Annotated in this window: 147 protein-coding genes, 1 tRNA gene and 5 pseudogenes; 63 read left to right on the plus strand and 90 right to left on the minus strand. The window is 66.1% G+C overall.

All coding sequences use genetic code 11. From position 1 onward, the window contains the following. Positions 1–530: 530 nt before the first annotated feature. Positions 531–1730, minus strand: coding sequence for a tyrosine--tRNA ligase (tyrS, locus tag ACFPU0_RS28675; RefSeq protein ID WP_377696690.1), 1200 nt, complete (start codon positions 1728–1730; stop codon positions 531–533). A 183-nt stretch (positions 1731–1913) separates the two neighbouring features. Between tyrS and ACFPU0_RS28680 the strand changes: the two genes are divergently transcribed. Together ACFPU0_RS28680 and ACFPU0_RS28685 are read left to right on the plus strand one after the other, a co-directional pair. Further along, positions 1914–3353, plus strand: a complete 1440-nt coding sequence (locus ACFPU0_RS28680; protein WP_377696691.1) for a peptidoglycan DD-metalloendopeptidase family protein — start codon at positions 1914–1916, stop codon at positions 3351–3353. A gap of 4 nt (positions 3354–3357) precedes the next feature. Then, positions 3358–4449, plus strand: a complete 1092-nt coding sequence (locus ACFPU0_RS28685) for an anhydro-N-acetylmuramic acid kinase (RefSeq protein ID WP_377696692.1) — start codon at positions 3358–3360, stop codon at positions 4447–4449. 57 nt (positions 4450–4506) lie between these two features. Here the strand turns inward: ACFPU0_RS28685 and erpA are convergent, their stop codons facing one another. Beyond that, a complete protein-coding gene (gene erpA / locus ACFPU0_RS28690; protein WP_003450681.1) occupies positions 4507–4857 on the minus strand; it encodes an iron-sulfur cluster insertion protein ErpA in 351 nt (116 codons plus the stop codon). Positions 4858–5008: 151 nt separating this feature from the next. Further along, entirely contained in the window at positions 5009–6043 is a 1035-nt protein-coding gene (gene argC / locus ACFPU0_RS28695) for an N-acetyl-gamma-glutamyl-phosphate reductase (RefSeq protein WP_377696693.1), read from the minus strand. Between the two features lie 134 nt (positions 6044–6177). On the opposite strand from argC, the gene hemJ reads away from it, so the two are divergent. From hemJ to ACFPU0_RS28715, 4 genes are all read left to right on the plus strand, one after another. Continuing rightward, positions 6178–6603, plus strand: coding sequence for a protoporphyrinogen oxidase HemJ (gene hemJ / locus ACFPU0_RS28700; protein ID WP_377696694.1), 426 nt, complete (start codon positions 6178–6180; stop codon positions 6601–6603). Between the two features lie 20 nt (positions 6604–6623). Continuing rightward, entirely contained in the window at positions 6624–7586 is a 963-nt protein-coding gene (locus tag ACFPU0_RS28705; protein WP_377696695.1) for an NAD(P)H-dependent flavin oxidoreductase, read from the plus strand. A gap of 120 nt (positions 7587–7706) precedes the next feature. Then, the gene (locus ACFPU0_RS28710; protein WP_377696696.1) at positions 7707–8738 is read left to right on the plus strand and encodes a DUF805 domain-containing protein; all 1032 of its coding nucleotides are present in this window, start codon (positions 7707–7709) and stop codon (positions 8736–8738) included. Between the two features lie 55 nt (positions 8739–8793). After that, on the plus strand, positions 8794–9582 hold the full coding sequence (locus ACFPU0_RS28715; RefSeq protein ID WP_377696697.1) for an SDR family NAD(P)-dependent oxidoreductase: 789 nt from the start codon (positions 8794–8796) through the stop codon (positions 9580–9582). Between the two features lie 6 nt (positions 9583–9588). On the opposite strand, the gene ACFPU0_RS28720 is transcribed toward ACFPU0_RS28715, so the two are convergent. After that, a complete protein-coding gene (locus tag ACFPU0_RS28720) occupies positions 9589–11070 on the minus strand; it encodes an AAA family ATPase (protein WP_377696698.1) in 1482 nt (493 codons plus the stop codon). A gap of 89 nt (positions 11071–11159) precedes the next feature. On the opposite strand from ACFPU0_RS28720, the gene ACFPU0_RS28725 reads away from it, so the two are divergent. Both ACFPU0_RS28725 and coq7 read left to right on the plus strand, forming a co-directional pair. Continuing rightward, on the plus strand, positions 11160–11498 hold the full coding sequence (locus ACFPU0_RS28725) for a histidine triad nucleotide-binding protein (RefSeq protein ID WP_377696699.1): 339 nt from the start codon (positions 11160–11162) through the stop codon (positions 11496–11498). 84 nt (positions 11499–11582) lie between these two features. Beyond that, entirely contained in the window at positions 11583–12230 is a 648-nt protein-coding gene (gene coq7, locus ACFPU0_RS28730; RefSeq protein ID WP_377696700.1) for a 2-polyprenyl-3-methyl-6-methoxy-1,4-benzoquinone monooxygenase, read from the plus strand. Between the two features lie 108 nt (positions 12231–12338). On the opposite strand, the gene speD is transcribed toward coq7, so the two are convergent. Both speD and ACFPU0_RS28740 read right to left on the minus strand, forming a co-directional pair. Then, positions 12339–13133, minus strand: a complete 795-nt coding sequence (speD, locus tag ACFPU0_RS28735) for an adenosylmethionine decarboxylase (RefSeq protein WP_377696701.1) — start codon at positions 13131–13133, stop codon at positions 12339–12341. A 251-nt stretch (positions 13134–13384) separates the two neighbouring features. Continuing rightward, positions 13385–13810, minus strand: a complete 426-nt coding sequence (locus tag ACFPU0_RS28740) for an OsmC family protein (RefSeq protein ID WP_377696702.1) — start codon at positions 13808–13810, stop codon at positions 13385–13387. Positions 13811–14036: 226 nt separating this feature from the next. Between ACFPU0_RS28740 and crp the strand changes: the two genes are divergently transcribed. Then, positions 14037–14681, plus strand: coding sequence for a cAMP-activated global transcriptional regulator CRP (crp, locus tag ACFPU0_RS28745; RefSeq protein WP_377696703.1), 645 nt, complete (start codon positions 14037–14039; stop codon positions 14679–14681). 61 nt (positions 14682–14742) lie between these two features. Here the strand turns inward: crp and trpC are convergent, their stop codons facing one another. The 12 genes from trpC to ACFPU0_RS28805 all read right to left on the minus strand — a co-directional run bounded on the left by trpC (position 14743) and on the right by ACFPU0_RS28805 (position 28115). Beyond that, positions 14743–15579, minus strand: coding sequence for an indole-3-glycerol phosphate synthase TrpC (gene trpC, locus ACFPU0_RS28750; RefSeq protein ID WP_377696704.1), 837 nt, complete (start codon positions 15577–15579; stop codon positions 14743–14745). Then, entirely contained in the window at positions 15576–16625 is a 1050-nt protein-coding gene (gene trpD, locus ACFPU0_RS28755) for an anthranilate phosphoribosyltransferase (protein WP_377696705.1), read from the minus strand. The genes trpC and trpD overlap by 4 nt, the downstream gene beginning before the upstream one ends. Beyond that, positions 16625–17218 carry an aminodeoxychorismate/anthranilate synthase component II gene (locus tag ACFPU0_RS28760; RefSeq protein ID WP_377696706.1) on the minus strand — a complete coding sequence of 198 codons (594 nt, stop codon included), beginning with the start codon at positions 17216–17218 and terminating at the stop codon, positions 16625–16627. Before ACFPU0_RS28760 ends, trpD begins: the two co-directional genes overlap by 1 nt. Before the next feature lie 10 nt (positions 17219–17228). Further along, complete coding sequence (gene trpE, locus ACFPU0_RS28765; RefSeq protein WP_377696707.1) at positions 17229–18716, minus strand: anthranilate synthase component I; 1488 nt, start codon at positions 18714–18716, stop codon at positions 17229–17231. Positions 18717–18807: 91 nt separating this feature from the next. Beyond that, positions 18808–19647, minus strand: coding sequence for a phosphoglycolate phosphatase (locus tag ACFPU0_RS28770; protein WP_377696708.1), 840 nt, complete (start codon positions 19645–19647; stop codon positions 18808–18810). A 1-nt stretch (position 19648) separates the two neighbouring features. Next, positions 19649–20317 (minus strand): ribulose-phosphate 3-epimerase, encoded by a 669-nt coding sequence (rpe, locus tag ACFPU0_RS28775; RefSeq protein WP_377696709.1) that lies wholly within the window; start codon positions 20315–20317, stop codon positions 19649–19651. A 137-nt stretch (positions 20318–20454) separates the two neighbouring features. After that, positions 20455–21282, minus strand: a complete 828-nt coding sequence (locus ACFPU0_RS28780; RefSeq protein WP_377696710.1) for an ABC transporter permease — start codon at positions 21280–21282, stop codon at positions 20455–20457. 111 nt (positions 21283–21393) lie between these two features. Then, a complete protein-coding gene (locus ACFPU0_RS28785) occupies positions 21394–22641 on the minus strand; it encodes an ABC transporter permease (RefSeq protein ID WP_377696711.1) in 1248 nt (415 codons plus the stop codon). 112 nt (positions 22642–22753) lie between these two features. Then, entirely contained in the window at positions 22754–23785 is a 1032-nt protein-coding gene (locus ACFPU0_RS28790; RefSeq protein WP_377696712.1) for an ABC transporter substrate-binding protein, read from the minus strand. Between the two features lie 49 nt (positions 23786–23834). Further along, complete coding sequence (locus ACFPU0_RS28795; RefSeq protein WP_377696713.1) at positions 23835–24944, minus strand: ABC transporter ATP-binding protein; 1110 nt, start codon at positions 24942–24944, stop codon at positions 23835–23837. A 151-nt stretch (positions 24945–25095) separates the two neighbouring features. Continuing rightward, positions 25096–25725 (minus strand): response regulator, encoded by a 630-nt coding sequence (locus ACFPU0_RS28800; protein ID WP_377696714.1) that lies wholly within the window; start codon positions 25723–25725, stop codon positions 25096–25098. Next, a complete protein-coding gene (locus ACFPU0_RS28805; RefSeq protein ID WP_377696831.1) occupies positions 25722–28115 on the minus strand; it encodes a PAS domain-containing sensor histidine kinase in 2394 nt (797 codons plus the stop codon). The genes ACFPU0_RS28800 and ACFPU0_RS28805 overlap by 4 nt, the downstream gene beginning before the upstream one ends. Before the next feature lie 135 nt (positions 28116–28250). On the opposite strand from ACFPU0_RS28805, the gene ACFPU0_RS28810 reads away from it, so the two are divergent. After that, the gene (locus ACFPU0_RS28810; RefSeq protein ID WP_377696715.1) at positions 28251–29267 is read left to right on the plus strand and encodes an alpha/beta hydrolase family protein; all 1017 of its coding nucleotides are present in this window, start codon (positions 28251–28253) and stop codon (positions 29265–29267) included. Between the two features lie 64 nt (positions 29268–29331). Here ACFPU0_RS28810 and ACFPU0_RS28815 read toward each other — a convergent pair whose 3' ends face one another. Genes ACFPU0_RS28815 through ACFPU0_RS28825 form a run of 3 tightly spaced genes read right to left on the minus strand, consistent with a single transcriptional unit; the run spans position 29332 to position 31794 of the window. Further along, the gene (locus ACFPU0_RS28815; RefSeq protein ID WP_377696716.1) at positions 29332–30099 is read right to left on the minus strand and encodes a TerB family tellurite resistance protein; all 768 of its coding nucleotides are present in this window, start codon (positions 30097–30099) and stop codon (positions 29332–29334) included. 1 nt (position 30100) lies between these two features. Then, positions 30101–30772 (minus strand): N-acetylmuramate alpha-1-phosphate uridylyltransferase MurU, encoded by a 672-nt coding sequence (murU, locus tag ACFPU0_RS28820; RefSeq protein ID WP_377696717.1) that lies wholly within the window; start codon positions 30770–30772, stop codon positions 30101–30103. Further along, positions 30769–31794: an aminoglycoside phosphotransferase family protein gene (locus tag ACFPU0_RS28825; protein WP_377696718.1), complete on the minus strand. Its 1026-nt coding sequence runs from the start codon at positions 31792–31794 to the stop codon at positions 30769–30771. The genes murU and ACFPU0_RS28825 overlap by 4 nt, the downstream gene beginning before the upstream one ends. A 126-nt stretch (positions 31795–31920) precedes the next feature. Between ACFPU0_RS28825 and ACFPU0_RS28830 the strand changes: the two genes are divergently transcribed. The 12 genes from ACFPU0_RS28830 to ACFPU0_RS28885 all read left to right on the plus strand — a co-directional run bounded on the left by ACFPU0_RS28830 (position 31921) and on the right by ACFPU0_RS28885 (position 46585). Then, positions 31921–34716, plus strand: a complete 2796-nt coding sequence (locus ACFPU0_RS28830) for an LPS-assembly protein LptD (protein WP_377696719.1) — start codon at positions 31921–31923, stop codon at positions 34714–34716. Beyond that, entirely contained in the window at positions 34697–35989 is a 1293-nt protein-coding gene (locus ACFPU0_RS28835; RefSeq protein ID WP_377696720.1) for a peptidylprolyl isomerase, read from the plus strand. The genes ACFPU0_RS28830 and ACFPU0_RS28835 overlap by 20 nt, the downstream gene beginning before the upstream one ends. Before the next feature lie 74 nt (positions 35990–36063). After that, positions 36064–37068, plus strand: a complete 1005-nt coding sequence (gene pdxA / locus ACFPU0_RS28840; RefSeq protein WP_377696721.1) for a 4-hydroxythreonine-4-phosphate dehydrogenase PdxA — start codon at positions 36064–36066, stop codon at positions 37066–37068. Between the two features lie 140 nt (positions 37069–37208). Next, on the plus strand, positions 37209–38015 hold the full coding sequence (rsmA, locus tag ACFPU0_RS28845; protein ID WP_377696722.1) for a 16S rRNA (adenine(1518)-N(6)/adenine(1519)-N(6))-dimethyltransferase RsmA: 807 nt from the start codon (positions 37209–37211) through the stop codon (positions 38013–38015). Between the two features lie 31 nt (positions 38016–38046). Continuing rightward, positions 38047–38427, plus strand: coding sequence for a Co2+/Mg2+ efflux protein ApaG (gene apaG, locus ACFPU0_RS28850; RefSeq protein ID WP_377696723.1), 381 nt, complete (start codon positions 38047–38049; stop codon positions 38425–38427). 10 nt (positions 38428–38437) lie between these two features. Further along, positions 38438–39265: a symmetrical bis(5'-nucleosyl)-tetraphosphatase gene (locus tag ACFPU0_RS28855; protein WP_377696724.1), complete on the plus strand. Its 828-nt coding sequence runs from the start codon at positions 38438–38440 to the stop codon at positions 39263–39265. Beyond that, the gene (gene glpE / locus ACFPU0_RS28860) at positions 39258–39587 is read left to right on the plus strand and encodes a thiosulfate sulfurtransferase GlpE (protein WP_377696725.1); all 330 of its coding nucleotides are present in this window, start codon (positions 39258–39260) and stop codon (positions 39585–39587) included. The genes ACFPU0_RS28855 and glpE overlap by 8 nt, the downstream gene beginning before the upstream one ends. A 287-nt stretch (positions 39588–39874) precedes the next feature. Further along, the gene (locus tag ACFPU0_RS28865) at positions 39875–41797 is read left to right on the plus strand and encodes a PrkA family serine protein kinase (protein WP_377696726.1); all 1923 of its coding nucleotides are present in this window, start codon (positions 39875–39877) and stop codon (positions 41795–41797) included. A gap of 98 nt (positions 41798–41895) precedes the next feature. Continuing rightward, positions 41896–43167 (plus strand): YeaH/YhbH family protein, encoded by a 1272-nt coding sequence (locus ACFPU0_RS28870; protein WP_377696727.1) that lies wholly within the window; start codon positions 41896–41898, stop codon positions 43165–43167. A 12-nt stretch (positions 43168–43179) separates the two neighbouring features. Beyond that, positions 43180–44745, plus strand: coding sequence for a SpoVR family protein (locus ACFPU0_RS28875; RefSeq protein ID WP_377696728.1), 1566 nt, complete (start codon positions 43180–43182; stop codon positions 44743–44745). A gap of 65 nt (positions 44746–44810) precedes the next feature. Next, on the plus strand, positions 44811–45320 hold the full coding sequence (locus ACFPU0_RS28880; protein WP_377696729.1) for a DUF4136 domain-containing protein: 510 nt from the start codon (positions 44811–44813) through the stop codon (positions 45318–45320). A 32-nt stretch (positions 45321–45352) separates the two neighbouring features. Then, the gene (locus tag ACFPU0_RS28885; RefSeq protein WP_377696730.1) at positions 45353–46585 is read left to right on the plus strand and encodes a multifunctional CCA addition/repair protein; all 1233 of its coding nucleotides are present in this window, start codon (positions 45353–45355) and stop codon (positions 46583–46585) included. Here ACFPU0_RS28885 and folK read toward each other — a convergent pair. Together folK and folB are read right to left on the minus strand one after the other, a co-directional pair. Beyond that, positions 46558–47100, minus strand: coding sequence for a 2-amino-4-hydroxy-6-hydroxymethyldihydropteridine diphosphokinase (folK, locus tag ACFPU0_RS28890; protein WP_377696731.1), 543 nt, complete (start codon positions 47098–47100; stop codon positions 46558–46560). The two genes, ACFPU0_RS28885 and folK, sit on opposite strands and share 28 nt — an antisense overlap. Continuing rightward, positions 47091–47444, minus strand: coding sequence for a dihydroneopterin aldolase (gene folB, locus ACFPU0_RS28895; RefSeq protein WP_377696732.1), 354 nt, complete (start codon positions 47442–47444; stop codon positions 47091–47093). Before folB ends, folK begins: the two co-directional genes overlap by 10 nt. A gap of 51 nt (positions 47445–47495) precedes the next feature. Here folB and plsY point away from each other — a divergent pair, with 51 nt between their 5' ends. Further along, positions 47496–48065, plus strand: a complete 570-nt coding sequence (plsY, locus tag ACFPU0_RS28900) for a glycerol-3-phosphate 1-O-acyltransferase PlsY (protein ID WP_377696733.1) — start codon at positions 47496–47498, stop codon at positions 48063–48065. Between the two features lie 30 nt (positions 48066–48095). Here plsY and tsaD read toward each other — a convergent pair whose 3' ends face one another. Beyond that, positions 48096–49121 carry a tRNA (adenosine(37)-N6)-threonylcarbamoyltransferase complex transferase subunit TsaD gene (gene tsaD, locus ACFPU0_RS28905; protein ID WP_377696734.1) on the minus strand — a complete coding sequence of 342 codons (1026 nt, stop codon included), beginning with the start codon at positions 49119–49121 and terminating at the stop codon, positions 48096–48098. Between the two features lie 206 nt (positions 49122–49327). On the opposite strand from tsaD, the gene rpsU reads away from it, so the two are divergent. The 5 genes from rpsU to ACFPU0_RS28930 all read left to right on the plus strand — a co-directional run bounded on the left by rpsU (position 49328) and on the right by ACFPU0_RS28930 (position 57602). Next, positions 49328–49543 (plus strand): 30S ribosomal protein S21, encoded by a 216-nt coding sequence (rpsU, locus tag ACFPU0_RS28910; RefSeq protein WP_003085057.1) that lies wholly within the window; start codon positions 49328–49330, stop codon positions 49541–49543. Between the two features lie 189 nt (positions 49544–49732). Beyond that, positions 49733–51721 carry a DNA primase gene (dnaG, locus tag ACFPU0_RS28915; protein ID WP_377696735.1) on the plus strand — a complete coding sequence of 663 codons (1989 nt, stop codon included), beginning with the start codon at positions 49733–49735 and terminating at the stop codon, positions 51719–51721. A gap of 67 nt (positions 51722–51788) precedes the next feature. Beyond that, positions 51789–53642 (plus strand): RNA polymerase sigma factor RpoD, encoded by a 1854-nt coding sequence (rpoD, locus tag ACFPU0_RS28920; protein ID WP_377696736.1) that lies wholly within the window; start codon positions 51789–51791, stop codon positions 53640–53642. A 130-nt stretch (positions 53643–53772) separates the two neighbouring features. Beyond that, entirely contained in the window at positions 53773–57510 is a 3738-nt protein-coding gene (locus ACFPU0_RS28925) for a bifunctional diguanylate cyclase/phosphodiesterase (RefSeq protein ID WP_377696737.1), read from the plus strand. A gap of 15 nt (positions 57511–57525) precedes the next feature. Next, positions 57526–57602, plus strand: a tRNA-Ile gene (locus ACFPU0_RS28930). Between the two features lie 98 nt (positions 57603–57700). Here the strand turns inward: ACFPU0_RS28930 and ACFPU0_RS28935 are convergent. Genes ACFPU0_RS28935 through ACFPU0_RS28945 form a run of 3 tightly spaced genes read right to left on the minus strand, consistent with a single transcriptional unit; the run spans position 57701 to position 59651 of the window. Next, entirely contained in the window at positions 57701–58675 is a 975-nt protein-coding gene (locus ACFPU0_RS28935) for an NADP-dependent oxidoreductase (protein ID WP_377696738.1), read from the minus strand. A gap of 51 nt (positions 58676–58726) precedes the next feature. After that, the gene (locus ACFPU0_RS28940) at positions 58727–59320 is read right to left on the minus strand and encodes a Dabb family protein (protein WP_377696739.1); all 594 of its coding nucleotides are present in this window, start codon (positions 59318–59320) and stop codon (positions 58727–58729) included. Next, positions 59310–59651 carry a hypothetical protein gene (locus ACFPU0_RS28945; RefSeq protein ID WP_377696740.1) on the minus strand — a complete coding sequence of 114 codons (342 nt, stop codon included), beginning with the start codon at positions 59649–59651 and terminating at the stop codon, positions 59310–59312. The genes ACFPU0_RS28940 and ACFPU0_RS28945 overlap by 11 nt, the downstream gene beginning before the upstream one ends. Positions 59652–59758: 107 nt before the next feature. Between ACFPU0_RS28945 and ACFPU0_RS28950 the strand changes: the two genes are divergently transcribed. The 4 genes from ACFPU0_RS28950 (at position 59759) to ACFPU0_RS28965 (ending at position 63630) form a co-directional block, all read left to right on the plus strand. After that, entirely contained in the window at positions 59759–60760 is a 1002-nt protein-coding gene (locus ACFPU0_RS28950; RefSeq protein WP_377696741.1) for an AraC family transcriptional regulator, read from the plus strand. Positions 60761–60852: 92 nt separating this feature from the next. Then, positions 60853–61728, plus strand: a complete 876-nt coding sequence (locus ACFPU0_RS28955) for an SDR family NAD(P)-dependent oxidoreductase (RefSeq protein ID WP_377696742.1) — start codon at positions 60853–60855, stop codon at positions 61726–61728. A 136-nt stretch (positions 61729–61864) separates the two neighbouring features. Further along, positions 61865–62806, plus strand: a complete 942-nt coding sequence (locus tag ACFPU0_RS28960) for a 1-phosphofructokinase family hexose kinase (protein WP_377696743.1) — start codon at positions 61865–61867, stop codon at positions 62804–62806. A 353-nt stretch (positions 62807–63159) separates the two neighbouring features. Then, positions 63160–63630 carry a phage antirepressor gene (locus ACFPU0_RS28965; protein ID WP_377696744.1) on the plus strand — a complete coding sequence of 157 codons (471 nt, stop codon included), beginning with the start codon at positions 63160–63162 and terminating at the stop codon, positions 63628–63630. A 130-nt stretch (positions 63631–63760) separates the two neighbouring features. Here ACFPU0_RS28965 and ACFPU0_RS28970 read toward each other — a convergent pair whose 3' ends face one another. Both ACFPU0_RS28970 and ACFPU0_RS28975 read right to left on the minus strand, forming a co-directional pair. Next, entirely contained in the window at positions 63761–64498 is a 738-nt protein-coding gene (locus tag ACFPU0_RS28970) for an aspartate/glutamate racemase family protein (RefSeq protein ID WP_377696745.1), read from the minus strand. An 8-nt stretch (positions 64499–64506) separates the two neighbouring features. Next, positions 64507–65196 carry a GntR family transcriptional regulator gene (locus tag ACFPU0_RS28975; RefSeq protein WP_377696746.1) on the minus strand — a complete coding sequence of 230 codons (690 nt, stop codon included), beginning with the start codon at positions 65194–65196 and terminating at the stop codon, positions 64507–64509. 143 nt (positions 65197–65339) lie between these two features. Here ACFPU0_RS28975 and ACFPU0_RS28980 point away from each other — a divergent pair, with 143 nt between their 5' ends. The 7 genes from ACFPU0_RS28980 (at position 65340) to ACFPU0_RS29010 (ending at position 72823) form a co-directional block, all read left to right on the plus strand. After that, the gene (locus ACFPU0_RS28980) at positions 65340–66428 is read left to right on the plus strand and encodes an ABC transporter ATP-binding protein (protein WP_377696747.1); all 1089 of its coding nucleotides are present in this window, start codon (positions 65340–65342) and stop codon (positions 66426–66428) included. Between the two features lies 1 nt (position 66429). Beyond that, positions 66430–67344 carry an ABC transporter permease gene (locus ACFPU0_RS28985; RefSeq protein ID WP_377696748.1) on the plus strand — a complete coding sequence of 305 codons (915 nt, stop codon included), beginning with the start codon at positions 66430–66432 and terminating at the stop codon, positions 67342–67344. Further along, positions 67344–68135 carry an ABC transporter permease gene (locus tag ACFPU0_RS28990; RefSeq protein WP_377696749.1) on the plus strand — a complete coding sequence of 264 codons (792 nt, stop codon included), beginning with the start codon at positions 67344–67346 and terminating at the stop codon, positions 68133–68135. The genes ACFPU0_RS28985 and ACFPU0_RS28990 overlap by 1 nt, the downstream gene beginning before the upstream one ends. A gap of 49 nt (positions 68136–68184) precedes the next feature. After that, positions 68185–69237 carry an extracellular solute-binding protein gene (locus ACFPU0_RS28995; RefSeq protein WP_377696750.1) on the plus strand — a complete coding sequence of 351 codons (1053 nt, stop codon included), beginning with the start codon at positions 68185–68187 and terminating at the stop codon, positions 69235–69237. A 183-nt stretch (positions 69238–69420) separates the two neighbouring features. Continuing rightward, positions 69421–70617: an amidohydrolase family protein gene (locus ACFPU0_RS29000; protein ID WP_377696751.1), complete on the plus strand. Its 1197-nt coding sequence runs from the start codon at positions 69421–69423 to the stop codon at positions 70615–70617. After that, complete coding sequence (locus ACFPU0_RS29005; protein WP_377696752.1) at positions 70614–72128, plus strand: amidohydrolase family protein; 1515 nt, start codon at positions 70614–70616, stop codon at positions 72126–72128. The genes ACFPU0_RS29000 and ACFPU0_RS29005 overlap by 4 nt, the downstream gene beginning before the upstream one ends. Beyond that, on the plus strand, positions 72122–72823 hold the full coding sequence (locus ACFPU0_RS29010; RefSeq protein WP_377696753.1) for a flavin reductase family protein: 702 nt from the start codon (positions 72122–72124) through the stop codon (positions 72821–72823). The genes ACFPU0_RS29005 and ACFPU0_RS29010 overlap by 7 nt, the downstream gene beginning before the upstream one ends. Here ACFPU0_RS29010 and ACFPU0_RS29015 read toward each other — a convergent pair. Beyond that, positions 72801–73682, minus strand: coding sequence for a LysR substrate-binding domain-containing protein (locus ACFPU0_RS29015; RefSeq protein ID WP_377696754.1), 882 nt, complete (start codon positions 73680–73682; stop codon positions 72801–72803). The two genes, ACFPU0_RS29010 and ACFPU0_RS29015, sit on opposite strands and share 23 nt — an antisense overlap. A 111-nt stretch (positions 73683–73793) precedes the next feature. On the opposite strand from ACFPU0_RS29015, the gene ACFPU0_RS29020 reads away from it, so the two are divergent. Beyond that, positions 73794–74642, plus strand: a complete 849-nt coding sequence (locus tag ACFPU0_RS29020) for an EamA family transporter (RefSeq protein WP_377696755.1) — start codon at positions 73794–73796, stop codon at positions 74640–74642. Between the two features lie 113 nt (positions 74643–74755). Here the strand turns inward: ACFPU0_RS29020 and ACFPU0_RS29025 are convergent, their stop codons facing one another. The 3 genes from ACFPU0_RS29025 to ACFPU0_RS29035 form a co-directional block, all read right to left on the minus strand. Further along, complete coding sequence (locus tag ACFPU0_RS29025) at positions 74756–74914, minus strand: YqaE/Pmp3 family membrane protein (RefSeq protein ID WP_003084988.1); 159 nt, start codon at positions 74912–74914, stop codon at positions 74756–74758. A gap of 273 nt (positions 74915–75187) precedes the next feature. Further along, entirely contained in the window at positions 75188–76150 is a 963-nt protein-coding gene (gene speB, locus ACFPU0_RS29030; protein WP_377696756.1) for an agmatinase, read from the minus strand. Between the two features lie 64 nt (positions 76151–76214). After that, complete coding sequence (locus ACFPU0_RS29035) at positions 76215–77297, minus strand: polyamine ABC transporter substrate-binding protein (RefSeq protein ID WP_377696757.1); 1083 nt, start codon at positions 77295–77297, stop codon at positions 76215–76217. A 110-nt stretch (positions 77298–77407) separates the two neighbouring features. On the opposite strand from ACFPU0_RS29035, the gene ACFPU0_RS29040 reads away from it, so the two are divergent. Then, on the plus strand, positions 77408–78313 hold the full coding sequence (locus tag ACFPU0_RS29040) for a LysR family transcriptional regulator (protein WP_377696758.1): 906 nt from the start codon (positions 77408–77410) through the stop codon (positions 78311–78313). A 145-nt stretch (positions 78314–78458) separates the two neighbouring features. On the opposite strand, the gene ACFPU0_RS29045 is transcribed toward ACFPU0_RS29040, so the two are convergent. The 4 genes from ACFPU0_RS29045 to ACFPU0_RS29060 form a co-directional block, all read right to left on the minus strand. Next, entirely contained in the window at positions 78459–79811 is a 1353-nt protein-coding gene (locus ACFPU0_RS29045) for a glutamine synthetase family protein (RefSeq protein ID WP_377696759.1), read from the minus strand. Positions 79812–79836: 25 nt separating this feature from the next. After that, positions 79837–80394 carry a helix-turn-helix domain-containing protein gene (locus ACFPU0_RS29050; protein ID WP_377696760.1) on the minus strand — a complete coding sequence of 186 codons (558 nt, stop codon included), beginning with the start codon at positions 80392–80394 and terminating at the stop codon, positions 79837–79839. A gap of 76 nt (positions 80395–80470) precedes the next feature. Further along, positions 80471–81760: an NAD(P)/FAD-dependent oxidoreductase gene (locus tag ACFPU0_RS29055; RefSeq protein WP_377696761.1), complete on the minus strand. Its 1290-nt coding sequence runs from the start codon at positions 81758–81760 to the stop codon at positions 80471–80473. 387 nt (positions 81761–82147) lie between these two features. Then, entirely contained in the window at positions 82148–83059 is a 912-nt protein-coding gene (locus ACFPU0_RS29060; protein ID WP_377696762.1) for a LysR substrate-binding domain-containing protein, read from the minus strand. Positions 83060–83199: 140 nt separating this feature from the next. Between ACFPU0_RS29060 and ACFPU0_RS29065 the strand changes: the two genes are divergently transcribed. Further along, positions 83200–83769: a tetratricopeptide repeat protein gene (locus ACFPU0_RS29065; RefSeq protein ID WP_377696763.1), complete on the plus strand. Its 570-nt coding sequence runs from the start codon at positions 83200–83202 to the stop codon at positions 83767–83769. Between the two features lie 488 nt (positions 83770–84257). Here ACFPU0_RS29065 and ACFPU0_RS29070 read toward each other — a convergent pair whose 3' ends face one another. Beyond that, entirely contained in the window at positions 84258–86378 is a 2121-nt protein-coding gene (locus tag ACFPU0_RS29070; protein WP_377696764.1) for a TonB-dependent receptor, read from the minus strand. A 189-nt stretch (positions 86379–86567) separates the two neighbouring features. After that, positions 86568–86825, minus strand: a complete 258-nt coding sequence (locus tag ACFPU0_RS29075; protein ID WP_377696765.1) for a DUF2790 domain-containing protein — start codon at positions 86823–86825, stop codon at positions 86568–86570. 277 nt (positions 86826–87102) lie between these two features. On the opposite strand from ACFPU0_RS29075, the gene ACFPU0_RS29080 reads away from it, so the two are divergent. Next, positions 87103–88215 (plus strand): CapA family protein, encoded by a 1113-nt coding sequence (locus tag ACFPU0_RS29080; RefSeq protein WP_377696766.1) that lies wholly within the window; start codon positions 87103–87105, stop codon positions 88213–88215. 1 nt (position 88216) lies between these two features. Here ACFPU0_RS29080 and ACFPU0_RS29085 read toward each other — a convergent pair whose 3' ends face one another. Further along, complete coding sequence (locus ACFPU0_RS29085) at positions 88217–88666, minus strand: hypothetical protein (RefSeq protein ID WP_377696767.1); 450 nt, start codon at positions 88664–88666, stop codon at positions 88217–88219. Positions 88667–88846: 180 nt separating this feature from the next. Here ACFPU0_RS29085 and ACFPU0_RS29090 point away from each other — a divergent pair, with 180 nt between their 5' ends. After that, positions 88847–89317 (plus strand): Lrp/AsnC family transcriptional regulator, encoded by a 471-nt coding sequence (locus tag ACFPU0_RS29090; RefSeq protein WP_377696768.1) that lies wholly within the window; start codon positions 88847–88849, stop codon positions 89315–89317. 159 nt (positions 89318–89476) lie between these two features. Here the strand turns inward: ACFPU0_RS29090 and ACFPU0_RS29095 are convergent, their stop codons facing one another. From ACFPU0_RS29095 to ACFPU0_RS29120, 6 genes and pseudogenes are all read right to left on the minus strand, one after another. Next, entirely contained in the window at positions 89477–90757 is a 1281-nt protein-coding gene (locus ACFPU0_RS29095; protein ID WP_377696769.1) for an NAD(P)/FAD-dependent oxidoreductase, read from the minus strand. A gap of 4 nt (positions 90758–90761) precedes the next feature. Beyond that, on the minus strand, positions 90762–92339 hold the full coding sequence (locus ACFPU0_RS29100) for an aldehyde dehydrogenase (NADP(+)) (protein WP_377696770.1): 1578 nt from the start codon (positions 92337–92339) through the stop codon (positions 90762–90764). A gap of 70 nt (positions 92340–92409) precedes the next feature. Next, positions 92410–93357: a dihydrodipicolinate synthase family protein gene (locus ACFPU0_RS29105; protein ID WP_377696771.1), complete on the minus strand. Its 948-nt coding sequence runs from the start codon at positions 93355–93357 to the stop codon at positions 92410–92412. Continuing rightward, positions 93354–93542: pseudogene (locus ACFPU0_RS29110) on the minus strand (hypothetical protein); the annotation flags it as partial. The gene ACFPU0_RS29105 and the pseudogene ACFPU0_RS29110, both read right to left, overlap by 4 nt. A 74-nt stretch (positions 93543–93616) precedes the next feature. Then, on the minus strand, positions 93617–94630 hold the full coding sequence (locus ACFPU0_RS29115; RefSeq protein ID WP_377696772.1) for an Ldh family oxidoreductase: 1014 nt from the start codon (positions 94628–94630) through the stop codon (positions 93617–93619). Positions 94631–94654: 24 nt separating this feature from the next. Further along, positions 94655–96283 (minus strand): APC family permease, encoded by a 1629-nt coding sequence (locus tag ACFPU0_RS29120; protein ID WP_377696773.1) that lies wholly within the window; start codon positions 96281–96283, stop codon positions 94655–94657. Between the two features lie 586 nt (positions 96284–96869). Here ACFPU0_RS29120 and ACFPU0_RS29125 point away from each other — a divergent pair. Both ACFPU0_RS29125 and ACFPU0_RS29130 read left to right on the plus strand, forming a co-directional pair. Next, entirely contained in the window at positions 96870–98552 is a 1683-nt protein-coding gene (locus ACFPU0_RS29125) for a flavin monoamine oxidase family protein (RefSeq protein WP_377696774.1), read from the plus strand. A gap of 3 nt (positions 98553–98555) precedes the next feature. Next, positions 98556–99350 (plus strand): carbon-nitrogen hydrolase family protein, encoded by a 795-nt coding sequence (locus ACFPU0_RS29130; RefSeq protein ID WP_377696775.1) that lies wholly within the window; start codon positions 98556–98558, stop codon positions 99348–99350. A gap of 143 nt (positions 99351–99493) precedes the next feature. Here the strand turns inward: ACFPU0_RS29130 and ACFPU0_RS29135 are convergent, their stop codons facing one another. The 19 genes and pseudogenes from ACFPU0_RS29135 to ACFPU0_RS29225 all read right to left on the minus strand — a co-directional run bounded on the left by ACFPU0_RS29135 (position 99494) and on the right by ACFPU0_RS29225 (position 119330). Next, positions 99494–99874 carry a 3-alpha domain-containing protein gene (locus ACFPU0_RS29135; protein WP_377696832.1) on the minus strand — a complete coding sequence of 127 codons (381 nt, stop codon included), beginning with the start codon at positions 99872–99874 and terminating at the stop codon, positions 99494–99496. A gap of 67 nt (positions 99875–99941) precedes the next feature. After that, positions 99942–100382: pseudogene (locus tag ACFPU0_RS29140) on the minus strand (MOSC domain-containing protein); the annotation flags it as partial. A 183-nt stretch (positions 100383–100565) separates the two neighbouring features. Beyond that, positions 100566–100943, minus strand: a complete 378-nt coding sequence (locus tag ACFPU0_RS29145) for a DoxX-like family protein (RefSeq protein WP_377696776.1) — start codon at positions 100941–100943, stop codon at positions 100566–100568. 4 nt (positions 100944–100947) lie between these two features. Further along, the gene (locus ACFPU0_RS29150) at positions 100948–101418 is read right to left on the minus strand and encodes a DUF2269 family protein (RefSeq protein WP_377696777.1); all 471 of its coding nucleotides are present in this window, start codon (positions 101416–101418) and stop codon (positions 100948–100950) included. Beyond that, complete coding sequence (locus ACFPU0_RS29155; RefSeq protein ID WP_377696778.1) at positions 101415–102605, minus strand: saccharopine dehydrogenase family protein; 1191 nt, start codon at positions 102603–102605, stop codon at positions 101415–101417. The genes ACFPU0_RS29150 and ACFPU0_RS29155 overlap by 4 nt, the downstream gene beginning before the upstream one ends. 137 nt (positions 102606–102742) lie before the next feature. Then, positions 102743–104521: an acyl-CoA dehydrogenase C-terminal domain-containing protein gene (locus tag ACFPU0_RS29160; protein ID WP_377696779.1), complete on the minus strand. Its 1779-nt coding sequence runs from the start codon at positions 104519–104521 to the stop codon at positions 102743–102745. A 184-nt stretch (positions 104522–104705) separates the two neighbouring features. Then, positions 104706–106499, minus strand: coding sequence for an acyl-CoA dehydrogenase C-terminal domain-containing protein (locus ACFPU0_RS29165; RefSeq protein WP_377696780.1), 1794 nt, complete (start codon positions 106497–106499; stop codon positions 104706–104708). Positions 106500–106677: 178 nt separating this feature from the next. Then, positions 106678–108483, minus strand: coding sequence for a phenylacyl-CoA dehydrogenase (locus tag ACFPU0_RS29170; protein ID WP_377696781.1), 1806 nt, complete (start codon positions 108481–108483; stop codon positions 106678–106680). A gap of 349 nt (positions 108484–108832) precedes the next feature. Next, a complete protein-coding gene (bioD, locus tag ACFPU0_RS29175; RefSeq protein WP_377696782.1) occupies positions 108833–109531 on the minus strand; it encodes a dethiobiotin synthase in 699 nt (232 codons plus the stop codon). Position 109532: 1 nt separating this feature from the next. Next, positions 109533–110339, minus strand: coding sequence for a malonyl-ACP O-methyltransferase BioC (bioC, locus tag ACFPU0_RS29180; RefSeq protein WP_377696783.1), 807 nt, complete (start codon positions 110337–110339; stop codon positions 109533–109535). After that, the gene (locus ACFPU0_RS29185; protein ID WP_377696784.1) at positions 110332–111057 is read right to left on the minus strand and encodes an alpha/beta fold hydrolase; all 726 of its coding nucleotides are present in this window, start codon (positions 111055–111057) and stop codon (positions 110332–110334) included. The genes bioC and ACFPU0_RS29185 overlap by 8 nt, the downstream gene beginning before the upstream one ends. Continuing rightward, positions 111050–112231, minus strand: coding sequence for an 8-amino-7-oxononanoate synthase (gene bioF, locus ACFPU0_RS29190; RefSeq protein ID WP_377696785.1), 1182 nt, complete (start codon positions 112229–112231; stop codon positions 111050–111052). The genes ACFPU0_RS29185 and bioF overlap by 8 nt, the downstream gene beginning before the upstream one ends. An 88-nt stretch (positions 112232–112319) precedes the next feature. Further along, positions 112320–113375 (minus strand): biotin synthase BioB, encoded by a 1056-nt coding sequence (gene bioB / locus ACFPU0_RS29195; protein WP_377696786.1) that lies wholly within the window; start codon positions 113373–113375, stop codon positions 112320–112322. 223 nt (positions 113376–113598) lie between these two features. Further along, positions 113599–114933: a purine-cytosine permease family protein gene (locus ACFPU0_RS29200; RefSeq protein WP_377696787.1), complete on the minus strand. Its 1335-nt coding sequence runs from the start codon at positions 114931–114933 to the stop codon at positions 113599–113601. Positions 114934–115028: 95 nt separating this feature from the next. After that, entirely contained in the window at positions 115029–116003 is a 975-nt protein-coding gene (locus ACFPU0_RS29205) for a biotin-dependent carboxyltransferase family protein (RefSeq protein WP_377696788.1), read from the minus strand. After that, a complete protein-coding gene (locus ACFPU0_RS29210) occupies positions 115996–116874 on the minus strand; it encodes a 5-oxoprolinase subunit B family protein (RefSeq protein ID WP_377696789.1) in 879 nt (292 codons plus the stop codon). Before ACFPU0_RS29210 ends, ACFPU0_RS29205 begins: the two co-directional genes overlap by 8 nt. Continuing rightward, positions 116864–118261: an acetyl-CoA carboxylase biotin carboxylase subunit gene (locus tag ACFPU0_RS29215; RefSeq protein ID WP_377696790.1), complete on the minus strand. Its 1398-nt coding sequence runs from the start codon at positions 118259–118261 to the stop codon at positions 116864–116866. The genes ACFPU0_RS29210 and ACFPU0_RS29215 overlap by 11 nt, the downstream gene beginning before the upstream one ends. A gap of 11 nt (positions 118262–118272) precedes the next feature. Next, positions 118273–118521, minus strand: coding sequence for an acetyl-CoA carboxylase (locus ACFPU0_RS29220; RefSeq protein ID WP_377696791.1), 249 nt, complete (start codon positions 118519–118521; stop codon positions 118273–118275). 50 nt (positions 118522–118571) lie between these two features. After that, positions 118572–119330 (minus strand): 5-oxoprolinase subunit PxpA, encoded by a 759-nt coding sequence (locus tag ACFPU0_RS29225; RefSeq protein ID WP_377696792.1) that lies wholly within the window; start codon positions 119328–119330, stop codon positions 118572–118574. A gap of 127 nt (positions 119331–119457) precedes the next feature. On the opposite strand from ACFPU0_RS29225, the gene ACFPU0_RS29230 reads away from it, so the two are divergent. The 6 genes from ACFPU0_RS29230 (at position 119458) to rarD (ending at position 124620) form a co-directional block, all read left to right on the plus strand. Then, positions 119458–120375 (plus strand): LysR family transcriptional regulator, encoded by a 918-nt coding sequence (locus tag ACFPU0_RS29230; RefSeq protein WP_377696793.1) that lies wholly within the window; start codon positions 119458–119460, stop codon positions 120373–120375. 57 nt (positions 120376–120432) lie between these two features. Next, positions 120433–120726, plus strand: coding sequence for a hypothetical protein (locus tag ACFPU0_RS29235; protein ID WP_377696794.1), 294 nt, complete (start codon positions 120433–120435; stop codon positions 120724–120726). A 35-nt stretch (positions 120727–120761) separates the two neighbouring features. Beyond that, positions 120762–121490, plus strand: coding sequence for a ComF family protein (locus ACFPU0_RS29240; protein WP_377696795.1), 729 nt, complete (start codon positions 120762–120764; stop codon positions 121488–121490). Positions 121491–121555: 65 nt separating this feature from the next. Next, complete coding sequence (locus ACFPU0_RS29245; protein WP_377696796.1) at positions 121556–122320, plus strand: TOBE domain-containing protein; 765 nt, start codon at positions 121556–121558, stop codon at positions 122318–122320. A gap of 165 nt (positions 122321–122485) precedes the next feature. Beyond that, entirely contained in the window at positions 122486–123460 is a 975-nt protein-coding gene (locus ACFPU0_RS29250) for a serine/threonine protein kinase (protein ID WP_377696797.1), read from the plus strand. 272 nt (positions 123461–123732) lie between these two features. Continuing rightward, positions 123733–124620, plus strand: coding sequence for an EamA family transporter RarD (gene rarD, locus ACFPU0_RS29255; protein ID WP_377696798.1), 888 nt, complete (start codon positions 123733–123735; stop codon positions 124618–124620). A 116-nt stretch (positions 124621–124736) separates the two neighbouring features. Here the strand turns inward: rarD and ACFPU0_RS29260 are convergent, their stop codons facing one another. Together ACFPU0_RS29260 and ACFPU0_RS29265 are read right to left on the minus strand one after the other, a co-directional pair. Continuing rightward, positions 124737–125255, minus strand: coding sequence for a glycine cleavage system protein R (locus ACFPU0_RS29260; protein ID WP_377696799.1), 519 nt, complete (start codon positions 125253–125255; stop codon positions 124737–124739). Between the two features lie 77 nt (positions 125256–125332). Continuing rightward, complete coding sequence (locus ACFPU0_RS29265; RefSeq protein WP_377696800.1) at positions 125333–125779, minus strand: GNAT family N-acetyltransferase; 447 nt, start codon at positions 125777–125779, stop codon at positions 125333–125335. A 306-nt stretch (positions 125780–126085) separates the two neighbouring features. Here ACFPU0_RS29265 and ACFPU0_RS29270 point away from each other — a divergent pair, with 306 nt between their 5' ends. After that, positions 126086–128263 (plus strand): malate synthase G, encoded by a 2178-nt coding sequence (locus ACFPU0_RS29270; protein ID WP_377696801.1) that lies wholly within the window; start codon positions 126086–126088, stop codon positions 128261–128263. A 354-nt stretch (positions 128264–128617) separates the two neighbouring features. Then, positions 128618–130122 (plus strand): annotated as a pseudogene (locus ACFPU0_RS29275) (NCS1 family nucleobase:cation symporter-1); the annotation flags it as partial. Positions 130123–130264: 142 nt separating this feature from the next. On the opposite strand, the pseudogene ACFPU0_RS29280 reads toward ACFPU0_RS29275, so the two are convergent. After that, positions 130265–130696, minus strand: a pseudogene (locus tag ACFPU0_RS29280) (response regulator); the annotation flags it as partial. A gap of 247 nt (positions 130697–130943) precedes the next feature. Between ACFPU0_RS29280 and ACFPU0_RS29285 the strand changes: the two are divergent. The 4 genes from ACFPU0_RS29285 (at position 130944) to ACFPU0_RS29300 (ending at position 135517) form a co-directional block, all read left to right on the plus strand. After that, positions 130944–132878, plus strand: coding sequence for a putative nucleotidyltransferase substrate binding domain-containing protein (locus tag ACFPU0_RS29285; protein WP_377696802.1), 1935 nt, complete (start codon positions 130944–130946; stop codon positions 132876–132878). After that, positions 132875–133579 carry a PolC-type DNA polymerase III gene (locus ACFPU0_RS29290; protein WP_377696803.1) on the plus strand — a complete coding sequence of 235 codons (705 nt, stop codon included), beginning with the start codon at positions 132875–132877 and terminating at the stop codon, positions 133577–133579. Before ACFPU0_RS29285 ends, ACFPU0_RS29290 begins: the two co-directional genes overlap by 4 nt. 171 nt (positions 133580–133750) lie before the next feature. Then, positions 133751–134701 (plus strand): lyase, encoded by a 951-nt coding sequence (locus tag ACFPU0_RS29295; protein WP_377696804.1) that lies wholly within the window; start codon positions 133751–133753, stop codon positions 134699–134701. 192 nt (positions 134702–134893) lie between these two features. Further along, positions 134894–135517 (plus strand): glutathione S-transferase family protein, encoded by a 624-nt coding sequence (locus tag ACFPU0_RS29300; RefSeq protein ID WP_377696805.1) that lies wholly within the window; start codon positions 134894–134896, stop codon positions 135515–135517. Positions 135518–135621: 104 nt separating this feature from the next. On the opposite strand, the gene creD is transcribed toward ACFPU0_RS29300, so the two are convergent. The 5 genes from creD to ACFPU0_RS29325 form a co-directional block, all read right to left on the minus strand. After that, complete coding sequence (creD, locus tag ACFPU0_RS29305; protein WP_377696806.1) at positions 135622–136971, minus strand: cell envelope integrity protein CreD; 1350 nt, start codon at positions 136969–136971, stop codon at positions 135622–135624. A gap of 236 nt (positions 136972–137207) precedes the next feature. Next, complete coding sequence (locus ACFPU0_RS29310) at positions 137208–137642, minus strand: CBS domain-containing protein (protein ID WP_377696807.1); 435 nt, start codon at positions 137640–137642, stop codon at positions 137208–137210. A 185-nt stretch (positions 137643–137827) separates the two neighbouring features. Then, positions 137828–139258 (minus strand): two-component system sensor histidine kinase CreC, encoded by a 1431-nt coding sequence (gene creC / locus ACFPU0_RS29315; protein ID WP_377696808.1) that lies wholly within the window; start codon positions 139256–139258, stop codon positions 137828–137830. After that, entirely contained in the window at positions 139258–139944 is a 687-nt protein-coding gene (creB, locus tag ACFPU0_RS29320) for a two-component system response regulator CreB (RefSeq protein WP_377696809.1), read from the minus strand. The genes creC and creB overlap by 1 nt, the downstream gene beginning before the upstream one ends. Positions 139945–140002: 58 nt before the next feature. Continuing rightward, positions 140003–140515 carry an ATP-dependent zinc protease gene (locus ACFPU0_RS29325; protein ID WP_377696810.1) on the minus strand — a complete coding sequence of 171 codons (513 nt, stop codon included), beginning with the start codon at positions 140513–140515 and terminating at the stop codon, positions 140003–140005. Between the two features lie 191 nt (positions 140516–140706). Here ACFPU0_RS29325 and ACFPU0_RS29330 point away from each other — a divergent pair, with 191 nt between their 5' ends. After that, positions 140707–141600: an acyltransferase gene (locus ACFPU0_RS29330; RefSeq protein WP_377696811.1), complete on the plus strand. Its 894-nt coding sequence runs from the start codon at positions 140707–140709 to the stop codon at positions 141598–141600. A 24-nt stretch (positions 141601–141624) separates the two neighbouring features. On the opposite strand, the gene ACFPU0_RS29335 is transcribed toward ACFPU0_RS29330, so the two are convergent. Beyond that, positions 141625–142296: a DUF2780 domain-containing protein gene (locus ACFPU0_RS29335; protein WP_377696812.1), complete on the minus strand. Its 672-nt coding sequence runs from the start codon at positions 142294–142296 to the stop codon at positions 141625–141627. A gap of 237 nt (positions 142297–142533) precedes the next feature. Between ACFPU0_RS29335 and ACFPU0_RS29340 the strand changes: the two genes are divergently transcribed. Further along, positions 142534–143787: a flavohemoglobin expression-modulating QEGLA motif protein gene (locus ACFPU0_RS29340; RefSeq protein ID WP_377696813.1), complete on the plus strand. Its 1254-nt coding sequence runs from the start codon at positions 142534–142536 to the stop codon at positions 143785–143787. Positions 143788–144015: 228 nt separating this feature from the next. Here the strand turns inward: ACFPU0_RS29340 and fdhA are convergent, their stop codons facing one another. The 7 genes from fdhA to glyA form a co-directional block, all read right to left on the minus strand. Continuing rightward, entirely contained in the window at positions 144016–145215 is a 1200-nt protein-coding gene (gene fdhA / locus ACFPU0_RS29345; RefSeq protein ID WP_377696814.1) for a formaldehyde dehydrogenase, glutathione-independent, read from the minus strand. Between the two features lie 202 nt (positions 145216–145417). Next, on the minus strand, positions 145418–146281 hold the full coding sequence (gene purU, locus ACFPU0_RS29350) for a formyltetrahydrofolate deformylase (RefSeq protein WP_377696815.1): 864 nt from the start codon (positions 146279–146281) through the stop codon (positions 145418–145420). 61 nt (positions 146282–146342) lie between these two features. Continuing rightward, positions 146343–146972: a sarcosine oxidase subunit gamma gene (locus ACFPU0_RS29355; protein ID WP_377696816.1), complete on the minus strand. Its 630-nt coding sequence runs from the start codon at positions 146970–146972 to the stop codon at positions 146343–146345. Further along, on the minus strand, positions 146965–149982 hold the full coding sequence (locus tag ACFPU0_RS29360; RefSeq protein WP_377696817.1) for a sarcosine oxidase subunit alpha: 3018 nt from the start codon (positions 149980–149982) through the stop codon (positions 146965–146967). The genes ACFPU0_RS29355 and ACFPU0_RS29360 overlap by 8 nt, the downstream gene beginning before the upstream one ends. Then, positions 149979–150305, minus strand: a complete 327-nt coding sequence (locus ACFPU0_RS29365; protein ID WP_044871165.1) for a sarcosine oxidase subunit delta — start codon at positions 150303–150305, stop codon at positions 149979–149981. Before ACFPU0_RS29365 ends, ACFPU0_RS29360 begins: the two co-directional genes overlap by 4 nt. Positions 150306–150351: 46 nt before the next feature. Beyond that, positions 150352–151602, minus strand: a complete 1251-nt coding sequence (locus tag ACFPU0_RS29370) for a sarcosine oxidase subunit beta (RefSeq protein ID WP_377696818.1) — start codon at positions 151600–151602, stop codon at positions 150352–150354. Positions 151603–151670: 68 nt separating this feature from the next. Then, positions 151671–152924: a serine hydroxymethyltransferase gene (glyA, locus tag ACFPU0_RS29375; protein ID WP_377696819.1), complete on the minus strand. Its 1254-nt coding sequence runs from the start codon at positions 152922–152924 to the stop codon at positions 151671–151673. A gap of 507 nt (positions 152925–153431) precedes the next feature. Here glyA and ACFPU0_RS29380 point away from each other — a divergent pair. Then, complete coding sequence (locus ACFPU0_RS29380) at positions 153432–154451, plus strand: GlxA family transcriptional regulator (protein ID WP_377696820.1); 1020 nt, start codon at positions 153432–153434, stop codon at positions 154449–154451. A gap of 307 nt (positions 154452–154758) precedes the next feature. Here ACFPU0_RS29380 and ACFPU0_RS29385 read toward each other — a convergent pair whose 3' ends face one another. From ACFPU0_RS29385 to ACFPU0_RS29395, 3 genes are all read right to left on the minus strand, one after another. Next, a complete protein-coding gene (locus tag ACFPU0_RS29385; RefSeq protein WP_377696821.1) occupies positions 154759–155718 on the minus strand; it encodes a nucleotidyl transferase AbiEii/AbiGii toxin family protein in 960 nt (319 codons plus the stop codon). Positions 155719–155764: 46 nt separating this feature from the next. Beyond that, a complete protein-coding gene (locus ACFPU0_RS29390; RefSeq protein WP_377696822.1) occupies positions 155765–156361 on the minus strand; it encodes a DUF6088 family protein in 597 nt (198 codons plus the stop codon). 375 nt (positions 156362–156736) lie between these two features. Further along, positions 156737–157831, minus strand: a complete 1095-nt coding sequence (locus tag ACFPU0_RS29395; RefSeq protein ID WP_377696823.1) for a fimbrial protein — start codon at positions 157829–157831, stop codon at positions 156737–156739. Between the two features lie 494 nt (positions 157832–158325). Here ACFPU0_RS29395 and ACFPU0_RS29400 point away from each other — a divergent pair. Further along, a pseudogene (locus ACFPU0_RS29400) lies at positions 158326–158943 on the plus strand (HipA domain-containing protein); the annotation flags it as partial. Continuing rightward, positions 158940–159374, plus strand: coding sequence for a helix-turn-helix domain-containing protein (locus ACFPU0_RS29405; protein WP_377696824.1), 435 nt, complete (start codon positions 158940–158942; stop codon positions 159372–159374). The pseudogene ACFPU0_RS29400 and the gene ACFPU0_RS29405, both read left to right, overlap by 4 nt. Positions 159375–159658: 284 nt before the next feature. Here ACFPU0_RS29405 and ACFPU0_RS29410 read toward each other — a convergent pair whose 3' ends face one another. From ACFPU0_RS29410 to ACFPU0_RS29435, 6 genes are all read right to left on the minus strand, one after another. Continuing rightward, positions 159659–161053: a purine-cytosine permease family protein gene (locus tag ACFPU0_RS29410; protein ID WP_377696825.1), complete on the minus strand. Its 1395-nt coding sequence runs from the start codon at positions 161051–161053 to the stop codon at positions 159659–159661. Positions 161054–161142: 89 nt separating this feature from the next. Then, positions 161143–161925 (minus strand): creatininase, encoded by a 783-nt coding sequence (locus ACFPU0_RS29415; protein ID WP_377696826.1) that lies wholly within the window; start codon positions 161923–161925, stop codon positions 161143–161145. Between the two features lie 125 nt (positions 161926–162050). Then, complete coding sequence (locus ACFPU0_RS29420) at positions 162051–163391, minus strand: MFS transporter (protein WP_377696827.1); 1341 nt, start codon at positions 163389–163391, stop codon at positions 162051–162053. A gap of 290 nt (positions 163392–163681) precedes the next feature. Further along, a complete protein-coding gene (locus tag ACFPU0_RS29425; protein ID WP_377696828.1) occupies positions 163682–164893 on the minus strand; it encodes a M24 family metallopeptidase in 1212 nt (403 codons plus the stop codon). 374 nt (positions 164894–165267) lie between these two features. Beyond that, positions 165268–166272, minus strand: coding sequence for a GlxA family transcriptional regulator (locus ACFPU0_RS29430; protein WP_377696829.1), 1005 nt, complete (start codon positions 166270–166272; stop codon positions 165268–165270). Positions 166273–166276: 4 nt separating this feature from the next. Continuing rightward, positions 166277–166552, minus strand: a 276-nt coding sequence (locus tag ACFPU0_RS29435) for an L-serine ammonia-lyase, iron-sulfur-dependent, subunit alpha (RefSeq protein ID WP_377696830.1), incomplete at its 5' end; no start/stop codon positions are given.

Here is a 166552-nt window from a genome sequence, read left to right on the forward strand (position 1 = left end):
CTGAGCCATGATCAAACTCTTCAGTTCAATACTGCTTGGGTTTTGAGAAAACCCTAAACTTGGCTCAGCAATCGCAAATAAACTCTCGAATTCACGAGTGTTACCTGTGATGCTGATAATCAGTCGACTACCAGACTTACCTCACAAGCACCCACACGAATTGCTTGATTCAGTTGTTAAAGAGCGTTTCGATCAAGTCTTTCGTCTCAACCGAGGCCGCGCATTCTACCGCAGCCCTTCTTGCTGTCAAGCTGTTTTTCGAAATTTTCTTTTCTACTCAACCGCTTGCGCTTCCGATCCGATTCACTCTTCTCGTCAGCGGGAGGCGAATTCTACAGCGTTCAAACCCGCTGTCAACACCTCTTTTTCCACTTCATTCGCCAGAAGCGAACACTTCGAAGCAGAACCTTCCGACACCCTCACCAATCACTTAACTCGTTGATTCTCAAGGAGTTTTGTTTGGCGACTGCGCCGGAAGTGGTGCGCATTATAGGGATGCAAAAGCTGCCGTCAACCGTTAATTCGATATTTTATTCAGCAACCAGCGATACCCGCGCAAAGGACTTCTTGCCAGCCTGGAGAACATGGGTAGCACCCATCTTGAAGATGAAGCCACGATCAACCACCTGACCATCCACACGAACACCGCCAGAACCCAGCAGGTCGCGGGCGACTGCTGCGTTCTTCACCAAGCCCGCCTTATTAAGGACGGATGCGATCGGCATGTCCTCGACGGAAGACAACTGAATCTCCGGCAGGTCGACCGGCAGCTCGCCTTCCTTCATGCGATTGCCTGCGGAACGGTGAGCGGTAGCCGCGGCCTCTTCACCATGGAAACGCGCCACGATTTCCTCGGCCAGCTTGATCTTGATGTCACGCGGGTTGGCACCCGCCTCGACATCACGCTTGAACTGCTCGATCTCATCCATGGAGCGAAAGCTCAACAGCTCGAAGTAGCGCCACATCAACTGGTCGGGAATGGAGACCAGCTTGTTGTACATCACGCCTGGCGCCTCCTGGATACCCACGTAGTTACCCAGGGACTTGGACATCTTCTTGACGCCATCCAGGCCTTCCAGCAGCGGCATGGTCAGGATGCACTGGGACTCCTGCCCGTAGGCGCGCTGCAATTCGCGCCCCATCAGCAGGTTGAATTTCTGGTCGGTACCACCCAGCTCGACATCGGCCCGCAGCGCCACGGAGTCGTAACCCTGCACCAGCGGATAGAGGAACTCATGAATGGCAATGGGCTGATTGGTGCCGTAGCGCTTGCTGAAGTCATCGCGCTCGAGCATGCGAGCGACGGTGTATTGAGACGCGAGGCGAATGAAGTCCGACGGGCTCAGCTTGTCCATCCAGGTGGAGTTGAAGGCGACCTCGGTCTTGGCCGGATCGAGGATCTTGAAGACCTGGGCCTTGTACGTTTCGGCGTTCTCCAGCACCTGTTCACGAGTCAATGGCGGGCGAGTGGCGCTCTTGCCGCTGGGATCGCCGATCATCCCGGTGAAGTCACCAATCAGGAAAATCACCTGGTGGCCCAGGTCCTGGAACTGGCGCAGCTTATTAATAAGCACGGTGTGACCAAGGTGGAGGTCAGGCGCAGTCGGATCGAAGCCGGCCTTGATGCGCAGCGGCTGGCCACGCTTGAGCTTTTCCACCAGCTCGGACTCGACCAGGACCTCTTCCGCACCGCGCTTGATCAGCGCCAGCTGCTCTTCAACCGACTTCATGACAGGACTCGTTGACCATTGGATAGACAAAGGGGAACCAACCATACAAGATCGCGAACTAATTACAAGTTTTGCTCCTCCCCCCATGCCAGTCAGCGGAAGGCACCAATCCAAGGTTGCCTAGGGTGGATTTTGATTATATTTTAGGCAGTTAGTTCACTTTCCAAAACAACACCACACGCCATGACGCAATCAGTACCCAAAGTGCCGCCATATCCGAAGAGCCATTTGCTGGCTGCGAGCGGTGTGGCTGCGCTGCTCAGCCTGGCCCTGCTGGTGTTCCCGTCTCGCGAGGTCGAGGCGAAGAAGACCTACATCAACCTGGAGCTGGAAAACGGCGCCGAGATGGTGATCCAGGAGAAAGACGACCTTCGACAAGGGTCCGTCACCGGGGATGAGGGTCTCTCGCCATTCACCAGGATCGAGAACCCAGCCGAGAACCAGAACAGCGCCGGAAAAGACGCGGACAAGAAGAAAGAAGAAACCACCGAGATCGCTACCACCCAGCCGCCAGTCGATCCCAGCCTCAAGACTGTGACCGTGGGTAATGGCGACACGCTGTCTACCGTGTTCGCCAAGGTTGGCCTGTCCGCCAACGTTATGCACGACGTCCTGAGCAGCAGCAAGGACGCCAAGCAGCTCAGCCGCCTCAAGGTTGGCCAAAGCTTCGAATTCAAGCTGACTCCCAGCGGTGAGATCGAGAGAATCAGCACCAAGCTGAGCGGCCTCGAGAGCGTTCACCTGGAAAAGTCTGCCAAGGGCTACGCCTTCAAGCGTGACCTGATCAAGCCTGAACTGCACTCGGCCTATGCCCGCGGCGTGATCGACAGCTCGCTGTTTCTCTCCGCCAAGCGCGCCGGCCTGTCCCATGACCTGACCATGGACCTGGCCAATATCTTCGGCTACGACATCGACTTCGCTCTCGACATCCGCGAAGGCGACGAGTTCGAGATGATCTACGAAGAGAAGGTGGTTGACGGCAAGAAGGTCGGCAGCGGGGAAATCCTCGCCGCACGCTTCACCAACCGCGGCAAGACCTTCTCCGCCGTCCGCTACGTCGACAAGCAGGGCACCGCCACCTACCTCCGTGGTGACGGTACCGCCATGCGCAAGGCCTTCATCCGCACGCCGGTGGACTTCGCCCGCATCAGCTCGCGATTCTCCAATGGCCGCCGCCATCCGATCCTGAACAAGCTCCGTGCCCACAAGGGCGTCGACTACGCCGCTCCCCGCGGCACCCCGATCAAGGCCACCGGCGACGGCAAGATCCTCCTGGCCGGTCGTCGCGGCGGTTACGGCAACGCGGTGATCATCCAGCACGGCAGCAAGTACAAGACGCTTTATGGCCATATGCAGGGCTTCGCCAAGGGTATCCGTACCGGCGGCAGCGTGAAGCAGGGACAGATCATCGGCTACGTGGGCACCACCGGTCTCTCCACCGGCCCGCACCTGCACTACGAGTTCCAGGTGAACGGCGTGCATGTCGACCCGCTTGGCGTGAAGCTGCCGATGGCCGACCCGCTGATGGCCGGCGAGAAAAAGCGCTTCCTGCAGATGACCAAGCCGTTGCTGGCGCGCATGGACCAGGAAAAGGCCACCATGCTGGCCTTGAACAAGCGCTGAGATCATGACGCGCTACCTGGGGGTGATGTCCGGGACCAGCCTTGACGGCCTGGACATCGCCCTGGTCGAACAGACCGACCGCACCACCCTCCTCGACACCCACTACATTCCCATGCCCGCCTCGCTACGCGGCGACTTGCTGGCGCTCTGCGCGTCCGGTCCCGACGAGCTGGCGCGCGCCGCCCTGGCGGAAAACGGCTGGGTCGAACTGGCCGCCGCCGGCATCAATGCGCTGCTGGTGCGCAACAACCTGGGGGCGAAGGATATCCGTGCCATCGGCAGCCACGGCCAGACCGTACGCCACGAGCCGTCGCTCGGCTTCACCATCCAGATCGGCAACCCCGCCCTGCTGGCCGAGCTCACCGGCATCACCGTGGTTGGCGACTTTCGCCGCCGCGATGTCGCTGCCGGCGGTCAGGGTGCGCCTCTGGTTCCGGCTTTCCACGAATCGCTGTTCGGTGACGCCACCAGCCATCGCGCCGTGCTCAATGTCGGCGGCTTCAGCAATCTGAGCCTGATCGAGCCAGGCAAACCCGTGCACGGATTCGACTGCGGACCCGGTAATGTCCTGCTGGACGCCTGGATTCACCTCCAGCGCGGCGAGAGCTACGACCGCAACGGTGACTGGGCCGCCAGCGGTACGCCACAGCAGCGCCTGCTGGATACCCTGTTCGGCGACGCATTCTTCACCACCCGGGGGCCGAAGAGCACCGGTCGCGAGCTGTTCAACCTGAGCTGGCTGCAGTCCCATCTGGCACGCCTGCCGCTCTTCAAGCCCGAGGATGTGCAGGCCACCCTGCTGGAACTCACCGCACGCAGCATCACCGAGGCACTGGGTGCGGCGCAGCCGAGGACTGATGACCTGCTGGTCTGCGGAGGCGGCGCCCACAATCGCCAGTTGATGCTGCGCCTGGCGGACTTGCTACCTGGCACCCGCGTCTGCAGCACCGCCGAGTTCGGCGTGGACCCTGACTGGGTCGAGGCCATGGCCTTCGCCTGGCTGGCCCATTGCTGCCTGGAAGGTATTCCCACCAACCGTCCCAGCGTCACTGGCGCCAGGGGACTGCGCATCCTCGGCGCCATCTACCCCGCCTGATGCGCAAACGAAAACGCCGTGCCCAGGGGCACGGCGTTTCTGTATTCGGACGCGGGGTCAGATCGAGAAGGACTGACCGCAGCCGCAGGTGGTGGAGGCGTTGGGGTTCTTGATCACGAAGCGCGAACCCTCCAGGCCCTCCTGGTAATCCACTTCAGCGCCTGCCAGGTACTGGAAGCTCATCGGATCCACTACCAGGCTGACACCATCGCGCTCGACTATGGTGTCATCGTCCGCCACGTCCTCATCGAAGGTGAAGCCGTACTGGAAGCCCGAGCAACCACCACCGGTGACGAAGACACGAAGCTTCAGGCGCGGATTGCCCTCTTCATCGATCAGATTCTTCACCTTGCTGGCCGCACCTTCGGTGAACATCAGGGCTGAAGGGGTGAAGGTTTCGACGCTCATGCTGCAACTCTCCCGGCTCGACGCCGCCATACTGCGCTAAGGCGAGGCATTATCCGCTTACCCTAGAAAACTGGTCAACTATTAAGCGTTTCGACCCCTTCCATGGATCGAAGTGCCGCGCCGGCGGCCGGGCCACCGGCGCCACGGGTCATCAGGGCAGCAGCGCGGCGTGGGACAGGCCCAGGCGCTCCTCGAGGCCGAACATGATGTTGAGGTTCTGCACCGCCTGGCCAGAGGCGCCCTTGACCAGGTTGTCGATCACCGACAGCACCACCACCAGGTCGCCGCCCTGGGGGCGGTGCACAGCGATGCGGCAGACGTTGGCACCACGCACGCTGCGGGTTTCCGGATGGCTGCCGGCCGGCATCACATCGACGAAGGGCTCATTGGCATAGCGCTTCTCGAACAGGGCCTGCAGATCGACGCTCTTGTCCGCCACGTTGGCGTAGAGGGTGGCATGGATACCGCGGATCATCGGGGTCAGGTGCGGCACGAAGGTCAGGCCAACCGGGCCATTGGCGGCGCGACGCAGCCCCTGGCTGATTTCCGGCAGGTGGCGATGCCCCTTCACCGAGTACGCCATCATGCTTTCACCGGCTTCGCAGAACAGCGACCCCACCTTGGCACCGCGACCGGCGCCGCTGACACCGGACTTGCAGTCGGCAATCAGCTGGCTGGTGTCCGCCAGTCCGGCTTCGAGCAGCGGGATGAAACCGAGTTGGGTGGCGGTGGGGTAGCAGCCGGGGACGGCAATCAGGCGCGCGCCCTTGATGGCCTCACGGTTCACTTCCGGCAGGCCGTAAACGGCTTCCGGCAGCAAGGCGGGCGCGCCATGGGGTTGGCCGTACCACTTGGCCCACTCCTCGGCGTCCTGCAGGCGGAAGTCGGCGGAGAGGTCGATCACCCGGGTACCGGCATCCAGCAGTTCGCCGGCCAGGGCATGGGCGACGCCGTGGGGCGTGGCGAAGAACACCACATCACAAGCGCCCAGGGTGGCCACGTCCGGCACGCTGAAGGCAAGGTTGTCGTAATGACCGCGCAGGTTCGGATACATATCGGCGACCTTCACCCCGGCCTCGGATCGCGAGGTGATCACCGCGACCTCCGCCTGCGGATGCTGAGCCAGCAGACGCAGCAGTTCGACACCGGTGTAGCCCGTGCCGCCGACGATTCCGACCTTGACCATCACTTGCCCCTCAAAGAACCGATTGGAAAGCTGCCGATGATAAGGCCGCATTGGCCAGGGGCCAACCGCCGAGGTGACGTGCGGCCGGTCGAGCCTCTACTATCGGGCCCATCCGCACTCTGGAAAGCGTCCCCATGCTCTACCTGTGGCTCAAGGCCCTGCACATCATCGCCATCGTCTGCTGGTTCGCCGGCCTGTTCTACCTGCCGCGACTCTTCGTCTACCACGCCATGGCCGAGGACGAAGCCAGCCGCGAGCGTTTCAAGATCATGGAGCGCAAGCTCTACCGCGGCATCATGGGCCCCTCGATGATCGCCACCCTGGTGTTCGGCATCTGGATGCTCTATCTCAATCCCGGCTGGCTGAGCCAGGGCTGGCTGCATGCCAAGCTCACCCTGGTGGTACTGCTGATCGGCTACCACCACGCCTGTGGTGGCCTGCTCAAGCGCTTCGCTCGCGGCGAGAACCGCCGCGGCCATGTGTTCTACCGCTGGTTCAACGAAGTGCCGGTGCTTTTTCTGATCGCCATCGTGATCCTGGTGGTGGTCAAGCCCTTCTGACCTGACAAGAGGAATGCCAGATGTCCCTGCCCACCCTGCTCGATCAACGCCTGCGCCTGCCGGTAGTGGCGGCGCCGATGTTCCTGGTGTCCAACCCCGGGCTGGTCCTGGCCTGCTGCAACAGCGGCATCGTCGGCAGCTTTCCGGCGCTGAACCAGCGTGAGAGCAACGGCTTGCGCGCCTGGCTGGAAGAGATCGAGTCGGGCCTGGACGCGGATGCGGCCCCCTACGCGGTCAACCTCATCGTCCACCACAGCAATCCCCGCCTTCAGGCCGACCTGGCGATCTGCGTGGAGAAGCGCGTGCCCATCGTCATCACCAGCCTCGGCGCGGTGAAGGAAGTGGTGGACGCGGTGCACGGCTATGGCGGCCTGGTGTTCCATGACGTCACCACCCGCCGCCATGCCGAGAAAGCCGCCGAAGCGGGAGTCGATGGGCTGATCGCGGTTGCTGCCGGTGCTGGCGGCCATGCCGGCACCTGGAGCCCCTTTGCGCTGATCGCCGAGATCCGCCAATTCTTCGACAAGACCCTGCTGCTGGCCGGTTGCCTCAACCACGGCCACGAGATCTTCGCTGCGCAAATGCTCGGTGCCGACCTTGCCTACCTCGGCACCCGCTTCATCGCTACCCAGCAGAGCGATGCGGAAACCCGCTACAAGCAGATGATCCTCGACGCCCGCGCCGCCGATATCATCCACACCCCGGCGGTTTCCGGCGTGCCCGCCAGCTTCATGCGGCAGAGCCTGGAGGCGGCCGGCTACGACCTCAAGCGCCTCACCGACAAGGCCGACATCAACTATGGCGAAAAGCTCAAGCCGGTCAGCGACGAGGCGAAGGCCTGGAAGACCGTGTGGTCCGCCGGCCAGGGCGTTGGCAATATCCGCGACCTGCCCACGGTGGACGAACTGATCGCCCGACTCGATCAGGAATACCGCGCGGCCCGCGACAAGGCCGGACAATTGGGTCATCGCTGGACCCGCTGAGGCAGCTCCAGCCCCCTAGTGCGCGCCTGGCGCTTTTGTGCGCCAGGCCGCTTGTGCCGTGGGCCCGAGCGCAATTACGCTTTGCCATCATCTCTTTCTGTCGCCGACAAGGATGGCCGCATGACCGAAGCCCGATACAAGATTGTCTTCGACGGTGAACCCATGCCCGGCGTGGCCCTGGAAACCGTCAAGGAAAACCTCGCCCGCCTGTTCAAGAGCGATGCCGGCAAGATCGACAGCCTGTTCGGCGGCCGTAGCGTCGCCCTCAAGCGCGACTTGCCGGAAGCCGAAGCGGACAGATATCTCGCCGCACTGCAGCGCGCCGGCGCCAGGGTGCGCAAGGAGCACGAGGCGGCCACCGGCCCCGGGCTGGCCGCCACGGACGCCCCCGCGACCCCGACTGCCCCCGAAGCTGCGACTGCCGTCGACACCATGCGTTGCCCGAAATGCGCCCACGAACAACCCAGGGCCCCGGAGTGCCGGGCCTGCGGGATCATCATCGACAAGTATCTGGCCCGCCAGGCGCAACTGGCCGAGGAAGCTGCGCAGGTGAATGCTTCGGTCACCCGCGGCGACAACCCTTCGCCCTATGCACCACCGCAAGCGCAGGTGGGCGAACAGCTGCCGGAATACGCTGAACTCAAGGTACTCAGTGCCAAGGGACGGATCGGCCGCGTTCGCTATCTGGGCTGGAGCATGGCCCTGATGCTCGCGTTCCTGCCGCTGGGCGGTGTGATCCTCGGCAGCTTCACCCTGTCCAACACCCTGGCCGGCCTGCTGACCATGGCCGCCTGCGTGGCCATGGTGGTGGTCAGCGTCTGCATCGGTGTGCAGCGCCTGCACGACATTGGCTGGTCCGGCTGGCTCTGGCTGCTGAACTTCGTCCCGGTGGTTGGCAGCGTGTTCGCCCTGCTGATGCTCTTCATGCCCGGCAGCGCGGGCCCGAATCGCTACGGCCCGCCGCCGCCGCCGAACAGCCGTTCGGTGATAGTGCTGGCCTGGCTGGTCATCCTCGTGCCAATTATCGGTATAGTCGCCGCCGTTTCGATCCCGGCCTACCAGGACTACCTGATGCGCGCCCAGATGGGCGATGCCGCCAGCTTCCAGCAGCCGGCCGAAACGCCCGCCCTCGAAGGCGAATCCGCAGAATAAGCAAACTCCCCGGGGCCGGAGCTGTCCAACCCGGCCCCTCCACGGAGATCCCCAGATGCCTCGTTATGCCTTGATCACCGGCGCCTCCAGCGGTATTGGCCTGGCCCTGGCGGAGGCCCTGGCACGGCGTGGACGGCATCTGCTGCTGGTGGCCCGCCAGCGGGACGCGCTGGAGAGCATCGCCTGCGAGCTTACCCAGCGTTTCGGCGTGGAAGTGCTGTTTCGCTACTGCGACCTCACCGAGCCCTTGCAAGTGTCCGGTCTGCTGATGGACCTGGAGCGGGGGGAAATCGAGATAGACCTGCTGGTGAACAACGCCGGCATCGGAACCTCCGGTTGCTTCGTCGACCAGGACTGGGGGCGCGAGCAGGAGCTGATCGAAGTGAACATCCTCGTCCTCGCCCGGCTCTGCCACGGCATTGGCGGCCTGATGGCGCGCCAGGGTGGCGGGCAGATCCTCAATGTCGCCTCGGTGGCGGGATTCCAGCCCGGCGCCTGGATGAGCAGCTACTACGCCAGCAAGGCGTATGTGCTGAATTTCTCCGAAGGGCTGCGGGAAGAGCTGCGTCCGCGCGGCGTGCAAGTCTCGGTGCTTTGCCCCGGACCGACGCGCACCGCGTTCTTCCGTGGCGCCCATCTGCGCGTCGAGGGGCTGGACGGCAGCAAGCTGATGATGAGCCCCGAGGAAGTGGCGCTGGTGGCCGTCCGCGCCCTGGAGAAGAATCGCGCCATCATCATTCCCGGCTGGCGCAACCGGCTGGCCGCCCTCTTCCCCCGACTGGCCCCGCGCTGGGCGGTACGCCGCCTGCTGGGGCGCATCATCCGCCGCTACGCCCAGCCCTGACCGGCGTCAATCGGCCTTCACGCAGCGGCCCTTCGCCCAGGCGCGCAGGTTCGCCAGCGGTTCTGCCAGCAGCACCGAAAGCGGCGCTGTGCCCTTGAGTTCACGCAACAATAGCGCCTGGTCAGCCGGGCACTGCCGGGCCTGGGCCGCGTAGAGCATGGCCACAACCGCCTGCTCGATCTCGGCGCCGGAAAATCCATCGCTGGCCGCCACCAGCGGGTGCAGGTCGAATTGCGCCGGGTCCAGCTCACGACGGGTCAGATGAATGCGGAAGATCTCGGCACGGACCTCCGGCTGCGGCAGGTCGACGAAGAACAGTTCGTCGAAGCGCCCCTTGCGCAACAGCTCCGGCGGCAGACGGTCGATGGCATTGGCGGTGGCCACCATGAACACCGGCGCCTTGCGCTCGGCCATCCAGGTCAACAGCGTACCCAGCACCCGCTGACTGACGCCGCCGTCGTGGTCGCCGCTGGCCAGGCCCTTTTCCACCTCGTCCATCCACAGCACGCAAGGCGCCATCTGCTCCGCCAGTTTCAACGCCTCACGCAGATTGCGCTCGGTCTCGCCGAAGAACTTGTTGTACAGGCAGGCAAAATCCAGGCGCAGCAACGGCAGCCCCCAGAGCCCGGCGACGGCCTTGGCCGCCAGGCTCTTGCCACCGCCCTGCACCCCCACCAGCAGCACGCCCCGAGGCCGATCCACGCCCTGTTCATCCAAGAGCGCCACCTGCCGGTCGGCCAGCCAGCGCTTGAGGTTGGCCAGGCCGCCCACCTCGGCGAAACGCGCGGTCTCGTACTCGAAACTGAGCACGCCCTCCAGGTCCAGCAACTGGAACTTGGCCTTGTTCAGCTCCGGCAGGTCCTCCTGGGTAATGGCGCCGTCATCGCAGATGACGTTGCGCGCCAGGGCGCGGGCCTCGCCGTGGCTCATGCCGCGCAGGTTCTTCACCACCTGCTGCAGGGTGCGGTTGTCGGTCCGAACCCGCGCCCCGCGATTGCGCTCGCTCCAGCGCGCCGCCTCTTCACGGACGATCCCGAGCAGTTCGTCCTCGCTCGGCAGTGCCAGATCGAAGCGCGCAGCGTAACGCTGGACTTCCGGCGGCAGCTTGAGGGCATGGGACACCAGCACCAGCGTGGGCTTGTGGTTGCTCTCGGCCATGGCGATTTCCTTGAGCAACCGAACCACCTTGGGGTTGTCGCCGAGGTAGGGATGCAGGTCGCACATCACGTAGAGGTTGGGCTGCGGGTCGGCCTTGATCAGCTTGAGCGCTACTTCCGGTTCGCGACTCTCACCCTCGCCCAGGCTTTCGCCAGCAAACCCCAGGCGCTGCAATCCTTCGGTGACCGCCCAGGTGAAGAATCCCAGTCCGCGCTTGACCGCCAGGCTGGTGAGGGTTTCCAGCACCCGCCGCTCGTCCCAGGATTCGATCAGGATCAGCTTGACCCTCGAGTCCAGCACTAGGCCGAGGTCGTGGATATCGTTCTTCACTGGGGGCTCCTCGTGACGCCGACCGATGCTGGCCGGGGAAAATGCACACCGCTAAACTCGGGTTTCTTATAACAGGCCGGAGAATTCCCGTGGACTGTCTGTTCTGCAAAATCGCTGCCGGGCAAATTCCTGCACGCAAGCTCTACGAGGACGATCAGGTCTTCGCCTTCCACGACATCGCCCCCCAGGCGCCGGTGCACTTCCTGGTGATCCCGAAGAAGCACGTACCCACCCTCAACCACCTCACCGACGAGGACAAGGCGCTCACCGGTCATATGCTCCATACGGCCCAGCGGCTGGCCAGCGAGTTGGGGTGCGACGAGGGTTTCCGGGTGGTGATGAATTGCAACCATCAGGGTGGCCAGACCGTCTATCACATCCATATGCATGTGCTCGGCCAGCGGCAGATGCATTGGCCCCCCGGTTGATCCGGCGCCCGCGGCCTGACTCCGGTCAAGCCTCGGTCATCCCCTTGCGGTAGAATGCCCGCCGGATTCCCACGGAGGTGCCGCATGGCCAGCGAACGTTCCTTTTCCCCCGCCGACCGCCTGCTACTGCAGGCCGATGCCGCGCTGCGCACCCTGCTGCCGTTCACCGGCCAGCCGTTTCGCCCCTCCCCCGCCGATGGCCAGCCCGATGCCGAACTCAAGGCCGAAGACGCACGCCACATCGCCGGGCTGATGCGCATCAACCACACCGGCGAGGTGTGTGCCCAGGCGCTGTACCAGGGGCAGGCGCTGACCGCCAGGTTGCCCGCGGTACGCGCCGCCATGGAGCACGCGGCCGAGGAAGAGGTCGACCACCTGGCCTGGTGCGAGCAGCGCATCCGCGAACTGGGTAGCCGCCCGAGTATCCTGAACCCGGTCTTCTATGGCCTGTCCTTTGGCGTCGGCGCTGTGGCCGGGATGATCAGCGACAAGATCAGCCTCGGCTTCGTCGCCGCCACCGAGGACCAGGTGTGCAAGCACCTCGACGAGCACCTGGAGCAATTGCCGGCGGAGGATGCTAAGTCCCGCGCCATCCTCGAACAGATGCGTACCGACGAGCAGCAGCACGCTACCAGCGCGCTGGAGGCAGGCGGCCTGCGCTTCCCGGCACCGGTGAAGTTCGGCATGACGCTGCTGTCCAAGGTGATGACCAAAACGACCTATCGGGTTTGAAAGCTGGAAGCTGGAAGCTGGAAGCTGGAAAACGAACTTCGCATCAACGACAAAGGGCGCCTAGGCGCCCTTTGTGCTTTCAGCTTCCAGCCTTTAGCCGTCAGCCCTTCAGTGCGGTACGTTCCGCGCGTAGAAGATCTCCAGCATCTCGTGGCGCACACGCGCCTCGACTTCCTTGCGCTGTTCGGCCGTCAGGGTGCGGGTGGCGTCGCCGAACAGGTAGTTGTCCAGTTCGAAGTCCTTGAGCAGCATCTTGGTGTGGAACATGTTCTCCTGGTACACGTTGACGTCCGTCATCTGGTAGGCGTCCTGGGTGTCGTCGGAGAGGTAGTTCTGGATCGAGTTGATCTCGTGGTCGATGAAGTGCTTCTTGCCTTCCACGTCACGGGTGAAGCCGCGCACGCGGTAGTCCACGGTAACGATGTCCGAATCGAACTGGTGGATCAGGTAGTTGAGCGCCTTCAGCGGGGAAATCACGCCACAGGTGGAAACATCGATGTCCACCCGGAAAGTGGCGATACCCGACACCGGATGGATTTCCGGATAGGTGTGCACGGTGATGTGGCTCTTGTCGAGGTGCGCCAGGATGGTCTCCGGCAGCGGGCCGGGAGACTCCTCGATCTGGCTGTCGGTGGGCGTCACCGGCTGCTCGGAGATCAGGATGGTCACGCTCGCGCCCTGGGGATCATAGTCCTGGCGGGCGATGTTGAGGATGTTCGCACCTATGATCTCGACTACGTCGGTGAGGATCTGGGTCAGGCGCTCGGCGTCGTACTCTTCGTCGATGTACTGGACGTAGGCCTGCTGATCCTCGGGGGTCTCGGCGTAGCAGATGTCATAGATGTTGAAGCTCAAGGTCTTCGTCAGGTTGTTGAACCCGTGGAGCTTGAGTTTGCTTTTCACCGTTGTGTGCTCTCTTGTGCGTGTGCGGCTCTGCCGCGTGGTTGAGCATGCCCGTCAGAAGCGCACGACACTCCTGCGTAGGACGGTTTACACCTCTTCGCGTTGGCGATTGTGGTCGTAGGTTCGGAGCCCGAAGCCCCGGAAACTGAAAGGGGGCGAATTATGCAGACGACGGGCGCCGTCTGCCAGAGTCTGCCGCGCAAAAATGATGGCCGGATGTCTTCATCCAGCCGGCCATCGGAAAACCGGGCTCAGGCGCCCAGTTCGACGATCTCGTAGCCGTGGGTGATCTCCACGCCGGCACGACCGAGCATGATGGAGGCCGAGCAGTACTTTTCGGCGGACAGTTCCACCGCACGCTTGACCTGGGCTTCCTTGAGGCCGCGGCCCTTCACCACGAAATGCACATGGATCCTGGTGAAGACCTTGGGGTCCTCGCTGGCGCGCTCGGCGTCGAGGAAGGCCTCGCAGCTCTCCACCGGCTGGCGGGATTTCTTCAGGATGCTCACCACGTCGAAGTTGGTGCAGCCGCCAAGGCCGAGCAGCAGCATCTCCATGGGGCGCACGCCCAGATTGCGACCACCGCTCTCGGGCGGACCATCCATCACCACCGCATGGCCACTGCCGGATTCACCAAGGAACAGGGCTTCGCCCGCCCACTGGATGCGTGCTTTCATCGCCTAGGACTCCGCTCGGAAAAAGGTGCGGTAGCTTATCACAGCGCTTTTTCCATGCCGGACCCGAAATAGTTCCTAACCAAGTGTCAGCTGCGTCGCAAAATCACGTTGTCGATTCAGGGGCCTCTGTTAAGCTGGCGCCGGATTACTGGCACACTGGGCCGGACAACAATTAGAAATTTGCCTGCTGCACAAAGGCTTACCTTTTCTTTTTCGGGACTCGGGCATGGTCGCAATTACCCTCACACCAAAAATAAAGAGCCTGGACAAGCTACTCGCGCATTGTCACCGCCGCCGCTACACGGCCAAAAGCACCATCATCTATGCGGGCGATCGCTGCGAAACCCTCTTCTTCATCATCAAGGGCTCCGTCACCATCCTGATCGAGGATGACGACGGTCGCGAGATGATCATCGCCTACCTCAATGCCGGGGACTTCTTCGGCGAGATGGGCCTGTTCGACAAGGAAGGCACTGAAAAGGAACGCAGCGCGTGGGTCCGCGCCAAGACTGAATGCGAAGTGGCGGAGCTCAGCTACGCCAAATTCCGCGAACTGACCCAGCAGGATCCGGAGATCCTCTATGCCCTGGGCAGCCAGATGGCCGACCGCCTGCGCAATACCACGCGCAAGGTGGGCGACCTGGCCTTCCTCGACGTGACCGGACGCGTGGCGCGCACCCTGCTGGACTTGTGCAAGCAGCCCGACGCCATGACCCACCCGGACGGCATGCAGATCAAGATCACCCGCCAGGAGATCGGCCGCATCGTCGGCTGTTCCCGCGAGATGGTCGGCCGCGTGCTGAAGAGCCTGGAGGAACAAGGCCTGGTGCATGTGAAGGGCAAGACGATGGTGGTCTTCGGCACCCGCTGAGAACCAGAGACGAAAAAGCCGGCGCAAGCCGGCTTTTTCATGCCCTCTGCAAAGATCCGGATCAGTCCGGATCGATGCCGGCCACCACGCGGTTGCGCTCGGGGAAGAACAGGCGGCCAAGTTCGGTACCCGGCTCTTCGGCACGCATGAAGGCTTCGCCGACCAGGAAGGCGTAGACGCCGCTGACTTCCATCAGCTCCACGTCGGCACGGTTGAGGATGCCGCTCTCGGTCACCACCAGGCGGTCGCGGGGGATGCGCGGCAGCAGGTCGAGGGTGGTTTCCAGGCTGACCTCGAAGGTGTGCAGGTTGCGGTTGTTGATGCCCACCAGCGGGGTGTCCAGGCAGTTCAGCGCGCGGTCCAGCTCTTCGCTGTCATGCACCTCCACCAGCACGTCGAGGCCGACGTCCCTGGCGGTGGCGGCCAGTTCCTTCATGCGCGAGTCTTCCAGCGCGGCAACGATCAGCAGGATGCAGTCGGCGCCAAGGGCGCGGGCCTCGACCACCTGGTAGGGGTCGATCAGGAAGTCCTTGCGGATCACCGGCAGCGAACAGGCGGCGCGGGCTTCCTGCAGGTAGGCATCGCTGCCCTGGAAGAAGTCCACATCGGTCAGCACCGAGAGGCAGGCGGCACCGCCGGCTTCGTAGCTTCTGGCGATCTGGGCGGGCACGAAGTTCTCCCGCAGCACACCCTTGCTCGGCGAGGCCTTCTTCACCTCGGCGATCACTGCCGGCTCGTGGCGCTCGGCTCGCTCCAGCAGGGCGCGGGCGAAACCACGGGGCGCATCGGCGGCGCGAGCCAGCACCTCCACCTCGGCCAGGGAAACACGGGCTCGGCGCTCGGCCACTTCCTCGGCCTTGCGCGCCAGGATCTTCTCAAGAACGGTAGGGATGCTCACGCTTCATTCTCCACTCGGAACACCGCGGTAAAGGAGGCCAGTTCGTCCAGCTTCTCGCGGGCGAGGCCCGTGTGCAGGGCGTCCTGCGCCAGGCGCACACCTTCTTTCAGGCTGGACGCCAGGTCGGCGGCATAGAGCGCCGCGCCGGCGTTCAGCACTATCATGTCGGCGGCCTTCTGGCCGTTCTCGGTCTTGCGCTTGCCCAGGGCGTCGCGGATCAGCTCCAGGGACTCCTGCGGACTGCCGACGGTCAGGCCGATCAGGCTCTGGCTCTTGATGCCGAAGTCCTCGGGCTGGACCTGGTACTCGGTCACTTCGCCGTTCTTCAGCTCGGCGAGCTGGGTCGGCGCGGCGAGGCTCAGTTCGTCCAGGCCGTCCTTCGAATGCACCACCAGGATGTGCTCGCTGCCCAGGCGCTTGAGCACCTCGGCCAGCGGGCGGCACAGCGCCTGGCTGAACACGCCGACCACCTGGTGCTTCACCCCGGCCGGATTCGTAAGCGGGCCGAGCATGTTGAACAGGGTGCGCAGGCCCAGCTCACGGCGCGGGCCGGCGGCGTACTTCATGGCCTTGTGGTGGACCTGGGCGAACATGAAGCCGACACCGATGCTTTCGATGCAGCGCGCCACCTGATCCGGCTTGAGGTCCAGGTAGATGCCGGCGGCCTCCAGCACGTCGGCGCTGCCGGTCTTGCCGGACACCGCGCGGTTGCCGTGCTTGGCCACCTTGCCGCCCGCCGCGGCGACCACGAAGGTGGCGGCGGAGGAGACGTTGAAGATGTTGGCGCCATCGCCGCCGGTGCCCACCACGTCGACCACGTGGTCGAGGCTGGAGAGTTCCACGCGGGTGGCCAGCTCACGCATGACCGAGACGGCGCCGACGATCTCTTCGATCGTCTCGCTCTTCATGCGCATGCCCATGAGGAAAGCGCCGATCTGCGCGTCGGTGCACTGGCCGGTCATGATCAGGCGCATGACGTCCTGCATTTCTTCGGTGGTCAGGTCCAGTTGGTTGACCACCCGGTTCAGGGCTTCCTTGATGTCCATCAGCGCACTCCACCGGTCTGCTTGAGGAAGTTGGCCAAGAGTTCATGGCCCTGTTCGGTAAGGATGGACTCCGGATGGAACTGCACACCCTCGATGTTCAGCGTCTTGTGACGCAGCCCCATGATCTCGTCCACCGAGCCGTCGGCGTGCTGGGTCCAGGCGGTGACTTCCAGTTCCCCGGGCAGGGTTTCCAGCTTCACCACCAGCGAATGGTAGCGGGTCACCGTCAGCGGGTGATTCAGGCCGGCGAACACGCCCTGGTCCTTGTGGAACACCGGGCTGGTCTTGCCGTGCATGGCCTGACGCGCCCGCACCACGTCGCCACCGAAGGCCTGGCCGATGCTCTGGTGCCCCAGGCAGACGCCAAGGATCGGCAGCTTGCCGGCGAAATGGCGGATCACTTCCAGGGACACGCCCGCTTCGTTGGGGGTGCAGGGTCCGGGAGAGACCACGATGCGTTCCGGGCTCAGCGCCTCGATCTCGGCGATGGACAGCTCGTCGTTGCGGATCACATGCACGTCCGCACCCAGCTCGCCCAGGTACTGCACCACGTTGTAGGTAAAGGAGTCGTAGTTATCGATCATCAGCAGCATGGTGCGATCCTCAGGCGTCGGTCTGGGCGGTCTGTTCGGCGAGAGCCACGGCACGGAACATGGCGCGGCGCTTGTTCAGCGTCTCTTCCCATTCCAGCGCCGGGACCGAGTCGGCGACTATGCCGGCGCCGGCCTGTACATGCAGTTCGCCGTCCTTGATGACCGCCGTGCGGATCGCGATGGCGGTGTCCATGTTGCCGTTCCAGGCCAGGTAGCCCACGGCGCCGCCGTAGACGCCGCGCTTGACCGGTTCGAGCTGGTCGATGATCTCCATGGCGCGGATCTTCGGCGCGCCGGAGAGGGTGCCGGCCGGCAGGATGGCACGCAGCGCCGCCATGGCGGAAACGCCTTCCTTGAGCTGGCCGGTGACGTTGGAAACGATGTGCATCACGTTGGAGTAGCGCTCGATCACCATCTTCTCGGTGACCTTGACCGAGCCGGTGCTGGAGACGCGGCCGACGTCATTGCGGCCCAGGTCGATCAGCATCAGGTGCTCGGCCAGCTCCTTGGCATCGGAGAGCAGGTCCTCTTCCAGGGCGCGATCGGCTTCCTCGGTGGCGCCACGCGGGCGGGTGCCGGCGATGGGGCGCACGGTGACCAGGCCGTCCTCGACCCGTACCAGCACTTCCGGCGAGCTGCCCACCACGTGGAAGTCGCCGAAGTTGAAGAAGTACATGTAGGGGGTGGGGTTGAAGCAGCGCAGGGCACGGTAGAGATCGATGGGCGCAGCCTTGAAGGGGATCGACATGCGTTGGGAGATCACCACCTGCATGCAGTCGCCGGCCAGGATGTATTCCTTGATCTCGCGCACCGCCTGTTCGTAGTCCTCGCGAGTGAAGCTGGAACGGAAGTCCGGCTCACCGCCCACCGGCAGGCTCGGGTCCACGCCAAGGCGCGGCACCACCGGCTGGCGCAGTTTCTGGCGCAGCAGGGCCAGACGGGCATGGCCCTGCTCGAAGGCATCGGGCTGGCTCGGGTCGACCAGGACTATGGCGTGCAGCTTGCCGGCCAGGTTGTCGAACACGATCACCGCATCCGAGACCATCAGCAGGATATCCGGGGTCCCCAGCGGGTCCGGGTTCGGGCAGTTGGCCAGGCGTTTCTCGACATAGCGCACGCAGTCATAGCCGAAATAGCCCACCAGGCCGCCGTTGAAGCGCGGCAGGCCGGCGATGGGCGCCACCTGGTAGCGCTCCTTGAAGGCTTCGACGAAGGCCAGTGGGTCTTCGCAGTCGTGGCTTTCCACCTCGACGTCATCGACGCTGACGCTGACCGAGAGGCCATGGGCACGCAGCACGGTGCGGCTCTGCAGGCCGATGATGGAGTAACGCCCCCACTTCTCGCCGCCCTGCACGGACTCCAGCAGGTAGGAGTAGGGAGTGTCGGCGAGCTTCAGGTAGAGGGACAGGGGGGTGTCGAAATCCGCCAGGGTTTCGAACGCAAGCGGAATGCGGTTGTAGCCTTGGGCGGCCAAACGCAGGAATTCTTCGCGGGTCATGATCAGCCTCGTGGGCGGGGAGCCCCTCGGGGGCTCCTGGAGATGAAGACGTCGGTGTGCAAGCGCGCCGGAGCATCCGGCCAGAATGAATTCAGGCGCGCCAGCGCCAACGGGCGACGGCCTTGATGATCTTCATTCCGGCTCGTTCGAGCCAATGCTTGCAGGGAACCACCACGTTTCTGTCTCGTTGAGGCGGATTGTCGGAGGAGTCCGGCGACATTAGCGCAGCGCCGTGAGTGGCGCAACCGCCGGGAAGCAGCTCGCGCAGGTCATCCACCACCAGGGCCGGTTCCTCTTCGGCGATGGGGCGGCCATGGTTGTAACCGTAGCTCAGGGCCACGCATTTCACCCCGGCGGCCTTGGCGGCGAGCACGTCGTTGCGCGAGTCGCCGACGAACAGCGCCTCGCTGCGGCTGACCCCGGTCATGTGCATCACATGCAGCAGCGCGGCCGGGTCGGGCTTCTGCTGGGGCAGGGTGTCGCCACCGATGATCAGCGGGAAATAGCGGCCCAGCTGCATTTCATCCAGCAGAGGGGCGACGAAGCGCTCCGGTTTGTTGGTGATCAGCGCCAGCTCCACGCCCTGCTTCTTCAGCCACTTCAGGGTTTCCGCCACCCCGGGGTAGACGGTGGTCAGCGCGTGGTTTTCCGCATAGGCCTCCATGAACAGCTCCAGGCCGCGCTCGGCGTCGCTGTCATGCACCGAAGAATGGTCGATATCGCCGGCCAGGGCACGGCGCACCAGCACCCGGGCGCCATTGCCGACCCATTCGCGGACCCGCTCGACACCCGCTGCCGGGCGGCCGAGGGCGACCAGCATGCGATCGACGGCGGCCGCCAGGTCCGGCACCGAATCCACCAGGGTGCCATCCAGGTCGAACATCACCAGGCGTGGCAGGCGCCCGTCGAACAGCCGGTGCAGCTCGCCCATATCACACCTGGGCCAGCTCGGCGCGCATGGCGGCGATGACTTCGGCGTAGTCCGGCGCGTTGAAGATGGCCGAACCGGCGACGAAGGTGTCGGCGCCGGCGGCGGCGATCTCGCGGATGTTCTTCAAGTTGACGCCGCCATCGATCTCCAGGCGGATGTCACGGCCGGAGGCATCGATCAGGGCACGGGCCTCGCGCAGCTTGTCGAGGGTGCCGGGGATGAACTTCTGCCCGCCGAAGCCCGGGTTGACGCTCATCAGCAGGATCATGTCGACCTTGTCCATCACGTACTTGAGCACGTCCAGCGGGGTCGCCGGGTTGAATACCAGGCCGGACTTGGCACCGCCGTCGCGGATCAGCTGCAGGGAGCGGTCGATGTGCTCGGAGGCTTCCGGGTGGAAGGTGATGTAGGTGGCGCCGGCCTCGATGAAGTCGCCGATGATGCGATCCACCGGCTTGACCATCAGGTGCGCGTCGATGGGCGCGGTGATGCCGTACTTGCGCAACGCCGAGCAGACCATCGGGCCGATGGTCAGGTTGGGCACGTAGTGGTTATCCATCACGTCGAAGTGAACGATGTCGGCGCCGGCCGCGAGAACGTTCTCCACTTCCTCGCCCAGGCGGGCGAAGTCGGCGGAAAGGATCGACGGAGCGATGGCAAAGGGCTGCATGGTTGACCTCAGGGCGGAATCACGGTGGCGCGGATTGTAGCCGGGATGGACGGCGCGCGGGGATTCGACCGATGACTGAGGTGGGAGGAAAAAGAACCCGCCCGCACGGGGACACGGGCGGGCGGAAGGTTGGAGACTTACTCCGGCATGGAGGTGCGCATGCGCTCGCTGCGGCCGCGCAGCCATTCCAGCACCAGCAGCAGGGCGACCGAGAAGCCGATCAGCAGGGTCGCGGCGGCGGCGATGGTGGGGCTGAGGTTCTCGCGGATGCCGCTGAACATCTGGCGCGGCAGGGTGGCCTGTTCGGGGCCGGCGAGGAACAGGGTCACCACCACTTCGTCGAAGGAAGTGGCGAAGGCGAACAGGGCCCCGGAGATCACTCCCGGCGCGATCAGCGGCAGGGTCACCTTGAAGAAGGCGGTCAGCGGCGGCGCGCCCAGGCTGGCGGCGGCGCGCACCAGGTTGTAGTTGAAGCCCTGCAGGGTGGCCGATACCGTGATGATCACGAAGGGCACGCCCAGCACCGCATGCACCAGGATCAGCGAGATGTAGCTGTTGCCCAGGCCCAGCGGCGCGAAGAACAGGTAGGCGGCGACACCGATGATCACCACCGGCACCACCATCGGCGAGATCAGCAGGCTCATCACCAGGGCCTTGCCGCGGAACTCGCCGCGGGTCAGGCCGATGGACGCCAGAGTGCCGAAGACCATCGCCAGCAGGGTGGCCGCCGGGGCGACGATCATGCTGTTGGTCAGCGAGCGCATCCACTCCGCCGAGTTGAAGAAGTCGGCGTACCAGCGCAGGGAGAAGCCCTGCATCGGATAGACCAGGAAGGTGCCGGAGTTGAACGACAGCGGGATGATCACCAGCACCGGCAGGATCAGGAACAGCAGCACTAGGCCGCAAAGGCCGCGCAGGGTGTAGAACCACAGGCGCTCGACCGGGGACATGTAGGGACTCAGCATGAAGCTCTCTCCTCAGATTCTTTCTTGTTACCCCGCCCTCTCCCGGCGCTTCGCGCCACCCTCTCCCGCAAGCGGGAGAGGGGAATCGGACGGCCTCCTCCGGAGGCGTTCTTATCCCAGGCGCAGGCGGCCTGCGCCCACCAGCCAGGTGTACACCACGTAGAGCACCAGGGTGGCGAACAGCAGCATGCCGCCCAGGGCCGTGGCCATGCCCCAGTTGATGGTGGTGTTGGTGAAGAAGGCTACGAAGTAGCTGACCATCTGGTCGTTCGGGCTGCCCAGCAGCGCCGGGGTGATGTAGTAGCCGATGGACAGGATGAACACCAGCAGGCACCCGGCGCCGACACCGGCTACGGTCTGCGGGAAGTAGACCTTCCAGAAGCTGGCGAAAGGGTGGCAGCCGAGGGAGATCGCCGCCCGCATGTAGCTGGGGGAGATGCCCTTCATCACGCTGTAGATCGGCAGGATCATGAACGGCAGCATGATGTGCACCATGGAGATGTAGACGCCGGTGCGGTTGAACACCAGTTGCAGCGGCTGGTCGATCAGCCCGAGCTTGATCAGCGCGCCATTGATCAGGCCGCCGGACTGCAGCAGCACGATCCAGGCGGCGACGCGCACCAGGATCGAGGTCCAGAACGGCAGCAGCACCAGGATCATCAGCAGGTTGCTCTGGCGGGTCGGCAGGTTGGCCAGCAGATAGGCCAGCGGATAGGCCAGCAGCAGGCAGATCACGGTGATCACCGCGCCCATCCAGAAGGTGCGGGCGAAGATATCCAGGTAGATGGCCTGGTCCGGGGTGGCCGGGGCCAGCTCGCCGAGGTCGTCGATGCGATGGTCGAGGGCGGCCAGCAGGTAATAGGGGGTCAGGTGGCTGGCGTTGCGGCGGATGGTCTGCCAGTAGGCCGGGTCGCCCCAGCGCTCGTCCAGGCCTTCCAGGGCTTCCTTGTAGGAGGCCGGTTCGGTCTTGAACGGCAGGGCGCGGGCGGTCTTGGCCATCAGGCTGCGGTAGCCGGCCAGCTCCATGTTCAGGCGCTTGGAAAGGTCACCGATGGTCTGGTTCTTGCGGGCCTCGGCGAGGTCCTCGGCCAGGGCCTTGTAGACAGGCTCGGCAGGCAGCGCCTTGCCGTCCCAGCTGGAAATGGCCTCGACCGTGCGCGGCATGGAGCCGACCACTTCCGGGTTGTTCACGCTCTTGTAGAGCAGCGCGCCGATGGGCACCAGGAAGGTCAGCAGGAGGAAGATCAGCAGCGGCAGGATCAGCGCCTGGGATTTCAGGCGGTTCATCCGCTCGGCTCGGGCGAGGCGCTGCTTGAGGCTGGGGCCGGCGACCTCGTTCAGGGGCACTGCAGTGGCCATGGCGAACTCCGTTGGAACAGGGTTGGACTTTCAGGCCCTAGGGCCAGGGTGGGGAATCGCTTCCCTCACCCCCGGCCCCTCTCCCGGCGGGAGAGGGGGTGGAGCTGCGGCCTTACTTGGCCGCCCAGGAGTTGAAGCGCTGTTCCAGCTGCTCGCCGTAGTCAGCCCAGAAGGTGACGTCCATGGCGACCTGCTCCTTGATGTTCTCCGGAGTGGTCGGCATGTCTTTCAGCAGGGCCTTGTCCAGCAGCGGCACCGCCTGGGTGTTGGCCGGGCCGTAGGCGATGTTCTCGGAGTAGGTCTTCTGCTGCTCGGGCTGGACCGAGTAGGCGATGAATTCCTTGGCCTTGTCGGCATCCTTGGCGCCCTTCGGGATGGCCCAGGAGTCGAAGTCGTAGATACCGCCGCTCCACACGACCTTGAGGTTGCTCTCCTTCTGCACGGCAGCGATGCGGCCGTTGTAGGCGGAGCTCATGACCACGTCACCGGAGGCGAGGAACTGCGGCGGCTGGGCGCCGGCTTCCCACCACTGGATGCTCGGCTTGATCTCGTCGAGTTTCTTGAAGGCGCGGTCCTGGCCTTCCTTGGTGGCCAGCACGCTGTAGACGTCCTTGGGCGCGACGCCGTCGGCCATCAGGGCGAATTCCAGGGTGTACTTGGCGCCCTTGCGCAGGCCGCGCTTGCCGGGGAATTTCTTCACGTCCCAGAAATCGGCCCAGCTGGTGGGGGCGGTCTTAAGCTTGTCGGCGTTGTAGGCCAGCACGGTGGACCACACGAAGAAACCGACGCCGCAGGGCTGGATGGCGCCGGGCACGAAGTCCTCGGCCTTGCCGAACTGGGCGGCATCGAGTTCCTCGAACAGGCCTTCGTCACAACCGCGGGACAGTTCCGGCGACTCCACTTCCACCAGGTTCCAGGACACGCTGTTGGTATCGACCATGGCCTTCACCTTGGCCATCTCACCGTTGTATTCGCCGGCGATGATCTTGTTGCCGGTGCTCTTCTGGTAGGGCTCGTAGAAGGCCTTCACCTGGGCATTCTTGTTGGCGCCGCCGAAGGACACCACGGTCAGGTCAGCGGCCATGGCCTGGGCGGCGCAGGCCAGCCCGAGGGCGATGGCGGTGAGTTTCAGGGATTTCGACATTGTTGTTTTCTCCACAGTGCAGGGTTGCAAATGCCTTGGTGCCGCCGCGTCATTCCGCCGATAGCGGGTCCAGTGCGCGGACGTGCTCCACTTGCCAGCCGAGCGGCACCACATCGCCTACCGCCAGTGCGGGGTCGAGCTCAGCAATAGGTTGCTTGACGAAGAAATCGGGCTTGCCGCAGACCTCCATGCGGATACGCACGTGGTCGCCCAGGTAGATGAACTCGGCAACACGCCCGGAGAAGCGGTTCACGCAGCTCTCGCTGTGGCCGTTCAGGCGCACGCGCTCGGGGCGGATGGACAGGGTCACCGGCTCCCCCGGCTGGCCGACGTTGATCGCCAGCGCCTCGACCTTCTCGCCACGGGCCAGGCGCACCACGCACTTGTCGCCCTCGCGGCTTTCCAGCTCGCCATTGAGGCGGTTGTTCTCACCGATGAAGTTGGCCACGAAGGTATTGCGCGGCAGCTCGTAGAGTTCGCGCGGCGGAGCGATCTGCTGGATCTCGCCCTGGTGGAACACCGCCACGCGGTCGGACATGGTCAGGGCTTCGCCCTGGTCATGGGTCACGTAGACCACGGTGACGCCCAGGCGTTGATGGATGTGCTTGATCTCCATCTGCATGTGTTCACGCAGCTGCTTGTCCAGGGCGCCGAGGGGCTCGTCCATCAGCACCAGCTGCGGTTCGAAGACCAGCGCGCGGGCCAGGGCCACGCGCTGCTGCTGGCCGCCGGAAAGCTGGCCGGGGTAGCGGTTGCGGAAAGCGTCCAGCTGGACCATGGACAGAGCGCGCTTGACCCGCTCGCTGGCGTCGGTCTTGCTCATGCCGCGCACCGTGAGCGGGAAGGCCAGGTTCTCGGCCACCGTCATGTGCGGGAACAGGGCGTAGTTCTGGAACACCATGCCGATGTCGCGCTTGTGCGGGGGCACGTTGTTGATGGAGCGACCGGCCAGGAGGATCTCGCCGTTGGTGGGCGTCTCGAACCCGGCGAGCATCATCAGGCTGGTGGTCTTGCCGGAGCCGGACGGCCCGAGCAGGGTGAGGAATTCGCCTTTGCGAATGTCCAGGTTGAGGTCTTTGACGATCAGGGTCTCGCCGTCGTAGCTCTTCTGTACGCCGCGAAAGCTGACCAGGATGTCGCTGCCTTTTGTCTCGGCCATAACCGCACCTTTGTTTTTGTGTCTGCCGTAGGAGAAAGCCTAGAGAAGGCGGCAGGCCACGCAAATCGGGCGGTATGAGAGATTGCTATAAGGCTTAGAGAGGATTTCTTGTAGGAATCGCCCTACAAATCAGATCGGCATTGTCGGACATTCACAGCAACTTGTGTTCCACGGCGTACTTCACCAGGTCCGCCACCGAATGCAGTCCCAGCTTCTGCATCAGCCGCGCCTTGTGGGTACTCACCGTCTTGCTGCTGATCGCCAGCTGCTGGGCGATTTCGTTGACACCCTCGCCGCGCACCAGGCGCTCGAACACCGAGAACTCCCGCTCCGAGAGCAAGGTGTGGGCGGGGCGCGAGTCGGTCAGGCCGACTTCGAAGACCATGCGGTCAGCCAGCTCCGGGTCGATGTAGCGGCCGCCGGAAGCCACCTTGCGGATAGCGGTCAGCAGCAGTGCCGGGTCGCTGTCCTTGGTGGCGTAGCCGGCGGCGCCGATCTTCAGCGCCCGCGCGGCCATCTGCGCTTCATCGTGCATCGACAGCACCAGCACCGCCGGTGGATTATTCAGGGCGCGGATGCGCGGAATGGCTTCCAGGCCATTGACCCCGGGCATGGAGATATCCAGCAGCACCACCTCGCAGGGCGTGCTGCGCAAGGCCTCGAGCAGCTGCTCGCCGTTGGCGGCTTCGCCGGCGACGCAGAGATCCTTCGCCAGGCCGATGAGCTGCTTGATGCCTTCGCGGACGATGGTGTGGTCCTCGGCGACCAGGACTCGAATCACGCTACTGCCTCCTTATCCAGGGCTACCCGCACACAAAGGGTGGTGCCCTCCCCCTGCTGGCTGTCCACCTCCAGCGTGCCACCGAGCATGAGCACCCGCTCGCGCATGCCGACCAGGCCGAAGGAGCCGCCGCGCAGGCCTTCCTGCAGGTCGAAGCCACGCCCGTCATCGCTCACGCGCAGGCACAGCATGCCCGCTTCGACGCTCAGGCGCACCTCCACCGTATGCGCATCGGCGTGGCGCATGACGTTGGTCAATGCCTCCTGCAGGACGCGGAACAGCCCCACCGCCTTGGCATCGGACAGTCTCGGCAGCTGCTCCGGCACTTCCACCAGGCAGGGAATCTGCGTGCGTGCTTCGAATCGTCGCGCCTGCCACTCGATGGCGGAAGCGATGCCCGCATCGAGAATGGGCGGGCGCAGTGCCGTTGCCACATCGCGCACCAGCTGGAAGAGCTGGGCAATGAGACGCTTCATGCTCTCCAGGCGCTCCCGCAGGCCGGCATCCAGACCCGCATAAGCCAGCTCGCACATGGAGGTTTCCAGCTTGAGCACAGTAAGCACCTGGCCCAGTTCATCGTGCACCTCGCGGGCGATGCGCGCCTTTTCTTCCTCGCGCACGCTCTCCAGGTGCGCAGACAGCTCACGCAACTGGGCGCGGGATTCGGCCAGCTCCAGTTCGATCTGCTTGTTCTCGGTGATATCCCAGACCACGCCGTCCCATACCGCCCGGCCGTCGTCGAAGGTCCGTGCGCCGGCCTTGATGTCCGCCCAGCGCAGCTGCCCCTCACGGGTGAGGATACGGCCCTGCCAGTGCCAGTCGCGATCGGCATCCAGCGCTTGCATCTGGCTTTGCCAGTAACTGTCGCGGTCGTCCGGATGGACCAGGCCGCGAATGCCGCGTCCGGTGTTGAGCAACTCACTGGCGCTGTAGCCCACCAGTCCTTCGCTGCCCTCCCCGATGAAGGCGAAGGCCGAGGGCGCGCCGGCCGTGGGCCGCTCCAGGCGGAACACCAGACCGGGTACGTTGGAAGCAATGCCCTTGAGGCGCGCCTCGCTCTCTTCCAGAGCCTCGCGGGCGCGGCGGCGCTCGGTGGCGTCGGAGAGGAACACCACCAGGTACTCGGAGGAGCCGAAGCGCAGGAAACTCAAGGACACGTCGGCCGGCAGCCAGCTGCCGTCAGGGCGCAGACAGCGGGTTTCGAAGCTGAGCGGGCCTTCGTCGTTGTTGCGCGCACGGCGCCAGAGATTGAGCCAGCGGTCCATGTTCAGTTCCGGCTGGAAGTCGGCCAGGGGCCGGTCCGCCAGGCTGCCCGGCGCGTAGCCGAGCATCTGTTCGGCGGCGCGGTTGGCATAGCGCACATGGCTGTCCCAGTTCACCCAGAGGATGCCGAGGGTGCTGTGGTCGATGGAGAACTGGGTGAGGCGCAGGGCTTCTTCGGCCGCCTCGCGCAATTGCAGGGCATGGCGGGCGTCCAGCAGTTGCCGCTCCAACCCGCGGCGCTGGCGACGGAGCCAGGCGATGATCAGCGCTGCGCTCAGCAGCAGCACGCCCAGCAGCAGACTGAGGTTCTGCCAGAAACCGGCGGACTCGCCCAGGCGCGGATACTTGGGCTGCAGCCAGCGCTCATGGAGCTGGTCGAGGTCCTTGGCGGGCAGGCTGCGCAGGGCGATATCAATGATCGCCGCGAGTTCCGGCCAGTCCCGGCGCGACGCCACCCGCAGCAGCTGTGGGAAGCCGATGTCCCCCACCACCGCCACGCCGGCGAACTCCTGCTCGCGGGACAGTCGGCTGAGCTGGGCTTCGTCCAGCACCGCATAACGCACCTGCTCGGCGAGCAGCGCCTGGAGAGCCTGGCGCTCGCTGGCCATGGGCTTGAGATCGAGGTTGGGGTAGGTGGAGCGCAGGTAATCGGCGACCGCGCTGGGCTGGCGCAAGGCGACGGGAGAAGTGGCATCGAGCTGTTCCAGGTCAACCGCAGCGCTGCCGTCACGCTCGCCCACCAGCAGCTGGGAAACGCGCATGTAAGGGTCGGAGAAGAGCCAGTGGCGCAGGCCGGCGGGAGTCTGGCCGAGGCCTGGGGCGAGGTCGACCTGGCCAGCCCGCAGCGCCTCTTCCAGTTCGTCCTGGCTGTCATAGGTGCGCCAGGCGAGCTCCACCCCCATGGCATTGGCCAGCCATGTCATCAGTTCCACGTTGGCGCCGGAGAGCTGCTGCAGGCGGCGATCGAGCTGGACATAGGGCGCCTGCAACACGGCACCGACGCGAAGCTGGCCATGGTTCTCGAGCCATTGCCGCTGGCCTTCGTCCAGGGGCAGCTGGGTCGGTGCCGCCGCGACGGACATTGCCAGGCAACAGGCGAACAGCAGGGAGAGGAGCGCACGGATCATCGACGGCCAACCGCAATGGGGGAAAACAGCTGACATACCTTACTCCAGCCTTGACGAACCATGCGAAGGCTCGGCCTGACAAATGTCGATCGAGCCATTAGGCTCGGGTTTCCCAGTTCGACCAGGAACTCCCGGATGCCTCGCGCCCTTCGCCCACGCCTCACGGCCCTCTGCCTCTCCCTGCTGCCCGCCACCAGCCTGCTGGCGGCGGAGCAGACCGCCGCCCCGGCCAGGGAGCCGGCGCCCGTAGCGGAGCGCGCGCCCCTGGCAGAGCGCAGCCAGGAGGACGCCAACGGCCTGGAGCGGCGCCTGCCGGCCCGGGAGCAACGACAGTTGAAGGCTGGCGAGGAAAGCTATCTCGCCCTGTGGCAGCCGGCCTATGCCAGCGAGCCCGACGGCCTGGTGATCCTACTGCCCGGCGAGGGCGAGAGCGCCGACTGGCCGCAAGCCATAGGCCCGCTGCGGCGCAGCCTGCCGAACGCCGGCTGGAGCACCCTCAGCCTGACCCTGCCCGACCCCAGCGGCGACCCGCTGCCGCCGCGCCCGCTGAAGGCCGAGCAGGCGAGCAAGGCGGAGCCCGCGGCAAGCCCGGAAAAAGTGGAAGAAGATGGCCCGGCCAGCGCCGAGCAGGCTGGCAGCGCCGAACCCGATACCGACCCGGCGCCGCCACCGCAGTCCCGCGACGCCATCCAGAAAATCCAGTCGGACCGTGTCTTCGCGCGCATCGACGCGGCGCTGGCCTTCGCCCGCCAGCAGAAGCCACAGTCCATCGTGCTGCTCGGACACGGCACTGGCGCCTATTGGGCGGCGCAGTACCTGACATCGCGAGAGCCGACGGATATAGGCAACCTCCTGCTGGTCGCCGCCGCACACCCGATAGGCTACGAGCCGGCGCTGGAGGAGTCGCTGCCGCTACTGAAGCTCGCTACCGGCGACTTCTACTACCAGGACCAGCCCGGCGCGCGCGACGCGGCGCTGCTCCGCCTGCACGCGAGCAAACGGCAGAAGCACCCGGCCTATATCCAGGTCGCCATGAAGAGCCTGGCGGGAGACCGTGCCACGGTGCAGGAACAACTGGTTCGCCGCATTCGCGGCTGGCTGAGCCTGCATGTACAGGCCGGTGATCGGAAAGGGAACATGCCCGATAGCTGAATCCCCCGGGAACCTGGCCGGGCTCCCGCGAGCCGGGGATGCGCAACAGGCCGTGCACAGGTGCTCAGCGGAAACCGTGACGCTCGCGAATCAGGTTGTAGGCACTGTGCAGCTCGCGTGTGCGTTCGGTAGCGGCACGGACCAGGGCGGGGCTGGCGCCCGAACCGGCCAGCTTGTCCGGGTGGTTCTGGCTGAGCAGGCGACGGTAGGCGCGCTTGATCACCGCCGGCTCGCATTCCGCGGTCACGCCCAGGAGATCGAGGGCATCCTTGTAGCTGTTGCCGCGTCTGGGCGGCAGCCCGCGGGGCGTGTCATATCCGGCGCCGAGTGCCACCACCTGTTGGACGGAGAAGCCCAGCCAACGCCCCCATTGCAGGATCAGCTCGCGCTCGTGCTTGCCGATGCGCCCGTCGGACGCGGCCATCTGCCAGCAACTGCGCAGCAGGCGCTCCACGGTCAGGCGCTCGCCCTTCAGCTTGCTCAACGGGCCGTGCAGGTCATCACTGCCGCCCTTGCCGCGATTGAAGGCCGCGATGGCGCGACGCGTACCCGCCTCGTCCAGCCCCTGCCGCTTCATCTCGGAACGGGCCTGCTGGATATGGGCCTCCTGCACCCGACCGTCGCTTTTAGCCAGACGGCCGAGCAGGATGAACTGCAGGTCCTGCGGATCGATGGCCGGCTTGCCGTGCAGGCGGGCCCGCAGCGCGCTCCAGGAGTCCAGCTGCAGGCGCCGGTCGAGCACGTGGCCCAGCAGCCCACCGAGCAAGGCTCCCGGGATGCTCGCCAAGGCGAATCCGGCGACAACGCCGATCAGGGTGGCCGGCCAGACCAACTCAGGCCTCCGCCATCAGCAGGCGCTCGACTTCCGCAAGGCGCTCGTGGGTTCCCACATCCACCCAGCGGCCGCTGAAGCGTTCGCCGCTCACCTGGCCGCGGGCCATGGCCTGGCGCAGCAGCGGGGCGAGCTTGAAGGCGCCCGCCTGGCAACCCTCGAAGAGCCGCGGATGGAGCACGGCGATACCGCTGTAGGTGAGGCTGGGTTCACCTTCGACCGCGTCGCTCACCTGACCGCCGGCCAGACGGAAGTCGCCACGCGGATGGTGTGCCGGGTTATCCACCAGTACCAGGTGGGCCAGTCCCTCCAGGGGGCGGCGCAGGTGGCGGAAGTCGAAGTCGGTCCAGACATCGCCATTGACCACCAGGAAAGGCTCATCGCCCAGCAGCGGCAGCGCCCGGAAGATGCCACCGCCGGTTTCCAGCGGCTCGCCTTCGGCGGAGTAGCGGAGGGACAGACCGAAACGCGCGCCGTCGCCCAGATACTCCTCGATCTGCTGGCCGAGCCAGGCATGGTTGATCACCAGTTCGCGAAAACCCGCCTTCGCCAGGGCATGGAGGTGGAATTCGATCAGCGGTGTGCCGGCGGCGCGCACCAGCGGCTTGGGGGTATGCAGGGTCAGGGGGCGCATGCGCTCGCCCTTGCCCGCGGCAAGGATCATGGCCTTCATTCGGGCACGACCTCCAGCAGCGGCAGGCCGCCCAGCAAGGTCCCCAGCTCGGCCAGCTCCGGCCTGCGCGCGACCACCGCTTCTATATAAGAGAAGAAGCGCGGCACATCATCCAGGTACTTGGGCTTGCCATCACGATGGCAGATACGCGCGAAGATACCGATGACCTTGAGGTGACGCTGTACCCCCATCAGGTCGCTGGCACGGTGGAACTCGGCGAAATCGGCCTGGACGGGAATGCCCGCCCCCCGCGCCTGGTTCCAGTAGCGCTCCAGCCAGCCGGCGACACGCTCTTCCGGCCAGCTGAGGAAGGCATCCTTGAACAGGCAGGTGACGTCGTAGGCGACAGGGCCGTACACGGCATCCTGGAAGTCCAGCACGCCGGGGTTCGGGCTGCTCAGCATCAGATTGCGCGGCATGTAGTCCCGGTGCACCAGTACCTTGGGCTGGGCCAGGGCGCTGTCGACCAGCAGGTCGGAAATACGCTGCCAGGCGGCCAGGCGCTCACCTTCCAGTTCGATGCCGAGATGGCGTTGCAGGTACCACTCCGGGAAGAGCTGCAGTTCACGACGCAACAGGGCGTCGTCGTAGCTGGGCATGGGGACATCCAGACTGCGCTTCTGGAAGGCCAGCAGCGCTTGCAGGGCGTCGTCGAACAGCTGGTCGGCATTATCGGCGTTGATCACATCGAGGTAGGTCTGGCGGCCCAGGTCGTCAAGGATCAGGAAGCCCTGCTCCACATCGGCGGCAAGGATGCGCGGTACGTGCACGCCCGCTTCGGCGAGCATGCCGGCGACCTTGACGAAAGGGCGGCAGTCCTCGCGGGGCGGCGGGGCGTCCATCAGGATCAGGGTGCGGCCGTCCGCCTCCCAGCGGAAATAGCGGCGGAAGCTGGCGTCGCTGCTGGCCGGAACCAGCCTGGCGACGGGCACGGGGCCCCAGCCTTCGGCAGCGAACAGGGTGGGCAACTGCTGGTCCAGCCATTGGCTCAGCTGCTGAAGGCGCAGGTCTTCGTGGTGCATCGGGTGGTCTCCGGCGGCGCTAGCCGTTGTGCGGGTCATGCTTTATTATCCAGCATCTTTTTCAGCCCATCGAGAGGCGTGCGGCCCCAGCGGGCCGAAGGCGCGCAGGAAGCCCGGACTAACAAGATGGCAGTGAGATCTCCCGCGTTTCGTAGAAAGTTTCCCCTGCTGGTGACCGGCAGCCTGTTGGCCCTCCAGCCCGTAGCCAGCTCGTTCGTCGTCGCCGCAGAACAGTTCGATTGCCAGGCTTCAGCCACGGGCGGCTGGGCCTGCGCCCCCAAGGCCGGCACCGAGAAACTGCCACCGCGCCCAGTGCATGGTAGCAGCGCCGTCAGCTCGACCATCGGCGCCGCACAACCAACCGCCGAGGGCGCCAAACCCACCCTGGTCACCGAAGCCGAAGGCAAGGGACTGACCTCGCGCAGCACCGACTTCAGCCACCTCGACTGGGTGCCGCGCGACCAGCTCACGCCAGCCCAACTGGCCGAGACCGGTCCCTATTGCGCCGGCGCATACGTCGAGCCGTCGCGTCCCGGCATGAACGACGACACGCCGATGGAGGATGCGCCCACCTATATCTCCGCCAAGGCCTCGCGCTACGAGCAGGAGAAGCAGATCGCCACCCTCGCCGGGGACGTGGTCCTGCGCCAGGGCAGCATGCAGGTGGAGGCTGACGAAGCCAACCTGCACCAGGCGGAGAACCGCGGTGAACTGGTGGGCAACGTCAAGCTGCGCGACAAGGGTGCCCTGGTAGTCGGCGACCATGCCGAACTGCAACTGGACAACGGCGAAGCCAAGATCGACAACGCCGAGTACGTGCTGCACCAGTCCAACACCCGCGGTAACGCGCTCTACGCCAAGCGCCAGGAAGACGCCGTCATCCGCCTGAAGGATGGCACCTACACCCGCTGCGAGCCGGGTGACAATGCCTGGCACCTGAAGGGCAACAACATCAAGCTGAACCCGGCCACCGGTTTCGGCACCGCGACCAACGTCACCCTGCGGGTCAAGGACATTCCGGTGTTCTATACCCCGTACATCTATTTCCCGATCGACGACCGTCGCCAGTCCGGCTTCCTGCCGCCGACCATCGGCAGCAGCAGCGACACCGGCTTCCTGCTGGTCACGCCCTACTACTTCAACCTGGCGCCGAACTACGACGCCACCTTGTATCCGCGCTACATGGCCAAGCGCGGGCTGCTGACCGAAGGCGAGTTCCGCTACCTGACCCACAGCAGCGAAGGCCAGTTGGGCGCCGCCTACCTCGACGACAAGGAAGACGAGCGCAAGCTCATGTCCGAGTACGAGAAGAAGCGCTGGCTGTATAGCTGGAAGCACACCGGCGGCCTGGACTCCCGCCTGCTGGCGGAAGTCGACTACACCGACATCAGCGACCCCTACTACTTCGACGACCTGGACACCGACCTGGGCGTGGATTCGCCGACCTACGTCAACCAGCGCGGCACCCTGAGCTACCGCGGCGACAGCTACACTGCCCGCCTGAACGCGCATGCCTACGAGCTGGCCACCATCTCGGACATCACGCCGTACGACCGTCTGCCACAGATCACCCTGGATGGAGCACTGCCCTTCCAGCCCGGCGGCCTGAGCTTCGCCTACAGCACAGAATTCGTGCGTTTCGACCGCAACCTGCGTGAAGGCAACTTCATCGACGAAGACGGCGGCCCCGTCAACGCCGATGGCACGATCGGTACGCCCTGGAACGACACGAATATCGGCGGCCTCGACCGCGCCAACGGCGACAGGGTTTACCTGGAGCCGGGCGTCAGCCTGCCTATGAACTGGACTTGGGGCTTCCTCAAACCGGAGGTCAAGTACGCATACACCCAGTACGACCTGACCCTGGACAGCATTGGCAAGGCTGCCCTTCAGGACTTCGATTCCAAACCGGATCGCCAACTGCCGATCTATAGCGTCGACAGCGGCCTGTATTTCGACCGCAAGACCCAGTTCTTCGGCAAGCACTTTACCCAGACCCTGGAACCGCGCCTGTACTACCTCTATGTGCCGGAAGAGGACCAGACCGACATCCCGGTGTTCGACACTGGTGAGTACACCTTCAGCTATGCGTCGCTATTCCGTGACAACCGCTTCTCCGGCCACGACCGCATCGGCGACGCCAACCAGGTCTCCCTGGGCGTGACCAACCGCTGGATCGAGTCCAACGGCTTCGAACGCCAGCGCTTCAGCATCGGCCAGGCCTTCTACTTCCAGGACCGCAAGGTGCAGCTGCCGGGTATCGACTTCCGCACCCGCGACGATGCCCAGGCCTCGACCTCGCCCTACGCGCTGGAGTACCTGTATCGCTTCAACCGCGACTGGCGCATCAACTCGGACTTCAACTGGGACCCGGATTCCCATCGCACCCGTTCCGGCAGCGCGATGTTCCACTACCAGCCCGAAGACAACCCGAACAAGGTCGTCAACGCCGGCTACCGCTACCGCAATGACACCATTCGCTATGACCAGACCACTGGCAGCTGGGTAGTTGGCGGTGGCGACTTCGGCTCGCCCACCCTGGCCGACGGGTCCCCCAACCCGAACTTCATCAAGGACTACTACAAGATCAGCCAGCACGACTTCTCGTTCATCTGGCCGGTAGTCCCGCAGTGGAGCGCCATCGGCCGCTGGCAGTACGACTACACCCGCAACCGCACCCTGGAAGCCTTCGGGGGCTTCGAGTACGACAGCTGCTGCTGGAAACTGCGCCTGATCAACCGCTACTGGGTGGACTACGACGAGTTCGACCAGACCCCGGACACCACCAACGAAAGCGGCGACCACGGGATCTTCCTGCAGATCGTCCTCAAAGGTCTTGGCGGCGTAGTCGGCAGCCAGACCGAAAGCTTCCTGGAAAAAGGTATTCAAGGTTACCGTGAACGTGAAGACCAAGCTCTCTGATTGTCTGCGCCCGCTGTTGTTGGGCGCCCTGCTCCTCGGCGGCCTTGCGCACGCCGAGGTGCGCTCCATCGACCGAGTGGTCGCCATCGTCGACAACGACGTGATCATGCAGAGCCAGCTGGACCAGCGCCTGCGCGAAGTACAGCAGACCATCGCCAAGCGTGGCGCCTCCCTGCCGCCCGAGCACGTGCTCAGCCAGCAGGTGCTCGAACGTCTGATCATCGAGAACATCCAGCTGCAGATCGGCGACCGCTCCGGCATCCGCATCGCCGATGAAGAACTGAACCAGGCCATCGAAGCCATCGCCCAACGCAATGGCATGACCGTCGACCAGTTCCGCGCCGCGCTCGCCCGTGATGGCCTGTCCTATGAAGACGCCCGCGACCAGGTCCGCCGCGAGATGATCATCAGCCGCGTGCGCCAGCGCCGCGTGGCCGAGCGTATCCAGGTCACCGACCAGGAAGTGCAGAACTTCCTCGCCTCCGACATGGGCAAGATCCAGCTGTCCGAAGAGTTCCGCCTGGCCAACATCCTGATCCCGGTGCCGGAAGGCTCCTCGCCCAGCACCATCCAGGCCGCCGAGCGCCAGGCCCAGGAGCTGTACCAGCAGCTCCGGCAGGGCGCCGACTTCGCCCAGCTGGCCATTTCCCGCTCCGCCGGCGAGACCGCCCTGGAAGGCGGCGAGATCGGCTGGCGCAAGGCTGCCCAGTTGCCTCCGCCCTTCGACAGCATGATCGGCGCCCTGTCCGTGGGCGAGGTGACCGAGCCGGTCCGCACCCCGGGCGGCTTCATCATCCTCAAGCTGCTGGACAAGCGCGGCGGCGATGCGATGGTTCGTGACGAAGTGCACGTGCGCCACATCCTGCTCAAGCCCAGCGAAATCCGCAGCGACGCCGACACCCAGCGCCTGGCCGAACGACTCTACGAGCGCATCCAGTCCGGTGAAGACTTCGGCGAGCTGGCCAAGAGCTTCTCGGAAGACCCGGGCTCGGCCCTCAATGGCGGCGACCTGAACTGGATCGACCCCAATGCCCTGGTGCCGGAGTTCCGCGAAGTCATGGCCCAGACTCCGGCCGGCAAGCTTTCCAGGCCGTTCAGGAGCCAGTACGGCTGGCACGTCCTGGAAGTGCTGGGCCGTCGCGCCACCGACAGCAGCGAGAAGTTCCGCGAACAGCAGGCCATGAACGTCCTGCGCAACCGCAAGTACGACGAGGAACTGCAGGCCTGGCTGCGCCAGATCCGCGACGAGGCCTACGTCGAAACCAAGCTGTAAACCCGGGCGAGTCCTGGCCACGCGCTGGCGGTACAATCGCCGCCAGCGTATCGGCCCCCTGCACAGGACTCGCCATGACTTCTCTCCGCTTCGCCCTCACCCCTGGTGAACCCGCTGGCATCGGTCCCGACCTCTGCCTGCTGCTCTCCCGCTCCGCCCAGCCCCACGCCCTGATCGCCGTAGCCAGCCGCCAGCTGCTGGAACAGCGCGCCGGTGAACTGGGTCTGTCGATCCGGCTGATCGAAGTCGACCCCGCCAGCCTTCCCGATGCCCCGGCCCCTGCCGGCAGCCTCTATGTCTGGGATACCCCCCTGCGGGCGGCAGCGAAGCCGGGCCAGCTCGATCCACAGAATGCCGACTATGTGCTGGAGACCCTTACCCGCGCCGGCCAGGGCTGCCTCGACGGACTCTTCGCCGGAATGATCACCGCCCCCGTGCACAAAGGGGTGATAAACGAAGCCGGCATCGCCTTCTCCGGCCACACCGAGTTCCTCGCCGACCTGACCGCGACCCGCCAGGTAGTGATGATGCTGGCCACCCGCGGCCTGCGCGTGGCGCTGGTGACCACCCACCTGCCGCTCAAGGACGTCGCCGCCGCCATCACCCCCGATCGGCTGCAACGGGTCAGCCGCATCCTGCACGCCGACCTGGTGAACAAGTTCGGCATCCCCAACCCCCGCATCCTGGTCTGCGGCCTCAACCCCCACGCCGGGGAAGGCGGCCATCTGGGCCGGGAGGAACTGGAAATCATCGAGCCGACCCTGGACGACCTGCGCGCCGAGGGCCTGAATCTGGTCGGTCCACTGCCGGCCGACACCCTGTTCACCCCCAAGCATCTGGAACATTGCGATGCGGTGCTCGCCATGTACCACGACCAGGGCCTGCCGGTGCTCAAGTACAAGGGTTTCGGCGCAGCGGTGAACGTCACCCTCGGCCTGCCGATCATCCGTACCTCGGTGGACCACGGCACCGCCCTTGACCTGGCGGGCAGTGGCCGCATCGACTGCGGCAGCCTCGAAGTCGCCCTGGAAACCGCCTACCAGATGGCGGCCAGCCGCGCTGGAGCTGAAAGCCGATAGCTGGAAGCTGGAAGCTGGAAGCTGGAAGCCTGGGAGGATGCCGTATTTCGGCCTTGCCGGTGCAATGGGGTAAACTGCGCGCCTTTCCCAGCTTCCAGCTTCAAGCCTCAGGCTTCTAGCTGCTCCAATTGGAGCCTTCGATGCCCGAACATTACCAACACCGCGCGCGCAAGCGTTTCGGCCAGAACTTCCTGCACGACGCCGGAGTCATCCACCGCATCCTGCGCAGCATCCACGCCCGCGCGGGCGAGCGCCTGCTGGAGATCGGCCCGGGCCAGGGTGCCCTCACCGAAGGGCTGCTGGGCAGCGGCGCCCAGCTCGATGTGGTCGAGCTGGACCTCGACCTGATCCCCATCCTCCAGCACAGGTTCGGCCAGCTGCCGAACTTTCGTCTCAACCAGGGCGACGCGCTGAAATTCGACTTCCGCCAGCTTGGCGCCGAACCGCACAGCCTGCGGGTGGTGGGCAACCTGCCGTACAACATCTCCACTCCGCTGATTTTCCACCTGCTGGACCACGCCGACCTGATCCGCGACATGCACTTCATGCTGCAGAAGGAAGTGGTGGAGCGCCTGGCCGCCGAGCCCGGCGGTGGCGACTGGGGACGCCTGTCGATCATGGTTCAGTACCACTGCAGCGTGGAGCATCTGTTCAACGTCGGCCCCGGCGCCTTCAACCCGCCGCCCAAGGTGGACTCCGCCATCGTCCGCCTGGTGCCCCACGAAGTGCTGCCGCATCCGGCCAAGGACGTCGCCCTGCTGGAGCGCGTCGTACGCGAAGCCTTCAACCAGCGTCGCAAGACCCTGCGCAACACCCTCAAGGGCCTGCTGGACGCCGCCTCGATCGAGGCCGCGGGCGTCGATGGCGGCTTGCGCCCGGAACAACTCGACCTGGCCGCATTCGTCCGCCTGGCCGATCAACTGGCCGCTGCCGGCCCCAGGCCCTAGACTCCATTTCCAGATATTCGAGAGCTTTCGCGTGTCCGATCCCCGATACCAGGTCGACGTCAGCGTCGTCACCCGCTTCCTCCCGGAACAGTCGCAGCCGGACGAGAATCGCTTTGCCTTCGCCTACACCGTGACCATCCAGAACAATGGCGAGCTGCCGGCCAAGCTGCTCAGCCGCCATTGGGTGATCACCGATGGCGACGGCCATGTGCAGGAAGTCCGTGGTGCCGGCGTGGTCGGCCAGCAGCCCTTGATCGCCCCGGGCGCCAGCCACACCTATACCAGCGGTACCGTGATGGCGACGCAAGTCGGCAGCATGCAAGGCAGCTACCAGATGGTCGCCGAGGACGGCAAACGCTTCGACGCCATCATCGCCCCGTTCCGCCTCGCCGTTCCCGGCTCGCTGCATTGAGGGAAGCGGTATGACGGCTTATGCGGTCGGCGACCTCCAGGGATGCCTGGACCAACTGAAATGCCTGCTGGAGCAGGTCCGTTTCAACCCCGCGCGGGACCAGCTCTGGCTGGTGGGCGACCTGGTCAATCGCGGCCCCAAATCCCTGGAAACCCTGCGTTTTCTCCATTCCATCCGCGAGTCGGTGATCTGCGTGCTCGGCAACCATGACCTGCACCTGCTGGCCGTGGCGAACGACATCGAGCGACTGCGCAAGGCCGACACCCTGCGCGAGATCCTCGAGGCACCGGACTGCGCCGAACTGCTGGACTGGCTGCGCCGGCAGAAGCTGCTGCATTACGACGAGAAGCGCGATGTGGCCCTGGTCCACGCCGGCATCCCGCCGCAGTGGACGCTGAAGAAGGCCCTCAAGCGCGCCGCTGAAGTCGAGGAAGCCCTGCAGGACGACGCCCGCCTGCCCCTGTTCCTCGACGGCATGTACGGCAACGAGCCGGCCAAGTGGGACAAGGACCTGCACGGCGTCACCCGCCTGCGGGTCATCACCAACTACTTCACCCGCATGCGCTTCTGCCGGGCGGACGGCACCCTGGACCTCAAATCCAAGGAAGGCCTGGACACGGCCCCCCCTGGCTTCGCCCCCTGGTTCAGTTACCCGGAACGCAAGACCCGCGGGCAGAAGATCATCTTCGGCCACTGGGCGGCCCTGGAAGGCAAGTGCAACGAACCCGGCCTGTTCGCCCTCGACACCGGCTGCGTCTGGGGCGGTACCCTGACCCTACTGAACATCGACAGCGGCACGCGTATCAGCTGCAGCTGCGAGGAGAACCGCCATGAGTGAATTCCAACGCATCGCCCCCGAGCGGGCCCAGGCCCTGCGCGAGCAGGGTGCCGTAGTGGTCGACGTCCGCGACCCGCAGAGCTTCGCTCTCGGCCACATCAGCGGCTCGCAGCACCTGGACAACTACTCCCTGGCCGATTTCATCGCCCACGCCGACTTCGACAAGCCCCTGATAGTCGCCTGCTACCACGGCAACTCCAGCCAGGGCGCAGCCGCCTATCTCGCGCATCAGGGCTTCTCCGAGGTCTACAGCCTCGACGGCGGTTTCGAGCTCTGGCGCAGCCTCTACCCCGGCGAAGTGGCCCAGGGCAGCGGCGAGTAAAAATTTTTTCGGTGAGGCGCAACCCCGCGCCATCACTGGCTTGGCGCCAACTCCCCGACGGACGGTAATCCCCTGTTATGGTTCCGTCATGCTTGACCTTGCCGATTACGAACTACTCTTAGCTCAGGCCATCCAAAAAAGGGGAGAGCCGGCACACCGGTTCCGGGCCATCGGCAGCGACCATTCAGGTGTTCTGGGGGATTTACATCGGCCGACCTTCTCGGCTGACAGCCCGCACCCGCACAACCGACCCCGCGCCGGCTTCCAGTTTCCAGCGAGGTGACGTCATGAGCATTTTCAGCCACTTCCAACAACGATTCGAAGCGAGCCGCCAGGAAGAGTATTCCCTGCAGGAGTACCTTGAGCTGTGCAAGCAGGACCGTAGTGCCTATGCCAGCGCGGCGGAACGCATGCTCCTGGCCATTGGCGAACCGGAGCTGCTCGACACCTCGCTCGACCCACGGTTGTCGCGGATCTTCTCCAACAAGGTGATCCGCCGCTATCCGGCCTTCGCCGACTTCCATGGCATGGAAGAGTGCATCGACCAGATAGTCGCCTTCTTCCGCCACGCAGCCCAAGGCCTGGAAGAGAAGAAACAGATCCTCTACCTGCTGGGCCCGGTGGGCGGCGGCAAGTCGTCCCTGGCGGAAAAGCTCAAGCAGCTGATGGAGCACGTGCCCTTCTACGCCATCAAGGGCTCCCCGGTATTCGAATCGCCGCTCGGCCTGTTCAATGCCGACGAGGATGGCGCCATTCTCGAGGAGGAATACGGTATCCCCCGGCGTTACCTGCGCACGGTGATTTCGCCCTGGGCCACCAAGCGCCTCAACGAGTTCGGCGGCGACATCAGCAAGTTCCGCGTGGTCAAGCTCTACCCCTCGGTCCTCAACCAGATCGCCATCGCCAAGACCGAGCCGGGCGACGAGAACAACCAGGACATCTCCTCCCTGGTGGGCAAGGTGGATATCCGCAAGCTGGAGGAATTCCCGCAGAACGACGCCGACGCCTACAGCTATTCGGGCGCGCTGTGCCGGGCCAACCAGGGCCTGATGGAATTCGTCGAGATGTTCAAGGCGCCGATCAAGGTGCTGCACCCGCTGCTGACCGCGACCCAGGAAGGCAACTACAACAGCACCGAAGGCCTGGGCGGCCTGCCCTTCAGCGGCATCATCCTGGCCCACTCCAACGAATCGGAATGGCACAGCTTCCGTAACAACAAGAACAATGAAGCCTTCATCGACCGTATCTACATCGTCAAGGTGCCCTACTGCCTGCGGGTGGCCGACGAGATCAAGATCTACGACAAACTGCTGGCCAACAGCTCCCTCGCCCATGCCCACTGCGCACCGGACACCCTGCGGATGCTCGCCCAGTTCTCCGCCCTGTCGCGCCTGAAGGAGCCGGAGAACTCCAACATCTACTCGAAGATGCGCGTCTACGACGGCGAGAATCTCAAGGATACCGATCCCAAGGCCAAATCGATCCAGGAGTACCGCGACGCCGCGGGCGTGGACGAAGGCATGAACGGCCTGTCGACCCGCTTCGCCTTCAAGATCCTCTCCAAGGTGTTCAACTTCGACCCCCACGAGGTAGCGGCCAACCCGGTGCACCTGCTCTATGTCCTGGAGCAGCAGATCGAGCAGGAACAGTTCCCTGCCGAAACCCGCGAGCGCTACCTGCGCTACATCAAGGAGTACCTGGCGCCGCGCTACATCGAGTTCATCGGCAAGGAAATCCAGACCGCCTACCTCGAGTCCTACAGCGAGTATGGCCAGAACATCTTCGACCGTTACGTGCTGTACGCGGACTTCTGGATCCAGGACCAGGAATACCGCGACCCGGAAACCGGCGAGATCCTCAACCGCGTTGCCCTGAACGAGGAGCTGGAAAAGATCGAGAAGCCGGCCGGCATCAGCAACCCGAAGGACTTCCGCAACGAGATCGTCAACTTCGTGCTGCGCGCCCGGGCCAACAACAACGGCAAGAACCCCAGCTGGCTCAGCTACGAGAAGCTGCGCGTGGTCATCGAGAAGAAAATGTTCTCCAACACCGAGGACCTTCTGCCGGTCATCAGCTTCAATGCCAAGGGCAGCAAGGAGGAACAACAGAAACACAACGACTTCGTCAAACGCATGGTCGAGCGCGGCTATACGGAGAAACAGGTACGCCTGCTGTCCGAATGGTACCTGCGGGTACGCAAGTCGCAGTAAAACAGTCTCAAGCTGCAAGTCTGGAGCACGCCCGCCGGAGGCGCCGTATCGAGCGGCGTCCTCCGCGCCTTGCAGCCTGAAGCTCCCCGGAGGGGTCTATGAGCTATGTCATCGACAGGCGTTTGAACGGCAAGAACAAGAGCACGGTGAACCGCCAGCGGTTCCTGCGGCGTTACCGCGAGCACATCAAAAAGGCCGTGGAGGAGGCCGTGAGCCGCCGTTCCATTACCGACATGGAGCATGGCGAACAGATCAGCATTCCCGGCCGCGATATCGACGAGCCGATCCTGCACCATGGCCGCGGCGGGCGGCAGACCATAGTCCACCCCGGCAACAAGGAATTCACCGCCGGTGACCGCATTCCCCGCCCCTCCGGCGGCGGAGGCGGACGCGGCGGCGGCAAGGCCAGCAACCAGGGCGAAGGCATGGACGACTTCGTCTTCCAGATCACCCAGGAGGAATTCCTCGACTTCATGTTCGAGGACCTCGAGCTGCCCAACCTGGTCAAGCGCCACCTCAGCGGTGCGGATACGTTCAAGACCGTGCGAGCCGGCATCAGCAACGAAGGCAGCCCATCGCGCATCAATATCGTCCGTACCCTGCGCTCGGCCCATGCCCGGCGCATCGCCCTGTCCGGCAGCAGCCGCAGCAAGCTCAAGGACGCCAAGGCGGAACTGGAACGCCTGAAACGGGAAGAGCCGGACAATTTTGGCGATATCCAGGAACTTGAAGCCGAAATAGCGAAACTTCGTGCCAGAATCGAGCGTGTTCCCTTCCTCGACACCTTCGACCTCAAGTACAACCTGCTGGTCAAGCAGCCCAACCCCTCCTCCAAGGCCGTGATGTTCTGCCTGATGGACGTGTCCGGCTCCATGACCCAGGCGACCAAGGACATCGCCAAGCGCTTCTTCATCCTCCTGTACCTCTTTCTCAAGCGGAACTACGACAAGATCGAGGTCGTGTTCATCCGCCACCACACCAGCGCTCGCGAGGTGGACGAGGAGGAATTCTTCTATTCCCGGGAAACCGGCGGCACCATCGTCTCCAGCGCACTCAAGCTGATGCAGGAGATCATGGCCGAGCGCTATCCGATCAACGAATGGAACATCTACGCCGCCCAGGCCTCGGATGGCGACAACTGGAACGACGATTCCCCCATCTGTCGGGATATCCTGATCAAGCAGATCATGCCGTTCGTGCAGTATTACACCTACGTCGAGATCACCCCGCGCGAACACCAGGCGCTATGGTATGAGTACGAACAGGTCTGCGAGGCGTTCGACGACACCTTCGCCCAGCAACAGATCGTCTCGACGGCGGATATCTACCCGGTATTCCGCGAGCTCTTCCAGCGTCGGCTCGTGACCTGAGGGAGGCGTGAAATGACTGCCAGCAAGAAGGAGCGCAAGCCCATCTCCACGGGGTCGGAATGGACCTTCGACCTGATCCGCGCCTATGACCGCGAAATCAGCCGGATTGCCGAGCGCTACGCGCTGGACACCTACCCGAACCAGATCGAGGTGATCAGCGCCGAGCAGATGATGGATGCCTACGCCTCCGTCGGCATGCCCATCGGCTACCACCACTGGTCCTACGGCAAGCACTTCCTCGCCACCGAGAAGGGCTACTCCCGCGGCCAGATGGGCCTGGCGTACGAGATCGTGATCAACTCCGATCCCTGCATCGCCTACCTGATGGAGGAAAACACCATCACCATGCAGGCCCTGGTCATCGCCCATGCCTGCTACGGCCACAACAGCTTCTTCAAGGGCAACTACCTGTTCCGCACCTGGACCGACGCCAGCTCCATCATCGACTACCTGGTGTTCGCCAAGCAGTACATCAACCAGTGCGAAGAGCGCCACGGCATAGACGCGGTGGAAGACCTGCTGGACTCCTGCCACGCCCTGATGAACTACGGCGTCGACCGCTACAAGCGCCCCTACCCCATCTCGGCCGAGGAAGAGCGACGCCGGCAGAAGGAACGCGAGGAGCACCTGCAGAAGCAGATCAACGACCTCTGGCGCACCATCCCCAAGGGCGCCGGCAAGGGCAGCGACAAGGACAACCAGCGCTTCCCCGCCGAACCCCAGGAGAACATCCTCTACTTCATCGAGAAGCACGCGCCGCTGCTGGAACCCTGGCAGCGGGAAGTGGTGCGCATCGTGCGCAAGATTGCCCAGTACTTCTACCCGCAGCGCCAGACCCAGGTGATGAACGAGGGTTGGGCCACCTTCTGGCACTACACCATCCTGAATGACCTGTACGACGAAGGCCTGGTCACCGATGGCTTCATGATGGAGTTCCTGCAGTCGCACACCAGCGTGGTCTACCAGCCGGGCTTCGACAGCCCCTATTACAGCGGGATCAACCCCTACACCCTGGGCTTCGCCATGTACCGCGACATCCGCCGCATCTGCGAAGACCCCACCGAGGAGGACAAGCGCTGGTTCCCGGACATCGCCGGCAGCGACTGGCTGTCCACCCTCAAGTTCGCCATGAAGAGCTTCAAGGACGAAAGTTTCATCCTCCAGTTCCTGTCGCCCAAGGTGATCCGTGATCTCAAGCTGTTCAGCATCCTCGACGACGACCAGAAGGACGAGCTGCTGGTACCGGCCATCCACGACGAGCAGGGCTACCGCCTGATCCGCGAGACCCTCGCCGCCCAGTACAACCTCGGCAACCGAGAACCCAACGTGCAGATCTGGAGCGTCGACCGCCGTGGCGACCGCTCGCTGACCCTGCGCCACCAGCAACACGACCGCAAGCCCCTGGGCGACTCCACGGAGGAAGTGCTCAAGCACCTGCACCGTCTCTGGGGCTTCGACATCCACCTGGAAACCCGCCATGGCGAACAGATCACCGGGAGCCACCATGTTCCCCCAAAGGGGGAGCGCACTGAGGACGGGGAATACCCGCGCCTGGACCTGATCATTCCGCCCATTTGATCGGTTGACCGCATGCCCGGCGCGCGCCGAGCATGCGTTTCATCCTCTATGGGAGCCGCCCTCAGATGCGACTGTTCCTCGTCCTGCTGCTGTGCCTGGCCCTGGCAACCTGCTCCACCCACGTACCGCTGGTCCGCGTCCTGCAGCCGGCCGCGCCCGAACTGGCCGGGCGCAGCCGCTTCGCACTGGTCTCCCCGCAGCAGGCAGTGGACGGCGAACTGCCCTACCGGGAACGCTACGCCCAACTCGCCCCATTGCTCCGCCAGGGACTGGAAAGTCGCGGGTACCGCGCCTCCGATGATGCCCAGCTGCGGGTCTATTACTGGCTGGCGGTCAGCGATGCGCCCCTGGAGTTCAAGGTCGACCAGGCACCGCCCGGCCCCCTCGGTCCTTACCAGGCCATCCATCGCCTGCGCGATGAAAGCGGCACCTTGCGCCTGCGCCTGACGGACCCGGCTGGGCAGGTGCTCTGGGAAGGACTGGCCAGCACCGGCCTCAGCCCCTCGTGGAACAGCGCCGAACTGCTGGAAAACGCTGTCCGTGCGTTGATCGCGCAAGTCCCGGCAGCCCGCTAGGCTGATATCCTCCGCAGCCACGGAGGCATTTCATGCAGATATACAAAGTTGGTGGCGCGGTGCGCGACCGCCTGTTGGGACACCCGGTGACCGAGAACGACTGGGTGGTGGTGGGCGCCACCGCCGAAGAAATGCTCGAAAAGGGCTATCGTCCGGTGGGCGCGGACTTTCCCGTGTTCCTCCACCCGCAGACCGGCGAGGAGTACGCCCTGGCGCGAACCGAACGCAAGAGCGGTCGCGGCTACGGCGGCTTCACCTTCTACGCAAGTCCCGAGGTGACCCTGGAGCAGGACCTCATCCGCCGCGACCTCACTGTCAATGCCATGGCCGAAGACGGCCAGGGCAACCTGATCGACCCCTATGGCGGCCGCAAGGACCTGGACGACCGGCTGCTGCGCCATGTCTCCCCCGCCTTTGCCGAAGATCCCCTGCGGGTGCTGCGGGTGGCGCGCTTCGCCGCGCGCTATGCGCCTTTGGGCTTCAGGGTGGCCGGGGAAACCCTGGAACTGATGCGGCAGATCGCCGAATCCGGCGAGCTGGACGCCCTGACGCCGGAACGCAGCTGGAAGGAGATCTCCCGCGCCCTGATGGAGCCGCGCCCGGACGTGTTCATCCAGGTGCTGCGCGATTGCGGCGCCCTCGCCGCCTGGCTGCCCGAACTGGACCGCCTGTTCGGCGTGCCGCAACCGGCGAAGCACCACCCCGAAGTGGATTCCGGCGTGCATGTGCTGGCCGTGCTGCGCCAGTGCGCGGAACACCAGCAGCCGCTCACGGTGCGCTGGGCCTGCCTGCTGCACGACCTGGGCAAGGGCCTGACCCCGGAAGAGGAATGGCCGCAGCACATCGCCCATGAAAAGCGAGGACTGAAACTGATCAAGGCGGTCAACGAGCGCTGCAAGGCGCCTCGCGACTGCCAGGAACTGGCGCTGCTGGTGGGCGAGTACCACACCCACGCCCATCGCGCCCTGGAACTGCGCGCCTCGACCCTGCTGGAGCTGCTGCAGAGCTTCGACGTCTACCGCCGCCCGCAGCGCTTCGAGGAATTCGTCGCAGCCAGCGAAATGGACGCCCGGGGCCGCTGCGGCCTTGAGCAGCGCGACTATCCCCAGGCGGCCTATCTGCTGGGCGCGGCCCAGGTCGCCCGCACCGTGGCGGTGCAGCCGCTGCTGGACAAGGGATTCAAGGGTGCCGAACTGGGCGAGGCGCTCAAGGGCGAGCGCCTCAAGGCCCTGAAGGCCTACAAGGAAAGCGGCGGGAAGGCCTGAAGCAACTCGGGCGGCGTCAGCTCGACGCCGCGCCAGGAGAAGGATGCCGGCCAGAGCGTCTGCTGGATGGCGGCGCTCTCCCAGAGGTCGGCGAAGGTGCGACCCTCTCCCGGATGCCGAACCTCTGGCGCAAGCAGCGCCAGGGGCCAGAGCACGAAGGCGTTTTTCAGCACTTCGGGACGCGGCAGCACCAGGCCATCGAAATTACCCACCCGATCGCCATACAGCAGCACGTCGATATCCAGCGGCAGCCCCTTGCGGCCCGGCGCATAGCGACCGTTGTCAGCCTCGATCACCTTCAGTCGGCGATCCAGCTCGTGCAGCGGCAGGTCAGTGCGAGCGGAGACTGCAAAATTGAAGAAATTGCCGCTCTTGATACCCACCGGAAGGCTCTCGAACACCGGCGAGCACTTGATGTCATGGAGGAAGCCGGCCAGCGCCTCGAGCCCGGCAGTCAGGTTGCGCTCGCGCTCGATGTTGCTGCCGAGGCCGAGATAGATAGGGGTCAGCGACATCCGCGCTCGATCTCCACGCCAACGCTGCTGGCCGCCGGCACGGCGCCAGGCTTGTGCAACTTGAGGCGGATCCAGGGAATATCGAACTCGGCCATCAGCACCGCCACCAGCCGCTCGGCGAAGGTTTCCACGAGCAGGAACTGCGCCTCTGAGGCAAAGGCCTGGACGCGCTGGGACACGGCCGCGTAGTCGAGCGCCTTGTCGAGGTCGTCGCCTTCGGCTGCCAGGCGGTTGTCCCAGCCCAGCTGCAGGTCCAGGCGCAGGCACTGGCGAATGCTGCGCTCCCAGTCATAGGCACCTATTACGGTGTCGACCTCCAGACCTTCGATGAAAACCGTGTCCACGTCAGTGCTGCCCCGCTAGAATCGGGACTTCCTCGCCCCGGAATGGATACCATGTTTTGGCTGCTGGCGACTCTCGCCTACCTGCTCGGATCGTTGTCCTTCGCCATTCTGCTCAGCCGGCTGTTCGGCACGGGTGACCCGCGTGCCCAGGGTTCCGGCAACCCTGGCGCCACCAACATGCTGCGGGTGGCGGGAAAGAAACTGGCGATCCTGACCTTGCTCGGCGACCTGCTCAAAGGCCTGCTGCCAGTACTGGTCGCCCACCTCTGCGGCCTCGACGTCCAGCAGCAGGCCTGGGTCGGCCTTGCCGCGGTGCTCGGGCACCTGTATCCGATCTACTTCCGTTTCCGTGGCGGCAAGGGTGTCGCCACCGCCGCCGGCATGCTGCTGGGGCTCTATCCCCCGGCCGCGCTGCTGGCCATCTGCGTCTGGCTGCTGACCTTCTACCTGACCCGCACCAGCTCCCTGGCGGCCTTGATCGCCACCCCGCTGACCCTGCCGCTGCTCGCCTGGCAACAACCCGGCGCGCTCCTGCCGATGACCGTGCTGACCGGACTCATCGTCTGGCGACATCGCGGCAATCTACGCGACCTTTTCGCCGGACGCGAACGGCATTTCTGAATAGTTGAGTGAAAATGGCGCAACCAGCCGTCAGACGGCTGGCAGTTGCTCCATCGGCCAGCGCGCCTGCACGGCAATTGCCGGGCCATCCTGCTGCCCCGCCAACAGGCGCTGGCAACCTGCGTAGGCGATCATCGCGCCGTTGTCCGTACAGAAACGCGGACGCGCGTAGAACACCTCACCCTTGAGCTCACCGAGCATCCTGCCGAGGGACTGGCGCAGCGACTGGTTGGCGCTGACACCACCCGCGATCACCAGGCGCTTCAAGCCGGTCTGCTTGAGGGCCCGTTTGCACTTGATGGTGAGAGTCTCCACCACCGCCTGCTCGAAGGCCAGGGCGATGTCGCAACGGGTTTGCTCGCCGTCGTCCCCAGCATCGCGGCACTGCTGCCAGGTGTTGAGGGCAAAGGTCTTGAGCCCGCTGAAGCTGAAGTCCAGGCCGGGACGGTCGGTCATCGGCCGCGGGAAGGTGAAGCGTCCCGGGGTTCCGTCCTGGGCCAGGCGTGCGATTTCCGGGCCGCCGGGGTAACCGAGGCCGATCAGCTTGGCGGTCTTGTCGAAGGCTTCGCCAGCGGCGTCATCCACCGATTCGCCGAGCAATGCATAGCGGCCGATGCCATCCACCCGCACCAATTGGGTGTGGCCGCCGGAGACCAGCAGGGCGACGAAGGGGAACTGCGGTGGCTGCTCCTCCAGCATCGGCGCCAGCAGGTGGCCTTCCATATGGTGGATGCCGAGCGCCGGCACACCCCAGGCGAAGGCCAGGGCCTGGGCGCAGGACGCCCCCACCAGCAATGCCCCCACCAGGCCGGGGCCGGCGGTGTAGGCGATGCCGTCGATGTCCTCGGGTTTGCGCCCGGCCTCTTCCAGCACTTCGCGCAGCAACGGCAGCAGGCGCTTGACGTGGTCGCGCGAGGCCAGCTCGGGCACCACGCCGCCGTAGACCCGATGCAGGTCGATCTGACTGAACAGCGCATCGGCCAGCAGGCCGCGTTCGCTGTCATAGAGGGCGACGCCGGTTTCGTCGCAGGAGGTTTCCAACCCCAGCACTAGCATGGGTACGAGCCTTTCTGGCCTGGCAAAATAAGAAGGCGCGAATCATAATCGCCGCCCCTTCCGCCGACCAGCGGTTTTCGACTGAAGGCTTTGCATTCCGCGCCCTGAGGCGTTAATATCCGCAGCCCTTGAAATCCGACGCGCCACCGAGCCAGCTTTTGCCGGAATGCGTCGACCATTCGGTAATTGATGAAGGTACGACCTGGATGCCAGCCGTCAAAGTTAAAGAGAACGAACCCTTCGACGTAGCCCTGCGTCGTTTCAAGCGCTCCTGCGAGAAAGCCGGCGTACTGGCCGAAGTCCGCAGCCGCGAGTTCTACGAGAAGCCCACTGCCGAGCGCAAGCGCAAAGCCGCCGCCGCGGTCAAGCGTCACGCCAAGAAAGTGCAGCGCGAGCAGCGCCGCCGCGAGCGCCTGTACTGAGTTAACAGGCTCCGCCGCACGCTCAAGCATCGCCCGGCCCCGGCCGGGCGAGTGCATGTCGGGCACCCAGAAAACTCCGCTTCGCCTTGGCGAATGGCGGAGTTTTTTGCTTTCCAGCACCTGGCTCCCGCCTGTCGTCACCGACCGGGCGCGAGTATGCTTTGAACCTTACCGCGTCCCGAGCACCCTATGGCCGGCCTGATCCCCCAAGGCTTCATCGACGACCTGCTGAACCGCACCGACATAGTCGAAGTGGTCGGCGCGCGCGTGCAGCTGAAGAAGGCCGGCAAGAACTACACCGCTCGCTGCCCCTTCCACAACGAGAAGACGCCCTCCTTCAGCGTCAGCCCGGACAAGCAGTTCTACTACTGCTTCGGCTGCGGCGCCGGCGGCAACGCCCTCGGTTTCATCATGGACCACGACCACCTGGACTTTCCCCAGGCGGTCGAAGAGCTGGCCAAGCGCGCCGGCCTGGAAGTCCCGCGGGAAGAAGGGGGGCGCAGCAAGGGGCCGCGGCAACCCACCGACTCTCCGCTCTACCCCCTGCTGACGGCCGCATCGGACTACTACCGGCAGGCGCTCAAGCAGCACCCGACCCGCAAGGCCGCGGTCGAGTACCTGAAGGGCCGCGGCCTGACCGGCGAGATCGCCCGCGACTTCGCCCTGGGCTTCGCCCCGCCCGGCTGGGACAACCTGCTCAAGCACATGGGCGGTGACAGCCTGCTGCACAAGCACATGATCGATGCGGGCCTGCTGATCGAGAACGCCGATACCGGCAAGCGTTACGACCGCTTCCGCGACCGGGTGATGTTCCCCATCCGCGACAGTCGCGGACGCATCATCGCCTTCGGCGGCCGGGTGCTGGGCGACGACAAGCCCAAGTACCTGAACTCCCCGGAAACCCCGGTATTCCACAAGGGCCAGGAGCTCTACGGGCTTTTCGAGGCACGCAAGCACAACCGCAACCTCGACGAGATCATGGTCGTCGAAGGCTACATGGACGTTATCGCCCTCGCCCAGCAGGGCCTGCGCAACGCCGTCGCCACCCTGGGCACCGCCACCAGCGAAGAGCACATCCGCCGCCTGTTCCGCCTGGTGCCGAGCATCCTGTTCTGCTTCGACGGCGACCAGGCCGGGCGCAAGGCCGCCTGGCGCGCCCTGGAAGCCGCCCTGCCGAGCCTGGAAGACGGTCGCCGTGCACGCTTTCTCTTCCTGCCGGAAGGCGAAGACCCGGACAGCCTGGTACGCAAGGAAGGCACCGACGCCTTCCGCGCCCGCATCACCCAGCACGCCCAGCCCCTGGCCGACTATTTCTTCCAGCAGCTGACCCAGGAAGCCGACCCCGCCTCCCTGGAAGGCAAGGCGCACCTGGCGACCCTGGCCGCGCCGTTGATCGAGCGCATCCCCGGCGCCAACCTCAAGGTCCTGATGCGCCAACGCCTGGGCGAGATCACCGGACTGAACGGTGATGCCCTCGGCCAGTTCGCCCGCAGCGCCCCGACCAGCGTAAGCAGCAGCCACGGCCACCCGGACGATTCCTACTACGAGTCCTTCTCCGGCTATGACGACCAGCAGTACGAACCGGACCATTCGCAGTATTTCGAGCAACCGGCCGCGCCCCAGGGCAACTGGCAGAAGGACGAGCGGCGCAAGGACGGCTGGAAAAAGGGCGACTGGAAGAAGGACGGCAGGAAGTGGGGCAAGGGCCGCGACGAACTCAAGCGCCCGCCGCGCACGGAAGTGAAGGTGGAATCCCCCACCCTGACCGCCTTGCGCACCCTGCTGCACCACCCCTCGCTGGCACAGAAAGTAGAAGATGCCAGCCATTTCGCCGCCGAAGACGACACCTACGCTCAGCTCATGGTGTCACTGGTGGAAGCCGTGCAGAAGAATCCGAAATTGCGTTCGCTGCAGCTGATCGCCCGCTGGCACGGTACCGAACAGGGCCGTCTACTGCGGGCCCTGGCAGAAAAGGAATGGTTGATTTCGGCAGACAACCTTGAACAACAGTTTTTTGACACTATAACTAGGTTGTCGGCTCGCCAGCGGGAACGCCGCCTGGAAAATCTGCTGCGGAAAGCACGGCAAAGCGAACTCAGCGCAGAAGAGAAAGATCAGCTGCGCGACCTTCTCAGCCGCAACATGTCTCCCCTGACTCCGACCCCAACTGGCGCGTGAGGCCCCGGATCAGGTATAATCCTCGGCTTGTTTTCAGCCCGCCAAGACCTTAAGTGGATAGGGTGCTATGTCCGGAAAAGCGCAACAGCAGTCTCGCCTCAAAGAGTTGATCGCCCGTGGCCGTGAGCAGGGATACCTGACTTACGCGGAGGTCAACGACCACCTGCCGGAGGATATTTCCGATCCGGAACAGGTGGAAGACATCATCCGCATGATCAACGACATGGGGATCAACGTATTCGAGAGTGCCCCGGATGCGGATGCCCTGTTGCTGGCCGAAGCCGATACCGACGAAGCCGCCGCCGAAGAAGCCGCCGCCGCCCTGGCCGCGGTGGAGACCGACATCGGCCGCACTACCGACCCGGTGCGCATGTACATGCGCGAAATGGGTACCGTGGAACTGCTGACCCGCGAAGGCGAGATCGAAATCGCCAAACGCATCGAGGAAGGCATCCGCGAAGTGATGAGTGCCATCGCCCACTTCCCCGGCACTGTCGACGGCATCCTCGCCGAATACCAGCGCATCACCAGCGAAGGTGGCCGCCTGTCCGACGTTCTCAGCGGCTACATCGACCCCGATGACGGCACCCTGCCGGCCGAGGAAGTCGAGCCGGTCGACCTGAAGGACGACACCGCTTCGGCCAAGGACAAGGACGAAGACGAAGACGAGGAAGGCGACGGCGAGGAAACCGAGGAAGAAGGCGACGGTGGTCCGGACCCGGAAGAAGCCCTGCGCCGCTTCACCGCTGTTTCCGAACAGCTGGACAAGGCCAAGAAGGCCCTGAAGAAGCACGGTCGCGACAGCAAGCAGGCTATCGAAGAACTGCTGGCCCTGGCCGAGCTGTTCATGCCGATCAAGCTGGTGCCCAAGCAATTCGACGCCCTGGTGGAAAAAGTCCGCAGCGCCCTGGACCGCGTCCGCGCCCAGGAACGCGCCATCATGCAGCTCTGCGTGCGTGACGCGCGCATGCCTCGCGCCGACTTCCTGCGCCTGTTCCCGGGCAACGAAGTCGACCTGACCTGGGCCGACGGCCTGGCCAAGGGCAAGGCCAAGTACGCCGAAGCCATCGGCAAGCTGGTGGACGACATCAAGCGCAACCAGCAGAAGCTGGTGGATCTCGAGCAGGAAGTCGAACTGACCGTCAACGAGATCAAGGACGTCAACCGCCGCATGTCCATCGGCGAGGCCAAGGCCCGCCGGGCGAAGAAGGAGATGGTCGAGGCCAACCTGCGTCTCGTGATCTCCATCGCCAAGAAGTACACCAACCGTGGCCTGCAGTTCCTAGACCTGATCCAGGAAGGCAACATCGGCCTGATGAAGGCGGTGGACAAGTTCGAATACCGTCGCGGCTACAAGTTCTCGACCTACGCCACCTGGTGGATCCGTCAGGCGATCACCCGCTCGATCGCCGACCAGGCGCGGACCATCCGTATCCCGGTGCACATGATCGAGACCATCAACAAGCTCAACCGCATCTCCCGCCAGATGCTGCAGGAAATGGGCCGCGAGCCCACTCCGGAAGAGCTTGGCGAGCGCATGGAGATGCCCGAGGACAAGATCCGCAAGGTGCTGAAGATCGCCAAGGAGCCGATCTCCATGGAGACCCCGATCGGCGACGACGAGGACTCGCACCTGGGCGACTTCATCGAGGACAGCACCATGCAGTCCCCGATCGACGTGGCCACCGTGGAAAGCCTCAAGGAAGCCACCCGCGAAGTGCTGGCCGGCCTCACCGCCCGTGAAGCCAAGGTACTGCGCATGCGCTTCGGCATCGACATGAACACCGACCACACCCTCGAGGAAGTCGGCAAGCAGTTCGATGTGACCCGCGAGCGTATCCGCCAGATCGAAGCCAAGGCACTGCGCAAGCTGCGCCACCCGTCGCGAAGCGAGCACCTGCGCTCCTTCCTCGACGAGTAAGCGACACGAGAACCCCCGGCCAGTCCGGGGGTTTTCTTTTCGCCCCCGGGAAACCCGCCCGCCACTTCCAGCTGGCAAGCGGCCACGTCTACACTGCTGTCTGACATCCCTTCAAGGAACGAGGCCGCCAATGGCGCGAGCGCGGGCCGTACTGATGCTGTGGCTGGCACTCTGGACCTTCCCGGCCGGTGCCCTGACGCTTACCCCGCAGGAACAGGCCTGGCTCGACGAACACCGGGAGCTGCGCCTGGGCATAGACGCCTCCTGGCCTCCCTTCGAGTTTCGTGACGCCGATGGCCGCCACCAGGGGCTGGCCGCCGACTACATCGAGCAGATCCGCCAGCGCCTGGGCGTGAAACTCACCCCCATCGAGCCCAGCAACTGGGGCCAGGTGCTGCAGCAGGCACGGGATGGCGACCTGGACCTGCTCCCCGGCATCATGTCCACCCCGGAACGCCAGGAATACCTGTTCTTCACCCGCCCCTACCTCGACTTCCCCATCGTCATCCTGTCGCAGACCGGGGGCTCGAGCCCCGCCGACCTCGAGGACCTCTACGGCCTGCGCGTCGGCGTCGTCGCCGACTACGCCCCCCACGAACTGCTCCGCCGGCAGCATCCCGACCTCAGCCTTCAGGCCTATCCCTCGGTGGCCGCCGCCCTGCAGGCCCTGGCCACCGGCCAGGTGGACGCCTTCGTTGGCGACCTCGCCTCCAGCGTCTGGAGCCTGCGCCAGCTCAAGATCGACGGCATCAGCATCAGCGGTGAGACGCCCTATCGCTACCAGTTGGCCATGGCCACGCCGAAGAACCACCCGCTCCTGGCCGGCATCCTCGACAAGGTCTTCGCCGACATCACGCCGGACGAGGCCGCCACCATCCAGGAACGCTGGGTGGGCGACGCGCTCTATCAACGCACCGACTGGACGCACATCCTGCTCTTCGGGCTGCCCGGCCTGCTGCTGCTCGCCGGCGTGCTCGCCTTCGTCCTGAGCGTCAACCGCCGGCTCAGCAGCGAAATGGCCAGCCGCGTCGCCTTGCAGGACGAGTTGCGCAGCAGCGAACAGCACTACCGCGGCCTGGTGGAAAGCCTCAACGCCATCGCCTGGGAAATGCGCGTGGAGGACTATCGCTACACCTACGTCTCACCCCACGCGGAGCGGCTGCTCGGCTATCCCATCGCCACCTGGCTCGAGCCGGGCTTCTGGCGGCGAACCCTGCATCCCGACGACTCGGCCTGGGCCAACGCCTTCTGCGAGGCGGAGACGCTCGCCGGTCGTGACCACAGTCTCGACTACCGAATGATCGCAGCCGACGGCCGGATCCTCTGGGTGCGCGACATCATCACCCTCATCCCCCATGGCGAAACCCAGATGATGCGCGGCCTGATGATCGACATCACCGAGGCCAAGCAGACCGAGCAAGCCCTGCAACTCTCCGAGCAGAAATTCGCCTCGGTGTTCCACAACTGCCCGGACATCATCGTCATCGCCCGCCGCACCGATGGCAGCCTGCTGGCGGTCAACCACACCTTCGAACAGCAGATCGGCCTCAAGGCCAGCGAGGCTCTCGGCAGGACCGCCACCGAACTCGACATCTGGGGCATCCCCGGCATCGGCCCGAAGCTCCTCCAGCGGCTGCAGCAAGGCAACCCGCTGCACAACCTGGAAATGCCCTTCCGCCGCTCCGATGGCGAGACCTTCACCGGCCTGATCTCCGCCCAGGCCATCGATCTGGACGACACCCCGGCGCTGGTGGTGGTGGTCCGCGACATCACCCAGGTCAAGGAAACCCAGCAGCAGCTCCAGGTTTCCGAAGAAAAGTTCGCCCGCGCCTTCCACGCCTCCCCGGACGGCCTGCTCATCACCCGCATCAGCGACGGCCTGCTGGTGGAGGCCAACGAAGGCTTCAGCCGGATAACCGGCTACAGCCCCCAGGACATCGCCGACCGCTCCACCCTGGAACTCGGCCTCTGGGCCAACCCCGTCGACCGTGAGCACATGATCCGGGTCATCCACGAGCAGGGCAGCATCCAGCACTTCACTACCGCCGTGCGCACCAAGTCAGGCCAGGTCCGTCTCTGCGAACTGTCCTCCCAACCCATCCCCATCGGCGGCGACGCCTGCATGCTGACCATCGCCCGTGACATCACCGAGCGCCAGCAGATGCAGGAGAAGCTGCTCCAGGCCGCCACCGTCTTCGAAAGCACCGCCGAAGGCGTGATGATCACCGATACCGAACAGCGCATCACCGCGGTCAACCGTGCCTTCAGCGAAATCACCGGCTACAGCGAGAGCGAGGCCCTCGGCCAATCACCGCGCCTGCTCGCCTCCGGCCAGCACGACAGCGCCTTCTACGCGGCCATGTGGCACCAACTGGAGAACGAAGGCCACTGGCAGGGGGAAATCTGGAACCGTCGCAAGAACGGCGAACCTTACCCCGAATGGCTCACCATCAACGCCGTGCGCAACCGTCGCCAGCAGGTCACCCATTACGTCGGCGTGTTCGCCGACATCTCACCGCTGAAACACGCCCAGGCCCGCCTCGACTACCAGGCCCACCATGATCCGCTCACCGGACTGCCCAACCGCCTCCTGTTCGAGAGCCGCCTGCAGCTGGCCATCACCGACGCCGCCAATGACAATCACCACGGCGCGGTCCTCTTCATCGACCTGGACCGTTTCAAGCACATCAACGACAGCCTCGGCCACCCGGTGGGCGACCTGTTGCTGAAGAGCATCGCCAGCCGCCTGCGCCAGCAACTGCGGGACATCGACACCGTGGCCCGCCTGGGCGGCGACGAATTCATCATCCTGCTGCCAGGGCTGCACAACGCCGGCGATGCCCAGGCCGTGGCCAGCAAGTTGCTGCACTGCTTCGAAGGGCCGTTCCCCGCCGGCCAGCACGAATTCTTCATGAGCGCCAGCATCGGCATCAGCCTGTTCCCGGAACACGGCCTGGACGTCGCCACCCTGGTGAAGAACGCCGACGCCGCCATGTACCGGGCCAAGGCCCGCGGCCGCAACCGCATCGAACTCTACACCCGCGACCTGACCAGCCAGGCCACCGAGCGCATGGCCCTGGAAACCGAACTGCGTCGCGCCCTGGAGCGCAATGAACTGTCCTTGTGCTATCAGCCGAAGTTCAGCCTGCAACAGCAGACCCTGGTCGGCGCCGAGGCGCTGATACGCTGGCACCACCCGCAGTTCGGCGAGATCCCACCGGAACGCTTCATCCCCCTGGCCGAAGAAACCGGCCTCATCCTGCCGCTGGGCGACTGGGTGCTGCAGCACGCCTGCCGTCAGATGCAACAGTGGCAGGAAGGCCATGCGCCCTTCGGCCCGCTCTCGATCAACCTCGCCGGCGCCCAGCTGCGCCAGCCGCTGCTGGTGGAACGCCTGCAGCAGCTGATCCAGGGGCTCGGCCTGGAGCCTCAGCGCCTGCAGCTGGAAATCACCGAAGGCTTCATCATGAGCCAGGCCGAGGAAGCCCTCGGCGTGCTGCACAGCCTCAAGGCCCTGGGCGTGCAACTGGCCATCGACGACTTCGGCACCGGCTACTCGTCCCTGAGCTACCTCAAGCGACTGCCGCTGGACGTGCTGAAGATCGACAAGTCCTTCGTCCGCGGCCTTCCCGACGATCCCAACGACGCGGCCATCAGCCGCGCCATCATCGCCCTGGGCCGCAGCATGCAGCTCACCGTGATCGCCGAAGGCGTCGAGACCAAGGCCCAGGAAAACTTCCTCGCCGCCGAGGGATGCGAACAGATTCAAGGATTCATCGTCAGTCCCGCACTGCCGGCCGAGATCTTCACGCGAAAATTCCTCAGCCCCCTCCACACGCTTGGCTCCCAGCAAAAGGCGCCTGTATAATCCGCCGGCCTTCTGGGGCCTATAGCTCAGTCGGTTAGAGCAGAGGACTCATAATCCTTTGGTCCACGGTTCGAGTCCGTGTGGGCCCACCAAATCAAAAGCCGCGCAGTGCGCGGCTTTCGTCTTTCCAGTGTCCCGTCTTCATGCCCCGCGGCCAGGCAAACCCGGCAGCCCGCGGCCGGCTCTCCACTCAATCGGCAACCCGCAGGACCTGCTTGGTGCGCGCGCGGCCCTGTTGCAGGCGCTCATGGGCCGTCGCCACCTCGGCCAGCGGCAGCACCTCCAGGCGTGGCGGGTGTACGCGTCCGGCCGCCAGCAGGGCGGCGATCCGGCCCAGCGCCTCGCCGCTGGGCATGCGGCTGTAGGCCACCGCCGTGCGCAGGCCGCGCCGGGCGGCCTCGGCGTGGTCGGGCCCGGCATCCCCCGGCGCCAGGGTGAGGATGGCCACCAGGATGCCGCCGGGGCGCAGCAGGTCGAGGCCATCGGGCAGGCTGCCGCCGCCAATGCAGTCCAGCACCAGGTCGACGCCTTCCGGCGCCCACTGCCGCAGGGTCTCGTGGATATCGCCGGCGCGATAGTCGATGGCGCATTCGGCCCCCACGCCACGCACATGGGCCAGGTTGTCCTCGCTGCAGGTGGCAGCGATCTGCGCCCCGGCGCAGCGCGCGAACTGGATGGCGAAGCCGCCCACGGCGCTGCCGCCACCGTGGATCAGCACCTTCATCCCGGGGCGCAGGCCACCTTCGTCGAACAACCCGGCCCAGGCCGCCAGGGCCGGGGTCGGGACAGCCGCGGCAGCGGCGAAGTCGAGGTTGTCCGGCATCCTCACCACGGAGGCGCGGGAGACGCAGGCGTATTCGGCATAGGAGCCCCATTTGCCGACTCCGACGTCACTCTGGGCGAAGACCCGGGTGCCCGGTGGCAGGTCGTCCACGCCCTCGCCCACGGCACTCACGGTGCCCGCCAGGTCGAAACCGAGGACGAAGGGGAACCGGTATTCGAGGAAGCCGCCCAGGTAGCCCTCCCGGCATTTCCAGTCGGCCGGGTTGACCCCGGCGCACATCACCCGCACCAGCACTTCACCCGTCCCCGGCCGAGGGGTCTCCAGTTCGGCCAGTTGCAGGACCTCGGCGCCGCCGAGGCGCTCCATTACCACTGCACGCATGTTCGTTCTCCGTTGGATAGGCGCTGTCGCCTGTGGATGGGCAGCGCTCGCTCAGTCCGCCGCCAGGATGCTCGCCGGCAGCGGGCAGTACGCATGGCAGATGGCCTCGACCGTCCACTCGGGGAAGGCCGGGTCGAACCAGCGGTCGACCCAGCCCCAGTGGTAGGGATGCAGCAGGTACTCGCCCTGCAGGTCGCCCACCTCGGCGAACTCCTGCTGCCAGACGTGGGTCCAGCCGCTGCCGGAGGTGACGCGGCCGAGTTGCCAGTTGCGGATGCCCGCCATGTAGTCGGGCATGGCCAGCAGTTCGCGCTCCAGTGCCGCCACCTGGCTTGCCGGGACGTCCGCCCGCACCCGCAACAGCAAGGTGCGCAGGATGCCGCCGGAGAGGCCCGGTGCGCGGGTGCCTCCGCCGATGCGCCCATGGCTGAGCCGGTCCACCCGCGCCACGCCGGGCAAGGCTTCCAGACCGGCCGCGTCCGCTCCGCGCAACTCGACGCTGAAGTCCCCCGCGCCCCAGCAGCCCGGCAGGTTGCGGCCGCCGAAGGCACCGGGATGGGACAGGCACCAGCGCGCCAGGGCCTGCTCGAAGGCAGGCTGGTCGGCATCGGCGGCGAGGTAAACCTGAGCGATTTCAGCCTGCATGATCGAACTCCCCAGGCAGCGGCAGCGTCGCCTCTGCGTCAGTCAGGACGTGGCGCCGCCGCTGGCGGCAGAAACGGTCCAGCTTCGGCCAGACGGCCGGCGTCGAACCGGGGTTGCCGCGCATCCGGTAATAGGCCGGCACATCGGGCACCTGCCAGAGCAGCCAGAGCGTGGTGGGCACGCCGGGCACTACCACCGGTGGCGAGACCCAGCGGTTCAGCAGGTGCGGAACGGGCTCCGCTCGGCCCGGCAGCAATTCCTCGTCGAGCAGCGCCAGCACCTGTTTCACATCGCTGGCGTCGAGGGTGAGTTCGTCAAGAAGGTGAATCATCGATCGGGCCCTTTGCCAAGTTCGAGGGCTATCCTGCATGCTCATGCCCGGCCGGACCGCTACCCGGCCGATCACCCAACGCCACCAGAACGCTCAGGCTGGCCTGTATGTCGCGATCCCGTTCCGCCGAAGTTCCACCCGCGCCAAGCCTCGGTACCCGGCTGCTGGATGAGTTACGCCGCAGCGGCGCCGACAGCGCGGCGATGGCCGACGCGGCCGGGCACCTGTCAGCCGGTGCATTCGCCACGCTGTACCGTTCGGCCATCGAGCACCTGGAAGCCCAGGTCGCCCAGTGCGACGGCCACCCACCCATGCGCAAGCGCGAGGTGGACCTGCTCTGCCGCTGCCTGCTGAGTTGCCAGACCCTGGCCGATGCCATCCACTGCGCCGCCGACTTCTGTGCGATGCTGCACCCGCGAGCGGGGGCGCTGAGCCTTTCCACCGTCGAGGGCGCAGCGGTCTTTCGCATGGACTCGCTGCGCCGCCGGCAGAGCCCGGCGGCCTGCCTGGTGGATGTCACCGGGCTGCTGTTCTACCAGCGCCTGTTCGCCTGGCTGATCGGCGAACCGATCCGCCCGCTGCGCAACTTTCTCGGCCACCCGAACCGCGAGGACGCCATTCCTTTCCTCAGCCTGTTCGACTGCCCCGTGGACGTCGGGCAACCGACCTACGGCTTCGTCTTCGACGCCGCGCTGCTGACGCGTCCGGTGCGGCGCCAGCCTGCGGAGCTCGAAGCCTTCCTGGTGGACTTCCCGTTCCGCCTGGCCGCCGGCGAGCCCGCCTCGCAGGTTCCGCTGGCCCAGCAGGTGCGCAGTTTCATCGATGCCGCCCTGGCACGGCAGGCGCCCCTGCCGACCCAGCAGGAACTCGGCGCCGCGCTGTCCCTCAGCGTGGCCACGCTGCGCCGCCGACTGCACGCCGAAGGCACCGGCTACCGCGCCCTGCGCGAGGCCTGCCTGCTGGAGGCGGCGAAGCATTACCTGCGCAGTACCGAGTGGCCCATCGAGCGTGTGGCCGGCTATCTGGGGTTCAGCAACGCCGCCGCGATGCGTCGTGCCATGGTGCGGCTGACGGGTCATCCGCCCAGCCATTACCGAAACGCCCATTGAGCGATCCGGTAGCGCTCCTTGAGTGAGAGGGCGACGGTTGCCGGAAACCGGCCCTCGCACAATCGGTTCATCCAACCCAGAGGAGATGAACCATGCCCCATCCCCGCAAGCCCAAACTCGCCGGCAAGGTCGCACTGGTGACCGGCGCCAGCCGCGGCATCGGCCGCGCCATCGCCCAGCGTCTTGCCGCAGAAGGCGCCACGGTAGTGGTCGCGGCGCGCAGCCTGGAGCATTCGGCGAGCATGAGCGGGACCCTGGCCGAAACCGTGGCCCTGATCGAAGCGGCCGGTGGCCGCGCCATCCCGCTGGCCGTGGACCTGTGCGACGAGGCCGAGCGCGATGCGTTGCCGGCCCGCGCCGCGCAGCTGGCAGGCGGGCTGGACATCCTGGTGAACAATGCCGGGGTGGCGGACTACCACCGCGTGGAGGACATGCCGCTGGAGGTCTACGAACGCACGCTGGACCACTACCTGCGCATTCCCTTTGCCCTCTGCAAGGCCGCGATTCCGCTGATGCGCCAGCGCGGCGCCGGTTGGATAGTCAACCTCGGCTCGGTCACCGCCCTGCCGCCCCTCAAGCCCTACGACGACTTCGCCCGGCTGGGCGGCATCAGTGTCTATGCCGCCGCCAAGGCCGCCCTGGCGCGCTTCACCCAGGGGCTGGCCGCCGAGCTGGAGGCCGACGACATCGCGGTCAACCTGGTCGCGCCGAGCACCGCGATCCTCACGCCGGGTGCCGCCCGCTACATCCCGGCCGAATACCCGACCGAGCGGGTGGAGTACCTGGCCGAGACGGCGCTGGCGCTCTGTCACTTGCCCGCCCGGGAACGCACCGGGCTGCTCACCCACAGCCTGCACTTCCCGCTCTCCGCCGGGCTCACCGTCCACTCCCTGGACGGGCGCGAGACGCTGCCGGCGCCTGTCCTCCCGCCCTATGCGCACCCCGGCATAGAAGCCGTGTCGGGCTGACGCCAGACTTGAGCATCGACCAGAAGCCGCGCCTTGCGCGGCTTCTTCGTTGCAGGCCGATAGCGGGCGCTGCGCTACGCCGCTACTCGCCTACGCTGATGCTGAAGTCACTCCCTACTCGTGCGGGGTCCGCAGCATGGCCACCACCACCCGCATCCTCACCCTGACCCTGTGCCCGGCGCTGGACGTCGTCACCGGGGTTCCGCGCCTGTGTCCCAACGACAAGCTGCGCTGCAGCGCGCCGCGCTATTTTCCCGGCGGCGGCGGGATCAACGTGGCCAGGGCGATCCACCGGCTGGGCGGCAAGGTCCTGGCGCTGTTTCCGGCAGGGGGCTCGACCGGGCAGCACCTGGTGGAACGGCTGGAAGCCGAGGGCGTCGCGAAACTGGTGGTGCCGATCGCGGAGTGGACGCGCGAGTGCATCAACGTGACCAACCAGGCCGATGGCCAGCAGTACCGTCTCGTCCTGCCCGGCGCGCGGCTCTCGGTGACGGAGCAGGACGCCTTGCTGCACGCCCTGGCGTCGCTGCCGGCGCCTGATTACCTGGTGGTCAGCGGCAGCCTGCCCGAGGGCCTGGCGGAGGACTTCCTGCCGCGCCTGTTGCAGGTTGCCGCAGAGCGCGGGGCGCGCCTTGTGCTCGACAGCACCGGTAGCGGATTGCGCCAGGCGCTGGACGCAGGCGGTATTTTCCTGATCAAGCCCAACCTGGAAGAGCTGAGCGCGCTCGCCGGGGTGGACATCGCCGAGCCGGAGCAACTCGCGCAGATCGCACGCGCCCTGGTGGACGCCGGGCGTTGCGAGGCGGTGCTGGTGTCCCTGGGGCCGCAAGGCGCGCTGCTGGTCACCGACTCGCTGAGCGAACGCATCCCCGCGCCCACGGTGGCGCGGCGGAGCACGGTCGGCGCGGGCGACAGCCTGGTAGCGGCGCTCACCCTGAAACTGGCGGCAGGGGCCGGCTGGCTGGAGGCCGCACGTTACGGGGTGGCGGCCGGGACCGCGGCGATCATGGCCGAGGGTGGCGAGCTGTGTCGGCGGGAGGATACGGAGCGGTTGTTCCGCTGGATATCGGGGCGCTAGCCGTTGGCCCTGGCTTCGAGAGGATTCGGCGCCAGGGTTCTTCCGAGAATTCCTACTCCGGCTCGTCATTGCCGGCCTACAAAGTCCCTCTGTAGCTTCTCCCACCGTCATGCCCTCGGGTGTGACCGGGAGTGGAATCCCGACGTTTAGCACAATCGCAACACCGCCATAAGCAGGGTCAGCGAATGGAAGTCTTGTTCGATGAGCCTGGCCATCTATGGCGGACCGTGCGAGGGGGGCTCACGCCCACCGGTTATCGTGCTAAGGCCGGGATTCCACACCTCGTACGGTCCGCCACCCTTAAACACCAAGGATCAGGTGGCGGCTCCCCGATACCAGGAAGGAGTCTGCACATGTCCCACGACTATTTCGTCCCCACCGTTTTCCACCGCCATCACCGCGCGCTTCGTGCCCTGCTGATCGACGACCAGGCCTGGGTGGTGGCCCGCGACCTGGGCCCGCTGACCAACTGCCACGTCGATGACCGCCTGACCCGCAAACTGGACCCTGACCAGTGGCGCTACGCGCTTCTGGAGAACCACCAGGGTGAAGTCGAGCAGGAGTTGCTGTTCAGCGAAAGCGCCGTCTGCGAGTTGCTGAGGGTGAATTTCTACCACCCCGAACACCGCGGCTTGCGCCAATGGTTCACCGGCGAGGTGGTGTCCGGCCTGCGCTCGGCGGCCAACCCGCAACTCCCCAGGCAACGCCGGGTGGCCTGGCAGGGGAAGGAATACAGCCTGATGGAGTGGCAGGGGCGGCGTTGGGTGCGGGTAGCGGATGTGGCGGAGTTGTTCGAGGGGAAGGGCCAAATGCTGCTGCCATAGGCAGAACACCTTGTAGGGGCGAATTCATTCGCCAAGCAGGCCGTAGGTCTGCCCAGCGGATTCCATCGGGGCAGCTGCGCTGCCCTTGGCGAATGAATTCGCCCCTACAGGATGCAACCCGCCCGGGCGATCAGGCCCCTACCGCGAAGCCTCGCAGAAACCCCGCGTAGGGTTTGGGCAGGGGAAAGTCGAGGTCGCCGCGCTTGCTGGTGGACAGGCGCAGTTCACCCAGTAGCTCCACCATCTTCAGGGCGGCGCTGACGCCGTCGATCACCGGCACACCCAGTTCTTCCTGCAGCCCCTGAGCCAGGTGGCTCATGCCGGCGCAGCCGAGGACGATGGCGCCGGACTCGTCGCATTCCAGGGCCTCCAGGCAGGCCGCGCGCATGATGCGGAACAGCCCTTGCGGGTCCTGATCCAGCGCCAGCACCGGAATCTCAACCGCGTGGATGCCCCGGCAATGCTGATGGAAGCCGTAGCGCTCCACCAGGTGGCGGGCGATGACCCTGGTGCGGCCCAGGGTGGTGACGATGCTGAAGCCGGTGGCGACCCAGGTGGCGAGATGCATGGCCGCTTCGGCGATGCCGATCACCGGGTGCCGGGCGATCTCCCGCGCGGCCAGCAGGCCCGGGTCGCCGAAACAGGCGATCACATGGCCTTCGGCGCCGTCCCGCTCGCCGTCGCGGATGGCCTGGAGCAACCCGGGCACGCTGAGGGCCTCGTCGTAGTGGCCCTCGATGGAGGCCGGCCCGGCGCCATTGGTCACCGCCAGCAGCTGGTTGCCGGGGCGCAGCAGGGGCCGCGCCGCTTCGGCCAGGCTGGCGGTCATGGCGGCGCTGGTGTTCGGGTTGATCAGCTGGATCTTCATGGCCGAGGTCAGGTCTCGATCAGGTGCTTCAGCGGGTGGTAGTTGGCCTTGAGCTTGCCGGCCGACTCGAGGATGGCGGTCTCGATGGCGGCCAGGTGGAAGCAGGTCAGCTCGACGGCGGCGTTCTGGTTGCCCGACTCGATGAACTCGATCAGGCGCAGGTGCTCGTCGTCGCGGCAGGCGTCGTGGCGCTCGTCGTCCAGCGCGGCTACGTAGAGCGAGGCGCGGGAGATGAGCTTGCGGAACCAGTCCAGCAGCACCGGGTTGTTCAGCGCCTGGGCCAGCTTGATGTGGAACTCGCCGAGCAGGTGGATCAGCCGCTCGTGATCGTGGTTACGGCGGGCCTCTTCTTCCAGCAGCAGGTGCTCGCGCAGGTCCTGCATGGCCGCGCTGTCCCGCCGCCGGCAGAGCTCGGTGACGATGCCGATCTCGATCAGCCGCCGCGTCTCGAACAGCGAGCGGATCTCCTGGTCGCTGGGCAGCGACACCCAGGCGCCCTTGTTCGGCTCGGTGGAGACCAGGCCATCGGCCTCCAGTTGCTTCAGCGCCGCCCGCACCGAGGTGCGGCTGACATTGAACAGTTCCGCCAGTGAGGCCTCACCCAGTTTCATGCCGGGCCGCAGCGAGCGGTTGCTGATGGCCTGGTAAACCCCCTGGTAGACGCGATCGACCGTGGTTTCCAGCTTCTTGTCTGCCATTCGTGACTCCCCTGATTCCGTTCGCAACCCGATTTCCGCCGGAAACGAATGGGCGGAAAAACCCGGTTGCGTTGTCAGCATAATCCGAGTATTTCTAGATTGCATTCAATTTTTGCATACAAAAACAAGAGGAGTGCACCACTATGAAGCACACTTCCTCCATCGAGGTGCAACGCGTCAGCAAGCGCTACACCGATGACCCCGAGGTGGCGCCGGCACTCGACGACGTCTCGGTGAGCATCCACCACAACGAGTTCTTCACCCTCCTCGGCCCGTCGGGCTGCGGCAAGACCACCCTGCTGCGGTCCATCGCCGGCTTCGAGCAGGTCAGCGCCGGCACCATCCACATCGGCGGGCAGCGCGTGGACCAGCTGCCACCCTACAAGCGCCGGGTCAACACCGTATTCCAGAGCTACGCGCTCTTCCCGCACATGAGCGTGGCCGAGAATATCGCCTTCGGCCTGGAGATGCAGGGCATCGAGCGCGGCGCCATTCCCGCGCGGGTCAAGGAGATGCTCGCCCTGGTGCAGATGGAGCACCTGGCCCGCCGCCGCCCGGCCGAACTCTCCGGCGGCCAGCAACAGCGGGTGGCCCTGGCCCGCGCCCTGGCCCCGCGCCCGGACGTACTGCTGCTGGACGAGCCGCTGTCAGCGCTGGACCTCAAGCTGCGCAAGGAAATGCAGGTGGAGCTGAAACGGGTGCAGCAGGAGGCCGGCATCACCTTCATCTTCGTCACCCACGACCAGGAAGAGGCGCTGACCCTCTCCGACCGCATCGCGGTGATGTCCAGCGGCAGGATCCTGCAGATCGGCACGCCAAACGAAATCTACGAACGCCCGCAACACCGTTTCGTCGCCCACTTCATCGGCGATATCAATTTCCTCCCCGGCCAACTGCGCCAGTGCCCGCAGAACGGCAGCCTGTTCCGTCCCGATGGCCTGCCGGTGGAAATCCCCTGCACGCCAGGCGCGCAGTTCAACGCCGGCAAGGTGCAGCTGGCCTTCCGCCCGGAGCGCTCGAAGCTGGTGGACCCGGCGCAGCCGCACCACCTGCGCGGGGTGGTCGAGGCCGTGCTCTATGTCGGCACCGCCACCCTCTACCAGTGCCGCCTGGCCAACGATGTGAAGGTGATGCTGCGCGAAGGCAACGAGGGCGGAACCAGCGCCCGAGCCGTGGGCTCACCGGTGGCGGTGCACCTGCCGCCCCACGCCTGCCTGCTGATGGAGGCCTGAGATGAGCGTCAGCGCCACCTCCCCCAGCCTCAACCGGCTGTTGCTGCTGTCGCCGGTGCTGCTCACCCTGCTCGGCCTGATCGCCATCCCGCTGGGCATCATGGGCTACATCAGCCTGCTGCCGCGCAACCTCTACGGCGGCGTCGACTGGGGCGCCGACTGGCAGTGGCAGAGTTACGTGCAGCTGTTCTTCCAGGAGGATTTCGACGGCAACCTGGAGCTCAACTGGGTCTACGCCCAGGCCCTGCTGCGCTCGGTGCTGCAGGCCGGCGGCACCACGTCGCTGTGCTTCCTCCTCGGTTTCCCCGTCGCCCTGTGGATGACCAGCCTCAGCGAGCGCTCGCGCAACATCATGGTGCTGCTGATCACCATCCCCTTCTGGACCAACCTGCTGATCCGCAACTACGCCTGGCTGATCATCCTGCGCGAGCACGGCTGGCTGGCCCAGAGCCTCAACGCGCTGTTCCCCCAGGCCGGCGGCATCACCCTGCTGTACAACGATTTCGCCGTGGTGGTGGGGCTGGTCTACAGCTTCCTGCCGTTCATGATCCTGCCGATCTACTCCACCCTGGAGAAGCTCGACTGGCGCCTGGTGGAAGCCGCCTACGACCTCGGCGCCAACCGCGCCAAGGCCCTGCGCCGGGTGATCCTGCCGCTGTCCATGCCCGGCGTGGTGGCCGGCTCCCTGCTGGTGTTCGTGCCGAGCCTCGGCGCCTTCATCACCCCCGCCATCCTCGGCGGCGGCAAGACGCTGATGATCGGCAACCTGATCCAGCAGCAGTTCGGCACCGCGCGCAACTGGCCGCTGGGCAGCTCGCTGTCCTTCCTCCTGCTCGGGCTGATGCTGCTGGCCCTGGTGCTCTACGCCCTCTACGCCAAGAAAGCCGCCAAGGCCGTCCGCCAGGGAGCCCGCTGATGATCGCCAACCACCTGAAGAAACTGCCGCTGACCCGCGAAACCAGCCTGCTGGTGCTGGCCTACCTGTACCTGCCGATCCTGGTGCTGATCGCCTACAGCTTCAACGCCAACCGCACCGCCACAGTGTGGACGGAGTTCTCCTTCGCCTGGTACGGCCGCATCCTCGCCAACCCGTCGATCCAGGCGGCGGCGCTGAACTCGGTAATCGTCGCCGGCATCGCCACGGTCTGCGCCACCGCCATCGCCCTGCTGGCGGCGCTGGCCACCTACAAGCCCTTCTACGGGCAGAAGATGGTGGAAGGCGGCATCAACCTGCCGCTGATCCTGCCGGAGATCGTCACCGCGGTGGCCACCCTGCTGCTGTTCATGGCCCTCGGCATCAAGCTCGGCCTGTTGACGGTGATAGTCGCGCACATCGGCTTCTGCATCCCGTTTGCCTACCTGCCGATCCGCGCGCGGCTGAACGACCTGGACAAGAGCCTGCTGGAAGCGGCCAACGACCTCTACGCCAACCCCTTCCACACCTTCCGCCGGGTGACCCTGCCGCTGCTGTTCCCAGCAGTGCTGTCCGGTGCGGTGCTGGCGTTCGTGGTCAGCCTGGACGACTTCATCATGACCTTCTTCGTCGCCGGCCCCGGCTCGACCACGCTGCCGGTCTACATCTTCTCGGCCATCAAGGCCGGGGTTACCCCGGAGATCAACGCCATCTCCACCCTGATGCTGCTGATCTCCATCGTCCTGGTGGTGCTCTCCTTCTGGCTCGGCCAGCGAGGCAAGCCCGCCAACTGAACCTTGCTCCACCACTGCCCAACCTGTTCTTCAACCGGAGAGAAAAACAATGAAGTTGAAAGCATTGCGTCATGGGGTAGCCGGTTTCGCCCTGAGCTGTTTCGCCGCCACGTTCGCCCAGGCGGACGAGCCCAAGGAGCTGTTCTTCTACAACTGGACCGACTACTACCCGGTGGAACTCCTGGCCAAGTTCGAGAAGGAGACCGGCATCAAGGTCACCATGGACGGCTACGACAGCAACGAGACGCTGCTGGCCAAGCTGCAGGCCGGCGGCGCCAGCTACGACGTCATCGTGCCGTCGCACTCCATCATGCGCACGCTGATCCAGCAGGACCTGCTGCAGGCAATCGACGCCCCCAGCCTGCCGAACTTCGCCCATGTGAAGCCGGCCTTCCGCAACCCCGAATTCGACCCCGGCCGCAAGTACTCGGCGCCCTACCTCTGGGGCACCACCGGCTTCTCCTATGACAGCGCGCGGGTGCCGGGCGGCAAGCTGGACGACTCCTGGAAGGAATTCTTCGAGCCGCGCCCGGAACTGCAGGGCCAGCTCGCCGCGCTGGACACCCCCAGCAGCGTGATCAACGCCGCCAGCCATTACCTGGGCGTCGACGAATGCACCGAAAGCCCGCAGGACGCCAAGCGCATCCTCGAACTCCTGCAGAAGCAGAAGCCCTTCCTGAAGATGTACAGCTCCGACAACACCGTGGACCGCATGGCCTCGGGCGAAGTGATCATGATGCAGAACTGGAACGGCTCCACCGCCCGCGCCACCCTGCAGAAGAACACCATCAAGTACGTCTACCCGCGGGAAGGCGTGGCCATGTTCCAGGACAACTTCGCCGTGCCGAAAAGCGCGCCGCACCCGGGCAACGCCAAGGTGTTCATCGACTGGATGATGAAGCCGGAAAACGCCGCCGCCGTGTCCAACGCCATCGCCTATGCCAACGGCATCGACAGTGATGCGCTGCTGGACAAGAAGTGGAAGGTGATGGACGCCATCAACATGCCCGAGGAGTTCGCCGACCGCCTGCGCCCGGAGAAGGAATGCAGCAACCAGGCCCGCGAGCTGCAGGACCGCATCTGGTCCAAGCTCAAGGGCTGACGCAATTCGTAGGATGCGGTAGAGCGAAGCGAAACCCATCAATCCGTGCACGGCAGCATGGGTTTCGCTCCGCTCTACCCATCCTACGTCCCCGGATACGCCGAATCTTGTGGGGGCGAATTCATTCGCCAAGGACCGCGCAGCGGTCCCCCACCTCCCTGAAAGACTGCACACGAGGTCCCCATGACCGACACCTGCTGGCTGCGCAACGTCCGCCCCTTCGGCGGCGCGGCCGAAGACTTCCGCATCGAGCGCGGCCGCTTCGCCGAACGCCGCCCGACCAGCGCTGCGCCACTCGCCGCCGGCGACATCGACGGCGCCGGCCAACTGATGACCTGCGCCCTGGTGGAGAGCCATATCCACCTGGACAAGACCCTCTGGGGCCAGCCCTGGCGGCCCAACAGCGCCGGCCCGACGCTGAAGGACTACATCGCCAACGAGCGCCGCGTGCTGCGCGAGGTCAGCGCGCCCATCGCCGAGCGCGCCGGCGCGCTGCTGGAGAACTGCATCGCCCGTGGCTCCCTGACCATGCGCTGCCACGTGGATATCGACCCGGAATTCGGCCTGCGCCATGTCGAGGCCATGCAGGCCCTGCGCGAGCGCTACCGCGACCTGATCGACCTGGAGCTGGTGGTCTTCCCGCAGACCGGCCTGGTCAGCCGCCCCGGCACCGCCGAGCTGATGCGCGAGGCCCTCGGCCTGGGCGTGGAGAACGTCGGCGGCCTCGACCCCTGCGGCATCGACAACGACCCCATCGCCCAGCTCGATTTCGTCTTCAAGCTCGCCGCCGAGTTCGATCGCGGCGTGGACATCCACCTGCACGACAAGGGCGAGCTGGGCCTCTGGCAGATCGCCCGCATCGCCGATTACACCGAGCGCTTCAACCGCCAGGGCCGGGTGATGATCAGCCACGCCTACTGCCTGGGCATGGCGCCCTGGAACCAGGTGAAACCCCTGGCCGAACGTCTGGCTGCATTGGATATCTCGCTGATGAGCTCGGCACCGGCCGACTGTGCCGTGCCGCCCTTCCTCGCCCTGCACGAGGCTGGCGTGAACCTCTGCCTGGGGTCCGACGGCATCCGCGATGCCTGGTCGCCCATGGGCAACGGCGACATGCTGGAGCGCGCCATGCTCCTGGCCTTCCGCTTCGACCTGAACAAGGACGAGGAGCTGGCCACCGCCTTCGACGCCGCCAGCCGGCACGGCGCCAAGGCCCTGGGCCTGCCCGCCCACGGCCTGTCGATGGGCGAGCGCGCCGACTTCCTGCTGATGGACGCGCAAAGCCTCGGCGAAGCCGTGGTCGCGCGCCCGCAACGCCAGGTCTATCGCGCCGGCAAGCTGATCGCCACCCAGGGCCGCCTGCTGGAGAGCCGCCTGTGAGCGCGCCGCGCATCGGCCTGAAAGCGAGCTGCGTGGTCGGCTTCGACGGCACGCGCCATGTGCTCTGGCGCGATGGCGAAGTGGTGATCGAAGGCGCGCGGGTGCTCTTCGTCGGCCGGGGCTTTCCCGGCCCGGTGGAGCAGTGGATCGACTACGGCAACGCCCTGCTCGGCCCCGGCTTCATCGACCTCGACGCCCTGGGCGACCTCGACTCCACCGTGCTCACCCTGGACAACGGCGACGAACTCGCCATGGGCCGCCTGTGGTCCCGCGAATACCTCGAACGCGGGCCGCAGGAGAGCTACAGCTTCATTGATGAAGTCTTCAAGTACCGCTACGCCTTCACCCAGTTGATCCGCAACGGCATCACCACGGCCATGCCGATCACCTCCATGTATTACCGCGAGTGGGCGGAGACCTACGACGAATTCGCCGCCGTGGCCGACGTGGCCGCCGAACTGGGCCTGCGCACCTACCTCGGCCCCTGCTACATGAGCGGCATGCAGGTGGTGCAGCGCGACAGCGGCATCACCGAACATTGGAACGAGGCCCGCGGCCTGGCCGGCCTGGATGCCGCCGAATGTTACTTCCGCGATTTCGACGGCGCCCACGGCGGGCTGATCCGTGGCGCCCTGCTGCCCGACCGCATCCAGACCTGCACCCCCGCCCTGCTGCAACGCACCGCCGCCCTCGCCCGCGAACTGGATGCGCCAGTGCGCCTGCATTGCTGCCAGGGTCTCGGCGAAGTCGCGCTGGTCAAACGCCTGCGCGGCAAGGCGCCGCTGGCCTGGCTGGAAGAGCTGGAGCTGCTCGGCCCACGCGCCGTGCTGCCCCACGGCATCTACATCGAGGGCGATGACGACCTCGCCCGCCTGGCCGCCAGCGGCGCCAGCCTGGTGCACTGCCCGGTGGTGTTCGCCCGCGACGGCGAGGCCCTGGACTCCTTCGGCCGCTATCGGGAGCACGGGGTGAACTTCGCCCTCGGCACCGACACCTGGCCGGCGGACCTGCTGGACAACATGCGCCAGGGCCTGAACATCGCCCGCATCAAGGCGGGCGGCAGCCACGGCACCAGCGCCCTCGATTTCTACAACGCCGCCACCCTCGGCGGCGCCAAGGCCCTGGGCCGAGACGACCTCGGCCGGCTAGCGCCTGGCGCCAAGGCCGATATCACGGTGTTCAGCCTCGACGGCCTGCACCTGGGCCCGCTGTTCGATCCGCTGAAGAACCTGATCCTCGCTGGCCGTGGCGACGACTGCATCGCCAGCTGGATCGACGGCCGCTGCGTGATGCAAGGCGGCCAGGTGCAGGGCGTCGACTACGCCACCCTCCAGCGCCAGGCCCAGCGCCAGTTCCACACGCTGATGCGGAGCCACGCCGACCGCGCCTTCGGCCGGCCCGACTGGCGCGGCCTGTTCCAGCCGGCCATTCCCTTCGCCGACGCCTGGAGCGCCGAACGCCCGCTCTGCACCCTCGCCAGCGCCCCCTCTGAAGAGAACACACCATGCTGAGCTTCGATTTCGCCCGCCTGAGCCCCCGCGAGAAGTACAAGATCCTCATCGGCAGCGTGGTGCCCCGGCCCATCGCCCTGGTGACTACGATGGACGCCGAAGGCCGGCCCAACGCCGCGCCCTTCAGCTTCTTCAACGCCCTTTCGGCCGACCCGCCGATCCTCGCCCTGGGGGTGGAACACCACGCCGACCTCAGCCCCAAGGACACCACGCGCAACGCCCTGCTGCACCAGGAGTTCACCGTGAACATCGTCAACGACGCCCTGGTGGAAGCCATGAACATCTGCGCCGTGCCCTTCGAGCCGGGCTTCGACGAACTGGTGGCCGCCGGCCTCACCGCCCTGCCCGGCACCCGCGTCGGCTGTCCGCGCATCGGCGAGGCGCCGGTGGCCCTGGAATGCCGGCGGATGATGGGCCTGTCCATCGGCCAGTCGCGGGAGATCATCCTCGGCGAGGTGCTGATGGCCCATGTGCGTGACGACCTGATCGACCCCGAGACCCTCTACATCGACCAGCTGGGCCTGGATGCCATCGGCCGCATGGGCGGGCATGGCTATGCGCGTACGCGGGAGTACTTCGACCTGCCGACGCGCTCGTTGCAGGCATGGAGGGAGCAGCCGGGAGGTGGGGAGAGGGTTTGGCCCGCGGCCCTCTCCCCCAGCCCCTCTCCCTTCAGGGAGAGGGGCTGGGGGTGAGGGTGCCGGCCACCTCGAAGAACGCCCTCACCACGCGCAGCTCCGCATAGCTCTCCAGACACGCCAGGTAGTGCCGGCTCACCAGCCCTTCGCCCGCCAGCGGCAGGGCCGCCACGCGCGGATCGCGCGGCACTTCCAGGGAGTAGACGATGCTCAGCCCCAGCCCGGCGGCGACCGCCTCGATCACCGCCTCGCGGCTGTTCAGCTCCAGCGCCGCGCGCAGTTCCAGGCCCTGCTCGCCGCAGGCCTTCTCGAAGGTGCGGCGGGTCAGGGAAGCGGGCTCGCGTTGCAGCAGCACCTGATCGCGCAACTCGTGCAGGGCCACCTCCTGGCGCGTGCCGAGCCACGGATGCGCCGCCGGCAGCAGCAGGCACAGCCGCGCCTCGCCGATGGGCTGCAGGCGCAGGCCGGGGCGTTCGCTCATGTCGCTGACCAGGGCCAGGTCGACCCGTTCGCCATTCAACGCGGTGAGGGTTTCCTGGGTATTGCCCAGGCGCAGGTTGATGGTCACCCCGGGATAGCGTTCGCGCATCCGCGCCAGCAGCGGCATCACCAGGTGCGGGCTGTCGGCGGCCAGGTCGAGGCGGCCGGCTTCCAGGGCCTGGCTGGTGTCCAGCAGGTCCTCGGCCTGCTCGGCCAGGGCGAACAGCTGGTGGCTGATGGCAGCCAGGCGCCGGCCCAGTTCGGTGGGCTCCACCTGCCGCGCGGAGCGGCGCAGCAGGCGTACCTGGTAATGCTCCTCCAGCGCCTTGATATGCCCGGTCACCGCCGGCTGGCTGATGCACAGGCGCTCGGCGGCACGGGTGAAGCTGCCCTCGCGGACCACCGCATCGAAGGCGCGCAGCTGGAAGAGATTCATGGCCATTCCATCAGTAAGACTTATTCGACGGATAACGATAAACGATTTGAATGATGGATCGATGAACCCGCACCCTAGCCACTCCCCGTCCCACCGCCGCCGGAGCTGCCCGTGTTCACCGATACCGACCTCGCCACTGCGGTGGTCCTGCTGTCCGCGCTGATGCACGCCAGCTGGAACGCGGTGATCAAGTCCGGCAGCGACCGCCTGTCATCGATGGCGCTGGTGGACGGCGTGGCCTTCTGCTTCAGCATCGCCCTGCTGCCGCTGGTAAGCCCGCCGCCACTGGTAGTCTGGGGGCTGATCGGACTCTCCGTTCTGGTCAACACCCTCTACCGCCTGCTGCTGATCCGCGCCTACCACCATGGCGATTTCGGCCAAGTCTACCCGGTGGTGCGCGGCCTGCCGCCGCTGCTGGTGGCGCTCGCTGCGGGGCTGGTGTTCGGCGAGCAGCTGTCCGGCGCCATGCTGATGGGCATCGTGCTGATCTCCGCCGGCATCCTCAGCCTGCTGTCCACCCGCCTGGAGTCCCATGCGCTCAAGGCCCTGGGCTATGCCGCGCTGGCCGGCGCCGGGGTGGCGCTCTACACCCTGATCGACGCCCAGGGCGTGCGCCGCGCCGACAGCGTGCTGCAGTTCGTGGTCTACCTGACCCTGATGCAGAGCATGACCATTCCCGTGCTGGCCTGGCTGCGCCGGGGCCCTCTGGTGCTGCGCTTCGCCCGCGACAACTGGCGCATCGGCCTGTTCGGCGGCTTCAACTACTGCGTGGCCTACGGCCTGGTGCTGTTCGCCATGACCCTGGACAACGTGGCCAAGGTCGCCGCCCTGCGCGAAAGCAGCGTGATCATCGCCGCCGTCATCGCCAGCCTGGTGTTCAAGGAACCCTTCGGCATCCGCCGCATCCTCGCCGCCTGCGTGGTCACCGCCGGCATCCTGCTGATCAAGATGGTGGATTGAGGCCGCGCTCGTCGTAGGTTGGCGCTGAGCGCAGCGAAGCCCAACGATCCGGGCATCGATCCCGCGTGCTGGGCCTCGCAGGCTCGGCGCCAACCTACGGGGCCGTACCGCTGTCAGCGCTTGGCGATGATGTACACCGCGTGGACGATGCCGGGGATGTAGCCCAGCAGGGTGAGCAGGATGTTCAGCCAGAAGGCGCCGCCGAAGCCGACCTGGAGGAACACGCCCAGCGGCGGCAGGAGGATGGCGATGAGGATGCGGATCAGGTCCATATGAAGCTCCTTGTGGGAAAGATCGTCTGCCCAGTTACCGACATTCCTGCAGACTAAGCGTTCAATGCAGCGCCCCGCCATAATCGCTGCCTGATGTTTCAGCCGGATGCTCCTGCCATGCCTATCGCCAGCGAAGACCTCGACCGGCCCTACCAGTTCGATTTCTACGACGCCGGCGGCTTCATCAACATCAGCCAGAACGCCAAGGCGGTGGTCTTCGTCGGATTTCCCTCACCCCCGGCCCCTCTCCCAGAGGGAGAGGGGAGATATCCGCTACCTCATCCCCAACTTATGCCGCGCCGCATACAGGCAGACCATCTCCATCGCCAGGGTGGCGCCGGCCAGGGCGGTGACTTCGGCGTTGTCGTAGGGCGGTGCCATTTCCACCACGTCCATGCCAACCAGGTTGATGCCGCGCAAGCCACGGAGGATTTCCAGCGCCTGGTGACTGGAGAGGCCGCCGCACACCGGGGTGCCGGTGCCGGGGGCGAAGGCGGGGTCGAGGCAGTCGATGTCGAAGGTCAGGTACACCGGGTTATCCCCCACTCGCGCGCGAATCCGTTCGGCGATCTGCTCGGGCGTGTGGCGGTGTACCTCGCGGGCGTCCAGCACCTGGAAGCCCATCACGTCGTCATTGGTGGTGCGCAGGCCCACCTGCACCGAGCGCGACGGGTCCACCAGGCCCTCGCGGGCGGCGTGGAAGAACATGGTGCCGTGGTCGATGCGCTGCACATCCTCGTCCGGCCAGGTGTCGCTGTGGGCGTCGAAATGGATCAGCGACAGCGGGCCGTGCTTGGCCGCGTGGGCTTTCAGCAGCGGGTAGCTGATGAAGTGGTCGCCGCCCAGGGTGAGCATGGCGGCGCCGGCTTCGAGGATGCGCGCGGCGTGGGCCTGGATCAGCTCCGGGGTCTGCTGCGGCACGCCATGGTCGAAGGCGCAGTCGCCGTAGTCGACCACCGCCAGGTGGTCGAAGGGGTCGAACTCCCAGGGGTAGTGGCGGGCCCAGGCCATCTGCACCGAGGCGGCGCGGATGGCGCGCGGTCCGAAGCGGCTGCCGGGGCGGTTGGTGGTGGCGGTGTCGAAGGGCACGCCGCTCACCACCAGGTCGACACCGCGCAGGTCGCGGCTGTAGCGGCGGCGCATGAAGCTGGTGATGCCGGCATAGGTGGGTTCGGCGGCGGTGCCATAGAGGCTGTCGCGGGTGATGGCCTGGTCGTTGTCGAAGGCGTGTTCCATCTCATCGGGCTCCATTGATTGTCTCCCCTCTCCCTTTCAGGGAGAGGGGCCGGGGGAGAGGGTCTCAGTACTGGGTACGGAAACTGGTCCAGAGGCGGGTGCGCGCGCGCTGGTCCTTGAGGCTCTGGATCTGCTCGCCGAACAGGCGCTCGCGCACCTCCGCGCTCGGGTAGATGTCCGGGTCGCCGGCCACCTCGGGCGCCAGCAGCGGCTTGGCGGCCTGGTTGGCGTTGGCGAAGAACTGGCTGTTGGTCAGTTCGGCGATGGCCTCGGGGCGCAGCATGTAGTCGATGAAAGCGTGGGCGGCCCCGGGGTGCGGCGCGTCGGCGGGGATCACCATGGTGTCGAACCAGATCAGCGTGCCCTCGCGGGGGATGCGGTAGATCAGCTCGAAGGGCATCTGCGCCTGGCGCGCCTGGTCGGCGGCGATGGCGGCGTCGCCGTTGTAGGTCAGGGCCAGGCAGATCTCGCCCTTGGCCAGGTCGTTGATGTGCTTGCCGGCGCCGACGTAGCGGACGTTCGGCTGCAGCCGGGCGAAGAGTTCCTGCACCGCCTTGAGGTCGGCCTTGTCGGTGCTGTAGGGGTCCTTGCCGAGGTAGTGCAGGGCGATGCTGATCACCTCCTGGGGCGAGTCGATCACGGCGATGCCGCAGTCCTTCAGACGGCTGGCGTACTCGGGCTTGAACAGCAGGTCGAGGCTGTTCAGCGGCGCATCGGGAATGCGCTGGGTCACCGCATCCTTGTTGATCCCGAGGCCCACGGTGCCCCAGGTGTAGGGCACGCCGAAGCGGTTGCCGGGATCGACCGTGGCCAGCTTGGCCAGCAGCTCGGGGTCGAGGTTGGCGAAGTTCTTCAGCCGCTCGCGCTGCAGCGGCTGCACCGCGCGGGCCTGGATGGCGCGGGCCAGGCCGCTGCTGGCGGGGAAGACCACGTCATAGCCGCTGCCGCCGGTGAGCAGCTTGGCGTCCAGGGCCTCGGCGCTGTCGAAGATGTCGTATTTCACTTCGATGCCGCTCTGCGCCTTGAAGCCTTGCAGGGCCTTCTCGGGGATATAGGCGGACCAGCTGTAGAGGTTCAGCGCCTTGTCTTCGGCCTGCACCGGCAAGGCGCAGGCGAACAGGGCGGCAAGCAGCAGGGGGAAACGCATGATGGGCTCCTGGGGGATTGCAGGTGGAACCATGCTGCGCCGGGCTTTGCTTTGAATAAATATGAAGTGTTCTACTTTGGCATCTATCGCCATCAATGTTTGGTGCCACCATGCTCAGCCAGCTCCACGACCTCGACCTGCAACTGCTGCGTATCTTCGTCACCGTGGTGGAAAGCGGCGGCTTCAGCGCCGCCCAGGGCGAACTGGGCATCGGCCAGTCCACCATCAGCACGCAGATGGCCAAGCTGGAGACGCGCCTGGGCTTCCGCCTCTGCGAGCGCGGCAAGGCGGGATTCCGCCTGACGCCCAAGGGCGAGCAGGTGCTGGCCGCCACGCGCAGGTTGTTCGGTGCCATCGAGACCTTCAAGGGCGAGGCCCGGGGCATGGCCGACATGCTGCTGGGCGAGCTGCGCATCGGCCTCTCGGAAGCGCTGGACAACCAGGTGCTGCAACGCCTGGGCGCGGCCATCGGGCGCTTCCGCCGGCGCAACCAGGCGGTGCAGTTCGAGCTGATCAGCGCCATGCCCGCCGAGCTGGAGCGGCGCCTGTTGCAGGACCAGCTGCACCTGGCCATCGGTTACTTCTCCCGTGGCCAGGCGGCGCTGGATTACCAACCCTTGTTCAGCGAACGGCAGCGGCTGTTCTGCGCTATTGGCCATCCGCTTTTCGAGCGTGCCGAGGTCGGCCTGGAGGACCTCGCCGGCTGCGACCTGGTGCAGCATCCCTATCGCTTCGAGGAAGCGCGGCAACCCTTCGCCAGCGGCCCCAGCAGCGCCCGCACGGAGCAGGTGGAATGCAGCCTGGCGTTCGTGCTGTCCGGGGCGCATATCGGCTACCTGCCGGAACATATCGCCGCGCCCTGGGAAGCCGCCGGGCAATTGCGCTCCTTGCTACCGGAGGAGACGGGATACCGCGTGCAGTTCCACCTCACGACGCACCGCGGGCGGCAGCTGAGCGAGGCGCAGGTGGCGTTCGTGGAGGATCTGAGGGCCGCCTTCGGCGGGGCTGGAAGCTAGGAAGCTAGGAAGCCGGAAGCTGGAAGCTGGAAGCTGGAAGCCGAGGGATAAACCCACCATCGCTCCCGGATTTCATCCGGGCCAGGGTGCGCTGTGCGCACCGGGGGCCGACTTCCAGCTTCCAGCTTCCGGCTTCCAGCTCCCCTCACATGTACCAGCGGTACTCCCGCGCGCTCACCTCGTTCATGAAGTCCAGGTACTCCTGGCGCTTGTTCTCGCAGTAGACCATCACGAACTCGCTGCCCAGGCCGTGGTTCACCGCCGGATGGTGGCGCATGGCGGCGACGGCGGTGAGCATGTCCTTGGGAAAATCGATGCCGCTCCCGCGGTCGTCGTTCAGTGGCGCTATGGGTTCGCGGGCGGCGTCCAGGCCGTGTTCCATGCCGGTGAGGATGGCCGCCAGCACCAGGTAGGGGTTGGCGTCGGCGCCGGCCAGGCGGTGCTCGATGCGCAGGTTGCGGCCGTCGGACTCGGGGATGCGGATGCACGCATCGCGGTCCTCGAAACCCCAGCTGGCGCGGCTGGCGGCGTTGACCATGGCGCCGTAGCGGCGGAAGGCGTTGTGGTTGGCGGCGAAGATCGGCATGCAGTGGGGCAGCAGGTCGAGGCAGCCGGCCACGGCGTGGCGCAGCGGACGCTGGTGGTCGGCGGCCAGCAGGTTGTTGCCGTCCCGGTCATAGAGGCTGACGTGCACGTGCATGCCGCTGCCCGGCGCGTGCAGGTAGGGCTTGCTCATGAAGCTGGCGCGCTGGCCGTGCTTGAGCGCCACGCCACGAGTGCTGCGGCAGAACAGGGCGGCCCAGTCGGCGGCCTTGAGGCCGTCGTCGCAGTGGCCGAAGTTGATCTCGAACTGGCCCGGGCCGAGTTCGGCGGTGATGACGTTGGCAGCGACGCCCTGCTCATTGGCCGCCTCGACCATTTCATGCAGCACGTCGGAGAAGCGCGACAGGCGTTCGATGTGCATGTTCGGCTGGTCGTCCTCGTCCTCGCAGAGCGGGTCGCGGGGGAATTGCGGCAGGCCATTCTTGAGCTTGCGGTCGAACAGGTAGAACTCCAGCTCGAAGGCCACCACCGGGCGGATGCCGCGCTTTTCCAGGCGTTGCAGCACGCGGGCCAGCACTTCGCGGGGCTCGAACTCGATGGGCGCCTCGGTGCCGTCGGAGGTGATCAGCATCTGCCCCAGGAGCTCCTTCTCCCAGCGCACCGGCTTGAGGGTGCCGGGCACCAGGCGCCGCGGTGCGTCCGGGTCGCCGTCGGCGAAGCAGTAGTCGCCGATGGGGTAGAGCCCGCCCTGGGTGCCCAGCAGCACGCAGTTCTGCGGCAGCTTCAGCGGGCTGCCGGCGGCCACCTTCTCCAGCATGTCCACGGGGTAGCGCTTGCCGTAGAAGTGTCCTGGGAGGTCCAGGCAGATCAGGTCGACGTAGCGGATTTCCGGGTACTGGGCGCGGAAGGCACGCACTTCACTGAGCAGGTCGGGGTACTGGCTTGTTGTTGTCATCACTGCGGTCCTGCGGGTTCTCGCTTCAGGTGAAGACCCAAAGCACCCGCGTCGGTTTGTCGGAAAGATTGGCGTAACGGAACTGGGCGTGGGGCGGCAGCTGGAAGCTGTCGTTGGGGTAGAGGGTCACGGGCGCGTCGTCATCGCCGTACCACAGCGTCAACTCGCCTTCGAGCACGAAGCCGCCCTGCTCGGAGCTGTCGTCCAGGTGGCCCTCGCCGCTGGTGGCCCCGGGCGCCAGGAGGCTCTCCAGCATGGAGAAGCCGCCGGACATGGTCGGCGAGGCCAGCACGTCGGTGATGCCGCCGGCGTAATACAGGGTGCGGCGCTCGCCGGGGCGGGTCACCCAGGGTGTCCCGCGGGGCTTGCTCAGGCTGTAGAAGTAGGTGGTGGGCACGCCCAGGGCTTCGCTGATGGCGGTGAGGTCGGCCACGGTCGGGCGCGACAGGCCGCGCTCCACCTGGGAGAGGAAGCCCACCGAGCGGTCGATGCGCGTGGCGAGGTCGCCCAGGGTCACGTTCTTGTGCTTGCGCAGGTCGCGAATCAGGATCGCGAGGCCTTCGATTTCGTCTTGCTTGTCCATGGGTTCTCCTTGAGTCTCCCCTCTCCCTTCAGGGAGAGGGGCCGGGGGAGAGGGCATTGTCCCCCGCACCGGGCAATCAGATCACATCGCGCAGTCGGTAATAGGCCTTGCCCGCCGCTTCGAGCGGCGCGGCCAGCAGCGAGCCGCCCGGGAAGCGCGGGTTGCCGATGGCCTGGTAGAGATCCAGCAGTTCGTCGTTGCCGAGGATGGCGTCGGCCACCGCCTTGGCGCCGGCCAGGGTGGGCAGCACGCCGTGGCCGGAGAAGCCCTGCAGCCAGTAGCGCTGGCCGCTGCGACCGATGTCCGGGGTGCGCTTCATGCTGACGTCGATATGGCCGCCCCAGCCGAACTCGATCTCCACGCCCTCGAGCTGCGGGAAGACCCGCTCCAGGTAGGGGCGGATGGCCGCCGGCACGTCCTTGGGCAGGCCGCCCAGGTAGGTGCAGCCGCCGCCGAACAGCAGGCGGTGGTCGGGGGTGAGGCGGAAGTAGTCGGGTACGAACTGGTTGTCGATCACGCAGCTGTTCTTCGGCAGCAGCGAGCGCGCCAGTTCCGGGTCCAGCGGCGCGGTGGCCACCTGGTAGGAACCCACCGGCAGCAGGCGGCCGGAGAGCTGGCGGTCGAGGCGGTCGACATAGGCGTTGCAGGCCAGCACCAGCACCTCGCCGCGCACTTCGCCCTTGGCGGTGCGGGCCACATAGCCGGTCGCGGTCTGGCGGTACTCCAGCACCTGGCTCTGCTCGTAGATGCGCCCGCCGGCGGCCTCGATGGCGCCGGCCAGGCCCTGGGCCAGCTTGAGCGGATTGAGGTGGGCGGCTTCCGGGTCGTAGAGCGCGGCCTGGTAGCGCGGGCTGGCGATCCACTCGGGCAACTCGTCGCGGCCGATCAGGCGCATCCTGTCGTAGCCCCATTTGTGGATGGCGTCTTCCTGGGCCTCCTCCAGCATCTTCACGCGGCGCTCCTGCACCGCGGTCCAGAGGCTGCCGACGCGATAATCCACATCGAAGCCGTGACGACCCGGCAGCTCGCGCACCTCCTCGGCGGCCCAGCGCATGCTGTCCCAGAGGCGGCGGGTGCGCTCCAGGCCCAGAGCCTTCTCCAGCGGGGGCATGTCGCAGGACCAGCCCAGCAGGGCTTGCCCGCCATTGCGCCCCGAGGCCGCCCACGCCACCCGGCTGGCTTCCAGCAGGGTCACCCGCTTGCCCGCCAGCGCCAGGCGCAGGCCGGTATGCAGGCCGCTGAAGCCGGCACCGATGATCAGCACATCGGTGTCCTCGCTGCCCACCTGGGTCGGGCGCAGCGGGATGCTGCCGGGATAGGTTCCGGCGTAATAGGTGCCGACATGCTGGGCGGACTGCTTGAACATGGGAGCCTCGTGAAATTTCCAATTAGTAATTTCATGAAAATTTACACGATAGAATTCACCAAGCCAAGCAGTGTGTTTGAAATAAGCAACAAAAAACAGAAGTGAGCGCCGTGTTTACTGACCAACAGCCAGGCAGGGCGACGAAAATTACATACAGGCGGGCAGCCCTGCGGGCTGCTTGGCGAATGAATTCGCCCCTACAGGGTTGACCCCGAGCGCGGGACATTTCGCTGGCACGGACAAGCTCCCCTCTCCCTCTGGGAGAGGGGTTGGGGGTGAGGGAAATTCCAGGCAGCTCAGCGCCGGCCTCGTTTCGCGAATAATTTCGCTCCCACAAGGGCGGGCAGTCCTTCGGACTGCTCAGCGAATGAATTCGCCCCCACAGAATCAGCTCGTGCGTTGCGCCCACTCCTGCTCCTTCAGGCGTCCCGCCACGTAGTCGAGGAAGCAGGCAATGCGCGAGGCCAGTGCGGTGTTGCGGTAGTACACGGCGTTGATCGGCTGGCGCACTTCCAGGGTGTCGGCGGCCAGGACCTGCACCAGGTCGCCCCTGGCGCGATCTTCCTGGGTCATGAAGTCGGACAGGCAGACGATGCCGGCGCCGGTCAGCGCCAGCTGGCGCAGGGTTTCACCGCTGGAGGCCTTGATCGAAGGTTCGATCTGCAGGCTGTCGCCCTGGGCATGGCGCAGCGGCCAGTGGTTGAGGCTTTCCGGCTGGGTGAAACCGAGCAGCCCATGGCCCTGCAGTTCCTCCACCTTTCCCGGCGTGCCCCGGGCCTCGAGGTAGGCGGGGCTTGCCAGCACGCGGATACGACTGCTGCCGAGCGGCCGGGCATGCAGGGTGGAATCGCGCAGGGTGCCGATGCGGATGGCGATATCGGTGCGCTGCTCGATCAGGTCGATGATCTGGTCGCTGCTGTGCAGCTCCAGCTCGATCTCCGGGTAGCGCTCGCGAAAGCCCACCACCAGCGGCACCAGCATATGCAGCATGAAGGGCGAGGCGGCATTGACCCGCAGGCGTCCGGCAGGCTTCTGCCGGCGCAGGGCCATCTGCTCCTCGGCCTCTTCCACCTGGGCGAGGATGCGCCGCGCCTGGGTGAGGAAGGCCTCGCCCTCTTCGGTCAGCTCCAGGCGCCGGGTAGTGCGGCGCAGCAAGGTGACGTCGAGCTTGTCCTCCAGCCGGCCCAAGGCGCGGCTGACCCCCGAGGCTGTCTGCGCCAGTTGCTCGGCGGCGGCGGTGATGGAGCCGGTGTCGACCACGGTGGTGAAGGCCTGCAGCTCGTCCAGGGTGGTTTTCATTCGTGACTCCAGGGCAAGTACTCCCGCCTTGATACCCGCCTTTGCAGCATGAGTCGAGCGACGGAATCGCCGCCCTGCGGGTGACGCAGCAGGCTGATGCAACTACCCTCCTCCCTGTTCTGCCTTGAAGAGATCAGCCCATGCCCACCCAACGCGCCTTGCCGCGCCTCTCCTGCATCGCCCTGCTCGCCCTGCTCGGGGCCTGCGCCCAGCAGCAGGAACAGCAGCAACCCGCCGCGCCGCCTGCCGGGCAGCAGCCCCAGGCCCCGGCCACCACTACCCCGCAAGACCAGGAGAGCCGCGAGTTCGAGCGGGTTCGCCAGCAGGCCATGCGCGGCGATCTCGATAGCCAATACCAGCTCGGCAGCCTGTACTTCGTCGGCAAACCACAGAAGGACCTGAAGCAGGCCGAGTACTGGTGGAAGCAGGCCGCCGACAAGGGCCATTCCCAGTCGGCGTTCAGCCTGGCCTTCCTCTACACCGGTCGCGCCGATCCGGCCTTCGCCGACCAGCGCGCCATGCACAAGTACCTCGGCCAGTCCGCCGCCGCCGGCAACGCCATGGCCCAGCACGTGCTCGGCAGCATGTACGCCCAGGGTGCCGAAGGCCTGCAGCGCGACCTCTACCAGGCACGCGCCCTGTTCCAGAGCGCCTGCGACAAGCAGTACGCGGCGAGTTGCGAGGCGTTGAAGCGGTTGCCGATGAACTGATTGCAGGGCCCTGCACCGGTGGCCTCCGCCTGTAGGGGCGAATTCATTCGCCAAGGGCAGCGCAGCTGCCCCTCCTGGCCTTTGCAGGGCAGACCTGCGGCCTGCTTGGCGAATGAATTCGCCCCTACAAGTAAACATCCACGTTCGTAGAACCTGGACTTGCTTTTGGCCCCCTGGAAGGGGGCGAATCCTCCCCGTGCACAAGACCGCCCCCTTTCGCCTGGCCTGGACCCTAGGGTGCGCTGCGCGCACCGATTCCGGGATCGGCTTCGGCACCACGTCAAACCGCCGGTGCGCAGGCGCACCCTACCGCTAGCCCGGACATTCGAATCGTCACAGGCAGAGCCGCTGACTCATGACCACGTCCCAAGGACGTGGTTTCCCAAGTTCAAATGAATTCGCTCCTTCTACAGATCGCGCCAAGCCCGGAGCTAGTTCCGGATACGCAAACGCCCGGCACTGGCCGGGCGTTTGCGTTGCGGCGGGGATCAGAACCGGTAGTTGGCGCTAAGCTCCAGTGTGCGCGGAGCGCCGGGGGTGATCAGGTCCACCGAGCCATGGGCCGAGGCGTAGTAATCGCGGTCGAAGGCGTTCTTCAGGCGCAAGGCCGCATCCCATTGCGGCACGCTGTAGAACAGCGCGGCATCGAAGGTGGTGTAGCTGGGCATCACCACCTTGTTGTCCAGGGCGGTGAAGCGATCATCCACATAGTTGGCGCCGGCGCCGACACGCCATTCCGGGGTCAGGGAACGCACGACCCAGAGGTTGGCACTGTTGCGCGGGGTCAGGGTCGGCACCTGGCCTTTGTTGGGCACGCCGTTGGTCTTGTTGGTGGACTTGGTGATTTCCGCATCCAGGTAGGCGTAGCCGCCGTAGACCTGCCACTTGTCGGTGAGCTGGCCGCTGAAGGTGGCCTCGAAGCCATCGGTACGCTGCTCGCCGGCCAGCACCGTCAGGCTGGTCGCCGGGTCAGTGGTCTTCATGTTGGTGCGCTCGAGGCGGAACACCGCGGCGGTCACCGAGAGACGGCTGTCCAGCAGGTCCCACTTGGCGCCCAGCTCGTAGTTGGTGGTCTCTTCCGGCTCCAGATTCTCGATTGCCGGACTGAGTTGGAACACTTCACCCGAGGGCTGGAAGCTGCGGCTGACCGAGACGTAGTACGACTGCACCTGATCCGGCTGGAACACCAGGCCGGCGCGCGGGCTCCAGGTCTTGTCGGTACGGTCGAGGTCGACGTTCTGCACGCGCTTGTCGTCGAACTCCTGGCCGTAGATGTCGTAGCGCACGCCGAGCAGCGCCTTCCACTGGGAACTCAGTTCGATCAGGTCCTGCACGTAGAAACCGGCGGTTTCCTGGTAGTTGGTGCCCTTGGCGCTCAGGGTGCTGGCGTGCTCCGGCACCGGCACCAAGGCATCGCGATAGACCGGCACCTGGGCCACGTTGTTCTGGTTGAACGTCCGCTGGTACTTGTCCTGGTAACCCAGCTCCATGCCGTAGAGCAGGTTGTGCTGCATGCCCGCCACCTGGAGTTGCTGCTTCAGGTCGGTCTGGTTGAACACACCGTACTCATCGCGCGCCACGTTGCCGCGGTTCAGCTTCACCAGCAGTTCGCCGTTGGGCGCAGTGACGAAGCGGGTCGCGCTGCTGTCGGCCAGGGTGTTGTTGCGGTCCAGGTCGTAGTGGTAGTAGCGGGTGGTGTTGGTCAGGGTCAGATCATCGTTGATCCGGTAGTCCAGGGCGGCGGTGAAGGAGAACACCTCGCTGCGGACGTAGTCCTGGTCCGGGTTGCCGGAGCCGAAGCGCTTCTCGCGGTCGACATGGACCGGGCGATCGCCGAGGGCGGGGATGCCGAAATCGATCAGGCGCTTGTCGTAGAGGTAGGTGGCCCCCAGGTTCAGCTCAAGGTCGTCGGACAGGCGGAAGTAGGCCGATGGCGCGATGGCCTTGCGGTCGATGTAGCCGTCGTCGCGGAAAGTGTCGCTGTCCTCGAAGGCGCCGGTGACGCGAAACGCCTTGTCGCGCTGCTGCTCATCGGCCCAGCCGGTATCGAACTGGGTGCGGCGCTTGCCTTCGCTGTCGAAGCTGACGCCGACTTCGCGCTTGGGATCGAAGCCGGGCTTCTTGCTCACGCTGTTGATCAGGCCGCCGGAGGAACCACGGCCGTAGAGCACGGCGGCCGGGCCCTTGATCACCTCGACGCGCTCGATGTTGGAGAGGTCGCGGAAGTAGAGGGCGTCATCGCGAACGCCATCGACGAACATGTCGCCAATGGCGCTGAAGCCACGGATGGTGACCTGGTCGCGCTGGCCGTCGCCGTTGGAGAGGCCGACGCCGGGCACGTTCTTCAGCACGTCTTCCATGGACTGGGCGCCCTGGTCCTTGATCACGCTCTCGGGCACCACGTTGACCGTTTGCGGGATGTCACGCAGGGGCGCATCGATCTTCAGCGCGCTGCGGCTCTCGGTGGCCTTGTAGCTTTGTTGCTCATAGGAACTGGTGACCGACGTTGCCGGTACGGCCAGTGCTTCCTTGGTTTCAGCCTGAACAGCGGGAATTACCAACAGGCCCAGCATCGGCAGAGATGCCTGAGCAATACGCTTTTTTGCCACCACGAGCTCCTTGTTATCAGATAAGGAACAAATGGTAACAATTAGCATTTGTAAAGCAAACGTAAATGATTCGCTTCAACAAATTTGGCCCACTTCATGAATAGCGGGCCAGGGGCATCAGTGCAGTAACGGTGAAAGTGAATCTTCCCCGCCCTTCGCGATGCGAACGCTTGGGGCGAGTTGCCCGCATCAACTGTTGGCGCAGGCGCTGGACTCCTTCAGGTAGGTGACGGATTTCTCTTCGCCATTGGAATCGACGTAGGTCATCTTCGCCTGCACGGTTTCACAGGTCAGCGGGCTCGGTTCGTCGATGGAGATGACGCGGGCGACATCCAGCGGCATGCCGTAGCTGTAGGGCACGGCGTCGGCAGATTTGGCGGCGAAGACACTGCCACTGGCCAGGATGGCGAGCAGCAGGGTGGTGCTGGTGGTGATTGCGCGATTCATGGTGGAACTCCTGGTTTGCTCTGGAAGGCCCTGGCAGCGTCTGGCGATGCGGTTCAGGCCGATGGGTGAATGAGACTCCAGGCCGGGCCCGCGAAAAAGATGACTTCACTGCAAGAGCCTTTGCGCACGACGCAACAATCGCGACCAGCCCGATGGGTTTACCCCCTGCCTGGCCGAGGGGCGATCGCTCCCGGACCGGGCGACGGCCGCCAGGCGAGGGTGCTGCCAAACGGCCCGTCCCGGGATTAGTCTGTCGCTGATACCCGGGAGGTGGCCGATGCCCGCTGCTGCCCAGAGCCTCAAACTGTTTCTCGCCGGCGACCTGATGACCGCGCGGGGCATAGACGCGGTATTGCCGCATCCCGGCGACCCGCGGCTGCACGAGCCCTACCTCAAGGACGCCGGCGGCTATGTGCGCCTGGCCGAGCGCCTCCATGGCCCCCTGCCCCGTCCCGTCGACTACGCCTACATCTGGGGCGACGCCCTGGCGGAAATCCGGCAGCGCCAGCCCCAGGTGCGCCTGGTCAACCTGGAAACCGCGGTGACCCGACGCGGCCAGCCGGAAGCCAAGGGCATCAACTACCGGATGAATCCGGCCAACTTCCCGGCGGTCAGGGCGGCGGACATCGACTGTTGTGTGCTGGCCAACAACCATGTGCTGGACTGGGGCCGCCCCGGACTTCTGGACACCCTCGCGACCCTGGCGCGCAGCGGCGTGCAGGTTACCGGCGCCGGATGCGACCGGCAGGCAGCGGAGGCGCCCGCCGCAATCCCCCTGCGCGACGGCTCGCGGCTGCTGGTATTCGGCCTCTGCACCCCCGACTGCGGCGTGCCCGCCAGTTGGGCGGCGACCGGGCGACGCTCGGGCGTCGCCTGGCTGCCCGACCTGTCGCAGCAGACCCTCGACCGCCTGGCCCAGCGAATCCGCGCCTGCAAGTCCCCCGGGGACCGGGTGATCGCCTCCATCCACTGGGGCGGCAACTGGGGCTTCGAGATTTCACCGGAACAGCAGCGCTTCGCCCGGGGCCTGATCGACCAGGCCGGCGTCGACCTGGTGCATGGACACTCCTCGCACCACATCAAGGGCCTGGAGCTGTACCGCGAGCACCTGATCCTCTATGGCTGCGGCGACCTGTTGAACGACTACGAAGGCATCCAGGACTATGGCGTGTTCCATGGCGACCTGGGCCTGCTCTACTTCCCCACCCTGGCCGCGGACGGGCGCCTGCTCACCCTGGAGCTGGTGCCCACCCATATCCGCCGCTTCCAGCTCGGTCGCGCCGATACCGATGAGCGACGCTGGCTGTTCGAGACCCTGGAACGGGAATGCGCCCATCGCGGCTGCCATGTGCAGCCCTCCTACGGGCACAGCTTCGCCTTGAGCTGGTAGTTCAGGGCGATACCTGGTAGCCGCGCTGCTGCAGGCAACTGGTGTAGGCCGAGGAAGCCGTGCTACTGGCCTGCTGGTTGTTGCGACGGTCCTGCCGGCGCTCCTGGCGCTGGCGCGAACCGCCGACCACGGCACCGGCCACCGCGGCATCCTTGGCACGTTCCTGCCGGTACTCCTCCTGCAACTCGTCACCGACACGGTCGTAATCGTTGCTGCGCGACTGTGCGACCGCGGCACCCGCTACGGCACCCGTGGCGGCGCCCCGAACGCGGCCGCCGGTCTGCGGGGTGGTGGTGGTCGTGGTACTGCCGGCCTGGGCCTGGCAATTGGCGATGTCCTGCTGGATCTGTTGCTGCGTCTGGCCCTGCAGCGGCACCACGGTTTCGGCGAAGGCGGGCAGGCAGACGAGTGAGGCGAGCAGCGTCCAGCGGCAGGATGCGATGGGGCTCATGGCAGCGGGCTCCCGGAAGGAAGATGGGTTCGACTGGCGTGTCGCCGGCCATGTCGACTTCAGTCTGGACCGGGACTCGACGCCACGACGGCGGTGCCGACCAGTGGGCGCGAGGGGTACGCTTCAGGTAGCCTTGCGCACCCGCTAACCAAATAGCACTACCCTGCGCCGAGCCTGCCCATGTCCGACCTGCACCCCGCCGCTCTCGATGAAATCGACCGCCAGCTGATCGCCGCCCTGCAGATCAATGCACGGGAAAGCGTGGCCACGCTGGCGCGGCGGCTGGGCATCGCGCGTACCACCGTGACCTCGCGCCTGGCGCGTCTGGAGAAGGCCCAGGTGATCACCGGCTACGGCGTGCGCCTGGGCCAGCGCGTGGCCGACGGCGGGTTGCAGGCCTACGTCGGCATCACGGTGAAGCCGCGCAGCGGCAAGGACGTGCTGCGCCGCCTGACCGGCATGGCCGAGGTGCAGCTGCTGTGCACGGTGAGCGGCGAGTTCGACTACGTGGCCTGGCTGCGCGCCGACTCCCCCGAACGCCTCGACGAACTGCTGGACCTGATCGGCAGCGTCGACGGCGTGGAGAAGACCACCACCTCGATCATCCTCAGCTGCAAGATCGATCGCGGGCAGCCGCTGGCGCCTACCTGAAGACAGCGGGCGGGGCGCCGCCCCACCTTCCATGCCGGTTCGGGCTCGTGGTGCGTCTGAATATCCGGTGCGCACGGCGCACCCTACGGGCATTCACTTTACGCAGGGTGGGCAGAGCGAAGCGAAACCCACCGTAACGCCTCCTCCCACACCCCTCTCTTAGAAACGCTCCAGCCGGAATGCCTCAAGCCCTGGCACCGCAGGTGACTGGCCCGCCATCATCGCCAACTGGGCGATGTGCTCGGCGGTGATCGCGGCCTGGGTCAACCCCAGGTGCTGGTGGCCGAAGGCGAGCAACACCCGCCCCTCGCACACCCGGTCGATGATCGGCAACGAGTCCGGCAGGGATGGCCGAAAGCCCATCCAGGGTGTCGCCGCCTCGGCACTCAGGTCGCGGCTGAACAGGCCCTTGCTGAGGCGGTGCAACTGCCAGGCACGCTCCATGTTCGCCGGTCGATCCAGGCCGGCGAACTCGACGGTGCCGGCCAGGCGCAGCCCATCGGCCATCGGCGTCATGATGAACTTGCGCTCGAACGAAGTGACGGCGAACGGCAGCCGCCCGTGTTCGTGGGGCAGCATCAGGTGATAACCGCGCTCGGTATCCAGCGGCACTCGCTTGCCGGTCAGCCCGGAGGTCAGCTCGGCCGAGTGGGCGCCGCAGGCGATCAGCACCTGGCGGGCCCGCACACTCCCCTCCTCCGTGCCCAGCACGACGCCATGCGGGAGCAGGCGCCCACCGAGCACTCGCTGCCGCTGGAACCGGACGCCCATCCCCTTGGCGGCTTCCACCAGTTCGCAGACCACCCGGAAGGGGTCGATGAAGTGCCCGGTACGAGGAAAGAACAGCCCGCCCCGTATCCGCTCACTCAACTGGGGCGCGACGTCCTGTACGGCCCGGGCGTCCCAGAAGTCCACCGGCACGCCTTGCCCGCCGATGCGCGCCTGCAGCGCCTGGAGTGCCTGGCGGGACTCGTCGCGCTCGTACACCAGCAGGGAGCCGTCTTCCTTCAGCAGACCGGGACGATCGATCGTTTCCAGCAGCCGCTGCCAGGCACCCAGGCTGGCTTCGTTCAACCCGCGAAGGCCGGCGACGGTGCGCTGGAACGATACCGGGCGCAGGCTGAGCAGCAAACGCATGAACCAGGGCAAGGAGCGTGGCAGGTACTTCCAGTCGAGGTGCAGCGGGCCCATGGGGTCCATGAGCATCGCCGGGACACGCTTGAGGATCGACAGGTCCGCAATCGGGAAGACCTGTTCGGTCGCCAGGTGCCCGGCGTTGCCGAACGAGGCGCCCTGCCCCGGAGCCTGCGGGTCGATGACCAGGACGCGCCTGCCCTGTCGTGCCAGTTGCAGGGCGCAGGCGACACCGATGATGCCGGCGCCGACCACCGCAACATCCACCTCGGGCCGCTGCGCGTCCGGAACCTGTGCGTTCGCCATGGTGCTAGGCCTCCCTCTCGCCATCTAGCAGACGGCGCAGCTGCAATGGGTTGCCCTGTCTGAGCACAGCGGGCAGCAGGCCGTCCGGGAAGCCCTGATAGCAGACCGGGCGCAGGAAGCGCCGGATGGCGGCGGTGCCGACCGAAGTGGTGCGTGTGTCCGAAGTCGCCGGGAACGGGCCGCCATGGACCATGGCATCGCACACCTCGACGCCCGTTGGCCAGCCGTTGACAAGCACGCGGCCGGCCTTGAGTTCCAGGGTCGGCAGCAAGGCCCCGGCGCCGTCGAAATCCGCCTCGTCCAGGTGCAGGGTCGCGGTGAGCTGGCCTTCAAGATGCTCGGCGATCTCGCGGACCTGCCGATCATCCCGACACTGCACGATCAGCGAGGCCGCACCGAACACTTCGGCCTGCAGCGCCGGGTCGGCCAGGAACGTCTCCGCCCGGGTGACAAACAGTTGCGCCTGGCAACGGTTAGGGCCGTCGCCCGGCAGCCCGGTGGCCACCCTTTGCACCTCGGCATGCCGGGCCAGCGCGCCAACGCCGGACTCGAAGGCGTCGAAGATGCCCGGGGTGAGCATGGTCTGCGCGGGGCAGTGCTTCAGCTGCCCGGCAGCGGCCGCGATGAAGCCGTCCAGCTCCGCGCCCTGTCGGGCGATCACCAGGCCCGGGTTGGTGCAGAACTGGCCGGCGCCCTGGGTCAGCGACGCGACGAAGCCCTGGGCCAGGGCTTCGCCACGTGCCTGCAGGGCGGCGGGGAACAGGAACACCGGATTGATCGAACTCATTTCCGCATACACCGGGATCGGCTCCGGCCGGGCCTGGGCCGCCCGGCACAGGGCCAGGCCGCCGCTGCGCGAGCCGGTGAAGCCGACGGCCTTGATGCGTGGGTCGCTGACCAGGGCGATGCCCACTTCGCGGCCGGAGCCGAACAGCAGCGAAAACACGCCTTCGGGCATTGCGCAGCGTTCAGCCGCGCGGGCCACGGCACGCCCCACCAGTTCGCTGGTGCCGGGATGGGCACCGTGGGCCTTGACCACTACGGGGCAGCCGGCCGCCAGTGCCGAGGCGGTGTCGCCGCCGGCGACGGAGAAGGCCAGGGGGAAGTTGCTGGCGCCGAACACCGCCACGGGCCCCAGGGGAACCTGGCGCTGACGCAGGTCCGGGCGCGCCAGGGGCTGGCGTTCCGGCAGGGCCGTGTCGACCCGTACATCCAGCCATTCGCCCGCGCGGACGGTGCGGGCGAAGGTGCGCAGCTGCTGGCAGGTGCGCCCGCGCTCGCCCTGGATACGCGGCTGCGGCAGCCCGGTTTCGGCCATGGCGCGCTGGATCAGGGCATCGCCCAGCGCTTCGATTTCATCGGCGATGGTTTCGAGGAATCCGGCGCGCGCCGCCAAGGAGGTTTCCCGGTAGCCGGCGAAGGCGGCCCAGGCCAGGGCGCAGGCCTGTTCCACCTGGGCTTCGCTGCCCCCGGGATAGGCGGGTTCCAGCGGGGTGCCGGTGGCGGGGTCGATGGCCCGGATCGCCTCGCGGCTACCGGTTACGGCCTGCCGGCCGATCAGCATGTTGCCTGTGAGTGTCATGGTGCTTCCTTGATGTACGAGGTGCGCTCCCCTGCGGAACGGGGACGTTCCGCAGGGGAGCCGGGCTGGGTCAGGCGATGTTCAGCTCCGCCGACCAGTTGGCGTACCACTGGCGGAACAGCGCGTACTGCTGCTCGGCGTAGCGGCGCTGGGAATCGCTGAGCACATCGGTCTCGTTGAAGTGCAGGCTGTACTCCCGGTCGCCGTTGAGCACCATCAGGTACTTGTAGAAGAGCACCAGGTCGCAGCCCTCGTCGAAGGACGACAGCACGTCCAGCGCCGCGCTCAGCTCCAGGGCGAGGCGGCGCGCGCGGGTATCGCCCCTGGCGGCCTGCCGGCTCAGCGCCACCAGCTGCAGCACCTCGCGCGGCAGCACGTTGCCGATGCCGGTGATGGTGCCGGTGGCGTTGCAGTTGACGTAGCCGTGGAACACCTGGGTATCCACGCCGGCCATGAGGATCACCTCGTCGTCCCGGGAGGTGATGTGCTCGGCCGCGTAGCGCATGTCGGCGGCGCCGCCGAATTCCTTGAAGCCGATCAGGTTGGAGAACTGGCGGCGAAGTTCGAAGAACAGGTCGGCGCGGGTGGAGAAGCTGTAGTAGGGGCTGTTGTAGATCACCGCCGGCAGCGTGGGGGCGGCGCCGAGCACGGCGGAGAAGTGGGCCTTCTGCGCGGCGGGCGAGGCGGCGCGGGAGAGCAGGCGCGGGATCACCATGAGGCCGTGGGCGCCCACCTTGGCGGCGTGCGCGGCATGGGAAACCGCCTCGCGGGTGCTGACCGCGCCGGTGCCGACGATGGTGGGTACGCCGGCCTTCACCAGACGTGCCACGCCTTCCTGGCGCTGGGCTTCGGTAAGCAGCGGCCAGTCCCCCATGGAGCCGCAGTAGACCACCGCGCTCATGCCGAGATCGACCAGTTCGCGGCCCTTGGCGACCAGGGCGTCGAAGTCCGGCTCGCGCTCGGCGGTGCAGGGGGTCATCAGGGCGGGAATGCAACCGTTGAAGATGCTGTCGTTCATTGTTCTGCTCCTTGGTGCAGGGGAATGGAGAGGGCGCGTGGGGCTCGGATGCCCAACGCGAAGGGGTTTTGCTCGTCGATCAGCAGGGTGCTGTCGGCGGTCAGATGGGCACGGCCGGTGATGAAGGGGCGGATGCGCTCGCCGTCCCGTTCGTAGCGGCCCTCGAGCCGGCTTCCGGTGTGGGAATCGATGACATGTACACGCTGCATGGGCTGATCCATTCAGTGGCCGGGAAGAGGTTCGGGATGCGGGCGGGCCGCTAGGCCATCAGCCGCTCGATGTCGTCCAGCAGGGCCTGCGCTACCCAGACGCCCTCACGCTCGCTGCGCTTGCGTGCGGCGAAGCGGCGCTGCGAAGGAAGGCGTGCGCCCTGGTCGGTGATGGCGGCGAACAGCTGTTCGGCGCGCCGCTGGCCCTCCTCCACCGCACTCCCGAGGAAACGCGCTGGGTCGAAGGCCAGCAGCAGCTCGCCGTGGCAGGGCGTCGCACCGGCGCCGGCATCGAATGCCAGGGATTCGGCGCTGGTCATGTCACCGATCAGCGCGCCGGCCAGCAGTTCGATCATGGCGGCGAGCGCCGAGCCCTTGTGCCCGCCGAAGGTCTGCATGGCCCCCGCCAGTGCGGCATGCGCATCGGTGGTGGGCGCACCCTCGGCATCCAGGCCCCAGCCCAGGGGGATGGGTTTGTCCTGGCGGGCGTGCAGTTCGATATCGCCTCGCGCAATCGCGCTGGTGGCGAAATCGAAGACGAAGGGCTCACGCCCTTTCCGCGGCCAGGCGAACGCCAGCGGGTTGGTGCCGAACACACCCTTGCTGCCGCCCTCCGGCGCCACCCAGGCGTGGCTGGGCGTCATGGCCAGGCCGACCAGCCCCTCGGCGGCGATGGCCTCGACTTCCGGCCAGAGCGCGGAGAAGTGGAAGCAGTTGCGGATCGCCAGGGCGGCGACGCCCAGCTCGCGGGCCTGCTCCACCAGCAGCGGCAGCCCGGTCTGGAACGCCAGCAGCGAGTAACCCCGGTGGGCGTCGACGCTGACGATGGAGGGCGCGGGCCGGCTCACCGTCGGCCGGGCCAACGGATCGACCTTGCCGGAACGCAGCGAATGCACGCACACCAGCACGCGGTAGAGGCCGTGGGAGTGGCACTCGTCGCGCTGCCCCCGGGTGATGGTGTCGGCGATGGCCCGGGCGTGATCCTCGCCCATGCCGTTGCGGGTCAGTGCGCGCATCGCGAGTGCATGGACCTGGTCGAGGCTGAGGTTGATGAGATCGCTCATATCCGTACTCCTTCTCGCTGGATATCAGGACGAGGCCTGGCTGTGGACCGCCGCCGGATGCAGACCCGCGTCGGTGTCGGCACCCTCCTCGCTTTCATCCTCGCCACTCAGGATGATCAGCTCGGCCGGTACGCCCGTCGCCGCGCCCCAGTAGTAGATCGCCGTCGCACAGGCAGCCACGGCGAGGGTGTCGAACGGGTGGCCGAGCACGCCCAGGCCACCGAAACTGCCGAGCCAGGAAAGCAGGAGGGTGATGAGGTAGAAGCCGATCAGCCAGGCGGACGAGCGCACCTGCTGGGCCAGGCTCAGGTGCTCGGTGGGCACGAAGCGTCGGCACAGCAGGTAGATCACGAACATCAGGATCTGCAGGCTCAGCAGCCAGGACACGGTGCCCCAGCCCGACCAGTAGACGATCAGCGCGGCGATGACGAAGGACAGCGGCCCCATCACGCCCATGCCCCTGACCCGGAACGGACGCGGCATGCCGGGGGCGTTGCGACGCAGGGCGGCGACGGTCACCGGTGCCACGGCGTAGCTCAGTACCAGCGCGGCCGACACCACGTTGATCAGGGCCTCCCAGGACGGGAACGGCAGGGTCCAGAACACCGACAGGGCGAAGGTCAGCCAGAGCGCCGGACGCGGGATGCCGGACTTCTCGTCGATGCGGGTGAAGATCCTGAAGAAGGTGCCGGTCTGCGCCCAGCCGTAGACGACCCGGGGGGTGGCGTTCATGTAGATGTTGCCGCAGCCGCTGGGTGAGACCACCGCATCGGCCACCACCAGGTAGGCCAGCCAGCCCACGCCGAGCACCAGGGCGATGTCCCGGTACGGCAGGGCGAACTCCCTGGAGATCCCGGCCCAGCCGTTGGCCAGCAATTCCGTGGGCACGGCGCCGAGGAAGGCCAGTTGCAGCAGTACGTAGATGGCGGTGGAGAGCAGGACCGAGAGGATCAGCGCGATTGGTATGGTGCGTTGCGGGTTCTTCACTTCGCTGGCCACCGAGATGATCGGCGTGAGCCCCAGGTAGGCGAAGATGATCCCGCCTGCGGAGACCGCCATCTCGATGCCCGAGAGGCCGAAGGGCGCGAAGCCCTGGACCGTGAAGTTCTCCGGTTTGAAGAAGGAGAACAGCACGCCGATCACCAGCAGGGGCACGATGAACTTGAACACGCTGACCAGGTTGTTGGCCCTGGCGAAGGTCTTGACGCTGCGGTAGTTGAGCCAGAAGAACAGGCACAGCAGGCCGAACTGCACGAGCCAGCCGAGGATCGTCGGATCACTGGAGCCCGCCTCGGTCAGCCCCGGGAACCAGGCCGCCGCGTATTGGCGGGAGGCGACCACTTCGATCGCCACCAGGCTGGAGAAGGCGATCAGGGTGATGAACCCCATCAGGTAGCCCAGCAGCGGGCCGTGGGAGAACACCGGATAACGCACCACGCCGCCGGCACGTGGCAGCGCCGCGCCCAGCTCGCAGTAGATGATGCCGAGCAGCAGCACGGCGAACCCGCCGAGGAACCAGGAGACGATCCCCGCCGGGCCGGCGATGGCGGAGACGTGGCTGGCGGCGAACAGCCAGCCGGAGCCGAAGATGGCCCCCAGGCCGATAAAGGTCAGGTCCATCAACGAGAGTTGCTTCTTGAATTTTCCGGACATGGCGTAGCCTTCTTGTGCGTTTTTGGATGGGCTGGTGGGTTGCCATTCGAGGCCACGATCGGCGTAGCGATGCGGCCCCTGGCGAGTGCTTTTTCCTTGGGTTATCGGCCTGGGCGCTGGCCATAGAGTGGACGGTCGGCGGGCCACCGCGCTTGATCCATTCCCCCACTCAGGATGACGAAATCAGCACAGCAAGGATGATTGCCGGGCGCATACGGACCTTGGCTCCGGCCTGCCCTACACAGGCCGCAAGCTCTGGAGCGAGCTTCCGGTGAGGGCATTGCCAATCAGCCTCAGGGGGGATGGGAATGATGTCGCGTAGCGCGCTTGCCGAACTCTGCACAGGGAGCGAGCGCCGCCCCTTCGCGAGCAGGGCTCGCTCCTGCGGTTTCCTGCCTCGCCGGCTAGGCTGGAAAAGGAATGGGATGACTCAGGTTCGTCATTACGCTCTTATTTTTCGTCATTTCGTATCATCAACAATCCAAATGACGACACTCTGCATCTTAAAGACGAAATCGGCGCTCCCTAGAATGGCTCCACCGCTGCCCGCTATCGGCAGCTCCTCTCACCGCCATCAAGGTCCATCATGAACAACAACGATCGCCACCCCGCCGACGGCAAGAAACCCATCACCATCTTCGGTCCGGACTTCCCTTTCGCCTTCGATGACTGGATCCAGCATCCGGCGGGCCTGGGCAGCATTCCTGCCGCGCATCATGGTGCCGAGGTGGCGATAGTCGGTGCCGGCATCGCCGGCCTGGTGGCTGCCTACGAGCTGATGAAGATGGGCTTGAAGCCCGTGGTGTACGAAGCCTCGAAGATGGGCGGGCGCCTGCGCTCGCAGACTTTCGAAGGCACTGACGGCATCACCGCCGAGCTGGGCGGCATGCGCTTCCCGGCGTCCTCCACCGCCTTCTACCACTACGTGGACATGCTCGGCCTCAAGACCCAGCCCTTCCCCAACCCGCTGACCCCGGCCTCGGGCAGCACGGTGATCGATATCGAGGGCAAGACCTACTACGCCGAGAAGCTGTCCGACCTGCCGGCGCTGTTCCAGGAAGTGGCCGACGCCTGGGCCGATGCCCTGGAGGACGGCGCCCGCTTCGGCGACATCCAGCAGGCCATCCGCGACCGCGACGTGAAGCGCCTGAAAGAGCTGTGGAACACCCTGGTGCCGCTGTGGGACGACCGCACCTTCTACGACTTCGTGGCCAGCTCCAAGGCCTTCGCCAAGCTGTCCTTCCACCACCGCGAGGTGTTCGGCCAGGTGGGCTTCGGCACCGGTGGCTGGGACTCGGACTTCCCCAACTCGATGCTGGAAATCTTCCGCGTGGTGATGACCGCCTGCGACGATAACCAGCACCTGATCGTCGGCGGCGTGCAGCAGGTGCCCATGGGCATCTGGCGCCACGCCCCGAAAAAATGCGTGCACTGGCCGGCCGGCACCAGCCTGGCGTCCCTGCACAACGGCGCGGCGCGCCCCGGCGTGAAGCGCATCGCCCGCGCTGCTGACGGCCGTATCGCGGTGACCGACAACTGGGGCGATACCCGCCACTACGCGGCAGTGCTCGCCACCTGCCAGAGCTGGCTGCTGACCACCCAGATCGAGTGCGAAGAATCGCTCTTCTCGCAGAAGATGTGGATGGCCCTGGACCGTACCCGCTACATGCAGTCGTCGAAGACCTTCGTGATGGTCGACCGGCCCTTCTGGAAGGACAAGAATCCGCAGACTGGCCGCGACACCCTGAGCATGACCCTGACCGACCGCCTCACCCGCGGCACCTACCTGTTCGACAACGGCGACGACAAGCCGGGGGTCATCTGCCTGTCCTACTCCTGGATGAGCGATGCGCTGAAGATGCTGCCGCACCCGGTGGAAAAACGCGTGAAGCTGGCCCTCGACGCGCTGAAGAAGATCTACCCGGACGTGGACATCGCCGGCCACATCATCGGCGACCCGATCACCATCTCCTGGGAATCCGACCCGCACTTCCTCGGCGCCTTCAAGGGCGCGCTGCCGGGCCACTACCGCTACAACCAGCGGATGTACGCGCACTTCATGCAGGACGAGATGCCCGCCGAGCAGCGCGGCATCTTCATCGCCGGTGACGATGTGTCCTGGACCCCGGCCTGGGTGGAAGGCGCGGTGCAGACCTCGCTCAACGCGGTCTGGGGCATCATGAAGCACTTCGGCGGCCACACCCCGGCCGAGAACCCCGGCCCCGGCGACCTGTTCGCCGAACTCGGCCCCATCGCCCTGCCGGACTGAGCCATGCGCATCGCTCTTTACCAGTGCCCACCGCTGCCGCTGGAACCCGCGGCCAACCTCGAACGCCTGCGCCAGCGGGCGGCCGAGGCGGCCCGGCGCGGCGCGGCCCTGCTGGCCACGCCGGAGATGTACCTCAGCGGCTACAACATCGGCCTGGACGCGGTCAGCGCCCTGGCCGAGCCCCGTGACGGCCCTTGGGCCGCGCGGGTGGCCGAAATCGCCCGCGAGAACGGCATCGCCATCCTCTATGGCTACCCCGAGCGGAGCGCCGAGGGTGCCATCTTCAACTCGGTGCAACTGGTGGATGCCCGAGGTGAACGCCTCGGCAACTACCGCAAGACCCACCTCTTCGGCGAACTGGACAACAGCATGTTCAGCGCCGGCGGCGACGATTATCCGCTGCTGGAACTGAACGGCTGGAAGCTGGGGATGCTGATCTGCTACGACGTGGAGTTCCCGGAGAACGTGCGCCGCCTGGCCCTGGCCGGTGCCGACCTGGTGCTGGTGCCGACCGCCAACATGGAACCCTACGACTTCGTCTGCGAGGTGCTGGTGCGCGCCCGCGCCTTCGAGAACCAGTGCTACCTGGCCTACGCCAACTACTGCGGCGGCGAGGGCGAGATCCGCTATTGCGGCCTCTCCAGCGTCAGCGCGCCGGATGGCAGCCTGGCCGCCGTGTGTGGCCGCGAGGAAACCCTGGCTTTCGCAGACCTCAGTCGGGCCAAGCTGGAGGCTTCGCGCCGCAGCATCACCTACCTGCAGGATCGGCGGAAGGAGCTGTACGGCCCGCTGCTGTAGTTGGGCTGAAATCCTGTAGGGGCGAATTCATTCGCCAAGCAGACCGAAGGGCTGCCTTGCAATGTTTTGGGGCAGCTTCGCTGCCCTTGGCGAATAAATTCGCCCCTACAAGCCCCCGGAGTCCCAAAGCATGAAGGGAAAAATCAGGTCAACGCCGCGTGCGGCCCGGTGAGGTAATCCAGCAGGCGGAACAGCGTTGGCGCCAGGGCACTGCAATGGGGAAAACCATCGCGGATGGCCGCCGCGTCCTCCACCGAGCCTGGCTGCTCCAGGTCCGCCGCGCAGGCTTCCAGCATCGCCTCGATGCTTTCCGGCGTGCTTTCCAGGTGGCACTGCAGGCGGGAGCTCCAGTCCTCCACCTGGCCGCTGGCCAGACGGCGGGCAGCGGTATCGCGCCAGCGACCGGACAGCGCCTCGCACTGCTGCAACTGCTGCAGGCCGGCGTGTTCCAGCGGGTAGTGGAAGAAGCTCTGGATAGCATGGGCGACGGTCAGGCCCGGATAACTGCGCCGGATCAGCTCCAGGCTGTCCCCCGGGGCTGACGAAGCCGGGACGGATCACCCGATAGAACCAGCCGCAGCGACCGCTCTCCTGCACCTGTTCGGGCAGCTCGGGAATGCCCCAGCGCCGGCTCAGGCGATAACAGGGCGAGCGCGGCTGGCTGACCTGGATGAAGACCTGGCCCCAGCGGAAGGTGTCGCCGATGCACACCTGGTCTTCGGTCAGGCCGTAGGTGGACAGATTCTCGCCGAAGCTTGGCGCCTCCCAGTCCAGGTGACGGAATTGCTTGCGCCAATAACGGTAGTGCTCCGCCGGATAGTGGTGGAGGGCGCGCTCGGGGCCGCCATGGAAGCGCGGGTCGCCCTGTTCGTCGCTGCCCAGACCCTGGAGCTCTTGCGCTCGCTGCTGGAAGGGGTGGCGGGGCCGAAGGAAGTGCTGTTGTAGAGCGGCAACGTTGGCGCGGAAAAAGAAAACCCCGCCGAGGCGGGGCTTTGCAGACTGTAATTCCGACATCCCTGATCCGACCGCCATCCTGGCGGAAATCCGGTGTATCCCTGTTCTTCAGTGCGCTTCCTGCGCGACATCCAATGGTGTGCAGATTAGCCCTGGCCACCGGGGCCCGGAAGGAGCCAAAGACACCAGAATCTGTAAGCCTTTGCTTACACGATTTGGTGATTAGTCTGGGATTACTTATGGCACCAACGGACAGGGCAACTAGCCGCGCCCAGGAAGATCGGTCTGCCGCTGGTGTAGCAGCAGAATCAGCGCCAGCACTGGCAGATTCTTGGTCAGCGGCCCGAACGGGTGGCCCCAGTAGCTCGGGTCGATCAGGCTCAGCAACAGGCTGTAGAGCAGAACCACCGCGCCCTGCACCCGCAGGCAGGCCACCGCTGCCCTGCCGCTGAGCAGCCATAGCCCCAGGAACAGGTCCAGCGCCGCGCCGCCGTAGACGCAGAGATCGGCCAGGGCGCCCTCGACGCCACCACTGGAGAGGATGTCGTAGCCGACCTGCCGGCCGCTGGTGACCGAGACCACTGCCGTGGCCAGCCAGAGAAAGACCAGGGCGAAGCGGGCAATGGTCCAGGCACTCATCGCGTCAGACCACGGACAGCGGCTTGGCCACCATCAGCCAGAGCAACAGCAGGATGGCGCTGAAGGCCGGAATGCCCAGGGCCGTCCAGCGCCCCATCCACTTGCGCAGCTCGCCGTCCGGCGCGCCGGCGACCATGGCGGCGGCCGCCCGGCGCAGGCGGTACTGGATCACCACCACCGGCAACCAGCAGGCGCCGATGAAGAGGAAAAGCGCCAGCGCCGCGAGAAACCAGGGTGAGCCGTAGCGGTAACCAGTGACCTCCATCAGCGCAATGCCGGTACCGAACTGCAGCAGCACGGCCGGTGCAGTGAACAGCCAGTCCGCGACCACCACCAGCCGCGCGGTGCCTGCCATCAGGCGCGGATCACCGCTTCGGGAAGCCAGCAACATGAAGAACGCTATACCGGCACCTGTACCGATCAGCACGGTGGCGCCCAGCACATGGAAGAATTTCAGCAGCAGGTAGGCATTCATGGACTGACTCGGTGATAGATGCCGAGGGGTGCAGCCTCGGCATCGAAGTCCGCCAGGCTGAACAGGCCGAGACAAGGCAGCGCACCGCGCTCGGCCAGCTCGCCGCGCAGCAGCTTGCCGGCGAGGATGATGGCCGAGAGGGTCGGGATGCAGGGCCCGATGCCGTTCTCCGCGTAGAGGTTCCAGACCAGGCGTTTGGGTCGAAAGTCCCGCCCCGCCCCCGTGAGCTCGATACGCATGCCGCCGATGTCCGTTCCGAAGGCCATCAACGGCTGCCGCGCCTTGAGCATGGGAGCCGCCCAGGACGACCAGTCGGCCACCAGGCCGACCCTGGCCAGGGCAGCCATGGCCACCATGCAGTGGTGCAGCAGCGGCAGCTCAAGGCCGGCCTGGAATTTCACGCTGCGTACGCTGGCATAGCGTTCGGGGAATAGCTCCAGGTCGGGGATGTCGATATTGGCCAGCCAGCGCCGTCCTACCGGCCCGCCGAAGTCGACGCGGCGCGCGTCCATCCAGCCACGACGCTCCTGCCAGCGGCCGTTCGCCAGGACGGGAAAGGGATGGCCCGTGTAGCTGAGAATGCCCTTGAGAGTGGCCTCGCCCACCTCGGCCTTGTTGCCGGGAGCGATGGCGAAGTCGATGGCGTCCAGGCGGGAGAACTCGCCACGGAAGTGGTCGATCACGGTGGACGAAAGCCCCGGCACCGAGCTGGCGCCACTGACTACCAGCACCCCGCGCGCCCTGGCCTCGATATCCAGGCTGCGGATATCGCAGACATAGCGGCGGCCATCGGCCAGGTCGATGCAGTGGGCACCGGCCTGGATGCAGGCGCGGGGAACACGGTAGTCCTGCCCCTGGAAGGGGCCGCTGGTGTGGATGACGACAGACGGCCCGAGGGCGGCCAACTCATCAGGGAAAGCGGGCGAGTCGATATCCAGCCGCACGGGCTGGAAAAGGGTGCCGGCCGCGCCGATGGGCTGCAGTTCGGCACAAAGCCTTTCCGCACGCCCCAGGCTGCGCCCGGCGATCAGCAGCTCCAGCCCTGGATGGGCCTTGCCCAGGTTCTCGGCGATACGTTTACCGAAATTACCGTAGCCCCCCAGAATCAGCACCCGCGCCATGAATCCGACCTCCTTGTGTGGTGGCACATGGTAATCCAGGTAACGGATATCCGTAGGGTGGATCACGCTTTTCCGATCCACCATCGGGCGCCTGGCCTGGCCACGAAGGTGGATAGAAACGCGCTATCCCTACAGGCGCCCATGCTCGCGGCCTTGAAAGACGAAGCCCCGCATCTGCGGGGCTTCGTGCTGCGCAAGAGCGCTTAGAACTGCGCGGCGTCCAGCAGGTAGAGCGACTCGCTGCCGGCCTTGACCGAGGCGGTCAGGGAGTGGATACGCGGCAGCAGGCGGGCGAAGTAGAAACGCGCGGTGCCGAGCTTGCTGGCGTAGAAGTCGTCCTGGCCTTCCTTGCCCAGCGCGGCGCGAACCATCAGCGCCCACATGTAGGCGTAGGCGGTGTAGCCGAACGCATGGAGGTATTCCACCGAGGCGGCACCGATCTCGTTCGGGTCGTTCTGCGCGCGGTCCAGCACCCAGGCGGTGAGCTCGTCGAGGTTGTCGATGGCGGCCTTCAGCGGCCCGGTGAATTCGGCCAGCTCGGCGGAGGCGCCGCCCACGAAGGCCTTGATCTCGTCAGAGAAGTGCTTGTAGAAGGCGCCGCCGCTGCCCACCACCTTGCGTCCCATCAGGTCCAGGGCCTGGATGCCGTTGGTGCCTTCGTAGATCTGGGTGATGCGCACGTCACGCACCAGTTGCTCCTGGCCCCACTCGCGGATGAAGCCGTGGCCGCCGAAGACCTGCTGGCCGTGGACGGTGGTTTCCAGGCCGAGGTCGGTGAGGAAGGCCTTGGCCACCGGGGTCAGCAGGGCGACCAGCTCTTCCGCACGCTTGCGGACGACCGGGTCTTCGCTGTACTTGGCGGTGTCCAGTTGCATGGCGACGTAGGTGGAGAAGGCACGGCCGCCTTCGTTGGCCGCCTTCATGGTCAGCAGCATGCGGCGCACGTCGGGGTGGACGATGATCGGATCGGCCGCCTTGTCCTTGGCCACCGGGCCGGTCGCGGCGCGGCTCTGGATACGCTCGCGGGCGTATTCCACGGCGCTCTGGTAGGAACGCTCGCCGGAGGCAAGGCCCTGGATACCGACGCCCAGGCGCTCGTAGTTCATCATGGTGAACATCGCGGCCAGGCCCTTGTTCGGGGCGTCGACTATCCAGCCGGTGGCGCCATCGAAGTTCATCACGCAGGTGGCCGAGGCCTTGATGCCCATCTTGTGCTCGATGGAGCCGCAGGAAACGGCGTTCTGCTGGCCCAGGGAACCGTCGGCGTTGACCATCACCTTGGGCACCAGGAACAGGGAGATGCCTTTCGGGCCAGCCGGGGCATCCGGCAGCTTGGCCAGCACCAGGTGGATGATGTTCTCGGTCAGGTCGTGCTCGCCGCCGGTGATGAAGATCTTGGTGCCGGTGATCTTGAAGCTGCCGTCGGCCTGGGGTTCGGCCCTGGTGCGGATGATGCCGAGGTCGGTGCCGGCATGGGGTTCGGTCAGGCACATGGAGCCGGCCCAGACACCCGCGTACATGTTCGGCAGGTACTTTTCCTTCAGCTCTTCGCTGGCATGGGCGTTGATCGACAGGCAGGCGCCGGCGGTCAGCATGGGGTAGAGGCCGAAGGAGAGGTTGGCGGCGTTGACCATTTCCTCCACCTGGGCGGAGATCACCTTGGGCATGCCCATGCCGCCGAAGACGGGATCACCCCCCACGCCAACCCAGCCGCCTTCGGCATAGGTCCTGTAGGCCTCGGGGAAACCGGCCGGCGTGCTCACGGCACCGTCCTTCCACTGGCAACCTTCTTCGTCGCCACTGCGGTTCAGCGGGGCGATCACGCCGCTGGTGACCTTGCCGGCTTCTTCGAGGATGGCGGAGGCGGTATCGGCGTCGACCACTTCAGCCAGGGCCGGCAGTTCCGCCCAGAGCTTGGCAACCTCGAAGACTTCATTGAGGACGAAGCGCATATCGCGCAGGGGCGCTTTGTAGTCAGCCATGTGCAAACCTCGCAAACACTCACAGGTGGCCAAGGGCGGCCGGTTTCACGGAAGTGGCCGGCAGTGTACATGAACAACTTTTTGGAGACATAGCGCCACTTAGTGACCACACAGTCGACTTCAGTCACCGCCATCAGCAAACGAAAAGGCCCGCACCAGGCGGGCCTCGAGCCGTCCGTCGGCGTCAGAGCGCGAAGTTCTCCGCCGGCAGCTGCATCAGGCAATCGCTGCCCGCCTCCACCGCCGCCCGGTGGGCTTCGGTACGCGGCAGCAGGCGCTTGAAGTAGAAGTCGCAGGTGGCCAGCTTGGTCTGGTAGTAGGCGCTGTCGCCCGCGCCGTCCCGTAGCTTGCCTTCGGCCACCACGGCCATGCGCAGCCAGAAGAAGGCCAGGGTGATGTAGCCGGAATACATGAGGTAATCCAGGGCCGCGGCGCCCACCTCGTCCGGGTTCTTCATGGCAGCCAGGCCGACTTTCCGGGTCAGCTCGCCCCACTGCTGGTTGAGGCGCGCCAGTTCCGCCACCTGGGCCTTGAGGCACGGGTGCTCGGCCTGGGCCTGGCAGAACTTGTGGATCAGCCGGGTGAAGCCGCGCAACAGCTTGCCCTGGCTGCCCAGCACCTTGCGGCCGAGCAGGTCGAGGGCCTGGATGCCATTGGTGCCTTCGTAGATGGGGGCGATGCGGCAGTCACGCACCAGCTGTTCCATGCCCCATTCGCGGATGTAGCCGTGGCCGCCGAACACCTGCATGCCGAGGTTGGTGGCTTCCAGCCCGGTCTCGGTCATGAAGGCCTTGCAGATGGGGGTTAGGAAGGCCAGCAGGTTCTCCGCTTCCTCGCGGGCGGCCGCATCTTCGGCGCGATGGGCGATGTCCAGCTGCTGCGCGGTGAAATAGGCCAGGGCGCGATTGCCCTCGTTGAAGGCCTTCATGGTCAGCAGCATGCGGCGCACATCGGGGTGCACGATAATCGGGTCGGCGGGCTTGTCCGGCGCCTTGGGCCCGGTGAGGGCGCGCATCTGCAGGCGGTCGTTGGCATAGCGCACGGCGCCCTGGTAGCTGGCCTCGCCGAGGCACAGGCCCTGCATGCCGGTGCCGAGGCGGGCGTGGTTCATCATGGTGAACATGCAGTTCAGGCCCTTGTTCGGCTCGCCGATGAGGAAGCCCTTGGCGCCGTCGAAGTTCATCACGCAGGTGGCCGAAGCCTTGATGCCCATCTTGTGCTCGATGGAGCCGCAGGCCACCGCGTTGCGTTCGCCGATGCCCTCGGCTCGCGGAAGGAACTTGGGCACGATGAACAGGGAGATGCCCCTGGTGCCCGCCGGAGCATCGGGCAGCTTGGCCAGCACCAGGTGGACGATGTTCTCGCTCATGTCGTGCTCGCCGGCGGAGATGAAGATCTTGGTGCCGGAGATCGCGTAGCTGCCGTCGGCCTGGGGCACGGCACGGGTCTTGATGATGCCGAGGTCGGTGCCGCAATGGGGCTCGGTGAGGCACATGGTGCCGGTCCAGCGACCTTCGGTGAGGCGGGTCAGGTAGGTCCGCTTCTGTTCTTCGCTGCCGTGGGCATGGATGGCCGACATGGCGCCGTGGGTCAGGCCGGGGTACATGGCCCAGGACTGGTTGGCCGAGGCGACCATCTCGCTGACGATCAGGCCGAGGGAATGGGGCAGGCCCTGGCCGCCATAGGCCGGGTCCGCCGCCAGGCCGTTCCAGCCGCCTTCGACGTACTGGGCGAAGGCTTCCTTGAAGCCCTTGGGCGTGGTCACCACGCCGTCGTGCCACTGGCACTCCTCTTCATCGCCGGATCGGTTGATCGGCGAGAGCACCTGTTCGCAGAACTTGGCGCCCTCTTCGAGGATGGCGTCGACCATGTCCGGGGTAGCGTCGCTGGCACCCAGGGCCGCGTAGCTGGCCGGATAATCGAAGACTTCGCCGATGAGGAAGCGGATGTCGCGCAGAGGGGCCTTGTACTCGGGCATGGCAGGTTCTCCGTGAAAGGGGCGGCACTATCGGCGCCTGTCGATCCCCAGACGCTACTGCGCCCTCCTCCCCCCGACAATCAGGCTGCGCCGCCTGAATGGAACGCCATAACCGGCCCGGTCGAACGCCCATGAAAAAGCCCGCCGGATGGCGGGCTCCTTCTGTAGCGCCTTGACCTCAGTAGCCCAGGGCGAAGTCTTCTTCGGCCAGGTCCATCAGGTTGCTGGCGCCGGACAGCATGGTTTCCACATGGGTGCGGGTACGCGGCAGGATGCGCTTGAAGTAGAAGCGCGCGGTCTGCAGCTTGGCCTTGTAGAAGGCGGCGTCGCCTTCGCCGGCAGCCAGCTTCTCGGCGGCCAGGCGCGCCATGTCGGCCCAGAAATAGGCCAGGCAGGCGTAGCCGGAGTACATCAGGTAGTCCACCGAAGCGGCACCGACTTCCTCGCGGTCCTTCATGGCGGCCATGCCGACCTTCATGGTCAGCTCGCCCCATTCCTTGTTCAGCTTGGCCAGGGGCTCGACGAACTCCTTGACGGCTTCGTTGGCTTCGTTGGCCTGGCAGAACTTGTGCACGATCTTGGTGAAACCCTTGAGCGCCTCGCCCTGGGTCATCAGGATCTTGCGGCCCAGCAGATCGAGGGCCTGAACGCCGGTGGTGCCTTCGTACATCATGGAGATACGGCAGTCGCGCAGGTTCTGCTCCATGCCCCACTCGCTGATGAAGCCGTGGCCGCCGTAGATCTGCATGCCGTGGGAAGCGGACTCGAAGCCCACTTCGGTCATGAAGGCCTTGGCGATGGGGGTCAGGAAGGCCAGCAGCGAATCTGCGGCTTTCTTCTGCTCTTCGTCCTGGCTGTACTTGACGATGTCCACCTGCTTGGCGGTGAAGTAGACCATGGCGCGGTTGCCTTCGGCGAAGGCCTTCATGGTCAGCAGCATGCGGCGCACGTCCGGGTGGACGATGATCGGGTCGGCCGCCTTGTCCGGGGCTTTCGGGCCGGTCAGGGAACGCATCTGCAGACGCTCGCGGGCGTACTTGATGCCACCCTGGAAACCGATCTCGGCGTGGGCCAGGCCTTGCAGCGCGGTACCCAGGCGAGCGGTGTTCATGAAGGTGAACATGCAGTTCAGGCCCTTGTTCGCCGGGCCGATCAGGAAGCCGGTGGCGCCGTCGAAGTTCATCACGCAGGTGGCGTTGCCGTGGATGCCCATCTTGTGTTCGATGGAGCCGCAGGAAACGGCGTTGCGCTCGCCAACGGAACCGTCGGCGGCCGGCAGGAACTTCGGCACGATGAACAGGGAGATGCCCTTGGTGCCGGCGGGGGCGTCGGGCAGGCGGGCCAGCACGATATGGACGATATTGTCGGCCATGTCGTGCTCACCGGCGGAGATGAAGATCTTGGTGCCGGAAACCTTGTAGGAACCGTCGGCCTGGGGCTCGGCCTTGGTGCGCAGCATGCCCAGGTCGGTACCGCAGTGCGGCTCGGTCAGGCACATGGTGCCGGTCCACTCGCCGGATACCAGCTTGGTCAGGTAGGTGTGCTTCTGCTCGTCGGTGCCGTGGGCGGACAGGGTGTTCATCGCGCCATGGGACAGGCCGGGGTACATGCCCCAGGCCCAGTTGGCCTCGCCGACCATCTCGCTGATGGCCAGGCCGAGGGATTCCGGCAGGCCCTGGCCGCCGTGGTCGACGTCATGGGCCAGGCTCGGCCAGCCGCCTTCGACGAACTGCTTGTAGGCTTCCTTGAAGCCGGTCGGGGTCTTCACACCGGATTCGCTCCAGGTGCAGCCCTCGGTATCACCCACACGATTCAGCGGAGCGATCACCTGCTCGCAGAACTTGGCGCCCTCTTCGAGGATGGCGTTGACCATGTCCGGGGTGGCGTCCTGGCAGCCAGGCAGGCTCTGATAGTGCGCTTCGTAGCCGAGCAGTTCGTCGCGAACGAAACGAATATCACGCAAGGGGGCCTTGTAATCAGGCATAGCGGTAAACCTCTGCAGTGGGTTCCTGGTTCAGCTGACCGGAGCGCCGGTCGCTTGCGGCATGTGGTGGTGATTGCAGAAGCAATCAAACAGGCGTTTGAAACATACGTTTATGCCAATGCCCTGTCAAGCGCTCCGCCCGACCGGCCGGTCACGTCCCTGGCAGGCAGCCGGCGGCCCTGCCTTCAGACAGTAAAGATCAAGAAAAAGCGGTATAGCGCCGGCCCGGACGCAGGCGCGGGGAACTGGGATGAAAGGGGCCGGGCGGCCTGGTGGGGTCAGGCGCGGGGCCGATCAGGGAGCCGGGCGGGCGTCGGAGGTCCAGATCCCTTGACGCCGCCCTGCGCCATCAGGGGCGGTGCAGGACGATACCCAAGGGGGAAAGATCGAGGTGCTGCGCCACGGCCGCGGGCGTGGCCGCAGCCAGGCGCGGCACCCGGCCGAGACAGGGTGCGGGCAGGCGCTCGGCCAGGGTGGCGAGGTTTTCTTCCAGGCGCGAGGTCTGCGGATCGACCACATTGGCCACCCAGCCGGCCAGCAGCAGGCCATCGCGCAGGATAGCCTCGGCGGTCAGCACGGCATGGTTGATGCATCCAAGGCGCACCCCCACCACCAGAATCACCGGCAGGCCGAGGGCGATGGGCAGGTCGGACAGGCTGGCCGCCCCGGCAAGCGGCACGCGCCAGCCGCCAGCGCCTTCCACCAGGCTGAAGTCGGCTTCCTTCGCCAGCACCCGGCGCACCGGCGCGGCCAGGGCTTCGACATCCAGCCGGATGCCCGCCTCGCGCGCCGCCAGGTGTGGGGCGATGGCCGGTGCGAAGGCCAGCGGATTGACCTCGTCATAGGACAGCGGCAGCGAGCATTCCCCCAGCAGCGCCAGGGCATCGCCGTTGCGCAGGCCCTGGGCGGTTTCTTCGCAGCCGGAGGCCACCGGCTTGGCCGCCGCCGTGGACAGGCCTGCCTGGCGCGCCGCGTGCAGCAGGCCGGCGGCAATGGTGGTCTTGCCGATCTCGGTGTCGGTGCCGGTGACGAAGTAGGCCGCGGCCATGTCAGTCTTCCTTCTGCAGTACGCCGTAGACCACCTGGTAGGTGGCCGGCAGCCCCCGGGGTTGGCGGAAGCGTTCGTAGGCGTCCACCAGCGCGAGGATACGCGCCCTGCCGGTGAGGCCGCCGGGGCGACCAGGGTTGAGGTTGTGGGCGCCGAGGGCCTTGAGTTCGTGGGTCAGGGTGCGCAGGTCGGGGTAGTGCAGCACCTCGGGCCGGCTATCCAGCACCAGCGGCGACAGACCGCTGGCGGCGCAGAGGTCCTGATAGTCCTCCAGGCGGCGGAAGCGGTTGACGTGGACGAAGCCATCCACCGCGTGCCAGCTGTCGCGCAGTTCCTGCAGGGTGCCGACGCACAGGCTGCTGAAGGCGAAGATACCGCCCGGCTGCAGTACGCGGCGGGCTTCGGCGAGAACCGCGGCGAAGTCCGAGCACCACTGCACGGCGAGGCTGGAGAAGATCAGCTGTTGCGTGCCGCTGGCCAGGGGCAGGTGTTCGGCATCCCCGGCGACGAAGCGCCTGGCGCCCCCCAGGGGACGGGCATGGCGCAGCATGCCTTCGGCGATATCCAGGGCCAGGCCTTCGCTCTCCGGGAAGCGCTCGGCCAAGGCGCGGGAGAAGTAGCCGGTGCCGCAACCGAGATCGAGCCAGTGATCTGGCGCGAAGCCGTCCGGCAGGCAGCGCAGCAGTTCGTTGCCGACCGCGCGCTGCAGCGCGGCGACGCTGTCGTAACTGTCAGCCGCGCGGGAAAAGGAGGCCGCCACCTGGCGCTTGTCCGGCAGCGGGCCGTCGTCGAAGCGTGGATCAGACATCCTCACCCTCGCGCATGAAAGCGAGGATGGCCGCCGCCACCTCTTCCGGTCGTTCCAGGGGCAGGCCATGGCTGGCGTCCGCGACGACCTGCACCTCCACATCCGGCAGCCAGTTCAACAAGGCATCGGCGGCAGCGGCCGGCACCAGGGCGTCGCGCCCGGCGAACAGGTGCAGCTGCGGCCCGCCGAAGCCCTGCAGCGCGGCGCGGGTATCCAGCACGTCCAGCAGCCGCAGGCCGGCCTCCAGCACCCTGGGCTCGGTGGGGACCTGGGTGACTTGCAGCTGGCGCGCCAGGGTGCGGGCATCCCGCGCGCCCTGGGCCACCAGCATGGTGAAGCGCTTGAGGGTCTGTGCCGGATCGAGCCGGCAGGCTTCATGGAAGGCTGCGAAGATTTCCTGGGACATGGCGCAGGGCCAGTCATCGCGGTCGCGAAAACTCGTGTTGCTGCACAGGCCGACCAGGCCGCGGCAGGCATCGCCACGGCGCGCGGCCAGTTGCGCGGCCAGCATGCCGCCGAGGGACCAGCCGGCGAGCCAGCTGTCCTGGGGCAGGCGGGCGTCCAGCTCGTCGAGCCAGGCGCCGACCTGGTCCAGGGCCGGCAGCGGCGCCACCTCCACCGCCAGGTGCGGTGCGCGGTCCAGCAGGGCTTCGCGCAGGGGTTCGAGGGCGGCGGGACCAATGGCCCAGCCGGGCAACAGGATCAGGCGTTCACGCATCGGCAGCTTCCTCCTTCGCCAGGGTCGCCCAGCATTCGGCGAGGGCGCTCAGCAAGGATTCAAGCTGCTCTTCGCTGTGGGCGGCGGAGAAAGTGACGCGCAGGCGTGCGCTGCCGGCCGGCACGGTGGGCGGACGGATGGCGCCCACCAAAATGCCGCGCTCGCGTAGCAGGGTGGAGAGTTTCAGGGCACGGGCACTGTCACCCACGAGGATCGGCTGGATCGGCGTCGGGCTGTCCATCAGGGTCAGGCCGATCTGGGCCGCGCCTTCGCGGAAGCGCCGGATCAGCTTGCCCAGGTGTTCGCGACGCCAGCTCTCGCGCTGCAACAGCTCCAGGCTCTTCAGGGTGGCGCAGGCCACGGCCGGCGGCTGGCTGGTGGTGTAGATGTAGGGGCGGGCGAACTGGATCAGGGTTTCGATCAGTTCCTCGCTACCGGCGACGAAGGCACCGGCGGTGCCGAAGGCCTTGCCCAGGGTGCCCACGAGTACGGGGACGTCTTCGAGGACCAGGCCGAAATGCTCGACTATGCCGCCGCCATTGGCACCCAGGGGGCCGAAGCCGTGGGCGTCGTCCACCATCACCCAGGCGCCCTTCGCGCGGGCCGCGGCGCAGATGGCGGGCAGCTCGGCCAGGTCGCCATCCATGCTGAACACGCCATCGGTGACCACCAGGGTGTTGCCTTCGGCCTTCTCCAGGCGGCTGGCCAGGCTGGCTGCATCGTTGTGCAGGTAGCGCGAGAAGCGCGCCCCGGAAAGCAGCCCGGCGTCCAGCAGGGAGGCGTGGTTGAGACGGTCCTCCAGCACGGTATCGCCCTTGCCCAGCAGCGCGGTGACCGCGCCCAGGTTGGCCATGTAGCCGGTGGAGAACAACAGGGCACGGGGCCGGCCGGTGAACTCGGCCAGGGCCAGCTCCAGGTCGTGATGCGGGCCGCTGTGGCCGATCACCAGGTGCGAGGCACCGCCACCGGCGCCCCACTTCTCCGCGCCATCGCGCAACGCACGGACCACCTCGGGGTGGTCGGCCAGGCCCAGATAGTCATTGGAACAGAAGGCCAGCATCGGCCGGCCATCCACCACCACCTCGGGGCCCTGGGGGCTCTCCAGCAGCGGACGCTGGCGATAGAGGTTGTCCGCATGGCGGGCGGCAAGGCGGGAGGCGAGATCGAAGGACATAGAAGAGAGCTCGAAGCGGGAAGCTGAAAGCTGGAAGCCGTAGCCGCCCGCTTCAAGCTTCCGGCTTCAGGCTTCCAGCTCGCCGTCGTCAGACGGCGGCGTTATAGAACAGCTGCGAGTCGCGCTGCTCCACCAGAGCCTGCTCGATGGCGGCCTGGTGCACTTCGTCGGCGTGTTCTTCGCGCTCTTCCGGCTTGATGCCGAGGCGGGCGAACAGCTGCATGTCCTTCTCCGCCTGCGGGTTGGCGGTGGTCAGCAGTTTCTCGCCGTAGAAGATCGAGTTGGCGCCAGCCATGAAGGCCAGGGCCTGCATCTGCTCGTTCATCTGCTCGCGGCCGGCGGACAGGCGCACATGGGACTTCGGCATCATGATGCGCGCCACCGCCAGGGTGCGGATGAAGTCGAAGGGATCGACGTCCTGCTCCTCGGCCAGCGGGGTGCCCTTGACCTTCACCAGCATGTTGATCGGCACCGATTCCGGATGCTCCGGCAGGTTGGCCAGCTGGATCAGCAGGCCGGCGCGGTCGTCCACCGACTCGCCCATGCCGAGGATGCCGCCGGAGCAGATCTTCATCCCCGCCTCGCGCACGTAGGCCAGGGTCTGCAGGCGCTCGCTGTAGGTGCGGGTGGTGATGATGTTGCCGTAGAACTCCGGCGAGGTATCCAGGTTGTGGTTGTAGTAATCCAGGCCGGCTTCGGCCAGCGCCTGGGTCTGCTCCTGGGTCAGCTTGCCCAGGGTCATGCAGGTTTCCAGGCCGAGCTTCTTCACGCCTTTGACCATTTCCAGCACGTAGGGCATGTCCTTGGCGGACGGGTGCTTCCAGGCGGCGCCCATGCAGAAGCGGGTGGAACCGATGGCCTTGGCTTCGGCAGCGGCCTCGAGGACCTTCTGCACTTCCATCAGCTTTTCCTTGTCCAGGCCGGTGTTGTAGTGGCCGGACTGCGGGCAGTACTTGCAGTCTTCCGGGCAGGCGCCGGTCTTGATCGACAGCAGGGTGGAAACCTGCACCCGGTTCGGGTCGAAGTGCGCGCGGTGAACGGTCTGGGCCTGGAACAGCAGGTCGTTGAACGGCTGCTCGAAGAGGGCCTTCACCTCGGCGAGGGACCAGTCGTGGCGGGTAGCGATGGATGCGGTTGCACTCATTGAGGTTTCCTTCGACGCTTGTGTGGCGCCTCTTGTCGGGGATGCCCGGACGGGGAATCCGGGAATTCAGGCTTAGGGCATCATATGTGGCGCTGCGACGCTGTCAACCATGATCTCGACACGGGTCGACATCTGCTTATTTATTGATCAATTCAAACGATTAGCCGCAGGGGGCGCCACCACCAATTCCTGGTGCGCGCAGCGCACCCTACGGCCTGCCCGCTTATCGATCGGCAAGTCCTTTGGCCAGGACGGACTCCCCCGCCGGGCGCAACCGCAGCGCGGCTCCATACACACTGGCCGAAACCAGGAAGGTCAGCGGCGCCGAGAACGACTGCAGCACGCCACCGGCCTGCATCAGCAGGAAGCCCAGCAGCACGCCGCAGAACCAGGCAGCCAGCCCTCCGGCATTCAGGCTGGAAGAATCGGTCAGCTGGGACGCACCCTTGCCGAGGATGTGCGCCAACGCCACCCCGACCCAGGCCACGACGAATACGCCCTGCCAGGCCAGCGCCTTGAGCAGCCAGCTGAACACGTCCGCCAGCATCAGGCCGTAGACCACCGCCCCCACCACCAATGCCCAGACCACGCGCGACTGGCGCAAACGCAGCAGGTCGCCGAAGAAGGCCTGCATGTTCACCGTGGCCAGGTAGTAGTTGGCGGTGTTGATGCGGGTCTGGGTCACCCAGACGAACAGCAGGCCCCAGATGCCCATCAGCTGCAGGATCGCCATGACCACCGTGACTTCGCTCAGCTCGCCCTGGCGCGGCATGCTGGCCGCCAGGTAGATGCCGGCGACGCCGTTGAGCAGGAAGGTCACCAGGTAGAAGGGCATGCCGAAGTTCCAGCGGCCGTGGTAGCGGGCGTCCTCCGGCTTGCCGAAGCGGGCGTAGTCGAAGGTGAACATCATCAGCACCCACACGCCCATGTAGGCGGTGAAGCAGTCCCACCAGCCGCTGGCGGAGGGTTCGGCCGGGCCGAAGTCGAGCCACTGCCCCTGGTAGCCGTATTCGCCGATGGACAGCGTCACCGCCGCCAGCAGGCCGAACAGGTAGAACGGCAGCAGCACGCCGTTGAACTTGTCCAGCCAGTTCTGCACGCTGCCGAAGATCAGCGGCACGCTGTAGAGCACCACCAGCAGCGCCGCCAGCGGGTAGGACAGCGAGGGATAGAGGTGGTTGAAGGCCACCGCGATCACCGAGCCCTCGAACACCGCGTAGTAGATGGCGGTGGAGAAGAAGATCAGGGTCGCCAGGGAGGCCCCCAGGCGGCCGAACAGCAGCCGCGAGAACAGCGCCACGGAGAGGCCGGTGCGCACCGCATAGCGGCTGATCACCGCGTTGACCAGGCCATAGCAGACCACCGACAGCAGCATGCCGACGATGGCGTTGCGCGCACCGTAGGCCAGCGCCAGCGAGGCGCCGACCACGATGTAGAACATGGCGCTGCACACGGCCCACCAGGCCATGGTCAGCGACAGCTTGCCCATGCGGGCGTCGAGGGGAACAGGGTGGGTGGACAGGTCGATATCTTGTTCTTGTTTCGACAGGCTTGCCATCTGGGGTTCTCCGTTATGGAGGCTGGTTACCGGCCCCACGGGGCCGCGACGGCCCCGTGGGGGCCGCCGGACTCCGCGATGACCGCGTGGATGGATCAGGCGAGGAAGAAGCGCTGCAGGCGTTCCAGCTGCTGGTTGTACTGGCGCCGCGCGGCCAGCCCTTCCTCCAGGCTGACGGCGACGAAGCGGGCCTTCTGGTTGGGCTGCATCTGCGCCATGCGGTCGAGGTCGGGGCTGATCACCGTGCCGATGGTGGCGTAGCCGCCGCCGGAGACCGCGTCACGGTGCAGGATGATCGGCTCCAGGCCGCCCGGGACCTGGATGGAGCCTATGGGGTAGCAGGCATCGACTATGTTCGACGGGTCGGAGCCGGCGCCGAAGGGCTGCTCGCGGGGCTCGAACTCCAGCGGCGTGCCGCCCTTGAAGCGGTAGCCGGTGCGGTCCGCTTCCGAACCCACGGTCCAGGTGTCGGCGAAGAACTGCTCCAGCGCCCGCGGGGTGAGGCGATGCACATAGAGGCCGGGCACCACGCGCAGGGCCACCTCGCCGCCCACCTCGATCTGCAACGAGCGCGGCAGGGCCAGGCCCTCGCGCCCCTGGCCGGTAGGCTCGCCCAGCGCAACTTCGTCACCCGCGGCCAGACGCCGTCCCTGGAAGCCGCCGATGGCCCCCAGCCCATAGGTGGAGCGGCTGCCGAGCACCTCGGGCACTGCGATGCCGCCATCGATGGCCACATAGCCACGGGCGCCGGCCTTGATGTAGTCGAAGCCCAGGACCTGCCCGGCACGCACGCGGAAGGCCGCGTCCTGGGGCATCTCGGTGCCGTCCAGGCGCGGCGTCATGCGCGCACCGGTGACGGCCACCAGGGCGTCGCGCTGGAACTCCAGTTGCGGGCCCAGCAGCGTGCATTCCAGCACCGCGGCGGTGGCCGCGTTGCCCACCAGCAGGTTGGCGGCACGCAGGGCGAACTGGTCGAGCGCGCCCGAGGGCGGGATACCCAGGTGGTAATAGCCTTCTCGTCCACCATCCTGGACCGAGGTGGCCAGGCCCGGTTTCAGCACCTTAATCATGGAGCACCTCCTGCAGGCGCTGTTTGCAGCCTTGCGGATCCTGGATGAACGCATCCAGGTCGAAGGTGACCGGCCGGATGCGCAGCTGGAAGGTTCCCGCCTCGACCTCGGCCACGGCCTGGTCGTAGGCGGCGCGGTCGATGGGCTTGAACTGCACGATGTCGCCGGAGCGGAAGAACACCATGGAGTCCCGCAGGTAGCCCAGGCGCTGCTCGGGGTCGTAGATCGGCGCCGGGGTCACGCCGAACATCTGGTAGCCGCCGGCGCCACGGACCGAATAGATGCAGCCGAAGCAGCCGCCGTGGCCCAGGGTCAGCTTCGGCGTGTCGGTGCGCGGGCGCAGGTACTTGGGCACCTGCAACTGCTGCTCGCGCTCGACCATCTGGTACATGAAGGGCAGGCCGGCGACGAAACCCACCATGGAGACGAACCAGGGCGAGCCGCTGTGGGCCTCGATGAAGGCCTGCACGTCGGCGTAGCCATTGATGCGCGCGGCGTATTCCAGGTCGGTGGACTCCGGGTCCTGGTGCCGGTCACGGAAGCGCATCAGCGTCTCATGGGTCCAGGGGTCGTTGTAGAGCACCGGGATCTCGATGATGCGGGTCTCCAGGCGACGCTCGGCCGTGGTGCGATCCTCCAGTTGGCGGACCTTCTCCAGCAGCGCCTCGGGGGCGATCGCATCCGGGTTGAAACGCACCTGGAAGGAGGCGTTGGACAGGCAGATGTCGAGCACGCCGGGCAGGTCCTCCTGCTCCAGGGCACGGGTGATGGCCATGCCGCGGAAGAATGCCTCCAGCGACATGGACTCGGAGACTTCGGCGAACAGGTGCTCGTCGCCGCCGAAGCTGTAGCGTATGGAATCAGCGCTCATCTCGGGCCTCCGGGGTAGCGGCCAGCAGCTCGGCCCGCTCGGCGAGCCAGGGTTCCAGGGTGCCGGTGTCGAACTGGCCGTCGCGCACATCGGCATCGGCCAGCAACAGGCGGTGCAGCGGCAGGGTGGTGGCCATGCCGGTCAGGCGCGTTGTCGCCACGGCCGCCTCGGCGCGGGCGAAGGCCTCGGCGCGGTCGCTGCCATGCACCACCAGCTTGGCCAGCAGCGAGTCGTAGTAGGCCGGCACGCGATAGCCCTCGAACAGGTGGCTCTCGACGCGGATGCCCGCACCGCTCGGCCACGCCAGGGACTCCACCAGGCCGGGGCTGGGGAAGAAGTTGCGCGCCGGGTCCTCGGCGTTGATGCGCATCTCCAGTGCCGCGCCCTGCAGGCGGATGTCCGCCTGGCGCAGCGACAGCGGCTCGCCGCCGGCGATGCGCAGCATCCACTGCACCAGGTCGATGCCGGTCACCATCTCGGTCACCGGGTGTTCCACCTGGATACGGGTGTTCATCTCGATGAAGAAGAACTCCCCGCTGACCGCATCGAACAGGTATTCCAGGGTGCCGGCACCGCGATAGCCGATCTGCTGCGCCAGGCGCACGGCGCTGTCGCACAGGGCGGCGCGCTGGGCATCGCTGAGCACCGGGGATGGCGCTTCCTCGAAGACCTTCTGGCGGCGGCGCTGCAGCGAGCACTCGCGCTCGAACAGGTGCACCGCGTGCCGGCCGTCGCCCAGCACCTGCACCTCGATGTGCCGCGCCTGGCGGATGAAGCGTTCCAGGTATACGGCGCCGGAGCCGAAGGCGGCCTGGGCCTCGCGCTGGGCCAGGGGGAATTCCCGGGCCAGCTCCTCGGCATCGTGGGCAATACGGATGCCCCGACCGCCGCCGCCGGCGGAGGCCTTGATCAGCAGCGGGTAGCCGACCTGCCCGGCGCAGGCGAGCGCCGCATCCAGATTCTCCAGTTCGCCGGGAGAGCCCGGAACCACCGGTACGCCGGCGGCCTGGGCGGTACGCCGCGCCTCGGCCTTGTCGCCCATGCGGCGGATGGTGTCGGCATCGGGGCCGACGAAGATCAGGCCGGCGTCCGCCACCGCCTGGGCGAAGGCGGCATTCTCGGAAAGGAAGCCATAGCCCGGGTGAATGGCGTTGGCGCCGCTGTCCAGGGCCGCCTGCAGCAGCGCCTCGGCGTTCAGGTAACTCTTGTCGGCACGGGCCGGGCCTATCACCCGCACCTCGTCGGCCAGGCGTGCCGGCAGGGAGTCGGCGTCCGCCTCGCTGCACGCCGCCACCGTCGGAATGCCCAGGGCCCGGGCCGCGCGGATGATGCGCACGGCGATCTCGCCCCGGTTGGCCACCAGCAGCTTGTGAATGGAACCGCTCATCATCCGCCCCCTCACGCGTCGGTCTGGATAACGGCCAGCAATTGCCCCGGTTCGACCGGGTCGCCATCCTCGGCGTGGAAGGCCAGGACCCGACCGCCCAGGTCGGTGGTCAGCTCGGAAAACTGCTTCATCACCTCCACCAGCCCGATCACCGCGCCGGCGGCGACGACGTCGCCCTCCTTGGCGTAATCAGCGGCCTCGGGGCTCGGCTTGCGGTAGAAGGTGCCGGGAAGCGGCGAAAACACCTGATGTTCAGCCATGTCTGTTCCTCTTGTAGTCATTGTCTGGGCAGGCTTGGGAAGGGGAGAGATCAGCGCGGCGCCCTGATGGCGATTCCCGCGGACTCCAGCCGGGTTCGAGTGTGCTGGACCAGGGCGAGCGCCCCGGGTGTATCGCTGTGGATGCACACGGAATCGAAACGGATCGGGATGTCCTGGCCGTCCACGGTGCGCACCACGCCTTCCTGGCGGGCCCGCAGGACCTTGTCGGCCACCTGCTGCGGGTCCCAGGCGGTGACCCGGCGGATGAACACGATGGAGCCGGAGGCGTCGTACTCGCGGTCGGCATAGAACTCGCGCACCACCGGCTGGCCGAGTTCCTCGGCGATGCGGCAGGTGGCCGAGCCGTCCATGCAGAACAGCAGCAGCTCCGGGTCCAGCTGGCGCAGGGTTTCGACGAACAAGCGGGCGGCCTCCTCGTCGCGAGCCAGGTGCATGTAGAGCGCGCCATGGGGCTTGATGTGCTGCAGCGGCACACCGCGCAGGCGGGCGAACTCACGCAGGGCGCCGAGCTGGTAGAGCATGTCGTTGACCAGTTCCCGGGCCGGCGCGTTGATGTGCCGGCGGCCGAAGCCCACCAGGTCGCGGAAGCCGGGGTGGGCGCCGATACCGACGCCGTGCTGCTGGGCCATCTCGATGGTGCGCAGCATGATGTTGGGGTCGCCGGCGTGGAAGCCGGTGGCGATGTTGGCGCTGCTGATCAGGGGCATGATCTGGGCGTCGACGCCATCGCCAATGGTCCATGGACCGAACCCTTCGCCCATGTCGGAATTGAGGTCGACCTCGGTCATCTCCTGTTTGCCTCTTGTTGTCGGATGTCGATGGGAACGACGTTAAGAGGGGGCGCAGGTATTGGGAAGATTTATTATTCGATAGACTGGTTTCTGAAAAATCGATACCCCTCCAGGCAGGTTCCCCATGGCCTTCACCCTTCGCCAGGTCCGCTATTTCGTCGCCACCGCCGAGGTCGGACAGATCTCCCAGGCCGCCATCCACCTGAGCATTTCCCAGTCGGCGGTCACCAGCGCCATCCAGGAACTGGAGGGCCTGCTGGGGGTGAGCCTGTTCATCCGCTCACCCCAGGGCATGACCCTGACCGACAGCGGCCGGCACTTCCTCAATCACGCCTACTCGATCCTGCGCAGCGTGGAGGACGCGCTGAAGAGCCCGCTGCCGGACACCAGCATCGAGGGCAGCCTGAAGGTGGCCGCCAGCTACACGGTGATGGGCTACTTCCTGCCCTATCACCTGCAGCGCCTGGCCCAGTGGTACCCGGGCATCCGGCTCGACCTGTTCGAGCAGGAGCGCGAAGCCATCGAAAGCGGCCTGCTGGACGGCTCCCTGGACATGGCCGTGGTGCTGACCGCCAACCTGCGCCACCCGGATATCGCCGCCGAGACCCTGTTCAGCTCCGAGCGCCGCCTCTGGCTGCCCAACCGCCACCCGTTGAGCGAGCGTGCCTCGGTGGGCCTGGCGGAGGTGGCCCGCGAGCCCTTCATCCTGCTGACGGTGGACGAGGCGGACCAGACCGCCATGCGCTACTGGGAGTCGACCGACTTCCGGCCCAGTGTGATACTGCGCACCAGTTCGGTGGAGGCCGTGCGCAGCATGGTGGCCAACGGCACCGGCGTAGCCATCCTGTCGGACCTGGTGTACCGCCCCTGGTCGCTGGAAGGGCGGCGCATCGAGACCCTCTCCCTGACCGACGCGGTGCCGCCGATGAGCGTGGGCCTGGCCTGGCGCCGTGACCGGGAATTCAGCGAGCCGATGAAGGCGTTCCGCGAGTACTTCCGGCACTCCTTCCTGGCCCCGCAGCTGAGCAGCCCGCGCCGCTGAACCCGGCCGCCACGCCGCGCTCAAAGCCATCGCCCAATTCTCAAGGAGCCCCAAGCAGTGCGTACCGAAGGATTTTTCGAATGGCTCGGCCGGATCATCGGCAGCGTCATTCGCTTCATCGTTGACCTGCTGTCCGGCGTACTCGACGGCATCGGCCAGGCCATCAACGATTTTCTCAACGGCCTGGCGCGGGCCATCGGCATGGATGTCTCCTTCTTCAGCCTGATCTTCCTGGTCATCGGCCTGGCGCTGCTCTACGGCGGCGTCCGCGCCTTCGTCCGCAAATCCATCGTCGGCGGCCTGGTGCTGACCTTCCTCGGCCTGGTGGTGATGAGCTGGCTGATCGCCTGAGCACCAGCCCCGAATCGAGTCCCAGGGAGGGGACCATGCATCCGCTATTCGCCCAGCTGTGGCCGGCCTGGCTGCGCCACAGGCCCGACTGCCTGCTCTGCCATGCCGCCGGCGGTGACCTGCCCATCTGCCCCGACTGCGAGGCCGACCTGCCCTGGCTGGGCGGGCATTGCGCCATCTGCGCCCTGCCCTTGCCCACCGACGGCCTGCCCTGCGGCGACTGCCTGAAGCGGCCACCGCCCTTCGAACGGGTGGAGGCGCCCTGGCGCTACGCCTTCCCGGTGGACAGCCTGATCACCCGCTTCAAGCACCAGGGGCGCTGGCCTCTCGGTCGGCTATTGGGGGAACTGCTCGCCCGCCACCTCGAGCACGCCTTCGCCGAAGGCCTGCCGCGCCCCGCCGCCCTGCTGCCGGTACCCCTGGCCGCACCGAGACTGCGCCAGCGCGGTTTCAACCAGGCGCAGATGCTGGCCCGCTGGCTGGGCGACGAACTGCGGCTCCCGCTGCGCAGCGACTGGCTGCTGCGCATCGAGGACGGCCCGCCCCAGCAGGGCCTGGATGCCGCCGCCCGGCGCCGCAACCTGCGCCGCGCCTTCGCCCTGCACCAAAGGGCCGAGGTGCGCGGCTTGCACCTGGCGCTGGTGGACGACGTGCTGACCACGGGCACCACTGCCCATTTCCTCGCCCGCCTGCTGAAACGCGCCGGCGCGGCGCGGGTGGACGTCTACTGCCTGGCGCGCACACCCCGTCCCGGCGACGCCTGAAGGCTTGACGCAGCGCAGCGCCGGGCGCAGCCTGCGCGCCAGAACCCCAGACGAACCCGCGCCCCATGAGCCTGACCAGCGCCCTCACCCAGCAACTCACCCGCCGCCCGCAGCGCCTGGCGCTGCTGGAGCAGATCGCCGTGCAAGGCTCCATCACCCGCGCGGCCAAGGCCGCGGGCCTGAGCTACAAGGCCGCCTGGGATGCCATCGACGAGCTGAACAACCTCGCCGAGCGGCCCCTGGTGGAGCGCTCGGTGGGCGGCAAGGGCGGCGGCGGCGCGCGGCTGACCGCCGAGGGCGAGCGGCTGCTGGCGCTGTACAAGCGCCTGGAAAGCCTGCAGGCGCGGCTACTGGAGAGCTCCGAGAGCGAACAGGACCTGGAGCTGCTGGGCCGCCTGATGCTGCGCACCAGCGCGCGCAACCAGCTGAGCGGCCGGGTGCTCGGCATCGAGGCGCGGGGCCGCAACGACCTGGTGAGCGTCGAGCTGGTGGGCGGCGCACGGCTCGATGCGCAGATCACCCACGACAGCACCGAAAAGCTGGAACTGGCGCCCGGACGCAGCGTCGTGGCGCTGATCAAGGCCGGCTGGCTACGCCTGCAGCCGCTCGCCGAGCCGGCCGACGAAGCGCTGAACCAACTGCAGGGACGGATCGAGGAAATCCTCGACGCCACCGACGGTCCCAGCGAGGTGCGCATCGCCCTCGCCAGTGGCCAGATGCTTTGCGCCCTGGTCGAGCCCGAGCGCCTGGCGCAGCTCGGCCTCAAGGCCGGCGACAAGGTCCGCGCACAGTTCGCCCCCGGTCAGGTGTTGCTCGGCACCGCACTCTGACAGGCGTCAATGGTCGAGCGAGCTAGAGAAGAGCAAGGCGAGAATGGCTGAGGGCGCGGAGTTTACGAGCTGTAAATGAGCCCCCGAAGCCATTGTCAGCGCAGCTATTCCGACGCGCAGCCGACCATTGGGGATAGACTGGGCGCCTGACTGCCGGAGCCGCCCATGTCCCACCCCTTCGATGACCTCACCCCCGACCTGGTACTGGACGCCGTGGAAAGCCTCGGCTTTCTCAGCGATGCGCGGATACTCGCCCTCAACAGCTACGAGAACCGCGTCTACCAGGTGGGCATCGAGGGCGCCGAGCCGCTGATCGCCAAGTTCTACCGCCCCCTGCGCTGGAGCGACGCGGCCATACGCGAGGAGCACACTTTCAGCGCCGAACTGGCCGACTGCGAAGTCCCCGTGGTAGCCCCCCTGTCGCAGGGCGGGGAAAGCCTGTTCGAGCATGGCGGCTTCCGCTTCGCCCTCTTCCCCCGTCGTGGCGGCCGCGCACCGGAGCCGGGCAACATGGACCAGCTCTACCGCCTCGGCCAACTGCTCGGCCGCCTGCATGCGGTGGGCGCCGCCCGGCCTTTCGCACACCGCGAAACCCTGGCGGTGGACAATTTCGGCCATCAGTCGCTGGCCACCCTGCTGGAGGGCGACTTCATTCCGCGCAGCCTCCTGCCCGCCTACGAGTCGGTTGCCCGCGACCTGCTCAGGCGCCTGGACCAGCTGTTCGCCGAGGTGCGCTACCAGCCGATCCGCCTGCACGGCGACTGCCACCCCGGCAACCTGCTGTGCCGCGACGACATCTTCCATGTGGTGGACCTGGACGATTGCCGCATGGGGCCGGCAGTGCAGGACCTGTGGATGATGCTCGCCGGCCCGCGCCAGGAACGCCTCGGCCAGCTCGCCGAACTGGTGGACGGCTACCAGGAATTCCACGACTTCGACCCTCGCGAGCTGCCGCTGGTCGAGGGGCTGCGCAGCCTGCGCCTGATGCACCACAGCGCCTGGATCGCCCGGCGCTGGGACGACCCGGCCTTCCCCATGCACTTTTCCTGGTTCGGCAGCGAACGCTACTGGGGCGACCAGATCCTCACCCTGCGCGAACAACTGGCGGCACTGGACGAGGAGCCGTTGCGATTGTTCTAGACCGGGGAGCATCAACCTGTAGGGGCGAATTCATTCGCCAAGGGCAGCGCAGCTGCCCCTGGGAAGCCTCGCAGGGCGGACCTGCGGCCCGCTTGGCGATTGAAATCGCCCCTACAAGGGAATGCCATGTCCCGGAAGCAAGCCGTCGTAAAGAACCCCTTACGCCTTTCACTTGCACAGCCTTGCGGAAAAAACCTGAGCACACAGACAAGCCCCGGCGGCGCCAACTAGAATGTCGCACCACTCGTTAGCTGCCTAAGCAAGGACATTCCATGGCCACCGCCGACCCGCGCCGCGGGTACATCCTGGGGCTCACCGCCTACATCATCTGGGGACTCTTTCCGCTCTACTTCAAAGCCATCCAGAGCGTTCCCGCCCTGGAAATCATCGTTCACCGCGCCCTCTGGTCCGCCCTCTTCGGCGCGCTCCTGCTGCTGGTCTGGAAGCACCCCGGCTGGCTGCGGGAGCTGCGCGACAATCCCCGGCGCTTTGGCATCCTGGCCGCCAGCGGCATGCTGATCGCCAGCAACTGGCTGATCTACGTCTGGGCGGTGAACAACGGACGCATGCTGGAGGCCAGCCTCGGTTACTACATCAACCCGCTGGTGAACGTGTTGCTGGGAATGCTGCTCCTCGGCGAGCGCCTGCGCCGCCTGCAGTGGATCGCCGTGCTGCTGGCGGCCATAGGCGTGGCCCAGCAGATCTGGCAGGTGGGTGCGCTGCCCTGGGTGTCCCTGGCGCTGGCGCTGACCTTCGGCTTCTACGGACTGATCCGCAAGCAGGCCCCGGTGAAGGCCCTGCCCGGCCTGGTAGTGGAAACCTGGCTGCTGCTGCCGCTGGCCATCGGCTGGCTGCTGCTCACCCCGACCGCGGCCTCCGCCCAGGCGAGCTTCTGGAGCAGCCCCGAGGCCCTCTGGCTGATGGCCGCCGGCCCCATCACCCTGGTGCCCCTGGTGTCCTTCAACGCCGCGGCGCGCCATCTGCCCTACACCACCCTGGGCTTCCTCCAGTACATCGCGCCGACCCTGGTGATGCTGCAGGCGATCTTCCTCTTCGGCGAACACTTCGACCCGAGCAAGCTGCTGGCCTTCTCCTTCATCTGGGCGGGCCTGGCCATCTACAGCGTCGACGCCTGGCTCACCCTGCGGCGCAACGCCTGAACCCCACCCCCGCGGTGGATCGATGAAGCGCGATCCACCCTACAAAGGCCGGAACCCGGCGTAGGGTGGAAATCCGCGTGGCGGATTTCCACCGTCGGGAGCCACGCACTGGCCCCTCATTTCTCCTGGTGCAGGTTCAGCTCCACCATGAGTTCATCGGCCAGGGATTCCAGCTTTGCCTGCAACACGTCCAGCGACAGGGTAAGCGGCACCGCCAGCACAGCCTCGGCGTGGAACAGCGGCTCGCTGCTCATGGGCGCCGGCATCACCTCGGTGACCAGGCTTTCCAGGTTGACCCCCAGCTCCGCCAGAAGACGGGTGATATCACGGACGATCCCCGGCCGGTCGTTGCCCACCAGATCCAGCAGGATCGGCTTCCAGGTGCAGGCCGGCTCGATGCCGCTCTGCGCCAGCATCACGCGGATGCCATGGGCGCTCAGCTCCTGCAGTCCCTCCACCAGTTCGTCATAGCCCTCGGCCGGCACCGCCACCCGCAGTATCCCGGCGAACTGCCCGGCCATGCGCGACATGCGGCTTTCCAGCCAGTTGCCGCCATGGGCGGCGATGCACTGTGCGACGCGTTCCACCAGCCCGGGCTGGTCCGCCGCTATGACCGTCAATACCAGATGATCCACGCTCGACTCCTCATGTTGGCAAACGATGCCTAACTCTTGGAGTCTGTTCACGATCGCAGCCGACCGTGAAAAGACTCTCAGGCCAGGCTCAGCCAGTAGGTATAGAACACTTCGTCCCGCTTGTAGCCCAGCCGCTCATAGAGCGCCTGGCCGGCCAGGTTGGTCTTCGCGGTTTCCAGCTGGATGCCGCAGGCGCCACTGCGTTCGGCATGGGCGCGGGCGGCGTTCATCAGCGCCCCCCCCACGCCCCGGCGCCGGACGGCGGGCACTACATAAAGATCGCTCAACAACCAGGCCGGTGCCAGCGCCAGCGACGAGAGAAAGGGATAGAGCTGGGTGAATCCAACGGCCGTGCCGGCGGTGTCGCGGGCGATGAAGAGCGTCGAATCGCCCCGCGCCAGGCGTTGCTCGAGGAACCCGCGGACTTCGGCCAGTGGCCGGGGCACCTGGTAGAACTCCAGGTAGCCGCAAAACAGCGGTGCGAGATCATCGAGATCGGCAGCAGTGACGGCGTGTACGGACATGGCGGGCTCCAGAGCGGGCTGCGGGGAGTATAGGAAAGCCCCGGAGAACCGCCGCAAAGCCCACTGCGACGGCCTGTCGCAGTTCCTCTGAAAAATAAATCGTGTACATTTTTCAGATTTAACTGGAACAATACGCCAGTTTTTTGAGAACATTCTGCCCGCCGTTGTGACCGTAAACCAGCTTTTAGTCGCATAGCGACGCGACCCCACTGATTTTCACGACGGCTTCATGTAGTATGCCGCGCTTCGGACTACAAGAAGGGAAACCCCCGGTCCGAGCGGATATTGAGCAGAGTGAGGCAAGCAATGACTGAGCGCGTTCAAGTCGGTGGCCTTCAGGTCGCCAGAGTCCTGTTCGACTTCGTGAACAACGAAGCCATCCCTGGAACCGGCATTGCGGCCGAGAAGTTCTGGGCCGGTGTGGAAGCCGTCATCAACGACCTGGCTCCGAAGAACAAAGCCCTCCTCGCCAAACGCGATGAACTGCAGGCCAAGATCGACGCCTGGCATCAGGCGCGTGCCGGCCAGGCTCACGATGCCGTGGCCTACAAGGCGTTCCTCCAGGAGATCGGCTACCTGCTGCCGGAACCGGCCGACTTCCAGGCCACCACCCAGAATGTCGACGAAGAAATCGCCACCATGGCCGGCCCGCAGCTGGTGGTGCCGGTGATGAACGCGCGCTTCGCCCTGAACGCCGCCAACGCCCGCTGGGGCTCGCTCTACGACGCGCTGTATGGCACCGACGCCATCAGCGAAGAAGGTGGCGCCGAGAAGGGCAAGGGCTACAACAAGGTTCGCGGTGACAAGGTGATCGCCTTCGCCCGCGCCTTCCTCGACGACGCCGCGCCCCTGGAAAACGCCTCCCACGTCGACGCCACCGCCTACGCGGTGAAGAACGGCCAACTGGCCGTGACCCTGAAGAACGGCAGCGAAGCCGGCCTGAAGAACGCCGCCCAGTTCATCGCCTTCCAGGGCGATGCCGCTGCGCCTTCCGCCGTGCTGCTGAAGAACAACGGCCTGCACTTCGAAATCCAGATCGACCCGCAGAGCCCCATCGGCCAGACCGACGCCGCCGGCGTCAAGGACGTGCTGATGGAATCCGCCCTGACCACCATCATGGACTGCGAAGACTCAGTAGCCGCCGTCGATGCCGACGACAAGGTCGTGGTCTACCGCAACTGGCTGGGCCTGATGAAGGGCGACCTGGCCGAGGAAGTCAGCAAGGGCGGCCAGACCTTCACCCGCACCATGAACCCGGACCGCGTCTACACCAGGGCCGACGGTTCGGAACTGACCCTGCACGGCCGTTCCCTGCTGTTCGTGCGTAACGTCGGCCACCTGATGACCAACCCGGCCATCCTCGATGCCGCCGGCAACGAAGTACCGGAAGGCATCCAGGACGGCCTGTTCACCGGCCTGATCGCCCTGCACAACCTCAAGGGCAACACCAGCCGCAAGAACACCCGCACCGGCTCGATGTACATCGTCAAGCCGAAGATGCACGGTCCCGAAGAAGTGGCCTTCGCCACCGAAATCTTCGGCCGCGTCGAAGACGTCCTGGGCCTTGCGCGCAACACCCTGAAGGTCGGCATCATGGACGAGGAGCGCCGCACCACCGTCAACCTCAAGGCCTGCATCAAGGCCGCCGCCGAGCGCGTGGTGTTCATCAACACCGGCTTCCTCGACCGCACCGGTGACGAGATCCACACCTCCATGGAAGCCGGCGCCATGGTGCGCAAGGGCGCCATGAAGACCGAGAAGTGGATCGGTTCCTACGAGAACAACAACGTCGACGTCGGCCTGGCCACCGGCCTGCAGGGCAAGGCGCAGATCGGCAAGGGCATGTGGGCCATGCCGGACCTGATGGCCGCCATGCTCGAGCAGAAGATCGGCCACCCCATGGCCGGCGCCAACACCGCCTGGGTACCCTCGCCCACCGCCGCCACCCTGCATGCACTGCACTACCACAAGGTCGACGTGTTCGCCCGCCAGGCCGAACTGGCCAAGCGCGCCCCGGCGTCCGTGGACGACATCCTGACCATCCCGCTGGCGCCGAACACCAACTGGACCGCCGAAGAAATCCAGAACGAACTGGACAACAACGCCCAGGGCATCCTCGGCTACGTGGTGCGCTGGATCGACCAGGGCGTCGGCTGCTCCAAGGTGCCGGACATCAACGACGTCGGCCTGATGGAGGACCGCGCCACCCTGCGTATCTCCAGCCAGCTGCTGGCCAACTGGCTGCGCCACGGCGTAGTCACCCGCGAGCAGATCGTCGAGAGCCTGGAGCGCATGGCCGCGGTGGTCGACCGGCAGAACGCCAACGACCCGCTGTACCGCCCGATGGCGCCGAACTTCGAAGGCAACGTGGCCTTCCAGGCCGCGCTGGAACTGGTGGTGGAAGGCACCAGGCAGCCCAACGGCTACACCGAGCCGGTCCTGCACCGTCGTCGCCGCGAGTTCAAGGCGAAAAACGGTCTGTAAGACCTACCCATGAAAAACCGCCCTTCGGGGCGGTTTTTTCATGCCTGCGAAAAAGGGGGGCGAGCGCGGGGCGTTACTCATGCATACAAAAATTGTGTACAAAATCCCCACTCCCACCTCACCTGCGCCTCGGGCAAAGTTGACTTTCAAGTCAATGAAATTCAAGGACAAATTGACTGATATCGCATGAAAGGCGCATCAGTCCTGAGTTGCTGATGACCTCCAATGGTGCACGCAAGACCATCGATCGCTGCGGCAATCGCCGAATCGAGTGGGTGGCACGAAACTGGCTTGCATACAAAAAAACATAACAATGCACACAAGTTCACGGAGGCCCCATGGCGCCCACCCCACTCTCCGGCGTTACCCGACTCGATTCCCCGCCCGCCGAAACGGCCGCCCCCGGCCAGGTAACGCTGAGCCCACGCCTGTACAGCGCCGACCTTGCACCGACCCGTGCGGCGAACCGCAGCTGGGGGCGCTACAGCCTGTTCGCGCTGTGGACCAACGATGTGCACAACATCGCCAACTATTCCTTCGCCATCGGCCTCTTCGCCCTGGGCATGAGTGGCGCGCAGATCCTCGCGGCCTTCGCCCTTGGCGCACTGGTGATCTATGGACTGATGAACCTGTCCGGCTACATGGGCCAGAAGACCGGCCTGCCCTACCCGGTGATGTGCCGGATCAGTTTCGGCATCCACGGCGCGCAGCTGCCGGCGCTGATCCGCGCGGTCATCGCCATCGCCTGGTTCGGCATCCAGACCTACCTCGCCTCGGTCGTCCTGCGCGTGCTGCTCAATGCCCTGGCGCCAGGGCTGCACGAGCTCGACCAGAACTCGATTCTCGGCCTGTCCACGCTCGGCTGGATCACCTTCCTCGGCATCTGGTGCGTGCAGCTGGTGATCTTCGCCTACGGCATGGAGATGGTGCGCCGCTACGAATCCTTCGCCGGTCCGGTGATCCTGGTCACCTTCGCCGCGCTGGCGTTCTGGATGTACCAGCGCAGCGGCTTTTCCATCACCTGGTCCACCGGCGAAGGCTTCAGCGGCTCGACCATGTGGCTGAAGGTACTGGGCGCGGCGGCACTCTGGGTGTCGCTGTACGGCACCATGATCCTCAACTTCTGCGATTTCACGCGGAACTGCCCGGACCGCCGCACCATCAGCGTGGGCAATTTCTGGGGGCTCCCGGTGAACATGCTGGGTTTTGCGCTGATCGCGGTGGTGCTGGCCGGTGCGCAGTTCAGCATCGACGGCAAGCTGGTGCAGAGCCCGACCGAAATCGTCGCCAGCATCCCCGACACCACCGGCCTGGTACTGGCCTGCCTGGCCTTCCTGATCGTCACCGTGGCGGTGAACATCATGGCCAACTTCGTCGCCCCGGCCTACGTGCTCACCAACCTGGCGCCGAACCTGCTGAACTTCCGCCGCGCCGGCCTGCTCAGCGCCACCATCGCGGTGCTGATCCTGCCCTGGCACCTGTACAACAGCCCGGCGGTCATCCTGTATTTCCTCGGCGGCCTCGGCGCCCTGCTCGGCCCGCTGTACGGAATCATCGTCACCGACTACTACCTGGTGCGCCGGAGCCGGGTGAACCTGCCGGAGCTGTACAGCGAAAGCCGCGACGCCGCCTACCACTATCGCCATGGCATCAACCTGCGCGCGATAGCGGCATTCATTCCGTCGGCGCTGATCGCCATCGTGCTGGCGCTGGTGCCTGCGTTCGAGTCGCTGTCGCAGTTCTCCTGGTTCTTCGGCGCCGGCCTCGGCGGGCTGATCCACTACGCCATCGCCGATCGTCGCAGCGAACACCTGGACGTATCCGGCGAAGCGATAGCGGTGGACAGCGCGCACCACTGAGGGCCGGCGGACAGGCATAAAAAAACCGCCTGTCCCTGGCGGTTTTCTATGCGCTCTTCAGCGCGATGACTTTGGCTTTGGCCTTCGTTTTCGCCTGCCTGGGCCGCACCCGGGGAGGCGGGGCCTTGGGTTCGGGCGGGGCGCCCAGCTCGTTGCGCACCAGGTTGGCCAGGCGGCTCATGTCCACCGGCTTGAGGAGGAAGTCCACCACCTTCATGTGCATCGCCTCGATGGCGTCCTGCACGTCGGCATTGCCGGAGACGATGATGACCGGCAGGGTAGCCCGCGCCGACTGGCGCACCTGGCGCACCAGCTCCAGGCCGCTGCCGCATTGCATGTGGAGTTCGGTGATCATCAGGCCAATGGAAGGCCGCGTCACCAGCAGCGCCAGCGCCTGCTCGCCGCTCTCGGCGGTGATGCAGGGAATACCCTGGGCGACCAGCGCATCGGCCAGGAGATCGCGCCCGGCCTCGTCATCATCCACCAGCAGGACGCTGGGCGGCGCGTCGGGTACGCGCATGATCTCATCAAGCGCTTGCAGCTCGGCCTCGCTCAGCAGGTCACCGTAACTCATGGGGTTCGTCCTCGAAGGGGGCCGCCCTGGCGGGCCCAACGCCCCTTGCCAATAAGCTTTAGCACGGGGCACGCAGGTCGGATGCGCAAAATGCATGCAAGTTCCCTTGCAGAACGCACTAGCCGCCGAACGGTAGCCCTGGGCCCCGGCCTGCCGACGACTTGCCAACGCTTAGACTTACGTCCAATTTGTGCCACCGGCCGCCAGGCGCAGCATGATCCGTCCAACAAGAACAGCAGGCAGGTCCATGAACAAGGCAGATGCATTTGCCCAGGCCGGCAAGCAGGCGGTGATGCAGAACATCCACGGCACCATGGAGTTCCTGCAGAAGCATCCGCCCTTCAACCAGATGGAAAGCGCCCACCTCGCCTTTCTCGTCGAGCACTGCCTGCTGCGCTTCTATGCCGCCGGCGAATCCATCATCAAGCCCCAGGACGGGCCGGTGGAGCACTTCTACATCGTCAAGCAGGGCCGGGTCGTGGGCGAGCGCCCGCACTCGGCCCGGCGCGGCACCGAGACCACCTTCGAGATCGCCAGCGGCGAGTGCTTCCCCCTGGCCGCCCTGCTCGGCGAGCGTGCGACCCGCACCGAACACCTGGCCGGCGAAGACACCTTCTGCCTGCTCCTGGGCAAGACCGCCTTCATCAAGCTGTTCGCCCTCTCCAACCCCTTCCGCGACTTCGCCCTGCGCGGGGTCAGCAGCCTGCTCGACCAGGTCAATCAGCAGGTGCAGATGCGCGCGGTGGAAACCCTCGGCGCCCAGTATTCCCTCGACACCCGTCTCGGCGAACTGGCGGTGCGCCAGCCCATCGCCTGCCTGCCGGGACTGCCGCTGCGCGATGCCGTGCGGCTGATGCACGAGCAGCAGGTGGGCAGCATCGTGATAGTCGACGCGCGGGAGCGCCCACTGGGCATCTTCACCCTGCGCGACCTGCGCCGGGTGATCGCCGACGCCAGCGCCGACCTGGCCCAGCCCATAGCCGAGGTCATGACCCAGGCGCCCTTCCACCTGCCGCCCGAGGCCAGCGCCTTCGACGCCGCCCTGGCCATGACCGAGCGGCACATCGCCCACGTTTGCGTGGTGCAGGACGAACGCCTGGTGGGCGTGGTATCGGAGCGCGACCTGTTCTCCCTGCAGCGGGTCGATCTGGTGCACCTGGCGCGCACCATCCGCCACGCCGGGCGGGTCGAAACCCTGGCCGCCCTGCGGGGCGAGATCCAGCGCCTGGTGGACAGCATGCTCGCCCACGGCGCCAGCTCCACCCAGATCACGCGCATCATCACCCTGCTCAACGACCACACCGTCTGCCGGGTGATCGAACTCACCCTCGAGGAAATGGGCGATCCGGGGATTCCCTTCACCTGGCTGTGCTTCGGCAGCGAGGGGCGTTGCGAGCAGACCCTGCACACCGACCAGGACAACGGCATCCTCTTCGAGGCCGCGGATGCCGCCGAAGCCGCCGCCATCCGCGGACGCCTGCTGCCGCTGGCCGAACGCATCAACCAGTCCCTGGCCCGCTGCGGTTTCGAGCTGTGCAAGGGCGGCATCATGGCCGGCAACCCGCAGCTCTGCCTGTCCCGTAGCGAATGGAGCCGACGCTTCGCCGGCTTCGTCCGCGAGGCGACGCCGGAAAACCTGCTGGGCTCCTCCATCTACTTCGACCTGCGCGCCGTCTGGGGGCCCACCGAGGGTTGCGAACAATTGCAGCGCGAATTGCTGGTGCTGGTGGCGGACAACAGCATCTTCCAGCGCATGCTGGCCGACACCGCCCTGCGCCAGCGCCCGCCGGTGGGCCGCTTCCGCGATTTCGTGGTGGCGCGCAAGGGTGCCGAGAAGGACACCCTCGACCTGAAGATCCAGGGCCTCACGCCCTTCGTCGACGGCGCCCGCCTCCTCGCCCTGGCCCACGGCATCAGCGCCTGCAACACCCTGGAACGCCTGCGCCAGCTGGTGGAACGTGACGTGGTGGACGCCCAGGACGGCGCGGCCTTCGAGGAGGCCTACCACTTCATCCAGCTGACCCGCATGCAGCAGCACCAGCACCAGGCACGACAAGGGCTGCCCTACTCCAACCGGCTCGACCCGGACACCCTCAACCACCTGGACCGGCGCATCCTGCGCGAATCCTTCCGCCAGGCCCAGCGCCTGCAATCCAGCCTGGCGCTACGCTACCAGCTATGAACGTATTTCCCTGGTTCACCCGCCGCACGCCCCTGTCCCCGGAGTTCGCCGCCCGTCGCGACCGCCTGCCCGGTCCCCAGCCGCTGGATGACCGCCCCCTGCGGGAACAGCGCTTCGTGGTGCTGGACCTGGAAACCAGTGGCCTGAACATGAGCCGCGACCTGGTGCTGTCCATCGGCGCGGTGAGCATCGAGGACGGCGCCATCGACCTGGGCAGCCAGTTCGAGTGCACCTTGCAGCGCGATACCGGCAAACTCAGCGCCAGCGTGCTGATCCACGGCATCGCCCCGAGCGAGCTGGCCGCCGGCGTCGAACCGGCCGAGGCTATGCTGGGATTCATGGAGTTCCTCGGCGACAGTCCGCTGCTGGCCTTCCACGCCACCTTCGACCAACGCATGCTCGGCCGCGCCCTCAAGCAGGACCTCGACCATCGCCTGCGCCACAGCTTCCTCGACATCGCCGAACTGGCGCCCCTGCTCTGCCCCGAGGCCGGCATCCGCAATGGCGGCCTGGACGAATGGGTGGACTACTTCGGCCTGCAGGTGCAGCAGCGCCACAATGCCAGCGCCGACGCCCTGGTCACCGCCGAGATCGCCCTGATCCTGTTCAGCCGTGCCCGCCGCCAGGGGCTGGAAAGCCCGGCGGCGCTGGTATCCGCCCTGACGAAGTGGCAACGCCGGCAACAGGTCCCTGCCTTCTGAGCCCATCCGACGGCCAGTGATGGCGGCCGCCGGCCCGCCTCGACGAACCGGCCTTGCGCTGCGGCCCCCGAAGGAGCAGTCCTTTCCCCCGCACCATTCGGCGAATCTTCCGAACCCTTGGCGACCTCCGGCGTCGATTGACCTAGGACCCGAGACTCGGAGGTCTCCGCCATGATCCGCAGCATCGCCTTCGCCCTGCTCGCCATCCTGTACTGCGGGACGGTTCCGGCAGCTGATGTCACCTACTACCCGGTCCCGGCGGGCACGGGCCCGCGCGACGTGGCCCCGGCCACCGATGGACGCGTGTGGTTCACGGCCCAGCGCCAGGGCTGCGTCGGGCTGCTCGACCCCATGACCGGCCAGAGCCAGCTCATCCCGCTGGGCGTGGGTTCTTCGCCAAGTGCCCTGGTGGTGGACCAGGACGGTGCGGCCTGGGTCTCCGACCCGGGCCTCGATGCGCTGGTCAGGGTCGACCCGACCGACCTCTCGGTGCACAGCTTCCCCCTCAAGGGCACGGCTGCCGATACCGGCCTCGAAGGCATCGCCCTGGATCGCAATGGCAACCTCTGGTTCACCGGCCAACGCGGATTCATCGGCCGCTTCGAGCCGGCTTCCGAGAACGTGGAAATCTGGCCCGCGCCAGGCGGCGCCGGCCCCGGCGGCATTACCGTGACACCCAATGGCGAGGTCTGGTACGCCAACCAGAATGCCCGCCATATCGCCCGCATCGAGCCCACCACCGGCCGCGCCAAAGTGGTCGAGATACCGGACGCCAGCGCCGGCCCCCGCCTGATCTGGAGCGATTCGCGCGGCACGTTGTGGGTCAGCGAGGCCGACAGCGGTCGCCTCAGTAGGTTCGACCCGCTGGGAGAAACCTGGAGCAGCTGGAGTATCCCCGGCGGCGACGCCGATGCCCATGCCCTCTACGTCGACGAGCAGGAACGGGTCTGGCTGAGCGATTTCCGCGCCAATGCCATCCTGCGTTTCAATCCGTTCAGCCGCCTCTTCGCCAGTTTCCCCAGCGACAGGCCCGGTGCCCGGGTGACGCAGCTGTCCGGCCGTACGGGCGAGGTCTGGGGCGCCGAGTCGGCCCAGGACCGGCTGGTGATGATCCGCTACTGAGTCATCTCCTCGGCCCGCTTTTCCTGTGGGGGCGAATTCATTCGCCAAGGGCAGCGCAGCCGCCCATTGCCCAAGCCTCGCAGGGCAGCCCTTCGGCCTGCTTGGCGAATGAATTCGCCCCTACATGCCCGACGGCGATCCAATGCGGTATAACTGCCCCAATACACCGCTGCAGCCGTCGAGGGACCCCGCATGAGCGCCAGCCAGACCCTGTTCTTCTCGCCCACCTCGCCCTACGTTCGCAAGGTCATGGTGCTGCTCCACGAAACCGGGCAGCTGGGCAGCGTCACCCTGCACGGCGTCACCCTGACCCCGCTGAACCCCAGCGCCGAGGTGAACGAACACAACCCCGCCGGCAAGATTCCCGCCCTGCTGCTGGCCGACGGCAGCGTGCTGCACGACAGCCGGGTGATCCTCGACTACTTCGATCACCAGCACAGCGGCGAGCCGCTGATCCCCCGCGATGGTCCGGCGCGCTGGCGGCGCCTGACCCTGGCCTCCCTGGCGGACGCCGTGCTGGATGCCTCCATCCTGGTGCGCTACGAAACCTTCCTGCGTCCCGAGGACAAGCGCTGGGACGACTGGGTGCTGGGCCAGTGCAACAAGATCGACCGCGCCCTGGAAACCTTCGAGCAGGCCGCTGGCGAACTGGGCGAACGTTTCGACGTGGCCGCCATCAGCGCCGCCTGCGCCCTGGGCTACCTGGACTTCCGCCTGCCCGACCTGAACTGGCGGCGCGATTGCCCGAGACTGGCGGCCTGGTACTCAACCGCCAGCCAGCGGCCGTCGCTGCAGGCCACGGCGCCGACGCACTGATTCCAACTCCTCGTGCAGGCGGGGCAGGCTGGCGCTGAACAGCCGGTCCAGCTCCGCCGCCAGCTTCGCCCCGCGCTCCTGGTCCTCGCGCAATCCCAGCCGCCTCAATTGCCGCTCTCCGGCTGGGTACGGCCGACGCCATACCAGTCCAGCTTGCGGGTGAGCACCATCACACAGGCGAGCACTCCGAACACCAGCAAGGAGCCCATCAGCAGTGCGTAGTCCTCGGCGCTGAGCAGGCCGTAGAGCATCCCGTAGAGCGCTGCCAGGGCCAGGGTGAAGCCACCTCCGCGCAGCCAGCTGTGCAGCACATGGCTGACATAGAAGCCCACCAGGGCCACGCAGGCCGAGGCCGAGATCGCGAACGCCAGGGCGAACTCCAGATGCTCGGAAAGCGACAGCAGCAGCAGGTAGAAGAACGCCAGGGCCAACCCCACCAGACCGTACTGCACGGGATGGACCGCCAGGCGCTTGAGCACCTCCACCAGGAAGAAGCCGGCGAAGGTCAGGGCGACGAACAGCAGGGCGTACTTGATCGCACGGTCGGTCTTCAGGTACTGGTCCACCGGGTCGACGAAGCTCACCCCGAAGTCCCGCGAGTTGAAGGCGTTGCATTGGCCCGCGCCCACGCATTCGGCGAGCGCCTCCTGCAGGTTGGTGGCGAAGAAGCTGGTCTGCCAGACCGCATTGAAACCCTTGGCGCCGATGCTGCGCTCGCTGGGCAGGAATTCGCCGATGAAGCTCGGGTGCGGCCAGGAGGAGCTCAGCTCCACCCGCGAATCGCGGCCTACCGGGGTGATGCTCAGGCTGGAGGTTCCCTGCAGCTTGAGCTCGAAGGCGAAGTCCAGGCTCTGCACCAGGTCAGCCTGCAACGGCGCCAGGAGAACGTGCACGCCGCCATCGAGCAGGCGGTCGCCACTGCCGGGCTGGAAGTCCAGGGTCTGGCCGTTCAGGCGCAGCTTCAGGGCATTGCCGATGCCGCGGATATCGCTGATACCCACCGCCAGGAAGGGTTGCTCGAAGCGGTAGTCGGCCAGGTCCTGGTCGATGCCATAGTTGGCCGGCACCCGGATCTGCCCGCTGACCTGGCTCTCGCTCTTGTACAGCCGCGCCTTGTAGATGCCCCGGGCGCGCAGCTCGGTGTCCACGGTGCCGGTCAGGTTGAACCGCTCCGGCAGGAAGTAGAGCCGCCCCCCGACCTCGCGCTCCTCGAGGCGGCGCTGGCCGGTCTGCTCGTAGGTCTTCCATTCGCGAATCGTGCGTTTGTAGGGCACCACCAGGATGGGCCCGGTGATCCGCTGGCTGTAGCTGGAACTGCGGGCGATATTGGCCAGCACGCCGTCGCGCGCCGCCTGGCGCTCATCGATCAGGCCGTCGATCAGCGTCAGCGGGATGATCAGCAACAGCATCAGCAGGGCGATGATGCCCAGTTTGAAACCCAGGGTACGGGTCATGGCGACTCTCCTTGTGTCGGGATGGGGAGAGTCTGGGGAACGCCCGAGGTGGGCCCATGGGGGAAATGTGGAGATTGTGTGGGGATTGGGTGGCGGAGGGGCCATTCATCACTGTAGGGGCGAATTCATTCGCCAAGGGCAGCGCAGCTGCCCCGATGGAGCCCGATGGGCAGGCCTTCGGCCTGCCTGGCGAATGAATTCGCCCCTACAAGGAGGTCGTCGCCTGCGGGAAGACGCTATGCCCCGCGGATGTACTGCTCCAGATGATGGATCAGGCTTTCCTGCTCGGCGGTGATATCGCGCACCAGGTCGCGGATGGAGAGCAGGCCCACCAGCTTGCCGTTGTCCAGCACCGGCAGGTGGCGCAGGTTCTTCTCGGTCATCAGCTGCATGCAGTACTGGTTGCTGTCCCGCAGGGTCACCACGAAGAGGTTGGAGGTCATCACCTCCTCGATGGTGGTGGCGTAGGCCGAGCGTTCCAGGGCCGCGACGCGGCGCACGAAGTCGCGCTCGGTGACGATGCCCACCAGCTCGCCCCCCTTCAATACCACCAGCGCGCCGATGTCCTTGTCGGCCATCAGCAGGGCGGCTTCCAGTACGGTGGTCGTGGGGTCCACGCTGAAAATCCGGGTATGGGACTTGGCTCTGAGAATCTCGGCGACTGTTTTCATCCGGCAGCTCCTTGAGGGCCTGTGTTTCTTGTGACGAAGCTCGGCGCTGTGCGTCAGTGCCAAATCAAGAATCAAGCCAAAACCTGGTTACAAGGTGGCGACGGCCGCCAAAAATCGGGACGCCGTCCTGGTCAATTTATAGCCGAAGGGTGATGCGGCCGGCGCCGCTGGGCGGCGGTCGCATATCAATCCGCGACAGCTGGAAGTCGCAGACAGGCTTCCACGCCATCGTCGCGATTCGCCACCCTCAGCTCGCCGCCGTGGAGCCCGGCCACTTCCTGCACGAAATTGAGGCCGAGACCCGTGCTCTTGCGCCCTGTTGCGGGGCGCGGCAGGGAATAGAAACGTTCGGTCAGGCGCGGCAGGGCGAATTCAGGGATGGCCTCGCCCTGGTTGTACAGCCGCAGTTCCAGCCAGTCGCCGCGCCGCTCGGCGTCCAGCCGCAGCAGGCCGCCGGCCGGGGTGAAATCCAGGGCGTTTTCCAGCAGGTTGGCCAGGGCCTGGCCCAGCAGGAAGCGCTCGCCCAGCGCGCACAGCCCTGGTGCGATCCGGTTCTCCACCTGGAAGCCGGCGGCCTCGATCCGCGCCGCCTGGGCTCCCAGCAGTTTCTCGGCCAACTCGCGCAGGGGCACCGCCACGCGCTCTTCCAGCCCTTGGCGCTGCTCCACCCGGGCCAGGTTGAGCAGGCGTTCGACCAGTTGCTGCAGGCGCGCACCCTCGTTGCCGATATTGGCCACGAAGCGCTGCCGCTGCTCGGCCGGCATATCCCCTTCCAGCAGCTCGGCGGCACCACGGATGGCCGCCAGCGGGCTTTTCAGCTCGTGGGTCAGGGTATGCACGTAGCGCTCGACGTAAGCCTTGCCTTCCAGCTGGGTGCGCATCCGCTCGACGGCGGCGGCCAGCTGGCGCAGCTCGCCGCCGCTCATGCCCGGCAACTCGGCGCGCCGGCCTTCGCTCACCGCCTGGGCGTAGTCGCGCAGGCGCCGCAGCGAATGGCTCAGCCACCAGGACAGCAGCCCGCCCACCAGCAGGCCGAGGCCGATCAGGCCAGCGCCGAGCCAGGCCAGACGCCCCTGCGAACGCTCGATGTAGGGCTGCAGCGAGGCATTCGGCTTGGCCACCGAGACCACACCGATGATCCGTTCGCCATCGCGGATCGGCGCGGCCACGTACATGACCGAGGAATCCGGGTCGTTCGGGTCCTCGCGGGTGGAGCGGGCGCCGTACTGGCCGCGCAGGGTCAGGTAGACGTCGTTCCAGCGCGAGTAGTCCTGGCCCAGCGCCGCGCCGCTGGAGTCCAGCAGCACCATGCCCTTGTCGTCGGTGACATAGATGCGGTGGTTGACCGCCGTCTTGCGCACGCCCCAGATATCCGCCCCCGGCTGGCGCTGGCCGTAGGCGCGCAGCAGCGCCGGCAGGCGGCCCTGGTCCAGGGTGCCGGCGCGCACTTCGTCGCGAAGTATCTCCGCCAGCAGGTTGGCGGTATCCACCAGGGTCTCCTCGGTGGACTGGCGCACGCCGGGACGGATCTCGTCCATCACCGTGCTGAGCACGAACCAGCCGGCCAGCCCGACGAAGAGGAAGTAGGCCAGGAAGATGCGGACGCCCAGCGGCATCAGGCGCGATCCGGCGCGTAGCTGTAGCCCAGGCCGCGATGGGTCTGGATGGGTTCGGCAGCCGGCGCCACCTCGCGCAGCTTGGCGCGCAGGCCCTTGATGTGGCTGTCTACGTTGCGCTCGTAGCCGGCATCGGCGGCCACTCCCAGGGCGTCCAGCAGCTGCTCGCGGCTGAACACCCGCTCGGGCTGCGCCAGCAACGCCTGGAGCAGGCGGAATTCGTGGCGGGTCAGGCCGAGGAGCCGGCCATGGTAGTGGATGCGCACGCGCTCGGCATCCACCTGGAAGGGCCCGTTGGCAGCGGGCGCGGGGACCGCCTCGCGGGGCGCCGTGCGCTTGAGGATGGCGCGCACCCGCGCGGCCACCTCGCGCGGGCTGAAGGGCTTCACCACATAGTCGTCGGCACCGATTTCCAGGCCCACCACCCGGTCGATCTCGGCATTGCGCGCGGTGAGGAAGAGCACCGGCACCTCGGAGAATCGCCGCAGCGCCTTGCACAGCTCGAAGCCGCTGGTGTCCGGCAGGCCGACATCGAGGATCACCAGGTCCACCGGCTGCTGGCGCAGCAGCTCCAGCGCCGGGCCGCCGAGGCTCAGCCAAGTGGTGGCGTTGCCATCGGCCTCGAGGGCATAGACCAGGGTGTCGGCGATGGCGGCTTCATCTTCGACGATGAGGATATGTGGCATGGGCGTCCCGGCTCATGGAGGTGAAGGGGAAGGTGCCGCACGGCCCCTTCCCCGTCAATCAGCACTGGGGCTTGCCGGCGGTGAACTTCTTGCCGGGGTAGATGGCGGCCTTGAACTCGCGCAGGGCCTTGGCGCCGATCAGCAGCGGGTAGTTGAAGCTGGAGCGGTCGGTGAGGTTGACCTCCACCGTGCGCTTGACCCCGCCCAGGCACATTTCCATGTCCACCACCGGACGCTTGGAAATCTCCGCCGAGGGCGCCTCGTCCTCGTCGCCCAGTTCGTCGGCGCGGTTCTTGATCTTGCTGATGCGCGACAGGCGATGCTCGTAGAGGGTGTCGTCGGCATCCTTGGTGGCCAGGCGGAAGCGCACCCAATCCTCACCGTCGCGCTTGAAGCGCTCGATGTCCTTGGCCGACAGGGACGCGGTGAGGGCGCCGGTATCCATCTTGGCCTTGAGGGTCTGGCCGATCTCCGGCAGGCGCACGTATTCGTAGCGGCCGTAGAGGGTGGGCTCCTCGGCGGCGACGACGGGCAGCGCCACCAGGGCAAGCAGGGCGATCAGGGATTTCAACGCAGTATCTCCTGGTTGAGGGGTACGGTTCTGGGACTGGGCGGATGGGCAATTGGTTCGCCATCGGCGATGGCAGCGGGTGCCCGGAAGCATACCCGCCCCCCGGTAGCGGGCAAGGCCCGACCGCTCGTCGCGTCGAGGACGACTGCGTATCATGGCGCACATCCAAGCGGACGAGGAGCCAAGGAGCCATGCGGGCACTGCTGACCGGAATCGCCACCACGCTGCTGCTCTTGCTGAACACCCTGATCCTGATCGGCCCGATGCTGGCCATCGCCCTGCTCAAGCTCGTCCTGCCGGGCCAGCGCCTGCGCGATACCTGCTCACGGGGTGTGATGTGGATCGCCGAAGCCTGGGCGGAGAACTGCAAGCGCGTCTTCGCCGCCCTAACCCCCACCCACTGGGACATTCGCGGCGGCGACGGGCTGCGCAACGACACCTCCTACCTGGTCATCAGCAACCACCAGTCCTGGGTGGACATTCCGGCGTTGGTCCAGGCCTTCAACCGCAAGGCGCCCTACTTCAAGTTCTTCCTGAAAAAGGAGCTGATCTGGGTGCCTTTCCTCGGCCTGGCCTTCTGGGCCCTCGACTACCCCTTCATGAAGCGCTACAGCAAGGCCTTCCTGGAGAAGCATCCGGACATGAAGGGCAAGGACCTGGAAATCACCCGGGCCGCCTGCGAGAAGTTCAAGCGCATGCCGGTGACCGTGGTGAACTACCTCGAGGGCACCCGCTTCACCCCCGTCAAACATGCCAACCAGGGCTCGCCCTACCGGCACCTGCTGAAACCCAAGGCGGGCGGCGTGGCTTTCGTGCTGGCGGCCATGGGCGAGAAGCTCGATGCCATCCTCGATGTCACCCTGGTCTACCCCGGCAAGGGCGTGCCCGGCTTCTGGGCCCTGCTGTCCGGCCAGGTACCCCGGGTGATCATGGATATCCGTACCCGCGACCTGGACCCGGCCCTGTGGCAGGGCGACTACGAGAACGATGGGGAATTCCGCCAGTACGTGCAGGCCTGGGTCAGCCGGCTCTGGCAGGAGAAGGACGCGCGCATCGAGCAGCTGCGCGCTGAACTGAAGGGGTAGGCGCGAGACCTACCCCAGCGCGGCTCAGGTCGACAGGCCGCTCACCGGCGCCTTTTGCAGCGGAACCTGCTGCACCGGCGACTGCTGTATCGGCGTCTGCTGCAAGCCTGGGGTCACCGGCGGTACCGTCCATTGCCAAAGGTTGCCCAGGCTCTGCAGCAGCGAGTCGGCCAGGCCCTGCTGGCCGAGGAAGGACAGGATCAGCGGGGCGAAGCGGCTGATCAGGCTGTTGTCCATCCCCAGCGCGCCGAAGGCCTGGCTCACGTCCGCCATGCTGTTCATCTGCTGCCCGGCGAGCACCCCGGGCTGGCCGCCCAGGGCATTGCCCGGCTGCTGCCCGAGCAGCCCGCCGATGCTGCTGAGCAGGCCCTGGGTATTGGGGTCGGTGAGTATGCCCACACCCGGCACCGCCTGGTCCAGCTGGGCGAACTGATCGGCCGGCAGGTTGTTGCGCGCCAGGCCGAACAGCGCGGCAGCGCCGCCCAGGGCCTGCTCCGGGGTGATCTGCAGCTGGCCGCCCAGTTGCTCCAGCATGGCCGCCGACTCCGCCGGCTCGATGCCCGGCCCCTGCTCCTGATGGCTATCCGTCCCGCTCGCGGCAGCGGCGGAGACGACATCGCCCAGGGTAACGGCGAACACCGGGCTGGCAGCCAGGCTGAGCAGGACGGCCAGGGTCAGGCTTCGGGGAGTGTGCATAGGTCGACCTCGAGGATGGATCCGCGCCGGAACACTGCGTACCGGCCGGTGAGCGGAGGCTCGGCAATATGACTGCGGAGATGGGGCCGGCGTTCCCGGCATTCCGTCGGTTCTTCACGCCGGCCCCTGTAGGGGCGAATTCATTCGCCGCTTGTCTCCCCTCTCCCAGAGGGAGAGGGGGCTGACCGTGCCAGCCATGGACTAGCCTTCAATGACCACTCTCCACGGCCCTTCGCCATGACCAAGCACAACCTGGCCGAACTCGACGCCGCCCTCCCCGGCCTGGCCCGCAGAATCCGCGTGCTCGACGCCATCGCCTGGCCCGATGGCATCGAGGAACGCTTCCTCGCCGACTGGCGCGCCGGCCGTCCGAAACTACCGGATGTGCCGCTGAAACCCCGTGACCACAGCATGGAGGTAGAAGCGCTGGAAACCCTCGCCAGCCGGTGCGACGCCGGCCACCCGGCCGGGGCCTTCCTCGCCGCCACCGCGCGCAGCTACGCCTGCGCCGGACGCATGCTGGGGGCCATCGGCACGCCGGCCTTCACCGACTACTCCGCGCGTCTCTACCAGCGTCCGGACCACTACTACGAACGGCAAAAGATGACGCCCCTGGATGCCGCGCGCTTCTTCCTCGACACCACCGACGCCCTGCTGGACAGCCGCAGCATCCCCGCCACCGAGGCAACCATCCCGGCCGAAGACTTCGCCGCCTGGATGCGCACCGAAGTGGACGCCTTCTTCGGCCCCGGCCAGGTGAAGGTAGTGCTGGACCCGGACCTGGCCTCCAAGGCCATCGCCGGCGCCACCCGCATCCGCCTGCGCGCTTCGGCGCGCTTTTCCGAGCTGGACAAGGCCCAGCTGTTGCAGCACGAAGCCTTCGTGCATGTCGGCACCGCCCTCAATGGCCGCGCCCAGCCGCGCCTCACCAGCCTGGCCCTGGGCGCGCCGCGCACCACCCTGACCCAGGAAGGCATCGCCATGCTCGCCGAGCTGCTCACCGGCAGCATCGACATCCAGCGCCTGCGGCGCATCGCCCTGCGGGTGGTGGCGGTGCAGCAGGCCCTGGACGGCGCCGACTTCATCGAGGTGTTCAAGGGCTTCCTGGAAGCCGGGCAGACGGAGGAGGAATCCTTCCGCTCCACCCAGCGGGTGTTCCGTGGCGCCGACGTGCGCGGCGGCGGCGCCTTCACCAAGGACGCCTGCTACGTGATCGGCATGCTCGGCGTGCACACCCTGCTGCGGGTGGCGGTGCGCGACAACCGCCCGGAACTGCTGCGCCAGCTGTTCGCCGGACGCATGAGCGCGGGCGACGTGGTGCGCCTGGCGCCGCTGTTCGAGTCCGGCTGGCTGGAACAGCCCCGCTACGTGCCGCCCTGGGCCTCCGACCTGCGGCGCCTGGCGGCGGCCCTGGCGTTCTCCGCCTTCGTCGGGCGGATAAAGCTGGAGGTGGTGGATCTGCAAAGGTTCGTGGAGCTGGAGGAGGAATGACCACCGCGGAGCGAAATCACCTGTAGGGGCGAATTCATTCGCCAAGGGCAGCGCAGCTGTCCTATTGGAGGCCAATGGGCAGACCTTCGGCCTGCTTGGCGAATGAATTCGCCCCTACAAAGGCCTCCACTCCCCAACAGCCCAGACAAAAAAAGGGGCCCGAAGGGCCCCTTGAGGGACAGACGCCGCGGCTGTCACACCCACGGCGTCGGGGGTCGCACTGTGGAGTCAGGCGGCGCTGAAGGTCTTGTGCGGGTCGATGACGAATTTCTTCGGCACGCCGGCATCGAACTCGCCGTAGCCACGGGGAGCGTCGTCCAGGCTGATGACCTGCACGCCCACCACGTCGGCGATATTGATGCGGTCCCACATGATCGCTTGCATCAGCGCGCGGTTGTACTTCATCACCGGGGTCTGGCCGGTGTGGAAGCTGTGGGATTTCGCCCAGCCGAGGCCGAAGCGGATGCTCAGGCTGCCGATCTTGGCGGCGGCATCCACCGCGCCCGGGTCTTCGGTGACGTAGAGACCGGGGATACCGATCTTGCCGGCCACGCGGGTGACCTGCATCAGCGAGTTGAGCACGGTGGCCGGAGCTTCGTGCTTGGCGCCTTCATGGCCATGGCCGCGAGCTTCGAAGCCCACAGCGTCGATGGCGCAGTCCACTTCCGGCTCGCCCAGCAGCGCGGCGATCTGCTCGTGCAGCGGGGTGTCCAGCGACAGGTCGGCGATCTCGAAGCCTTGCGCCTTGGCGTGGGCCAGGCGGGCGGGGTTGAGGTCACCGACGATGACCACGGCGGCGCCCAGCAGGCGGGCGGAAGCGGCAGCGGCGAGGCCGACAGGACCGGCACCGGCGACGTACACGGTGCTGCCCGGGCCGACGCCGGCGGTGACGGCGCCGTGGTAGCCGGTGGGCAGGATGTCGGAGAGACAGGTCAGGTCACGGATCTTCTCCATGGCCTTGTCGCGCTCGGGCAGCTTGAGCAGGTTGAAGTCGGCGTAAGGGACGAGCACGTACTCGGCCTGGCCGCCGGTCCAGTCGCCCATGTCGACGTAGCCGTAGGCGCCGCCGGCGCGGGCCGGGTTGACGGTGAGGCAGACGCCGGTATGCATTTCCTTGCAGGAACGGCAACGGCCGCAGGCCACGTTGAAGGGTACGGAAACCAGGTCGCCGATCTGCAGGTTTTCCACGTCACGGCCTTTCTCGATCACCTCACCGGTGATCTCGTGGCCGAGCACCAGGCCGACCTGTGCGGTGGTACGGCCGCGCACCATGTGCTGGTCCGAGCCGCAGATGTTGGTGGACACCACCTTCAGGATCACCCCGTGTTCGATCTTCTTGCCGCGAGGGTCCTGCATCTTCGGGTAGTCGATCTTCTGGACTTCGACCTTGCCCGCACCGAGATAAACGACACCACGATTACCAGACATGCGTAATTCTCCGTTGTTGTTGTGAACACAAAGGCGCGACCCACGGCCACGCGGCCTTGTACTGGAGCTTGCATCTGTTGCCGGAACCCGCCGGTGAATCCTGGCAGGGCGGTTTCCGTGAAAGTAGGGTGCGCCGTGCGCACCAATGGGTTCCCGAAATGCGCACAGCGCACCCTCTCCCTGAAGGGAGAGGGGGAAAGCCTTATGCGTTGAGCACCACAGTCCGGTTGGCGTTGAGGAACACGCGGCGCTCGATGTGATAGCCGACGGCCTTGGCCAGGGTCAGGCACTCGATGTCGCGGCCCTTGGCGATCAGGTCTTCGGGGTAGTGGGCGTGGTCCACCGACTCCACGCCCTGGGCGATGATCGGACCTTCGTCCAGGTCGTTATTGATGTAATGCGCCGTGGCCCCCACCAGCTTGACCCCCTTCTGGTAGGCCTGGTGGTAAGGCTTGGCGCCCTTGAAGCCGGGCAGCAGCGAGTGGTGGATGTTGATCGCCCAACCGTCGAGCTTCTTGCACAGCTCTGGCGAGAGCACCTGCATGTAGCGGGCGAGCACCACCAGTTCGGCACCGGTTTCCTCGATCACCTTGAGCACCTTGCGCTCCTGCGCCGGCTTGTCGTTGGGGTCGAGGGGGAAATGGTGGTAGGGAATCCCATGCCAACGGGCCAGGGGCTCCAGGTCAGGGTGGTTGGAAACCACCGCCACCACGTCCATTTCCAGCTGGCCGATGCGCTGGCGGTAGAGCAGGTCGTTCAGGCAATGGTCGGCCTTGGAGACCATCAGCACCACCTTGGCGCGGTAGCCCGGCGGAGTCAGCTCGGTCTGCATGTCGAAGGGCGCCAGGCGCTCGGCGAGGCCGGCGCGGAAGGCCTGCTCGTCGAAGTCGTCCGGCTGGCGGAACTCGACACGGATGAAGAAGCGCGAGGACAGCCGGTCATCGAACGAATGGTGCTCGGTGACGTAGCAGCGCTGCTCGAAGAGAAAGCGCGTCACCGCATCCACGGTGCCGAGCACGCTCGGGCATTGGGCGGTGAGAATCCAGGTATCGGGGGTGCGGCTCATATGCGGACTCCGATGTTTAGTTCCCCTCTCCCAGAGGGAGAGGGGCTTTCCGTGCATCCGATCAGGCCTTGACCGCCAGCCCGTACTCCGCGCTCGCATCCTGCAGCCAGAGCCAGATGTAGTCGGCGAAGCTGCGGCGTACCAGCAGTTCCCAGGTGTCCTCGCCGGTATGGCGGATCACCAGCTGGGACTTGGCGAAGTTGGTGCCCACCGCCTTGCCCACCGGGAAGTTGCTCGGGTGCACGTCATAGGAGGTGGACTTCATCAGCACCTCGCGGACCTTGGGCCCGGAGAGCTCGAGGAGCGTCTGGCCGCCGCTGACGTTGACCACCGAGATGTGCTGGCCGTCCAGGGCCTTGCGCAGGCGCTGCTCCACCTCGAACTCGGTGCCGCCGGGTACCACCAGCAGCCACTCGTCCGGGCCGAGCCACTGCAGCGAGGTGTCGCCGTTGGCCACCAGGGTCAGGGCCACCGGCAACTCCAGGCCCAGGGCGCTGTGCACGCCGCCGGCGAAGGCCGGGTCCTTGGCGTCGCCACGGATCACCAGGTGGCCGAGGAGTTTCTTCTCGCGCAGGACCACGCCTGCGCTGCTCTTGCCCTTGCGCGCCAGCTCGTCGAGGCCGGCGTGGAACAGCGGCGATTGGGCCTGGGCTTTCTCGGGGCGCTGCTTGTAGACGTTCACGTTAGACATTCTGGCGATCCCCTTTCGGGTCATAGAACACGGAGCTGCAGATTTCGGCTTCGATCACGCTGCCATCGGCCAGCGGCGCGAACACGCGCTCGCCCATGCGCTTGAGGCCGCCCTTGACCACGGCCATGGCGAAGGAATAGCCCATGGTCGAGCTCATGTAGCTGGAGGTGACGTGGCCGACCATCTTCATCGGGATGGACTGCTTCGGATCGAACACCAGCTGGGCGCCTTCCGGCAGCACCTTGTTCGGGTCGATGGGCTTGAGGCCCACCAGTTGCTTGCGGTCTTCGCGCAGGCAGTCCTCGCGGTTCATGCCGCGCCAGCCGATCCAGGAGAAGGCCTTGTTGCGGCCGACGCACCAGCCCATGTTCAGGTCGTCCGGGGTCACCGAACCGTCGGTGTCCTGGCCGACGATGATGAAGCCCTTCTCGGCCCGCAGCACGTGCATGGTCTCGGTGCCGTAGGGGGTCAGGTTGTACTTCTTGCCGGCCTCGACGACCTTCTCCCACACGCCCAGGGCGTAGTCGGCCTGCACGTTCACCTCGTAGGAGAGCTCACCGGTGAAGGAGATGCGGAACACCCGCGCCGGCACGCCGCCCACCAGGCCTTCCTTCCAGGTCATGAAGGGGAAGGCGTCCTTGTCCAGGTCGATATCGGTGACCTCGGCCAGCAGCTTGCGGCTGTTGGGGCCGGACAGGGTCATGGTCGCCCAGTGGTCGGTGACCGAGGTGAAGTACACCTTCAGCTCCGGCCATTCGGTCTGGTGGTAGATCTCCAGCCATTCCAGCACCCGGGCGGCACCGCCGGTGGTGGTGGTCATGATGAAGTGGTTCTCGCCGACACAGGCGGTCACGCCGTCGTCGAAGACCATGCCGTCTTCCTTGCACATCAGGCCGTAGCGGGCCTTGCCCACGTCCAGCTTGGTCCAGGCGTTGGTGTAGACGCGGTTGAGGAACTCGCGCGCATCCGGGCCCTGGATGTCGATCTTGCCCAGGGTGGAGGCGTCGAGGATGCCCACGCTGTCACGCACGGCCTTGCATTCGCGGGCCACGGCGGCATGCATGTCTTCGCCGCGCTTGGGGAAGTACCAGGGGCGCTTCCACTGGCCGACGTCCTCGAACTCCGCGCCCTGCGCCAGGTGCCAGCTGTGCATGGCGGTGTAGCGCTTGGGCTCGAACAGGTGGCCGCAGTGACGGCCGGCCACGGCACCGAAGGTCACCGGGGTGTAGTTCGGGCGGAACATGGTGGTGCCCATTTCCGTGATGCTGATGCCCATCGAACGCGCGGCGATGGCCAGGCCGTTGATGTTGCCCAGCTTGCCCTGGTCGGTACCGAAGCCCAGCGCGGTGTAGCGCTTGACGTGCTCGACCGACTCGAAGCCCTCGCGGGTGGCCAGCTCGATACCGGCGGAGGTCACGTCGTTCTGCAGGTCGACGAACTGCTTCGGCGCGCGGGAGGTGGACTTGTCGTGGGGCACCTGGAACAGGGCCACGGCAGCTTCTTCCTTGCGCTTCTCGGTCTTCGGCAGGGTGCCTTCGACCATCTTGAAGCCGGCCTCGGCGGCGGCCTTGGCGCCCGCCTCGAAACCGTCGGCCAGGGCATCGCCCAGGCCGAACACGCCGTTCACGGCACCGGCGCAGATGCGCTTCTGGAAGCCTTCGCCGGGAACGAAGGCGAGGATGTCCTCGCGCCAGATCGGCTTGCCGCCCAGGTGCGACGCCAGGTGCACCACCGGGCTGTAGCCGCCGGAGCTGACGATCAGGTCGCAGTCCACCACTTCGCCGGGGCTGGTGACCTTGTGGCTCTTCAGGTCGATGGCGCAGATGCGCGCACCGCTGACCCGCTTGCTGCCACGGGCCTCGACCACCGCGCTGCCGGTGAGGATGCGCACGCCACGGGCGCGGGCCTCTTCCACCCAGGCGCCGCGCGGGTTGCTGCGGGCGTCGGCGACGGCCACCACCTGCTGGCCGGCGTCGAGCCAGTCCAGCACCACGCGGTAGGCGTAGTCGTTGTTGGTGGACAGCACCAGCTGGCGGCCCGGGGCCACGCCGTAGCGGTTGACGTAGGTGGACACGGCGCCGGCGAGCATGTTGCCCGGCACGTCGTTGTTCGAATACACCAGCGGACGCTCGTGGGCGCCGGCGGCCAGCACCACGCGCTTGGCGCGGACGCGATGGACGCGGTGGCGGGCCTGGCCACGGGGGGCGACTTCACCCAGGTGGTCGGTCAGGCGCTGGTGGATGGTGAGGAAGTTGTGGTCGTGGTAGCCGTTCACCGTGGCGCGCGGCAGCAGGGTCACTTCCGGCATCTTCTCCAGTTCGGCGATGGCCTTGGCCGCCCACTCGGAAGCAGGCTTGCCGTCCAGGGTCTCGCGGGTGTCCAGCAGGCTGCCGCCGAACTCTTCCTGCTCGTCGGCCAGGATCACCCGGGCACCGCTGCGGCCAGCGGCCAGGGCGGCGGCGAGGCCGGCCGGGCCGGCGCCGACCACCAGCACGTCGCAGTGCTGGTTCAGGTGGTCATAGATGTCCGGGTCGACTTCCAGCGGCGCGCGGCCGAGGCCGGCGGCCTTGCGGATGTACTTCTCGTAGGTCAGCCAGAGGTTCTGCGGGTACATGAAGGTCTTGTAGTAGAACCCGGGCGGCATCATGCCGCCGCCGACCTTGCCAAGGATGCCCATGACGTCGTTGTTGACGTTCGGCCAGCCGTTGGTGCTGTTGGCTACCAGGCCGGCGTAGAGGGCCTGCTGGGTGGCGCGCACGTTGGGCACCTGGGCGTTCTCGGTGGAACCGATCTGCAGCACGGCGTTGGGCTCTTCCGCGCCGGCGGCGACGATGCCGCGCGGACGGGAGTACTTGAAGCTGCGACCGACGATATCGACGCCGTTGGCCAGCAGGGCGGCGGCCAGGGTGTCGCCGGCGAAGCCCTGGTAGTTCTGGCCATTGAAGGTGAAGGTCAGCGGCTGGCTGCGATCGACGCGGCCGCCCTTGGGAAGACGGTTGACCTGGCTCATGCCGTTACTCCTGCGGTCGCGGCTTTCTTCTCGCCGACGTTGGCTTCGGTGACAGTGGGTTTCTCACCGATCTTGTAGGTTTCGAGGATTTCGTAGCTCACGGTGTGGCGCGTGGCGTTGAAATACTTGCGGCAGCCGGCGGAATGCACCCACAGCTCGTGGTGGATGCCGCGCGGGTTGTCGCGGAAAAAGATGTAGTCGCCCCACTCCTCGTCGGTGCAGGCGTTCGGGTCCAGCGGGCGCGGGATGTGCGCCTGGCCCTTGGCGTGGAATTCCTCTTCGGAGCGCAGTTCCCCGCAGTAGGGGCAGAAGATGTGCAGCATGGTGGTGGTCTCCGGTGAATCTCTTTATCTCCCCAAGGGAGCTTGATCAGTGCGCTACCGCAGCAGCCCCGTGCTCATCGATCAGTGCGCCGGTATGGAAACGGTCGATGGAGAAGGGCTTGGCCAGCGGGTGCATCTCGCCGCGCGCCAGGCTGGCCGCGAAGACGTGGCCCGAACCCGGGGTGGCCTTGAAGCCGCCGGTGCCCCAGCCGCAGTTGAAGAACAGGTTCTTCACCGGAGTCTTGGAGATGATCGGGCAGGCGTCCGGGGTGGTATCCACGATGCCGCCCCACTGACGGTTCATGCGCACGCGGGAGAGGATCGGGAACATCTCCACGATGGCCTGCAGGGTGTGTTCGATGGTCCCGTAGGAACCGCGCTGGCCGTAGCCGTTGTAGCCGTCGATACCGGCACCGATGACCAGGTCGCCCTTGTCCGACTGGCTGATGTAGCCGTGCACGGCGTTGGACATGATCACGCTGTGAATGATCGGCTTGATCGGCTCGGACACCAGGGCCTGCAGCGGGTGGGATTCCAGCGGCAGGCGGAAGCCGGCCTGCTTGGCCATGTGCCCGGAGTTGCCGGCGGTGACCACGCCGACGCGCTTGGCGCCGATGAAGCCGCGGTTGGTCTCGACGCCGATCACCGCGCCGTCCTGCTTGCGGAAGCCGATCACCTCGGTGTTCTGCAGCAGGTCCACGCCCAGGGCGTCGGCGGCACGGGCATAACCCCAGGCCACGGCATCGTGACGGGCCACGCCGCCACGGCGCTGCACGGTGGAACCCATGACCGGGTAGCGGGTGTTCTTGCTGCAGTCGAGGAAGGGGATCTCCTCGGCCACCTGGCGGGCGTCCAGCAGTTCGCCGTCGACGCCGTTCAGGCGGTTGGCGTTGACCCGGCGCGCCGAGTCACGCATGTCCTGCAGGGTGTGGCAGAGGTTGTAGACGCCACGCTGGGAGAACATCACGTTGTAGTTCAGGTCCTGGGACAGGCCTTCCCAGAGTTTCATCGCGTGTTCGTACAGCTGCGCCGCCTCGTCCCACAGGTAGTTGGAGCGGACGATGGTGGTGTTGCGCGCAGTGTTGCCGCCGCCCAGCCAGCCCTTCTCCACCACCGCGACGTTCTTCACGCCGAATTCCTTGGCCAGGTAGTAGGCGGTGGCCAGGCCGTGGCCGCCGCCGCCGACGATGATCACGTCATAGACCGGCTTCGGCGTAGGGTTGCGCCACATGCGTTGCCAGTTTTCGTGGTGGCTCAGGGAGTGCTTGAACAGACCGAAGCCGGAATAACGTTGCATGGAATGCTCCTGGTTCTACTCCCCTCTCCCACTTGTGGGAGAGGGGCCGGGGGAGAGGGTGTATGGACTCAGCGGTAGACGGGGAAGTCGGCGCAGAGGCCGGCGACCTGCTTGGCCACCTGGGCTTCGACGTCGGCATCGCCGAGGTGGTCGAGGATGTCGCAGATCCAGCCAGCCAGTTCGCTGGACTGCTCTTCCTTGAAGCCACGGCTGGTGATGGCCGGGGTGCCGATGCGCACGCCGGAGGTCACGAAGGGCGACTGCGGGTCGTTCGGCACGGCGTTCTTGTTCACGGTGATGCCGGCGCGGCCGAGGGCGGCGTCCGCCTCTTTGCCGGTCTTGCCCTGCTTGATCAGGCTGACCAGGAACAGGTGGTTGTCGGTGCCGCCGGAGACCACGTCGTAGCCACGGTCGATGAACACCTTGGCCATGGCCTGGGCGTTCTTGATCACCTGGGCCTGGTAGTCCTTGAAGCCGGGCTCCAGCGCTTCCTTGAAGCACACCGCCTTGGCGGCGATCACGTGCATCAGCGGGCCGCCCTGGGCGCCGGGGAATACCGCGGCGTTGAGCTTCTTCTCGATTTCTTCGTTCTTGCGCGCCAGGATCAGGCCGCCACGGGGACCGCGCAGGGTCTTGTGGGTGGTGGTGGTGACCACGTCGGCATAGGGCAGCGGGTTCGGGTACAGGCCGGCGGCCACCAGGCCGGCGACGTGGGCCATGTCGACGAACAGCAGCGCACCCACCTTGTCGGCGATGGCGCGGAAGCGCGGGAAGTCCAGGGTCTTGGAGTAGGCGGAGAAGCCGGCGACGATCATCTTCGGCTTGTGCTCGACGGCCAGGCGCTCCACCTCGTCGTAGTCGATCAGCCCGGTGGCGGTGTCCAGGCCGTACTGCACGGCGTTGTACAGCTTGCCGGAGGAGCTCACCTTGGCGCCGTGGGTCAGGTGGCCGCCGTGGGCCAGGCTCATGCCGAGGATGGTGTCGCCGGCCTGCAGCAGGGCCAGGTAGACGGCGCTGTTGGCCTGGGAGCCGGAGTGCGGCTGGACGTTGGCGTAGTCGGCGCCGAACAGTTGCTTGGCGCGGTCGATGGCCAGTTGCTCGACCTTGTCCACATGCTCGCAACCACCGTAGTAGCGCTTGCCCGGATAGCCTTCGGCGTACTTGTTGGTCAGGCCGCTGCCCTGGGCTTCCATCACGCGCTTGCTGGTGTAGTTTTCCGAGGCGATCAGCTCGATGTGGTCTTCCTGACGGCTCTCTTCTTCCTGGATGGCGCTGAACAGTTCGTCGTCGTAACCCTGGATCTGGTCTTGCTTGCTGAACATCGATGATCTCCCTGCGACAACCTGGTGTCGTCTCTATTGTTTGGGGGCCCTATGCCGGCCGGATCGAACAGGGCGTGCCGTCCTCCCGCCGGTTGCCCCGGTGGGCCTCCGCAGGGCGCTGCAGCAGCGGCCTGGCGGGGAATGGCGCCGCCGGTCAATTCCGGTCGGTTCCAGCCTGTTGCGGCCGATTGTGCGAAATAGCCCGACACCCCGTTTGCCTGTTTGCGACGTGTAAATGCCCAAACTGACCTTGGCGGCTGGGTAAATCCTTCCGACTGCCGGCAGCGCCGCCCGAAAGCGATGGCCGGATACCGCCCAGAACTGCCAAGGAATGCGGATTAGCGGCCGTTGACGGCGCTGATCGCGGTGCGGAATGGGTGTAAGCTGAACCCCGGCGCCGGGCTCGGTCCGCGCCGGAAAACAATAAGAAGACAGAGCTGCACTTCGACGTCTGCCTCACCGGCCTATACCCAAAAACGACAGTCGATGCAGTGGAGGAAGAACCCAATGGCTGTTGCGAACCTTGCGGCGCCGCCCGTCGACGAAACATCAGGCCAACCCCGGCCGGCCGGAGTGAAGACCTTCGGCTTCCTGCTGATCCCCAACTTCACCACCATCGGCTTCGCCTCGGCGATCGAGACCCTGCGCATGGCCAACCTGGCCGCCAAGCGTCCCCTGTTCCGCACCCTGCTGATCGCCGCCGACCATGAGCCGGTGCAGGCCAGCAACGGCATGCGCGTGGTGCCCGACCATTCCATCGACGACGCACCCGCGCTGGACGCGCTGTTCGTCGTGGGCTCCAACCCGATGCCGCTGCGCTACGACCGCCGCCTGCTGCATTGGGTGCGCAAGCTGGCCCAGCACGACGTGGCGCTGGGCGGCATCTGCACCGGCAGCCACCTGCTGGCCAGCGCCGAGCTGCTCAAGGGCTACCGCTGCACCGTGCACTGGGAAGACATCGAACAGGTGAAGGACAAGTTTCCCGGCATCGTCATTTCCAACCAGCTGTTCGAACTGGACCGCGACCGCTACACCTGCTCCGGCGGCACCGCCTCCATGGACATGACCCTGCAGCTGATCGCCCGCGAACCGGGCGGCATGGAGATCGCCACCCGCGCCGCCGAGCTGCTGCTCTGCGACCGCATGCGCGGCGCCCGCGAGCAGCAGCGCATCCCCCTGCGGCAAAAACTGGGCCACGCCCAGCCGAAGCTGAGCCAGATCGTCGCGATCATGGAAGCCAACCTGGAAGAACCCCTGGAACTGGAAGAGCTGGCGCAGCTCAACGAGGTGTCGGTGCGCCAGCTGGAGCGGCTGTTCCACAAGTACCTGGAACGCACGCCCAGCCAGTACTACCTGGAACTGCGCCTGAACCGCGCCCGCGACCTGCTGCTGCGCAGCGAATCCCAGGTACGCGACATCGCCCTGGCCTGCGGCTTCACCTCCCCGGCGCACTTCTCCAAGTGCTACAGCCGCTTCTTCGGCCATTCGCCGCGCGGCGAGCGCAAGCAGAGTCCGTTGCATTCCTGAGCCCGGCACCGGGCCCCGTCCGGTGGAAATCGCTTCGCGATTTTCACCCTACATCCGAGCCCACCGGCTGCACTCCCCGTAGGGTGGACAGCGCTCTTCTGTCCACCGGACGTGCCTGAGCCCCGCGCAAAGGCCAGCCCCGTCCGGTGGAAATCGCTTCGCGATTTTCACCCTACATCCGAGCCCACCGGCTGCACTCCCCGTAGGGTGGACAGCGCTTTTCTGTCCACCGGACGTGCCTGAACCCGGCACAGAGGCCAGCCCTCAGAGCAGGCGGCAACTCGTAGCCCGGATTGCAGTGAACAGGTCAGGAGCAATCGGCGCCATTGAGCCGCTGCTGCAGCTGTTCGCAGGCGTCCATCAAATCATCGAAGGCGAAGGGTTCACCGACCATCATCCCGCCTTCGAGCATCCTCGCGTAATCGTCCGCCAGGGCCTTTCGGGCATCGCCATCCGGAACGATCCTCAAGCCGCCTGTAACTGCCGCTCGGTAGTCGACTTCATTGCCGTTGGCATCTTTCTCCCGGAAAAAACAACTCTTGTGTTCTGCAACCAGGCCAGCGACAACCTTGTCTGCAGCAATCGCCTCCAAGTGGTCGCTTCGAGCTATGGCGGCCAGATCATGCCAATGCCTGGCAAATCGCTCTCCCTTGAGCCTGTGCTGCACACAGTAGACGTGGGTGGCGGTAGCCTTCTCCCAGAAGGTACGGGCAATTTCCATCACCACCGGCTCGGCCTGCGGGAAGTCGACACCCTGGATGGCCTCTGCCATGTCGCAGGTAACCGGGTGGACGCGATGCGGCTCGCCGCTGGAACGGGCGCCGAACTCCAGCAGGACGGCCGGCCGGACATAATCGCTCGCCGGCGTGAGGGCGGGGTAATGCACGAAAAGCTTGTCGTCTTCGACCTGCAGCCCTGCTCCGAGGTGCTCCCGTTCCAGAGCCGCCGAGAGGACCGGACATACCTCAGCCTCTATCCAGCCTGGCAGGCTCGCTCGGATCTGCCTTGTCCACTTGCTCTCCTGGGAGCGAGTACGAGGCATCTGCTCACCATCGGTAAGCTCGGGGATGAACCGCCGGATGTCGTAGGTCAGGTCAATGTCTTCAGAAAAACGGTCGATCAGACGGTAGACCTTCGACAGGGAGGTGCCGCCCTTGAAGGTCAGATGCTCGCCGAGTGGAGAAGTGAACAGCTCCCTCAGCGCCCAAACCACCCATAGATCCTTCTCCAGGAGATAAGCCGGCCGACCTAGAGTGGTAGCGGCCACCTGCAGGGCTTCCCGCTGATCTGAAGCTGAAAGGCTGAAAAAGCAATCAGGCACAGGTCGCCTCGCGACCAATAGCCCGCGCCATCCAGGACGGGAGTTGAGCTCTGACCGAATCGAGAAGCTGCCATTCGCTGTAAGGCAGGTGCTTGTGCAGCTTCGCCGTCGCCTCGCAAGCATGCTCCTGGCCTAGCCAGGCGAGTGCGCGGACGGCTTCACCGGCAGAGGTAGTGCCGAGCGCCAGCATCCACCTCGGGGCATGCTTGATCTGGACCTTCGCATTGCCCAACTGAAGTGTGCGACTGCGCCCGGTAGTGAGGAATACCTCTCTGGCCGGCACCTGCTGGGTCAGGCCCAGGGCGTTGGCGGCACGAGCGCCGCTGACGGCTATCACCTCATGGGTTTTCGAGGCCAGAGAGCTGACGACCTTCTCCGTCGCGGGGGCTCGTTTACCGAAGCGGCTGGTGATTGGGGCCACATAGAGGCCGCGTGATACCCGCATCAACTGCCCTGCCTTGGCCAGGCGTGAAAATGCCTGATCCACCGCGGCCCGGCTCCCCAGGTTGAGGAACTCCTTGGGCATCAGCACACCGCCTTCAGGCAGGAGCCTGCTGCGTTCGAGAATCGTCTCGGGGAGGGTTTTCATCGCCAGGGACCAGTGGTTTTGATGCAATGTCAGAAGACTATCCACATTTCTGACATTGGTCAAATATTGATCTACCTCGCCAACCTACCCGGCATAGAGCCCAATCGGCGAACGCTCCTGTGTTCCTCGATTAGCTCGTGGCGCTCCACCTGTAGGGTGGACAGCGCTTTTCTGTCCACCGGACGTGCCCGAGCCCCGCGCAAAGACCAGCCCCGTCCGGTGGAAATCGCTTCGCGATTTTCACCCTACATCCGAGCCCACCGGCGGCACTCCCGCAGGGTGGACAGCGCTCTTCTGTCCACCAGGCGGAATGTCCCTTGGCGCCGATGGCGTCAGTACCAACCTACCGCCCGGCCAATAGGTCGTCGCCCCTGCTCATTCGAATTCGAACTTCAGCGTCACCTGGCTCTTGAACTCGCCGGGCTCAAGGTGTTTTTCCGCCTTGATGGGATAGGCTTCCAGGTCGAACTGGGTTTTCTGCTCCGCCTGGTTGAAGTCGAGGGGGATGATGTTCTCCGGTTTCGGGGTGGCGAACTCGCGCAGGGGCGGGACGATGCGGCCGTTGTTCTTGAGGATGATGGCCAGGTCGCTGCGGTCGTTCACCGCCAGGGCGTTGGTCTGTACGTCGTGGGGGTTGCCTTCGAGGGTCAGGTTGACGGCGACCATCTCGGAGATGTTCTTGCACTGGATCTGGAAGGTCCGGGAGACCGTGCGCTGGGGCGTTTCGCCCGGCTCGGCCAGTTGCCAGGAGTTGAGGTTGCCGAAGTCGATGGTGGTGGCCTGGCCGGGAGCGAGTTCGCAGCTCTGGGGCACGGTGACGGTGCCCGTCATCCAGATGTTGGCAATGGCGTCTCCTCCCGGAGTCGTCCCTTCGATGCCTGCAAACAGTTCCAACAGCTTGGTGCGAGGGATGATCGACTGGCCAATGAAGGGCTTGTCGATCATCAGGTGCAGCTTGCCTTTACTACCTGATGTGATACCACCCCCCGAATTGAGATGGACCTGATAATTACTGAGGCATTTCTCACTGAAGACGCTCCACCCATTCTCGTTGCTGACTGATGTGAATGGCGCAGGCTCGTACTTCTGTGCTGGTCCGTGAATCCAAACTTCGCTGGCCACCTGGATATTCCGGTTGACCTTGTAGAACTGCCTCTCCTTGCCATTGATCATTGCCGTATAGCCTTTGACAAGGCTGGTCTTGGCGGTGTAGAGGATTTCGTCTCTTGGGCTGCGGCCCGGATTGGCGCAACCGCAGATTATCGGGTAGTTGCCGCCGAGGCTCCATGTGTGGGCATTGGCCATTAGCTGCTTGTGGGTGTTCTGTTCCGGCGAGGTGAAGGTGGCCTCGAAGTTGAAGTCGTAGGACTTGGCCGTGCCCTCTGGCTTGCACGTTCCGGCAAGGGCAAAGCCGGGCACGGCGAGGGCGAGCAGGGCGGGGATTCGCAAGTATCGGGGAAGGTTCTTCATGATGTGCCTGGGGGCTGCGTGGGAAAGTCACGACAGTTTGCAGGCAGCATCCGGGCTTTTTTACGCTGGAGGCGAGGTTAAAAAAACGCCTACGCCAATCTGGGAATTGCCCTACAGATTCTCGACCCGATGGGTCTTGCCGGGCGGTGATGCAGGGGCGAATTCATTTGCCGCTGTAGGAAGAAGGGCTCACTCGAACTTCACGGTGACCTTGCTCCGGCTCGGGCACTTCGTAGGCGAGGGGCTGCTTCGACCCGAAGCGGCCCAGGCGATGATTGATCGATAGAGGAAGGCGCATTCTGTGACTGGGGTGCATGTCCTGACTCATCGCTTCCATGCACTAGAGCAAATCGGCATTTTAATACCGAATTTTCGCGCATTTCCTGCACAAACCGGAATCATATTGCTGGAAGTGAGTGCTTGACCCACAATAGTCAGCATCATAGTTCCGACTAGCTTGTGCACACCATGCCAGGACATCTCACGATCCAGACTTATCCACGGATGGACTTGTGCTTGAAGAAGCCGATAAGCCGAGCCTGTGGATGCCACGCTTTGATCGGCGAGTCGACAACGGCGTGGTGGAAAGGATCCCGGTCGAGTCGGTCTATTCCGTGTGTGGGAACACCCAGCCTGGCTCGAAGATGAATCATGAGGACGTGCTCAGCCGCTTGATCTACCTGTGGCGTACGAATGGGCAGGACGGAGAGCTTGAGGAACTGGTTTTCGAGTACCTGCGGCGCGATCTGCTCAACCGGATCCTCGGGAACTCGGACAACCATGGGCGCAACACGGCCATTTTCAGGTATCGGGGCAGATTCGAGCTGGCGCCGATCTACGACCTCGCTCCGATGGTGCTCGATCCGCAAGGGATCACTCGCGTAACCAAGTGGGTGCCCGAGCACATGGGAAATCCGGACTGGAGAGCGATCTGCGGGTATTTCCAGGGCTTGGTCAGCCCAGACATTCTCTTCGAGCGTCTGCGAGGAGCAGCTGAGCTGTTTCGAGCTTTGCCGGATCTGCTGGTCGCACTTCCTGCAGAAGTCAAAAGCGCCCAGTCCATCCCGCTGAATAATCTGGACAAGCGCCTGGTTGAATGGGGGCTTCGATGAAACCGAGCACCAACGAAGAGCGCAAGCAGCTCATTGACGACATCGTGATGCGGCATGCGACGGGGGAAGAAACCCTGGGAACCGCTATTCGCCGACTGCGGCTCGAGGTGACCGGCCTCGACCAGGACACCTTCGCCGCGATGTGCGACCTGTCGACCAGGGCCCTGTACCAGATCGAGAAGGACAAGGGTAATCCGACCATCAACACCATCGACGGCATCCTGAGGAAATTCGGGCTGCGCCTGGGACTGACCATGGCGGCCAAAACCACTTACACACCGCCGCTCGGGCAGCAAAAACCTGTCTCTAAAACGCCTGCTCGCGGCACCAACCCTCAACGGAAGTACGCAGGCCAGCTCAGTAGAGTTGCTACTCTCCGGGCCGCTGCAAAGGCCAGGATCAAGGATGATGACAAGGGCCCGGCCGAATGAGCGCAGCCTCACAGACGTAGGGTGGACAGCGCTTTTCTGTCCACCAGGCGGAATGTCCCTTGGCGCCGATGGTGGATGAAAAGAGCGTCATCCAGGATTGCGTTTGCGCGACGGCCCGTAGGTTGGCTCTGTTCATTGTGGGGGTTGCCTTGCAAATGAGCGGGATGCCAGTCATGTCCGGCCTCCCCCTCTTGCGAATGAATTCGCTCCCACAAGGAACCCCACAAAAAGCCGAGCCGCCGCCCTGCTCCGGGCGGCGGCGTTTCGCTTTCAGGCCTTGTGCATCAGGCGTCCCGTTCGAGCCCTCCGCTCAGGGCCACCACCGGTTTCTTCGCCATCAGCCAGTAGAGCAGGCCCGACACCAGGATGGCCGGGAAGCTGGCGGTGACCTGCGCGGCCACGTCCTTGAACACATGGGCGAGGACGAAGTACACCGCGAAGCCCACCACCAGCGAGGTGATGCCCGCCGCGTTCCAGCCATTGGCGCCGTAGTAGGCGCCGCCGGCCTCGGCGAACAGGTCGCGGTCGGAGAGGCGCTTGCCGCGCACGCAGAAGTAGTCCACCAGGATGATGGTCCAGAGCGGGATGAAGATGCCGCCGATCACGCCGAGGAAGGTTTCGAAGTAGTGCAGGAAGGAGTCGAAGGCCATGGGCACGAAGCACAGCATCAGCTGCAGCACGACGATGATCGCCAGGGCCTTTTTCGGCGTCAGGCCCTTGAACGCGCCGAGCAGGCCCATGCCCGAGCCGTAGAGCACGGTGACGTTGGTGCTCACGGTGGCGAAGATCAGCACCAGGAAGGACACCATCCCGAGGCCCAGTGTGGCCAGGGTGGAACTGGGGTCGGAGTTGTTCGGGTCGACGAAGCCGCTCTGCAATGCGACGCCGATGGCCCCGATGGCACCGATCACCATGAACCAGCCCTGCCCCACGTTGAGCCCCAGCCAGCTGCCGACGCTGGCCGCCGTGCCGGTCTTGGAGAAGCGCGAGAAGTCCGCCACCTGCGCCCAGGTCCAGGAGAAGCCGAAGGCCAGGTCGATGAAGAAAGCCACCGTGTGGGTCGGCGCCGCCACCTTGAAGTCCATGATCTGCTTGAGGTCCCACTGCGACAGCACCACATGGGTCACCCAGCCCCCCAGCACCAGCAGGAGGATGCCGGCGATGCGTTCCAGGTAGCGGATCGCCTCGTGGCCGAGGAAGGTGATCACGCCCTGGGCGATGGCGGTCAGCAGAATGCCGAAGACCATGGGCCAGGTGGAGCCCGGCTGGCCGAACACCGGCCAGCCGAAGGCGGCGCCGAACACGTGGCTGAGGGAGATGGCGGCGATGAAGCTGTTCACGCTGGGCCAGCCGATCAGCACCAGGAACTGGGCGACGCCGGTCAGGCGCGAACCCTTGGTGCCCAGGGCGGGGCGCGAGACCACCGCGGTGCTGGCGCCGTAGCGGTAGCCGATATAGGCCACCACGGCCCAGGGGATCATCATCAGTGGCAGCCAGAGCAGGCTGTACTGCAGGACGAAGACCATGCCCAGTGCCGCGGCCATGCCGCCGAAGAACCAGGAACCGGTGTTGATGCCGGAGCCGAACCAGGTCCATACCGTGTCGACGAAGCCGTAGCTGCGTTCCTCGGGTTTGATCTGGCTGAGCCCGTATTCTTTGTGCGCGTCTGAATTCGACATAGCTGAAACTTCCTCGGGGCCCGCCGCGACGGGCCCTTGTTGTAGTTGTTGAAGTCGCTCGTTCGGGGTTCGGGTCGACGCAATGCCGGTCAGGCGGGCGGGAACTCGGCGCTTATGGCGTCGGCGATGCCCTGCACGCAGACCTCGAGGATCAGCTCGCCCTTCTCCCGGCTCGCCGTCTTCGCTGACGACAGGGTGCCCGGGGCCGGCGTGCGCGCCGGGTCGACGGGGAAGACGTCGTAGGGCGGGAAAGTCGCCGGCGGGTGATCCACCACCTTGTCCAGGTCCACCAGGCCGGGGTACAGGGCGAGCATCAGCGAGGTCTCGAAAACGCCGCCGTGCTCGATGTCCCAGCCGAGGAAGCCCTCGGGATAGAGCTGCTGGATCACCGCCGGGTCCTTGACGAAGTCCCAGTAGGACAGGACCACCACCTTGAAGTCCTGGATGCCGGCATAGCGCAGCTCGCGCAGCGCCAGGTCGATGCCTTCGACGATGAACATGGAGTTCTCGTAGTGCCCGTTCATCAGCACCAGGCGGCGCACGCCGTGGCGCGCCAGCTCGCGGATGATGTCCTGCACGGTGCCGGTGAGGGTGGCGCCGTCCAGACTGGTGGTGCCGGGGAAGTGGTTGCCGCCGCCGGACTTCTGCTGGGACTTGTAGCCGTACTGCAGGCCCGGCAGCACCAGGGCGCCGATGCGCTCGGCGACCCGCTGGCACACGGCGTTGGGCAGCAGCACGTCCACGTTCATGCACATGTGGTGGCCGTGCTGCTCCAGCGCGCCGACCGGCAGCATCAGCACGCAGTCGCCGGCGGCGACGCGGGCCTCGTACTCCTTCCAGGTCAGCTCACCTACGAAAACGCTCTTGCTCATCGACTTCTCTCCAGGATTTCAGGGGCACGCCCGGCCACGGACGGTCTTCCGCTGATTGCATTGCATCAGAAGTGAGTGGGTAACTTTTGTACGTATCCGACCCGAAGTTGGCAGGATCGCCAGAGTCAGTCGTCCGCCAGGGCCCTGTGGGCCGTCTCGCAGATGCACAGCATCGCCACCAGCGCCACCGCCGCCGCGGCCACCAACATCCAGGCCGGGGCCAGCTTGTCGCCGGTCTGGCTTATCAGCCAGGTGGCGATGAAGGGCGCGGTGCCGCCGAACAGCGCGTTGGCGGTGTTGAAGCTGAAGGCGAAGCCGCTGTAGCGCACCCGCGTCGGGAAGACCTCGGCGAGGAAGCACGGCAGGGTGCCGTCGTTCATCGCCAGCATCAGGCCGAAGGCGATCTGGATCAGCAGGATGAAGGCGAAGGTCTGCCCTTCCAGCATCCCGAACAGCGGCACGGTGAGCCCGAGGAACAACAGCGAGGCACCGATCAGCATGGTCTTGCGGCCGAAGCGGTCCGACAGCTTGCCCATCAGGAAGATGAAGCCGATGTAGGTGGCCAGGGACACGGTGGAGGCGAGGAAGGAGTCCGTCTCGTTCATGCCCATCTCGGCGGAGAGGTAGGTGGGCATGTAGCTGAGGATCAGGTAGAAGGCCACCGCGTTGAGGCAGGTGACGCCGATGGCCACCAGCACCTTGCCGCGATGGACGCCGAGCAGTTGGCGGATCGGCACCTTGTGCTCGGCGCCCTTCCGCTCCATGGCCTGTTCCATTTCGCGGAACTTGGGCGTGTCTTCCAGGTGCAGGCGGATGTAGCGGCCGATCAGGCCCAGGGGCGCCGCCAGCAGGAAGGGAATGCGCCAGCCCCAGCTGTGCAGCTGTTCGCTGTCCAGTTGCGAGTAGAGCCCGGCGGCGAACAGCGAGCCGAACAGCAGCCCCGCCGCGGTGCTGGCCGGCACCAGGCAGGTGTAGAAGCCGCGCTTGTCGTCCGGGGCGTATTCGGCGAGGAAGGCCGCCGCGCCGGCATATTCCCCCGAGGCGGAGAAGCCCTGCACCAGGCGGATCAGCAGCAGCAGCAACGGCGCGGCCATGCCCACCTGGGCGTAGGTCGGCAGCAGGGCGATGCAGAAGGTGGCGCCGGACATGATGAGGATGGACAGGGACAGGGCGTTGCGCCGGCCGTAGCGGTCGCCGATATGGCCCCAGACGATGCCGCCGATGGGGCGGACGATGAAGGAGATGGCGAACACCGCGAAGGCCGCCAGCAGGCCGGTGGTCTTGTCGGCGGCGGGGAAGAACACCACCGCGATCACCGCCGCCAGGTAGCCGTAGGCGGCGTAGTCGAACCACTCGACGAAGTTGCCCATGAAGCTCGCGGTCGCCGCGCGCCGGAGGGTGCCTCGCTCGCTGGCCATCTGGCTTCCGGCCTGGCCGTAGGCCAGGGTCTGGTTGGAAAGGCTCATCGGGCACCTCCTTCACAGGGGAGATGCGCCTGGATGCCTGGAGTATGGACGGGAGCGTCCCGACCGTCGTTGAAGCACACTGAGTCGGCCGCTCCCCACGGGAGCGTTCCTGAAACAAACCTGACCATCGCCTGTACCTCTGTTGTTGTCGTGATGTGCGGCAGCGGGTAGTCAAAGGGTGGCGCGTGCGCGGGGCCTGGGCCCCGTGAATGCCGCGCGTCGGTTGTTGTTGTGGTGATGCAGGAAACCACGGCCCGCGCAGTGTCGGCGCTGCGCGGGCGTGGGGTCGGTCATTTGCGGATGATGTTTTTCTCCGGGCCGTAGGGGAACCTGGTGATGTTCTCGGCGCCGTGCTCGTTGACGATGAGGATGTCGTGCTCGCGGTAGCCACCGGCGCCCGGCAGGCCTTCGGGCAGCATGATCATCGGTTCCATGGACACCACCATGCCGGGTTCGAGCACGGTGTCGATGTCCTCGCGCAGTTCCAGCCCGGCCTCGCGGCCGTAGTAGTGGCTCAGGGTGCCGAAGGAGTGGCCGTAGCCGAAGGTGCGGTACTGCAGCAGGTCGTGCTCGAGGAAGATCTCGTTCAGCTCGCGGGCGATGTCGCTGCAGCGCGCTCCGGGCTTGATCAGCTTGAGGCCGGCCTCGTGCACCTCGACGTTGACCTGCCACAGGCGCAGGTGGTCGTCGGAGCAGTGATCGAGGAACAGGGTGCGCTCCAGGGCGGTGTAGTAGCCGGCGATCATCGGGAAGCAGTTGAGGCTGAGGATGTCGCCCTTGTTCACCTTGCGGGTGGTCACCGGGTTGTGCGCGCCGTCGGTGTTGATGCCGGACTGGAACCAGGTCCAGGTGTCCATCAGCTCGACGTCGTCGAAAGTGTCGGCGATGGCGCGGACCATGGCCTGGGTGGCGTGCAGCGCCACTTCGTACTCCGGCACCTGGTCGCGCAGGGCTTCCACCACCGCGGCGCCGCCGATGTCGGCGATGCGCGCGCCGTGGCGGATCATCACGTGCTCTTCGGCGGACTTGATCATGCGCATGCGCATGCAGGCGGCGGCCACGTCCACCAGCTCGGCTTCGGGGTAGCGGGCGGCCAGCTTGTCGCGGTTCTGCAGGTTCAGGTGGTCGGCCTCGATACCGATGCGGCGGGCCTTGGGCAGGGCCTGCTGGATGGCGACGAAGTAGTTGTCGCGCTGCCAGTCGGTGTAGACGATGTTGTCGGTGCCCTGGGTGCGGCGCCAGGGCTGGCCGCCGTCGATGTTGGCGCTGATGCTGATGACGTCGTCCTGGGTCACCACCAGGGCGTAGGGACGGCCGAAGGAGCAGTAGAGGAAGTCCGAGTAGTAGTTGATGTTGTGGTACGAGGTGAAGACCGCGGCGTCGATGTTCTCCGCCGCCAGGTGGGCGCGCAGCTTGGCTTGGCGGTTGGCGTATTCCTGGGCAGAGAAGGTGGATTTGACCTTGTCGCCGTTACGGATGCGGAGCGTCTTGGGCATTTGCATGGCGGGAACCCTTGTTGTTTTCCAGTGACTCGGCGCACCGGGCTGGTGGGCCGTTGGAAGGCATTGCAACAGATGCATCCGGGCGGTTTTTGTACGAATCCGACCCGAAGTTGGTTGGATCCGCTGGGGTGAGGGAAGGTTGGTCCACTCGGACTGTCTGGCTGGCACAGACCGCTTTTTCTGTAGGGGCGAATTCATTCGCCAGGCAGGCCGCAGGTCTGCCATTCAGAGGCCGCAGGGGGCAGCTTCGCCGCCCTTCGCGAATGAATTCGCCCCTACAACGAAGGCCCACCCCAACCGACCACCACCAAAAAAAAAACAGGCCCGGACCGTGCTGCCAGGCACGGGCGGGCCCGAAGTGGTGTCGCTCGGTGTCAGTGCATGGCGGCGCGGCAGAGCTGCGGCTTGTCCAGCCGCTCGTTGCTGGGCGGGATACCGAAGTGCTCGCGGTAGCACTTGGAGAAGTTCTGCGCGGAGAGGAAGCCGCAGCCCATGGCCACCTGCACCACCGGCAGGGCGGTCTGGCGCAGCAGTTGGCGGGCGCGCAGCAGGCGCAGCTTGAGGTAGTAGCGCGAGGGCGAGCAGTGCAGGTACTTCTGGAACAGCCGCTCCAGCTGGCGTCGCGACAGTTCGATGAAGCTGGCCAGGTCGTCCAGCTCGATGGGCTCCTCCAGATTGGCCTCCATCAGCGCGATCACCTCCTGCAGCTTCGGCTGGGCGCTGGCCAGGGCCTCGCGCAGGGTCAGCCGGGGCGGCGCCGGCTCGCTGCGCAACTGGCCGAAGGCCAGGGTCTCGCTGATGGCGCCGAGCAGTGCCGGCCCCTGGCTGCGGCCGATCAGCTGCAGCATCAGCTCCAGCGCCGCGTTGCCGCCGACGGCGGTGTAGCGGTCGCGATCCAGCACATAGGGCTGTGGGCTGAGGGCGATACCGGGAAAACGCTCGCGCAGGTCCACCCGGCAGGCCCAGGCCGGGCTGCATTCGTAACCCTGCAACAGTCCGGCTTCGGCCAGCACGCCACTGGCCGAACCCAGGGCACCCAGGTGCAGGCCACGGGCGGCCATGTCCCTGAGCCGCGCCAGCAGCTCGGGTGTTGCGCAGGAAAGCGGACCATCGCCACCGCAGAGGATCAGGGCATCCAGTTCCCACTCGTTGACCAGGCTGCCTTCGGGCGCCACCTGCATGCCATTGCCGGCGCGCACCGGCAGGCCGTCGCAAGTCAGGGTCCGCCAGCGGTAGAGGCCCGCGCCGGACAGCTGGTTGGCCAGGCGCAGGGGCTCCAGGGCGCCGGCCAGGGCGATCAGGCTGAACTCCTCCAGCAGCAGGAAACCAATGGATTCCAGGCGCTGGCGGGTTTGCGGAAGGGCTTGGTAGGCGGTCATGGCATCAGCACTCCACGGCACTCACGGCCAGGCCGCCGCGGGAGGTTTCCTTGTACTTGTCGTGCATGTCGGCGCCGGTGTCCCGCATGGTGCGGATCACCCGGTCCAGCGAGATGAAGTGCTCGCCGTCGCCGCGCAGGGCCATCTGCGCCGCGTTGATCGCCTTCACCGCGGCAATCGCGTTGCGCTCGATGCACGGCACCTGCACCAGCCCCCCCACCGGGTCGCAGGTCAGCCCCAGGTTGTGCTCCAGGCCGATCTCCGCCGCGTTCTCCAGCTG

Origin of the sequence: Pseudomonas sp. GCM10022186 (assembly GCF_042656385.1) — a bacterium.
Taxonomy (GTDB): domain Bacteria; phylum Pseudomonadota; class Gammaproteobacteria; order Pseudomonadales; family Pseudomonadaceae; genus Metapseudomonas.

What these genes read in the sequence shown, in the direction of transcription:
- speB (WP_377696756.1), bottom strand. Translation starts at nt 76,150, where the DNA reads ATGGAACACGCCTTCGACAACGACCAGGCCATCACCCGCGACAGCCTC.
- ACFPU0_RS29310 (WP_377696807.1), bottom strand. Translation starts at nt 137,642, where the DNA reads ATGAAAACAGTCGCCGAGATTCTCAGAGCCAAGTCCCATACCCGGATT.
- ACFPU0_RS29185 (WP_377696784.1), bottom strand. Translation starts at nt 111,057, where the DNA reads ATGCGTGAACGCCTGATCCTGTTGCCCGGCTGGGCCATTGGTCCCGCC.
- glyA (WP_377696819.1), bottom strand. Translation starts at nt 152,924, where the DNA reads ATGTTCAGCAAGCAAGACCAGATCCAGGGTTACGACGACGAACTGTTC.
- ACFPU0_RS28785 (WP_377696711.1), bottom strand. Translation starts at nt 22,641, where the DNA reads ATGGCCACTGCAGTGCCCCTGAACGAGGTCGCCGGCCCCAGCCTCAAG.
- crp (WP_377696703.1), top strand. Translation starts at nt 14,037, where the DNA reads ATGGTCGCAATTACCCTCACACCAAAAATAAAGAGCCTGGACAAGCTA.
- ACFPU0_RS29080 (WP_377696766.1), top strand. Translation starts at nt 87,103, where the DNA reads ATGCCCGCTGCTGCCCAGAGCCTCAAACTGTTTCTCGCCGGCGACCTG.
- ACFPU0_RS28685 (WP_377696692.1), top strand. Translation starts at nt 3,358, where the DNA reads ATGACGCGCTACCTGGGGGTGATGTCCGGGACCAGCCTTGACGGCCTG.
- folK (WP_377696731.1), bottom strand. Translation starts at nt 47,100, where the DNA reads ATGTCGCTGACCCCTATCTATCTCGGCCTCGGCAGCAACATCGAGCGC.
- ACFPU0_RS28935 (WP_377696738.1), bottom strand. Translation starts at nt 58,675, where the DNA reads ATGCGTGCAGTGGTAATGGAGCGCCTCGGCGGCGCCGAGGTCCTGCAA.
- ACFPU0_RS28885 (WP_377696730.1), top strand. Translation starts at nt 45,353, where the DNA reads ATGCAGATATACAAAGTTGGTGGCGCGGTGCGCGACCGCCTGTTGGGA.
- bioF (WP_377696785.1), bottom strand. Translation starts at nt 112,231, where the DNA reads ATGTCCTTCGATCTCGCCTCCCGCCTTGCCGCCCGCCATGCGGACAAC.
- ACFPU0_RS28970 (WP_377696745.1), bottom strand. Translation starts at nt 64,498, where the DNA reads ATGAAGATCCAGCTGATCAACCCGAACACCAGCGCCGCCATGACCGCC.
- ACFPU0_RS28985 (WP_377696748.1), top strand. Translation starts at nt 66,430, where the DNA reads ATGAGCGTCAGCGCCACCTCCCCCAGCCTCAACCGGCTGTTGCTGCTG.
- ACFPU0_RS28870 (WP_377696727.1), top strand. Translation starts at nt 41,896, where the DNA reads ATGAGCTATGTCATCGACAGGCGTTTGAACGGCAAGAACAAGAGCACG.
- hemJ (WP_377696694.1), top strand. Translation starts at nt 6,178, where the DNA reads ATGCTCTACCTGTGGCTCAAGGCCCTGCACATCATCGCCATCGTCTGC.
- ACFPU0_RS28940 (WP_377696739.1), bottom strand. Translation starts at nt 59,320, where the DNA reads ATGCAGGCTGAAATCGCTCAGGTTTACCTCGCCGCCGATGCCGACCAG.
- ACFPU0_RS29000 (WP_377696751.1), top strand. Translation starts at nt 69,421, where the DNA reads ATGACCGACACCTGCTGGCTGCGCAACGTCCGCCCCTTCGGCGGCGCG.
- ACFPU0_RS29060 (WP_377696762.1), bottom strand. Translation starts at nt 83,059, where the DNA reads ATGAAAACCACCCTGGACGAGCTGCAGGCCTTCACCACCGTGGTCGAC.
- murU (WP_377696717.1), bottom strand. Translation starts at nt 30,772, where the DNA reads ATGAAGGCCATGATCCTTGCCGCGGGCAAGGGCGAGCGCATGCGCCCC.
- ACFPU0_RS29355 (WP_377696816.1), bottom strand. Translation starts at nt 146,972, where the DNA reads ATGTCTAACGTGAACGTCTACAAGCAGCGCCCCGAGAAAGCCCAGGCC.
- ACFPU0_RS29300 (WP_377696805.1), top strand. Translation starts at nt 134,894, where the DNA reads ATGAGCGCCAGCCAGACCCTGTTCTTCTCGCCCACCTCGCCCTACGTT.
- ACFPU0_RS28955 (WP_377696742.1), top strand. Translation starts at nt 60,853, where the DNA reads ATGCCCCATCCCCGCAAGCCCAAACTCGCCGGCAAGGTCGCACTGGTG.
- ACFPU0_RS29105 (WP_377696771.1), bottom strand. Translation starts at nt 93,357, where the DNA reads ATGAACGACAGCATCTTCAACGGTTGCATTCCCGCCCTGATGACCCCC.
- ACFPU0_RS28865 (WP_377696726.1), top strand. Translation starts at nt 39,875, where the DNA reads ATGAGCATTTTCAGCCACTTCCAACAACGATTCGAAGCGAGCCGCCAG.
- ACFPU0_RS29040 (WP_377696758.1), top strand. Translation starts at nt 77,408, where the DNA reads ATGCTCAGCCAGCTCCACGACCTCGACCTGCAACTGCTGCGTATCTTC.
- ACFPU0_RS29115 (WP_377696772.1), bottom strand. Translation starts at nt 94,630, where the DNA reads ATGAGCGATCTCATCAACCTCAGCCTCGACCAGGTCCATGCACTCGCG.
- ACFPU0_RS28980 (WP_377696747.1), top strand. Translation starts at nt 65,340, where the DNA reads ATGAAGCACACTTCCTCCATCGAGGTGCAACGCGTCAGCAAGCGCTAC.
- ACFPU0_RS29265 (WP_377696800.1), bottom strand. Translation starts at nt 125,779, where the DNA reads ATGTCCGTACACGCCGTCACTGCTGCCGATCTCGATGATCTCGCACCG.
- ACFPU0_RS28715 (WP_377696697.1), top strand. Translation starts at nt 8,794, where the DNA reads ATGCCTCGTTATGCCTTGATCACCGGCGCCTCCAGCGGTATTGGCCTG.
- ACFPU0_RS28825 (WP_377696718.1), bottom strand. Translation starts at nt 31,794, where the DNA reads ATGCACCACGAAGACCTGCGCCTTCAGCAGCTGAGCCAATGGCTGGAC.
- ACFPU0_RS29170 (WP_377696781.1), bottom strand. Translation starts at nt 108,483, where the DNA reads ATGCCTGATTACAAGGCCCCCTTGCGTGATATTCGTTTCGTTCGCGAC.
- ACFPU0_RS28810 (WP_377696715.1), top strand. Translation starts at nt 28,251, where the DNA reads ATGCCTCGCGCCCTTCGCCCACGCCTCACGGCCCTCTGCCTCTCCCTG.
- glpE (WP_377696725.1), top strand. Translation starts at nt 39,258, where the DNA reads ATGAGTGAATTCCAACGCATCGCCCCCGAGCGGGCCCAGGCCCTGCGC.
- ACFPU0_RS29090 (WP_377696768.1), top strand. Translation starts at nt 88,847, where the DNA reads ATGTCCGACCTGCACCCCGCCGCTCTCGATGAAATCGACCGCCAGCTG.
- ACFPU0_RS29045 (WP_377696759.1), bottom strand. Translation starts at nt 79,811, where the DNA reads ATGACAACAACAAGCCAGTACCCCGACCTGCTCAGTGAAGTGCGTGCC.
- ACFPU0_RS28950 (WP_377696741.1), top strand. Translation starts at nt 59,759, where the DNA reads ATGTCGCGATCCCGTTCCGCCGAAGTTCCACCCGCGCCAAGCCTCGGT.
- ACFPU0_RS29220 (WP_377696791.1), bottom strand. Translation starts at nt 118,521, where the DNA reads ATGGCTGAACATCAGGTGTTTTCGCCGCTTCCCGGCACCTTCTACCGC.
- ACFPU0_RS29330 (WP_377696811.1), top strand. Translation starts at nt 140,707, where the DNA reads ATGCGGGCACTGCTGACCGGAATCGCCACCACGCTGCTGCTCTTGCTG.
- ACFPU0_RS29165 (WP_377696780.1), bottom strand. Translation starts at nt 106,499, where the DNA reads ATGCCCGAGTACAAGGCCCCTCTGCGCGACATCCGCTTCCTCATCGGC.
- pdxA (WP_377696721.1), top strand. Translation starts at nt 36,064, where the DNA reads ATGACTTCTCTCCGCTTCGCCCTCACCCCTGGTGAACCCGCTGGCATC.
- ACFPU0_RS29380 (WP_377696820.1), top strand. Translation starts at nt 153,432, where the DNA reads ATGGCTGTTGCGAACCTTGCGGCGCCGCCCGTCGACGAAACATCAGGC.
- ACFPU0_RS28680 (WP_377696691.1), top strand. Translation starts at nt 1,914, where the DNA reads ATGACGCAATCAGTACCCAAAGTGCCGCCATATCCGAAGAGCCATTTG.
- ACFPU0_RS28945 (WP_377696740.1), bottom strand. Translation starts at nt 59,651, where the DNA reads ATGATTCACCTTCTTGACGAACTCACCCTCGACGCCAGCGATGTGAAA.
- ACFPU0_RS29050 (WP_377696760.1), bottom strand. Translation starts at nt 80,394, where the DNA reads ATGGACAAGCAAGACGAAATCGAAGGCCTCGCGATCCTGATTCGCGAC.
- trpD (WP_377696705.1), bottom strand. Translation starts at nt 16,625, where the DNA reads ATGGACATCAAGGAAGCCCTGAACCGGGTGGTCAACCAACTGGACCTG.
- ACFPU0_RS29270 (WP_377696801.1), top strand. Translation starts at nt 126,086, where the DNA reads ATGACTGAGCGCGTTCAAGTCGGTGGCCTTCAGGTCGCCAGAGTCCTG.
- ACFPU0_RS29065 (WP_377696763.1), top strand. Translation starts at nt 83,200, where the DNA reads ATGCCCACCCAACGCGCCTTGCCGCGCCTCTCCTGCATCGCCCTGCTC.
- ACFPU0_RS28795 (WP_377696713.1), bottom strand. Translation starts at nt 24,944, where the DNA reads ATGGCCGAGACAAAAGGCAGCGACATCCTGGTCAGCTTTCGCGGCGTA.
- ACFPU0_RS29250 (WP_377696797.1), top strand. Translation starts at nt 122,486, where the DNA reads ATGTCCCACCCCTTCGATGACCTCACCCCCGACCTGGTACTGGACGCC.
- ACFPU0_RS29390 (WP_377696822.1), bottom strand. Translation starts at nt 156,361, where the DNA reads ATGAAAACCCTCCCCGAGACGATTCTCGAACGCAGCAGGCTCCTGCCT.
- erpA (WP_003450681.1), bottom strand. Translation starts at nt 4,857, where the DNA reads ATGAGCGTCGAAACCTTCACCCCTTCAGCCCTGATGTTCACCGAAGGT.
- ACFPU0_RS29145 (WP_377696776.1), bottom strand. Translation starts at nt 100,943, where the DNA reads ATGAGTGCCTGGACCATTGCCCGCTTCGCCCTGGTCTTTCTCTGGCTG.
- ACFPU0_RS29430 (WP_377696829.1), bottom strand. Translation starts at nt 166,272, where the DNA reads ATGACCGCCTACCAAGCCCTTCCGCAAACCCGCCAGCGCCTGGAATCC.
- rpe (WP_377696709.1), bottom strand. Translation starts at nt 20,317, where the DNA reads ATGCAGCCCTTTGCCATCGCTCCGTCGATCCTTTCCGCCGACTTCGCC.
- trpE (WP_377696707.1), bottom strand. Translation starts at nt 18,716, where the DNA reads ATGACCCGCGAAGAATTCCTGCGTTTGGCCGCCCAAGGCTACAACCGC.
- ACFPU0_RS29010 (WP_377696753.1), top strand. Translation starts at nt 72,122, where the DNA reads ATGCTGAGCTTCGATTTCGCCCGCCTGAGCCCCCGCGAGAAGTACAAG.
- ACFPU0_RS29410 (WP_377696825.1), bottom strand. Translation starts at nt 161,053, where the DNA reads ATGTCGAATTCAGACGCGCACAAAGAATACGGGCTCAGCCAGATCAAA.
- fdhA (WP_377696814.1), bottom strand. Translation starts at nt 145,215, where the DNA reads ATGTCTGGTAATCGTGGTGTCGTTTATCTCGGTGCGGGCAAGGTCGAA.
- ACFPU0_RS29085 (WP_377696767.1), bottom strand. Translation starts at nt 88,666, where the DNA reads ATGAGCCCCATCGCATCCTGCCGCTGGACGCTGCTCGCCTCACTCGTC.
- rpoD (WP_377696736.1), top strand. Translation starts at nt 51,789, where the DNA reads ATGTCCGGAAAAGCGCAACAGCAGTCTCGCCTCAAAGAGTTGATCGCC.
- ACFPU0_RS28770 (WP_377696708.1), bottom strand. Translation starts at nt 19,647, where the DNA reads ATGGGCGAGCTGCACCGGCTGTTCGACGGGCGCCTGCCACGCCTGGTG.
- argC (WP_377696693.1), bottom strand. Translation starts at nt 6,043, where the DNA reads ATGGTCAAGGTCGGAATCGTCGGCGGCACGGGCTACACCGGTGTCGAA.
- bioD (WP_377696782.1), bottom strand. Translation starts at nt 109,531, where the DNA reads ATGGCCGCGGCCTACTTCGTCACCGGCACCGACACCGAGATCGGCAAG.
- ACFPU0_RS28925 (WP_377696737.1), top strand. Translation starts at nt 53,773, where the DNA reads ATGGCGCGAGCGCGGGCCGTACTGATGCTGTGGCTGGCACTCTGGACC.
- ACFPU0_RS29415 (WP_377696826.1), bottom strand. Translation starts at nt 161,925, where the DNA reads ATGAGCAAGAGCGTTTTCGTAGGTGAGCTGACCTGGAAGGAGTACGAG.
- ACFPU0_RS29240 (WP_377696795.1), top strand. Translation starts at nt 120,762, where the DNA reads ATGCATCCGCTATTCGCCCAGCTGTGGCCGGCCTGGCTGCGCCACAGG.
- ACFPU0_RS29340 (WP_377696813.1), top strand. Translation starts at nt 142,534, where the DNA reads ATGACCAAGCACAACCTGGCCGAACTCGACGCCGCCCTCCCCGGCCTG.
- bioB (WP_377696786.1), bottom strand. Translation starts at nt 113,375, where the DNA reads ATGAGTGCAACCGCATCCATCGCTACCCGCCACGACTGGTCCCTCGCC.
- ACFPU0_RS28855 (WP_377696724.1), top strand. Translation starts at nt 38,438, where the DNA reads ATGACGGCTTATGCGGTCGGCGACCTCCAGGGATGCCTGGACCAACTG.
- ACFPU0_RS28780 (WP_377696710.1), bottom strand. Translation starts at nt 21,282, where the DNA reads ATGCTGAGTCCCTACATGTCCCCGGTCGAGCGCCTGTGGTTCTACACC.
- ACFPU0_RS29150 (WP_377696777.1), bottom strand. Translation starts at nt 101,418, where the DNA reads ATGAATGCCTACCTGCTGCTGAAATTCTTCCATGTGCTGGGCGCCACC.
- creD (WP_377696806.1), bottom strand. Translation starts at nt 136,971, where the DNA reads ATGACCCGTACCCTGGGTTTCAAACTGGGCATCATCGCCCTGCTGATG.
- ACFPU0_RS29360 (WP_377696817.1), bottom strand. Translation starts at nt 149,982, where the DNA reads ATGAGCCAGGTCAACCGTCTTCCCAAGGGCGGCCGCGTCGATCGCAGC.
- tyrS (WP_377696690.1), bottom strand. Translation starts at nt 1,730, where the DNA reads ATGAAGTCGGTTGAAGAGCAGCTGGCGCTGATCAAGCGCGGTGCGGAA.
- ACFPU0_RS28790 (WP_377696712.1), bottom strand. Translation starts at nt 23,785, where the DNA reads ATGTCGAAATCCCTGAAACTCACCGCCATCGCCCTCGGGCTGGCCTGC.
- ACFPU0_RS29035 (WP_377696757.1), bottom strand. Translation starts at nt 77,297, where the DNA reads ATGCGTTTCCCCCTGCTGCTTGCCGCCCTGTTCGCCTGCGCCTTGCCG.
- ACFPU0_RS29245 (WP_377696796.1), top strand. Translation starts at nt 121,556, where the DNA reads ATGAGCCTGACCAGCGCCCTCACCCAGCAACTCACCCGCCGCCCGCAG.
- ACFPU0_RS28960 (WP_377696743.1), top strand. Translation starts at nt 61,865, where the DNA reads ATGGCCACCACCACCCGCATCCTCACCCTGACCCTGTGCCCGGCGCTG.
- ACFPU0_RS29405 (WP_377696824.1), top strand. Translation starts at nt 158,940, where the DNA reads ATGAAACCGAGCACCAACGAAGAGCGCAAGCAGCTCATTGACGACATC.
- ACFPU0_RS29230 (WP_377696793.1), top strand. Translation starts at nt 119,458, where the DNA reads ATGGCCTTCACCCTTCGCCAGGTCCGCTATTTCGTCGCCACCGCCGAG.
- ACFPU0_RS29285 (WP_377696802.1), top strand. Translation starts at nt 130,944, where the DNA reads ATGAACAAGGCAGATGCATTTGCCCAGGCCGGCAAGCAGGCGGTGATG.
- ACFPU0_RS29335 (WP_377696812.1), bottom strand. Translation starts at nt 142,296, where the DNA reads ATGCACACTCCCCGAAGCCTGACCCTGGCCGTCCTGCTCAGCCTGGCT.
- tsaD (WP_377696734.1), bottom strand. Translation starts at nt 49,121, where the DNA reads ATGCTAGTGCTGGGGTTGGAAACCTCCTGCGACGAAACCGGCGTCGCC.
- rsmA (WP_377696722.1), top strand. Translation starts at nt 37,209, where the DNA reads ATGCCCGAACATTACCAACACCGCGCGCGCAAGCGTTTCGGCCAGAAC.
- ACFPU0_RS29200 (WP_377696787.1), bottom strand. Translation starts at nt 114,933, where the DNA reads ATGGCAAGCCTGTCGAAACAAGAACAAGATATCGACCTGTCCACCCAC.
- ACFPU0_RS28830 (WP_377696719.1), top strand. Translation starts at nt 31,921, where the DNA reads ATGGCAGTGAGATCTCCCGCGTTTCGTAGAAAGTTTCCCCTGCTGGTG.
- ACFPU0_RS28740 (WP_377696702.1), bottom strand. Translation starts at nt 13,810, where the DNA reads ATGAAAGCACGCATCCAGTGGGCGGGCGAAGCCCTGTTCCTTGGTGAA.
- ACFPU0_RS29125 (WP_377696774.1), top strand. Translation starts at nt 96,870, where the DNA reads ATGAACAACAACGATCGCCACCCCGCCGACGGCAAGAAACCCATCACC.
- ACFPU0_RS29210 (WP_377696789.1), bottom strand. Translation starts at nt 116,874, where the DNA reads ATGAGCGCTGATTCCATACGCTACAGCTTCGGCGGCGACGAGCACCTG.
- ACFPU0_RS29075 (WP_377696765.1), bottom strand. Translation starts at nt 86,825, where the DNA reads ATGAATCGCGCAATCACCACCAGCACCACCCTGCTGCTCGCCATCCTG.
- ACFPU0_RS28760 (WP_377696706.1), bottom strand. Translation starts at nt 17,218, where the DNA reads ATGCTGCTGATGATCGATAACTACGACTCCTTTACCTACAACGTGGTG.
- purU (WP_377696815.1), bottom strand. Translation starts at nt 146,281, where the DNA reads ATGAGCCGCACCCCCGATACCTGGATTCTCACCGCCCAATGCCCGAGC.
- ACFPU0_RS29120 (WP_377696773.1), bottom strand. Translation starts at nt 96,283, where the DNA reads ATGTCCGGAAAATTCAAGAAGCAACTCTCGTTGATGGACCTGACCTTT.
- ACFPU0_RS28805 (WP_377696831.1), bottom strand. Translation starts at nt 28,115, where the DNA reads ATGATCCGTGCGCTCCTCTCCCTGCTGTTCGCCTGTTGCCTGGCAATG.
- ACFPU0_RS28975 (WP_377696746.1), bottom strand. Translation starts at nt 65,196, where the DNA reads ATGGCAGACAAGAAGCTGGAAACCACGGTCGATCGCGTCTACCAGGGG.
- ACFPU0_RS29160 (WP_377696779.1), bottom strand. Translation starts at nt 104,521, where the DNA reads ATGGCTGACTACAAAGCGCCCCTGCGCGATATGCGCTTCGTCCTCAAT.
- ACFPU0_RS28995 (WP_377696750.1), top strand. Translation starts at nt 68,185, where the DNA reads ATGAAGTTGAAAGCATTGCGTCATGGGGTAGCCGGTTTCGCCCTGAGC.
- ACFPU0_RS29425 (WP_377696828.1), bottom strand. Translation starts at nt 164,893, where the DNA reads ATGCAAATGCCCAAGACGCTCCGCATCCGTAACGGCGACAAGGTCAAA.
- ACFPU0_RS29100 (WP_377696770.1), bottom strand. Translation starts at nt 92,339, where the DNA reads ATGACACTCACAGGCAACATGCTGATCGGCCGGCAGGCCGTAACCGGT.
- ACFPU0_RS29295 (WP_377696804.1), top strand. Translation starts at nt 133,751, where the DNA reads ATGATCCGCAGCATCGCCTTCGCCCTGCTCGCCATCCTGTACTGCGGG.
- ACFPU0_RS29015 (WP_377696754.1), bottom strand. Translation starts at nt 73,682, where the DNA reads ATGAATCTCTTCCAGCTGCGCGCCTTCGATGCGGTGGTCCGCGAGGGC.
- ACFPU0_RS29215 (WP_377696790.1), bottom strand. Translation starts at nt 118,261, where the DNA reads ATGAGCGGTTCCATTCACAAGCTGCTGGTGGCCAACCGGGGCGAGATC.
- rpsU (WP_003085057.1), top strand. Translation starts at nt 49,328, where the DNA reads ATGCCAGCCGTCAAAGTTAAAGAGAACGAACCCTTCGACGTAGCCCTG.
- ACFPU0_RS28965 (WP_377696744.1), top strand. Translation starts at nt 63,160, where the DNA reads ATGTCCCACGACTATTTCGTCCCCACCGTTTTCCACCGCCATCACCGC.
- ACFPU0_RS29225 (WP_377696792.1), bottom strand. Translation starts at nt 119,330, where the DNA reads ATGACCGAGGTCGACCTCAATTCCGACATGGGCGAAGGGTTCGGTCCA.
- ACFPU0_RS29095 (WP_377696769.1), bottom strand. Translation starts at nt 90,757, where the DNA reads ATGGCGAACGCACAGGTTCCGGACGCGCAGCGGCCCGAGGTGGATGTT.
- ACFPU0_RS29055 (WP_377696761.1), bottom strand. Translation starts at nt 81,760, where the DNA reads ATGTTCAAGCAGTCCGCCCAGCATGTCGGCACCTATTACGCCGGAACC.
- coq7 (WP_377696700.1), top strand. Translation starts at nt 11,583, where the DNA reads ATGGCCAGCGAACGTTCCTTTTCCCCCGCCGACCGCCTGCTACTGCAG.
- ACFPU0_RS28875 (WP_377696728.1), top strand. Translation starts at nt 43,180, where the DNA reads ATGACTGCCAGCAAGAAGGAGCGCAAGCCCATCTCCACGGGGTCGGAA.
- plsY (WP_377696733.1), top strand. Translation starts at nt 47,496, where the DNA reads ATGTTTTGGCTGCTGGCGACTCTCGCCTACCTGCTCGGATCGTTGTCC.
- ACFPU0_RS28710 (WP_377696696.1), top strand. Translation starts at nt 7,707, where the DNA reads ATGACCGAAGCCCGATACAAGATTGTCTTCGACGGTGAACCCATGCCC.
- bioC (WP_377696783.1), bottom strand. Translation starts at nt 110,339, where the DNA reads ATGTCTGATCCACGCTTCGACGACGGCCCGCTGCCGGACAAGCGCCAG.
- ACFPU0_RS29025 (WP_003084988.1), bottom strand. Translation starts at nt 74,914, where the DNA reads ATGGACCTGATCCGCATCCTCATCGCCATCCTCCTGCCGCCGCTGGGC.
- ACFPU0_RS29205 (WP_377696788.1), bottom strand. Translation starts at nt 116,003, where the DNA reads ATGATTAAGGTGCTGAAACCGGGCCTGGCCACCTCGGTCCAGGATGGT.
- ACFPU0_RS29370 (WP_377696818.1), bottom strand. Translation starts at nt 151,602, where the DNA reads ATGCAACGTTATTCCGGCTTCGGTCTGTTCAAGCACTCCCTGAGCCAC.
- ACFPU0_RS28990 (WP_377696749.1), top strand. Translation starts at nt 67,344, where the DNA reads ATGATCGCCAACCACCTGAAGAAACTGCCGCTGACCCGCGAAACCAGC.
- ACFPU0_RS29420 (WP_377696827.1), bottom strand. Translation starts at nt 163,391, where the DNA reads ATGAGCCTTTCCAACCAGACCCTGGCCTACGGCCAGGCCGGAAGCCAG.
- dnaG (WP_377696735.1), top strand. Translation starts at nt 49,733, where the DNA reads ATGGCCGGCCTGATCCCCCAAGGCTTCATCGACGACCTGCTGAACCGC.
- ACFPU0_RS28705 (WP_377696695.1), top strand. Translation starts at nt 6,624, where the DNA reads ATGTCCCTGCCCACCCTGCTCGATCAACGCCTGCGCCTGCCGGTAGTG.
- rarD (WP_377696798.1), top strand. Translation starts at nt 123,733, where the DNA reads ATGGCCACCGCCGACCCGCGCCGCGGGTACATCCTGGGGCTCACCGCC.
- creC (WP_377696808.1), bottom strand. Translation starts at nt 139,258, where the DNA reads ATGCCGCTGGGCGTCCGCATCTTCCTGGCCTACTTCCTCTTCGTCGGG.
- ACFPU0_RS29290 (WP_377696803.1), top strand. Translation starts at nt 132,875, where the DNA reads ATGAACGTATTTCCCTGGTTCACCCGCCGCACGCCCCTGTCCCCGGAG.
- ACFPU0_RS29395 (WP_377696823.1), bottom strand. Translation starts at nt 157,831, where the DNA reads ATGAAGAACCTTCCCCGATACTTGCGAATCCCCGCCCTGCTCGCCCTC.
- ACFPU0_RS28880 (WP_377696729.1), top strand. Translation starts at nt 44,811, where the DNA reads ATGCGACTGTTCCTCGTCCTGCTGCTGTGCCTGGCCCTGGCAACCTGC.
- ACFPU0_RS29365 (WP_044871165.1), bottom strand. Translation starts at nt 150,305, where the DNA reads ATGCTGCACATCTTCTGCCCCTACTGCGGGGAACTGCGCTCCGAAGAG.
- creB (WP_377696809.1), bottom strand. Translation starts at nt 139,944, where the DNA reads ATGCCACATATCCTCATCGTCGAAGATGAAGCCGCCATCGCCGACACC.
- ACFPU0_RS29130 (WP_377696775.1), top strand. Translation starts at nt 98,556, where the DNA reads ATGCGCATCGCTCTTTACCAGTGCCCACCGCTGCCGCTGGAACCCGCG.